Source organism: Hydrogenophaga sp. (assembly GCF_041913525.1).
Classification (GTDB): Bacteria; Pseudomonadota; Gammaproteobacteria; order Burkholderiales; family Burkholderiaceae_C; genus Hydrogenophaga.
This window is the reverse complement of the sequence record NZ_JAYSFD010000002.1, coordinates 244177-431084: the sequence shown is the minus strand read 5'-3', so window position 1 is coordinate 431084 and position 186908 is coordinate 244177. Positions and strand designations below refer to the sequence as shown.

Below are 186908 nucleotides of genomic sequence, written 5' to 3'. Positions count from 1 at the left end.
ACAACAAAACCAAGCGCCGGTTCCTGCCGAACCTGCAATACCGCCGTTTCTGGGTGGAGAGCGAAAACCGCTGGGTGCGCCTGCGCGTTTCCGGCGCCGCCCTGCGCCTGATCGACAAGAACGGCATTGACGCCGTGCTCGCAGACCTGCGCGCACGCGGCCAGGCCTGATTCCCTGAAGGAGCACGAACATGGCAACCAAAGGCGCTCGCGAGAAGATCAAGCTGGAATCCACCGCTGGAACCGGCCACTTCTACACCACCACCAAGAACAAGAAGACCACGCCCGAGAAGATGCTGATCAAGAAATTTGATCCGGTCGCTCGCAAGCACGTCGACTACAAGGAAATCAAGCTGAAGTGATTCGGCCTTGACCCACGAAAAACCCGCTGCGAACCAGCGGGTTTTTTGTTGCCTGTTCGCAGGCAATGCCCTGAGCCAGTCGCCACCCATCATCCGTCGCACAGGCGAAAAAAAGCCGCCCATATGGAGCGGCTTTTTCGTGGGCGCTGGCCCGAGGCGGGCCAGACAGACCGGGATCAGACGTGCGCGGCGCGCAGCTTGAACGAGAACTGGCGCAGGGCTTCGATGCCACTGTCTTCGGCCTTGCGGCACCAGGCTTGCAGGTCAGCGGCCAGTTGCTCGCGCGACGAGGTGGTGCTGGACCACAGGGCGCGCAGTTCTTCGCGCATGGCGTGCATCTTGGTGAGCACCGGCGAGGCGGCGCGCACCTGCTCGACCTGGGCACGCGCCTCGGCGGGCACCTTGTCGTCGTCGCGGTGCAGCCAGCGGCGCGCCGTTTCCAGCACCTTGGCGTCGCTGTGCTTGGCCTTCAGCGTCTGCAGCTCGGTGGCGGCGGCGGCGCGCATTTCACGGGCGTAGCGGGCCATCACCTCGTAGCGGTTGGCGATGATCGCCTCAAGCGTTTTCTCGTCGGCTACCGGCTTCACCTCACCCAGCATAAGCTGCGGCGGGGTCTTCTTCACCGAGGCCAGGCCCACGGCCTTCATGGCGCTGATGTACACCCAGCCAATGTCGAACTCGTACGGCTTGACCGAGAACTTGGCCGAGGTCGGGTAGGTGTGGTGGTTGTTGTGCAACTCTTCGCCGCCAATGATGATGCCCCAGGGCACAAGGTTGGTGCTGGCGTCGGAGGCCTCGAAGTTGCGGTAGCCCCAGTAGTGGCCGATGCCGTTGACAACACCGGCAGCCCACAGCGGAATCCAGGCCATCTGCACGGCCCACACGGCCAGACCGGCGGCGCCGAACAGCAGCACGTCGATGATGACCATCAGCGACACACCCAGCGCCGAGTAGCGCGAGTAGAGGTTGCGCTCGATCCAGTCGTCAGGCGTGCCGTGGCCATAGCGGGCCATGGTTTCTTCGTTCTTCGACTCCGCGCGGTACAGCTCGGCGCCTTCCCAGAACACCTTCTTGATGCCATAGATCTGCGGGCTGTGCGGGTCTTCGGCCTGCTCGCACTTGGCGTGGTGCTTGCGGTGGATGGCGGTCCATTGTTTGGTGACCATGCCGGTGGTCATCCAGAGCCAGAAGCGGAAGAAATGGGAAGCGATCGGGTGCAGGTCCAGAGAGCGGTGCGCCTGGTTGCGGTGCAGGAAGATGGTGACGCTGGCAATGGTGATGTGGGTCATCACCAGGGTGACCAGGACGATTTGCCACCAGGACGCGCCAGTCAGGCCATCGCTGAGCAAGTTGACCAGACCATCGCGCGCGGCGACCAGAAAATCGGAAGCAATCATTGAGATCCTAAGAGACTGCCCAAGAGAGACGGAATACCCGAAGTGGCCCCGGGCAGTGGAGCCATTACCCTGGAATTTTAGAGGTCGGGGGGTTTTTCACCAACCCAATCGGCCCCGGAAAGCGGCCAATGAAGGTGGAGTTACGGGGCCAATCGGGGAATTCAAGGCTTTTTCCGCCAGACGGCGGCGAAAAAGCCATCTGTTCCATGGCGATGGGGCCACAGACGAAGCCAGCGCCCCTCGGGCCCGGCGCACAGGGTTTCCGGGGCGTTGACGCGGGCATCGGCCAGCACCGCCTGGACGGGCATGGGTTCGAAATCGGTGTGTGCGGCATCAAAGGCCTCGGCCACCGCCTCGTTTTCCTGGCGCAACAGGCTGCAGGTGGCGTACACCAGCCGGCCACCGGGCTTGAGCAGGCGGGCCGCGCTGGTCAGGATGCGTTGCTGCAACTCAGCCTGGGCCGCCACCGTCTCGGGCGTCTGGCGCCATTTCAGGTCGGGGCTGCGGCGCAGGGTGCCCAGGCCGGAACAGGGGGCGTCCACCAGCACGCGGTCGATCTTGCCGGCCAGGCGCTTGATGCGCTCGTCGCGCTCGTGCGCGATGCCCACCGGGTGCACGTTCGAGAGGCCGCTGCGCGCCAGGCGCGGTTTGAGGCCCTCCAGGCGGTGAACCGAGGTATCAAAGGCGTAAAGCCGGCCGCTGTTGCGCATGGCCGCGCCGATGGCCAGGGTCTTGCCGCCGGCACCGGCGCAAAAGTCCACCACCATCTCGCCACGGCGCGCGTCCAGCAGCAGGGCCAGCAGCTGCGAGCCTTCGTCTTGCACCTCAATGTCGCCGCGCATGAAGGCCGGCACCTTGCTGAGGTTGGGCTTGCCTTGCAAGCGAATGCCCAGGGGGGAATGCGGCGTGGGCTCGACCGTCAGGCCGGCCGAGCGCAAGTCGGCCAGCACCGCGTCGCGCTTGGCCTTGAGGGTGTTCACGCGCAGGTCCAGCGGGGCATGGCCGTTGAGGCTGGCCACCAGGGCATCGAAACCGTCGCCCACTTGCTCGCGCAGGGCCGTGGCCAGCCACTCGGGCAGGTTGTGCCGGTGCTGGGCCATGAGCTCGTCGGGTTGGACGCGCAGGCAGGCGTCGAGCCACACCTTCTCTTGCTCGGACAAAGCGCTCTTGAGAAAGTCGCGGTCGCCCGGAAAACCCAGGATGGACAGGCGGCGCCACTTGGAGCCGCTGCCCGAGCGGGCCAGCCACTCGAATTTCAGGCGCTCGCGCAGGGCGGCGTAAACGGTGTCGGACAGCGTGGCGCGCTCGCGCGGGCCCAGGGACTTATGCTCGCGGAAATAGCGCGACACCACGGCGTCGGTCGGGTGATCGAATCTGAATACCTGCTCCATCAGGGCGGAGCATTCGTCTAACAAGGCTTTGGGGTGCATGGGCGGTATTGTCCCACCGGGGATAATCGAGGGCTATGTCCGAACTTCAAGAGCAGGTGCGCCGTCGCCGCACCTTCGCCATCATTTCCCACCCCGACGCGGGTAAGACCACCCTGACCGAGAAGCTGCTGCTGTTCTCGGGCGCCATCAACATCGCCGGCAGCGTGAAGGCGCGCAAGGCCGCGCGCCATGCCACGTCCGACTGGATGGAGATCGAGAAGCAGCGGGGCATCTCGGTGGCCTCGTCGGTGATGCAGATGGAATACCGCGACTGCGTCATCAACCTGCTCGACACCCCGGGCCACCAGGACTTCTCGGAAGACACCTACCGCGTGCTCACCGCCGTGGACGCCGCGCTGATGGTGATCGACGCCGGCAACGGCGTGGAGCCCCAGACCCGGCGCCTGCTGCAGGTCTGCAGGGCGCGCAACACGCCCATCCTGACCTTCATCAACAAGATGGACCGCGAGGTGAAGGCCCCGCTGGACCTGATGGACGAGATCGAGCGCGAACTCGGCATGACGGTGGTGCCCTTCACCTGGCCGGTGGGCATGGGCAAGACCTTCCGTGGCGTGTACGACCGCCGCGAGGACCAGATGCGCGTGTTCACCCCGGGCGAAGACAAGCGCGGCGGCGACGAGGAAGTGCTGGCCGGGCTGGACAACCCCGAAAGCGCACAGCGCTTCGGCATGGAATTCCAGCAGGCCAAGGACGAGCTGGAGCTGGTGGAAGGTGCCTCGCCTGCCTTTGACCACGAGGCCTTCCTGGCCGGTCACCAAACGCCCATGCTCTTCGGCTCGGCGGTCAACAACTTCGGCGTGCGCGAGGTGCTGGACGCCCTGGTCGATCTGGCCCCGCCGCCCGGCCCGCGCCCGGCCATCCAGCGCACGGTGGCCCCAGAAGAGCCCAAGTTCACCGGCGTGGTGTTCAAGATTCAGGCCAACATGGACCCGGCGCACCGCGACCGCATTGCCTTTGTGCGCGTGGCCAGCGGCCACTTCGAGCGTGGCATGCGCCTGAAGGTGGTGCGCAGCGGCAAGGAACTGCGGCCGAACACCGTGGTGAGCTTCCTGAGCCAGCGCCGCGAGCTGCTGGACGAGGCCTTTGCCGGCGACATCATCGGTATCCCCAACCACGGCGTGCTGCAGCTGGGCGACACCCTCACCGAAGGCGAAGCCCTGCAGTTCACCGGCCTGCCCTTCTTTGCGCCGGAAATCATCCGCAGCGTGGAAGTGGCCGACCCCTTGCGCACCAAACAATTGCGCGCGGGCCTCACCCAACTGGGCGAGGAAGGCGCGATTCAGGTGTTCCGCCCCGTGGCGGGCAGCGTGCTGCTGCTGGGCGCGGTGGGGCAACTGCAGTTCGAGGTGGTGGCCCACCGGCTGGAGCACGAATACGGCGTGAAGGCCCGCATCATGGGCAGCCCGTACCAGGTGGCGCGCTGGGTGACCTGCGCGCCCGAAGACGGCGGCGAACAGGAACTCAAGCGCTTCATCGACGCCAACGCCCACCGCGTGGCGCTGGACGCGGTGGACGCCCCCACCATCCTGCTGGACCACATGGCCACGCTGCGCGCCGTGGAGGCCAACTGGCCGAAGATCAAGTTCCACGCCATGCGGGAACACGCCGGCCTGGTGTTTGCGAAGTCGATGTAAGGCCCTTCGGGCAAAGCCAGCCCGGTAACGGGCTGGCTCAGGCGGCCGACAAACCCGCCAGCAAGGCCTCCACCGCGCGCGGATAGATCACGTGCTCTTGCGTGAGCACGCGCGCGGCCAGGGCCTCGGGCGTGTCGCCTGGCAGCACCGGCACCACGGCCTGTTCCAGGATGGCGCCGTGGTCAAGTTCGGCGGTGACGCGGTGCACCGTGGCGCCGGCAAAGCGGCAGCCCATTTCAATGGCGCGCTCGTGGGTCTTGAGGCCGGGAAAGGCCGGCAGCAGGCTGGGGTGGATGTTGACCAGCCGCCCCTCGTAATGGGCCACGAAGCCGGGGGTGAGAATCCGCATGAAGCCGGCCAGCACCACCAGCGCAGGCGCATGGCGATCGATTTCCTGCATGAGCTGGGCATCAAACGCCTCGCGACTGGCGTGGGCCTTGTGGTCCACCACAGCGGTGGCCAGGCCTTGTTCGCGGGCCCAGGCCAGCCCGCCCGCCTCGGCCTTGTTGCTGATGACGGCCACCACCCGGGCGCCGAAACGGCGCGCCCAGTGCTGGCGGCGCGAGGCCTCCACCAGGGCGGCCATGTTGGAGCCGCCCCCGGAGATGAGAATCACGATGTTGTTGTGCATTTCGCCTGACATGGCCGAGGAGTGTAATGAGCCCGAATTTTGCTGAGCGACCGCTCACCCCCGCCGAAGCCCGCGTGCTGGGCACCTTGATGGAAAAGGCCCGCACCGTGCCCGACAGCTACCCGCTGTCGCTCAACGCCTTGCTGACCGGTTGCAACCAGAAAACCGCGCGCGAGCCGGTGATGGAGCTGAGCGAGCCCGACGTGATCGAGGCGCTGGAGGGGCTGCGCGAGCGCTCGCTGGTGATCGAGTCCAGCGGCAGCCGGGTGCCGCGCTACGAGCACAACTTCATGCGCGGCGTGGGCGTGCCCGAGCAATCGGCGGTGCTGCTGGGCACCTTGATGCTGCGCGGCCCGCAAACCGCTGGCGAGCTGCGCCTGAACTGCGAGCGCTGGTACAAGTTTCTGGACATCGGCTCGGTGGAGGCCTTTCTGGACGAGCTGCAATCGCGCAGCGAATCGGCCGGCGGGCCGCTGGTGGTCAAGCTGCCCCGGGCGGCGGGCGCGCGCGAGGCGCGTTGGGCGCACTTGCTGGGCGGCCCGGTGAGCGTGTCGGCCAGCGCCGCCGCCCCCGAGGCCTCGGGCCTGGCCGATCGCGTGGCCGCCCTGGAAGCCACGGTGCAGCGGCTGGAAGCCCAATTGGCGCACCTGAGCGAACAACTCGGCTTGTCGCAGCCCGGACAGAACTGAAACGAACGGTCGTGCGAAACTGATCTGCGTTGTTCAATGAGCACCCCGATGGCCGGGGCGCGCCACAGGAGACACCGATGGATCTGGCATTCACGCCTCAAGAGCAGGCGTTTCGCGCGGAAATCCGCGACTGGGTGAGGGCCAACCTGCCCTCGGACATCGCCCACAAGGTGCACAACGCGCTGCGTCTGTCGCGCGACGACCTGCAGCGCTGGGCCAAGATTCTGGGCAAGAAGGGCTGGCTGGGCCACGCCTGGCCCAAGGAATTCGGTGGCCCTGGCTGGAACGCGGTGCAGAAGCACTTGTTTGAAGAGGAATGCGCGCTGGCCGGAGCGCCGCGCGTGGTGCCCTTCGGGCCGGTGATGGTGGCACCGGTGATCATGGCCTTTGGCAACAAGGCGCAGCAAGAGCGCTTCCTGCCCGGCATCGCCAGCGGCGAGGTGTGGTGGAGCCAGGGTTACAGCGAGCCCGGCTCGGGCTCTGACCTGGCCAGCCTCAAGACCCGCGCCGAGCGCCGGGGCGACAAGTACATCGTCAACGGCCAGAAGACCTGGACCACGCTGGGCCAGTACGGCGAGTGGATCTTCTGCCTGGTGCGCACCAGCAACGAGGGCAAGCCCCAGACCGGCATCAGCTTTCTGTTGATCGACATGAAATCGCCCGGCGTCAGCGTGCGCCCGATCAAATTGCTCGACGGCGAATGCGAGGTGAACGAAGTCTGGTTCGACAACGTGGAAGTGCCCGCCGAGAACCTGATCGGCGAGGAAAACCAGGGCTGGACCTACGCCAAGCACCTGCTCAGCCACGAACGCACCAACATCGCCGACGTGAACCGCGCCAAGCGCGAGCTGGAGCGGCTCAAGCGCATCGCCAAGGCCGAAGGCGTGTGGGACGACAGCCGCTTTCGCGACCAGATTGCTCTGCTGGAGGTGGACATCGTGGCGCTGGAGATGCTGGTGCTGCGCGTGCTGTCGGCCGAAAAATCGGGCAAGCAGAGCCTGGACATCGCCGGCCTGCTGAAGATTCGCGGCAGCGAGATTCAACAGCGTTACACCGAACTCATGATGCTGGCCGCCGGCCCCTACAGCCTGCCCTTCATCTTCGAGGCCATGGAGGCCGGCTGGCAAGGCGACTTTCCCGGCGGTGCCCTGGGCAACGCGCCCCTGGCGGCCACCTACTTCAACATGCGCAAGACCACCATCTACGGCGGCTCCAACGAGGTTCAGCGCAACATCGTGGCGCAAACCGTGCTGGGCTGAACGGGCAGGAGACACACATGGATTTCGATTTTTCCGACGATCAGGCCGCCCTGCGCGACGCGGTGCAGAAATGGGTGGAAAAGGGCTACGGCTTCGAGCGCCGGCGCGCCACCGTGGCGGCCGGCGGCTTTGACCGCGCGGCCTACGGCGAGTTGGCCGAACTGGGCCTGGCCGGCGTGTACGTGAGCGAAGACCACGGCGGCCTGGGCATGGGCCCGGTGGAGGCCATGGTGGTGATGGAAGAACTGGGGCGCGGCATCGTGCTGGAGCCGCTGGGCCAGACCTTCGTCACCAGCGGCGTGATCGGCGCCTACGCGCCGGCCGAGCTGCAAGCCGCCTGGTTGCCACGCATCGCCAGCGGCGAGGCCCTGGTGGTGCTGGCGCACCAGGAGCGCGGGGCGCGCTACCGGCTCGATCGCGTGAGCGCCACGGCCAAGGCCAGCGGCCAGGGCCACACCCTCAGCGGCCACAAGAACCTAGTGCCCGCGGCCGACCAGGCCGACGCCTTCGTGGTGCCGGCCCAGCTCAACGGCCAGACCGCGCTCTTTTTGGTGGAGGCCAAGGCGGCTGGCGTCAAGACCACCGGCCACCACACCCAGGACGGCAGCCGCGCGGGCGACCTGGTGCTGACGGACGCGCCCGCCCAGCTGATCACCACCGACGGCCAGACCGCGCTCGAACACGCGGTGGACATTGGCATCGCCGCGGCCTGCGCCGAGGCGGTGGGCGTGATGGACAAGACCCTGGCCATCACGGCCGAGTACCTGAACACCCGCAAGCAGTTCGGCGTGACCATCGCCAGCTTCCAGGCCCTGCGCCACCGCGTGGCCGACATGAAGATGCAACTGGAGCTGGCGCGCTCGATGAGCTACTACGCCAGCCTCAAGCTCAACGCCCCCACTGGCGAGCGCCGCGCCGCGCTGGCCCGCGCCAAGGTGCAGCTGGGCCAGAGCATGCGCTTCGTGGGCCAGCAGGCGGTGCAGTTGCACGGCGGCATCGGCGTGACCGACGAGTACATCGTGAGCCACTACTTCAAGAAGCTCACGCAACTGGAGATGACCTTCGGCGACACCCTGCACCACCTGGGCGAGGTCTCGGCGCGCATGCAAGACACGGCAGGCGTCTTCGCCTGATGAACTGGCGCCAAGGGCTGCGCGCCTGGGTGGGTCGGCAGTGGCGCCAGTGGCCCCGCCACCTGGGCACGCTGGTGCTCTTGGTGGCGGTGGTGCTGGGTGTTCAAGCCTGGCAAACGCGCCACGTGCCGGCCGAGCCCCTGCCCGACTTGCCGCTGGCGCTGCTGGGGCCAGACGGCCAGGTGGTGGCCACCAGCCTGCAGGCGTGGCGCGCGCAGCACGGTGAACGGGCCGTGGCGCTGCACGTGTGGGCCGAGTGGTGCCCCATCTGCCGCACCGAGGAAGGCACGGTCACCGCGCTCGCGGCCGACTGGCCGGTGCTCACCGTGGCCATGCAGTCGGGCGAGGCCACCCAGGTGCAGCGGGTGCTGCGCCAGCGCGGCCTGCCCTGGGCCACGGCCATCGACCCGCGTGGGACAGTGGCCGGCGCCTTGGGTGTGCGGGCCGTGCCGGCCTTTGCCGTGATCGACCGCCAGGGCCGCCTGCGCCTGCCCAGCGTGGGCTACACCACCGGCGTCGGCATGCGGCTGCGCCTGTGGTGGATTGACCGCTTCGGCTGAACCGGCGCCAACCCCTCAGGCGTGCAGGCGCGACGATTTGGGCAGGTGCGCCACCAGGAACTCCATCTGGTCGGCCAGGATGCGGCGGTTGCGCAAGATGAAGTCTTCCCACAGGCTGGGCACGTAAGGCGTGTAGAGCAGCGGCATGTGCGCCTGCTCGGGCGTGCGGTTGGCCTTGCGGTGGTTGCATGAGCGGCAGGCCGTGACCACGTTCATCCAGTGATCGCCGCCGCGCTGGGCCAGGGGCACGATGTGCTCGCGGGTGAGCACGTCTTCGTGGAAGCGGTTGCCGCAATAGGCGCACAGGTTGCGGTCGCGCGAGAACAGCTTCTGGTTGGTGAGGGTGGGCCGCAACTCGAAGGGATTGATGCGCGGCACGCCCTGGGTGCCAATGATGGAATTGATGGTGATGATCGACTGCCGGCCGGTGATGGCGTTGTGCCCGCCATGGAACACCGCGACCTGAGCCCCCATTTCCCAGCGCACCTCATCGGCGGCGTAGTGCAACACCGCCTCTTCGAGGCTGATCCACGATTGGGGCAGACCTTGGGCAGAGAGCTTCAAGACCTTCAAAACGGGCTCCTTTGTGCAACGTGACACCGAACCAGGCCGCCCCGTTCACCCACGGAGCCGGCCACCATCGCCGGATACACCGGCGGGCATGCGTTTTCCTGTGTCAATATAGCGCGCTTCGGTGACGTCACGGGCCTTGTGGCCCATCAGCCCCCTTTTCCCCATGAAGATCTTTCGCGGCCTGCCTGGCTGCCCCGTCGACCCGCGCGGCTGCGCGCTGACCATCGGCAATTTCGATGGCGTGCACCGCGGCCACCAGGCCATGCTGGCCTTGCTCAAGAACGAAGCCCAACACCGCGGTGTGCCCACCTGCGTGATGACCTTCGAGCCGCACCCGCGCGACTACTTCGCCGCCGTGCACCACAAGCCCGACCTCGCGCCCGCCCGCATCGCCACCCTGCGCGACAAGCTCGAAGAGCTGGCGCGCTGCGGCATTGACCAGTGCGTGGTGCTGCCCTTCAACGAGCGCCTGGCGGCCCAGGCGCCCGAGGCCTTCATCGAAGAAAGCCTGGTGCGCGCGCTGGGCGTGAAGTACGTGCTGGTGGGGGACGATTTCCGCTTCGGCGCCAAGCGCGCGGGCGACTACGCCATGCTCGACGCGGCAGGCTCGCGCCTGGGCTTTGACGTGGCGCGCATGCAGAGCTACGAGGTGCACGGCCTGCGCGTGTCCAGCTCGGCCGTGCGCGACGCGCTCGCCCAAGGCCGCATGGATGCTGTCGCCGCCCTGCTGGGGCGGCCCTACGCCATCAGCGGCCACGTGGTGCACGGGCGCAAGCTCGGCCGTGCCCTGGGCGAGAGCGGCGAGGGCAAGGGCGACGGTTTTCGCACCCTCAACCTGCGCTTCTCGCACTGGAAGCCGGCGGCCAGCGGCATTTTCGCGGTGCACGTGCACGGCCTGTGGGACCAGCCCCTGCCCGGTGTGGCCAACCTGGGGGTGCGGCCCTCGCTCGACCCCAACGACGTGAACGGCGGGCGGGTGCTGCTGGAGACGCACTGCCTGGAATGGCCGCAGGCCTTGGCCCAGCGACTGCCTGGCGGGGAGGCCTACGGTAAAATCGTGCGGGTGGAACTGCTGCACAAACTGCACGACGAGCTGAAGTACGACAGCCTCGACGCCCTCACCCAGGGCATTGCGAAGGATGTGGCCGACGCACGCCATTTCTTCGAGTCGCTGCACACCCAGACCCACCGCCAGACCACGCGCGACCGAATTTAACGCCCACGCCGCGTGGTCGCTGCCCTTGGACAGGCTCGGGGCACTCGGCCTGTTTTCCCTCTTCATTCCCGCCAGGGTTGAGCTTGTCGACCCCACCACGGAACCTGCCATGTCCGAGAAAAAAGCCGATTACCCCGTCAACCTGCTTGACACCCCCTTCCCCATGCGCGGCGACCTGCCCAAGCGCGAGCCGGGCTGGGTGAAGGAATGGAACGAAAACGGCCTGTACCAGCGCCTGCGCGACGCGCGCCAGGGCGCGCCGCTGTTCGTGCTGCACGACGGCCCGCCCTACGCCAACGGCAAACTGCACATCGGCCACGCACTGAACAAGGTGCTCAAGGACATGATCGTCAAGAGCCGCCAGCTCGCCGGCTTTGACGCGCAGTACATCCCGGGCTGGGACTGCCACGGCCTGCCGATCGAGAACGCCATCGAGAAGCTGCACGGGCGCAACCTCAGCCGCGACGACATGCAGGCCAAGAGCCGCGCCTACGCCACCGAGCAGATCGCGCAGCAGCGCGAAGACTTCAAGCGCCTGGGCGTGCTGGGCGACTGGGAGCGCCCTTACCGCACCATGGACTTCGCCAACGAGGCGGGCGAAATCCGCGCCTTCAAGCGCGTGATCGAGCGCGGCTTCGTGTACCGCGGCCTCAAGCCGGTGTACTGGTGCTTTGACTGCGGCAGCTCGCTGGCCGAGTTCGAGATCGAATACGCCGACAAGAAGAGCGACACGCTGGACGTGGCCTTCGAGTCGAACGACGCGGCCGGCCTGGCCCGCGCCTTTGGCCTGGGCGCGCTGCCCGAAGGCAAGCAAGCCTTCGCCGTGATCTGGACCACCACCGCGTGGACCATCCCGGCCAACCAGGCGCTCAACGCCCACCCCGAGCTGGAATACGCCCTGGTGGACACGCCCAAGGGCGTGCTGCTGCTGGGCGCCAGCCTGGTAGAGAAGTGCCTGGAGCGTTTTGGCCTGAGCGGCACCGTGCTGGCCACCGCCAAGGGCGAGGCCCTGCGCGGCCAGGTGTTCCGCCACCCGCTGTTCGATGCGGACAGCGGCAGCGGCCAATACAGCTACAAGCGCCTCTCGCCGCTGTACCTGGCCGAGTACGTGAGCGACAGCGACGGCACCGGCATCGTGCACTCGTCACCCGCCTACGGCGTGGACGACTTCAACAGCTGCGTGGCCAACGGCCTGGCCTACGACGACATCCTCAACCCGGTGCAGGGCAACGGGGTGTACACGAGCGAACTGCCCCTGTTTGGCGGCCAGCACATCTGGAAGGCCTGCCCGGTCATCATCGACACGCTGCGCGAGCACGGCCGCCTGATGGCCACCGTGGGCATCACCCACAGCTACCCGCACTGCTGGCGCCACAAGACCCCGGTGATCTACCGCGCCGCTGCCCAGTGGTTCGTGCGCATGGACGAGGGCGAGGGCGTGTTCACCAAGGACAAGGCCCCCGGCACGCTGCGCCAGACGGCCCTGGCCGCCATCGAGCAGACGAGCTTCTACCCCGAGAACGGCAAGGCCCGCCTGCGCGACATGATCGCCGGCCGGCCCGACTGGTGCATCTCGCGCCAGCGCAGCTGGGGCGTGCCCCTGCCCTTCTTCCTGCACAAGGATTCGGGCGAGCTGCACCCGCGCACCATGGAGATCATGGACCAGGCGGCCACCATCGTCGAGCAGGGCGGCATCGAGGCCTGGAGCCGCGTGACGCCCGAGGAAATCCTGGGCGCGCAGGATGCCGAGCACTACACCAAGAGCACCGACATCCTGGAAGTGTGGTTCGACTCCGGCTCCACCTTCTGGCACGTGATGCGCGGCACGCACGCCGGCATGCACCACGACAGCGGCCCCGAGGCCGACCTGTACCTCGAAGGCCACGACCAGCACCGCGGCTGGTTCCACAGCTCGCTGCTGCTGGGCTGCGCCCTGTACGACCGCGCGCCCTATCGCGGCCTGCTCACCCACGGCTTCGCCACCGACGGCCAGGGCCGCAAGATGAGCAAGAGCCTGGGCAACACGGTCGAGCCGCAGAGCGTCACCTCCAAACTGGGCGCCGAGATCGTGCGCCTGTGGGTGGCCAGCACCGACTACTCGGGCGACCTGAACATCGACGACAAGATCCTGGCCCGCGTGGTGGACGCCTACCGCCGCATCCGCAACACCCTGCGCTTCCTGCTGGCCAACCTGAGCGACTTCAACCCGGCCACCGACGCCGTACCGACGGCCGATCTGCTGGAGATCGACCGCTACGCCCTGGCCCGCGCCTCGCAGTTCCAGGCCGAGGTGCTGAAGCACTTTGACGTGTACGAGTTCCACCCGGTGGTGGCCAAGCTGCAGGTGTACTGCTCGGAAGACCTGGGCGCCTTCTACCTGGACGTGCTCAAAGACCGCCTGTACACCACCGCGCCCAACAGCCACGCCCGCCGCAGCGCCCAGACCGCGCTGCACACCATCGCCCACGCCATGCTGCGCTGGATGGCGCCCTTCCTCAGCTTCACCGCCGAGGAAGCCTGGCCGGTGCTGGCCAAGGAAGCCAACCGCGGCTCGATCTTCTTCGAGACCTTCAGCGCCCTGCCCAGCGCCGACGAGGCCCTCCTGGCCAAGTGGGGCCGCCTGCGCGAGATTCGCGAGCTGGCCAACAAAGAGATCGAGACCGTTCGCACGGCTGGCCAGGTGGGCTCGTCGCTGCAGGCGCTGCTGACCATCACCGCTGGTGCCGACGACGCGGCCCTGCTGCGCTCGCTGGGCGATGACCTGCGCTTCGTCACCATCACCTCGGCCGCGGCCGTGGTGGACGGCGCCGAGCTGTCGGTGGCCGTCACCCCCGCCGCCTCGGCCAAGTGCGAGCGCTGCTGGCACTACCGAGATGACGTGGGCCACGACCCGGCGCACCCCACCCTCTGCGGGCGCTGCACCAGCAACCTGTTCGGCGCGGGCGAAAGCCGCAGCGCGGCGTGATGGCCAAGGGCAGCAACGCCTCGCTGTGGCCCTGGCTGGGGCTGGCGGCCATTCTGTTCGTGGCCGACCAGTTCACCAAGGTGCTGATCCTGGGCTACTACCGGCTGGGCGACAGCACCACCATCACCAGCTTCTTCAACATCGTGCGGGTGCACAACACCGGCGCGGCCTTCTCCTTCCTGGCCGGCGCCGGTGGCTGGCAGCGCTGGTTCTTCACCGCCGTGGGCGTGGGCGCGGCCGCCTTCATTGTGTGGATGCTGCGCTCGCACCCGGGCCAGAAGCTGTTTGCCTTTGCGCTGTCGTGCATCCTGGGCGGCGCGGTGGGCAATGTGGTGGACCGCTTGCTGCACGGCTACGTGGTGGACTGGCTCGACTTCCACTGGCGTTTCCTCTCGGGCGTGTTCCCCGGCGGCCATTTCCCGGCCTTCAACATCGCCGACGCGGCCATCACCGTGGGCGCGGTGGCGCTCATCGTGGACGAGATCCGGCGCGTGCGCCGCAGCCGCTGACGCCCTGGTCACCTCAGGGCCGTAGGCCCTGTGCTAACCTGCCCGGCCCGGGGTTCTCGCCCCGCGCCTACACAGGAGACACCCATGCCCGGACTGTTGCCCAGCATCGACCCCGATGGCCTGTACGAGTTCTCGGTCGTGTACACCGACCGCGCGCTCAACCACATGTCCCAGCGCTTCCAGCGCGTCATGACCGACATCAGCGCCATGCTCAAGCGCGTGTACCGCGCCCACTCGGTGGCGCTGGTGCCCGGCAGTGGCACCTTTGGCATGGAATCGGTGGCGCGCCAGTTCGCCACCGGCCGCCACGCCCTGGTCATCCGCAACGGCTGGTTCAGCTACCGCTGGACGCAGATCTTTGACATGGGCGCCATTCCAGCCAGCCACACCGTGCTCAAGGCCCGCCCTGTTGGCCCCGGCGCGCAGGCGGCCTGGGCGCCAGCCCCCATCGACGAGGTGGTGGCCACCATCGCCCGCGAAAAACCGGCCGTGGTGTTCGCCCCGCACGTGGAAACCGCCTGCGGAATGATCTTGCCCGACGACTACCTGCGCGCCGTGGCCGACGCCACCCACGCGGTGGGCGGCCTGTTCGTGCTGGACTGCATTGCCTCAGGCGCCATGTGGGTGGACATGGCCGCCACCGGGGTGGACATCCTCATTTCGGCGCCACAGAAGGGCTGGAGCAGCTCGCCCTGCTGCGCCATGGTCATGCTGAGCGAGCGCGCGCGGCAGGCGATCGACGCCACGCAAAGCACCACCTTCGCGATGGACCTGAAGAAGTGGCTGCAGATCATGGAAACGTATGAGGGCGGTGGCCACGCCTACCACACCACCCTGCCCACCGACGCGCTGCTGCGCCTGCGCGAGACCATGGCCGAGACCGAGCGCTATGGCTTCGAGCGGGTGCGCCAGGAGCAGATCGACCTGGGCCTGGCGGTGCGCGCCCTGGTGGAGCGCCACGGCTTCCCCAGCGTGGCGGCCCAGGGCTTCCAGGCGCCGGGCGTGGTGGTGAGCCACACCACCGACCCTGACATTCAATCGAGCAAGAAATTTCTCGCCGCCGGCCTGCAGACGGCCGCTGGCGTGCCGCTGCAGTGCGACGAAGGGCCCGATTTCCGCACCTTCCGGGTGGGCCTGTTCGGGCTGGACAAGTGGCACGACGTGGCCGCCACCGCGCGCCGCCTGGAACAGGCCCTGCAACGGGTGGCCCCGCTGCCGCAGGCCCAAGGCCAAACCCAGACGGCCTGAGGCCGGCGCTGCCCCGTCAGGGCAGCAGCACGGTGCAGCCCGTGGTGGCGCGGGCCTCCAGGCTGCGGTGCGCGGCCTGCACCTCGGTGAGGGGGAAGCGCTGGTCGATGCGAATTTTCACCGCGCCGCTGGTGACCACGCCGAACAGGTCGTCGGCCATGGCCTGGGTGCGCTCACGGCTGGTGATGTGGCTGAACAGGGTCTGGCGCGTCACGTAGAGCGAGCCCTTGGGGCCCAGGATGCCGGGCGCGAACGGCGCCACCGGGCCGCTGGCGTTGCCGAAGCTCACCATCAGGCCAAACGGGCGCAGGCAGTCGAGCGACTGCTCGAAGGTGTCCTTGCCGACCGAGTCGTACACCACCTTCACGCCCTGGCCGCTGGTGATCTCTTTCACGCGGGCGGCGAAGTTCTCTGTGCGGTAGTTGATGGCGTGCTCGGCACCGTGCGCCAGGGCCAGGCGGCACTTGTCGTCGGAGCCGGCGGTGGCGATCAGGCGCAGGCCCAGGGCGCGCGCCCATTGGCAGGCGATCAGGCCCACGCCACCAGCGGCGGCGTGAAACAGCACATAGTCGCCCGCCTCCAGGCCTTCCACCGGCTTGCACTTGCGCAGCAGGTACTGGGCGGTGAGGCCCTTGAGCATCATGGCCGCGCCGGTCTCGAAGTCGATGGCGTCGGGCAGGCGGCAGACGTTCATGGCGGGCATGACGCGCACGTCGCAGTAGCTGCCCGGCGGGTTGGCGGCGTAGGCCGCGCGGTCGCCCACTTTCAGGTGGGTCACGCCCTCGCCCACCGCCTCGATCACGCCCGCGCCTTCCATGCCCAGGGCCAGCGGCAGTGCGTTGGGGTACAGGCCGGTGCGCTGGTACACATCGATGAAGTTCAGGCCGATGGCGTGGTGGCGAATGCGCACCTCGCCGGGGCCGGGATCGCCCACGGTCACGGTGTCGATCACCAGTTGCTCGGGACCGCCGTGGGCGTGAATGCGCACCGCGCGGCTGCTTTGTTGGGTCATGCAGGTCTCCTCTCGGGTTGAAGTGCTGCGCATGCTGCCACGATTTGGGCGCCGATTTCGGCCCCCTGCGCAGTGTCCCTATCGGCCACACGACAGGGCTTACCCTGATGGCTTGCTACAGTGGCGCCCCTATGTCCGCCTCGCCTGCCGCTCGCCTCACACCTGCCACCATCGCCCTGCTCGCGCTGCCGCCCCTGATGTGGGCCGGCAATGCCGTGGTGGGCCGCTTGATGAATGGGCTGATACCCCCCATCACGCTGAACCTGTTGCGCTGGGTGCTGGTGTTGCTGTTGCTGCTGCCCTGGACCTGGTGGATTTTTCGCGCGCGCAGCGGCCTGTGGGCGAACTGGCGGCGCTTTGGCCTGCTGGGCGTGCTCAGCGTGGGCTCGTACAACGCGCTGCAGTACATGGCGCTGAAGACCTCGACGCCGCTGAACGTGACGCTGGTGGCCGCCAGCATGCCGGTGTGGATGCTGCTGCTGGGCCGGGTGCTGTTTGGCGTACGCGTCACGCGGCGCGCAGCGCTGGGGGCCATGCTCTCGTTGATCGGCGTGGCGGTGGTGCTCTCGCGCGGCGATGTGCACGGCCTGCTGGCCATTCGCCTGGTGCCGGGCGATGCGCTCATGTTGCTGGCCGCCATGGTGTGGTCTTGGTACAGCTGGCTGCTGGTGCGCCCGCCGGCGCAGCCGGAGCCGGCCGCCATCAAGGCCGACTGGGCCGCCTACCTGGCCGGGCAGACCGTGTTCGGCCTGGCCTGGACGGGCCTGATGGCCGGCGTGGAGTGGACGGTGCTGGACGGCGAGGCTGCGCACATTCAGTGGGGCTGGCCGCTGGTGCTGGGCCTGCTGTACGTGGCGGTGGGCGCGTCGGTGGTGGCCTACCGCTGCTGGGGCGCGGGCGTGGCCCGGGTGGGCCCGGCCACGGCCGCCTTCTTCGCCAACCTCACGCCGCTATTCGCGGGGCTGATGTCCACCGTGATGCTGGGCGAGCCGCCGCACGCGTACCACGTGCTGGGCTTTGTGCTGATCGTGGGCGGCATCTTGGTCAGCTCACGCCGCTGACCACAAGCCGCCCCGCGCTCAGAAGGTGCCGGGGTAGGCGCCGCCGTCGGCCAGCACGTTCTGGCCGTTGATGTAGCCGGCGTGCACGCTGCACAGGAAGGCGCAGATGGCGCCGAATTCGGCCGGGTTGCCGAACCGGCGGGCCGGGATGCCCTGGCGCCGTGCGTTGGCGATGGCCTCGATGGGCTGGCCGGTCTTGGCCGCCGCGCCCACCATAGTGGCCTTCAGGCGATCGGTGTCGAAAGCGCCGGGCAGCAGGTTGTTGAGCGTCACGCCCTGAGCGGCCAGCGGACTGCGGGCCAAGCCGGCCACGAAGCCGGTCAGGCCGCTGCGCGCGCCATTGGACAGGCCCAGGATGTCGATGGGCGCCTTCACCGCGCTGGAGGTGATGTTCACGATGCGCCCAAAGCCGCGCGAGGCCATGCCGTCCACCGTGGCCTTGATGAGCTCGATGGGCGTGAGCATGTTGGCGTCCACCGCCTTGATCCAGGCCTCGCGGTCCCAGGCGCGAAAGTCGCCCGGGGGCGGGCCGCCGGCGTTGGTGACCACGATGTCAAAGGCCTTGCCCGGGCCACCGGCCACGGTGAAGGCCGCCTCGCGTCCCTCGGGCGTGGTGATGTCGGCCGCCACGGGCAGCACGCTCACGCCGGGCGCGGCGGCCAGCAAGGCCTGCGCGGCGGCCTGCAGATCGTCGGCGCCGCGCGCCACCATGACCACGTTCACCCCTTCGGCGGCCAGGGCCTGGGCGCAACCCAGTCCCAAGCCCTTGCTCGCGCCGCCCACCAGCGCCCACTTGCCTGCAATGCCCAGATCCATGTGTGCAATCTCCTGTTTGGTTTATTTGGCGGGGGCCCTGCCCAGCCGCGTGACGAGAAACACCCCTGCCATCACCAGCGCTGTGCCGGCCAGGATGGAAGGATTCAAGGGCTCGCCCAGGATGAACGCGCCCATCAGAATCGTTGACATCGGGCCGATCATGCCGGTCTGCGCCGTCAGGCCTGGCCCGATGCGCTCGATGGCCATCATCACCATCACCACCGGCGCCACGGTGCATGCCGTGGCATTGAGCAGCGACAGCCACAGCACCTCTGGCGCCACGTCGGCCGCGCTCAGGGGGCGCAGCAGCACGAACTGCAGCAGGCACAGCACGCAGGCCACGGTGGTGGCCAGGCTGACCAGGCGCAGCGAGCCCAGGCGCTTGACCATTTCGCCGCTGTAAATGAGGTACAGCGCGTAGCTGATGGCACTGCCAAACACCAGCGCAGCCCCAAACGAGGCGTGCGGGCCTTGCGCGCCCACTTCGTGCCCGAACACCAGCAGAACCCCGGCGTAGCTCACCGCCATGGCCACGATCTGGATGCCGGCGATGGGCCGCTTGAAGAGCAGCCAGCCCAGCACCAGCACGATGGTGGGGTTGAGGTAAAGAATCAGCCGCTCCAGGCTGGCGCTGATGTACTCCAGCCCCCAGAAATCGAGAAAGCTGGCCAGGTAATAGCCGGTCACGCCCAAGCCCAGCACGCCCAGCCAGTCGCGCCGGCGCAGGGGCTCGGGCTTCTGGCCGTTGACGGGGCGGCTGGTCCACCACAGCAGCAGCAGAAACAGCGGCAGCGCGAACAGCATGCGGTACATGATGACCGTCACCGCGTCCACGTTGTAGCGGTACGCCAGCTTGACGACGATGGCCTTGCCACTGAAGGCAATGGCGCCGGCAGACGCCAGCAGAAGGCCGGACAGCAGGTGCGGCGGCCTGGATACAGAGGGGGGCATGCGGTGATTATCGTTGCGCCGACAAACCCCCCGGGCCGCTCAGCCGATCACTGCATGGGCGGCGTGCAGGCCAGCACCTCGTCCAGCGTGGTCAGGCCCTCGGCGGCGCGGGCCGCGCCGGCCAGGCGCAGGGGCCGCATGCCGTCTTGCACCGCCTGCTGGCGCAAGGCCTCCAGGTTGGGTTCGCGACTGACCTTTTCCTTGAAGGCCTCGCTCACCGTGAGCAGTTCGTACAGGCCCATGCGCCCGCGAAAGCCCGTCATGCGGCAGTCCACACAACCCACGGGCCGGTAGGGGCGGTAACCGCCGCTCACCGTCCAGGGCTTGACCAGTTCGGCCATGGCCTGGCGCGAGGCACTGGCGGTGGCCTCGTCTTCGCGCTCGCGGCAGGCGCTGCACAGCGTGCGCACCAGGCGCTGCGCCAGCACGCCCAGCACGGTGGCGTTGATGAGGTATGGGGGAATGCCCAGTTCCAGCAGGCGCATCACGGCCGAAGGCGCGTCGTTGGTGTGCAGGGTGGAGAACACCAGGTGGCCGGTGAGCGCGGCCTGCACCGCCATCTCGGCGGTGGCCAGGTCGCGAATTTCGCCCACCATGATGATGTCCGGGTCTTGCCGCATGAGCGCGCGCAGGCCCTGGGCGAAGTCCAGGTCCAGGTGGGGCTGCACCTGGGTCTGGTTGAAGGCCGGCTCAATCATCTCAATCGGGTCTTCCACCGTGCTCACGTTCACCTCTTCGGTGGCCAGGCGCTTGAGCGTGGCGTAGAGCGTGGTGGTCTTGCCCGAGCCGGTGGGGCCGGTGACCAGCACGATGCCGTGCGGGCGCTGCGTGAGCGCCTCCCAGCGCTGCGCGTCGTGCGGCGCAAAGCCCAGCGCAGACAGGTCTTTCACGGTGGACTCGGGGTCGAAGATTCGCATCACCAGCTTCTCGCCGAAGGCGGTGGGCAGGGTGGACAGGCGCATCTCCACCTCGTCGCCACGCCCGCCCGGGCCAGCGGGCTTGAGGGTTTTGATGCGGCCGTCTTGGGGCCGGCGCTTCTCCACCACGTCCATGCGGCCCAGCAGCTTGATGCGCGAGGTCATGGCGTTCATCACGCCCAGGGGCAGCTGGTACACCGGGTGCAGCACGCCGTCGATGCGAAAGCGGATCACGCCCTGCTCGCGCCGGGGCTCCAGGTGGATGTCGCTGGCGCGCTGGTCAAAGGCGTATTGCCACAACCAGTCCACCACCTGCACCACGCCCTGATCGTTGGCGTCGAGCTGCTTGTTGGCCTTGCCGAGCTCCACCAGTTGCTCGAAGCTGGACAAGGCGTTAGAGCCGCCCAGCTTGCTGGCCGCGCGCACCGACTTGGCCAGCGCGAAAAACTCGGCCGTGTAGCGCGCGATGTCTTGTGGGCTGGCCAGCACCAGGCGCACGGTCTTGCGGGTCTGGCGCTCGACCTCGCCCACCCAGTCGCGCACAAAGGGCTCGGCCGTGGCCACCACCACCTCGGTGGGCCCCACCTGCACCGGCAAGACCTTGTGGCGCTCGGCGTAGGCCGCGCTCATCACGTCGGCCACCTTGCCCACGTCCACCTTCAGCGGGTCGATGCGCAGGTAGCCCAGGCCGGTGCGGCGGGCCAGCCATTCGGTGAGGGCCTCGGCGTCCAGCACGCGGCCGTCGGCGCCCGACATGCCCACCACCGACAGGCGCTGCAGCGGCGGCTGCGCGCTGTGGGCCGACGAGCAGCGGGCCACGGTGCGGTCGGCCTCGTCGGGCGTGATCACGCCGTCGGCGCGCAGCCAGTTCACCAGCGTGCGCCAGTCCAGCGGGCCGTGGTGCTCAGTGGCGGGGAGCGCGGCGTGCTTCATGGCTTATTTGGCGATGGGTTTGAACAGGCGCATCCACTTCACCGCCGGCAGGCCCCAGCGCGACTGGATCTCTTCGGCCCGCGCCAGCAGGGCCATGCGCGTGGGGTGCTGCGGCGTGCGCTGCGCCAGCACGATGGTGTTGCCTTCGCGCGTGGGCTTGAAGGCCCACACCGCGTCTTCGCCAAAGGCCTGGGCGATGCTGGCCAGCGAGCGCTCGTAACTGGCGTCGCGGCCAAAGAGGTTCACCGTCATGCAGCCTTCGTCGGTGAGCAACTGACGGCAATCGGCGTAGAAGTCGGCGCTGTCGAGCACGGGCGCGGCGGCCTCGTGGTCGTACAGGTCCACCTGCACTGCATCAAAGCGGCCCAGGTGCTGCGGCTGGCGGATCTCCTGGCCGGCGTCGGCCAGCAGCACGCGCAGGCGGGCGCTCTCGGGCGGCAGCTTGAACCACTGGCGGCACACCGCCAGCACCTGCGGGTTGATTTCGATGGCCGTGGTGTCCATGCGCAGCTTCTTGAAGCAGAACTTGGTCAACGCGGCCGAGCCCAGGCCCAGTTGCAGGGCGCGGCGCTTGGGCACGGTGTCGGGGTCGACGAAGAGCAGCCAGGCCATCATGCGCTGCACATAGTCCAGCTCGATGTCAAAGGGAGAGTCCAGCAGCATGGAGCCCTGGATCCACTCGGTGCCCAGGTGCAGGAAGCGCACCTCGCCGTCTTCGGAAATGGTGACCTCGGGCAAGGTCGGGGGTCGGGAAGAAGCCATCGCCCGATTATGGGCGTGCCACACCATGGCGCCGCAGCACCTCGGCCCAGGCCTCGCGCTTGCGCTGGAACGACCAGCCCGCGTTGGCCGGGCTGGTGGACGGCAGGCGGTACACCGGCAGGCCCAGCGCGCGGGTGTGGCGCGCGTGGCGAAAGCTCTCGCCACCGTTGTGGGCGATGGCCTCCAGGCGCGGGCAATGCTGGCGCAGCGAAGCCAGGTCATTGAGCACCGGCTCGCGGATGTCGCTGTCCAGGCTGCCTTCGCGCTCGCAACTGGCGTACACGTCCCACAGGCCCAGGCCGTGCTCGCGCAGGGCCTGCACGCGCTCGGCGTAAGGCCGCTGCGCCAGGGGCAGGCCCCACAGCTCGCCCAGGATCTTCCAGAAGGCGTTTTGCGGGTGGCCGTAGTACTGCTGGGCGCGCAGCGAAGCCACGCCGGGGAAGCTGCCCAACACGATGAGCCGCGTGTCGGCGTCCAACACCGGCCCCAGGCCCTGCAGGCGGGGCTCGCTCATGGCCAAGCCTCAAGCAACGGGCGCAGCCGGGGCAGCGCGGCCAAGGCGTTTTCGGTGGTGGCCTCTTGCACGGCTTCCTGGCTGAGCCCGCGCAGCTCGGCCAGCACCGCGCCGATGCGGGGCAGCTCGGCCGGCGTGTTCACGCCTTGTGCCCGGCCGGCGGCGCGCTCGGCGGCGGTGGTGTAGAGCCACTGGGGCGGAATGTCGGGCGCGTCGGTCTCCAGCACCAGGGCCTGCAGCGGCAAGGTGCGGGCCAGCTCGCGCAGGCGGCGCGCGGGCTCAAAGGTCATGGCGCCGCCGAAGCCCAGCTTGAAGCCCAGGTCAATGAAGGCGCGCGCCTGCTGTTCGCTGCCGCTGAACGCGTGGGCAATGCCACCGCAGACGGGCAACTCGCGCAGGGCCTTGAGCAGCGCGTCGGCGCTGCGCCGCACGTGCAGGATCACCGGCAGCCGGTGCTGGCGCGCCAGGCGAAGCTGCGCGCGGTACACGGCCAGCTGGCGCTCGCGCATGGCGGGCTCACACAGCTCGGGCACGAAAAAGTCCAGCCCGATCTCGCCCACGGCCACCAGGCGCGGGGCATCGCGGTGGGCGCTGAGCTGGGCATCGAGCGCGGCCAGGTCGTCGTCGCTGGCGCGGGGCACGTAGAGCGGGTGAATGCCCAGGGCATAGGCATCGCCCAGGCGATGGGCCAGCGCGCGCACGGTGTCGAAGTTGGCCCGCTCCACGGCCGGGATGACGCAGCGCCCCACGCCCAGCGCGGTGGCGCGCGCACGGGCCTCAATGGCCCCGGCGTGGTCAGGCCCGAACTCGGGGGCGTCGAGGTGGCAGTGGGTGTCGATCCACATGGCCGCCAGCACCCAGGGTCAGGTGAGCACGCCGCTGGTCAGGCGCAGCACACGGTGGCAGCGGGCGGCCAGGGTCTCGTCGTGGGTGACGACGATGAAAGCCGTGCCCTGGTCGCGCGCCAGCTCCAGCATGAGCTGGAACACGCCTTCCGCGGTGGCGCGGTCCAGGTTGCCGGTGGGCTCGTCGGCCAGCACGCAGGCTGGCCGCGTGACCAGCGCCCGCGCAATGGCCACGCGCTGGCGTTCGCCGCCCGACAGCTCGGCCGGCCGGTGGTGCAAGCGCCCGGCCAGGCCCACGCGCGTGAGCATGGCCTCGGCCTGCTTCGCGGCCTGGGCGCGCGGCGCACGGCGAATCCACAGCGGCATGGCCACGTTGTCCCGCGCGCTGAACTCGGGCAGCAAGTGGTGGAACTGATAGACGAAACCCAGGTACTGGTTGCGCAGGGCGCCTTGCTGGGCCGCGCTGAGCGAGGCCAGGTTCTGCCCGGCCAGTGTGACGCTGCCGGCCGTGGGCACGTCCAGCCCGCCCAGCAGGTGCAGCAGCGTGCTCTTGCCCGAACCCGATGCGCCCACGATGGCCAGGGTTTCGCCCGTGCGCACGGTGAGGTCTACGCCTTGCAGCACGGTCACGTCCAGCCGGCCTTCGGTGAAGCGTTTGGTGAGGCCGGTGGCGCTCAACACCACCGGCGGGTTGGGGGCCTTGGCGCCTTCGGCCCGAACAGTCACTTGTTCACTCATATCTCAGGGCCTCGGCGGGGTTCACGCGGCTGGCGCGCCAGCTCGGGTACAGCGTGGCCACAAAGGCCAGCGCCAGGGAAATCAGGCCCACGGGCACGATGTCGCCGCGCTGCGGGTCGCTGGGCATGCGGCTGATGAGGTAGATGTCCTGCGGCAGGAAGCTCGCGCCCAGCAGTCGCTCCAGCGCCGGCACGATGGTGTCGATGTTGAAGGCCACGCCCAGGCCCAGCAGCAGGCCCACGCCGGTGCCGATCACGCCCACCATGGCGCCCTGCACCACGAACACGCCCATGATGCTGCGTGGGCTGGCGCCCAGGGTGCGCAGGATGGCGATGTCGGCGCGCTTGTCGGTCACCGTCATCACCAGCGTGGACACCAGGTTGAACGCCGCCACCGCCACGATGAGCGTGAGGATGATGAACATCATGCGTTTCTCCAACTGCACGGCGGCGAACCAGGTGCGGTTCTGGCGCGTCCAGTCGCGCACCAGCATGCCGGGGTCAAGCTGACCGGCCAGCTCGGCGGCCACCTCGCGGGCGGCGTGCAAGTCCTTGATCTTCACGCGCACGCCGGTGGGGCCTTCCACGCGAAAGATGCGCGCGGCGTCGTCCACGTGCAGCATGGCTAGGGCCGAGTCGTATTCGTAATGGCCGGAATCGAAGGTGCCCACCACCGCCATGGTGCGCACGCGGGGCACCACGCCGGCCGGCGTCACCTGGCCGCTGGGCGCGATCAGCGTGACGGTGTCGCCCGCCACGACGCCCAGGCTGCGCGCCAGTTCGCCGCCCAGCACGATGCCGAATTCGCCCGGGCGCAGGCGCGGCAGCACGGTGTCGGACAGGTCGGCCGCGAGATCGGTGACCTTGGGCTCCAGCGCGGGGTCAATGCCGCGCACCAGCACACCCTTCATGTCTTCGCCACGGGCGATCAGCGCCTGCGCGCCCACGAAGGGCGCCGCGCCCAGCACGGCCGGGTGGCGCTCGATGGTGGCCAGGGTGCCGGGCAAATCGGCAATGGCCTGGCCGCCGGCATCGAACACCTCAATGTGCGAGAGCACACCCAGCATGCGGTCGCGCACCTCTTTCTGAAAGCCGTTCATCACCGACAGCACGATGATGAGCGCCGCCACCCCCAGCGAAATGCCCAGCATGGACACGCCCGAGATGAAGGAGATGAAGCCGTTGCGCCGCGTGGCGCGGCCGGCGCGGGTGTAGCGCCAGCCCAGGATCAGTTCGTAGGGGATCTGCATAAGACGAGACCAGGCGCCCGGCCATCAGGGGTCCGGCCTTTAGGCGCGGGGGGCATTGTGGCATCCCCGACAATCGGGACATGTCCCCGTCCCCGAAGGCCCCAGAGCCCCACGCCCACTTGCTGCTGCCCTTTGCCGGCGTGGCCGAGCCCGCGGCCATGCAAGCCCTGCGCGGCACGCCACTGCCCACCTTGTCGGCCTTGCTGGCGCGCTTGCAAAGCACCGCCGAACACGGCACCGACGAGTTCAGCCTGAGCCCGCCGCACGAACACGCCCTGGCCTGGGCTCGCGGCCTGCCCGCCGTGGACGGCCAACTGCCCTGGGCCGCCCTGGACAGCGCCGAGCCCGGCCTGCCCCAGGCCTGGTTCCACCCCGCGCATTTCCAGGTGGGCATGGACCACGTGAGCCTGGTGCCGGCCGAGCACCTGGGCCTGGACGACACCCACGCCCGCCCCCTGTTCGACGCCCTGGCCCCGCTGTGCGCCGAAGACGGCGTGGGCCTGCGCTACCTCGGCCCCACGCGCTGGCTGGCCAGCGGCGAGCGCCTGCGTGGCCTGGCCTGCGCCAGCCTGGACCGCGTGGCCGGTCGCTCGATAGCGCCCTGGCAACCGCAAGGCGAGGGCGCGGCCTGGCTCAAGCGCCTGCAAAGCGAGGCGCAAATGCTCTTCTACACCCACCCGGTGAACGACGCCCGCGAGGCCGCGCGCCAGGCCATCGTCAACGGCTTCTGGGCCAGCGGCGCGGGCGCCCACGCAGGTGCCGCCCTGGCGCCTAGCCCGGTGGTGGACGATCGACTGCGCGAGGCCGCGCTGCGCGCCGACTGGGCCGCCTGGCGCCAGGCCTGGGCCACGCTGGACGCCGAGGTGCTGCCCGCCTGGCGCGAGCGCCTGGCGCGCGGCGAGCCGGTGGCCATCACCCTGTGCGGCGAGCGCCTGGCCCGCACCTTCACCCCCTCCAACGCGGGCTGGCTGGCCCGCCTGGGCCAGCGCCTGCGCCCGGCCCCCACCGCTCACTCTGTGCTCGACGCGCTATGAAAATCATCACCCGAGACGTGCCCCCGCGAAGCGCCTGGGCACTGGAACAAAGCGGCCTGCACCCGCTGCTGGCCCGCCTGTTCGCCGCGCGCGGCATCCGCAGCCCCGACGAGCTGGACGACGCCCTGGCGCGCCTGCTGCCGCCCTCCACCCTGCTCGGCGCGGCCGAGGCCGCCCGCGCCCTGGCCGACGCCATCGCGCAAGGCAAGCGCCTGTGCATCGTGGCCGACTACGACTGCGACGGCGCCACCGCCTGCGCCGTGGGGCTGCGCGGCCTGAAGCTGCTGGGCGCGCCGCACGTGCAGTACCTGGTGCCCGACCGCGTGGTGGACGGCTACGGCCTCACGCCCGCCATCGCCAAGCGGGTGAAGGCCGCCGGGGCCGACGTGCTCATCACCGTGGACAACGGCATCGCCAGCCTGGAAGGCGTGCGCGCCGCACGCGAACTGGGCCTGCAGGTCATCGTCACCGACCACCACCTGCCCGCCCAGCAAGACGGCCAGACCGTGCTGCCCACCGACTGTCTGATCGTCAACCCCAACCAGCCGGGCTGCACCTTCGAGAGCAAGTCCATCGCCGGCGTGGGCGTGATGTTCTACGTGCTGCTGGCGCTGCGCGCCGAGCTGCGCGAGCGCGGGGTGTTCACCGCCCAGAGCCAGCCCAAGATCGACACCCTGCTGCCCCTGGTGGCCCTGGGCACCGTGGCCGACGTGGTCAAGCTCGACGCCAACAACCGCCGCCTGGTGGCCCAGGGCCTCAAGCGCGTGCGGGCCGGCGCCATGCCGCCCGGCATGGCCGCGCTGTTTCGGGCAGCCGCCCGCAAGCCCGAGGCCGCCACCAGCTTCGATTTCGGCTTCGCCCTGGGCCCGCGCCTGAACGCGGCCGGCCGCCTGGCCGACATGACCCTGGGCATCGAGTGCCTGACCACCGACGACGAAGGCCGCGCCGAGGAACTGGCGCGCACGCTGGACGGCATCAACCGCGAGCGCAAGAACATCGAAGGCGAAATGCGCGAGATGGCCATGGAGATCGCCGAGTCGATGTTCGACGAGAGCGAGCAGCCGCCGCCCGCGCTGGTGGTGTTCGACCCCGACTTCCACGAGGGCGTGGTGGGCATCGTGGCCTCGCGCCTGAAAGACAAGCTGCACCGCCCCACCTTCGTGTTCGCGGCCAGTGCCGCGCCCGGCAAAGAGCACGAGCTCAAGGGCTCGGGCCGTTCCATTGCCGGCTTTCACCTGCGCGACGCGCTCGACCTGGTGGCCAAACGCCACCCGGGTGTGCTGCTGCGCTTTGGCGGCCACGCCATGGCCGCCGGCTGCACCGTGGCCGAAGAGCACATCGAGACCTTCGAGATGGCCCTGCAACAGGTGGCGCACGAGTGGCTGGACGAGGCCACGCTGCAGCGCCGCCTGGAAGCCGACGGCCCGCTGGAGCCGCAGTACCGCCGGCCCGACCTGGTGGACACGCTGCACCAGCAGGTGTGGGGCCAGGGCTTCGCGCCCCCGGTGTTCTGCGAAGAAGTGCAGGTGATCAGCCAGCGCCTGGTGGGCGAGAAGCACCTGTCATTGAAGATTCGCCACCAAGGCGACGCGGTGGACGCGATCTGGTTCGGCCACAGCGAACCGCTGCCCACGCGGGTAAAGATCGCCTTCCGGCTGGACGCGGACGAGTGGCAGGGCCAGCGCCGCGTGCGTTTTCTGGTGGAAGCCGCGGAGCTGTAAGCCCCGAGGGGTGAGCCCTGTGCCGTGAACCTCAGGCGGGGCCCACCAGGGCCTCGCGCACCGCGGCGAGCTGGCGCCGCGAGACCGACAGGCGCTCGTTCACGCCATCGAGCCGCACCATCCAGCCCTCGCCTTCACCATCGCCACCGTGGCTCACTTTTTCCACGGCGCGCACGGCCTTGCGCGAGACCAGCGCGTTGCGGTGCACGCGCACGAACAGGTGGCCGTAGCGCTGCTCCAGGTCGCTCAGGGCGCCGTCGTAGATGTGCTCTTTCTCGCGCGTGCGCACGGTGATGTACTTGAGCTCGGCCTTGAGATAGACCACATCGGTCAGCGCCACGCGCTCGCTACGGCCACGCTCTTGAATGATCAGGCACTCGGGCAGGCCAGCGTCTGCCAGGGGTTCCTTGGGCGCGCTTTGTTTCTGCACTTTTTGCAGCGCTTGCTGCAGGCGCTCGCGGCGCACGGGCTTGGTGAGGTAGTCCACGGCCTCCAGGTCAAAGGCCTGCACAGCGTGCTCCGCGTGCGCAGTGACGAACACCACCGCAGGCGGCGCCGGCATCTGGCGCAGCGTGGCCGCCAGGGCCATGCCATCCACGCCGGGCATGTGAATGTCGAGCAGCACCAGGTTGCAGCCGGTGCGCTGGATCTGCTCCATGGCCTGCACGGCGTTGCCCGCCTCGCCAACGACCTCGGCGCGGGGATCCACGCATTCGCTGAGCAAGGTGCGAAGGCGCGAGCGCGCGAGCGCCTCATCGTCCACGATCAGAACCTTCAGATCCATCTCACGCCCCTCTTGCTGGTCGGGTTGCACATCCCCGCGGTTATAACGGTATTTCAAGGCGCACCTGGAACAGGCCATTGACCAAGGCGCTCTGGAAACGGCCATGCACGTCGTGCAGCAGTGTCAGGCGCTGGCGCACGTTGTCGAGAGCCAGGCCGTTGCCGCGGCGCCCGCTACCGCCCGGCACGGTGTTGGTGACCTTGATCACCACCACAGCACCACGGCGCTGCGTGCTGATGCGCACCACCGCGCCCGTTGGACTGGGCTCCACCCCATGCTTCACCGCGTTCTCCACCAGGGGCTGCAGGATCAGGGGCGGCAGGCGGGCCTTGGAGGCCGATTCGTCAATGCTCCATTCCACCCGCAAGCGCTCGCCGAAGCGCACCTGTTCGATGGCCAGGTAGTGCTCGGCCAGCTCCAGTTCCTGGCGCAGCGGCACCGCCTCTTTGGTGTCGGCCAGCGCGTGGCGAAACAGCTCGCTCAGGTCTTCGAGCAGGTTCTCGGCCTTGGCCGGCTCTTCGCGCACCAGGGCAATAGCGCTGTTGAGCGAATTGAACAGAAAGTGCGGCCGGATGCGAGCCTGCAGCTCGGCCAGTTGGGCCTTGGTGCTGGCCGGCATTTGTGCGCGAGCGCGCCACACCAGGCCCGCCACCATGACGCCGGCCACCAAAGCACCCGCGCTGGCGCTGGCCAGGGCGTGCTGCAGGTCGGCAAAGCCCATCCAGGCCAGCAGGCCCAGGCCATACAGGCCGCACAAGGCGCCCAGCGCAAGTCCGGCGGCCCACTGGCCGCTGGGCTGCAGCCGCGCCAGCAGGCGCTTGCACGCGCACACCACCAGCAGCCAGGTGAGCATGGCGGGCAAGGCGGCGCCAGTGAGCAAGGCAAAGCGCAGCAGCCAGTCGTTCAGGCCTTGGGCCAAGAACAGGGCGCCCACCGCCACGATGGCCTCCACCAGCATCACGGCCCGCAAGACCACGCCCACCTGGCAGGTATCGAACACCTGCACGCGGGCACGCACGTGCTCGGGCATGTCGGCCAATGGCCGCGGGCGCGTGGCGTGGGAGAGGTCTTGGAAGGTCGATAAAATTCGCGAATCTTTCACGGGAAGCGATTCCGTTCTGGGGTCGGTCGGCCACCCGGGCCCGATAGCTGCACCAGCCACTTCCGTCCATCCCCTTCCAGCCGCTGGCAACACCATGTCCACCAACCAACTCGACAAGAAATCCGAAGCCTGGTCCGCCCTATTCTCGGAGCCCATGAGCGAGCTGGTCAAGCGATACACCGCCAGCGTTTTCTTTGACAAGCGCCTGTGGCGCGCCGACATCGCGGGCAGCCTGGCGCACGCCGAGATGCTCTCGGCGCAGGGCATTATCGGTGCGCAAGACCTGGCCGACATCCAGCGCGGCATGGCCCAGATCACCAGCGAGATCGAGGCGGGCACCTTCGAGTGGAAGCTCGATCTCGAAGACGTGCACCTCAACATCGAAGCCCGCCTGACGCAACTCGTGGGCGACGCCGGCAAGCGCCTGCACACCGGCCGCAGCCGCAACGACCAGGTCGCCACCGACGTGCGCCTGTGGCTGCGCGACGAGATCGACCTGATTGGCGGCCTGCTCACCGACCTGCAAAAGGCCCTGGTGGAAGTGGCCAGCCGCAACGTCGAGGTCATCCTGCCCGGCCTCACCCACCTGCAAGTGGCGCAGCCGGTGAGCTTTGCGCACCACCTGCTGGCCTATGTGGAAATGTTCAGCCGCGACGCCGAGCGCTTCGCCGACGTGCGCCGCCGCACCAACCGCCTGCCCCTGGGCTCAGCGGCTCTCGCCGGCACCACCTACCCGCTGGACCGCGAGCGCGTGGCCAAGACGCTGGGCATGGAAGGCGTTTGCCAGAACAGCCTGGACGGCGTGAGCGACCGCGACTTCGCCATCGAGTTCAGCGCCGCGGCCTCGCTGTGCATGGTGCACATCAGCCGCTTCAGCGAAGAACTCATTCTGTGGATGAGCCAGAACTTCGGCTTCGTGAAGATCGCCGACCGCTTCACCACCGGCTCGTCGATCATGCCGCAGAAGAAAAACCCCGACGTGCCCGAACTCGCGCGCGGCAAGACCGGCCGCGTGGTCGGTCACCTGATGGGCCTGATCACCCTGATGAAGGGCCAGCCGCTGGCCTACAACAAGGACAACCAGGAAGACAAAGAGCCGCTGTTCGACACGGTGGACACGCTCAAGGACACGCTGCGCATCTTCTGCGAGATGGTGGGCGGCCAGGTGAACCCGGCCACCGGCCAGAAGGAAGGCGGCATCACGGTGAACGCCGCCGCCATGGAGGCCGCCGCCAACAAGGGCTACGCCACCGCCACCGACCTGGCCGACTACCTGGTGAAGAAGGGCCTGCCCTTCCGCGACGCGCACGAAACCGTGGCCCACGCCGTGAAGGCCGCCACCAGCCACAACTGCGACCTGTCCGAGCTGCCGCTGGCCGTGCTGCAGGGCTTCCACCCCAGCATCGAGAAAGACGTGTACGAGGTGCTGAGCCTGCGCGGTTCGCTCAACGCCCGCAACACCCTGGGCGGCACGGCGCCGGCGCAGGTGCGCGCCCAGATCGAGCGCCACCTCGCCCGCCTTGGCTGACCGCAGCGAGGGCGACGTGCAGGCTTCCGGCGCGCCCTCTCCTGTTCCCACCACCTTCACCACCGACGACGGCGTCACGCTGCGCGGCCACTGGTGGCACGCCGACAGCGCTGACGCCCAGCGCCCGGTGGTGCTCGTCAACGCCGCCACCTCGGTGCGCGCGGCCTACTACCACCGCTTCGCCGCCTACCTGCAGCGGCACGGCATGGACGTGCTCACCTACGACTACCGGGGCATCGGCGAATCGCGCCCGCGCACGCTGCGCGGCTTTCACGCCGGCTGGTACGACTGGGGCCGCCACGACACCGAAGCCGCCATTCAAGAGGCCGTGCGGCAGTGCCCGGGGCAGCCGCTGCTGTTCGTGGGCCACAGCATTGGCGGTGCACTGATCGGCCTGGCGCCTTCGCACACCGCCGTGCAGCGCCTCTTCACCATGGGCGCACAGTTCGCCCACTGGCCCGATTACGCGGCCCAGCGCCGCCTGGGCCTGCGCCTGAAATGGCACCTGGTGATGCCGGTGCTCACCGCCGCCCTGGGCTATTTCCCGGGCCAGCGCCTGGGCTGGCTGGAAGACACCCCGCGCGGCGTGGTGCGCGACTGGACAGCACCGGCCGAGCGCCTGGAAGACCTCTTTGCCCACGGGCGCGGCTCGCGCCGCCTGAGCCCGACCGAGCGGCAGGCCCTGGCGGCGCACATGGCCCGCTTGCAAGCGCCCATCCTGGCGCTGGGCACCAGCGATGACGAGTTCGGCACGCCGGCCGCGCTGCAGCGCCTGCTGCGCCAGTTCCCGCACGCGCCGGCCATTCACTGGCACCTGCGCCCGCAAGACCTGGGCGTGCCGGCCATTGGCCACTTCGCCTTCTTCCACAGCCGCTTTGAGCGCAGCCTCTGGCCCATGGCCCTGCGCTGGCTGCAAGAAGGCCGCCTGGACGAGAACACCCCCGGTCGGCGCCTGAACCCGCCAGCCCAAGCCGCTTGACCTGGGTCAAGCCCCCGGCCAGCCCCCAGCCTTTAAAGTCGCGCCCCATGGACACCACCACCCCCCTCAAACTGGACCTGAACGACGAGATGCGCTGCGGCGACGCGCGCATGGACCACACCCACGAAGAATTCGTGGAAATCGTCAACACCCTGCTGGCCGCCCCGCCCGAGCGCGAACTGGCCGTGTTCCGCGCCCTGCTTGACCACACGGTGGAGCACTTCGCACAAGAAGAGCGCTGGATGCTGGCCACCGGTTTTGCCGCCGGCAATTGCCACGCCACGCAGCACGCCAGCATCCTGGACACCATGCGCGAGGTGCTGCGCCGGGCCGAAGCCGGCCAGACCGAGTTCATCCAGCGCATGGCCGAGGCCCTGGTGGAGTGGTTTCCGATGCACGCCAGCAGCATGGACGCGGGCCTGGCCCTGCACCTGCAATCGGTGGGCTTTGACAGCCAGACCGAAACCCTGGCCGACCCGGCCGCCGTGGTGGCCGAGAGCCTGCACGGCTGCGGCAGCACCGGCTGCCACTGACCCAAAACCGGGCATCTCCCCCAGAAAAGTGCACCAGGCCGCAAACCTGGTGCACTTTTTGCTTTTGCTTGGTGCAGATCGCCAGGCAGTCCCCGTTTTGGCGTTCAACACGCCCCAAAACCGCACAACGCAAACGGAGATTGCTCATGGACGCACCGAAACAGGGCGCAGACGCCCTGTTCATTCTGCTCGGCGGCATCATGGTTCTGGCCATGCACGCCGGCTTCGCCTTTCTGGAACTGGGCACGGTTCGCAAGAAAAACCAGGTGAACGCGCTGGTGAAGATCCTGGTGGACTTCTCGGTCTCCACCATCGCCTACTTCGCCGTGGGCTACGGCGTGGCCTATGGCACGCACTTCTTCATTGGCGCCGATGTGCTGGCCCAGAAGAACGGCTACGACCTCGTGAAGTTCTTCTTCCTGCTCACCTTCGCCGCGGCCATTCCGGCCATCATCTCGGGCGGCATTGCCGAACGCGCCAAGTTCTGGCCGCAGCTCATCGCCACGGCGGTGATCGTGGGCCTGGTGTACCCCTTCTTTGAGGGCATCGCCTGGAACGGCCACTTTGGCGTGCAGGCCTGGATCGAGGCCACCACGGGCGCGGCCTTCCACGACTTCGCCGGCTCGGTGGTGGTGCACGCGGTGGGCGGCTGGATCGCGCTGCCGGCTGTGCTGCTGCTGGGTGCGCGCGCCAACCGCTACCGCAAGGACGGCGCGATCTCGGCCCACCCGCCCAGCAACATTCCCTTCCTGGCCCTGGGCGCCTGGATCCTGATCGTGGGCTGGTTCGGCTTCAACGTGATGAGCGCGCAGACGCTGGACAAGATTTCGGGCCTGGTGGCGGTGAACTCGCTCATGGCCATGGTGGGCGGCACGCTGGCCGCGCTGCTGGCCGGCCGCAACGACCCGGGCTTTGTGCACAACGGCCCGCTGGCTGGCCTGGTGGCCGTGTGCGCCGGCTCTGACGTGATGCACCCGCTGGGCGCGCTGGTGGTGGGCGCGGTGGCCGGGCTGCTGTTCGTGCGCCTGTTCACCCTCACGCAGAACCGCTGGAAGATCGACGACGTGCTGGGCGTGTGGCCGCTGCACGGCCTGTGCGGCACCTGGGGCGGCATCGCCGCTGGCCTCTTCGGCCAGCACGCCTTGGGCGGCCTGGGCGGCGTGAGCCTGGGCGCCCAGTTGCTGGGCACGGCCCTGGGCGTGGGCTGGGCGCTGCTGGGCGGCACCGTGGTGTACGGCGCGCTCAAGGCCACGCTGGGCCTGCGCCTGGACGCCGAATCCGAGCACGACGGCGCTGACCTCACCATCCACAAGATCAGCGCCACGCCGGAGCGCGAAGTCAGCTGGTGAGGCGCTCTCGCAGCGCGGTCTTGAGCACCTTGCCGTAATGGTTCTTGGGCAGGGCGTCCACGATCTCGTAGCGCTTGGGGCGCTTGAAGCGGGCGATGTGGTCCAGGCAGAAGGCGTCGAGCGCGCCGGCCTGCAGCGCCGCGCCGAGCTGGGGCACCACGAAGGCCACCACCACCTCGCCCCACTCGGCGTCGGGCGCGCCCACCACCGCCACCTCGGCCACGCCGGGGGCGTGCAGCAGCACCTCTTCCACCTCGCGCGGGTAGATGTTGCTGCCGCCGCTGATGATGAGGTCTTTGCTGCGGTCTTTCAGGGTAAGAAAGCCGTCGTCGTCCAGCGTGCCCATGTCGCCTGTCCAAAGCCAGCCCTCGCGCAGGGTGGCGGCGCTGGCCTCGGGGTTGCGCCAGTAGCCGGCCATCACGCTGTCGCCCTGCACCAGCACCTCGCCCACCTCGCCCGGGGGCAGCGGCTGGCCTGTTGAGTCGGCCACGCGGATGCGCACCGGCGTCTGCGCCACGCCCACGCTGGCGATGCGCTCGGCCCAGCGCGGGTGGGCACTGTCGGCCAGCGCGGCGCGCGACAGGGCGGTGGCGGTCATGGGCGTCTCGCCCTGGCCGTAGATCTGCACGAAGCGCGGCCCCATGACGGCCAGAGCGCGGCGGATGTCGGCGGCGTACATGGGCGCGCCGCCGTAGACGATGGTTTTGTAGGCCGCCGCGCAGTCGGCCACGCTCAGGCCCTCGGCCTCGGCGTGATCGACCATGCGCTTGACGATGGTGGGCGCGGCGAACAGCGACAGCGGCCCCACCGCGCGGCCCAGGGCGTACAGCTCGGCGGCGTCAAAGCCGCCTGAGACCGGCACCACGTGGCGCGCCCCGGCCATGAGGTGCGGAATGGCGTAGATGCCTGCGCCGTGCGACATGGGCGCGGCGTAGGCGATGGCATCGCCCGGGGCGACGGGGTCCACGTCGTTGAAGTAGGTCAGCCCCATGGTCATGAGGTTGCGGTGGGTGATCATCACGCCCTTGGGCCGGCCGGTGGTGCCGCTGGTGTAGAAGAGCCAGGCGGTGTCGGTGCTGGCGCGCTCGGCCACCGGGGTGGTGTCGATGGGCTCGTCGAGCCAGGCGGTGCAGGCGTCGCCTTCGGCGTCCATCGCGGGCACGCCCAGGGTGGTGGCATCGGGCAGCACGTCGCGCGTGTGGAAGAGCCAGCCGGCCTGGGCGTTGTCCACGATCCACTCCAGCTCTTTGGGGTGCAGCTTGGCGTTCACCGGCACGGCCACCAGGCCCGCCCACCAGATGCCGAACATCAGCTCCAGGTAGCGCGGGTGGTTGCGCATGAACAGCACCACGCGGTCGCCGGGCGCCAGGCCCCGCTGGCGCAGGCGGGCCGCCACGCGGGCGCTGCGTTGGGCCCAGGCCTGGGCGGTGGCGTGTGGCTCGGGGCCATGGAATAGCACGGTGCGCTCGGGGCTGAGCCGGGCGTGGCGTTCCAACAAATGGGCGATGTTCATCAACCGTCTCCTGTGCCATCTGCGTGGCTGGCGGGCATTGTGCCCGGCGTACAGTGGCGGCCATGACGCCCACGTGTCCCCCCTTCATTCAAGCCCTGATGCAGCCCGGCCGTTACCCGCACCCGGTGGCGCAGGTGGAGCGAATCGAGACCCACGGCGCCTGGGTGCTGCTGGCGGGTGAGCACGCCTACAAGATAAAGAAGCCGGTGCGGTTCAGCTTCATGGACTTCAGCACCCTGGCCCGGCGCCGGGCCGCCTGCGAGGCCGAAATGCGCGTGAACCGGCGCTTCGACCCCGAAGGCCACATCTACCTGGCCGCCCTGCCCCTGCTGGGCCCGCCCGAGGTCCCGCGCTGGGGCGACCCCGCCACCGACGCCGAACAGGCCATCGAATGGGCAGTGCACATGCGCCGCTTCGACGAGGCCGGCCGGCTGGACCACCTGTGCCAGCGCGGCGCCCTGAGTGCCGAGGTGCTGGAGGCCCTGGCCGCGCGGGTAGCCGCGTTTCAGCAAGCGGCGGCGGTGGCCGACGCCAGCAGCCCCTGGGGCCAGCCCGTGGACACGCTGGCCCTGGCGCGCGACAACCTCGACACCCTGCAGGCCACGCCCGGCAGCGCGGCGGCCGAGAGTGACTTGGCGGCGCTGCGCCAATGGACCGAGGCCCAGGCCGAGGCCCTGCACCCCGTGCTGCTGCGCCGCCGCGCCGAGGGCCAGGTGCGCGAAGGGCATGGCGACCTGCACCTGGCCAACCTCACGCTCATCAACGGGCAGGCCGTGCCCTTTGACGCCATCGAGTTCAACGACGCGCTGCGCTGGATCGACACCGCCAACGACATCGCCTTCACTTGGATGGACCTGCTCGACCACGGCCAGCCTGGCCTGGCCAACCGCTTCCTCAGCGCCTGGCTGGACGCCAGCGGCGAGGCCGACGCCCCACGGGTGCTGCCCTACTTCGCGGTGTACCGCGCCCTGGTGCGCGCCAAGGTGGCGGCCATTCGCAGCGCGCAGCCTGGCGCCGACCGAGAGGCCGCGCTGGCCGAGGCGCGGCGCTACGTGGCCCTGGCCGGGCGCATCGCGCACCCGCCCACGCCGCAACTGGTGGTGACGCACGGGCTCTCGGGCAGCGGCAAGAGCTGGGCGGCGGCGCGCTGGCTGCAACAAGAGGCCAGCGGCCGGGCCATTCGCCTGCGCTCGGACGTGGAGCGCAAGCGACTGCACGGGCTGGCGCCGCTGGCGGCCAGCGGCTCGGGCGTGAACAGCGGCCTGTACAGCCCACAGGCCCACGGCCAGACCTACCAGCACCTGCGCGAGCGGGCCGAGGCGCTCTTGCGCCAGGGCTGGAACGTGGTGATTGACGCCGCCTGCCTGCGCCGGGCCGAGCGCGATACCTTCGCCGCGCTGGCAAGCGAGCTGGGCATTGCGTGGCACCTGATCGCGCCCCAGACCCCGCTGGACGAGATGCGCCGGCGCATCGCCGCGCGCCGGGGCGACCCGTCCGAGGCCACGCTGGCGGTGCTGGAGCAGCAACTGGGCTGGGTGGAGCCGCTCACCGGCGCCGAGCGCGCCCGGGTGCTGCCCGACTGATGGGCACCCTGCCCCCAAGAATTTTCAAGACCGGGGGGCGCGCTTTCACGCCCCAAGCCGCCGGGCGCTGGCTAACATGCGCCCCACGCCGGGCGGTGCGCCGCCAGCCTGGCCCCCATCCAACACGGAGCCCCCTCGCATGACCGTCATCACCCATGTGGAAGACCTGCGCGTGCTCGCGCAAAAGCGCGTGCCGCGCATGTTCTACGACTACGCCGACTCCGGCGCCTGGACCGAAAGCACCTACCGCGCCAACGAGAGCGACTTCCACAAGATCAAGCTGCGCCAGCGCGTGGCGGTGAACATGGAAAACCGCAGCACGCGCACCACCATGGTGGGCGTGCCCACGGCCATGCCAGTGGCCATCGCGCCCACGGGCCTGACCGGCATGCAGCACGCCGACGGCGAGATCCTGGCCGCGCGCGCGGCGCGCAAGTTCGGCGTTCCGTTCACGCTGTCTACCATGAGCATCTGCTCCATTGAAGACGTGGCCACCCACGCCGGGCCGGGCTTCTGGTTCCAGCTCTACGTGATGAAAGACCGCGCCTTCATCGAGCGCCTGATCGACCGCGCCAAGGCCGCCCAGTGCGGCGCGCTGGTGCTCACGCTGGACCTGCAGATCCTGGGGCAGCGCCACAAAGACCTGAAGAACGGCCTGTCGGCACCGCCCAAGCTGACGGTGAAAAACATGATCAACATCGCCAGCAAGCCGCGCTGGGCGCTGGGCATGCTGGGCACGCACCGCCGCCAGTTCGGCAACATCGTGGGCCACGTGAGCGGCGTGGGCGACATGGGCTCGCTCAGCGAGTGGACGGCCAAGCAGTTCGACCCGGCGCTCAACTGGGGCGACGTGGAATGGATCAAGAAGCGCTGGGGCGGCAAGCTCATTCTCAAGGGCATCATGGACGTGCAAGACGCGCGCCTGGCAGCGCAGTCGGGCGCCGATGCGCTGATCGTGAGCAACCACGGGGGTCGCCAGCTCGATGGCGCGCAAAGCAGCATCGAAGCCCTGCCGGCCATCGTGGACGCGGTGGGCAGCCAGATCGAGGTGCACATGGACGGCGGCGTGCGCAGCGGGCAAGACGTGCTCAAGGCCCGTGCCCTGGGCGCGCGCGGCGTGTACATCGGCCGCGCCATGCTGTACGGCCTGGGCGCCATGGGCGAGGCCGGCGTGAGCAAGTGCCTGGAGATGATCCACAAGGAACTGGACATCACCATGGCCTTCTGCGGCCACACCAACATCGAGAACGTGGACCAGGGCATCCTGCTGCCCGGCACGTTCCCCACGGCATGAGCGACGCACCGACCGCAACGCCCGTGACCAAGGGCGTGAGCCCCTGGTGGCGGGTGCTGAGCATTCTGCTGGCCCTGGCCCTGCTGGTGGGCTGGGCCGCCAGCGCCAGCTTGTACGAGCAACTCAAGGCCCAGATCCAGCACCTGCAGACCCGGCTGGCGCAAGTGCCGCAGGTGCGGCAGATTGCGGTGCTGCTGGATGCCCAGGGCCAGCCCGCCATGCTCATCACCCACAACCCGCAAGAGGCGGCGCTGGCGGTGCAGCGCCTGAACGCGGTGCGCGAGGGCCGCGAAGACAGCATGCAGATCTGGGGCCTGGCGCCGGGGCAGGCGCCGCGCTCGCTGGGCGTGATCACCAGCCGCTACCAGACGCTGCAGTTGCCGCTGAAGGCCGAAGAGCTGCAGGGCCTGAGCGAGCTGGGCATCAGCGCCGAGAACAAAGGCGGCGTGCCCGAGGCCGCCGGCCCCAGCCTGCCCTGGCTGTTCAAGGGCGCGCTGGTGAGCAAGGCCATCTGAGGCGGCCCTGCCACCCCCCGCACAGGCTCAGGCGCCGAACGAGAGCGCACCGGGCGGCAGCGCGCGGCCCAGGGCCTGGGTGAGCACGGTGAAGTGCATGGTCTCGTCGGCCGCCAGGCGCGCGGCCACCTTGGCCAGTTCGCGGTCGCCCATGGCCGGGATGACGCTGAGGTAGGCGTTGGTGGCGCCCAGTTCCAGGCGGGCCGCCAGGTCCAGCACATCGGCCTGGCTCTTGAGCGCGGCGGCGTTGAGCGACTTGGCGTAGTCGTCGATCTTTTTCTCGGCCACGGGCTGCCCGCCGAGCTTGCGGATGGTGGCGGCCAGCGCGTCGCGGTGGGCCTTGTGGTGGCCCTGGAACTGAACCGCCACGTCGAGCACGGGCTTTTGCAGCAGGCCGCTGCCGGCGCCGAGCTGGTAGGCGTTGATGGCCTCGTGCTCCAGGCCCAGCGCGATGTTGAGGATCTCCACGTCTTTGCCAGCGTCGGCCTTCATGCCCTGGGCCAGGGCTTCGCGGCCGGCCAGCATCGACAGGGCCACGGCCGACAAGGTGCCGCCGGTGCGCAGAAAGCCGCGACGGGAAGCGGCGGGAATGAGCGTGGTGTTGAACGGGGTGGTCATGAGGGTTCCTTGGGTGGGTGGTGGTCTGAACGATTCGGGAAGACGTGGCCACGTCGCCCTGGATACGCAGGCCCCACGCGCCCCGGATTCAGAAAACCCCCTCACCCCGCAGGGAGATGCCGGCCCCTCGGGTCAGCGCAGCTCGTACTCGAAAGAGCTGACCACGCGCAGGCGCTTGGTGCGCGAGCGGCCGTCGTCGAAGTCGTTGCCGTCGTCGCCGCTGATGCGGATCACGCCCTGGTTGGCGCTCTTGAGCGGGCCCAGGCGGGCGCCGGCCTCGGCCGCGAACTTCTCGGCCTGCTCGCGTGCGTTGCGCGTGGCCTCGGCCAGGAGCGGGGCCTTGATGTCGTTGAAGCCACGCAACTGGTAGCGCGGGCCACCGGCGCCCTCGCCCTCGGCGCTGAACTGCACGCCGGCCTGAATGAGCGGGTCCAGCGCCAGCGCGGCCTGGGCCACCTCGGCCACGCGGGCGCTGCGCACCAGCACCTGCCCGCTGCCGTTGAAGCGCAGCGGCACATTGCCCTGGGCATAGTCGCGCGCCAGCAGGTCTTGCACGGCCAGGGGACGGGCCTCCAGCTCGGCCTCGGTGAAGCCGCGCTCTTTCAGAAAGGCCAGCACCTTCTCGCGGTCGGCGGCCAGGGCCTGCTGCACGCCGGCGAACTCATTGCCGGCGCGGCGAAAGCCCAGCGTCCAGATGGCGAAGTCGGCCTCCACGTCTTTCTCGGCCAGGCCTTTGACGGCAATGCTGCGGTCGGCCATGCGAAAGCGCTCCAGCCCGCCACTCACGAAAAAACCGGCCAGCGCCACGCCAGCCCCCACCACCAGCGCCACCAGCAGGCGCGATGCGTTGTTCAACATGAAGTCCTCCTTGTGGCGGCCTGCTCACCCGGCCGAAGGGCCAACTGAGCAACACCCGTGGGGGCATCTTAGCCACGGCGCTATGCTCGCCGCGTGAGCCGCCCCGACACGCCCCCGCCACCGCGCCAGCGCCGCATCGCGCACCTCGACATGGACGCCTTTTTCGCGTCGGTCGAGCTGCTGCGCTACCCGCAGCTCAAGGGCCTGCCCATGGTGATCGGCGGTGGGCGCCGGCGCGAAGACGAGATGCTGGCCCGCCTGCGCGCGGCCTACCCCGACCGCGAATGGGGCCCCGACACACTGGATCGCGTGCCGGTGGACTTCTTTCCCCGCCTGGGCGACTACGTGGGCCGCGGCGTGGCCACCACCGCCACTTACGAGGCGCGCCAGTTCGGCGTGGGCTCGGCCATGGGCCTGATGAAGGCGGCCAAGCTCTGCCCGCAGGCCATCTTGCTGCCGGTGGACTTCGACGAGGTGCGCCGGCTCTCTCGCCTGTTCAAGCGCACCATCACCGAGATCGCGCCAGTGATGGAAGACCGTGGCGTGGACGAGGTGTACATCGACTTCACCGACGTGCCTGGCGGCCAGCGCGAAGGCGGGCGTGTGCTGGCGCGGCTGATCCAGAAAAGCATCCAGCAGGCCACGGGCCTGACCTGCTCGATTGGCGTGGCGCCCAACAAGCTCATCGCCAAAATGGCCAGCGAGTTCCACAAGCCCAACGGCATCAGCATCGTGACGGCGGCAGACCTGCAGACCCTCATCTGGCCCCTGCCCTGCCGCAAGGTCAATGGCATTGGCCCCAAGGCCGACGCCAAGCTGCAGGCCCACGGCATCCACACCATTGGCGAGCTGGCCGCGCGCGAGCGCGAGTGGCTGATGATGAACTTCGGCAAGAGCTACGGCGCCTGGCTGCACGAGGCCGCCTGGGGCCGCGACGAGCGCCCGGTGGTCACCGAGAGCGAGCCGGTGAGCATGAGCCGCGAGACCACCTTCGAGCGCGACCTGCACGCCGTGCGCGACCGCGCCGAGCTGGGCGCCATCTTCACGCGCCTGTGCGAGCAGGTGGCCGCCGACCTGCAGCGCAAGGGCTACCAGGGCCACACCATCGGCATCAAGCTGCGCTACGACAACTTCCAGATCGTCACGCGCGACCAGACCATCCCCCACCCCACTGCCGATGCGCGCGAAATTCGCCACTGGGCGGGCCAGTGCCTCAAGCGCGTGGACCTGAGCCGGCGCCTGCGCCTGCTGGGCGTGCGCGTGGGCAAGCTTGTCAAGCCAGGGACAACAGGCGAGGCGCCGCCTGCCCAGAATCGTGCCCACCCCAAGCCACGAGACAAGGCCCCCAGCGATGAACACACCGACCTGCTTTTCCCTGAACTGGAATGACCAGGTGCTGCACCTGGTGCTCAACCGGCCCGAGGCCATGAACACCATGCACCCCACCTTCTGGCGCGAGCTGGACACCCTGCTCACCGAGGTGCACCACGAAGGCCGGGCGCGCGCGCTGGTGATCAGCAGCACCGGCAAGCACTTCACCGCCGGCATGTCGCTGGACACCTTCTCCAACGCCATCACCATGGACGAGCGCAGCGCCGAGGGGCGCGCCGCCATCTACGACCTGCTCACCGACATGCAGGCCACCTTCACCAAGCTGGAGACGCTGCGCATGCCGGTGATCTGCGCCATCCAGGGCGGCTGCATCGGCGGCGGGGTGGACATGGTGAGTGCGGCCTGCATCCGCTACGCCAGCGCCGACGCCTTCTTCTGCATCCAGGAAATCAACATCGGCATGGTGGCCGACGTGGGCACCCTGCAGCGCCTGCCCAAGCTCATTCCCCTGGCCCTGGTGAAAGAGCTGGCCTACACCGGCCGGCGCCTGAGCGCCGCGCGCGCCCTGGCCTGCGGCCTGGTGAACGAGGTGTTCGACACCCACGAGGCCACCGTGCAGGCCGCGCTGCAGTGCGCGCAGGAGATCGCCGCCAAGCCGCCCGTGGCCATCTGGGGCACCAAGCAGGCCATTCACTACGCGCGCGACCATTCGGTGGAAGACAGCCTGCGCCAGATGGGCTGGCTGCAAGGCTCGGCCTGGAGCAACGCCCACGTGCGCGAGGCCATCACCGCCATGAAGGAAAAGCGCGCCGGCCAGTTCCCGCCGCTGGCACCGCTCACGCCCTTCCAAGACCTGGGCTGAACCACGCGAAGCGGGGAGAACCACGCGAAGCGGGGAGAACCCGCACCGTGAATCCAGGGCGAGCCTGGGTGCGTATCGGAAGTGTCGGCAGCCAGCCGGCATCCGATCCACCCACCCACTCGCCCCATGACACCTCAACACCCCTCCCCCCGCCTGCGCACCCGCGCTGCCAGCGCGATCGCCCTGGCCTGCTCCACCGCCGCCCTGCTGGCGGCGCCCCTGGCCCACGCCGACACCGGCAAGCTGGTGCTCACCGGCGGCGTGAGCAGCGTCGAAGGCGCCGCCGGCGGCGGCATCAGCCCCTGGGCCGTGATCGGCACCCAGGCCACCGACGGCCAGACCGGTGCCAGCGTGCACATCAGCCGCGCCGTCACGCGCGACTACGGCCTCACCGCCACTGGCGTCGCGGTGGGCCTGAACGACCGGCTGGAGCTGTCGCTGGCGCGGCAAGACTTCAACACCCGCGCCACCGGCACCGCCCTGGGCCTGCCCGGCCTGCACCTGAAACAAGACATCCTGGGCGCCAAGCTGCGCGTGGCCGGTGACGCCATCCTCGACAGCGACACCCTCATGCCCCAGGTGGCCGTGGGCGTGCAGGTGAAGCACCTGCGCTCCAGCGGGCTGGACGCCACGCTGCAGGCACTGGGCGCCAAGCGCACCGGGGTGGACCTGTACGTCAGCGCCACCAAGCTCTTCCTGGCGCCAGGCATCTTGGTCAACGGCACGCTGCGCGCCACCCGCGCCAACCAGAACGGACTGCTGGGCTTTGGCGCCTCGCTGGGCGGGGCCGACGGCGGCTACGAGCTGCAGCCCGAGGTGTCGGTGGCCTGGCTCTTGCGCCCCAACCTGGCCGTGGGCGTTGAGGTGCGCGGCATGCCCGACAAGCTGCGCCGCGCCGGTGCCGCCGCCGGCCTGGGCGACGGCCTGCGCGCCAGCCACTGGAAAGACGTGTTCGTGGCCTGGTCGCCCAGCAAAAACGTGTCGCTCACCGCCGCCTACGTGGACCTGGGCCCCATCGTGCCCGCCACCACCAACGGTCGCCGCCAGACCGGTGCCTACGTGTCCGCCCAATTCGCCTTCTGAACCGGAGCCTCCGCATGAAACAGCTCATCACCGCCTCTGCCCTCACCCTGCTCAGCGCCCTCAGTGGCGCCTGCATTGCCCAGTCGCTGCCCGCCGCCTCGCCGGCCAGCGCCTACCCGGTGGCCCCGGCCCCGGGGCTGTACCAGGCCTTTGGCGAACAGGCCGGCATCCGCTCGCTCATGGACGATTTCGTGTTGCGCCTCAAGGCCGATGCGCGCATCGGCACCCAGTTCCGCGACACCAACCCGGCCCAACTGGCTGGCTCGCTCACCGACCAGCTCTGCCAACTCGCGGGCGGCCCCTGCACCTACAAAGGCCCCGACATGAAGACCGCCCACGCCGACATGGGCATCACCCGCGCCGACTTCAATGCCTTGGTCGAGGTGCTGCAAGCCAGCATGAACGCCAAAGGCATTCCCTTTGCGCGGCAAAACCAGATGCTCGCCCTGCTGGCGCCCATGCACCGCGACGTGATCGCGCCCCGGCCATGAACGCGCAGCGCCTGCGCCCAATGGCGCTGGCCGGTGCCGCGCTGGCGCTGGCCACGGCGGCCAGCGCGGCCTCGCTGCAAGTCACGGTGCTGGCGCGCGACGGCCAGCCCCTGGCCGACGCGGTGGTCAGCGTGGAGATGCCCGGCATGGCCTTGCCCGCCACGCCGGCACCGGTCACGGTGACCATCGACCAGCAAGCCATGCGCTTCGTGCCGGCGCTCACCGTGGTGCCCGTGGGCTCGCGCATCCGCTTCAGCAACCTCGACAGTTGGGAGCACCACGTGCGCGCCATTCCGCCAGACACCGGCAACAGCGCCGCCCCGGGCGAAGCTCGCCGGGGATTTGAGCTGCGCCTGCCCGGCCGCGCCGCCCACCAGGCCGCGCCCCACGCCGAAGGCGTGGTGGACAGCCCTGGCCCCTGGCGCCTGGGCTGCCACCTGCACGGCTCGATGCGCGGCCACGTCTGGGTGAGCACCACCCCCTGGGTAGGCAAAACCGACCGCGCCGGCGTGGCGCAAATCCCCGACCTGCCCGAAGGCAACGCCGTGCTGCGGGTGTGGCACTCCGAGCAGGTGGTGGAAACCACGCCCCAGGCGCTCACCCTGTCGGGCAGCGCCACCACGCGGCTGGCCACGGCCATTCAACCGAGACGGCGTTGAAAGCGTCACACCCGCCACGCCTGAGGGGCACCCCGCCTGCCCCACAATGCGCGCATGTCCGCCCAACCCGACGACACCCTCATCGCCCTGCTCGACCGCGTGGCCGCGCGGGACGAAGCCGCCCTCAAGGCCCTGTACGACCTCACCGCCGGCAAACTCATGGGCCTGGCGATGCGGGTGGTGGGCAAAACCGAATGGGCCGAAGACGTGCTGCAAGAGACCTTTCTGCACATCTGGCGCAGCGCCGGCGACTACCGCGCCAGCCTGAGCCCGCCCATGGCATGGCTGGGCCTGATCGTGCGCAGCCGCTCGCTCGACTGCCTGCGCCGGCGCGGGGCCGAGCGGGTGCACCTCACCGACGAACTCGACGACTCGCTGCAAGACACCCTCGCGGGCGATGGCGACGACCCGGCCGACCTGAGCCTGGCCAGCCAGCAGGCCTGGGCCCTGCACCAGTGCCTGCGCCAGCTCAACGCCAAACAACGCGAGGTGGTGAGCCTGGCCTACCTTCGCGACCTCAGCCACGGCGAGCTGGCCGGCCAGCTCAACCTGCCACTGGGCACCGTGAAAACCTGGATCCGGCGTGGGCTGGACCAATTGCGCCTGTGCATGGCGCGCTTTGCCTGAGGGGACTGGCATGAACCTGAGCCGACACCCCGAACTGCTGGACCGACTTGCCGCCGCCTACGCGCTGGGCACCCTGCGAGGCCGTGCCCGCCGCCGCTTCGAAGCCATGGCCCGCGAACAAGCCCCCGTGCGCGCCGCCGCCTTGCTGTGGGAAAGCCGCGTGGCCAGCTTCAACGAGTTGCCCCAGCCCCAGACGCCGGCGCCTGCCGTGTGGACCCGTATCGACAACCTGCTGGCCGCCGAGCGCGAACAGGCGGCCATGCAGGCGGCCCGCACCACGCCCGCCGCAACGCCGCCCCCCAACCCGCGCGGCTGGCTGGGCTCGCTGGCCTGGTGGCGCGGTGCCGGCGTGGCCGGTGCCGTGGCCACCGTGGCGGCGCTGGCCGTGTCGCTGGGCCTGCAAAACGAGCTGGGCCAGGAACGCACCCGCGCCAACGGCCTGCAAGCCGAACTGCAGACCCAGACCACTCAGGTGGCCCAGTTGCAGGCCGAGCTGCAGGCCAGACCCCGCATCGAGTACGTGGCCGTGCTCAACGACCAGCAAGCCAGTGCCGCGCTGCTCGTCACCTTTGACCCCGAGGGCCAGCGCCTGAACCTGCAGCGCGTGGGCGGCTTCCAGGAAGCGGCCGACCGCTCGCTGCAGCTCTGGGCCCTGCCCCCGGGCGCGGCCCCGCGCTCGCTGGGTGTGCTCTCGCGCGAACGCCTGCTGCAGCTCGCGGCCGACGCCGCCGCGCTGCGCGAAACCCCGGCCCTGGCGGTGAGCCTGGAGCCTCTGGGCGGCGTGCCCAGCGAAACCGGCCCCACCGGCCCGGTGCTGTTCCAGGGCGCGCTCATTCGCAAGCAGATCTGAAGCCCTCGCGCAGGCCCCAGACGAAAAAAAACGGCGCCAAGGCGCCGTTTCTTCATGGGGTTGGGACCGCTCAGTAGCGAGCGCCACCCGAGCGATAGCCACCGCCGCCAGCGCCAGCCTCTTTGGGGCGGGACACGTTCACGACGATCTGGCGACCGTCAACCGACTGGCCGTTGAGGCCGTTGATGGCGGCCTGGGCTTCCGCTTCGGAACCCATTTCTACAAAGCCGAAGCCCTTGGAGCGACCGGTGTCGCGGTCGGTCATGACCTTGGCAGAGGCCACGCTGCCGAAATCGGCGAAGTTGTGACGCAGGCTGGCGTCGTCAACGGAATAGGGCAGATTGCCCACGTACAGTTTGCTGCTCATGGTTGAGCCTTTCGAGAAAAGCGCGACTTGCCCGAAAACGGATGGGGCGCGCAGAAAATGGCGGTCTCGTGAAAGATGGCGCCGGAAATCAGGTGAGTTCGATGGCCTTAAGCCATCGCCCGAAACGTGTGGGCCCAGCCGTGCGTCAGTGCCACCACATGGGCGGCAGCGCGGCTGGAGTAGCTGCGGTCGAGGCGGTGCATGCGCCAGTGGGAACTGGCCCCCTCGCCGCTGCCAACCGAGACGGTGGGGTGAAAACGCCCGGTGTCGCCCGTGTGGGACGAAGGCGCGATGGTGAAACGGCCCACTTGAATGGGCTGGGGAGACAAAAGAGACATGGAGAGCGCAGGCGCCTGTGCCACCTGCGGGAGCCTGGATATCCCACCCGACTGCGGCTCGACAGCGCGGAGGAACCGGTCTTGTTGACCGGAGAGAGCGCATCCGGTGAGAACGGACGCTTCGTGAATTGCTTCAGGCCTTAGCCAAGCAACTGCCAGAGAGTTTACGACCACATCGCCATTTCACCTAATGAATTCTGCCGAGCACCCGACCAACGGCAAGGGTGCCCGGCTCGCGGGCCTCCGGCCTTCAGGCGCGCATGCTGCCGGTGCGCTCAAAGCGGGTGTGCCACGACAGCGCCTCTTCCAGCAGGTGCGGCGTGTGCAAACCGGCGCGGCCAGCGCGGCCCTCGGCCTCGGCGCGCTCCACGTAGTCCAGCAGCGCGGGCCGGAAATCGGGGTGGGCGCAGCGCTCGATCACGCGGCGCGCGCGCTGGCGCGGCGCCAGGCCGCGCAGGTCGGCCAGGCCTTGCTCGGTCACGAGAATCTGCACGTCGTGCTCGGTGTGGTCCACGTGGCTGGCCATGGGCACGATGCACGAAATCGCCCCGCCCTTGGCGGTGGACGGCGTCATGAACATCGACAGGTAGGCGTTGCGGGCAAAGTCGCCCGAGCCCCCGATGCCGTTCATGATGCGCGTGCCCATGATGTGGGTGGAGTTGACGTTGCCGTAAATGTCGGCCTCGATCATGCCGTTCATGGAAATGATGCCCAGGCGGCGAATGATCTCGGGGTGGTTCGAGATTTCCTGCGGGCGCAGCACGATGCGCTGGCGGTAGAAGTCAAGGTTGCCCAGGAACTCTTTCATGCCTTCGCCGCTGAGCGACAGGGCCGTGGCCGAGGCCATGGTCATCTTGCCGGACTTGAGCATCTCCAGCATGCCGTCCTGCAGCACCTCGGTGTAGCCGGTGAGGTTCTCGAACGGGCCCTGGTTCAGGCCGGAGAGCACGGCGTTGGCGATGTTGCCCACGCCCGACTGCAGCGGCAGCAGCTCGACCGGCAGGCGGCCCTGCTTCACCTCGTGGGCCAGGAAATCGAGGATGTGCTCGGCAATACGGTTGGAGGCTTCATCGGGCGGGGTGAAGGCGGTGTTGCGGTCGGGCGCTTGGGTTTCCACCACCGCCACCACCTTGGCCGGGTCCACGTGCAGGTAGGGCTCACCAATGCGGTCACCGGGCGCCACCATGGGAATCGGCTTGCGCAGCGGTGGGCGCTGGGTGCCGTAGTACACGTCGTGCATGCCCTCCAGCGCGGCGGGCTGCCAGCTGTTCACTTCCAGGATGACCTTGTCGGCCTGGTCAAGCCAGGTCTTGTTGTTGCCCACCGACGAGGACGGAATCAGGCGGCCGTCTTCCAGCACACCCGCCACTTCCACCACCGCCACGTTGAGCTTGCCCAGGAAGCCGAACCACACGAACTGCGCCACGTGCGAGAGGTGGATGTCGATGTAGTCCATCTGGCCCGCGTTGATGCGGGTGCGGCAGGTCGGGTCAGACTGGTAGGGCAGGCGCATCTCGATGCCGCCGACCTGAGCCAGCGCGCCGTCAAGCTCGGGCGCGGTGGAGGCGCCCGTCCAGACGCCAATGCGGAAGGTATTGCCGCCCTGGTTGGCGCGCTCGATGTGGCGGGCCAGCGCCGCCGGCACGGCCTTGGGGTAGCCAGCGCCGGTGAAGCCGCTCATGCCGACGTTGTCACCGTCGCTGATGAGGGCGGCGGCCGCGTCGGCCGACATGATTTTCTGGCGCAGGCCGGGATGGAGGATGCGAGAAGAAGCAGTCATGGGGATAGGAACCGGATAGGACCAGGGTTAACCCTGAGCGAAGGCATGGTTATATCCGCAAACGAACTGCCGCCGATCTGGTCGGCCCCCTCCCGTCAAGCGGGCGTCACTGGCGCGCGGTGCGAATGTTGGCCGGTGGTTGCTGCGGGTGGCTGGTGCGCCAGGGGTTGATGTCCAGGCCGCCACGGCGCGTGTAGCGCGCGTACACGCTGAGCTTGGTGGGCTGGCAGCGCGTGAGGATGTCCATGTAGATGCGCTCGACGCACTGCTCGTGAAACTCGTTGTGCTCGCGAAAGCTCACCAGGTAGCGCAGCAGGCCTTCCTGGTCGATCTGCGGGCCGGTGTAACGAATCTGCACGCTGCCCCAGTCGGGCTGGCCGGTGACCAGGCAATTGCTCTTGAGCAGGTGGCTCACCAGGGTTTCGGTGACGGGCTGTTCGTGCAAGGCGGCGCGCAATAACTCGGGCGCGGGCTGATAGTGGGTGCATTCCACATCGAGCCGGTCCAGGTTGACGCCATCCAACTCGTGCACCGGCTCGCGGTCAAAGACCTCGGGCAGCAGCAGCTTCACGCCCGCGCTGCCCTGCACCGCCTCGCCGTGCCAGATGGCCGCGCTGATGTCGGCGCGGATGCGATCGCGCACCGCGTCGGCGCTCTCGAACACCGACTGGTTGAAGCTGTTGAGGTAGAGCTTGAACGACTTGCTCTCCACGATGTGCGTGCTCTCGGCCGGGATCGTGATGTGCGCGATGGCCACCTGCGGCTTGCCGCGCGGGTTCAGCCACGACAGCTCGAAGGCAGTCCAGAGATCGGCCCCCAGGAAGGGAATGCGGCCGGTGATGCCGATCTCTTGCCGCTTCGCGGCGCGCGGCAGCGGGTACAGCAGGCTGGGGTCGTAGCGGTCAATGTAGGCCGATGCCTTGCCCAGTTGGGACTGTTCGGGGGTGTTCTGGCTCATGGGGCCCTCAGACAAATTCGCGTTCGCGCAGCCACTTGGTGGCCACCCATTTCTCGCCCTCGATCACCGGCGCGCCGCCGTGCAGCGTGCGGGTGGCCGGGTGCGGCCGGTCGTAACTGAAAAAGACGGCATGCCCCCGCACCGGCGCCACCTCCAGCCCCACGTCGGGGAAGGTGGTGCCGCCGCCGCGCATGGGCTCGTTGAGGTACATCACCAGCGTGGCCACGCGCTGGCCGCCGCGGCGCAAGATGGTAGGCGTGCCCGGCTCGTCGGGGTCGAAGTAGTCGTAGTGCGGCTTGTACTCGGCGCCCGGGCGGTAGTGCAGCACCTGAATGCCCTCGCCGTTTTGCACCGGCCAGTTCACCAGGCGGGCGATGCGCGCCTCCAGCGCCGCCACCTCGGGCGTCTCGCCCCGGTTGAAGAACATGCCGCTGCTGGTGCGGTCGGGGTTGAGCTCTTCGCCGCCGGTCTGCGTCTGCACCGTGAGCGAGCGCGCCAGGCGCGGGCGGGCCGATTCGATCAGCGCCTCGCACTCGATCTCGCTCAACAGGTTGCCCAACACCACCACACGGGGGTTTTGCAGGCTGGCGATCACGTCCACCCAACGGTCACCCGCGTCAAGCCGGCGCGGTGCCCCCGCGAGGTTCAGCATGGGCACGGCACTCACCGCGCTGGTCGTGCTGGCGGCCTGGGCTGCGGCCTGCTTCGCCGCCAGGTGCTCGCTGAGCGCGCTTTCCATCGCGGCCACGGCCACCGCCTCTTGCCAGCCGGCCTGGCGCATGGCGGTCAACACGTCATCGGGCCGCACGCCGGCGCTGGCCTGCTCGACGATCCAGCGGCGCAGTTCGGGGGTGATCTGTTGCATGCGCGCTCGCCTCCTCAGGGCTTGGCCTCGCGGCGAAACACCAGGCGGTCGGCCTCGGAGGCCGCCGGCACAAAGGCATAGCCCTCCAGGTCAAAGTGCTTGAGCTGCTCGGGCGTGGTGGCGCGGTGCTCGGTGGCCCAGCGCACCATCAGCCCGCGCGCGCGCTTGGCCATGAAGCTCACCACCTTGTAGCCAGCGCCCTTGCGCTCTTCGAACACGCAGGTCACCACGCGCGGCTTCAGCGCCTTGCGGTCCACGGCCTTGAAGTACTCCTCGCTGGCCAGGTTGACGACCACCGGGCTCTTGTCGGCCGCGGCGCGTTCGTTGAGGTACTCGGCAATGCGGGTGCCCCAGAAGGCGTACAGGTTCTTGCCACGGGTGGTGGCCAGGCGCGTGCCCATCTCCAGCCGGTAGGGCTGCATCCAGTCGAGCGGGCGCAGCACGCCATACAGGCCGCTCAGGATGCACAGGTGCTGCTGCAGCCAGTCCAGGTCGTCGGCACCCAGGTTTTTGGCGTCCAGGCCGCCGTACACATCGCCATCGAAGGCCAGCACCGCCTGCTTGGAATTGCGCGCGGTGAACGTGGGTTGCCAGGCCTGGTAGCGCGCCACGTTCAGGCCCGAGAGCTGGTCGGACAAGTCCATCAGCTCGGCAATCTCCTGTGGCGACTTCTCGCGCAGCACCGCAATGAGTTCGGTGGCTTGCGGCACGAACAGGGGCTGGGTGTGGGTGGTGACGTGGGCCGGGGTCTCGTAGTCCAGGGCCTTGGCGGGTGAAATCAAAAACAGCATGGGCGTGGGCGCAAGGCGCCAAGAAAAAAGGGCTTCCCAAGGAAGCCCCGATTATCGCGAGACCGCGCGTCTACTTCAGGTCACCGGCCAGGCTGGCCAGGGTCTCGGCGGGGATGCTCACGTGCCACGGGTAGTGGGTGTGGTCACACCCCAGCTTCACCGCCGCCCCGGCCCGGATGGACGCGACCATGGGCGGCGTGAACTCGAAGCGCAGGAAGTGCACGGCCGAGGTCTTCTCGGCGTTCTCGCGGTCCAGGTCTTCGTCGGCGATGGCGTACACGCGGGGATGGCCCTCGACCTCGACAAACAGCCGGTCTTCCACGCCGATCAGCCGCGCCAGTTCCCGGCGCCGCTCGTTGATGTCGGGGTACTCGATCAGCAGCGTGGCCTTCCAGTTGTGGCCATCGGGCACCAGCGGCGCATAGGCATCGATCTCGTGGGCAATGCCCTCTTCCTCAAAAATCTTCTCGATGCGCAGCATCTCCTGGATCTGGTAGCGAATGCTCAACTCGCTCTCGAACTGCACATTGAGGTGGTCGCCCAGGCGCACCGAGCGCAGTTGCCGGTGCGCCATGACCTCGGGCTTGTGCGCCTTGCGCCACTTGCTGTAGGCCTCCAGCGTCATCAGGCTCTCAGGGGTGATGTGTCCAGTCAGTTGCATGCGGTCTCTCCTGTGGGGCCGGTCATTTCAGGCCGTAGGCCTTGGCCACCAGGCTCAGCGGGTGCTGCAGCTCAGGGGCGCCCAGGCCATTGACCTCAAAGCCCTGGGCGATGTGGTGGCCGCCCAGCGGGCAGTCAGAGCTGATGAAGTCGGGCTTGCTGCCGTCCTTCATGGTGGCCATGGCCTTGAACACCGGCTTGCCGATTTTCATGGCCTGCTGGTGGTAAGCCTTCTTCACGCCAAAGGTGCCGGCGTGGCCCGAGCAGCGCTCGATGGTGTTCACCGTGGTGCCCGGCACCATCTTCAGCATTTCCTCGGTCTTCTTGCCAATGTTCTGCACCCGGCCGTGGCATGGCACCTGGTAGCTGATGTTGCCCAGGGCCTGGGGAAACTCAGTCTTGAGCAGGCCGTCGCGCTTGCGGGCCATGAGGTACTCGAACGGGTCCCACATCGCGTCTTTCACCAACTGGGTGTCGGCGTCGCGGGGAAACATCAGCGGAATCTCTTGTTTGAACATCAGCGCACAACTGGGCACCGCGGCCAGGATGGCAAAGCCATCGCGCGCGTACTTGGCCAGCACCGGAATGTTGGCCTCCTTGGCCTGGCGCACCGAGTCCAGGTCGCCCAGTTCCAGCTTGGGCATGCCGCAGCACTTCTCTTTCTCGACGATGGTGTACGCAATGCCGTTGTGGTCGAGGATCTTGAGCAGGTCCAGGCCGATGCCCGGCTCGTTGTAGTTGATGTAGCAGGTGGAAAAAATCGCCACCTTGCCCGGTGTGCGCTCACCGTCCACCACCTGCTGCGCCTGCGAGTCGGGCGCAGCCGAGCGGAAGCGCTTGCTGGCCAGCTCGGGCAGCCAGGCGTTCTCGTCCACACCCAACGTGTTCTCCATCAAATGGCGCGCGGTTTTGTTGTGCGCCACCGCATTGGCCACTTGCACCACGATGGGAATGCCGGCGAACGAGCCGTGCAGGTCGGTGGACGCCAGCAACTTCTCGCTGGTCTTGACCTCACCCTTCTTGAACTTGATGGCCTTGGCCCGCAGCATGGTGTGCGGGAAATCCAGGTTCCACTCGTGCGGCGGCGTGTAAGGGCACTTGGTCATGTAGCAGAGGTCGCACATGTAGCACTGGTCCACCACCTTCCAGTAGTCCTCCTTCTTCACGCCGTCCACTTCCATGGTGGACGACTCGTCCACCAGGTCAAACAGCGTGGGGAAGCTGCCGCACAGGCTCACGCAGCGGCGACACCCGTGGCAGATGTCGAAGATGCGCTCCAACTCGTCGAAGCACTTGGCCTCGTCGTAAAAGTCGGGGTTCTGCCAATCCAGGGGGTGGCGCGTGGGCGCCTCCAGGTTGCCTTCTCTGGCCATGGGCACTCCTTCTTGTGGTCACGCTCTGTGGCGAAGGTGATCGCGCCAAGCGTCGTCTCCTGCTTGGGAACTCGTGGGCTCTATCGTGTGCTCTTGTCAGTGCCCAGCGGCAAGCAAGCACCTGGGCACTGACAAGAACACCCCCGCCAGAGGGGGAGTGCATCGAGAACGCCGCGGAACCGGCTCTGCCGGGCCGCAGGCGTTGCCCCCTTGAGGGGGTCGCGCGCAGCGCGGCAGGGGTGGGTCAGTCAACCAGCTCGTTCAGCGCCTTCTGGTAGCGGTTGGCGTGCGAGCGCTCGGCCTTGGCCAGGGTCTCGAACCAGTCGGCGATTTCGTCAAAGCCTTCCTCGCGCGCCGTCTTGGCCATGCCGGGGTACATGTCGGTGTACTCGTGGGTTTCACCCGCCACAGCCGACATCAGGTTCTGGCGGGTAGAGCCGATCGGCAGGCCGGTGGCCGGGTCACCCGACTGCTCCAGAAACTCCAGGTGGCCGTGGGCGTGGCCGGTTTCGCCTTCGGCGGTGGAGCGGAACAGCGCGGCCACGTCGTTCTGGCCTTCCACATCGGCCTTGTTCGCGAAGTACAGGTAGCGGCGATTCGCCTGCGACTCGCCGGCAAACGCCTCTTTCAGGCACTGCTCGGTCTTGGAACCTTTCAACACAGCCATCGTTATCTCCTTCACGTGGGTTGAAGAACCGCTCAACCGGCCGCCCTGGCCCGGTGCCGCGCCCGTTGAGGCACGCAGACGTTAAGCGCAGGGCAGACCGCCGTCTAATTGTTCTGGACTATGCGGCGCATTGGGATTGGCTATAACCCTCGGGTCACCGATTCGCCCAGACCCGCGACCCATGCCCCCAGGGGTGGTCGAATAAAATTCGCGGTCTTTCTGCCTCCCCTGGCGGTGCCTGTGCATGGCACCGCCGCCACCCCGGCACACCCCCCATGACCGATACCCTGCAGCAACCCGGCCTTGCGGCCCTCGCCAAATCGTTCGAACCCGCCCCGCTGGAGGCCCGCTGGGGCCCCGAATGGGAGCAGCGCGGCTATGGCCGCGCCGGCGTGCGTGGCACCGGCCAGCCCCAAGCCGACGCGCCCTCCTTCTGCATCCAGCTCCCGCCGCCCAACGTCACCGGCACGCTGCACATGGGCCACGCCTTCAACCAGACCATCATGGACAGCCTCACGCGCTACCACCGCATGATGGGCGCCAACACCGTCTGGGTACCGGGCACCGACCACGCGGGCATCGCCACCCAGATCGTGGTGGAACGCCAACTGCAAGAGCAAGGCATCAGCCGCCACGACCTGGGCCGCCCGGCCTTCACGCAGAAGGTGTGGGAGTGGAAGGAAAAGAGCGGCAACACCATCACCACCCAGATGCGCCGCATGGGCGACAGCGTGGACTGGGACCGCGAGTACTTCACCATGGACGAGAAGCTCTCGGGCGTGGTCACCGAGACCTTCGTTCGCCTGTACGAGCAAGGCCTCATCTACCGTGGCAAGCGCCTGGTGAACTGGGACCCGGTGCTCAAGACCGCCGTGTCCGACCTGGAAGTGGAGAGCGAAGAAGAAGACGGCTTCCTCTGGCACATCAGCTACCCGCTGGCCGACGGTTCGGGCGCCCTCACCGTGGCCACCACCCGCCCCGAGACCCTGCTGGGCGACGTGGCCGTGATGGTGCACCCCGAGGACGAGCGCTACACCCACCTGGTGGGCAAGAGCGTGAAGCTGCCGCTGTGTGACCGCGAAATCCCGGTGATCGCCGACGCCTACGTCGACCGCGCCTTCGGCACCGGCGTGGTGAAGGTCACCCCGGCCCACGACACCAACGACTACGCGGTGGGCCAGCGCCACGGCCTGCCCATCATCGGCGTGCTCACGCTAGACGCCACCATCAACGACAACGCGCCCGAGAAATACCGCGGCCTTGACCGCTTCGTGGCCCGCAAGGCCGTGGTGGCCGACCTGGAGGCCGCCGGCCTGCTGGTGGAGACCAAGAAGCACAAGCTCATGGTGCCGCGCTGCGCCCGCACCGGCCAGGTGATCGAGCCCATGCTGACCGACCAGTGGTTCGTCGCCATGAATCAAGTGGGCCAAGGCGACGCGACCGGCAAGAGCATCGCGCAAAAAGCCATCGACGCCGTGCAGTCCGGTGAGGTGAGCTTTGTGCCCGAGAACTGGGTCAACACCTACAACCAGTGGATGAACAACATCCAGGACTGGTGCATCTCGCGCCAGCTCTGGTGGGGCCACCAGATTCCCGCCTGGTACGACGAAGACGGCCATGTCATCGTGGCCCGCAACGAGGCCGAGGCCCAGGCCAAGGCGCCGGGCAAGACCCTCACGCGCGACCCCGACGTGCTCGACACCTGGTACTCCTCGGCCCTGGTCCCGTTCTCGACCATGGGCTGGCCGAACCAGACCGACGCCGCCACCGACGACTTCAACCTCTACCTGCCCAGCAGCGTGCTGGTCACGGGCTACGACATCATCTTCTTCTGGGTCGCCCGGATGATCATGATGACCACGCACTTCACCGGCCGCGTGCCGTTCAAGCACGTGTACATCCACGGCCTGGTGCGCGACGCACAAGGCAAGAAGATGAGCAAGTCCGAAGGCAACGTGCTCGACCCGGTGGACCTGATCGACGGCATTGCACTGGCCCCGCTGCTGGACAAGCGCACCACCGGCCTGCGCAAGCCCGAGACCGCGCCCAAGGTGCGCAAGCAGACCGAGAAGGAATTCCCCGAGGGCATTCCCGCCTACGGCGCCGACGCGCTGCGCTTCACCTTCGCGGCACTCGCCTCGCTGGGCCGCAGCATCAACTTCGACAGCAAGCGCTGCGAGGGCTACCGCAACTTCTGCAACAAGCTCTGGAACGCCACCCGTTTCGTGCTGATGAACTGCGAAGGCCACGACTGCGGCCTCAAAGAACACACCAAGGACGAATGCGCCGTGGGCCAGCCCTTCCACGGCTACCTGAGCTTCAGCCAGGCCGACCGCTGGATCGTGTCCGCCCTGCAGCGCGTGGAAGCCGAGGTGGCCAAGGGCTTCGCCGAGTACCGCCTGGACTTTGTCGCCAATGCCATTTACGACTTCGTCTGGAACGAGTTCTGCGACTGGTACCTGGAAATCGCCAAGGTGCAGATCAACACCGGCGACGCCGCACAACAGCGCGCCACCCGCCGCACCCTGATCCGCACGCTGGAAACCCTGCTGCGCCTGGCCCACCCCATCATCCCCTTCATCACCGAAGAGCTGTGGCAGAAGGTGGCCCCCGTGGCCGGCCGCTCGGGCGATTCGGTGAGCGTGGCCGCCTACCCGGTGAGCCAACCCGAGCGTATCGACGAGGCCGCCGAGGCGCACGTGGCGCGGCTGAAGTCGCTGGTGGACGCCTGCCGCACCCTGCGCGGCGAGCTGGGCACCTCGCCCGCCACCCGCCTGCCGCTGTACGCCTTGGGCGACGCCGCCTTCATGCGCAGCGCCGCCCCCGTGCTGCAGGCCCTGGCCAAGCTCAGCGAGGTGAAGGTGTTCGATGACGAAGCCAGCTGGGCCGCCGCCGCGCAATCCGCCCCCGTGGCGGTGGTGGGCGATGTGCGCCTGTGCCTTTACATGGAAATCGACGTGGCGGCGGAGAAGGCCCGCCTGACCAAGGAAGCCACCCGCCTGGAAGGCGAAATCGCCAAGGCCCAAGGCAAGCTGGGCAACGAGTCCTTCGTGGCCCGTGCACCGGCCGCCGTGATTGAGCAAGAGAAAAAGCGCGTGGCCGACTTCGGCGCCACGCTGCAGAAGGTGCGCGAACAGCTCGCCCGTCTGGGCGCCTGATCGGCGCTCCCTCCAATGCAAACGCCCCGGGTGACCGGGGCGTTTTGCTTGGTGGCGACGACAGTCGCCGAAGGTGCGGACTCAGCGCCGCAGCGCCGACAGACCGCCCCACTGCGAGGGCGTGATGGTCTGCGGGTCCATCGGCACCGAGTCGTCGAACGCCGGGTCAAACACCGAAAAGTCGCTGTTCGCCGCCTCGCGGCGGGCCTCGGACGGCGTCAAACATTCGTGAATGCGGTGGGCCACGTACCAGCTGGAACGCAGCTTGGCCTCGCGGGTGTGCGAGCCCAAACGCGGCGTGAGGTGCAGGTTGGGAATGCCGTGCAGCGGCGAGCCCGGGGCCACAAATTGCGGGTTCGCGCCGTCAAGCAGGCAGGCGTCGATGCGGCCATCGCACAAGGCCAGTGCCAGGGCTTCGGGCTCGAACAAGGCACTGCGGCTCACGCCCACCCACAACTGGCCAGGCTTGCAGTGGTTGAGCAGGCGCTCGTTGATGAAGCCCTTGAAGCGCGAGGCGTAGACCATCTGCAGCGAAATGGCGTCTGACTGGGCCAGCAACTCGTCCACCGGCACCGGCTCCACCTGCAACTGCTTCCAGAGATCGGCCGCGTGGTGCACCGCCGGGTCGTAGCCCAGCAGGCGAACGCCCAGGCAACGCAGCATGGGCGCCAGCGTGTGGGCCACCGGTGCCAAGCCCAGCAGGCCAATGGTGCTGCCACCCAGTTCACGGCCCATGCGAACCTGGCCCAGCCGGCGCCCCAACAGGGCACTGACCATGCCCCGCCGGTACAGCATCAACAGGCCATAGAGCAGGTACTCGGCGTTGGAGCGCAGCGTAGCGCTGCGTGCCTGCAGCACCTTGATGTTGCGGCGGGCGCAGGCGTCCAGGTCGGTGTTGTCGGCCGAGGCCTGCAACCGGGCAATGACCTCCAGCTTGGGGGCGTGTTCAAGAAACTCGCGCGACACCACCACGTGCGGCGGCAACACGAGGGCGCGGCAAGGCGCTATCGCCTTGCGCAGTGCCTGCGGGTCATCGCCCAACTCGGGCAAATACGTGACGACGTGGCGCTCCTGCAGCCACGCCAGGGCCTCGGGAACCAGGGGATCGACCAGCAGGACTTCCATGGCACCCAGACCTTGAATGCTCAGCGCCGCCGCAGCACGCTGATGAACTCGCTGCCCACCGTTTCCTGCGCCACCAAGTCGTTGCCGGTCTGCTTGGCGAAGGCTTGGAAGTCGCGAACCGAGCCCGCGTCAGTGGCGATCACCTTCAGGGTCTGGCCACTGTTCATGTTGGCCAAGGCCTTCTTGGCCTTGAGAATGGGCAGAGGGCAGTTCAGGCCCCGCGCGTCGAGTTCTTGGTCAGCGGTCATGGCAAAAAAGTTCTCAAAAGTTGGCTGATTCTATGCGCCAGTGGCCGGTCGCGCATCGTCCAAAAAGGTGGGCTCTATGCCCCGTGACCTAAGCCACGAAGCCAGGGCCAGGCCTGTGCCCGCACGCCAACAACGCACTTGATTGGGTGCAATCCATTTGTACTCAACCAATTCAGGGGAAAGAGACACCTCGCCGGTGACCACCGCGTGGTAGGTGATGATCACCTGGTTCATGCGCTGGAAATCGTGCACCGCCACCAGACTCAGGGACTGGGTCTGCAGCGCCGTTTCCTCGGCAATTTCGCGGCGGATGCCGTCTTCTGGCGATTCGCCCGCTTCCATGAAGCCGGTGATGAGGCCGAAAAATCGCCCAGGCCAGGCCGCGTTGCGCGCCAGCAGCAGCTCGCCATTGCGCTCAATAATGGCTGCCAGCACTGGCGTGGGGTTGTTCCAGTGCGTGAAGTCGCAGTCGGTGCAGCGCAAGCGCTGCACCATGCCGCTGTCCTCAGCCTGGGCTCGCAGTTCCAGCGGTGAGGCGCAGGATGGGCAGAAGCGGTAGGCGCTGGACATGCGCGGCGCCGCTCAGGCCGGGAAGACGCCGGTGGACAGGTAGCGGTCGCCCCGGTCGCAGACCACGAAGGCGATGGTGGCGTTCTCCACCTGGGCCGCGATCTGCTGGGCCACCCAGCAGGCGCCCGCGGCCGAGATGCCGGCGAAGATGCCCTCTTCCCGGGCCAGGCGCCGGGCCATCTCTTCTGCCTCGGACTGGTCCACATAGACCAGTTGGTCCACGGCGCTGGGGTCGTAGATCTTGGGCAGATACTCTTGCGGCCACTTGCGGATGCCCGGAATGCGCGAGCCCTCGCTGGGCTGGGCACCGATGATCTGGATCGCCGGGTTCTTCTCTTTCAGAAAGCGCGAGACGCCGGTGATGGTGCCGGTGGTGCCCATGGCGCTGACGAAGTGGGTGATGCGCCCGCCGGTCTGCTCCCACAGCTCGGGGCCGGTGGTTTCGTAATGGATGCGGGGGTTGTCGGGGTTGGCGAACTGGTCGAGCACCACGCCCTTGCCCTCTGACACCATCTTGTCGGCCAGGTCGCGCGCGAACTCCATGCCGCCACTCTTGGGGGTCAGGATGAGTTCGGCACCGAAGGCCTTCATGGTCTGAGCGCGTTCAATGGACAGGTCCTCCGGCATGATCAGCACCATGCGGTAGCCCTTGATCGCGGCGGCCATGGCCAGCGCGATGCCGGTGTTGCCAGAAGTGGCCTCGATCAGGGTGTCGCCGGGCTTGATGGTGCCGCGCTCTTCGGCGCGGCGGATCATCGACAGCGCCGGTCGGTCTTTCACGGAGCCCGCCGGGTTGTTGCCTTCGAGCTTGCCCAGAATCACGTTGCCACGGCGTGCGTTATCAGCAGCGCCGATTCGTTGCAATGCCACCAGGGGCGTACGGCCGATGGCGTCCTCAATGGTCGGGTAGTTCATGCTGGCACTGTGCCATAATTTAGGACTTCCCCTCCTGCCGGAGTGGCGAAATTGGTAGACGCAGCAGATTCAAAATCTGCCGTTGGAAACAACGTGCCGGTTCGATTCCGGCCTCCGGCACCAGTAAACACAAGCGTTTTGGCGTAAGTGGCTACTGACAAAGAACGATCATTTCCGCTATCGTTCCGCCGCGCTTTCCGCTTTGATCGCCAGAAACCTGGCCGGCTATCACAGTAAGCGGCTGCTCACTTGGAAACGCCTTTGACCTTCTCCAAGGTGCGCAGACCACCGATACCGAGAAGGCCGCCCAGGGTGTAGACCAGCAAATCAGCATCCACAGCCGGGGGAGCAGGCCAGCCTTTGGCCTGCGCCAGCCACACAAGCAGGTTGTGCCCGACCGTGGCATAGACCAGACCAACACCGCACGACCAACCTACGAATGGCCTCCATCCCGCGACAAACACGGACGGGTGCGCAGCCTCTTTTGCGTTGATCTCAAGTTGCGCCAGGGTGGTTTGCAGGTCTCCTGACTGGGTGAGCTTCAACAGCTCTAGCTCGGCCTGCGCCTTCTGTGCCGGGTCTGGAAACAGGCGGTCAATGATCTTCTCGCCAAGCTCAAAGACTGAGCCCAAAAGCAAAGGGTTCATGCTGTCTCCAGAATGTCAGCCAGTCGGCGGGTCCAGCCACGCGAGAATGCTGGCCAGGTGGACAGGCCGGCCATGAATCGCAGTCGTTCCCCAACCATCTTGCGCACCACTTGATCGGGGTTGGCTTCGTTGACCAGGCGCATGGTTTGCGGGCCGATGGCACCATCAATCGACGCACCGATGGCCGATTGCAGCCACTTCACGGACTGCCGAACACCGGAGTTCACCGCCGCGTCAAACAGCGGATAGCGGATGGCTTCGGGCATCTCGTCGGCCCTCACCGCGTCCCAGTACAGATCGCGGTAGATGGCTTTTGCCGTGCTCACCGGAAGCTCGGCCATTGGCCCGTTGTAGCCGTGAGCGCGGGCGACCTTGATGGTGACGCCCCACATGGTCTCGCCACCGGGGTCTGAGGGGTGACTGCTGTAAGACCCCTCATGCCCGAGAAGCCGGTGAAATGCCTGGTCAAAGGTCATTTGATGAGCCCCTTGGACTGAAGCCACAGGAACAGCGCGATGGACGATGCTCCAACGACATAGACAAACTTCTGAACCACGTTTTTCCCGACCTCTCGGTAAACCTGCTCAGTCAGCTTTGCGACGGCTTTTTCTGCCGCCCTCTCCGCAATTTCGTCGATCTGGGATTCGGTCAGTTGGGTGAAGTTGGCATCTGTCATGTCAGTCCTTTCACGCGCTGCGCAGCGGCGTCGAGTTGGAACAGGAGGTCGTTGGCTATGGTGTCAGATGAACACGCTCTCGTTGATCCACGCGGCTTGCCACGCGTTTGAAATACGGTTGAACACAAAACGCGCGCCGTACCGTTTCGAGGTAGCGGAGGCCACCGTCACAATTGCCGAACCTCCAGCCCCATCCCTGAACACGACACGACGGTCAGCAGCACCCGGAAGGTTCAAATAGAAATCAAAGTAGTCGCCATCTCGGGCGCCTGTTTTTGACAGGTCCACGTTGACGTCATAAGCACCGGCGCCAACGCCAACAGCAATGCGCCAGTGCTGCGGGCTTGCGCCGGGGGTCAAGGTGTACGTTGTGGTAGAGGTCGGACTCGCACTAACGATTCGGTTGTAGTTCGGGCGCCCGTAATCAATGACGATGCTGTCTTTGAAGGTCGCAATCACATAGGGATTCGACCAGGTAGCGACGATGTTGTGCTGGCCCAGGTACACATCGGCATCCGACGCAGCGGTTTGAAAGACAGTGGTAGAGTAGTCTGAGGTGCCATAGAACCCCGTGCTGTCGAACGAAATGTCAGAGCAGCCGCCCTCAAGCACCACGCCGCGCATGGCGTTGCGTACTTCGTTTGACGAACCGGTCACACCTGATGAGTTCAGGAAGCGATAGGCGGTGCTGTCGTTGGCCCCGGTGACAATGGAGTTCACCACCGTGCTGGTCGTGATACGGCCGCCAAACACAGATTCGAAGTCAAACCCGATCCAGGCCTCATCGAAAAGCACGTCAGAGCGGTACGCCGTGCAATTGACCAGGGAAACATCGGTGCGAAAACCGAGATCGAAGCCTTTGCGCGTGGCGTTGGTATGGCAGTTGAGCAGCCAAACACCGGGGCCGCCAAACGAGGACGACCGCAGATCGTAGCCATCGCGCACACCCACCGCCTCGCAAGCGATGATGTTGATGCCTTCTTGTTGCACGGTCGAGGCTTTGACGCCTGTGTGCACCCCGCCGAAGCGGCAGTGGTCAATTACCGTACCAATCGTTTGGGTCTCAAGCGACACGCCGATGGTCACGAACTGACCCGAAGGGCCGGGGCCTACCGCGAGCGGGTTGTAAGTTCCACTGACGCGCAGTTCTCGAATGGTCGGGTAGTGGGCGTTTTCCAGTTGTACGTACTTCTCAAACCCATACGAGCCAATGGAAAGCTCGTCATCGCCAACGACCAGCACGTTCTCAATGGTGATGGTGCGGTGGGTGTTGTTGGCTGGCGATGAGAACTTGATGCCGTAAGACCCGGCAGAGGGAGCCAGGGTCGGTCGCAGCTTGACGTTCTTGACGGCGGAGGCAGAGAAGGCCGCGCCACTGGAAAAAGCCAGCCAAGAAGCTCCGGTTGCCCGGACCGTGCAGCCGTTGCCGTCGAAAGTCACCCCGCAGGCTGCACTGATAGAGCCGCAGTTGTAGATCTTCCCAGCCTCGCCAACAACCCGACCAAGGCCGGTCGAGGCGGCGTGATTGAGAGCTGCTTGAAAGGCCGCAGTGTCATCCGTCACGCCATCGCCTACCGCACCAAAGTCCTTCACGCTCACGAACTCGCGCAACTTGGTCTGCACCGTGGTGGCGACCGCGCCGGTGCCAGTCGGGGTGTAAGCTACCAACTCAGAGCCACTGCCCGCCGCCTCGCTTGCCAAGTCATCGCGCAGCGTGAAGTCAAAATCATCCGGGTCAATGATCGGAATGCCGACGTACTCCACCGGGCCAGGGAGTTTTGGCGACGTGATGGTCAGGCTGTAGTTCCCGGTTGGGCCGTAGAACGTAAAGGAGCCATTGGCATCAGTCGTCAGAGGATTGGTCGCAGGCGTGATGCCGTTGTCAGAGTAAATGACAGCCGCCGCCCCATCCTTTAGCACAAGCACTTGCGCCCCTGCGATTGCATTACCTTGTCGGTCCTGCACGTTGTTCGTGTAGCTTTGCATAGCACCTCAGAAATGAAAAAACCCGCCGAAGCGGGTTTGGTTTGGGTGGGGGTTTGGTCAATACTTGATGACGGCCAAAAGGGCGACGTTGCGAGGGCGTGTTTCTGTGCCGCCTGATGTAGTGGTGACAACAGTTCCGCCTGCAGCCTCATACGGAGCAATGTTTACTCCGGACGAAACACCTGATCCGGCCACGCGCATATTGGTTATGCCGTGTGCGTGACTTTGAATGTCACCACTCTGGAAGCTTCCGAAAACACGGCCAGGGTCAGCCCCGCGTGCGTCATCCCAGCCCCGGATGAACTCGCCTCGCAGGTCTGGTAGGTTGAAGGTGGTGGAACCGTTCCCCGACCCGTAGGTGGTGCCGATGGCGGCAAATAGCGCAGCGTAGGTCGTGCGGGACACAGCCGCACCGTTTGCCTTTAGCCAGCCAGCCGGGGCGGTGTTGCGGGCGGTGTACTTCACATCGCCAACCTGAGCTTGTCCGGTGAGGTCGCCAGTGCTTGGGTTGTATGCCAGCTTTGCGGTGTCCGTCTTCAGGTTCTCTTGCCCAGCCGTTCCATCTGCGAAGGTCAGGTAGTGCGCTGCGTTCGTCGTGCCGTCATCACTGAGCGCAATGGTGTTCGCCGGGCCAAGCAAAGCGAACGGGAAAGACGAGTTATCAGCCGAGAGAAGGCCGTATGAAACCTGGGTGAGCCCAGAGTCCAAAGTGCCCGAGTCGTTCACCAAAGTTATGGTCGTGACGCCAGCAGCGAAAGTGGACGTGTCGATGGTCGAATAGATCAGGCCAGAGGTGTTCAGGGTTTCCAAACGCCGGCCTACTTGGAAGATGGCGGTTTGGTCACCTACCAAACTGAACGATGTTGCGCTGATGTACGTAGGCGTGAGGCCAGACTGCACCCACTGCGACTGACTCACGGAGGCGTCGTTGATGCCGGCCACGTTGTCGATGGTCCTCAGCACCGCCCCATCGGCGTTCTTGATGATGATCTTGTACGCCACCCCACTGGAGAGCCAGACCGCGTTAGGCGCATACCCCAGCGCGTTCAAGATGATCGGGTTCCCGTTCTGCACCAGACCCGTATCCGAGGTGTAGGTTGCAGCCGGGGTGCTGGACCCTGCAAGGTAGGTCTCAACCTGACCGCCGACCAGCGGATCGCCCGCGCTGTCGAAAATCTGGTCGTTTGCGATGGGGCTTAGGAAAAAGGGCATTTGGAGTGCTCCAAAAGAAAAGGCCCCACCTGTGAGGGTGAGGCCCTAAAATTTCGGGATGAGTTTTGCTCTTGCGGTCTTTATCCGGCCATTCGTTTACTTAGCGGTGGCCGTTCTGATCTGCCTGCCAGCTCGTCTAGCAGTGCAGCGATGGATGCCGGAAGGAAGATGGAAACGTTTACTGCTGAGGCCGATTGGCAGCAAAACCGCCAGTCAGAAGCGCGGGCTGCGTCGCCATACGTAGCAGAGCGTTACCGTTTGCAGCAGGGGCTTGGAAAGTCCTGGCCGTCTGCAAAGCCGCCGCCGTAGCCTGCGGGTCAAGCATCATTTCCGCCAAGCGGCTTTGAATGTTTGGGGTAGCCAATCGCCCAGCGAACTCCACCGGGCGTAACAGCGTGTTCAACACGGTGTTGTCCACAAGCCCCTCGGGAAGACCAGTCGGACCAAGGAACCTGCGAAGCATGTTTTGGCTGACCATGTTCTGAGCGGTGTTTGACCCAACCGCCTTCCCTGCCTCTTGGGCGAACTGTTTCCTAGCCAGATCACGGGCGACACTCTCAAGCGCGTCGATGTCAGCCGTGTTCATCACTTTCTCCAACGGAACATCCATTCCGGTCTGACGACGAACTGAGCTGGTAGCGTCTGACAAAGCTCGCTGGTAGGCGTTCGCCATTTCCTTTGAGTTGTTGCCATATTGGGCCGACACATGCTCATAGCGCCGCAAAAGATCGCGGGCCACATCCATGCTGTTGACCTGTCTTGACATGGCCGCATAGTTCTCGTTTGCAGCCCGGTAGCCTGGAGCGAGGTCATCAAGCGTCGCCATGAGGTCGTCACGGGTCTGCATCAGGGCGCGAAGTTCTTGGCGTCCAATGGATGATCCTGGGCCAGATGCCCGGCTGATCTGATTGTCAAGGGCTTTCTTCAGCCAATCCAACCCCTGCAAAGAGCCGAAGTCATCAATCGCCTGGTCACTCTCTGCTGCCAGCCTACGAGCTACCGCTTGAGCCTCCTGAATAGATGGGCGAGACATAAGGCTTTGCATCTGAGGGGCCAAAGCCTCTGCCATTTGTGGATCAATGCCTTGGTTCAGTGCCCGCGCATAATCCTCGTTCGCAAAGATGCGTCGCCCTTCGCGGATCGCGTTGTAGTAATCATCAGTCCCGGCCACATTGCGAACAGCTTGGTTGCGAGCAGCCTGTTGCGCCATGTAACGCTGCTGTAGCGGGGCGGCCATTTCTGGGTTGTTGAGCATGGTTCGCTCAAGCTGGGCCAAACCCGGATCGCGTGCTACTTGCGCCGCAGTAGGCTGGCTCCCAGGGACAAGAGGGCGCGCAGTCTGAAGATTTCGGATCGCATCATCGGCATTGGTTGCAGAAGCGCGAAGCACGTCGCGAGCGATCCTGTCTTGGCCAGCGCGAGTGAAGGTGTCTCGCACCGCTCCCAAGCCCTCTGCGCCGGCTTTGATGGCTCGCCCTGCCATGATTGCAGCAGGGGCAATAGCACCGCCAATCGCGACGTTTCGCACGGTCTCGCCAGTGCTCTCAGAAGGCTGCAAAAGTCCTGCGCCAGCCCCGATGACAGCAGACCCGGCAATCGTGTTGGCACCTGGGATGAATGCGGTCGGAGCCAGTGCGGCAACATTTCCAAGCACATTGCCCGCGATACCAGCCCCGGTGTTCATCAAAGCCGCGTCACGTTGGCGAGACTCTGCGACGTCTGCGCGATCCACCAAGCCCACCATCTGGCCGGCACCTCGTGCAACGTCCGTCATGGCCTTGCCGACACCAGCAAGAAACTTTTCAGTTCCGCTCATGCCGTTGGTTGGGTCGTAGGTCTTGCGGTCGGCCTCGCGCTGGGCCGCTACGCGTTGCTCTTTTGAGTTTCCGCCTTGGATCACTGCCGCGAGTTGTTCAGCCGTTGCGCCTTCCGGGCCTTCAATGCGGTACTTCTTCCCGTCAGGGCCTTCAAGGGTGTAGATGGGCATGCATCACTCCACAGAAAGAATCTTGAAGCCGCCCTGCGCTGGCGGGGAGGACGAAGCGCCTGGATTGGTAAGCGTAGGCACTGAACGCAGGCCACCCGGGATTTCTGCCGCCATGCCTTGAATGGCGGTCTGACGGTTTCTGGCCTTCTGCTCGATCACGGCCTTGGAGTCGCCGGGCTGCGGGAAATACTGCTTTCGGGCGTTGTCAAACTCGCTGTCGGCAATCACCGCGCCGGATTCGCGACGTAGAACAGCGTTGATGAAGTCTCGCTGCGCTTGCTCCGCCTTCTGCGATTTCTCGCCCAGCAATGCGTTCGCGCCGACTCCCAGCAAACCACCGACCAGCGGTGTTTTTTCTGCTGCCGCCTTGGCACCGATGGCGGCTGGCGAGTAGTCGTTTCCAAGCTCAGACAAGATGCGGTCGGACTCCACCATGCGCGAACCAAAAAGGTTGGCTTTTGCCTGACCTTCGGTAAGGTTCTTGGTCGCTGCCTTGCCTTGCAGTGGCTTGCCATCTGGCCCAATGACAGGCTGAACCGTGCCAGTGCGTGGGTCGGCCAACACATAGCCCTGCTCGGTTTGGATGAACTGTCCCTTTGGCGCGCTTTGGCTGAGTTCCAGCTCCTGACGGCGCAGGCCGAGGTTTGCTTGCGAAACACCCAACTGCCCACGCGAAATGCTGTTCTGCACTTGGTTGTTGCGCTCGGTCTCGGTCTGACGGCGCACATCAAGGTCATAGCCTTTTTGCTTCCACTCTTGGTTCATGCGCTCAAGCGCGGTCATGGACTGGGCTTGGAAGTTCTGAATGATGGCTGGGTCGTACTGAGGCGGGAAACTGGACACATCAATGCCTTGAGCTGCTGCCAGCGATTTGGCTTGGTCGTAGCTGGCTTGGTCTTTGATGCCGCCAGCCAATTGACCAAGGAACGTCAGCTTTTCACGCGCAGACGCCAATCGGGTTTTCTCCATCTCAGCCGCCGACTTGCTTTCCTCCATGCGGCCTTTGCGAAGGTCTCGGGCTTCATTCAGAAAGCCGCCTCGCATGAGGGCGTTTTCCCGATCTTCTGGCTTGGCGTACTCGCTGGAAAGCAAAGAGGTCAGCCGGTTTTGCTTGTCGCGCGCGGTGAGCGCATCTTCCATCTTCAGGCGGTTGAACTGGCCTTCCTGCTGCATGTTCTGCACTTGCAGAATCTTCGCCAGTTGGTTGACCGGGTTCTCAAGCTGCGTCTGAGGCTGGAAGCCCAGCGCAATGCGGGAGTCGATTTGTGCCATGTGCGATCCTCAGTACAGCGAGTAATTGGCCGGCGTGACGTTGAAATTCGTAGTCGGCGTGTAGCCCGCCAGCGACGGGCTAGGCTGCTGGATCATCTGCATCAGTTGGTTGTTCTGGTATGCGTTGATCCCGCTGTTGATGCCTCCGACCAAGGCATTTGCCGCACCTACCTGGCCCGCTGCCGCTGCGTTGCCCGCGCCGATGATGTTGGAGCTGGCGTTGTTGGCGAAGTTGGCCGCCGCGTTGCTCGTCTGGTTGGTCGCACCCATGCCGGTGTTCACCAACCCCGCAAGGCGGTTGTATCGGTTCGTCTGGTCGGCTGTGTATCGCCCGTAGGCGTTGCCGTACTCCTGAGAGGCAACACCCTGCCCGTACTTCTGGATGGCCTTCATCGCCGCACCAGACAGCAAGCCACCACGCGCAGCCGCCGAGCCTTCCAGCGCCCGCATGCCCTCATCCATGCGGAACTGATAGCCCGGATCAGCCTGGAATTGATCCATGCCGAAGTTCTGCATCAGTGAGCCGTTTTCGGCACCACCTTCAGTCAGGCCAAGCAACTGCATCAAGCGGTTGTTTGCAGTGAGCCCAGCTTCACGGAACGGGGCTTGTAGATCGACCTGCTTGTCGAACATCTCCTTCTGCAACTGGGTCGCACGGTCAGCGGCGGCGGCTTGGGTGGCGGCTGCATCGCCTGCGGCATCTCCACCGATGATGCCCCCGATCAGCGGCCCAGCTACAGCGCCGACGACAGAGCCAATGTCGTACAGCACACCACCTGGGCGGCTTCGCTCAAGATAGCCAGACGAGATGAACTCGGAAGCGGTTGGGTCAAAGTCGCGCATGTCGTAGCCTCTTGCACTCGTAGTGAATCAAATGCTCGTCTCGGCGGGTTTCAACAAACCCCAACCGAGTGACGAATCGTTGGCCCGTGGCGTTGTTTGCCCGAACCTTGGTTGTGATGTGGCCGTACTGCTCAAAAAGTGGCCGCGTCAGCCGTTCAATGTCTTGCCTAGTCAGCCATCGTCCAGCGTGAGAGGCTTCGCGCCAGCAGTGGATTTCGTTGCCCTTGGTGCAGAAGAAGCCGACAACCTCTCCTTCCCGGATCACGTCAATGACGGCCCAGCCTTCAGGAAGCAGCTCTCGCATCAGACGACAGCGCCGGACGCATCAACCCAGACCGCAGGCTTTACGCTCTTGACCCACACCGGCTTACCAAGCGTGGAATCGAAGAACATGCGGCCAATCCAAAGACCAGTAGAAGGTCGTTCAGCAGTTGCCCCGCTGGTTTGCAGGCTGTTGGCGATCTGGTTGATTCGGGTTGTCCACTGCGCCCAAGTCGCAGTCGGTCGGCCATCCGGCCCGGTCATGGCGTAGGTGTTTGGGACTGCGAAGCTCATCGCGTGAACCTCCCCCATGCGTGCGTGAACACAACTTTCACCGGGTCAGTCACACGGACTTTGAACACCCAGTCACGCGCACGGCCAAGGCGATTCCACTTCGCCCGCGAAAGGTACTGCCCGACCTTGCCAATTGGGCGGGCCATCTCGTTGCCGTAGGTCTTGCCACCATCGCGGGAGACTTGCAGCATCACTTGCGGGTTCTGCCCTTGGCCCTGCTGAGTCCCAACGCCCGTTTCCATCTCGATCCAGAGTTCGGGCAGGTGCAGGTAATCGCCTGCGCTCTGGTGACGGCTGGTGAACTCACGCGCAATCGCCTGGCCGTCATCGGTGTAGGTGTCTTGGTCGATTCGGTAGACCTTGCCGTTCTCGTAGTCGGTGGCGTAGAAGTTGCCAAGCAACTGCAAGCCGATCTCTGCCCGATGCCGACCGCTGCCGGACTTCCTGCGGTGCCATTCTTTGCTCTGACTGTCGTACTCCCATGTCACGCCCTCAGAGGGAAAATTGACCTGGTAGAACGCGTGGCCGTTGAGCATGTAGGCCAATCCTGTCGCGTTGCTCACATCACCGTACCTGGTGAACTCGGCTTCAACCTGTGGGGTACTGATCGGCACAGCCTGGCCCCCAGCCATCAAGCAGGCTTGTACTTGGCCGAGCCGGTTCTTGCGCAAGAACGCCATCGAGTCGGCGTATTTAACGAGGCTCCACCGAGCAGCAAGGCCCCACTCAACAGCACCTCCGCCGACCTTCGCATACGGGAAGTCAGCAGCGCCAGAGTCGCCCCAAATCTCGGTGGATTTCTCCCCGAAGGTGTAGAGCTGCCCACCATCAGCCATCACCCGAACCAAGTTGTCTGGGTCGCTTTCAGCGGTGGCGAAGTCCAGCGCATCCCAGGATGACCCATCGAGCAGGGCCGAACAAAAGAACTTGCCCGTGTCTGGCTGGCTCACTACAAACCGCTGATTTAGGAATGTGACGGTGGACCCACCTGGGAAGTCAACGTCCGTAATCTTGGCAAACACGCTGGTTGCAATCGTCAGGATGTAGCCGTTTGGGCCATCCACAAGGATGATCTGAGTACCGTTGTCGGCCATGTCCACCCGACCATCCGTGGTGTCGAGCGTCCCCATCTCTGATGTGGTGAAGTCGTTGGCGATCCTCACCAGCTTGTTTCTGATGACCACATACATGTAGCCACCCAACTGATACGCGCCACGCGCCGGGAAGCTGCCGAGGTTCAGAACAGACACCAGCCCAGGGCAGGGGTAGTAGGTGAGGACGTGCTTTTCAGCATCGCTGTTCACCTCTACATAGAGGTTGAGCCGGTCTTGTGCGCTGGCCTTGACCGAGCGGGCCTGATTGCCAAGCCCAAAGAGCGGCACAGGGTTGAGCATCAGAAATACTCCACCTCAGTGGGGCCGGGCTCAGCGGTTTGCGCCGATCCTTTTCGCAAGGTCAGATAGGCGCGTTGACCATCTGACACGATGCGGGCTTGCTTGGACTGCGAAACCTCAAACCACGGCTCAATCTCGTAGGCCATGTAGTCAATCAACGAACGCACCAAGCGGGGCGGAACGTCCATCGGAAGGCCGGGGGACACCGACAGCAACTCGCGCTGGTAGGCCAGGCGCAGGCTCCCAGAGTCAGGAACTGGGTAGAGGATCAGGTTCGCCCCATCGTCAACGACGATTTCTGGGGTTCCTGTTTCGGTCTTGTCTTGCATGCGCTCGTATTCGACGCGCTCGGCAAAGCGCACCGGCCTGCCGTTCCAACTGGCGTAAACGCACACGGCACAATCCGCAGGCTTGGAAGCCAAAGAGCCGGTAAACGCCACGTCCTCAATCTTCACTGCCCACCACAAAAGGCCGTCGATGTGCATCGCCTTCATGGACGCATCAATCAAGGCTTTGGTGTCGGCATAGTCCTCAGCGGACACGCTTTCACCAGCGGACAGGGCGCCGAGCTTTCGCAAGACAAGCTCGACAAACTTCGCGCCCGTCATGTCCGGGATGCCCGAGAGGGTTGGGGTAACAATCGACATTTGCCGTCCCTAAAAAAGAAAGGGAGAGGCCGAGGCCCCTCCCGTTTCATCAGTCAGCCACAGCCGAGAACCAGCCGGTCACGACGCCGTGGTCCTTGTTGGCCGAACCATCGTTCGCGACAGAGGTGTCGAAGATGGCCTTGCCGATGCCGTGCATCATCTGGATGCCAACACCCTGCACGAAACCGTAGTCGCGCACATCGGTGGTGGAGCGCGGACGCTTCGCCATCGCCACACCCAGAGCCTGAGCACCACACAGGAACACCGGACCCACGGCGGTCGGGGCGGCGTTCGCGTTGGTGAAGTTCAGGGTGTCGATTTCCGGCACTTCCACGATGACCACGCCGTCATAGATCAGCGAGCCGCCTTGGAAGATCGGGTTGGCCGACACGTTGCGCTCACGAGCCTCACGGTTCGCTTGCTGCATGGCGCTGTCGTTGGCCAGGTCACGGAAGGCCAGCGAGTTGGCGAAGGCCACGAAGTATTCGCGGTCACCGTTCACGCGGATCGGCTTGATCTTCGGGGTGGCTCGTTGGGCGATTCGCTTCATCAGCGAGACCTTGGAAGCCGTGAAGGTGTCAGCCGCCACGATGGCGTCAATCGCGGTCTTGTGGGTGGCGTTGTAGTTGCTGGTTTTGGCGAACAGCACGCGGTCGGAGTTGCGGGCGGTCCAGGCGTTGCGGGCAGCAGCGTTGGCAGAACCGAAGGCCACACCATCAATCGAGGCCAGGGCCGCGATGATCTGGTTGCGCTTGAGTTCCATCGCCCACAGCTTGAGCATCGACTTGCCAGCGTTGCGCAGGTCAATGGCCGAAAGCTGCTCGTCGTGGCCCGTCACAGCAACGGCGTTGCGGTACGTCTGCACCACTTGGCCGAACTCGCGGGTGTTCATCTTTTCCTCGGCACCCTCCAGCAAGGTATTGCCGGTCACGCCAGCGCCAGAGAGGCGGTTGGCGAGTGCGAAGTAAATGGTGTCGCCACGCGATTTGGTCAGGTTTTCCTTGACCTGGATGACGGAGTTCTCGTCGGTGCCCTCGTAGGGGAAGAAACGAGAGTCGCGGACGTATTCAGCGAAGAACTGATCGTCCCATTGCTTTGGGGTGAGGCCGGTTGCGGCGGTGGTCAGAGCCATGATGATTAGCCTTTCTTGGCGTAGATGTCGTCAAGGGAGGTCGGGCCGGTGTAGACATTCGCGGACGAACGTCCCTGCCCAACAGCACCCGCTAGGGTTTTGGGGAGGCTTTGCGCGGTGGCTTGGAACTTGGCTTGCTGCTCTGCTCGCACTTCGGCTGCGATGCGCTCGCGCAGGGCGTCAATCGACCCCCCGGCGGCTTCCATCTCTCGATGGAACTTCGCGGTCTTGTAGGCAAACTCAGCGGGGTCTTGGGCCTGCTGCAACTGGGCGACCAGGTACGGGTTCTGCTCGGCCAAGCTGGCGAAAACACCCTCCATCTCGTCGTAGTCCGCATGACGCGCACGGGCGGCTGCTTGGGCGGTTTCGATCCGCACCAACTTGACCTGCTCTTGCATTTCCTGACGGACGCGCTCGACGAACGCTTGGGGGTCTTCGTTGAAGCTCGGCTGAGGCTGCTCCCGGACCTTTTGACGCACGGCTGCAATGGCCTGCTCAAGTCCTTTGGCTTTGCGCTCTGCTTCCTCGGCGGCCTTCTTGGCTTTCTCAGCCTCAGCCCGCCAATCGACCTCTGGTGCTTGGGGTTCTGCCTCTGGCGTCGGCGTCACGCTCTGTTCTTCGCCCGTGCTCTGTTGCTCAATCTCTGGCGGCTCGTCGTGCATGTGCTGCACGGCTTGCGCTTCTTGGTCGATGCTTCGAGCTGCGTAGACTTCATCCAAATCACTCATCGGTTTTCCTTTTCGCCCGAACGGTCGGCGGCACCTTTCGCCCGGAATCCCACGGCGGCTGGGCAACAAAAAACCCGCCGAGTTACCTGGGCGGGTTGTTCGTTGGGGTTAACTTGTTCAGTCGGTCGGTTTGCCTGCAATCGGTCTTGCGATTGGCCGCGCAGAAACCTTGGTTGGCTTTGCTCCAGTCACCTTCATGCCTGGAGCTGGAGGCGCGGGAGTCGTGAATGCGGCACTGCTGGACACCAGCGAGTCATTGCCCGCTGCATCCCGGTGCAGGTAGTGGATGTAGTTGCCGGGCGTCGAAGCAGTCAGGCCGGTGACGTTGACCGTCTGGATGCCTGCTGCGGTGACGGCTTGAGACAGGCCCGCCTTGACGGCCACATCCGTAGCGGTCGCGCTGTTGTTGCGCAGGAAATAGAGCGTGCCGGTCGCCTCGTTGGTGGTGACGGTCCCTGCCGCAGTGGTCGCGCTTGATGCGTAGGCGGTCGCAGCAGACAAAACCGGAGGATCGGTGTCTGGCACCTCCCCCGTCTGGTCGTACAGCGTGACGGTGATCGTCTCGGCGGCATTGGCTCCATTCACCTCGGGTTGAATCACCAGCGTGGCAGGCTCAGGGCCGAAGTACGTGAACGTCCCGTCAGGGTTTGCGGTCAGGGTGCCGCCAGAAGGCGTCGGACCGCTGGTGATGGTGTAGCTCAGCCAATCGGTGCTAGTGACGGTTGAGGCGAAGGCGTACAGGAAGCCAGCAGGATTCCCGCCCACTGGGCCGGTGTTCGCCAGGATGTTCGCCGCCGTGTCGCCTGCTCGGTACGTGCTGGTGGTCAGCGAGATAGCCGCGCTCTTGTTGCCTGCTGCGTCGTAGGCCCGGCTCTTGAACTGATACGAGTTGAGAGCCGAGAGCGCAGTGAACTGAAACGTCTTGGTGAGCGACGTGAACGGGTACGAGGCCCCGTCGTCCGAACTCCACTCGTAACCCGCCACGGCCACGTTGTCGGTAGCGTCAGCCGACGCGGTGAGCGTCACCGTCGTGTCGGTCTTGTTGCTCGCGCCGAGCGTCGTTCCACCCGGCCACTCGGGCGACGTCGTGTCCGGCGTCGGCGTTGTGACGCTGCTCGCGCTGGTGATCGGCGTCGAAGTGTTTGGCACCGCGTCGTCTTGCACGACGTGTTCCCAGTAAGTCTGCCCAGCAGTCAGGCCAGTGAAGGAGAACACGCTAGCGTTCGCGCCAACAGCCAGCGTTGCCGTGGCGCTTGCCGAAGCCGCTGCGCCTGTGTGGTTCTGCCCGGCCTTGATCTGCGCGGCACTGGGCGTCGTGCTGCTGGTCGTGAGTACCGCCCATGCTGGGCCTGCTTCGTCGGTCGTGACGCCGCCGGTCGCCGTGGTTGCACCGGTCGCCGTGGCCGTGGCGCTGGTGAGCGTGGGGGCGGTTACGTCGCCGGCTGAGCCGTCATCAGCGACGAAGTTGTCAAAGGTGATGGTGGCGTTTGCTGCGCCGAGAAAGCCAAAGCCCGCGTAATTCCCTGTTGGCAGAGTCGTTGCGGTCCAGTTCGTGGTAGCGATTAGAGACGAGTCAGAGGCGTTGTAGAGATTGGCAGTAACTACTAGGCCTTCAATTTTCACCTCAAGAATAACTGGGTTCACTGGGGCCGTAATGACCGTTGTTGCCCGAGTCGTTGGGTTGTTTGCCGAGTCATAGGTGCGAATAGCCAGCGCAGTTTGCGAAGTGGCGAGACAGGCTACCACCTTCTCTCGGAGCGTTGGCCCAGCCAAGCGAAGGCCGGCAAAAACAATCGGGGTATTGACCCCATTTGGGGCAATCGTGATGCGGGTCACATTGGCCCCAGACAACGATGCCCAGTTGTTTGAGTTGTTTGTCCCTCGCGCTACTTGGTCAGCGCCATTTCCGAGAAAGTTGACTGTGGCTTCACTTTCCCACGCAGCAGATGCAGTACCACCTAGCGCGTTGTTGAGCGTGCGGCCGCCGATGGATGACGTTCCCACGCCGGTAAAGTTGTCTGAAGCAAGAATAGTCATCGTTTACCCCGGGTAGGCAAGAGCCATGGCGTTCTTCGGAAGGTCGGAAAAACTGGTTCCCGCCGCCACAATATTGGCGTCAGCCAAAGCACGCGCCGCGGAGGCCGCCGTTACGCCAACGGCCTCAAGTTGACGCATGCACCCTCGCACGTTTGCCATGTACCCAGACGAGCTGGTCACGTTTTCGTAAGTAAGCCGAGGGGAGAACGACTGAAGCCCCACCCAGGTTTGCGACCAGGTTCCAGTTGTGGATATGGTTTCAGCAGCGCCGCCAGGAGAAGCCGCCAGCTTCCAAGTCGATCCAGTGCTTTCCACGGCGTAGAAGCGCTGATAGTCAACCGCTGATGCGAATGGTTTGGTCGCACCTGACGGCACCATGAAAACGTCGCCATTGGTGACGCTAAACCCGGAGTTCGTGCCCGCCTTTGTGAAAAGCTGCGTTCCGGTATCGAACGAAATTGTGCAATCGAAAACTCGGAACACGCACTCTTCCATGGTGTTGGCGCGGACCTGCGCGTCGCTCCACGGATACATACGGTATGCAAAGCAGGCGGCAATGTCGTAGGTGTCAGTCACGGTCTGCCAATATTTGGCAAACGATTCCAGAACCCCGTCTACACCAGATGGCGAAAGAATGCTCTTTGCGTGGCAAAGTGAGTTCACCAAATACGCATACGTCCACGGGGATTCTTCGTTGCTTGCAATTGCCGGGATCAAGCAGAACAGCCCCGCGTTCTGGTAAGACGTAGGCATCAAAGCACGGTAAGCGTTGAACGCAGCCAAATTGCTTTCGACCACGTCTTTGAAATAGCCCTTCACGTTCGCACCATCTGGGGGAACGTCTGGGCATATTGCTGCGCACTGCGCAATATCCCGTAGCGCCCACGCGGCATCGCGCGTAAGCGCCGGGTAAAACAAGATTCCAGCACCTTTGTAATCGACGCCGTTGATCGTTGCTGTTCTATTGTGAAACTGCCCCGTTCGAGCCGCCCCAACAATCGGCTGCTCAATAGTCCATACCGTTGGCGATCCAATCGGCTGCACCAGAACAGCCTCCGCAGCGTTCTCAATCAGCAGGTCAAGATGCTGGGGTTCGCCGGTGATGAGGTAGGCGTAATAGCATGGGCCTGGCCGGTGGTCTGTCGTTAAGTCCCCGCTCCAGAGATAGCCCTCAACGCCCACGTTCGGCATGTCTCCGTTGTTTGGGACAGCCCAGTACCGCCAATTGGTTTCGACCGGGCCGAGGCCCGTATAGCTTGGCGACACATCGGCGCAAGGTATGATGTTTTTGGTCGCAGCTTTTCGCACTCCAGTGCGCCAACCGCCTACCGCGAGACTTGCCACGCGCACTCGCTGCTCAGAGTCAGCATCCTGCAAAAGCAAATGCTTGACCGCCCAGTCAGGCAAAACCCCAAGTTCGCGGCGCTCTCCCGTGTTACCAATAGGGCGGATCATTCCGCCGCTGCACGACGGGTAGTAGTCGGCGGCTGCTTGTGGGGTGGGGTCCACAGCAAGATCGTATGGGGGGATAATTTTTGTGGCGGTGAAATACGTTTTGTCGAATACCACGCGCACCGAGCAATCGGCCGATGCGCTTCCGCCTGCTTGGAAAAAATCCCATTTCCCAGAGGTGCCGCAGGTATCAATTCGTCCGTAATGAGGCAGGGAAATCGTACTGCCGAGCGTTTCTCCAGATTGAACCCCCTGCATTGCCCTAAAAACCGTTTCTCCAGTTTTCAGTGCGGCAGAGAAAGAGCGCAACGCTGGCGCCGGAGATACAACCTCAGCCCACGGCTGCGCCACCCGACCAAGGTAGCGAATGCCCAGCAAGCCACCGGACGAGTTCTGGGCAATCAGCGCGTAGTGCCAGTTCACGAGCTGGCCGTGGGCGCTGCCTGATTGCTTGAAGTCGCCCAGGATGCGAACCAGCATGCCCGCAGGGCCGTCACCGATGACAACCACCGTGCCGTTGGTGATGGCGTCGTTGAGCGAGGCGGTCCACGTTCCAGTCAGGTTGGTGACTCCTGTCAGCTCGACCTTCAGGTCAGCAGCGGTCAAATCAGACACTGCACGAGCCGAAGCGCCCGGAGCGCTACCGCCGTTCTTGACGGTGATCGCCAGGGTGCCAGAGCCAGGCACAGCAGCCGGCACACGCAGGAACACCCCGCACCACTTCATTGAGCCATCAGGCCACGAGGTGACGCTGTGAATCGTCGCCGGCACAGGCGTGTCGTCAGCCAGGAAGAACGCCGGGTACTGACCCGCAGGCACGTCGCCTTGCTTCAGTGGCAGGCCAAACATCGGCGACACAAACCCCGCGCTCTGCTCGGTCGCTGACGTGTTCGCCAGCGTGATCGTCGTCAGCGCAGTCCCGCCCGATGGCGTGGGCAGGCCGCCGTATATGACCGTGCCGGGCGTGCCGGGGTAAGCGACGATGGCCACTTATCACGTCTCCGAGTAAGCGCCAACAGACACCGAATCAGCCAAGGCGCTACGAACCACTCGGTAGGTGCCAGGACCGGACAGGATCAAAGCGGGGTCTTCTGCGGTCAGCTCACCGATCTGCATGTCAAGGCCCGGGGTATCCATCATCACGCGCAGCGACACGCCGCGAGGGATACCAGCCGCCGAGTAGATGCCGACCGAGACAACGCTGCCAGCGGCCACCACAACATCAGATGAGGTCGCAGCAGCGCTGCCAGTGGCAAGAATGGTGTTCTGAGCCATCAGAGAACTCCTTGGGGGTTGAGGGCTTGCAGCACAAGCTGGGCCGCGAGTTGGGCCACCTGCTGCGGGTCAATGGCCGGGCCTAGCGCCTGCATGCGGGCGGTTTCGGCGGCGTATTGCTTCGTTTCCGAGTCTTGGGCTTTGATGCTGACCTCTGCGGCCTTAAGGCCCATTTCGGCCTTCATCTGCTCGTTCTCTTGGGTTACACCCTCAAGGGCCTGGGCGAGCTGCTGAATCTGTTGCTGGAGCTGCATCACCTGCTGGCTCTGTCCATCCTCAGACTCGCCGCGCATCATCTTCAGAATCTTGTCTTTGTTCCGCAGCGACGAGGCTTCGATGATTGCCTGGGGAGGGATCGGCATGCCGTTTTTGGCGAGGCTTGAAAGTTCGGCGAACTGCTCGGACTGAAGGGCCGCAAAGTCGGGCACTTCGTCCAAGATCACGTCCACATCCATCTGCGCCGGGACGTTCTTTGTCCCGACAACCACCTGCATCTGCGGGTCGGCTTGAATCTGCGCCATCGTTTGAGGATCGGGCTGCTGGCCGGATTGCTTGATGCGCTCCAAGACCTTTTCGCCCATCGTTACCGGCTTGTTCAGGCCAACGAACTTGATGTTCTGCTCGTTGTCGGTCACACGCACCCACTTTTCAGCCGTCCAGTACTGGCGGATGCGATTCCAGATCGCCCGGTACACGCGGTTCTTGAAGTGCGCGTGAGCATCAAGGATCGGGCGCACCTCAGCGGTGCCAGCATTTGCCCTAGCCTCCAAAGCCCGACCGGACATTGAGCGCGATTCGGTGCCAGCCAGAGCCGCATTCACACCCACCGCGTCAATCTCTGCCTTGGCCTCGGCCAGCAAGTTGAATTGCGCCTGCGCCATGTCTCCAGTTTGGAGAAGCTGAACGCCGTTCTCGATGGTTTCCTCAACCACCCCGTCAGGCTTGGCAAGTTCTTCCTTTAGGCGAACTACAGATTCAACGGACCCTTTCCGGACCTTGACCTGGCGCACGCTCATTAAGTGCAAAGCCTTGGAGCGTCGCTTGTTGATCTCGTCCTGTTGGCTCAACCAGTCCTTGACCGGCCCGTAGCGGTTGCCGTCGCGGTCCACGTAGACCGACTGGTAGATGTACAGCGGCTCGTTGTTGCCGTCCTCATCCACAAACGGGACTTCAATCGGCTCCTGCACGAAGCCACCACGCACAAAGATGGTGTGCATCCAGCGGCCACCCTTGCGGAAACACATGGAGATCAGGCACACCCGCTGGCGCTTCGCATCGGCCCAGCGGTATTGCGGTTTGTCGTTGTAGGTCTCGCCAGTCTTTGCGCCAAACTTGTCCATCGTGGCGCTGATGACGTTCTCAGCGTTGGGATACTCGGCAATCGCGTCCTCAAGGTCAAGCCAAACCACCTCACCGAGGTACTTGGCATCGCTGAAAGACCGCTCCCGGCTGTGCGGGTCGAAGAACTGGCGGTCCCAGTGAATCTGCCTCAGGGTGATGAGGAAATCCTGCGACTTCGGGTCTGGCTGGACGTTGATTTCCAGCGCCTCAGTGCCCTCAATGCACAGGTTGTCGAAGCACTCAGAGAAGATGTTGTCGGCGTCGTTGTCGTCCAGCACGAAACGAATCGAATCCTGGCAGGCTTCCGCAGCCTCATCGTCGAAACCCTGATTCCGGGGCAACGCCTTTGGGTTGGTGCGGCTCTGCGACTCCATCCCCTTCAGCGTGTTGATCTTCGGCTTGATGCGGTTGGACACGATGATGGGCTGCTTGCGCTTCTTCAGCGTCGCCACTTCCTCATCGGTGTACTGCTTGCCGTCGTAGTAGTCCCGGCACTTTTCGGACGTGACTCGGGCATCTCGCGTGGAGTCCTCGGCGGCCTCGAACCACTGCACCAGCTTTGTCAGCTCGGTCTCCGTGGTTGTGAGTTGCTTCAAGTCGTCTTCCATGAGTCGTCGTCCGAGTCGGAGTTAAAAGCACGTTCCCACCTGTCGATGGGCTGCTTTGGTTTCGGTGCTGACTTCGTGCTGAGCTGGTCCAACATCCGGCCAAACAGGCTCAGAACGTCCACCGCGTCATCGTTCACACCTACCGGGAACGTGAGCATTTCGCGCTCAAGGTCTGCCAACCAAGGCGCATGCTTTGGCAGGTAGAACTTCCCTTGGGCAATCCGCCCACGAATGGCCTGCGCTCGGCTGGCCTTGTCTGTCAGGCTGGTGAACTGCTCACGCGCCACGTAAACACCGCGCTCTTGGCTGCGCTTGTTGATGAACGGGTCCAGGCTCTTGATGATCTGGCCCTGCTCCTCTGCCCACTGAATCGGCTTCCACCGCTGCACCAGGTCAAGGAACGCGTCAATCCAAACGTCCGAGGTCGTCTGCTGCCGCCATAGGTCCAACAAATAGACGTCCTCGTTTTGGTCCACACCAAACACGCCGTGAACCGTGAAGTCCCCACCCTTCGCTGTCACCGCGTAGTCGCTGGCTCCGTAGATTTGCAGGTACTGCGGCGCGGTGTCGTAGTAGCGAAACCACTCTTTCTTGAAGTAGTCGCCGCTGTCTGGTGTCGGGTTCTGCTGGTAGAGCGCGTTCCATGATCGGGTGTCGCGCTTTGCGGTTTCCACCATCTCATCAGTGAACCAGTCAGGCCAAAGCAACTCACCAGGCAGCCGGCCTAATGGGTCATTGGCTCCAGCCTCCATCGGAAGCTCCAACAGCGTCCACTTCTCACGCTCACGGGCCAGAATCCGGCCCCCTAGGTCATCCTCGTGCCAACGGGTCATCACGATGATCTGCCGCGCCCCAGGCTTCAAGCGGGTCAGCAGGTCGTTCACATACCAGTCCCACGCCTTATCCCGGCTGCGCTGGCTGTCTGCATCCTCCCGGCTTTTTACCGGGTCGTCGATCAACGCAAGGTCTGCACGGCGGCCAGTGATCGAACCGCCAACACCAGCCGCGAAGTATTCGCCGCCCTGCTCGTTGTCCCACCGACCAGCAGAGGTTGAGTCGGCAGACAAACCGTAGCCGTACACACTGCGGAACTCTTGGCTCCCAACGATGTTGCGAACCCTGCGGCCAAACCGCTCAGCAAGCTCTTGTGTGTGACTGGCCGCGATGATGTTGAGCTTCGGGTTCCGGCCCATGAACCAAGGCGGGAACTCAACGCTCGTATAGGTCGATTTCGCAGAGCCTGGCGGCATGCAAACCATCAGGCGCGTGATTTCCCCACGCTCCACCGCTTCAAGGTGGTCAATCAACAGTCGGTGGTGACGTGCCGGCTTGTATCCAGCGTCCCGGTAGTCGATCCACTTCGCCATTGCCACCCGGGCGGCACGGCGAGCCAGCAGCTCAGCCGCCGCTTCCTGCCGCGATAGCCTCAAGCTCTGCATCTGTCAGCGCCTTGGCAATGCCAATCGAGCCGCTGTGTTCCGTTTGAATCTTGTCCCCGTACTTCTTCGGGGCCAGCTTTGCCGCATACCACTTGCGAGCATCCACGCGAAGCCGATTTCTCGCCACGGCAGTGGGGCTCACATCCAGCCGGACTTCCTCGCCTTGGTAGGTGGCTTGAATCTCCAGCTCGTCGGAAATGTCCACGATGCTTTCAGCGTACAAATCAGCCTGCTGTTCGCGCGCGTACGCGTACTTGGTCGCGAAATCTTCCCGGCTTGCAAGCCAACGAAAGACTGTCGCCCGGTCAGGCATGTCCTCATCGCGGCAAATTGATCTGAGGCTTTGCCCATCTGCAATGCGGCTACAGATCAGATCAGCTAAGGCTTCGGAGTAGTCGCTTGGCCTGCTCATATCGAAGCCCATTCACTGTAGAACTGAGGGAAGCGCACCGCAGCGCGACGCATCTTTTCTTTCGTCGCCTCAGAAACAACCCCGTCCTTCAATGCGCTTCCAAGGGAACGCTTCAGTTCCCACATTCGCTTTCTCACTGGATTTGTATGTATCGCGTGAGCTGTTTTTTTCCCGTTGCTGGCCCTGACTTCAGTGGGGCAATGAGGCTCATCACCACCATCCGCGACATTCAGCAAGCCGCCGTTCGCCCTGTACTCAGAAATCCACCTCTTCTCCGCAGCCTTCCAGACCTTGGCATCCACCCACTCCAAGACAACCAACGTCGGCACAAAGCCATTCCTCAAGCATTTTTGAACCCAGTTCACCTTTGGGGTGTTGCCGCGTTTTTCTCGCAAATGCTGTTGGTAACGCTTCTTTGGGTCTACCGCCTTGCCTATGTACTTCACACTTCCGTCAGTGGGACAGCAAAGGGCGTAGACGGCTACTTGAGGTGTGTAGGTCGATTCCTGCATGGTGGTTCCTCCCGGCGTCGGAGAAATGAGACTGCGCCCGGTGTGTGTTGAAGGGGTGGGCACCATCCGTCACAGGGTTTCGTTTGGCCCTGCTGGTGCCCGGGTTCGCTCTGCCGCTTATCCATCCGAGCGAGGGATGGGGAGATTCCCCGACATTTCCCCGTGTCGGGCCACATTTCGGCAATGCGTCTGTCCGGGGGCGAAGGGTTCCGGGCGCTGTCCCTCTTGCTAGGTAGCTGATGAGGTATGTCGGACAGGCCCGAGAACATTGGCGGCCTGATGCGCCCTCTTTAGGGTCACTTCATGCAGGCCAAAAACGACGAAACCCGCACTCGGCGGGCTTCTGGTGTATCTGCCGGTTACGAATTCCGGCTCTGGCATTTCGCTCCAGACGCTTGCATAGGGCGCTGTATGGCGTTGATGGTGCCGGTTGGCCTTTTAAACCTAGCACCGTTTCCGGTACGGCGCGGCACCATCACATCAGCGGGCCGGGCTACCTTCACCGCGTCCTATGCGCTGTTCTCGCCCGGGGGTACCGGGGTCATCGGGGCTCGTCCAGTGGGGCAGAGGCCGTGGCCTCGCCAGATCCAGTCATTCGGCCCGCTGGTGTGATGGGTCTTTTGAAGACACCTATCCCACGATGGGATGGCGTCACTTTTGCTGTTTCCGGCTCACCCGGAATTTATCGACCACGCAACGATAGCACACCGATTTTCATGGCGCAAGGGGTTTTTGTACAGCTTTTATGTGCGCGTTTATGTCTCGGTTTATGTGTCTCAGCTCCTCATCAATCGGGACAGGATCACCCCACATGCCGCAGGTATCGCACTGCCAGTTGATGCGCCCTTGATCGTCGCGTTTGATGCGGCCACCCATATGCATGAGGGAGCACCATTGCTGTTTTAGCCACTTCCTCATAGCTCCATACTCCTAGCCAGTTTCTTCATCACCTCCCCACCGGCTTTTGCAGTGAGGCTGCCCAAATGGGCGTCCATCCAGATGTGCGCTGCTGATCGCGGGTAGTGGGCTCGCTTGGTTCCTTGGCAGACCTTGCAGAGACGGTTGGAGAGTGCAGGTGTTCCCGGCGTCCGTTCGTACCCCAACCCACCGCAGGGCCTGCAAGTGCCATGCAGAAACCACGCCAGCATCTCGGCGGCGATCTTCCATGCGTCACCCTTCAACCTACGATCTTTGCCCATTTTGGCGTTGAGTTGGCTCCCCAGCACTTCCACCAGTCGGAGTTTGTCCGAGGTCTTGCCTTGGTACACCACACCCCAAAGCAGCATCGCCGCCTCGTTCTCCTGAGCCGCCCACCCGGAGGCCGTCAGCACGTCCGCTGGGCTCATTGAGGTCAACGGGTCAAGCGAGAGGTCGGAGGTCTGGCGGGCGGTCGAATACCGCTCCTGGATGGATGGGCGCTCATCTGTCATGCGTTACCTCGCGCACGGATGGCGTCGGCGTTTGCCTCAAGGATTTCGCGCAGCATTTTGTTCTTCACGCACAGCGTGGCGTTCTCCTTTAGAAGCTCTGCGCACGCCTCGCGCTCGGCAGTGGCCACCAACTCTGCAAAACGCTGAAGCCGCTTCTCATCCTCCGTCCCAGCGAGCATCTGGATGGCGAACAAAGGCCAACCAGCCTCGACCGCCAGTTTTTCAATTTCGTCCTTGGTCATTTCTTCCCCTTCTTTTTGACCCATGCTTTCACGCGCTCATGGCCTGCTTCCCAGTCGTCGCCCCAGACCTTTTGGAGGATGGCGACGTACTCCGGCGTCATCTCTCCAGCCTTGCGGGCGTTGAAAAGGTCGATCCCATTGGCGAACTGTCGAGCCGTGCACTCATCGCAGTTGGCTTGGTACGAGCCAGTCAGTTCGCCCTTGTTGGCTAAGTCGCAGGCGGGGCAGGTCATGCGGCCTCCTTCTCGCGAGAAGGAACGGGAAGCCAAGTCAGAGTTTCGTCGGTGGCACCATCGGCTTGGGGTCTGATGGGACGAAGAACAGAATCAGGACACAAGCGGACATGCTTGCCATTCTTGCCGAAGGCGTTAGTCACCAACAGATGGCGATCAACCACCCATACATCATCGGGGCAGAACAAGCCCTCGTTTTCAAGATCAGTCTTGGTTGCCAATCGAATGCAGGTGACAACCTTGCCCGCGTTGCCATTCTCAGACCGGACAACAATTGCCAAATCTCCGGGTTTGCAGTTCATGCGGCCTCCGTTTCGAGCAGCTTGTCGAGGTGAACCGTGTTCACGTTGTTCAGAATCTGGCTGCGCAACCCTGCAATGGTTTTCTCGTACTGACTGCGGCTGATGCTCGACCGCTGGAGGTCGTGGTACTCGATCACGTCGCGCAGGGCTTGGATGGCAACCCCAGTCAGGCCCATGCGCTGGGTCTTTTGAAACCTTCTGGCGGCGTCAATCAAACCCTCTTGAGCAAGCACACAGGCTTCCAAAGCCTCTGGCCCAACCCCGTTCAAGGCCAGCGACTCGCAGAGGTTCACCACATGAGCCATGTCGTTCCACTGCTGGAGCCCTCCCCTGCCGTGGGTCAAGTCGTCCAGCGAGGCAAGCTCACGGGCCAGCAGTTTGTCCAGTTCAGATCGCGGGGTGATGGCCGCGCCTTGGATTGCGTGAGCGATGGGGTTCACCATCCTCCAGACTCGGCGCACGGTGCGTTTGCGGCTCATCGCATCAACCCATAAAAAGGATTGGATGCGTAGCTCTTGCGGGCCGCGCCTCGTCGAATCGTGCGAACGTAGGATTCGCTGATGCCGTTTTCTTCAGCCACCAATGCAGCAGGGCGGAAATCCAACCTGATGGACTCTGCCGCCTCTTGGCTCAACTTCCCCACCGTGCGACGCTTGGTCTCCGCGATCTTGGCGCAGCTCTGCGGGGTGTGCATCGTCCCGGCTTTCACCGCCTCTTTGACGATGTGAGCCATCGTGACCTGACGCAGCAGCTTGAAGTTGATGCAGCGATGGTTCGGGCAGGTTGTGATGATCTTGCTGTTTTTCTCCAGCACACCGCCATTGAATTCAAACGCCAGCCGGCGAACGCTGACCGACTTGCCATTGACCCGGACCGGGTAAGCGCCCTTGTTGTTCTCTGCGCCTGGCCAATGCGTCTTCTCTCCGCATTCCTCGCAGATATGGCACTTCTGTTCGATGTAGTTCTTCAGGTACTTGCTGGACAACTCGATGGGAGGGCCGCACTCAATCTTCTTTCTTGCCACTTTCAATCTCCTTGAGCTTTGCGCGGTACTCGCGCTTGATTTCTTCGTAGTCGTGCCCGCTGTAGTGGCGCGGGTAGTGGTCGGCTTCCAACTCCTTCACGAAGTCCTCGCCGTACCGGGAGATCAGCCCAGCGCGAAAGCCGATCAGGTTCCCGTGAAGGAACAGATTGCACGGTGCACATTGGCGATGGATGTTTCGCGGATCGAGTGCAAGGTGAGGCGCAGAGCCACGGCTGCGGAAGTGGCCTGCATGCCAAGCACCCTCGTGCATCCGACCGCATGAGATGCAAGCCAGATTGGCATCACGCGCACGGACAAACGCATTCACTGCCCGCTGCGCTTCAGCCTTCTTCTGGCCGTTGGTCTTCACCGCTGCCTTGCGCTTGCGGATGTTTTCCTTTTCGGCCTTGCGGTGGTCTTTGGCTACGGCAAGAGCGCACTTCGGGCCGCAGACGACTTGCAGCGGGCGGGCTGGAGAGAACGGGGTTTCGCAGACCTTGCAGGCTTTCATGCGCCCTCCTGCGCCCTGAACTTCACGCCGCGCTCTGCGCCGAATGCTTCCATGAGGGTCTGCATGTCGGCCATCTCGCGCTTGGTCATGGTCGAGGTGGACAGGCCCAGCGCGACAAAGCCGGTTCCATCCAGGTTCGGAACTACATCGAGCTTGCGAAGGCTGGCAGAGAAGACATGCTTCCAATCGGCTGGTGCCAGCTTCCTGCCGTACCAATCGACTTGTTCGCTGATGTCGGTCAGCATGGCCCACAGCCTGCGGTTCTGTTCGCTGGAGCGGGTTTCAGGCTTGACCTCGACAACCATGCGATGGCCTGCGATCAGCATGGCCTTGAGCTGCGGCCAGATTGCGTTGGTCAGGGCTTTGTGGGCCTGCACAGGGTTGAAGCAGGTGATGACGGCTCGGTCGGTCATTTCGCCCCCCACTGCATCCAGATGCCGCGCACGTAAACCAGCGTGTACGCCACACACAAACCGACCATGCCCCACTGAGCATTCGGGATGGTCGCCATGAACCAAAACGGCTGACCCGCCAGTCCGATGATGGGAGCCCACTTGCGCAGACGTGGGTTGTTGCCCATTGCGAAGTAAATCGCGGTCAGGCCAAAGAGAGCGATTCCTAGTTGGATCACAGCTTCCTCCCGCCACGCAGGTGGAACTTGTGCTGGGCGGCAGCCAGGTTGAGATATCGCTCAATGCGCTTGAGAGCATCTGCACACATTTGGTCGAGGTTCATGCTTCCTCCACGGGTTCACCAAGGATTGCCAGCGCCTGGGCAATCAGAATCGGGTGGTGCTTGATGCCGGCTCTCACTTCGTCCAGCAGTCGATGCGCAGCTTGCTTGTCGGGGTCTTGAGTTCGCAGGGTCATGACGGCTCCTTAGGTGATGCGAAGCGCCTCTTTGGCGAAACGCAGGGTGATGGGCCGGATGCGGTCTCCGGCTTCTTGCCTGGCCAAGATGCGTCGAGCCCACTCGCGGCCATCGCGCTGGCTGGTGGCTACGGCCTGGCGCACGGGGGCGAGCTTCGCCAGCTCGGCTTTGACTCGCTCAGGGTCTGCCTTTGGCTCAGGAAGGCGAGGCGCCTCTGGCGCTGGTGCCTGGCGGCACAAGGCCTTGAACTCGATGACGTTCGGGCACTTGGTCGGCAGGTTTTCGAGCGCCCATGCGATGCGGTTCAGTGATCCTGCAAACCCGGACAACTCATGCGACCACGCGGTTTTCACATCGGCCAAAGGTGTGGAGCCAAGGCTGCGCTCCCAGGCCGCGCCATAGGTCGCAGCTAGGCGGGCAAACAGGCGATCAAGGGCTTGGACGGGCAGGCTCATCGCAGCACCTCCACAACGTCAAGGGTTTGGTTTGTGACAGCGAACACAGCCCCGCCTTGCTGGCGGTCGGGATGAACGCGCCCAGTCATTTCCTCCCAGCGACGCATCCCGGCTTCGCGGTCTTGCTCGGCAAAGCTCTTGGGCGCAGCATTGGCGCGCTGTCCGGCTGAGTGCATGCAAGCCGCCTTGATGTAGGCAACAGGGTCTGCCGGCCTCGTCACCACTGCTGCCCGGACAGCCTCGATCACCACCACATCGCCGTAGTCCTTGACAAGTTTGCCGATCAACGATCCGCACTGAGCCTTCGGAATCCCAGCTTGGGCAAGCAGGCTTTTGCCTGCCGACCAAAGCTCATCCTTCGTCATCACGTCGGCAGGTTTGGCCGGCGCGACAGCGCCCGAAGCTTCAGCTTCGGATTTGTCACCATCTCCGTTAGGAGATGTATTTATCTCTTCTCTTCTCTTCTCTTCTCTGGTCCGCTTTTTGTCCGCATCGGATGCGGACGTTTTTCGGACTTCTCTTTTCCTGTCTGCGTCCTGTGCGCGGCGCTTGGCTGACTGGCCGTTGTGAGTGTCAAACCGAGGCAAAACAAGGGCGTCATCGCCATCAGTTTCAAGCCAGCCGACCTGCACCATTGCCCGCGAAAAACCTGGCCATCGCAGGTGATCGTCAAGAACGTCCGGCGTGTATCCGTCCAGGTGTCCATCTGTTGAGTGGGCATCGAAGAGACACCAAACGGACATCAATCCGCCGACCGTCCGAAGCGTGTCCGCTTTCAGTGCGGACGAAATGCGGACAACCTTCGGATGCGTGAAGAGGTCCGATCGCATCTTGATCCAGTCGCCAGCCATTACGCAGCCTTCCTCAGTGCATTGAGCTGCTGCTCCAAGGCGCGGATTTGTGCGTCTTTGCTGAGGTCAACAACCTCGCAGTTCAAGCGCATGGCCTCGTACTGAATCGGAGCGCGATTGCCGCAAAGCTCCATCAGAGCTACGCGCTTGTTCGGCGGGAAGTTGCCACGGCCTTTGCGAATGCGGGAGAAGTGGCCTTTGTCGATGCCGAGGTTTTCGCGGATGGCCTCATCGCTCAAACCAGACAAGTTCATGCAGAGGTTCAGCGCCTCCAACTCAGACTTGCATGCCTGAATGAAAGCCGCCGGCACCTCTTCCGGGCTGCGCATGACAGACATGCACGGCACCTGAATTTGCGAATGGTTGCTCATGGTTGACCTCGGTTGACTTCGGTTTTGGGCGAAAAAAATGGACAGTCCGTCACATGACGAACCGCCCATCAGCTCGACGCGATCGACTCCGCCAACTCAGGCCAAATGCGCGCCCAATCATTCGGGCGAAGCATCTGGCGGGTAATCCTTTTGGAGCTTTCCCGCTCGATGAGTACGCAAAGCTCAGGGCTGGCTTCACGCCGACCAGTGAGCACTTGGTAGAGGTAGGCGTCTTGGACTCCGCATCGCTGCGCGAGAACCTGGCGCTCAGTGGGTTTGATGTTCATGCGCCGCATAATAGCGAAACGCTAGATGAACGTCAAGTGTTTCGACAGACGGCAAGGGTAGCGGATTGCTATAACGGCCAAATGGACATTTACGTACAAGCACTGAGACAGCTTGTGGACGCAATGGGTGGCTACGAGGCTGTGGCAGAGCAGGCCGGCCTTAACCCGCAAAGCGTCTATCAGGTGTATTCCGGGGTGAAGCTGCCTTCAGGAAACCCCAAAGGGGTGGGACCAACGATGCGCCGCGCTCTCGATGAAGCGTTCCCAGGATGGGCAAAAGTGGCATCCGACACGGAAGCGGTAATTTCTCACCAACGTGTAATTAACAAAGGTGACACAGAGCGAATAAGTGAATACGAAACAGGTGGAAAAATGGGTGCAGGTGGGTTGGTTCTGCGCGACCAACCCGGAGAAATACGTGGATGGGAGGTCACCAAAGAGTGGCTTCGTAAGAACGTGCCAAACTGCACCTCGCACAAGAATCTCGCCATCGTCACCGGCTTCGGTGACTCCATGCGCCCGCTCTACAACCCAGGCGATCCACTGCTGATCGACACTGGCGTCGTGACAGTGGAGTACGACGCGATTTACTTCTTCCGTGTTGGTGACGAGGGGTTCATCAAGCGCCTACAACGCATCCCCGGCAACGGCCTGGTGGCGATCAGCGAGAACCCTAGTTACAGAGACTGGACCATCACGTCAGATATGGACTTCCAGGTCTTTGGCCGAGTGGTCAAGATTTGGCGGGGCGACGATTTCTAAGGGAGAAACCATGAAGATTGCTTTGATTCTTGCTGCCGCCTTCTTGGCCGGCTGCGCTGGCTCTGGACAGCTCATAAGAGAGGGAAAGGCTCACCCGTTCACTTTCAACTCCGCCGCCAAGACCATCACAGCGACGGTTGATGGGGAGGAATACGCGGGGCGTTACATCCTCAACAACAGCTTCGGCCAAGCATCTGGGTTCACTGGTGCCAAGTTCACCACCATGAGCATCGTGGGTAGTGCCAACCAAGGCCGTGCCCTACTCACCAGCCCAACAGGCAAGGCTTTGCGGTGCGAGTTCGCAGTGGATGGCATGAATGCAATCGGCCAGTGCCAGGACGATCTTGGCAGGACATACGACCTCAAGACGCAGTAAAGCCCCGCGCCCCGCGCCCCAAGCAAGCCCGCCTAGTGCGGGTTTTTTTTCGTCTGTGCTTGCCCGCCTAGCTTGCCGTTCGTCGGTTTCTAGCGTTTTGCATAGCGTTACGCTTGATCTGTTTCTAGCGTTTCGCTACATTAACTCCATCGACTCACCAACCAGATGGAGCAGCAGATGAACACCTACGCACCACTCGAAACCCGGGCCATCCGAGAGGCCCGCGAGTACGGCGACATGTGGGCTGAGCAGGAAGTCCGCGAACGCCAGGAGGCCGAAAGCGACGAGAAGCTGAACGTGGCTCTTGCCGCCATCCGCAAGTGCGACCTGACCGCCGCGCAGGTTCGCCAACTGCTGATGACTCTGGCCTGCGAGATGAAGTCTCGCGGCTTCTGCGATGCGGACGTTGAGCTGGTTGATACCGCTAGCGAGGTGGTGGGATGAGCTTCGGAACTGACACCGGAGGCCCGGCCTTCCCAACCGAAGCCGCAAACCACTACAGCGGAATTGCCGCATCGCCAGGCATGACCCTGCGCGACTACTTCGCGGCGAAGGCGATGCAGGGAATGCTGACAAGGCCCGGAAGCATCGACCCGAAACAAGACGCTGAGTTTGCCTACAAGATGGCCGACGCCATGCTCAAGGCCATGGAAGGCGGTGCGCGATGAAACACCGCCTCATCAAGCGGCCCGACCGCCCGCTGCCGGGCGTGGAGGTCGAAGAACTGACCGAGCGCGACAGCGGCTTTGCGCTGCTGGAGGACTTCGGGATTCAGACCCCGCAAGAGCCCGAGACACCGCTGGAGCTTGAGCCCATCGACAAGCCCGGCTTCAGCGCCCGCGCCCAGGAGCGCCAGGACAGCACTGCTGACACCTGGATCACCACGAAGAAGGGAGGTTCGCAATGAACACGATCCCGACTGGCCTGCTGATCGTGCTTGGCCTCTCCCTGTGCTGGGGAATGCTGGTCGCCCTGTTCGCTTGGTCGCTGACGCCTGACGACGACATGCCCGAGCAGTACGGGCGGGTTGGCATCACCTACCGCGAGGCCATCCGAATGTTTGCCATCGGCTGGGGCATCCCGACTGCCGCGCTGATTGCTGTGTACGTGACTTTTGCTGACGCCATCGAGGCGTTTTTGGGAGGTTTGAAATGAGCACGCCCACCCCCCCCTGCACCAACGGCCCGCGCCACACCTGGGCCTGGACGAAGAACATCACCCGCACCACGGTCAGCGGGCGCAGCGCGCACATCAGCCTCAAGGGCCGCTACCGCTGTGCGTGCGGAGCCACCAAGCTAGGCGCACCCAACCATGACGGGCCGGACCTGCGCGGCATCGTCGGCAGCGACATCTTCATGGCGAGTGCGACCGTGGACCGCAGCAAGGAAGGTGGTGCAGCATGAACGTCATCAACACCGGCAAGGTACTGATTGGGAGCGCCTACGTGCCCCGCCAGCACCAGCCAATGTCTAGCTGCGCCCTGACGCTTCAGGCCGCACTTCTGGACCCTCGCACAGCGAAGCCGCGCCCGATGCTGGCCCGCATCGCCGGAATGTTCTGGAGGTGGTGCTGATGTGCCGCTACGCCATTTCCGGCTGCGGGTATCCGCAGGGCGAGTGCTCTGGCCTGTGCCTGCACCGCGTGGACACCTCGGCCCTCAAGCGCGACCAGATCGTCGCTGTGGCTGGTGAGGTTGAGCAGCGCGCCCCAGTCGATGTGCACACCGAGCAACTGAGCGGCATTCGCTTCGCCTTCTCTGTGTACCGGCTGTATCGGTCGGCCAACCAATCACGCATCGCATCTGTTCGCCAGGCTTGGCGGGCGCTGATGAACTGAACTTAACCGGAGGAACAAATGAGCAACGCACTTGCCATCATCAAGGACGACATTTACAGCACCCGGGAGCGCTTCGAGCGCATGGCCGGTGGCGCGCTGAACTTCGAGCGAGAGGCCGGGTTTGCTGTGCAGGTCATCAGCAGCAACGACTATGCGCTGAACATCGCCATGGGCAATCGGCAGTCGGTCATCAATGCCGTGACCAATGTGGCCGCTATCGGCATCAGCCTGAACCCTGCCAAGCGCCAAGCGTACTTGGTGCCGCGTGACGGTCGCATCTGCCTAGACATCTCGTATATGGGCCTGCTGGACCTTGCTATCCAATCGGGTTCGATCATGTGGGGGCAGTCTGAGCTTGTCTTTGAGCAAGACCGTTTTGAACTGCAAGGATTCGACCGCCCGCCCGTTCACAACCGCAACCCGTTCGCGAAAGACCGGGGGGGAATCGTCGGCGTATACGTCGTCGTCAAGACCCACTCTGGCGACTACCTTACCGCCTGCATGAGCTTGGATGAGGTCTACGACATTCGCAACCGTTCCAGCGCATGGAAGGCATGGGAGAGCAAGGGAAAGAAGTGCCCATGGGTGACGGACGAGGGCGAGATGATCAAAAAGACGGTCATCAAACGCGCCTACAAGCTGTGGCCCAAGACCGACCGCTTGGACAACGCGGTTCACTTCCTCAACACCGAAGGCGGTGAAGGTCTTGACCTGGAAGACAACAAGCCTTCCGCCGTCATCGTGACGCCCACCAAGGGCTCCATGGCCGAGCTTCCGATTGATCAGCAGAACTACTTGCGCGAGTTGGCCGAGGAAGTCAAAGAGCTTTTCGAGAGCGAAGAAGCCGGCCCCCCCATCGCATTCGACCGCATCGAGGCCGACAACCTGGACTCAGACCAAAAGCTGGCCCTGTGGTCTGTCCTGCCGTCCAACGTGCGATCTGGACTCAAGAAAGAAGGCGAGGCCCGTAAAGCCAAGCCGGTTGCCGCTTAACCACTTTTCGGGGCAACACCAGAAGCCGCACAGCTCCTCCCTGACCAAACGCCTTGCTTCTGGTGCCCCTCTTTCTATTCAAGACCATGACCACCAAGACCAAACCCACCATTGATCTGGCACCGCGCCAGACGTTCCGAGCAACGATTGACCGCGTGGACTTCTCAGGCACTGAGCCGATGCACCGGCCTGTTCTGGACACCAAGCGAGACATTCCGCAGACCACGTACCGCCCGGGTTCGCTGGAAGCCTTCAATCTTCCTTCGCGGGGGTTTGCATGAGCAAGCACACCGCAGGCCCTTGGAGCAACGAAGAAGGAGACATCACCGGGATTGAGAACGATCCCGAGAACGGATGTGTCGGCAAGGTTGATGTGGCACACGTTTACATGCGAGTCGTCGCCGGTCGAAGCGAAGCCAACGCCCGCCTGATCGCTTCCGCGCCTGATCTGCTGGAGGCGGCAATGGAGCTGAAAGACGTTTGTAACCGACCTTCTGCCGCTCGAACAAGAGCATACGCATGGAGAAAGCTCGACAAGGCCATCGCCAAAGCCACCGGAGAAAAAGCATGAACACGATCCTGACCGATGACGAGCTGAAGGCAGTACGCCAAGAGGAAATCGAACGCCCCAACTGGAAGTTCAACGAGCTTCGTTACGCCCGCGCCATCGAAGCCGCAGTGCTTTCCAAGCTGGCGCAGCAGGCGCCGGTCTATGCCTTCCGCCGCCGAGGGCTCAACGACTACTGCACTTGCACGAAAGAGCGGTACGACGAGCTTTCTGCGAAGCCGCGCTTGTTTGAGGTGTCGGTGTTCTACCGCCACCCCGCCCCGCAGCAGGCCGAGGCTTTGGCCGACAGTTGTGCCGCGAAGGCTGATCGCATTGACCGACTTGGCGAGATGGTGCAGCGGCTACAAGCGGAGAACGCTGCGCTGAAGCATGACCGCCAGCGAGTGGCGGAGGATTGGAAGGCGGTTCAAGCCGCCCTGCGCTTCTACGCCGATGCGTCGGACTACAAAGCCCCGTTCACTGGCGGCATGGGGAAACTTTGGTCTGACTGCGGCACGATTGCCCGTTCCGCACTGGATCGCATTGACGCCATGCTCGCCGCCGCGCCAGAAGCGCCAGCGCAATCAGATGCGGCAGAGGCTGTGAATGAAACCAACGCTATTTTGGCGAGCAGGTATTTTGAGCTTCTGAAAGTCGTCGAAAATTACGAGAAAAGCGGTGTTACCTGTCAGACGTTTCGACACTTCGTTGATGTGCCTTGCGCCGAGTGCAACTCCGCGCCAGAAGCGCCAGCGCAGTCCAGCGAAGTGGATGAGCGCGCAGAGTTTGAGGCGTGGTATCTGCGCGTCTTTGACAGCAGATTTTTCTGCGAATCGACGTGGAGGGGTTGGCAAGCCCGCGCCGCGCTGGCGCAGAAGGGAGACGCGCGATGATTACCGTCAAAGACCTGATGCAATGCAAAACGCAGTCCAGCCCTGACGGAAAGCATTGGGAGCCGGCGCTTCCTGATGGGTCAGCAACGCGGTGGCGGGCTCGTTTGCAAGATGCCCTAGCGGTCTGGAGGGGCGAAGCAATCGCAATCAGACAAACCACCAAAGCCGACATTTCCAAAGACTACATGGAGCGCATGCGAGTCGCGCTGGCGCAGAAGGGCGGTGCATCGTGAACGCCATCACCAACCTGTTCAAGAAGCAGCCCAAACCGGCTTTTGAGGCCACGCCGCTGGCCGAGCCGAGCACCCTTGAAAACCTGATCAGCCAGCTTGAGCCGTGGGGCGCGGTTCGACTGGGTCAATACGGATCGAGGGACAAGTTCTGGTGCTGCACCGTTGAGGTGAATGTGGCCCCGGCAGGGGCACGTTTTGAGGTCAGCAGCGGCCACAAGAATGAAACACCGACCGACGCAGCCAGATTGTGCTTGGAGCGCCTGCGCGACGCTGTTGCAGCTTTGGGAGGCAAGGCATGAGCGCGCAACCTGAAGCCCTGCGCATCGCCTATGAGTGCGAACAAAGCGCAAAAGAATGGCTGCAAGAGGTTGAGACACGCAAACAGGCCGCCGCCGAGCTGCGCCGCCTGCATGCGGAGAACGAGGCCAACGAGCGCAACCTGTGCCAGTTGACCGATGAGCTTGCAAAGACAGTTGCTCTACTGCGCCAAGCCCAGGAGGCGCTGGAAACAGACGACTGGCAGAAGAAGCTGCAGGCGGCCATCGACATCAAACATCATTTGGAGAACGGATCGTGAACGAACAAAACCAAGACGCGCTGCGGTGCGCTGATGAGCTGGCAACCGGAGAAAACTTCTATTACGAGTCGTCAATGTCTTACGACTACATACTTTCCGAGGCGTCCGCCAATGCCGCAGACCACATCCGCCGCCTAGTGGAAGAGAACGAAGCAAAGGATTCGCTGTTGAGGCAGGCGTGGGCGGTCATCAGGTGGCAATGCTTCGGAGAGTGCAGAACAGAGGGTGTTGATGGTCTGCCGACCCCAAGTGAAATTGATGCCGCCATCCGCCAACACCTGGGCCAGAAAGGGGAAACGGGATGAGCGATATCAACGCATCCGAATACCTCACGAAAGACGAGGTGAAGCAGCTCACCGGAACGTCTTGGAAGTCCAGCCAGCGTAAGCAACTGGACAAGCTGGGCTACCCATACGAGACTGCCGCTGATGGTTCTCCGCTGGTGTCACGCTGGTACGCCCGCAATCGTGCCTGCGGGGTGCAAGTGGCAATGCCAAGCGGCCCACGCCTTGAGTTCGTTCGATGAGACTCAGCAAGTACCCAGGACTTCGCGCCCGGTCCCGCAAGCTCAAATCCGGCAAGGTCTGGACGGGGTATTACTACTGCGCCCCGGGACAAAAGAAGGAGGTGCCGATTGGGACCGACTTCGACGAGGCTTTGAAGGAGTGGGACCGGCTGCACCACCGGAAGTCCCGTGTGGCTGGGACGCTGGCCGAAGCTTTCGACAAGTTCGAGAGGGAGGTTTTGCCGACCAAAAGTGAGGCCAACGCACGGAACTACCGCCAGCACATCAAGGCCATGCGCCAGGTGTTTGAGACGGCCACATGGGAAACCATCAAGCGCCCGATCCTTCGCGCCTATCTGGACAAGCGGACAGCAAAGCTCCAGGGCGAGAAAGAAGTGAAGCTGCTGGGCCTGCTGTGGGAGCATGCTCTTGAATGGGGCATGACGACGCTGCCGAACCCGATCAAGGGCTGGAAGATCGGCAAGGTGAGAGTGCGGGAAATGGAGGTGACTGACGAGGCGTTCAACGCCCTGCACCGTGCAGCCGATGACACGCTCAAAGACGTGCTCGACCTGATGAGCGCCACCGGCTTGCGCGTGACCGATGTGCTGAAGCTGTCCCTGACAAACCTGCGCGGGGACTTTCTGAGGGTGAAGGCAAACAAGACCGGCAAGGTGGCCGAGTTCGACATTCGTGGCTCCGTTCTGGCTGGGATCATCGAGCGCCGCAAGGCCAACAAGTTGGCATTGCACCTGAAGCTGATGGCGATGCCAAACGGCACGGAAATGACCGTGGCGAAGCTGCGCAGCAGATGGGAGAAAGCCCGGGAAGAAGCCGCGAAGGAGTGCCCGGAAGTTTCCGCCCTGATCTTGCGCGACATGCGAAAGCGTGCCGCCGACCTGGCCGAAACATCAGACGATGCCGCGCGGCTTTTGCAGCACTCCGACAAGCGTTTGACGATGGCTCACTACCGAACGCGGGGCGACCGTATCACACCCACGAGGTAGCCAAAATCATTTCCGCCGACCCTCTGGAGCCCGCATGGAATAAGGGTAGAGGGTCGATTTGATAGCGGAAGTTTTCGGCCTGGAGGCCGCGTCGTTGCTCACTTTCTGTATCAGATTCAAAATCTGCCGTTGGAAACAACGTGCCGGTTCGATTCCGGCCTCCGGCACCAAGGCTGGTGGCAACTTGTCACAACGGCGCCAAGCACACGAGGCCATGGCGCACCAGCTTTTAGCGGCGCGCGCCACACCTGCCGCCGAGCACGCCCGATCCGATTCCCAGGGAGTTCACCCCAAACCGCGAACAGTCACATACGTGATTGGCTTCGATCACGGTTGCACCATCAACATCGCGCGTGTGAAAACCGTCGCCGAACGCCTTCGCCATGCCCGCTTGCAGCGGGGCTGGACCCAGAATCACCTGGCGGCGGCCGCCGGTGTGAGCCAAGGCACGATCGGCAACATCGAATCGGGCGCGCGCCAATCGAGGGGCAGCCTGCCCCAGATCGCAGAGGCCCTGGGCATTTCGCACAAATGGCTCGCCGATGGCCTGGGCAGCATGACCCTGGTCAACAGCGTGGCACCGCCCTACGGGGACCCCGGCACAGTGGTGCTGAGGCGCTCTCGCCTGCTGCTCCCGCTGCAGGGCCCGGGTCTCGTCACCGAACCCGACGACAACGGCATCGCGCCATTGCTCTTGCACCCGGCATGGCTTCGCAGCGTTTCGGCCCGACCAGAGCACTTGGTGGCCATTCAAGTCAGTGGCTCGGACATGGAGCCCAGCCTGTTCGACGGCGACACCGTGGTGCTGAACACTGACGCCACGACCCCGACGGACGGTCGAGTCTTTGCACTTGATCAGGACGGCACTGTGATTTTGAGACGGCTCAACCGCGACGGAGGGCAATGGTGGCTGCACGCAGACCATCCTGACCAAGCCCGGTTCCCGCGCAAATCGTTTGGGCCGGCGTCGGTGTTGATTGGCCGGGTGCTGCTCAAGCTCAGCAGCCACATTTAGTCGTCGAATCGCCATCGATCACATACGTGTTTAAAATCTTTGCATCGTCAAATGCGAGGAGATGAAGACACATGGGGCACCGTTGCAGGCCAGGTGAATGCAGGCCATGAGGGCGCAAGGCATTCTCAAACTCGCGTCGGTCGGGGTGTTAACCCCTCACCAGCAAGAGCCGTTCGTCCTGAGACTGGTGGCACACGACACCTTGCGCGCCCGGCCATCTACCTGGCACATCCGATGGCCAGGGTTGAAGGCCGAAACCTTCTGGCGACGCCATGGGCAGCAGCTGAAGCCTGGGCGCGCGGTCCACGTCGAATTGGAAGACGTGCACGGGCTCCCTGGCGCGGACCGAAGCGAATCCGACCTCAGTGGCTTGGCGAGAGCCGTGGTCTTGCTGCCCCAGTGGGACGGCACGCCCGCGTGGACGTAAGCCGCCCACCCGGCATCAAGCGAGCAAGCCTTCGGCCACGGTGGGGTAGCGAAGGCGCAGGCGCAGCTCACTCTTCAATCGCTCGTTGCGCAGACGGCGCGATTCGCTCATGAAGCTCAACAACATCAAAGGCAACTGGGCCTGAGCGGTCTGGCGTGGCAGGCGCGGCGGGCGCGGCAAGCCGTACAGATCGGCGGCCAGATCGAAGTAATCGCCCATCTTCAGTTCGGTGTCGTCCACCACGTTCACCGTGCGCTGGGGGCGTGCGCGCCACAGCGCCAAGGCGCAGGCTCGGGCCAGGTCATCGGCGTGGATGTGGTTGGTGTAGACGTCGTCTTCGGCCTGGAGCACTGGCGTGCCGCGCATCAGCCGATCTCGAGGCGTTCCCCCTTTGCGGTCGTTGGCGTAGATGCCAGGAATGCGCAGCACGGTGCTGCGGGTGCCCACCACCCGACCGAAGCCGTGCACCAGGGTTTCGGCGTCCACCCGGCGTTCGGCGCGCGGGGTCTGGGGCTGGGCGGGCGTGGTTTCACTCACCCAGCGGCCGCCTTGGTCGCCATAGACACCGGTGGTAGAGCCATACACCAGCGCGGCGGGCGCCGAGCGCAGGGCCAGCGCACGCACCAGCGCCAGGGTGCGGGGGTCGCGGCGCCAGTCGGCCAGATCGGTAGAGGGCGGTGGCGCCAGGTGCAGCACCCGGGTGGCCAGACCGGCGAGGCGGCGCAAGGTGTCGGGCTGGTCGAGGTTGCCGAGCAGGGGCACGATGCCACGCTGGCGCAATTCGGTGGCGCGCGATGGGGTTGATGTCAAGGCCATCACGCGCAATCCCTTGGACAGCGACCGGGCGGCGCGCAAGCCAACGTCGCCACAACCGATGATGAGAACCCGCTCGCGGCGGAAACGTGCGGGCAAAGCGCCAATCTGGTTCATGCGAAATGCGGATTTGCGACAATGCGCGGTTGCGTGTTGCACGGGGCAGCCGCCCCATTCTTCGTAGAGTCCACGAGTATGACATTCACCATTACCGTGCAGCCCAGCGGGCGCACCTTCACCGCCGAACCCGATGAAGCCATGCTGGCCGCGGGCATCCGCCAGGGCATTGGCCTGCCTTATGGCTGCAAGGATGGCGCCTGTGGCTCGTGCAAGTGCAAGCTGCTCTCAGGCACCGTGGAGCACGGTGCACATCAGGCCAAGGCCTTGAGCGCTGAAGAAGAAGCGGCCGGCTATGTGCTGACCTGCTGCGGCGTGGCCAAGACCGACGTGGTGCTGGAATCGCGCCAGGTCACCGAGGCCGGCGCCTTCCCGATCAAGAAGATGCCCGTGCGCGTGGCCGGCCTGGAGCGCGCTTCCCACGACGTGATGGTGCTCAAGCTGCAGCTGCCCGCCAGCGACACCTTCCAGTACCACGCCGGCCAGTACGTCGAGTTCATCCTGCGCGACGGCGACCGCCGCAGCTACTCCATGGCGAATGCACCGCACACGCAGGCGCAAGCCCCGGGCATCGAGCTGCACCTGCGTCACATGCCCGGTGGCAAGTTCACCGACCATGTGTTCACCAACATGAAGGAAAAAGAGATCCTGCGCATCGAAGGGCCCTACGGCAGCTTCTTCTTGCGCGAGGACAGCGACAAGCCCATGGTGCTGCTGGCATCTGGCACGGGCTTCGCGCCCATCAAGGCGATCATTGAGCACATGCGCTTCAAGGGCATCCAGCGCCCGGCCACGCTGTACTGGGGTGGTCGCCGCCCGGCCGACCTGTACCAGAGCGCCTGGATCGAGGCCCAGCTGGCCGAGATGCCCAACCTGACCTACGTGCCGGTGGTGTCCGATGCCTTGCCCGAAGACGCCTGGACCGGCCGCACTGGCTTCGTGCACCGCGCCGTGCTGGAAGACCACCCCGACCTGAGCGGCTTTGAGGTGTACGCCTGCGGCGCGCCCATCGTGGTGGAGTCGGCCCAGCGCGACTACAAGGCCGCCGGCCTGCCGGAGGAAGCCTTCTTCGCCGACTCGTTCACCAGCGCCGCCGACAAGGCCTGAACCACCCCACAGGAGACACCATGCTGAACCGCCGCTTCGTCACCGCCGGCTTGCTCGCCGCCGCCGCCCTGCCCTCGGCCACCTGGGCCCAGGCACGCCCGATCCGCATCGTGGTGCCGTTCGCGGCGGGTGGCCCGATCGACGTGACGGCCCGCCTGCTGGCCGACGCAGTGAAGGACAGCCTGGGCACGGTGATCGTGGAAAACCGCCCCGGCGCTGGCGGCAACATCGGTGTGTCGCAGGTGGCCAAGGCCGCGCCCGATGGGCTGACGCTGGGCATCGCCACCACCGCCTCGCACGGCATCAACCCCTGGCTGTTCAAAGAGCTGCCCTATGACCCGGCCAAGGATTTCGCGCCCATCACCCAGATGCTGCGCGTGCCCAATGTGCTGGTGATGAACGCCGAGGCCGCCAAGCGGCTGAACATCCAGTCGGTGCGCGACCTGATCGCTTATGCCAAGGCCAACCCCGCCAAGCTCAACTACGGCTCGGGCGGCAATGGCAGCGCCGGGCACCTGGCAGGTGAGTTGTTCAAGAACCGCGCCGGCATCTTCGCTCTGCACATTCCCTACAACGGCGCCAACCCGGCGCAACTGGGGCTGCTGTCGGGGCAGGTGGACTTCAACTTCGACAACCTGGCCGCCGCCGCGCCCAACATTCGCTCGGGCAAGCTCAAGGCCCTGGCGGTGACCTCCACGCAGCGCACGCCGCTGATGGGCGATGTGCCCACCGTGGCCGACACGTTGCCGGGTTTCGAGATCGACACCTGGTGGGGCCTGGTGGCGCCGGCCGGCACCCCGGCCGAGGTGGTGAACAAGCTCAACGCCGCCTTCACGGCCGCGCTGAATTCGGCCGAGGTGAAGCAGAAGTTCGCCGGCCTCATGGCCGAACCCGCGCCCAGCACGCCCGCGCAGTTCGCGGCCTTCATGCAGCGCGAGCGCGCGCAGTACGAAAAGGTGGTGAAGATCAGCGGCGCCAAGGTGGACTGATCCGCGCTGATCAATCGCCCAAACAAAAGCCCCGCAGTGCGGGGCTTTTGCTTTGGACGCGGCAGGCCTTACGGCTTGCGAGCGGCGATGGCCTTCTCGGCCTTGCCCACCAGGTCAGCGCCGATCTGCTTCTTCCACTTCTCGTACACCGGGCGAGTGGCCTTGACGAACTCGGCGCGCTGCTCAGGCGTGAGTTCGGTGACGGTCACGCCCAGGTCGCTGATCTGCTTGATGAGCGGCTTGCCCGGCTCCACCAGCCCCTTGCGGGCCAGGGCCTTGCCCTGGGCGCCGGCTTCGATGGCGGCATCGCGCACGATCTTGCGGTCGGCCTCGGTCCAGCTGGCCCAGACGTCTTTGTTGACCACGAAGATCAGCGGGTCGGCCACGTAGCCCCAGAGGGTGAGGTGCTTCTGCTCCACCGAGTGCAGCTTGGCGGCGGTGAAGATGGACAGCGGGTTCTCCTGGCCGTCCACGGCCTTGCTGGCCAGGGCCGGCTGGGCGTCGGCCCAGCTCATTTGCGTGGGGTTGGCGCCCAGGGCGGTGAAGGTGTCCAGGAACAGCGGCGAGCCCACCACGCGAATCTTCAGGCCCTTCAGGTCGGCCGGGGTCTTGATGGCGTGTTTGGAGTTGGAGATCTCGCGATAGCCGTTCTCGCCCCAGGCCAGCGGCACCGCGCCGGCGCGCTCGATGTCCTTGAACAGTTGCTGGCCCACTTCGCCTTGCGTGAGGGCGTCGATGGCCGCGAAGTCGGGCATCAGGAAAGGCATGGAGAACAGGTTGAGCTGGCGAACCTGCGGCGACCAGTTGATGGTGGAGCCCACGGCCAGGTCGATCACGCCTTGGCGCAGACCGCTGAACTCGCGGGTCTGGTCGCCCTGCAGCAGCGACACGCCGGGGTACAGCTTGATGTTGATGCGGCCCTGGGTGCGCTCGCGCACCAGGTTGGCCCAGATCTCACCGCTCTTGCCCCAGGGAAAGGCGGTGCCCAGCACCAGCGACATGCGGTACTCGGGCTTGTAGGCCGGCGCTTGCGCCGAGGCCAGGCCCGGCACCATCGCCAGGGAGGTGGCGGCCAGGGCCGCGGCGAGCAGGGAACGCAGTTTCATCAAGGTCTCCTTTGAACAGATTGTTGGGAACGGGAAAGCGGCCTCAGTAGCCCAGGCGCGCGGGCAGCCACAGCGCGAGCTGCGGGAAAGCGATCACGGCCACGGTGACCAGCAGCATGGCCACCAGCATCCAGCCGATCCAGCGCACGGTGTCCTCGATGGGCACACGCGCAATTCGGCAGGACACCATCAAATTGACCGCCAGCGGTGGCGTGAACTGGCCCAGGGCCACCATGAGCGTGAGGATGACGCCGAACCACACCAGGTCCCACGAGAAGTGCTGGGCGATGGGCAGCAGCAGCGGCACGAAGATCAGGAAGATGGAAATGCCGTCCAGGAACATGCCGGCCACGATGAGCAGCAACACGATGAGCGCCATCACGCCCCACTCGCCCAGACCGGAATTGACGATGGCGTTGGTCACCGGGTCGATCACGCCCAGGGTGGAGAGCGAGAAGGCGAAGATGCCGGCCAGCGAGACCACGATCAGGATGATGGCCGAGGTCTCGCCCGCCTCACGGAAGATGTCGAACAGGTCGCGAACGCGAATGGTGCGGTGGACCACCATGCCGATGAACAGACCATAGAACACCGCCACCACAGCGGCCTCGGTGGGCGTGAACCAGCCCATGCGCATGCCACCCAAAATGAGCACCGGCGCGGCCAGGCCCCACGCGGCCTCGCGCAGGCTGGCCCAAAAGGGCGGGCGCTCCACGTCGCCTTCGCGGGCGCCCATGCGGTGGGTGCGCGCCAGCCACACCGCCGGCACGATGAGGGCCAGGCCCGCCAGGATGCCGGGGACCATGCCAGCGGCAAACAGGGCCGGCACCGAGGCGCCCGGCACCAGCACCGAGTACACGATGAAGGCCACCGAAGGCGGAATGAGGATATCGGTGGCGGCGGCCGCGCCCACCACGCTGGCGGAATAGGCGTCGGGGTAGCCGGCGCGCTTCATGGCCGCGATCATCACCGCGCCCACGGCCGCGGCGGTGGCCGGGCCCGAGCCCGAGATGCCGCCCAGGAACATGGCCACGGCAATGGCGATCAGCGGCAGCATGCCGGGACCCGGCCCCACGATGGCCAGGGCGAAGCGCACCAGGCGCGAGGCCACGCCCGAGCGGTCAAAGATGGAGCCGACCAGCACGAACATGGGAATGGCCAGCAGCGGGTACTTGCCCAGGCCGGCGTAGAAGTTCTGCGGCACCGCCAGCAGGCCGAACCATTGCGTGCCCTGGTCGGCGATGGCAATGGCCGCCGCACCCGCCAGGCCCAGCGCCGCCGCGATGGGCACGCCGGCCAGCATGGCCACGATGAAGATGGTGAACAGCAGCGCGGCGATCATGCCTGCACCCCCGCGCGGCGCAGGCGATGGAAGCGCCCAACGGCGCGCAGGCCGATGGCCAGCGAGAGCACCGGCAGCCAGATGGAATACCACCACTGGGGCAAGCCCAGACCGGGCGAGATCTCTTCGTAGATGTAGTGGTCCCACACCATGCGCACCGACAGCACCGCGATCACGAAGAACAGCAAGGCCATGGCCAGGGCACCCAGCAGGGCCAGGCGGTGGCGGCGCTGCGGGGTACCGCCGTCGGCCAGGAACTCAATGCGGATGTGGCGGTTGCGCGCCACGGCTGCCGAAGCACCCACCAGCGTCATCACGATGAGCAGGAAGACCGAGAACTCTTCCGTCCAGGCGAACGACTGGTCGGTGAAGTAACGCACCAGCACGTTGGCAAAGGTGATCAGGGCCAGCAGGGCCATGGAGACCACGGTGAGCCAGTCTTCCAGGCGCAGGGGCACGCGCGTGGGCTCGTCGGCCGCGGTCGTCTCGGGTAGGTCAGGGGAAGTGGGGTCGGACATGGGCAAGGCGGCGGACATCGCTGCAGGAACCGCGGCCGTGATCGCGGAGGCCAAGGCCGCTCGGTCACCCTACGGGGCACCGTTCGGCCGAAGCCGCCATGATAAACGCCGCCCTGCCCCAAGTCGGTGCGCCACTGGCGCAACGCGCCTTATTCGGCCAGCAGCAGCTTCACGTCATCGGCCAGCGCCTGCGCGCCCGAGCCGTAGCGGTGGTACAGCCGGATGCGGCCCTGGGTGTCGTACACATAGCTGCCCGCGGCGTGGTCCATGGTGTAGCTGGTGGGCGTGGGGCCATCGACCTTCTTGTAGTAGATCTTGAACTGGCGAGCCACCTCGGGCAGCTCGCCCGCCGGGGCGTACAAGGCCAGGAAGGTCGGGTCAAAGCTGGCCATGTAGGCCTTCATCACCTCGGGCGTGTCGCGCTCGGGGTCCACGCTGATGAACAGGCCCTGCAGCTTGTCGCCATCCGGCCCCAGCAGTTGCTTGGCCTGTGCCAGTTCGGTCATGGACGTGGGGCACACGTCCGGGCACTGGGTGTAGCCAAAGAAGATCACCACCGCCTTGCCCTTGAAGTCGGCCAGGGTGCGCTTCTGGCCATTGTGGTCCGTGAGGTTGAAGCCGGTGGCGTACTCGGCCCCGGTGATGTCCACGGCCTTGAAGGCGGGGGCCTGCTTGGAACACGCGCCCAGCAAGGTGGTGGCGATGGCGGCGGCCAGCAAGGTTCGGCGGTGCATGGTGAACATCACAGGTAGTGGTCGATCAGGAGCGCCGCGAACAGCAGCGACAGGTGAATGAGCGAGAAGCGGAAGGTCTTGCGGGCCAGCGCGTCGGAGTAATGGCGCCACAACGCGAAGGCGTAGCCACAGAAACCCAGGCCCAGCAGCAGGGCAGACACCAGGTAGAACCAGCCGCTCATGCGCATCATGAAGGGCATGAGCGTGGCCGCCAGCAGAACGATGGTGTACAGCAGGATCTGCAAGCGCGTGAACTCGGAGCCGTGCGTGACGGGCAGCATGGGCAGGCCGGACTTGCGGTAGTCCTCCACCCGGTACAAGGCCAAGGCCCAGAAGTGCGGCGGCGTCCAGAGGAAGATGATGAGGAATAGGATGAGCGCCTCGGGCGCCACCACCCCCGTCATGGCCGACCAGCCCAGCACCGGCGGCATGGCGCCGGAGGCGCCACCGATCACGATGTTCTGCGGCGTCAGCGGCTTGAGCACCACCGTGTAGATCACCGCGTAGCCCACGAAGGTGGCGAAGGTGAGCCACATGGTGAGCGGGTTGACCCACCAGTACAGAATGGCCGAGCCCGCCCCGCACAGGGCCGCCGAGAAGCTGAGCGTCTGCCAATTGGTGAGTTCGCCCTTGGCCGTGGGCCGCCAGGCGGTGCGCTTCATCTTGGCGTCGATCTGCTGTTCGACCACGCAGTTGAAGGCCGCGGCGGCACCGGCCACCAGCCAGATGCCAAAGCAGGCCACGGCGGCCAGCTGCACCTGGGCCCAGGTGGGCGCACCCGGCACGGCCAGCACCATGCCGATCAGGGCACAAAAGACGATGAGCTGCACCACACGCGGCTTGGTCAGCGCGTAGAACTGGCGCCAGGTGGAGGGCAGCGGCACGGCCACGGGAGAACTGGGTGCGGTGCTCATGGCGTGGACCCGGACAAAGACAAAGAAGAAGAAGGCGCCGCACTGCCCTGGGGCGAGCGGCGGGTGGAGGCGATGGCGCCGGTGAACACGATGACCAGGGCAGCGGCACCGCCCGTGTGGCTCACGGCGGCCAGCAGGGGCCAATCCAGCACCACGTTGCTCAGGCCGGTGACGAACTGCCACAACGCGACGGCGAGCAGCAGGCGCGCGGTGCGGGCCAGGGCCGGGTGGCGCCACAGGCGCCAGGCCAGCGCCAGCAGCACGGCGAGCACGGCATAGGCCATGAGGCGGTGCACGTAATGGATGGCGGTGAGGGCCGGAAAGCCGATGGCCTCGCCGCGGTGGTTCTCGCCCAGCTCACGCCACAGCGTGAAACCTTCGTGGAAGTTCATGCTGGGCCACCAACTGCCCTGGCAGGTGGGGAAATCGCTGCAGGCCAGCACCGCGTAGTTGGTGCTGACCCAACCACCCAGGGCGATCTGCAGCCACACCAGGGCAAAGCCCGCGACGAGCGCCAGGCGCAGGCCGGCAGACACCGGCTGGCGCCCCTGGCTGCCCAGCTCGCCCATCTGGTACGCCACGGCCTGTGCGCGCAGCAGGGCCAGCAGCACCAGACCGCCGAGCAGGTGCATCGTCACGATGGCTGGGAAGAGTTTCATGGTCACGGTGAGGGCGCCAAAGGCGCCTTGCAGGCAGACCCAGACCAAGGTCACCAGCGGCCAGGCCCAGTGCACGCTCAGGCGACGGCGCTCCACCCAACTCACCGCGGCCAGCACCAAGATCAGCACGCCCACGGCGGTGGCCAGGTAGCGGTGGATCATTTCCACCCAGGCCTTGGAGAAAGTCACCGGCCCGGTGGGCATGGCCTGCTGAGCGGCAGAGATATCGGCGTGCGCGCCGATGGGGCTGGCGGCACCGTAACAACCCGGCCAGTCGGGGCAACCCAGTCCCGAGTCGGTGAGCCGGGTGAAGGCGCCGAACAGCACCAGGTCAAAGGTGAGGAACAGCGTGACCAAGGTGAGCACGCGCAGGCGGTGCGCTGGTGGCGCATGGCGGTTGCGTAGCCACACCCAAGCCAGCGGGCCCAGGGCGATCACCACGCCCAGCAGCATCAGCCGGGCGATGGGGGCGAGGTCGTACAGGGGTTGGGCGTCCATCTCAGTGCTCCCGGCCTTCCCGGTCCCAAGACGAGGAGGCGCGCAGCAGGCGGTCCAGGTCGCGCTTGGCTTTTTGCGGGTCCAGCGGCGAGGGGAAACGCATCATCCAGTTGCCCAGGGGATCGACCAGGTACAGGTGGTCTTCCAGGCGGTGACCAGGCGCCGGCTGCAGCCAGGTGGCCAGGTCGTCGGCCTTGACGTGCAACACGGTGGCGGCAGAAGTGGCCTGCTTCAGCGGTTCGCTCAGCGCCACATCCCCGGTGCGCAGCCAGACCCAGTCGAGCCGCCCTTTTTCCTTGCCCAGGGTTTCGCGCAACTGGCGCTGCAGGTACAGGTGGTCTTCGCAGGCCTTGTTGCAGGCGCTGTCGGCCACGCTGATCAGCAGCCACTGGTCTTTCAGGCTGGCCAGCGGCACCTCGCGACCTTGCACGTCGGTGCCCGAAAAGGCCGGCAAGGTGCGCTGCGGATTCACGAGTTCGCCGTAGTTGCGCCGGCCCTCGGGGCGAATCACGTAGTAGGTGAAATAAGAGGCGATCACCGGGGCGGCACACACCGCGAGGATGAGCAACATCTTCCAGCGACCGGCGCGCGTGTCGACCGCCGCCGCCGCGCCAGCGCCTTCGGGCGTGGGCAGGTTGTGCACGGTCAGCGTCAGGGGTTCATCGGGCGTCTGGGCCATGGGAATTGCGCTTTCGGCGAGGAAGAAAAATCTGGAACCAGAGGTAGAGCGAGGCCACCAAGGCGCACAGGGCGAACCACTGGAAGGCATAGCCGTGGTGCTTGCTGACGTCCACGGCCGGTGCGGGCCAGCGGCGCATCAGGCCGTCGCTGTCGGGGCCGGTCTGCTGCACCGACACCGGCAGCAGGTTCAGGCCCGTCTCGCGCGCATAGGCGGCGAGGTCGATATTTTGCCGGATGGGGCCAGGCGGCGATTCGGCGAACTCGTACAGCCGAGCCGGCGGCGGGGCCAAACGCCCGTCGATTTCCACTTCGCCCGGCAGCGATTCGATGGGCGGTACCCGCTGGCGGTCATTGAAATCCCGCGGCACCCAACCTCGCTGCACCAGCACCGCCCGCTCGCTGCCGCTCAAGCGCAGCGGGGTGACCACGAAAAAGCCCACGCGGCCGTCCATCTGGCGGTTGTCCAGGTAAACGTCATGCCCTTGGACCCAACGACCGCGCAGGGTCACGCCGCGGTAGACGCCATCGCCTGGGTTGGTCGCCGCCAGCAAATCGGACTGACCCCAGGGCGCTTGCAGGGCGCGGGCGTCCATCTCAGCCTTGAGCGCCAACTTTTGTGCCGCTCGGTTGAGCTGCCACACGCCCAGCGAAGCGGTCACGGCCGTGGTGAGCACAGCCGCCAGGGTGACGATCCAGAATCGCAGGGACTGTCGAGACAGGTTCATGTGGTGGTTGACCGGCGTGCCGGGGCATGCTGCGGCGGGATAATGGCGGGCATGAAATACCTTGTCATCTTGGCCTTCATCGCGATCATCGGCAGCTTGGCGGCCGCCCTCGTGTTCATGATGCGCGGTGGCGGGGCTGCATCGGACGGTGAAACGGCCGCACCACGCAAGAACCACATGGCGCGCGCCCTGGCCTTCCGGGTGGGCTTCTCGATCTTGCTGTTTCTGGTGGTGTTGCTGAGCTGGCGCATGGGCTGGATTCAGCCCACCGGCTTGCCCGTCGGTCGCTGAGCCAGCCGCCTGCTGCACCCAAGAAAAAAGCGCCACCGGGCGCTTTTTTCTTGAGGGCGGCAAAGGGCGGAAGTTCCGCCCCTGCCCCGATTACATCCAGTAGACCAGGATGTACAGGCCCAGCCACACCACGTCCACGAAGTGCCAGTACCAGGCGGCGCCTTCGAAGCCGAAGTGGCGCTCTTTGGTGAAGTGGCCCTTTTGCAGGCGCAGGGTGATGAACAGCAACATCAGCATGCCCACGAACACGTGGAAGCCGTGGAAACCGGTGAGCAGGAAGAAGGTGGAGCCAAAGATGCCCGACGAGAGCTTGAGATTCAGGTCAGCGTAGGCGTGGGCGTACTCATAGCCCTGCACGAACAGGAACACCACGCCCAGGATCACGGTCATCCACATGAAGGCGATGGTCTTGGCGCGGTTGCCCACTTGCAGAGCGTGGTGAGCAATGGTCAGCGTCACGCCCGAGGTGAGCAGCAGCGCGGTGTTGATGGTGGGCAGCCAGAAGGGGCCCATGGTCTGGAAGGGCTCGACGATGCCGGCCGGCGAGGCGGTGGCACCCACCTGGGCGCTGGGCCACACGGCGGAGAAGTCAGGCCAGATCAGCGAGTTCTCGATGCTGCCCAGCGCCGGCACGGCGTGGGTGCGGGCCCACCACAGCGCGGTGAAGAAGGCACCGAAGAACATGACCTCCGAGAAGATGAACCAGCTCATGCTCCAGCGATAGGACAGGTCGATCTTGCGACCGTACAGGCCCGACTCGCTCTCGTGCACGGAGTCACGGAACCACTGGAACAGCACGAAAAGCCAGAAGGCCAGGCCGAAGGCCAGCGAGTAGGCGCCCCACTGGGCGCCGTTGATCCACTGGCCGGCACCCAGGATCACGAAGAAAAGGCCGATGGACGCCATGACCGGGTGCCGGGAAGGACCCGGAACAAAGTAATAAGGCGTCGTGCCGTGGGTTGCTGCTGACATGCTGACTCCTGTTGTGCTTGTGATGCTAGGGGTATCTAAAAATGGTCTCGTCGGATCGGGGGCCAGGTCAGCCGGCCACCCAATTCACCAGCAGGATCAGGGCGCCGACGAACAGAAAGGCCATCACGACGCCCACGGCCATGATGTGCAGCGGGTTCAGCCGCTCAATGTCTTTCTGGTAGTCGGCATTGCGCCGAATGCCAAGGAAACCCCAGAGCACGGCCTTGACCGTGCCAATGAGGCTGCCCCGACGCCGATGCACTGGCTCGCTCATACGGCTCCCTTGTCCGTGCGGGCGGCCGGGCTCTGGGCCTGCGGCATGTCGCCGTCGGGCGCGGCCGGCACCTTGCCGCCCACCTCAAAGAAGGTGTACGACAAAGTGATGGTGGTCACGTCCTTCGGCAGACGGGGATCGATGATGAAGGCCACCGGCCATTCCTTTTTCTCGCCCGGCTTCAGCGTGTACTGGGTGAAGCAGAAGCACTCGAGCTTGTTGAAGTGCGAGGCGGCCTGCTTGGGGGCGTAGCTGGGAATGGCCTGGGCGGCCATGGTGCGGTCCTGGACGTTCTGGAACTCGTAGAGCACCGTGGTCAGCTCGCCTGGGTGAACCTGGAGCGAGCGAACCGCCGGCTTGAACTGCCAGGGGCCGCGAACGTTGGTGTCGAACTCGACCGTGATGGTGCGACTTTCGTCCACCTGGGTGTTGATCGGCGCGGTCGTGGGGGCGGCACCCGGCACGCGACGCTCCGACACCGCCAGCACATTGATGCCGAGGGCGTCGCAGATGTGCCGATAGATCGGCACCAGCGCGTAGCCGAAAGCGAACATGCCCAGCGCGATCACGCTGAGCTTGCCCACGATCTTGAGGTTCTCTTGCCGCAGTCCCACGGTGAAGTGTCCGTTGTGTGATCGGTGCGCCGGGGGCCTCAACCCCCGAGCAGCACGATCTTGCCCACGAAGCCGAGGAAGAACACCACGGCCACGGACGCCAGGATCAGGCCCAGGCGGACGTTGTCTTTGCGTTGTTCAGACTTCATGGCGTGCTCCGTTGCGAGTCAATCAGCCGATCACCTTGGTGGCGGTGGCGTCCAGCTTGGGCGGGTTCTCGAAGGTGTGGAAAGGCGCCGGCGAGGGCACTTCCCACTCCAGGCCTTCCGCGCCGTCCCAGGGCTTCTGCGGGGCGGGCTGACCCTTGCCGCGCATGGCGGGAATGATCACGGCCACGAAGAAGTACACCTGGGCGAAACCGAAGGCGAAGGCGCCCACGGAAGCGATGGCGTTGAAGTCGGCGAACTGCATGGGGTAGTCGGCGTAGCGACGGGGCATGCCGGCCAGACCCAGGAAGTGCATCGGGAAGAAGGTGATGTTGAAGGAGATCATCGACCACCAGAAGTGGATCTTGCCGCGGGTCTCGCTGTACATCACGCCGGTCCACTTGGGCAGCCAGTAGTAGATGCCCGAGAACATGGCGAACAGCGAACCGGCCACCAGCACGTAGTGGAAGTGGGCCACCACGTAGTAGGTGTCCTGCATCTGGATGTCGATCGGCGCGACCGACAGAATCAGGCCGGTGAAGCCACCGATGGTGAACACGAAGATGAAGCCCACCGCCCACATCATGGGGGTCTCGAAGGTCATCGAGCCCTTCCACATGGTCGCGATCCAGTTGAAGATCTTCACGCCCGTGGGCACGGCGATCAGCATGGTCGAGTACATGAAGAACAGCTGACCGGTCACCGGCATGCCGGTGGTGAACATGTGGTGGGCCCACACGACAAAGGACAGGATGGCGATGGAGCCGGTGGCGTACACCATGGAGGCATAGCCGAACAGCTTCTTGCGCGCGAAGGCGGGCACCACCTGGCTCACGATGCCGAAGGCGGGCAGGATCATGATGTACACCTCGGGGTGACCGAAGAACCAGAAGATGTGCTGGTACATCACCGGGTCACCGCCGCCGGCGGGGTTGAAGAAGCTGGTGCCGAAGTGGCGGTCAGTCAGCGTCATGGTGATCGCGCCAGCCAGCACGGGCATCACGGCGATCAGCAGGTAGGCGGTGATGAGCCAGGTCCAGCAGAACATGGGCATCTTCATCAGCGTCATGCCGGGCGCGCGCATGTTCAGGATGGTCACGATGATGTTGATCGAGCCCATGATGGACGAGGCACCCAGGATGTGCATGGCAAAGATGCCAGCGTCCATGGAGGGGCCCATCTGCAGCGTCAGCGGCGCGTACAGCGTCCAGCCGGCGGCGGGGGCGCCACCGGGCATGAAGAACGACGCCACCAGCATGATGGCCGCCGGAATCATCAGCCAGAAGCTGAAGTTGTTCATGCGGGCGAAGGCCATGTCGGAGGCGCCGATTTGCAGCGGCAGCATCCAGTTCGCGAAGCCCACGAAGGCCGGCATGATGGCGCCGAACACCATGATCAGGCCGTGCATGGTGGTGAGCTGGTTGAACAGCTGCGGGTTCACCAGTTGCAAGCCGGGCTGGAACAGCTCGGCGCGGATGCCCAGGGCCAGCAGGCCGCCGATCATCAGCATGGTGAACGAGAACAGCAGGTACAGGGTACCGATGTCCTTGTGGTTGGTGGCGAACACCCAGCGGCGCCAGCCCGTGGGGGCGTGGTGGTCGTGGTCGTGCCCGTGTGCGTCGTGGTGGTCAAGAACTGCACTCATCGTCGTTTCCTCAGGGTCTCAATCGGTGGGCCGGCTTACTTGCGGGCTGCCAGCACGTCAGCGGGCTGGATGATCTGCTCGGTCTTGTTGGACCAGCTGTTCTTGGCGTAGGTCATGACCGCGGCCAGCTCGGTGTCGGACAGTTGCTTCCAGGCGGGCATGGCGCCGTTGTTCTGGCCGTTCAGCAGCACGTTGATGATCTTGGCCTTGTCGGCATCGACCACCACGGCCGACCCGTCGAGAGGCTTGATGGGGCCGGCGCCCTTGCCGTTGGCTTGGTGGCAGGCCTGGCAGTTGGCGGCATACACCGACTCACCACGCTTGACCAGATCGGCCAGGTTCCACACCTTGGTGGGGTCATCGGCCTTGGCGGCGAGCTTCTTCTGCTCGGCGGCCACCCAGGCGGAATAGTCTTCGGCGCTCAGCACCTTCACGTGGATGGGCATGTAGGCGTGTTCCTTGCCGCACAGCTCGGCACACTGACCGTAGAAATCGCCCACCTTTTCGGCGCGGAACCAGGTGTCACGCACGAAGCCGGGAATCGCGTCTTGCTTGACGCCGAAGGCCGGCACCATCCAGGCGTGGATCACGTCGTTGGCGGTGGTGATGATGCGGATCTTCTTGCCCACCGGCACCACCAGGGGGTTGTCCACCTTCAGCAGGTAGTCGTCGGTGGCCTCGGGCTTGCCGCTGGAGGACATCACGCGGTGGTTGTTGTCCAGGGTGGAGAGGAAGTTGATGCCCTCGCCCTCGCCCTTGAGGTACTCGTAGCCCCACTTCCACTGCATGCCCACGGCCTTGATGGTCACGTCGGCGTTGGTGGTGTCTTTCTGGGCGACCAGCACCTTGGTGGCGGGCAGCGCCATGCCGATCACGATCAGCAGCGGCACGATGGTCCAGCCCAGCTCAACCCAGATGGGCTCGGGCAGGGCTTGCGCCTTGTGGCCCACCGATTTGCGGTGCTTCAGGATCGAATAGAACATGACCCCGAACACCACGACGAAGATGACGGCGCAGATGCCCATCATGAACCAGTGCAGCCAGTGCTGTTCCTCGGCGATGCGGGTGGCCGGGGGGGCAAAGTTCAGCTGGTTGACGGCCGGGCCACCGGGCAGGTCTTTGACCTGCTGGGCCGCTGCCGAAACCCAGGCGCCAGCGCCAAGCGCCAACATGCTGCCCGCGTTGCGCAGCGCAGTCCACCGGTGTCGCAGGGAATGCAGCGTTTTCTTCGTCGTACTCACTTTTAGCGCCTCAAATATAAGTATTGATTTATATCAATGCCGATTAGAACAAACTTTCCGAGGATCGCCCCATGGACGCTCCCGCCGCCTACATCAAACGCCACGCAGTGCGAGGCGAATCTCCCTGGCCAGCGCTGGTCGTAGCTCAGCCCGCAGGAACCGCCCCACCTTGACGGAGCGCCCCCCTCCCAGCACCTCGATCAGGTGATCGTCTTCGCGCCGCGGCTCCACCCGCACCCATTCGCGGGGGAATTCGCAGCGGCTCAGACGACCTGCCGTCTCCACTTCAATCACCAGGCGCCCTTGGCTCAACCGGATGCGCTCGCTGTCGGTGGCGTGACGGGCATAGACCAGAAAGGCCGCGCCCACCGCCAGCAACTCGATGGCTGCAAAGGGAAGAACCAGGGTGGCGCCCTGAACCCAGAAAAAACCGGCCACTGCCATGGACACCCCGCACAGCGAGGCATACAGGGCGCCCAACTGGGCAGGGGTGACCGAGCAATTGCGCTTCAATGCCCATTCGATGCCCGCGTCCGACAAGGTCGCGAAACGGAAATCGCTGCTGGTCACACCCACCACCCACACCGGTTGATGGCGACTCCGGTCGTCCAGAATCGCCCGCGCAGGGAAAATGCCCTAGGAATTTCGAACGGGGGCGATTGTAGCGGCCACTGGGCTCGCTTCGCCCCACATGCCGTCACATCGGAGTCGGACTCTGCCCCTGGCCAAGCGGTCAATCAGCGCCGCGAACCCTTGAGCATCGCCCGGAAATCGTCCACCCCCACGGTGGCGTTGGGGGCCACCGCCAGCTTTGGGGCCGCCTTGAAGGCGTGGCCGTAGACCACCTCGAAGGTCAAACTCAGGCGGCCTTGGTCGTCGCGTGGCAGGCCTTCCTCCAAGGCTCGCACCAGTTGGCGTCGCCAAGCACGGCCACGGCAATTGGGCCAGCGAGCGGCATTGAGGTTGCGCCCAAGGCCGCGCAACTCGGCCAACAAAGGCTCGGCGCCGCTGTAAGTGAGCACGATGCGCTCCATGTCCATGACCGGTTCAGCAAACCCCGCGTGCACCAGCATGTCGCCCAAGTCGTGCATGTCGACAAAATCGTGCGAAGGCGCGGGCCAGCCCTGTGCCGCGTACACCGCGCGCAACTCACGCAGGGTATCGGGCCCGAAGCAGGAAAACATCAGAAAGCCGCCGGTGTCGACCAGGCGGTGCCATTGCCGCATCAGGCCTTCGGGGCTGGGTTCGCGGTGCAAGGCCATGTTCGCCCAGACCATCTGCACCTTGCTGTCGGACGAGAGCTCTCGTGGGGCGCTGGCGCGGCGCCATTGCAGCGGGTTCCAACCCAGGCGAGGCGCCTCGCGGGTGGCGGCCAGGGCCTGGGGAAGGTGGCGGGCCTGTACCAGGCACTCGGCATCGGGCAGCCGCTCGCGCAACTGGCGGTGCGCGGCCAGCCCGCCGTCGATGGGTTCCCAATCAAGCCAGCTCTTGGGCATCTCGCGAAACCACTGCAGGCGGTCCAGCATGCGGGTACCCACCTCTTCGTGCAGCCAGGGGCTGGACAAACGAATGGCCGAGGCCCAGCGCGCACTGGCGACGGGATCCAGACCGGGGACGGCGGACAGGGCGGCAGGGGAAGAAGACACAGAAATACCGGGGGGACGGAGCAAAAGCGCGGCCCAGTATATTGGCCCGATGCATTCCCCCTGGCGCCAATGGACAGCCCGATGGCCCAGCCGCTGCCAGGTCTGTGGACGCTGGCCCGGTGGCCCACTGTGCACCGATTGCCTGTGCCGTTGGGCCGCACCCCGGGCGCGCTGCCAGGGCTGCGCCCTTCCCGCCCCTCCTGGCGCCACGCACTGTGCGCGCTGCCTGGCGGGCCAGTCGTGCCTGGCGCGGTGCGTGGCGGCCGTGGACTATGGCTACCCTTGGGACCGCCTCATCGCCCGCTTCAAGTTTCAGCAAGAGATTGGTTGGGCGCGCGTGTGGGCTGACTTGTTGCAAAGCGCGCCCGGCGCTGTCGATGTCCTGGCTCAGGCCGACCACATCGTGCCGGTTCCGCTGGCGGTGGAGCGGCTCGCCGAGCGCGGCTTCAACCAGGCCTGGGAGATGGCGCGGCGCCTGCCGATCAGGCCCGGCCAGACCCTGCTGCCCGACGCGCTGGTTCGCCTGCGGGCCGCGCCATCGCAGCACCGGCTCAACCGCGCACAGCGCCTGGGCAACCTCGATGGTGTGATGGTGGCACACCCCGCGCGCGCCCAACACCTCGCGGGGCGGCGCGTCTTGCTGATCGACGACGTGAGCACCACCGGCGCCACGCTGCAAGCCGCGGGCCGGGCCCTGCGGCAGGCGGGCGCGCGGGAAGTGTCGGCGCTGGTGCTGGCGCGCACCCCATCGCTATGATCACGGCCCCATGTTCAACGTCGTTCTGGTCCACCCCGAGATCCCGCCCAACACGGGCAACGTGATCCGCCTGTGCGCCAACACTGGCTGCCACTTGCACCTGATTGAGCCGCTGGGCTTTTCGCTGGACGACAAGCAACTGCGGCGCGCCGGTCTCGACTACCACGAGTACGCCTCGGTGCAAACCCACGCCAGTTGGGCCGCCTTCGTCGCCCTGGTCCAACCTCGGCCCGAGCGCTGCTTTGCCTTCACCACCCGGGGCAGCCACAACGCCTTCGACACGCGCTTTCAGGCCGGCGACTGGCTGGTCTTTGGCAGCGAAACCCAGGGCTTGCCCAGCGACCTGCGCGACTCGTTTCCCTTGGCGCAAAGGCTGCGGCTGCCCATGCGCGAGGGCCAACGCAGTCTCAATCTGTCCAATGCGGTGGCCGTGACGGTGTTCGAGGGTTGGCGGCAATTGGGCTTTGCCGGCGCTATTGCGTGACGAAGTTCACGCCACATGGGGGCGAATACCCAGACCCGGGCAGGACGGACGGTCTCATAATTTTCCGTTAGCTGCCGATGATCTGAGTTCGCCTTTTCAGCCGGGTCATCACTGGAGAAAGCCGTGATTCCTGCCATCGTCCGCCTCGTCAACGGCGCCCTGGGCCACCGGGCCCCACGCCAAGCCCGGCTCAAAGACCTGGCTGCCATGCGCTTGCCGCTCATGGCCATCGTGGACGACTGCCCGGGCAAGGCCACGGATCAACTCAAGGCCCGCATCGAGCTGGCGCGCACGCCGCAAGAAATCTGGATGCTGCGGCTGGACGCGTTTCAGATCATTTCGCAACAGCACAACCAAACCGAAGCCGCCAAGCGCGTGGACGGCATCGCCCACTGCTTCGATGGCTGGCTAGACCCACGCCAATTGGCCCGGGCTCGGTGAACCGAGTCCGAGCGCGCCAAGGGCTCAGGGGTAACGCCGCACCACGGCCTCGGCCACGCAAACCGGCTTGTCCGAACCCTCCCGCTCCACCGAGACCTTCCAGACAAACTGAGTGCCATCACCGGCCACTGGCTCGGCCGAGACCAGGTGCAGGTGGGCGCGCAGGCGGCTGCCAACGGGCACAGGGTTGGTGAAGCGCACGCGATTGAGGCCGTAGTTCACGCCCATTTCCGAGCCGTTCAACACCAGGGCGGTGTCAAAGAACAGGGGCATCAGTGAGAGGGTGAGGTAGCCATGGGCGATGGGCGCGCCAAATGGTCCGGCCTTGGCCCGTTCGGGGTCCACGTGAATCCACTGGTGATCGCCGGTGGCGTCGGCGAACAGGTTGACCCGCTCTTGCGTGATGGGAATCCAGTCGCTCACGGCGACGTCCTGCCCGGTGCAGGCGGCCAGTTCGGCAATGGTGTTGAAGGTGCGCATGCCCCCACTCTAGGCAAGAGCGAGGCGATCCCCCTGTCGGCGAGGCGACAGGGCATTGGCCACCCTCAGGCGTCGAGCCAGCGGCAGATGGGCGCCCACTGCTGCAGGTCGCGCTCCACGCGCGACGGTGCCACGTCGAACAGGGTGAGGCCACGGGCGGCCAGGTGGATGTAGTTCTGGGTGTCGCGCAGGTGGCCCAGCACCGGCAGGCCCAGGCCATTCACAAAGGTCTGCAACTGCTCGGCCGCGATGGTGCGGGCGTCCACCCGCATGCCCACGATGCCCACCTGCAAGTCGCGGGCGTGGCGCGACTCCTGCAACTCGTCCAGAAAAGCCCGGGTGGCGTAGATGTCAAAAATGCTGGGCTGCAGCGGCACGAGCACCTTGTCAGCGATTTTCAGCGCGTCCTTGAAGCGCCAGCCGTGCAGGCCCGCCGGCGTGTCCAGCACCACGTGGGTGGCCTCTTTGGGCGGGCGGGCAATGAGGTCGTGTGAGATGTCCCAGCCCTGAACGGGCCGCGCCTGGGGCGGGCGCAGGCGCAACCACAGCGCAGACGACTGCTGGCGATCGATGTCGCCCAGCATCACCGAATGGCCCTGGCTGGCGAAATAGCCGGCCACTTGCGTCGACAGCGTGGACTTGCCCACGCCCCCCTTGGGATTGGCCACCACCACGATAGGCATGCTCGGCTCCTGGGTAAGCGGCCTGGCTGGCCGCCGGTTGCTCGGGATGGCGAGATGTTAGCGCCAGGCATCCCACAGCAGCTTGACCGCCGTGAGGAACATGCCGATGTGGATGAGCCGGTAGAACAGCACGGGCTGAATGCGGTGCGCGATGCGCACGCCGACCCACACACCCAGCGGCGCCAGGGGCAGCAGCACCAGCGAAGTGCCCAGGTTGCGCCAATCCAGCAGGCCCAGCCAGTAGTAGGGCACCCACTTGGAGAGGTTGATGAAGAAAAAGAAGAAGGCCATGGTGCCGGTGAACAGCACCGGGCTGAGGCGCAAGGGAATGACGTAGGCGTTGATGGGTGGACCGCCCGCGTGCGCGATGAAGCTGGTGAAACCCGAAGTGGCCGACAGCAAGGCACCCACCCAGCGCGGCGGGGGCGGCGAATCGGGCTTGGGCGGAAACAGCAGGCGCTGCGCCAGAAACGCCAGGATCACCACGCCCAGAATGCCCGCCACCGCGCGGCCGTCGAGCAGGCGAAACAGCAGGGTGCCCAGCGCGATGCCGGCCAAGCCCCAGGGCAGCAGGAACCAAAGGAGACTGCGGTCCAGGTGGCGGCGAAAGGCCGCCATGCCCAACAAGTCCATCAGCAGCAGCACCGGCATCAGGATGGCCGCCGCTTGCGGCACGCTCACCGCCAAGGCCATCAAGGGTACAGCGAGCGAACCGAAGCCAGCGCCGAAACCGCTCTTGCTGATGCCCAGCAGCAGCACGGCGGGCACCGCCACCAGGTAGAAAAAGGGATCGGTGATGAGCGTCATGGTGCGGAGACAATCGCGGGATGCAAAGCATTCCATTGTGGGGCGAGACCCTTCGCCTGCTTGTCGAGTTGGCGGCCACGGCGGCCTTCGCCCTGTCGGGCATTCTGGAGGGCGCACGCAAGCGCCTGGACGCGGTGGGCGTGTGCGCCGTGGGCTTTCTGGCTGCTTTTGGCGGCGGCACGCTGCGCGACCTGCTGCTGGACTCAAGGCCCTTCTTCTGGGTGCGCCACGTCGAGATGCTGTGGGGCGTGCTGGCCCTTTGTGTGCTGGCCATGCTGTTCCTGCGCAGCCGGCACGTGCAGGTCACCGAGCGGGCCATGCAGTGGCCCGACGCGCTGGGGCTGGGCCTGTTCGTGGCCACCGGCACCCACCAGGCGCTGGTGCAAGACCTGCCCGCGCTGGTGGCGGTGCTGATGGGCCTGGTGACCGGCGTGGCCGGTGGCGTGCTGCGCGACGTGGTGTGCAACGACATTCCCACCGCCTTTCACGACCACCGCCCCTACGCCATCTGCGCCTTTGCCGGCGGCTGGGTGTACGTGGGCTTGTGGACGCTGCACACGCCGGGCTGGGTGTCGCTCACGGCCTGCGTGGTGGTCACGGCGGGCCTGCGCGGGCTGGCGCTGTGGCGAGATTGGCGCCTGCCCGAGTGGCGTTTCTGAAGGCGGAGACAATCGGGCCATGTTCAATCCGTCCCAAGCCGATGTGCGCCGCTTCTTCTGCGGCGTGTACAACAAGCTGCGAGCGCAGCAGCCCATGGAAGCGATCGAGACCCTGGCGGGCCAGTGGATCACCGAGCACCCAGAGTTCCACGCCGAACTGGCCGATGTGGACACCGCGGTGGCGAAGCTGAGCCAGCCTGACGCGGCGCGCGAGAACCCGTTTCTGCACCTCTCGATGCACCTGTCGATCAGCGAGCAGTGCAGCATCGACCAGCCGCCCGGCATTCGCCAGGCGGTCGAACTGCTCACCGCGCGCCGGGGCGACCTGCACACCGCCCACCACGAGGTAATGGAGTGCCTGGGCCGCATGCTCTGGGAAAGCCAGCGCGCGGGCCGACCGCCCGATGGGCAGGACTATATCGACGAAGTGCGCCGCCGCGCCACGCGGGACTGAATTCCCGGCGAACCGCACCCACCAACAAAAATGCCGCTCATGGAGCGGCATTTCTTCGTGAGCGGCGAGAGCCGCTCAGCGGAAGCGCGACTGCGGCACCACCTTCAGTTCGCCCTCGACGCTGGAGAGGTACTTGGCGATCTCGCGCATTTCAGCGGGGCTGAACTGCTTGGCGATGCCAGCCATGATGCCGTTGGAGCGGCCCACCACCGCATTGCCTTCCACGGTGTACGACTTCAGCGCCACGAACAGGTAGTCGGCGTGCTGGCCACCGATCTTGGGGTAGCTCGGGTCGATGGGCTTGCTGAAGTTGGCGCCGTGGCAGGAGGCGCAGGCACCCTTCTCGATCAGGGCGGCAGCAGTGGCGCTGGCGGTCTTGGGCGCTTCGGGGGCGGCCTTGTCGGCATGCGAGGCGTAGAAGGCGCCCAGATCGGCCATGTCCTGCTCGCTCAGGGAGCCGGCGATACCGCGCATGGAGGGGTGCTTGCGCTCGCCCTTCTGGTAGGCCTTGAGTGCCGACACGATGTAAGGACCCGACTGGCCCGAGATCATCGGGACCTTGTGGATTTCGGGGAAGCTGTTCTGGTAGCCGGGGATGCCATGGCAGCCGATGCACATCTCGGCCTTCTTCTGGCCGGCGGCGACGTCACCGGTGACGCCTTGTGCCTGGGCCGATGCGGCGGCCACGGTGAACGTCGCAGCGGCGACAACGGTACGGGCGATCAAGGACATCAGGTGGGTCATTTTGCTAGCACAATGGGTTGGTCGGCTTGAAAACAGCCGGCGATTATATCGACACGACCACCCCCGGCATGGCCCGGCAGACGCCAATGTGCCAGCCCCGGGGCCCACTACCTCGCGCAAGGCCCGCCATGAAGTTCCAAGGTTCCGAGAATTACGTCGCCACGCAAGACCTGATGCTGGCGGTGAACGCCGCCATCACCCTCAAGCGCCCGCTGCTGGTCAAGGGCGAACCCGGCACCGGCAAGACGATGCTGGCCGAAGAAGTGGCGCAGGCGCTGGGCATGCCGCTGCTGCAGTGGCACATCAAGAGCACGACCAAGGCGCAGCAAGGCCTGTACGAGTACGACGCGGTCAGCCGCCTGCGCGACAGCCAGCTCAACACCACCGACAGCGCCGAGCGCGTGAAAGACATCCGCAACTACATCGTGCAGGGTGTGCTGTGGCAGGCCTTCACCGCCGATGAGCCGGTGGCGCTGCTGATCGACGAGATCGACAAGGCCGACATCGAATTCCCCAACGACCTGCTGCGCGAACTCGACCGCATGGAGTTCTACTGCTACGAGACGCGCGAGCTGATCCGCGCCAAGCACCGCCCGCTGGTGTTCATCACCTCCAACAACGAAAAAGAACTGCCCGACGCCTTCCTGCGCCGCTGCTTCTTCCACTACATCAAGTTCCCCGACGCGGAAACGATGGAGAAGATCGTGGCGGTGCACTTCCCCACCCTGAAGCAAGACCTGCTGAAGGTGGCCATGAAGACCTTCTACGACGTGCGCAACCTGCCCGGCCTGAAGAAAAAGCCCAGCACGTCTGAGCTGCTCGACTGGCTCAAGCTGCTGATGGCCGAGGACATCCCGGTGTCGGCCCTGCAGAGCGCAGACGACAAGGTCTCCATTCCGCCGCTGGTGGGGGCGCTGCTGAAGAACGAGCAGGACACCACGCTGTTCGAGAAGCTGGTGTTCATGAACCAGAGAAACCGTTGAAGGGTTCGGTGACATGGCCTTTGTCGAGCCGGTGACGATGCGCGACCGTGGTGTGCGCCTGGAGCCCCTGGGTCTGCACCACGAAGACGGCCTGCGCGCCGCGGCCGCCGACGGCGAGCTGTGGACGCTGCGCGTGACCTCGGTGCCTGAGCCCGAGCAGACGCGCGCCTACATCGAAACCGCCTTGCGCATGCGCGAAGAAGGCAGCCGGTTTGCCTTCGCGGTGGTGGACGAGGCCAGCGACACGGTGCTGGGCAGCACCAGCTACCACGACATCCTGCCCGCGGTGAAGCGGGTGGAGATTGGCTACACCTGGTACGCGCAGCGCGTGCAGCGCACCCACGTGAACACCACCTGCAAGCTGCTGATGCTGGGCCACGCCTTTGACACGCTGGGCTGCCACGTGGTGGGCTGGCGCACCGACAACTTCAACTTCGCCTCGCAGCGCGCCATTGAGCGCCTGGGTGCCCGCAAGGACGGCGTGATCCGGGGCCACGCGCTGCGGCGCGACGGCACCATCCGCGACACCGTGATGTACAGCATGCGCGCTGGCGAATGGCCCGAGGCACGTGCACAGTTGCTGTACCTGCTGCAGCGGCGCGGCTGACACTGGGAGACCCCCATGCTGATCGACTTCTTCTACACCCTGCGCGCGGCCAAGTTGCCGGTGTCGGTCAAGGAATACCTCACGCTGCTGGAGGCCTTGCAGGCCGACGTGGTGGGGCCAACCAACCCCGACGCCTGCACCATGGACGACTTCTACTTCCTGGCGCGCACCGCGCTGGTGAAGGACGAGAAGCACTTTGACAAGTTCGACCGCGCCTTCGCCGCCTACTTCAAGGGCGTGGAGATGCTGGCCGATTTCACCAAGCCGGTTCCGGCCGACTGGCTGCGCAAGGAAATGGAGCGCATCCTGTCCGAAGAGCAGAAGGCCAACGCGCCCAAGCTCGACTGGGACGAGCTGATGGAGACGCTGAGAAAGCGCCTGGAAGAACAGAAAGAGCGCCACGAAGGTGGCAGCAAGTGGATCGGCACGGGCGGCACCTCGCCGTTTGGCCACGGTGGCGCCAACCCGCAGGGCATTCGCATCGGCGGCAAGGGCGGCGGCAAGAGCGCGGTGAAGGTGTGGGAGCAGCGCGCCTACCGCGACTACGACGACACCCAAGAGCTGGGCACGCGCAACATCAAGGTGGCGCTGCGCCGCCTGCGCAAGTTCGCCCGCGAAGGCAACGAGCTGGAGCTTGACCTGCCCGACACCATCCGCAGCACCGCGGCCAATGCCGGCTTCCTGGACATCAAGATGATCCCGGAGCGGCACAACAACGTGAAGGTGCTGCTGCTCATGGACGTGGGTGGCACCATGGACGAGCACATTCAGCGGGTGGAGGAGCTGTTCTCGGCCGTCAAGAGCGAGTTCAAGCACCTGGAGTTCTATTACTTCCACAACTGCGTCTATGACTTCATGTGGAAGAACAACCGCCGCCGCTTCGCCGAGAAGTTCCCCACCTGGGACATCATTCGCAAGTACAACAAAGACTACAAGCTGATCTTCGTGGGCGACGCGACCATGAGCCCCTACGAGATCCTGCAGCCCGGTGGCAGCGTGGAATACAACAACGAGGAAGCCGGGGCCGAGTGGATTCAGCGCCTCACCCACGCTTTCCCCAAATTCGCCTGGATCAACCCCGAGCCCCAGGGCGTGTGGCAGTATCGGCAGAGCATCAGCATCGTTCAACAGCTCATGGGCGGGCGCATGTTCCCGCTCACCCTGAAGGGGCTGGAGGACACGATGCGCATGCTGTCGAAATAATCTGCGCATGTTCCTCCCGACCCCGGCCCGCTGTCGCCGGGCCGCCTGGTCGCTGCTGACCGCCGGCCTGCTCTGCCTGTTCGTCCCTGCCTGGGCACAAGCCCCGGTGGACGCCAGCGCCACGGAAGCCGCCGGCGCCGACGGCCCCGACGGCCCCGACGCCACTGACGCGACCGACACCCCGGACGCCGCGGCACCCGCCCCCCAACGCCAAACCGCTCGCCGCCCCGTCACCCAGGCCGAGCCGCGTTTTGCGCTGGACGTGCAGGCCCCCGACGACTTGCGCGAGTTGCTGCTGCGCCACCTCGACCTGCAACGCTTTGTGCGCCTGCGCAACCTGGACGCCAACGAACTCAGCCGCCTGCTGCTGGAGCTGCCCGCCAACGCGCGCAGCCTGCTGGGCACTCAGGGCTATTTCTCGCCCACCATCGAGGTGCAACACCGCGCCGCTGAGGCCGCCTCGCCCGACACCGAGGCGGCCCACCCGCTGGGCACCGTCACGGTGAAAGTGGACCCTGGCCAGCCCAGCACCATTCGTTCGGTGGAGGTGTACTTTCGCGGCCCCATCGCCGAGGCGCCCGAGGCCCAGGCACAGCGCGAGAGCATCGTGCGCGACGCCCGGCAGCTGGTGGGCAAGACCTTCACGCAGGCCGACTGGGACCGCCTGAAAACCGAGGCCGTGCGTGGCCTCACGGCGCTGCGCTACCCGGCCGGTCGCCTGGAAACCAGCCTGGCCGACGTGAACGCCGAGGCCCGCGAGGTGAGCCTCTACGTGGAACTCGCCTCAGGCCCGAGCCGGCGCATCGGTGAGGTGCAGATTGAAGGCGCCGAGCGCTACGACCCCGCCATGACCGAGCGCATCGTGCGCCTGGCCGGGCTCACGCCGGGCAGCGAATACGACCTCGCCAACCTGCAGCGCGCCCAACAGCGGGTGATCGAAAGCGGCTACTTCGACGCGGCCTTTGTGTACGTGGAACCCGGCCTGGACGACACCGAGCCGCTGCCGGTGAAGGTGCAACTGCGCGAGGCCAAGCGCCAGAAGCTGGTGCTGGGCGTGGGCGGCAGCACCGACAACGGGGCGCGCCTCTCGCTGGAACACATCCACCACCGCGTGCCCGGGCTGGACTGGCGGGCCAAGACGGTGCTGCAGCTCGAGCGCCAAGACCGCCTGGCCAGCACCGAGTGGAGTTCGCCCATCGATGCCGAAGGCTGGCGCTGGATCAGCGACCTGAAGCTGGCCCGCCAGCTCGATGGCACGCTCACCACCACCAGCCAGCGCGTGCGCGCCGGCCGCGCGCAGGACAGCGAAACCTACGACCGCAGCTTCTACCTGCAGTACGACCGCGCCCGCACCGACAGCGCCCTGCTGCGCAGCCTACAAGGCGTGAGCACCGATTCCTCGCTCACCGCCAACTACGCCTGGACGCGCCGTCGCTTCGACAACGCCTTGTCGCCCCACTCGGGCCACGGCCTGGCGGTGGAACTGGGCGCTGGTTACACCCTGGGCGGTGACCGCCAGCCCTTTGCGCGCACCCAGGCGCGCTGGCTGTCGTACTGGCCCCTAGGCCAGGCACCCAAAGAAGCCAGCAGCACGCCTGTGCACTCTCGCCTGGGGCGCCTGGCCCTGCGCGCCGAGGTGGGCGCGGTGGTGGCGCGCGACAACGCCCCGGTGCCCGACACGCAACTTTTCCTGGCCGGCGGCGACGCCTCGGTGCGCGGCTATGGCCTGCGCGAAATCGGCATTCCCCAGGCCGATGGCAGCGTCACGGCCGGGCGGTACAAGGCCGTGGTCAGCCTGGAATGGCAGCGGCCCATCGGTGGCGATGGCACGCGGCGCACCCCGCTGGAGCACGTGGTCTTCATCGACGGCGGCGCGGTGGCCAACCGCACCTCCGATCTCAAGCCCCAGTGGGGCGTGGGCACCGGCGTGCGCTACAACAGCCCGGTGGGCCCGCTGCAGCTTGACCTGGCCTACGGCCTGAAGACGCACCAGTTCCGCCTGCACCTCAACGTGGGCTTTGTGTTCTGAGCCATGAGCGAGCCCGACCGCCCCGCCCCCAGCGCGCCACCAACGCCCCGCCCGCGCCGCTGGCCACAACGGCTGCTGATGGCCGCGCTCATGGCCATCGGTGTGTTGCTGGGCCTGCTGCTGGCAGGCACCGCCGCCCTGGGCCTGTGGGCCATGCGCGATGGCTCGCTGGGCGAAGCGCTGCGCTGGGGCGAAGGCTTCATGGACGAGCGCGCCGCGCAAACCGGCACCCTGCGCGGCGAGGCCGTGCAGGGCAGCGTGTGGCGCGGTGGACGCATCGGCGCGCTGGTCTGGTCGCGCGAAGGCCTCACCGTGCGCGCCGAGGGCGTGAACCTGAAGCTGGGGCAGCGTCTGTGGCTGGGCCTGCTGGCTGGGCGCGGCGCCCACCTGGGCGGCCTGGAGATTGAGCGACTGGTGGTGCAAGACGAACGCCCGCCCAGCCCCGACACCCCCAGCGAGCCCCTGAACCAGCTCACCCTGCCCTTGCCGGTGTCGCTGCCGTGGTCGGTGAAGGCGCTGCAGGTGCAGGGCGGCTCGCCACTGACCTTGAGCGAGCTGCAAGGCGTCTATCGCTACGGGCCGAGTGAGCGCGCCTCGGCCATGGGGGTGCAAGACCTGCACTGGCTGGACCTCAAATCCCTCACCATCGCCGGCGGCACCTACCAGGCCCAGGCCATGCTCGGCGCGCAAGCCCCCATGCCGCTGCGCCTGGATGCCCAGGGCCTGGTGCAAGCCCCTGTGCCCGGTGGCAGCGCGGTGTCGCTTGACGCCCGGGCCCAGGTGATCGGCGAACTCGCGGGCGCCGACCCGCGCTTTCAGGTGCAAGCCAACGCCGTGCCCAGTGGCCAGCGCCCGGGCACCCCCATGCTGGCGGCCACGGCGCTGATCCGCCCGCGCGCGGCCCAGCCCCTGGCCGAGGCCGACATTCGCGTGAACCGGCTCAACCTGGCGGCCTGGTGGCCGCAAGCGCCCAGCACCGAACTCAGCGGCACGGTGCAGGCACGCCCGCAAGGCGAGCAATGGCGGGCCGAGGCGCGGCTCAGCAACGGCCTCAGCGGCCCGGCCGACCGCCAGCGCCTGCCCCTCTCGCGCCTGGTGGCCGAGGTGGAACAGCAGGGCGCGCGCTGGCAACTGCGCCAGCTCGACGCCACCGTGGGCGACGGGCAACTGCAAGCCCAAGGCTGGTTCGAGCGCGACGGCGCCACCCCCTGGGGCCGCTTCGAGGGCGAACTGAAGGCCAGCGGCGTGAACCCGCAGCAGGTGTGGAGCGCCCTCGCCCCCGCCGGCCTGGACGGCACGGCCAAGGCCGTGGCCAAGGCCGATGGCGGCATCGACCTGATCGCCCGGGTGCTGCCCGCCGGCCGCCAGCCGCGCAGCAGCGCCCTGGCCGGCCTGCGCTTGCGCGACGTTCAACTGGCCGGGCAATGGAAGCCGCAAGCCCAAGACCCGGCGGTGGGCCGCCTGACGCTGCGCGAGGCCCGCGCCGCACTGGCCGACGCCACCCTCACGCTGCAAGGCCAGGCCGACTGGCCCCGGCTGGACATCGACGGCTCGCTGGCGCTGCAGGTGCCGGGCGCCCAGGCCACGGCCAAAGGGCGCCTGGCCCACGCCGCTGGCGGTGGACAGGCCCGCGTGGACCTGCAGGACGCGAAGCAAGTGCTGGCCTGGGCGCGCAGCCTGGGCGAACTGCCGGTGCTGGGAGCGGCGGTGCGCGAGGCCATGGCCCAGGCGCCGGGGCCGGGCAGCAGCGGCAGCGCGTCGCTGCAAATTGGCTGGCAAGGCGGACTGGGCGCACTGGGTTTCCCCGGGGCAGGAATGGCCGCAGCCCCCAGCCTGTCGCTTCGATTGACCGCACCGCGCCTGGAACTGGCCCCGGCACCGGGCACGGCCGGGGTGCCGATCCGAATTCAAGACACCGAGCTGCTGGCCGAAGGGCCCGCCAGCCAAATCGCCCTGAGCCTGCGTGCGCAGGCCGAACAAGCGCCCTGGCGGGGCCGCATAGACACGCAGGGCCGCCTGGCATTGGCCATGGGCGCCCAAGGCCTGGGCGACAGCGGCCGACTGGAACTGGCCACCCTGCAGGCCCAGGCCACCGACGAGCGCCAGCCCAAGCGACAGGTGCAGTGGACCGCCCGCACCAGTGGCCCCCTGGCGCTGAACTGGCAAGACCTGCGCGGCACCCCCGCCATTCGCCTGGCCCCCGCCAGCCTGCAGGTGCGGCCACAAGTGGGCGGCTCAAGCGCCACCCTGGAACCCGTGACCCTGGCCTGGGAACAGATCGACTGGCACGCCGGCGCCTTGCTCAGCCGTGGCCGCCTCACCGGCCTGCCCCTGGCCTGGGCCGATGCGCTCACGCAGGCCGAAGGCGGCGGCGCCCTCACCCGCGCCGGGCTGGGCGGTGACCTGGTGGTGGACGGGCAATGGGACATCGCCCTGCCCGCCAACCCGCAAGAGCCCCCGCGCCTGAGCGCCCGGCTGCAGCGGCGCAGCGGCGACATCGCGGTGCAGACCGACGGCCCGTATGACGCTGCGCGGCTCACCAGCCAGCGCGTGCAGGCCGGCGTGCGCAACGCCGAGCTGAGCCTGGCCACTCAAGGCCGGCAGGTCAACGCCCGGCTGCAGTGGCGCAGCGACCAGCTGGGCGAGGCCAGTGCCGACGTCAGCACCGACCTCAGCCCACCCGGCCCCGGCGCGCCCGCCTGGCACTGGGCCGCCGACGCGCCGCTGCGCGGGCGGCTGCAAGCCAGCCTGCCGCAGGTGGGCGTGTGGTCGGCCCTGGCCCCGCCGGGCTGGCGGGTGCGCGGCACCCTGGCCTTGCAGGCCGAACTGGCCGGCACGCGCGAGAAACCCCAATGGAGCGGTAGCCTGCAGGCCGATGACGTGGCGCTGCGCTCGCTGGTCAATGGCATCGCCTTCGTGAATGGGCAGTTGCGGGCCACGCTGGACGGCGACAAGCTGGTGATCGAGCGCTTCAGCCTGGATGGCCGTGGCGGCGCCGAGCGCGGCGGCAACCTGGTGGCCCAGGGCAGCGCGCAATGGCGCGCCGTGACGCGTGAGGGCGTCACCCAGCGCGAACCGCTCATCGAACTGCAGGCCACCGCCAGGCAATGGCGGGTGTCCACCCGCGCCGACCGGCGCCTGACGCTCTCCGGCCAGGTGCGCGCCCTGCTCGACGGCCCGGCCCTGCAGTTGCGCGGCGAGCTCAAGGCCGACTCGGCCCTGATCGTGCTGCCCGACGAGACCGCGCCCAGCCTGGGCAGCGACGTGGTGGTGCGGGGCACCGAGCGCCCGCTGGAAAGCGGTCTGCGCGTGCAGCCCGACGTCCAGGTGCGGCTGGACCTGGGCGATGACTTTCAGTTGCGCGGCCAAGGTGTGCAGACCCGCCTGAGCGGCCAGCTTGACGTGCGCAGCACGCCGGCCGTGCCCACGCCCCGCCTGCTGGGCGAGGTGCGCACCGCCAGCGGCAGCTACCGCGCCTACGGCCAGCAACTCACCATCGAGACCGGGGTGCTGCGCTTCACCGGCCCCTACGACAACCCCACGCTGGACATCACCGCCGTGCGCCCCAACAGCAGCCAGCGCGTGGGCGTGCAGGTCTTGGGCACGGCGCAGGCCCCGCGCGTGCGCCTGTTCTCAGACCCCGAATTGCCCGACAGCGAAAAACTCGCCTGGCTGGTGCTGGGCCGCCCCGCCAGCGGCGCGGGCGCCGAGGCCGCCGTGCTGCAGCAGGCCGCCCTGGCCCTGCTGGCCGGCAGCGGCAACACCAACGGTGGCGTGGCCAGCGCGCTGGGCCTGGACGACGTGTCTTTCAGCGGCAACGGCACCAACGCCGACGGCAGTGAGCGCTCCGCCGCCCTCACCTTCGGCAAGCGCATCAGCAACGACCTCTACGTGAGCTACGAGCGCAGCATCGTGGGCGTTCTGGGCACCGTGTCCATCTTCTACGACGTGTCCAGGCGCTTCACGGTGCGGGCCCGCGCCGGCGAAGAAAACGCCATCGACCTGATCTTCACCCTGCAATACGACTGAAGCCCTGGCGCCCTGGCCCCATGCCCCCGGCCGATACAATGCCGGGCTTCGTGCCGCCATAGTTCAATGGATAGAACGAGCGCCTCCTAAGCGCTAGATACAGGTTCGATTCCTGTTGGTGGTGCCAGACGCCTCCGCGGTCAGCGCGATCGCAAGGTCCGGCTCAGCAGAATCACGGGCAAAAGCCCCACCAGCACCAAGGTGAGCGCGGGCAGCGCCGCCTCACCCAGGCGCTCGTCGCGGGCGAGCTGGTAGGTGACCACGGCCAGGGTGTCGCTGTTGAAGGGGCGCAGCACCAAGGTGGCCGGCAGTTCCTTCATCACGTCCACGAACACCAGCAGCGCGGCGGCCATGGTGGCGCGGCGCAGCAAAGGCCAGTGCACCCGCCGCGCCAGGCCCAGGCCAGTGGTGCCCAGCATGCGGGCAGAGTCGTCCAGGCTGGTGGGCACGCGGGCGTAGCCGCTTTGCACCGACTGCAGGGCCACCGCCGTGAAGCGCACCATGTAGGCCCAGACGATGCCCATGGCGGTGGCCGTCACCCAGTAGCCCAGCGTGGCCTCGGGCCACGCCGCCTGCACCCAGCCCACCGGCAGCAGCAGGCCCACCACGATCACCGCGCCGGGCACCGCGTAGCCCAGGCTGGCCAGTTGCACCACGCCGCGCGTCACCGGCCCCGGGCGGGTGCGGGCGGCGAAGGCCAGCGCCAGGGCAATGGCCGTGGCGAGACCGGCCGACAAACCCGCCAGCCAGACGCTGTTGCGCGACCACTGCACGAACATGGCCCAGGGCAATTCGTCCCAGCCGCCAATCAGAGGCCGCAGCATGAACAGCACCGGCAGCACGAAGCCAGCCAGGATGGGCACGGTGCACACCAGCAGGGCCAGTGCGGCCCGCCCGCCGGCCAGGCGCACCGGCTGCGCCTCGGCGCTGCCCGCCCGCTGGCCGCGCAGCGTGGAAAAACGCATGCGGCGCTCGGCCCGGTGTTCCAGCCAGAGCAGCAGCGCCACGGTGGCCAGCAAGAGCGTGGCCAGTTGGGCGGCGGCGGTGCGGTTGTCCATCGACAGCCAGGCCTTGTAGACGCCAGCGGTGAAGGTCTGGATGCCGAAGTAGTTCACCACGCCGAAGTCGGCCAGGGTTTCCATCAGCGCCAGGGCCACGCCCGCGGCCACGGCCGGGCGGGCCAGGGGCAGCGCCACCTCGCGCACACGGCGCGTGAGCGGAGCGCCCAGCAGGCGCGCGGCCTCCATCAACTGCGCCGCGCGCTCCGACAAGGCCGTGCGCGCCAGCAGGTACACATAGGGATAGAGCGAAAACGTGAACACCCAGACCGCGCCCGGGGTGTTGCGGATCTCGGGGAACACACGCCCGCGCAGCCCGAAGGTCTCGCGCAGCCACACCTGCATGGGGCCGCTGAACTGCAAGAAGTCGGTGTAGGCATAGGCCACCACGTAGGCCGGCATGGCCAGGGGCAGCAGCAGGGCCCATTCAAAGGTGCGCCGGCCAGGAAAATCAAACAAGGTCACGGCGCTGGCCGTGAGCACGCCCACCAGCGACACGCCAATGGCCACCGCCACGCACAGCACCAGCGAGGTCAGGGCGTATTCGGGCAGCACCGTCTCGGCCATCTGCCGCAGCACGTCTTGCGCCACGGCATCGAAGCCGGCCCAGGACGCCACCAACGCCAACACGGGCAGCACCAGCACAAAGGCCAGCACGATCAACAGGGCCGAGGTCAACCAGCGGGGCATGGGGTGATGGGAATGCGGTAGGTGATGACGGTGCCGGCACCCGCCACAACGCGGGTCTGGACGGGACAGACCCGCGCCAACACAAATGAGAATTGTAGTTATCTACAATCTCCCCATGTTCCTGACCGTCAACCAACTGCAGGTGCGCTATGGCCAACAAGGCCAGGCAGCCGTCGATGGCGTGAGCCTGGGCCTGCGCCCGGGCGAGATCGGTGTGCTGATCGGGCCCTCAGGCTGCGGCAAGACCACGCTGCTGCGCGCGGTGGCCGGGCTGGAGCGCGTGAGCGGCGGCAGCATCACCCTGGGCGGTGAAACCGTGAGCGACGCCTCGCGCCACGTGCCGGCCGAACAGCGGCGCATCGGCATGGTGTTCCAGGACTACGCCCTCTTCCCCCACCTGAACGTGGGCCGCAACGTGGGCTTCGGCATCGCGAAGCTGCCCACCCGCGAGCGCGAGGCCCGCGTGGCCGAGGTGCTCAAGCTGGTGGGCTTGGAGGGCATGCAGTCGCGCTTTCCGCACGAACTCTCGGGCGGTCAGCAGCAGCGCGTGGCCCTGGCCCGCGCGCTGGCGCCCAACCCGCGCCTGTTGCTGCTGGACGAGCCTTTTTCCAACCTCGACGTGGACCTGCGCGAGCGACTGGCCCACGAGGTGCGCGGCATCCTGAAAGCCGCCAACGCCACGGCGCTCTTCGTCACCCACGACCAGCTGGAAGCCTTTGCCATTGGTGACCGCATTGGCGTCATGCACGAAGGCCATCTGCACCAGTGGGACGACGCCTACGCGCTGTACCACCGCCCGGCCACGCGCTTCGTGGCCGAGTTCATTGGCCACGGCGTGTTCGCGCCGGCGCAGATCGGCATGGACGCGGGCGAAGTGACTGTTCAAACCCCGCTGGGCCCATTGAGAGACCTGGAGGAGTGCCCGCTGCCCTCGGCCTATGAGGCCGGTCTGTGCGAAGTGCTGCTGCGGGCCGACGACATCGTGCACGACGACCACGCGCCGGTGAAGGCGCAGATCGTGCGCAAGGCGTTTCGCGGCTCTGAATTTCTGTACACCCTGCGCCTGGCCAGCGGCGAGACGCTCATGACCCACGTGCCCTCGCACCACAACCACGCGCTGGGCGAGTGGATCGGCATCCGCGCCGAGGTGGACCACGTGGTCACGTTCGCGCGCGGGGGCAACGCCTCCAGCCCGCCGGCGCCGGCCGCGGCCCGGCACTGAATTCGCCGGGCAAGCACCGCCGCGCCTTCAATGGGCGTGATGGCCCGAGCCGGCCGCCTCGCCAGGGCGGCTTGGCGTCTGCACCCACACCACCACCTCCAGCTCGCCCGCGCGCTCGAACACGAGAGTCAGGGGGAAGCGCTGGCCATCGGTCAACGGGGCCTTGAGGCCATGCAGCATCAGGTGATGGCCATTGCCGCTGCCGTGGCGCAAGGCCACCTCGCCGCGCGCCGGAATCACCAGATCGGGCACGGCGCGCATGCGCATCACTTCACCATCGAGCCGCATCTGGTGAAGCTCCACCCGCTCGGCCACGGGTGTGCGCGCCGCGACCAGGCGATCGGTTTGCGCCGAGCCATTGCGAATGACCCGCAGGTAAACGCCTCCCGTTTTCAGGCCGGGTCGGGTGGGCATGGCGTAGGGGTGGTCCACGCGCAGATCACCGGCGCGGAAGTCGTGCGCCCAGGTCAGTGGTGAGGCCAGGGTGGCCAGCACCACGAGACTGGTCCGTCGGGTCAGTGCAAACCGCATGCTCACGCCCCCTGCACCGCCAGGCCCGCGCCCGATGCACGCGCCGCGCGGCGCGCTGGCAGCAACTGGGCCAGCACCCGGCACACGGTTTCGGTCTTGGCGTCCACCACCTCGGCCAGTTCGCGCAAGCGGGGCAAGGTGGCGCGGATGGCATCGCCTTGCGCGCTGGCCAGTCGCTGGCCCAGGTGGTGCCCGTGGCCGAGCAGGCGCAGCAATTGCGCCACGCGCCTGGCCACCGGGCCGGTGCGCACCTCGGCCATGTCCAGGCTGTGGCGCTGCTGTTGTCGAAGGGCCTCGCGCAACAGGGCTTCGCGGTTGTCGGCCGTCACCTCCACGGCATCGAGTCGCACCGCCGTGAGCGCCGACACGGCGAATTGGTAGGGCTCGCCCCACAAGGCGTCCATGCCCACCAGATCGCCGGGCAAGGCCAGTTGCACCACGCGGTGCGCGCCATCGGGCTCATGGCTTGAACGGTCCAGGCGCAGCACGCCTTCGCGCACGCGCCACAGCGGGCCACGGTCGCCCTCGGCCCAGGCCAGTTCGGCACGGCTCAGGGCCAGTGCCTTTTGTGTCATCAACAGGTTCATGTTTGGCTCCACACACAAGAAAGAACGGGCAGACGGCATGGCCGTTGCCCCCGGTTTTCAGGTGGTGTGGGGCGGGCCCGTGGCAGACGGGCGGGTGTGCGCGGGGACCAGGCCAGCGGGCGTGCCAAGGCCCAATGGCCGCGCCTCGGGCAGAGAACCCGGCGATGACCAGACAGCAGGGCTGCCAGGCAAGCCCCGGTCCAGACCCAGGCTGCACAAGGCGCACACATCGTGCAGCGCCTGCAGCAGCGTGTCGGCCGCCAGTGGTGCCGAGCCCTGCGGGGCGGGCACCCAGCGCGTGCCCCCGACGCCGCACACGGCCACCCAACCCACGCGCGACGAGGCGGCCAGCGCGCGCGACACCGACGGCGCCAGCGCGCTGAACACCAGCATGGCAATCAGCCACTGCTGGGCGCGTCGGTTGAGGCGGCGGGCGGGGGACATGGCAGAGGTGGCGGGGTTGGCTCAGGCTCAGTGCTTGTGCATGGCGCCATGGCCAGCCGGCATGGCGGCCGGCGTGCCCAGGGCACGCACCTCGGCCTGCACCTCCAGGGTGCTGCGCTGGCCACTGGCAGATTCGAGGGTGAGCGTCAGCGGCACCACCTCGCCGGCCTTCACGGGTGCCTTCAGGTCCATGAGCATCACGTGATAACCACCGGGCTTCAGCTCCACCGTTTGCCCGGCCGGCAGGGCCAGGGCGGGCACAGCGCGCATGCGCATCACGTCCTTTTCCATGGCCATTTCGTGCACCTCGACCACGCCGGCCACCGGCGAGCGGGCGGCCACCACGCGGCTGTCGGCCTTGGCGGTCAGGCGCATGAAGGCGCCGGTGGACTTCTGCTGCGCCACGGTGGCGCGCACCCAGGCGTCTTGCACCTCGACGGCAGGGGCTTGCGCCCAGGCGTGGGCGGTGAGGGTGAGCAGGGCGGCGGCGAACAGCGATTTCATGAAAACACTCCTGAGAGATCGGGACGGGAAAGACGACGAGGGAAAGGGTGGGCGCACGGGGCGCGAATGCGCGCGGCGACACGACGCACAGACGTGCGGATGGGCAACGGCGACGCGGCCCAAGCGCCGCGACGACGCGAGATCAGAGCGAAGGAGGTCCGCGCGGGGCAGGCGCCAGGCCAACGGTGCTCACCGGGGCCTGGGTCAGGCCAGCCGGCGGTGCCGTGGCCTGGAAGGTGCCGGGCAAGGCCGGCGTGTGAAGGGGCGGTAGGCCTGCCGCGCCGTGGTGCGAGCACAGCACGCACACCATGGGGGCCTCGTCGGCCAGGTGGCCGGCGGGCTGTTCGTCATCGGCCAGCAGCACCTTCATGATGCCGGTGCTGCTGCACACCTCGACCCAGTCGGCCGAGCCGCTGGCGGCCACCACGGTGCGCGCGATGGCCGGGTTCAGCGCGCCCAGCAGCATAGCCAGCATGGCCAGCCAGGCAAAAAAACGGCGCTGAACGCGGGTGAACGGCATGCCCCGCAGTGTATCAGCGGCCCCCGCGTCATCCGGGTGACGGGCTCGCCCTCACCCTGCCCGTATGCTGGCCTCCCCAACCACCGGAGACACTTTCATGATCACTTTGTGCGGATTCGCGGTCAGCAATTACTACAACAAGGTCAAGCTGGCCCTGCTGGAAAAAGGCGTGCCGTTCACTGAAGAACTGGCCTGGCTGGGCGAGACCGACCCCGAGGCCAGCCCGCTGGGCAAGGTGCCCTACCTGAAGACGCCCAAAGGTGGCCTGTCGGAATCGACCGTAATGCTGGAGTACATCGAGGCCGCCCACCCCGAGCACCCGCTGCTGCCGGCCGACCCGTTTGAAGCGGCCAAGGTGCGCGAGTTGCTGCGCTACCTGGAACTGCACCTGGAACTGGTGGCGCGCAACCTCTACCCCGAGGCCTTTTTCGGCGGCAAGGTGAGCGACAACACCAAGGAAAAAACCCGCCAGCAACTGGAGAAGAACATCGCGGCCTTCGCCCGCCTGGCGCGCTTCTCGCCCTTCATTGCCGGCAACGAGTTCACGCTGGCCGATTGCGCCGCTGCGGTGCACCTGCCGCTGATCAGCGCCGCCACCAAGATCATTTATGGCCAAGACTTGCTGGCCGCCCTGCCCGTGCGCGATTACCTCAAGCGCCTGGGCGAGCGCCCCACGGTGCAGAAGGTGAACGCCGACCGCAAGGCCAACAACGAACTGATGATGGCGCGCACCCGCGCTCAGGCCTGATCCAGCGGCGCCTCGCGCAGGCGCTGCACCTCGTCGCGCATGGCCTGGGCCCAGGCGCGGCGGTCGCGGCCATCGGCGTGGGTGGGCTCGCCAAAGCGCACCACCGCCTGCACCGTACTGGATTGCAAGGTGGACCAGATCGACTGGACCAGCGTCATGTCGCCCACGAACACCGGGGCGGGGTGCGGCAGCCCGCTGAGCCGGTCGTCAAAGCGCAGGGCCACCGGCAGCACCGGCGCCCGAGCGGCAATGGCCGCCTGGAACAGGTTGGCGTGAAATGGCAGCAGGGCCGAGCCGTCGCCGGTGGTGCCCTCTGGGAACACGGCGATCACGTCGCGCTGCTGCAAGCGCTCGGCCACGTGGTGCACCACGCGCATGGCGTCGCGCCGGCTTTCGCGCTCAATGTAGAGCGTGCCCGCGCCGGTGATGAGCGAGCCCAGCAAGGGCCAGCGCTGCACGTCGGCTTTGGACACGAAGCGGCTGGGGCGGGCCGCGTTCATCACCAGAATGTCGAGCCAGCTCAGGTGGTTGGCCACCACCAGCAGCGGCCCGTGCGTGGGCACCTCGCCGCGCACCACCAGCTCCACGCCCATGATGCGCAACATGCCGCGCGACCACTCGCGCACCACCAACTGGGTTTGCGCGGGCGTCAGCCGGCCAAACTCGGTGCGGATGACCCACAGCCCCCGCAGCACATGGGCGATGGCGCGCAAGGCACGCCAGACAGCCCGCAGCGTCTTCACGCGTGGGCCGGCGACGAGGTGTGCGCCACCTGACCGGCCACCAGCGTGGCCCGCACGGTGACGGGCAGCTCATGCCCATCAAACGGCGTGTGCTTGCCCTGGCTGCGCAAGGCCTCGGCGCGCACGCGGTGCGAGGCGTTCGGGTCAAACACCACCAGATCGGCCACGCCGCCCACGGCCAGGCGGCCCACGCTGGCCTGCAGGGTGCCCAGGCTGGCGCCCAGCACACGCTGCGGCCCTTCGGTGAGCACGGCCAGCGCCTGCATCAGGCCCAGGCCCTCTTGCTGCGCCCAGCGGCAGGCCAGGCCCAGCAGCAGTTCCACCGCGGTGGCGCCGGGTTCTGCCTCGGCAAACGGCAGGGTCTTGGCGTCGCTGTCCACCGGGTTGTGGTCGGACACCAGGGCGTCGATGGTGCCGTCGGCCAGACCGGCGCGCAGGGCATCGCGGTCGCGCTGCTGGCGCACCGGCGGTTGCAGGCGCAGGCGGCTGTCGTAGTAACCGATGTCCACGTCGGTGAGGTGCAGGTTGTGCACGCTCACGTCACAGGTGACCGGCAGGCCCTCGGCCTTGGCCTGGCGAACCAGGGCCAGACCAGCGGCGCTGCTGATGCGACACAGGTGCACCCGCGCGCCCGGCCCGGGGCCCTTGACGCCGCGCATCAGTTCGAACAGCGTGTGCAGCGCAATGGTCTCGGCCGACGCCGGCACACCCGAGAGGCCCAGGCGAGTGGCCAGCGGGCCGCTGGCGGCCACGCCCTTGCCCAGCCAGGCGTCTTGCGGGCGCAGCCACACGGTGTAGCCGAAGGTGGCGGCGTACTGCAGGGCGCGTTGCAGCACCTGGGTGTTCAGGATGGGCACCTCGGCCTGCCCGAAGCCGATGCAGCCCGACTCGGTGAGCTCGGCCATTTCGGTGAGCACCTCGCCCTTGAGGCCACGGGTGAGCGCGCCCAGCGGGAACACGCGCGACTGGTGCAGCTTCTCGGCGCGGAACTTGAGCATGTCCACCAGGCCAGGCTCGTCCAGCACCGGCTCGGTGTCGGGCGGGCAGACCAGCGAGGTGACGCCACCGGCCACCGCCGCCGCCATTTCGCTCTCCAGCATGCCGGCGTGTTCCTGGCCCGGCTCGCGCAGGCGAACCGCCAGATCCACCAGGCCCGGGGCCACCACGCAGCCGCTGGCGTCGATGGTGCGGTTGGGCTGGAAATCGGGCGCCACGTTGCCGATGGCGATGATGCGACCGGCGGCGATGGCGATGTCGGCCAACGCGTCGCGGCCGGTGGCCGGGTCCATGACGCGGCCGTTCTGGATAAGGATTTTCATGTTCAAGCCTCGTTGCTGGCGACGATGGACATCACCGCCATGCGCACCGCAATACCGAAAGTGACCTGCGGCAGGATGACGCTCTGCGGCCCGTCCACCACGGCCGAGTCGATCTCCACGCCGCGGTTGATGGGGCCGGGGTGCATGACGATGGCATCGGGCTTGGCCCAGCGCAGGCGCTCGGGCGTGAGGCCGAAGCTCTTGAAGTATTCCTGGCTGGACGGCAGCAGCGCGCCGCTCATGCGCTCGTTCTGCAGGCGCAGGGTGATGACCACGTCACAGCCCTTGATGCCCTCTTCCAGCGTGTGGCACACGCGCACGCCCAGGTGCGACAGGTCGCTGGGCACCAGGGTGCGCGGGCCAACCACGCGCACATCAGGGCAGCCCAGGGTGGTGAGGGCGTGGATGTCGGAGCGCGCCACGCGGGAGTGCAGCACGTCGCCCACGATGGCCACCGACAGGTTGGTGAAGTCTTTCTTGTAGTGCCGGATGGTGTACATGTCCAGCAGGCCCTGCGTGGGGTGCGCGTGGCGGCCGTCACCGGCGTTGACCACGTGCACGTGCGGGGCCACGTGCTGCGAGATGAGGTAGGGCGCACCCGACTCGCTGTGGCGAACCACGAAGATATCGGCCGCCATGGCCGAGAGGTTGGCGATGGTGTCCAGCAGCGACTCGCCCTTGGCGGTGGAGCTGCGGGCGATGTCCAGCGTGTACACGTCGGCCGACAGGCGCGTGGCCGCGATGTCGAAGGTGGTGCGGGTGCGGGTGCTGTTCTCGAAGAACAGGTTGAACACGCTCTTGCCGCGCAGCAGCGGCACCTTCTTGACCTCGCGCTCATTGACGCTGACAAAACCCTGGGCGGTGTCCAGGATGTGGGTGAGGATGTCCTTGGACAGGCCCTCGGTGGAGAGCAGGTGGATCAGCTCGCCGTTCTTGTTGAGTTGGGGATTGCGTGCCATGGGTCAGGCTCCCTGGGGTTCGAACACAAAGCTCAGGCGGCCGGCATCGTCGCGGGCCAGTTCTAACTGCTGGCCTTCAGGCACGGCCAGGCGGGCGGCGCACACCTGGGCCTCAATCGGCAGTTCACGCCCGCCGCGGTCCACCAGCACGGCCAGCTTCACGCTGGCGGGGCGGCCATGGTCGAACAGCTCATTGAGCACGGCGCGCAGGGTGCGGCCGGTGTAGAGCACGTCGTCGATGAGCAGGATGTGGGCGCCGTTCACGTCGAAGTTCAGCGCGGTCTGCGCCGCGCTGGCCAGGCCACGCTGGGCGAAATCGTCGCGGTGCATGGACGAGGACACGATGCCCGGCGCGCCGGGGCGGCCCAGGTCGCGCTGCAGGCGCTCGGCCAGCCAGGCGCCGCCCGAGGTGATGCCCACCAGATGCAGGGGCACGGGCGAGGCGTTGATGTAGGCCTTCACGCCAGCGAGCAACTCGGTGTAGAGCGCCTCGGCGTTGGGCTGGGAAAGGGTGGTCAAGGCAGGCTCCTCAGGAACTGTTCCAGGATGATGCAGGCCGACGCCGCATCGGCATCGGTGGCGCCCAGGCTGTGGGCTTCGGTGGTGCTGTAGCGCTCGTCCACCTCATACACGGGCAAGCCGAAGCGGCCGCGAAGCTGGCGGGCGAATTTCTGCGCGCGGGCGGTGTTGTCGTGGGGCGCACCGTCGGGGTGGCGCGGCACGCCCACCACCAGGGCATCGGGTTGCCACTCGCGCACACGCTCGGCGATGGGGCCGAAGCGGGCATCGCCCTCGGCCTGGATGGTGCGCTGTGGCGTGGCGGTGCGGGTGAAACGGTTGCCACTGGCCACGCCGGTGCGCTTGAGCCCGTAATCGAAGGCGAGAAAGGTTTGCCCCGACACCGGCTCAGCGGACGCGGTGGTGGTGACGTGGTGGTCGGCCATGCTCAGGCGTGCCCCACGTCGGGGGACAACATCCACGACTGCAGGCCCAGCAGGGCCATGGCGCGGTCGTAGCGCTCGGCCACGGGCGTCTCGAAAATCAGGCGGTGGTCGGCTTCCACCGTGAGCCAGCTGTTCTCGCCGATCTCCGATTCCAACTGCCCACCACCCCACGAGGCGTAGCCCAGCGTGACGAACACCTGGCGTGGGCCACCGCCTTGGGCCATGGCCTCGAGCACGTCTTTCGAGGTGGTCATCTCCAGGCCGCCGGGAATGCTCATGGTGGAGGCATAGAGCTTCTCGCCCTCGCCCGGCAGCGCCTCGTGCAGCACAAAGCCGCGCTCGGTCTGCACTGGCCCACCATGGAACACCGGCTGGCGCGCCAGATCGGCGCGGGCCAGGGAGAGATCGACCTTGTCGAACAACTGCGACAGCATCAGGTCGCTGGGCTTGTTGATCACCAGCCCCAAGGCGCCGCGCTCGCTGTGTTCGCACAGAAACACCACGCTGCGACCGAAAAGCTCATCGCTGAGGCCGGGCATCGCAATCAGGAAATGATTGGTCAGGTTGGTGGGGGCAGAATCAGCGGGCATAGCCGAATTTTAAGCGGCCCCACCCCGGCCCCCTCGGGCGGCCACCACCCCCAACGTCCCCTCACCGTTCCCTGCCCATGAGCGAGTTCGACAGTGGTCTGATGTGGTTCCGGCGCGACCTGCGCGCCCACGACAACGCGGCGCTCTACCACGCGCTCAAAAGCTGCCGACGGGTGTGGTGCGTGTTCGTGTTCGACCGCGACATCCTCGACCCGCTGCCCCGCGCCGACCGCCGGGTGGAATTCATCCGCGAATCGCTGGTCGAGCTGGACGCGGCGTTGCGCGCGCACGGCCAGGCCCATGGCCACGAACACGTGGGGCTGATCGTGCTGCACGGCCACGCCACACAGGCCGTTCCCCGGCTGGCGCAATCGCTGGGGGTGCAGGCGGTGTTCACCAACCACGACGACGAGCCCGACGCGCTGGCCCGCGATGCCCAGGTGCTGGGCCACCTGGCGCACGCCGGTGTTGCCCTGCGAAGCTACAAAGACCACGTGGTCTTCGAGCGGCGCGAGGTGCTCACGCAAGCGGGCCACGCCTATGGCGTCTTCACGCCCTACAAGAACGCCTGGCTCAAGGCCCTGACCCCGTTTCACCTGAAGGCCTACCCGGTGGCGCGCTACGCGGGCGCGCTGGCGCCCCGCCCCGAGGCCTGGCGCCAGCCGGTGCCCACCCTGGCCGACATCGGTTTCGAGCCTTCCAACCTCTCGCAACTGCCGCTGCCCACCGGCGCCAGCGGCGCGCACCAGTTGCTGGACGACTTTGTGCAGCGCATCGAGCGTTACCACGAGGCGCGCGATTTCCCGGCCGTCAAAGGCCCCAGCTACCTGAGCGTGCACCTGCGCTTTGGCACGCTGTCCATTCGGCAGGCCGCTGGCCTGGCCTACCCCATGCACCTGCAGGGCATGGCCGGTGCCAGCACCTGGCTGTCGGAGCTGATCTGGCGCGACTTCTACCACCAGATCCTGGCGAACTTCCCGCACGTGGCGAAGAGCGCGTTCAAGCCCGAGTACGACGCCATCCGCTTCGAGCACGGCAAACACGCCGAGGCCTTGTTCCAAGCCTGGTGCGAGGGGCGCACCGGCTACCCGCTGGTGGACGCGGCCATGGCCCAGATCAACCAGACCGGCTACATGCACAACCGCCTGCGCATGGTGGTGGCCAGCTTCCTGGTGAAAGACCTGGGCATTGACTGGCGCTGGGGCGAACGCTATTTCGCCCAGCACCTGATCGACTTCGACCTGGCCGCCAACAACGGCGGCTGGCAATGGGCCAGCTCCAGCGGCTGCGACGCGCAACCTTATTTCCGCATCTTCAACCCGGTGAACCAGAGCGAAAAGTTCGACCCACAGGGCAAGTTCATCCGGCGTTACCTGCCGGCGCTGGCGGGCCTGTCGGATCGGTCCATCCACGCGCCATGGGCCGCCCCGGCGCTGGAACTGCAGGCCGCGGGCGTGGAACTGGGGCGCAGCTACCCACGCCCGGTGGTCGACCACGCCGAAGCGCGCGAGCGCACCCTGCTGCGTTATGCGGTGGTGAAAAAGCCGGTGTGATCGAAGCGCCGTCGCCGCCACCCGGGCAGCGCCATCGCTGGCGCCGCCCCGGGGTGATCAGACGGCCGGCTGCTCGGCGTGGGCGTAGCGCGCCACCAGGCCCAGCAATTCGTCTTCCGAGTAGGGCTTGCCCAGGTAGTGGTCCACGCCCAGTTCGCGGGCGTGTTCGCGGTGTTTCTCGGCGATGCGCGAGGTGATCATGATCACCGGCAGGCCCTGCAGGCGCGCGTCGTTGCGGATGTTGCGCACCAGGTCAAAGCCGTCCATGCGCGGCATCTCGATGTCGGACAACACCACGGCCGGCCGCTCGGCCTGCAAGCGCTCCAGGGCCTGCAGGCCATCGGCCGCCAGCGCCACGCGGTAGCCCTCGCGCTGCAGCAGGCGCTGCGTGACGCGGCGCACGGTGATGGAATCGTCCACCACCAGCACCAGGGGCACGCTGGCCACCGGCACCGCGGGCAGCGCATTCCCGGCGGCGGCCAAAGCCGCCTGGCCTTCGGTCTGCTGGCGAGCCACCCAGCCCGCCACCTGCGGGCCGTACACCGAGGCCAGCGCCACCGGGTTGTAAATCAGGGCCACCGCACCCGAAGCCAGCACCGACATGCCCGCCAGGCCCGGCAAGCGCTGGAGCTGAGGCCCCAGGTTCTTGACCACCACTTCCTGGTTGCCCAGCACCTCGTCCACGTGCAGGGCCACGCGCTGCGAAGCGCTGCGGAAAATCACCACCGGCAAGGTGCGGCCCTGCGGTTCGGTGGAGCGCGCCGACGACTGCAGGAGTGCACCCGCCCAGAAGAAGGGCAGGTCTTCGTCGCCAAAGCGCAGGTGCCCACTGGCGTAGGCGGCGGCCAATTCGTCGGCCGACACGCGGCGCACCAATTCCACCAGGTTGGAGGGCACGCCCACAGTGAGCGCACCGGCGCGCAGCATCACCACCTGGGTGACGGCGGTGGTCAGCGGCAGCACCAGGGTGAACTCGGTGCCCTGGCCCGGCGTGGACGCCGTCTCGACCCGGCCACCCAAGGCCACCACCTCGCTGCGCACCACGTCCATGCCGATGCCGCGACCGGCCAGCTCGGACACTTCCTTGGCCGTGCTGATGCCCGCCTCGAACACGAGTTGGGCCACGCGAGGGTCGTTGGGCGACACGTTGGCATCAATCAGGCCGGCGGCTAGGCCTTTTTCGTGCAGGCGCTGCAGGTCAAGGCCGGCACCATCGTCAGCAAAGGCCACCGAGACGTCGTTGAGCGCCTGGCTCAGGCGAACCTCAATGCGGCCTTCTGCCGGCTTGCCCTGGGCCAGTCGCGCCTCGGGCGACTCAATGCCGTGCACCACGCCGTTGCGCAGCAGATGCTCGAAGGCAGCGGTCATGCGGTCAAGGATGCCGCGGTCCATTTCAATGTGGCCGCCCACGATGTCCAGGCGCACCTGCTTGCCGGTCTCCTTGGAGGCCTGCCGCACCACGCGGTACAGGCGCTCGGCGATGCCCTCAAATTCCACCATGCGGGTGCGCAGCAGGTCGCGCTGCAATTCGCGGGTCTGGCGGGCCTGGGCCACCAGGCTGTCTTCGGCCGCCTCCACCGTGCGCTGCAGGTTGCGCTGCACAGTGGCCACGTCGTTCACCGACTCGGCCATCATGCGGGTGAGTTCCTGCACGCGGGTGAAGCGGTCGAACTCCAGCGGGTCGAAGCTCTGGTCGGCATCGCGGGCCTGGGCCAGGCGCGACTGCATCTGGGTCTCGGCCTGCAATTCAATGTCGCGCAGTTGCTGACGCAGGCGGTCGAGGTTGCCGGTGAGGTCGCGCAGCGAACTGCGCATGGTGGCCACCTCGGCCTCCAGGCGCGAGCGGTTGATGATGACCTCGCCGGCCTGGTTGACCAGGCGGTCCAGCAGCTCGGGGCGCACGCGCACCGCCGCGCCGGCGCGGGGCGCCAGCACCGTGGGCGCGGCCGGCACCACCAAACCGGTGAGGCCGGCAGGAGAAGCGACGTCGGTGTCGGCCGGCGGCACCGCAGCGGCTTCCGGCACCTGCTCAGGCGCACTGGGCACGGCGCCCGCCGCCTGCCAATCGCCCCGACGCAGGCGCTCGAAGCGCGCGCTGATGGCGTCAAACGCCTGTTGCAGCGGCTCAATGTCGCTGCTCAGGCGCACATCGGAGCCCAGACGCTCGGCGTCGGTTTCCATGCGGTGCGCCATTTCACCCAGGCGCAGGGCGCCCGCCAGGCGGGCGCTGCCCTTGAGGGTGTGCAAGCTGCGCAGCACCTCGGCGCGCGCGCTGCTGTTCTCGGGCCGCGCGGTCCATTGGCGAAGGGCGCCAGCGAGCTGGGGCAGCAGTTCCTGGGCCTCTTCCGCGAAGATCGGGAAGAGGTCAACGTCGATGGTGTCAACGGCGTCGATGTCGTCGTCGATGTCTTGCTGGTGCACCACCTGCAGCGCCACATCGGTCTGGACGGCGGCGGCATCCGGCACTTCAATGGCGGCAGCAGGCTCGGGCAACGCCTCGGGTTCCTCGGGTGTCCACTCTGGCTCGGCCGGGGCTGGCGCGTGCACCACGTCGTGCAGTGCCTGCAGCAGCTCGGGCTGGACCTCTTTCAAGAAGCCGGCCGCGAACTGGTGCAGCAGGCGGCGAATGTCTTCCGACACATCGACGAAGAGCTTGGCTTGCGCCTTGGTGGCGGCCTGTCCCGTCTGCTGGTGAACGCCCACCGTGCCCAAGGCGTGCTCCAGCGCGCGCGCCAGCGTCGAGAGCGACTGGAAGCCCACCGTGGCCGATGCGCCCGCCAGGGAATGGGCCAAGGCCTCGGCATCGCTTGGGATGGGTTCGTGCACCTCCAATGCCCACTCGGTGAGCATCGTGTTCAAGCGACGCGACCACTCATCGGCCTCGTTCAGGTACACGTTGTACAGACGCAGACCGATGCGCAGGGAACCGATCACGCGGGTCTGCTCGTCGGGCAGCTCAAAAGGAGCGAGCGGCGCGACCGGCGCGACCGACTCGGCGACGTCTGAGGGCGGCACCACCGGCTCGGTGGCTGGCGTCAATGTTGCCTCGGGCTCCGGCTCGACCTCTGCCGCCTGCTCGGGTTCTGGCACGGCCTGGGCGTCAAGCGCTGGCAGCGCCTCGACGTCGAGGGTCTCGATCGCGCTCTCTGGCCAGGCACTGGCGTCCAGCTCCACCACCTCGTCTGCCGCGGGCGCAGGGGGTTCGTCGACAGTGGTCGCCGACTCGGGGGGAGGCGGCTCATCAGACAGCGACGCCAGGGTACCGAAATCGATGTCTTCGATCTGCGGCAGCTCGGCGAACGCGGGGGAAGGAGACGGGGCGGGCGCCTCGCCGGGCACGGCCACCGGGGCACTGGCATCGCCGAAATCGAGATCGAAGTCCAGGCCGAGTGGCGCTTCGTCCACCACCAGATCGGTGGCGGGCACATCGGCTGGCTCGGACGCCGGTGCATCGCCAGCGTCCAGCTCAAGACCGAAGTCGAGATCCAGCTCGGGCGCCAGTGCCGACGTGTCCAAAGGCGCTGGCTCGGGGGCAGCAGCCGGTTCGCTGACCGGGGCCAGCGTGGGCGCCGCAGGCTCTGGCGCAGCAGCGGTATCGCCGATCGCCAGGGGCAGCCGCTCATTGCGCAGGCGCCAGGCGTCGGCGCTGGCGCGGAAGGGCTGAGACGTCCAGCCATGGGCGCTGTCGCCGGCCACGTCCTCCACCCACCGACCAAAGGCCGAGAGGGCCTCAGCGGAGAGGTCAAGCAAGCCCGCTTCGGCTGGGCGTTGCTCGGCCAGTGCGGCGTTCAGCGCCTGCTCCATGGCCCAGGCCGCCTCGCCGAACTCGGTGAGGTCCACCATGCGCGAACTGCCCTTTAGGGTGTGGAAGGCACGGCGCAGCGAGGTGAGGTTGCCCAGATCGGAGGGCGCGTGGCGCAACTGGCCAACGGCCTCCAGGCCGTTGGTGACGACCTCTCGTGCCTCTTCAAGGAAGATGTCGAGCAGACTCGAATCGTCGTCGTCTTCATCGACCGGGGCGGCAATGGGCTCGGGCGCCGGGGGCGTAGTTTGCGCCAACTGCACCAGGGCCTGCGCACCGGCCTGCGGGTCCACGGCCACGGCCTGGGCTGCCTCGCGCGCGGCGCGGGCCACCTCGGGTTGGTCGGCGAGCGAGGCCTGGTCGGCCAGGTGGCCCAGTTGCTGGCTGAGTTGCGCCAGGTCCGCCTGGCCCTGCACCCCATCCATCACCTGGCTCACGCCCTGGGTGATGGCCTGCGCCTCGACCTGCGCCGGCGACGGATCGGCGGCACGGGCGTTGCGGCCCATGAGCGGCTTGAGCTCGCCCTCGTCCTCGTCGAACACGAACAGGCGCTTGGCCAGGGAGGGCTGGTAGTGGAGCATGTCCACCAGAAAACTGAGTGCACTGAGGTTGTTGCCCAGGTGCTGGAAGGTGCCCGCCTCGCGGGCCTTGACCTCGTCCACCTCGGTTTCCATGATCTGCTCGACCACGGAACGCATGCGCACCACGGTCTGCACGGCGGGCTCGATGCCCAGCACCGACAACACGCCTCGCATCTGGGCCAACTGGGACACCGCCGCATTGAGGCCCAGCTTTTCCTGCGGGTCGCGGAAGAACTGGTCCAGCGACTTCTCCACATCGGCCAGCGAGACCTTGAGTTCCCCCACCACGCTGCCCATGGTCTGGCGGTCGCTCACCCGGCGGTAGAGCTCCTCCATCCAAGGCTCCAGCGGCTGTGCGGCGGCTCCGCCACGCACTGCATCCAGGCGTTCGGCCAGGGCCTGCGTGCGCTCGGTGAGCACGGTGTCGGTGGGGTCGAAGTCCTCGAACGCGGCTTCCAGAAACAGGGTGGTGGTGGCCACTTCCATGGCCAGTTCAGGCCCCACGCCCGAGGTGTCGTGCACCGCCTGATCGGCCGCACGCACCAAGGCCTGGGCCAGCGAGGTGCTGGCGGGATGCAGCTTGAGCAGAGACTCGGTGATGAGGGCGAAGTGGTCCACCACCTGCCGGGCACGGGCCACGTCGCCCGACGTGAAGAGCGACCAAGCCTCTTTGGCCGCGCCGATGCGCTTGCGGGCCTGCACCAGCAGGGCCGGGTCAAAGCGGCCCAGGGTGGCCTGGTGGTAATCGACCGACGCCTGTCCTTCAAGGCCGAAGGCCGCGCGCACCGCATCCAGCTGGGGAGCGGCCGCCGCACCCTTGGCCACGGCCTGGGCACAGAAGAACAGCAGGTCGTGCAGCAGCGCCTCAGACACCTGCTGCTGGGGCTGCGACAGGGCGTTGTATTGCAGCAGCACCCGCGACACCGCTCGTTTGGTGTACACGTCCGCCACCAGGCGGCGGGTGGCCAGGGCCTCGAAGAAGGCCGAGGCCACGCACCAGAAGGTGACGGCGCGCGGGGGCAGTTCTCCCGCGGCCACGCCGGCGCTCAGCCGCACAAGCTGCTGGGCGGCGGCCTGGCTGTCGGTCTTGACCAGCAACAGCACCAGCTTGTCGAACATGGCCCGCAGGTTGCCGCTGGGGGCCAGGGCGTTGGCGCCGGCCGGTGGGGGCAGGTCGCGCCCGCGATCGTCAAAGTGCCAGAGGTCGGCGGGGTGAATGCGTTCGGCTGCGGCCACCTCCTGCACATCGCGGTACTGCGCGAACAGCGCCACCGGGTGCACCGGCTTGTGGTTGAGCACAGCCTCCAGGTAATCAATGAGCGCAAAGCTGGCGCGCTCAACCCGCGAGGCGGCGTCGTCGGTGCAGGTGGCAGGGCGTTGCACGAAACGCTGCACCGCCGCTTCCATGGCCCTCAGCACCTGGGCAGGGGCCACCAGGCCCACCATTTCCAGGGCGCCCACCGCCTGGTGGAGCTGCTGGCGCGCCAGGCGCAGGGCGTTGGGGTCTACTGCCTCCAGGTCGTGGTCGCGCGACTGTTCGGTCTCGCGGAGAAACCGCCGGATGGCCTTGTTGGCCGAATCGAGCGACTTGCGCAGCTCGTCGAACACCCAGGCCAGCGGCCCGATGTCGGCAACGGGCTTGTCCTGCGGGTGGGAGTCGTTCACGTGGTCGAGCATGTTGATCCGGCGGTTGGGCTCTCAGGCGGCGCGAGCGGGTCAGGCAATCTTGAATCGGGCCACCGACTGGCGAAGCTCCTCGGCCATGGCCGACAGCTCTCGCACCTGCTGGGCGGTGGAGCGCGTGCCCTCACCGGTCTGTTCGGTCACGGCGAAGATGTGCTGGATGTTGCCGGCCACCTCGTTGGCCGAATCGGCCTCGCGCGAGGCAGACGCCGAGATCTGCTCAATCAGGTCGGCCAGGCGACGCGACACGCGGTCAATCTCGGTGAGGGCCGCACCGGCGTTGTCCGACAGCTTGGCCCCTTCCACCACGCCTTGGGTGGAGCGCTCCATGGCGGCCACCGCGTCTTGCGTGTCGGTCTGAATGGCCTTCACCAGCGCCGCGATCTGACGCGTGGCATCGGCCGAGCGTTCGGCCAGCCGCTGCACTTCTTCGGCCACCACCGAGAACCCTCGGCCGGCTTCACCGGCAGAGGCGGCCTGGATGGCGGCGTTCAGGGCCAGCACGTTGGTCTGTTCGGTAATGTCGGAAATCAGCTCGGTGATTTCGCCAATCTCTTGCGACGACTCGCCCAGGCGCTTGATGCGCTTGGAGGTTTCCTGAATCTGGTCGCGAATGGCGTTCATGCCACCGATGGCGTCTTGCACGGCCTGCAGGCCCGACTCGGCGGCTTGCAGCGAGGCGCGGGCCACCAGGGCAGACTCTTGTGCCTGACCCGACACCTGGTTGATGCGCTGCGCCATGTCCAGCACCGACTGGCCGGTTTCGCGAATCTCGCGCAGCTGTTCGGTGGAGGCGGCCAGCAGCTCGGTGGAGGTGCTCTCCACCGCCGACGTGGTTTGCGCCACCCGGGTGGCCGTGGCCTGCACGTTGCCCACCAGTGAGCGCAATTCCTCCACGGTGTAGTTCACCGAGTCGGCGATGGCGCCAGTGATGTCTTCGGTCACGGTGGCTTCCTGCGTGAGGTCGCCTTCGGCCACCGTCTGCAGTTCGTTCATCAGGCGAAGAATGGCGGCCTGGTTGGCGTCGTTGATGCGCTTAGCGTCTTGCTCTTGCGCCTCAGCGGCGAGCCGCTGAGATTCGGCGATCAGCTGGCGCTGGCGGCTGTCTTGCAGCTGCACATAGGCCAGACCGCCCGCACAGACCAGCGCAAACAGCGCCGCCAGGGCCAGTGCGGCAAACTCGCCACCCCCCAGTCCCGAGCGGGCCGACAGGTCTTGCTGCACCTTCTGCAGGGCCAGGCGCACCGGCTCACTGTCGCTCACGATGCCGGCTTGTGCCTCGCGAGCAGAGACCAGGCCCTGCAGGTTGCCCAGGATGGCGCCGGCTTCGGTGCGGGTTTCTTCGTAGAGTTTGAGCAGAGCGCCCAGGCGTTCCCGGGTCTGCGCGTCGCTGGCGGGCGACAGCCGCAGTTCAGGGTTGCCCTTCAGCAGGCCCTCGGCGATTTCCTTGAAGGTGTTCAGGTCTTTGCCCAGCAAGAACACCGCCTCGGGGCTCACGCCTTCGAGCGTGAGGAACTCGTTGGCCGACTTGCCGATGCGCTGCGTCAGCATCACCAGTTGACCGGCCGCGGAAATTTCGGTGGGCGACGCGTTTTGCTGCAGCTTGAGCGAAGACACGGTCTCGGCGATTTCCAGCAGGTCGGACGATTGCCGGTTGATCGTGCGCAGGGCCTGCCCCACCTGGGTCAGGATGGCCTGCTGCGACATCACCACGCCCGCGGCGGCCTCGGCGGCGTCGATCTTGGGCAGCAGGGTGTCGAGATCGGCCCCGTATTCCGGGCCCAAGGCCGCCACCGACAGGTCGGCATCGCCACGCTTGAGCGCGCGCACGCTGCGCGCCAGCACATCGGCGCTGTCGCGCACCTCGGGGAAGGCCGAGGCGTTGCCCACCAGGGCCTGCGACACGCTCTTGGCCAAGCGTTGCGACTGCATCAGGGCCTGGCCTGTGGTGGCCACTTGCTGGCCGATCTTCTCGGTCTGGCTCAGCATGAAGAAGGTGACCGCACCCAGCACCACCAGGCCAAAGGCCAGCAAAACGGCCAGCGTGCGCTGGTGCTGTTCGGCCGGGCGCCGGCCCAGCAGCGGAATGGTGATCTGGGCGTCTTGGCCCAAAGGCTCGCCATCCTCTCCCACGACTGAGTTGTCTGCCAATTCGCCCGGCAGGGGCGCCAGCCGCTCAGCAGCCAAGGCAGCGACCTCCTGGTCGAACACCGACGGCAGGTCGGCGTCGTCAGCGGTCTTCTTTTTGAACAGCCCTTGGAATCGATCAAGCATGGCCATGTGGGCAACCTTCCAACGGAAAACAAAATCGAAACAACACCTTCGCCCGCCCGGTCAGGCGGCGATGGCGAGAAAAGCGGGATCGTTCACGAGCGCCTGCACATCCAACTCTTGCCAGGCATCGCCCTGTGCATCGACCAGCACACGGGTGACCCACCGGGGTGCCTGGGCCGGCGCGTCGTCCACGCGCGCGAAGGCGGCGCCACTGCGAAGGCCCAGCAGCCGGTCCACCCATAGCACAGCGTTGACGCCGAGCGCTGTGTGCAAGCTCACCAGGCGGGATTCGGACGTGACGCGATCGGCCACAGAAGTGGCTGGGCCGGCGCTGGCGTTCAGCAATGCGGCCAGATCAATCACGCCAAACAGGCCGCCGCGCAGGTTGGCCACGCCCACATACCACGGACGGGTGTAGGGCACGGGTTGGACAGGTGTCCAGGGAAAGATCTCGCCGGACTGCACCAGGGGAAGCAGGCAACGCTGGCCGCCCACCTCCACCGCCAGCCAGCTGGCCGTCACCCCTTCGCTGCGCGCGGCGGTGAGGCGTTGCGCCAGGCGTTCCTGCAGTTCCTTGAGCGACTGACGTTTGGCCATGGGTTCGCTGAACCGAACCGGCCGCTCAGGGCTTGGCCACGTCGCCCGCGGCGATGGCCTGAATCTTGGAAATCAACTCGTCAGCGTTCACGGGCTTGGTCACGTAGTCGCGTGCGCCCTGGCGCATGCCCCAGACCCGGTCGGTCTCCTGGCTTTTGCTGGTGCACATGATCACCGGGATGTCGCTGTACTGCTCGCTGCGGGCGATGGCTCGGGTGGCCTGAAAGCCGTTCTGGCCAGGCATGACCACGTCCATCAGCACGAGGTCGGGACGCGCGCGCTCCATCTGGGCAAAAGCGTCTTGCGCGTCCTTGGCGGTGACCACTTCGTAGCCTCGGCTGCTGAGCATGCCGCGCAGGCTTTCGCGCTCGGTTTCGGAATCGTCGACGACAAGAACCTTCTTGATGGTCTTGGCCAGGGAGGTCATGACAGGGCTCCGGAGAGGTTGCTGGCGATCTGCTGCACGGCCGTGAGCAGTTGGTCTTTGGTGAAGGGTTTGGTGAGGTAGTCCTGGGAGCCCACCATGCGGCCGCGTGCCTTGTCGAACACGCCGTCTTTGGAGGACAACATCACCACGGGAATGGGGGCGAAGCGAGGGTTGCGCTTGATGATGGCGCAGGTCTGGTAGCCATCCAGCCGCGGCATCAGGATGTCGCAGAAGATCAGGTCAGGCGGTGTGTCGTTGATCTTGGCCAGGGCTTCAAACCCATCCTCGGCCAGCAGCACCTCGTGCCCCCCCTGCTTGAGGAAGATCTCCGCACTACGCCGGATGGTGTTGCTGTCGTCAACGACCAGAACTTTCAATCCGGTTGCATTGCTCACGATTCTCGGGCTCCTCGCTTCGGGGAATGGAACACGGACATGAGCCAAGGCGGGGCGCCTGCGCCGCCTGGGGGGCCAAGCGCCCCCACCAGATCAGATCTGGACCATCTCGAAGTCTTCTTTTCGAGCCCCGCACTCCGGGCAGGTCCAGTTCATCGGCACATCTTCCCACTTGGTTCCCGGTGCAATTCCGTGATCGGGGGCGCCGGCGGCTTCGTCGTAGATCCAGCCGCAGATCAGGCACATCCAAGTCTTGCTTTCACTCATGTCAACAGGTCCTTATCGTAGAATCCAATCATTGTATCGAGCCCCCTCAGACGCTCTCCGGCCCGGATTCCCCGATGCACGGCCGTCTTTTCCGGGTGTACGGACGACCCGGGTGACGCGATCACAACGCCCCGCCCTGGTAAGCCCCCATGTCCGACCCGATTGACCTGAATTCCCCGCCATCGTCACCAGCCTCCCTGCCCTGCGTGATGACCTTCAATGCCAACGACCCCAGCGGGGCGGGCGGCCTGTCGGCAGACCTCACCGCCATGTCCAGTGCATCGGCCCATGTGCTGTCGGTGGTGACGGGCACCTACGTTCGTGACACCTCGGAAGTGCGCGACTTCTTCGCCTTCGACGAAGACGCCGTGGCCGAACAGGCGCGTTGCGCCCTGGAAGACATTCCGGTGCACGCCATCAAGGTGGGCTTCGCGGGCAGCCCCGAGACCCTGAGCGCCATCGCCGAGATCACCTCCGATTACGCCGAGGTGCCGGTCATCGCCTACATGCCCGACCTGTCGTGGTGGAACGAGGTGGACATCGAGACCTACCTCGACGCCTTTGCCGACCTGGTGCTGCCCCAGACCACGGTGCTGGTGGGCAACCACAGCACCCTGTGCCGCTGGTTGCTGCCCGACTGGGAGGCAGACCGCCCGCCGCTGGCGCGCGAGGTGGCCCAAGCCGCGGCTCAACACGGCGTGCCCTACACCCTGGTCACCGGCTTCAACGCGGCCGACCAGTTCATCGAAAGCCACCTGGCATCGCCTGAGACGGTGCTGGCCACCGCCCGCTATGAGCGCTTCGAGGCCACCTTCAGTGGCGCGGGCGACACGCTCTCGGCGGCGCTGTGCGCCCTGCTGGCCTCGGGCATTGATCTGCAGGGTGCTTGCGCCGAGGCGCTCACCTACCTGGACCAGTGCCTGGACGCGGGCTTTCAGCCCGGCATGGGCCACGCCGTGCCCGACCGCCTGTTCTGGGCCCACGACGAAGCCGACGACGCGGCCGCTGAAGACGCGGGCGACAGCCCCGACAGCACGCTCGATTCCGACCATTTCCCGCTGGACACCACCCGGCATTGATTTCTTTCCCATTTCCCATGACCGACCGCAACCAGCTTCTGTTCGACCGCGCCAAGACCGTGATTCCCGGCGGCGTGAACTCGCCCGTGCGCGCGTTCCGCGCGGTGGGCGGCACCCCTCGCTTCGTGCAGCGTGCCCAGGGCGCCTATTTCTGGGACGCCAACGGCCAGCGCTACATCGACTACATCGGCTCCTGGGGCCCCATGATCCTGGGCCACGGCCACCCCGCCGTGGTCGAGGCGGTGCAAAAGGCACTGCTGGATGGCTTCTCGTTCGGTGCCCCCACCGAGCGCGAGGTGGAGCTGGCTCAGGCCATCATCGACCTGGTGCCCAGCCTGGAGATGGTGCGCCTGGTGAGCTCGGGCACCGAGGCGGGCATGAGCGCCATCCGGCTGGCGCGCGGCGCCACCGGCCGCAAGACCATCATCAAGTTCGAGGGCTGCTACCACGGCCACGCCGATTCGCTGCTGGTGAAGGCCGGCTCTGGGCTGGCCACCTTTGGCAACCCCACCAGCGCGGGCGTGCCGCCCGAAGTGGTGCAGCACACCCTGGTGCTTGAGTACAACAACGTCGAGCAAATCGAGGCCGCTTTTGCCGAGCACGGCGCTGACATTGCCTGCGTGATGATCGAACCCATCGCCGGCAACATGAACTTCGTGCGCGCCAGCGTGCCCTTCGTGAAGCGCATTCGCGAGCTGTGCACGCAGCACGGCGCGCTGTTCGTGTTCGACGAGGTGATGACCGGCTTCCGCGTGGGGCTGGGCAGCGCGCAGGGCGTGTACGCCCGGCTGATCCCGGGCTTCGAGCCCGACATGACGGTGATGGGCAAGGTGATCGGCGGCGGCATGCCGCTGGCGGCCTTTGGTGGCAAGCGCGCGGTGATGGAGCAGCTCGCGCCCCTGGGCCCGGTGTACCAGGCCGGCACGCTCAGCGGCAACCCGGTGGCCACGGCCTGCGGCCTGGCCACGCTGAAAGAAATTCAGAAGCCCGGCTTCTTCGAGGCCTTGTCGGCCAAGACCCGCTCACTGGTGGATGGCCTGAAAGCCGCCGCCACGGCCGAAGGCGTGCCCTTTAGCACCGACAGCGAAGGCGGCATGTTCGGCTTCTTCCTGATGCCGGAATTGCCGCAGAACTACGCCACCGTGATGAAGACCGACGGCTCGAAGTTCAACACCCTGTTCCACGGCCTGCTGGACCGGGGCATCTACATCGCGCCCGCGCTGTACGAGGCCGGCTTCGTGAGCGCGGCTCACACCGATGAGGACATCGCCACCACCGTGGCGGCGGCGCGCGAGGTGTTCAAGCAACTGGCCTGATCGGTCTCTCGCTGGGCTCGAACGGCTGGGGTTTTCTCCGGCCGTTTTTGTTTTGGGCTTGGGCTTTCGCGCGACGACCTCGCGCCAGGTGGGCCATGCGGTGGCGCGAGGTGCCTGCACCCAGTGTCACCGCGGAACCGGCTTTGCCGGGCCGCAGGTGACGCCCCCTTGAGGGGGTGACGCACCGCAGGTGCGGCGCGGGGGTGGGCCAATCAATGGCGGAAGTGGCGCACGCCGGTGAACACCATCGCCACGCCACGCTCATTGGCAGCGTCGATCACTTCCTGGTCGCGCATCGAGCCGCCGGGCTGGGCCACGCAGGTGGCACCCGCGTCCACCACCACGTCCAGACCGTCGCGGAAGGGGAAGAAGGCGTCGCTGGCTACCACGGTGTTCTGCAGGCTCAGCTTGGCGGCCTCGGCCTTGATGCTGGCGATGCGGGCCGAGTCGAGGCGGCTCATCTGGCCAGCGCCCACGCCCATGGTCATGCCGTTCTTGCAGAAGACGATGGCGTTGCTCTTGACGAACTTGGCCACCTTCCAGGCGAACAGCAGGTCGTTCAGCTCTTCGGGGGTGGGCTGCTTCACCGTGACCACCTTCAGCTCGGCCAGTTGCAGCTCGTGGTTGTCGGCGCTTTGCAGCAGCAGGCCCGAGCCCACGCGCTTGGTTTCCAGGGCGTTGCGCACGCTGCCGTAATTGGCCGGCAGGGCGATCTTCATCAGGCGCACGTTCACCTTGGCCTTGAACACCTCCAGCGCCTCGGCGCTGAAGTCGGGGGCCATCAGCACCTCGACGAACTGCTTGCTCACGGCCTCGGCGGCGGCTTTGTCCACCGGGCGGTTGAAAGCGATGATGCCGCCGAAGGCGCTGGTGGGGTCGGTCTGGAAGGCCTTGCTGTAGGCCTCGAAGGGGTTGGCGCCCACGGCCACGCCGCAGGGGTTGGCGTGCTTGACGATCACGCAGGCCGGGGCCTCGAAGCTCTTGACGCATTCCCAGGCGGCGTCGGCGTCGGCGATGTTGTTGTAGCTCAGCTCCTTGCCCTGCAGTTGCACGCCGGTGACCAGCGAGCCGGGCGCCGGATCCAGGTCGCGGTACAGCGCGGCCTGCTGGTGGCTGTTCTCGCCGTAGCGCAGGTCCTGCACCTTGGTGAAAATGCCGTTGCTCTGGCCGGGGAACAGCGCACGCTGGGGCACGTAGGACTCAGACAGCTTCTCTGCCTCGAACGTGATGGACGAGAGGTAGTCGCTGATCGCGCCGTCGTACTGCGCGATGCGGTTGAACGCGGCCACCGACAGCGCGAAGCGCAGCTTGTCGGACAGCTTGCCGCCCGCCTTCAACTCGGCCAACACGGCTGCGTACTGGTCGGCCGAGGTGATGACGCCCACGTCCTTCCAGTTCTTGGCGGCGCTGCGCACCATGGCCGGGCCACCGATATCGATGTTCTCAATGGCGTCGGCCAGCGTGCAGCCGGGCTTGGCCACGGTGGCCTCGAAGGGGTAGAGGTTGACGATGAGCAGGTCAATGGTGTCGATGCCGTGCTCGTTCAGCGCGGCCATGTGCTCGGGCAGGTCGCGGCGGGCCAGCAGGCCGCCGTGCACCTTGGGGTGCAGGGTCTTGACGCGGCCGTCGAGCATTTCGGGGAAGCCAGTGACCTCGGCCACCTCGGTGACCGGCAGGCCCTGGTCGGCCAGCAGCTTGGCGGTACCGCCCGTGGAGATGAGCTTGACGCCAAGGCCGTGCAGGGCCTGGGCGAATTCGACGATGCCGGTCTTGTCGGAGACGGAGATGAGTGCTCGCATAGGGGCGGTGAGGTGAGGTTGAAGAATCAGTCGATGAGCTTGTGCTCGAGCAATTTCTTGCGCAGGGTGTTGCGGTTCAGGCCCAGCCAGATCGCGGCGCGCGACTGGTTGTGCTGGGCCTGCTCCATCACCACTTCCAGCAAGGGCCGCTCCACCGCCTTCACCAGCATGTCGTGCAGGTTGGCGGGTTCGGTGCCGTCGAGGTCGCGGAAGAAACTCTCCATGCTGGCGCGGACACAGTCGTGCAGGTTGTTCTGGTTCATGCGGCCAATTTCCAGGGATGGGGGGCGGGGCAGTCGCGCCAGGCGTCCAGGCTGTCGGACACCACGCGCAGTTGTTCGTCGATGGTGGTGGTGGCGTTGATGCGCTCACGGAAGGCAGCGGCATCGGTGGGGTTCACCGGCAGCGAGCGGGCGTACCAGCCCAGGTGCTTGCGGGCGCTGCGCACGCCGGTGTACTCGCCGTACAGGTCGTAGTGGTCGTGCAGGTGGTCGAGCAGCCACACCTTCACCTCGGCCAGGTCGGGCGGGGGCAGGTGCTCGCCGGTGGCGAGGTAGTGGGCGATCTCGCGGAAGATCCAGGGCCGGCCCTGGGCGGCGCGGCCGATCATGATGGCGTCGGCCCCGGTGTGGCGCAGCACCTCGGCGGCGCGCTCGGGGCTGTCGATGTCGCCATTGGCCACCACCGGAATGCGCAGGCGGCTCTTGATGTGGGCCACGGTGTCGTGCTCGGCCTGGCCTTTGTAGCCTTGCTCGCGGGTGCGGCCGTGCACGGTGAGCATCTGCACGCCAGCCGATTCGGCCGCCAGGGCCAGCGTGGGCGCGTTGCGCACCGACTGGCACCAGCCCGTGCGCATCTTCAGCGTCACCGGCACGCCGTGTGGGGCACAGGCCGCCACCACCGCCTCGACGATGCCGATGGCCAGCGCCTCGTCTTGCATGAGGGCCGAGCCGGCCCACTTGTTGCAGACCTTCTTGGCCGGGCAGCCCATGTTGATGTCGATGATCTGCGCGCCGCGGTCGATGTTGTAGCGCGCGGCGTCGGCCATCATCTCGGCGTCGGTGCCGGCGATCTGCACCGAGATCGGGGCGGCCTCGCCCTCGTGGTTGGCGCGGCGCGAGGTTTTCAGGCTGTCTTGCAGATCGGGCCGGCTGGTCACCATCTCGCTCACCGCGTAGCCCGCGCCCAGGCGCTTGCAGAGCTTGCGGAATGGCCGGTCCGTCACGCCAGCCATGGGCGCGACGAAAAGGGCATTGGGCAGGGTAAAGGCCCCGAGCTGCATGGCGGTGGGAGAATTCGGCTGGGTGGGTTGGCGCCGGCTGGGCAGTGGATGCCCGGCGCGAAGGTTGCGCATTGTATCTGCCTGTTTTTTCAGCAGGCGGGATGCCGACGATCCGACGCCGGACGCCCCCTCTCTTGCCCCACCCCATGCCCGACTGGTTCCTCACCCTGACACATTGGCTGGCCTTGCCCGAGGTCGGCCTGAGCACGGTGTTCGTGGTGGCCTTTGTGTCGGCCACGCTGCTGCCCATGGGGTCTGAGCCGGCCGTGTTCGCGCTCATCAAGCTCAACCCCGAGCTGTTCTGGCCGGCCATTCTGGTGGCCACGGCGGGCAACACCCTGGGCGGGGCGGTGAGCTGGCTCATGGGCCTGGGCGCGCACAAGGCAATCGACCGCGCGCGCGGCAACGCCACCGAACTGCGCGCCCTGCGCTGGCTGGAGCGCTTCGGCCCCAAGGCCTGCCTGCTGAGCTGGCTGCCCGGCGTGGGCGACCCGCTGTGCGCCGTGGCGGGCTGGCTCAAGTTCCCCTTCTGGCCTTGCGTGGCCTACATGGCCATTGGCAAGTTCGCGCGCTATGTCACCATGACAGCAGGTCTTTTGTGGGCGTTTCCCGGACACTTGCCCGCATGACTTCCCCCTCCAGCGCCCGCCTGCCGCCCGCCCTCTGGGCGCTGATGGTGGGCAACTTCGTGATCGGCACCGGCGTGATGGCCGTGGCCGGCACGCTCAATGACATCAGCGCCTCGCTCAACGTCAGCATTCCGCAGGCCGGCCAGTTGCTCACGGCCGGCGCGGTGCTCATGGGCCTGGGCGCGCCGCTGCTGGCGGGCGTGGTGGCCGGCTGGGACCGGCGGCGCCTGCTGGCGATTTCGCTGCTGTGGTACGGGGTGATGCACATCGTGTGCGCCCTGGCCCCCAACTACCCCAGCCTGCTGCCCCTGCGCGTGATCACCATGATTTCGCCGGCCATCTTCACGCCCCAGGCCGCCGCCTGCGTGGGCCTGCTGGTGAAGCCCGACCAGCGCGGGCGGGCCATCACCTTCGTGTTCCTGGGCTGGTCGGTGGCCTCGGTGATGGGCATGCCGCTGTCGGCGTGGCTGGGCGGTCTGTTCGGCTGGCGCACGGTGCTGGCCCTGGTGGGGGTGGTGGGCATTGGGGTCAGCGCCTGGATCTGGCGCGCCATGCCGAATGGCGTGCGGCCGGCCTCGCTGTCGGGCCATGACTGGCGGCGTGCCCTGGGCTCGCCACCGCTGATGATGGTGGTGGGCGTGACCCTGCTCATGTCGTTTGGGCAGTTCACGCTGTTCGCCTACTTCGCGCCCTACTTCGTGCGCGTGCTGGGCCTGTCAAACGAGGCGCTGTCGCTGATGTTCCTGTGGTTCGGCGCCTTCGGTCTGCTGGGCAATGTGGTCATGACGCGCCACATCGATCGCCTGGGCCCGGACCGCGCCGCGGCCATCGCCCTCAGTGGCATGGTGCTCAGCCTGGCCTTGTGGCCGCTGGGCATGCAAAACGTGTGGATGCAGGCGCTGGTGCTGGTGCCCTGGGCGCTGGGCGGCTTCTCGTGCAACTCGGCCCAGCAAGCCCGCCTGGTGCACATGGCGCCGGCACTGGCGCCGGCCTCGGTGGCGCTGAACACCTCGGCCATCTACGGGGGCCAAGCCCTGGGCGCGGCGCTGGGCGGTGTGCTCATCGCACAAGGCCACCTGCTCAAGCTCTACCAGGTGAGCCTGGTGCTGATGCTGGGCTCGCTCGGCCTGAGCCTGTGGGCGGCGCTGGTTCAGAAGCGCTCGCCCATGCCGGCGTAACGCCACTGCCCTTCGGGCAAGCCATCCAGCCCGACGCGGCCCAGGCGCTGGCGGCGCAGGCCGCTGAACGCAGCCCCCAGGCGCCGGCACAGCTCGTCCATCAGCCCCGAGGCTTCGCCTTTGACCACCACGCGCAGGCGCCGGTCGCTCTGCCAACTGGCGCGAAAGGTCGGCCAGGGCATGGCCCGGTCGGCCGGTGGGCGGGTCAGTTCGCGCAACAGGGCATCGCGGTCGGCCGGCGTCTCGCGCACGTCCAGCAGCCACTCCTGCTCCAGCGGGTGCTGGCGGTCATTGAGCTTGCGGGCCACCCCCGGGCTCTGGGTGAACACCACCAGGCCGCTGGCCTGCACCGCGGGCGCCAGCACCGCCACCAGTTGGCGCGTGTGCACCTGCAGCAGGCGCTGGCCCGAGCGGTCACCCGCCCAGCGCTGGCTGGCCTCGGGCGCCCAGGCGCCCACCGCCTGCCCGGCTGGTTTGTGCCACAGCAAGGTGACCGGTGCGATGGGCTCGGCCCGGGCGCCTGAGGCCAGGGCCACCACCTGCTCGGGCCGCACGCGGGCCTGGGGCTGCTCTTGCACCACGCCGTCCACGCTCACCCAGCCGCCCAGGATGTACAGCTCGGCCTCCTGACGTGAGCAGGGCAACTGCGCGGCCAGGCGCTTGGACAAGCGAAGCGGTTCGGCGGCATCAAGGGGGCGGGGGTCGGACATGGCGGGTGGGCAGCAAAGCAAAGGGGCGAAGTGTGCACCGAGATCGGCGAATGGGCTCAGGCCTCGTCAGGAGAAGTCGCCATCAAGTTCTCCAGCAGCTCGATGCGGTGGCGGTGCGGCGTGGTGATGGCGTAGAAGCGCTCTTGCAGCGCGTTGGAGTGCCCCACCTTCACCAGCACCCCGGCCCGCAGCTCGTCTTGCACCACCACCTCGGGCAACACGGTCAGCCAGCCGCTGTCGCGGGCGATCAGGCGCAGCATGGCCATGTCGTCCACCTCGGCGCGCAGGCGCGGGCTCACGCCGGCCGAGGTGCACAGGGCGTCGAACTGGGTGCGCAGGGCGTGCCGAGGCCCCGGCAGCACGATGTCCAGCCCGTCCAGGTCGTCGGGCAAGCGCAGCGTGGTGCCGGCCCAGCGGCTGGCCGGCCCCACCAGCGAAATGGGCTGGCTGCCCAGAAAGCGGCAGTGCAGCGGGCGGTCGGGGTCGGTGGGCACGGTTTCGTTGGCCAGCACCACGTCCAACTGGTGCTGCACCAGGCGGGCGATCAGGCCTTCGAGCAGGCCCGATTCCAGCGTGAGCACCACCGAGGGGTCGGAGAGCAGGGGGCGAATCCAGTTTTCCTGGTAGTTGCGCGACAAGGTGGCCACGCTGCCCACGCGCAGCCGCGTGATGCCCGCCGTGCGGCCCTGCAAGCGCCCCAGCATCTCTTGCCCCAGGCCAAAGATGTTCTCGGCGTAGGCCAGCACCAGTTGCCCGGTGTCGGTGAGCAGCAGGCGCCGGCCCTCGCGGGCAAACAGGGCCTCGCCCAAGCGGTCTTCGAGCTGGCGGATCTGGGCCGACACCGCCGACTGCGAGGTGTGCAGCTCTTCGGCGGCCCGGGTGAGGTGGCCGAGCTTGGCCACCCGCCAGAAATAAAACAGGTGGTGAAAGTTCAGTTGGTCCAGGCGCATTGTTCTGTTTTCAATATCTTTTGATTCTGATCAATGTAATTTACAGAACATAAACCAATCCGCATCATCCCGTCCATCGATTTTTTGGGGTTTGTGATGGGTGCTACCCAAGTGGTTTGGACGTTTGGCGCGCTGGCGCCAGTGGTGTGGATGGGCCTGGCGGCGCTGCTGGCGCTGTGGCGCGGGCTGGCGATGCCGACGCTCTGGCGCGCCTTTCAGGCGCTGTGCGCGCTGGCCTTGGCGATGACGGGCCTGGCCCTGTGGGCGGGCGCGGGCGGTTCGCCCTGGCCTGGGGTGCTGCAGGTGTCGTCCATCGGCCTGGCCATGGCGGCGCTGGTGCAGTTGCTGGGCACGGTGATTGCCGTGTTTTCCGCCCGTTACCTGCAGGGCGAGGCCAATCAACGGCGCTACGTGGTGGCCCTGGCTGCCGTGCTGGCCACCGTGCACCTGCTGCTGCTGGCCGACCACTGGGTGGTGCTGATCGCCGCCTGGGCCCTGGTGGGCGCGGCCCTGCAGCACCTGCTGTGCTTCTACCCCGACCGCCCCTTCGCCCGGCTGGCCGCGCACAAGAAGCGCCTGGCCGACCGCGTGGCCGACGCGCTGCTGATCGGCGCGGCCGCCCTGGCCTGGCACGAAGTGGGCAGCGGTTCGCTCTCGGCCCTGTGGGCGCACATCGGGCGCGAGGGCCTGTCGCTGGGCCTGCAACTCAGTGCCCTGGGGCTGGTGCTGGCGGTGGTGCTGCGCACCGCCCTGCTGCCGGTGCACGGCTGGCTGATTCAGGTGATGGAAGCGCCCACGCCAGTGTCGGCCCTGCTGCACGCGGGCGTGGTGAACCTGGGCGGCTTTGTGCTGATTCGCTTCGCCCCGCTGCTGGAACAGGCCATGCCGGCGCGCGCGGTGCTGCTGGCCTTTGGCCTGGTCACGGCCGTGCTGGCCGGCATGGTGATGCTCACGCGCATCAGCATCAAGGTGCGGCTGGCCTGGTCCACCGTGGCGCAGATGGGCTTTCTGCTGCTCGAATGCGCCCTGGGCCTGTACACCCTGGCGGCCCTGCACCTGATCGGCCACTCGCTGTACAAGGCGCACGCTTTCCTGGCTGCCTCCAGCGTGGTGCGCGACACCCGGCTGCAGGCCCTGCACGCCGCTGCGCCCGCCAGCGCCACCAGCCTGGCGCTGGCCCCGGTGTTCACGGTGGGCCTGGTGCTGGGCGCCCTGCAGCTCTCGGGCCAGGCGCCCTGGCCCTGGTGGTGGAGCGCGGTGCTGGGCCTGGCCTGGGCGCCGCTGCTGTGGCTGCCCGCCGCCCCCGCCCCCTGGGCGCAGCGCGCCGCGCAACTGGCCTGGGGCCTGCTGGCCACCCTGGGCCTGACCGCCGCCGCCTGGCTGGCCCACGCCCTGCCGCTGGGCCTGCAAGACACCCCGCACACCACCCTGGGCCTGATCGCCCTGGCCGGCATGGCGGCGCTCTACCTGGGCCTGGCGCTGCTGCAGCGCGCGCCCCAGGTGCTGACGAACTGGCGCCGCTGGAGCTACGCCGGCTTCTACGTGGACGAGGCCTACACCCGCCTGACCTTGCGGCTGTGGCCCACGCGCTGGACGCCCGAAGCCCAGCCCACCGCCAAGGCCGTCCACCACCCCATGCCCGCCGCCTGAGCGCCCCTTCGCCTGGAGATGTTCCCCATGAGCCCACTCGCCACCACGCCCGCCAGCGCCGACGCGCTGAGCACCCAGATCGAGCGCGCTTGCCAGCAGGCCTGCCAGGCCATCGCGCCGGCCTGGCCGCTGGACCGTGCCATCGCCGTCAACCCGCACTGGTCGCGCATCGGCCTGCCGCTGCGGCGCGTGGCCGCCCGCATGGCGGTGCTGGGCGGCATTCAGGTGTTCCCCCCACGCGAGCGGCAACAGCGCGCCTGGACTGAGGGCCGCATCCGCCCGGCCGACCTGGCCCAGGCCCTGAGCCAGTTGCCCGCCGCGCAGGCCGCCGGCCTCACGCCCGAGCTGTGCGTGCGCGCGCTGGCCCTGGCCGCGCCGGTGCAGCCGCTGCCGCTGCTGATTGACGTGCTCGACAACGACCCGCAGCGGCACACCCGGCTTTCGTGGCGGCAGGCCATCACCCACCAGGTGAGCCAGACCTGCGCCGCCTACTTCGACGACCACCTGGCCCAGTGGCAGCCCAACCGGACGCAAGGCCTGTACGCCTTCTGGCGCGACACGCTGCAGCACGACCACGGCATCGGCCTGCTGATGGGCCTGCCCCACATTGGCCGCGCCATCGGCGCCCTGCCGGCCACCGCGCAAGACGCCGAGCACTGGGTGATGCAGCGCCTGGGCCTGCCGCCGGCCGTGTGGGCCGACTACCTGGAATCGGTGCTGCTCACGGTGAACGGCTGGGCCTCGTGGTGCGCCTACCTGGGCTGGCAGGCCAAGCAAGAGGGCCGGCAAGACCCGCACCTGCGCGAGCTGCTGGCCATTCGCCTGGCCTGGGGCGCGCTGTTGCTGGAATGCAAGGACGACCTCGCCGCGCGGCAGGCCTTTGCCTCGTTGCAGCGCGCCTGGGGCGAGGCGGCCGAGGTGCTGGCCCAGGCCGAACAGGCGCTGCTGGTGGACGAGGTGTGGCAGCTCGCACTGGAACAGGGCTATCAGCGCCAACTGGCCCAGCGGCTGCTGGCGGCCAGCGGCCCGGCCAGCGGGCCTGGCGACATCGAGGTGCAGGCCGCTTTCTGCATCGACGTGCGCAGCGAACCCCTGCGCCGCGCCATCGAAGCGGCCTGGCCCGCCGTGCAGACCATCGGCTTTGCCGGCTTCTTCGGCCTGCCGGTGGCCTACACCCCGCTGGCCACCGCCGCGCGCCGCCCGCAATTGCCCGGCCTGCTGCCGCCCGCCATCGAGGTGAGCGACGCGCTGGTGCCGTCCGAGGCCGCCCGGTCTGAGGCCGCCGCCGCGCTGCACAAGGCCGCCAGCCAGGCCCGCCAGACCCGCCTGGCCCTGTCGGACCAATGGAGCGCGGTGGGCCGCTGGCCGGGCGCGGCCTTCTCGTTCGTGGAGGCCGCTGGCCTGGGCTACCTGGGCAAGCTCGGCCAGTGGCTGAAACCGTCCGCCAACGACCGCGCCCGCGACGACCTGGCCGGCCTGCCCGCGCGCTACCGCCCCATCTGCCGGCCCCGGCTGGTGGGCATGGACCTGCCGGCCAAGGTGGCGATGGCCGCCCGCGTGCTGCACGCCATGGGGCTGGACCGGCACCTCGCCCCGCTGGTGCTGCTGGTGGGCCACGGCAGCCAGTCGGCCAACAACGCGCACGCCGCCGCGCTGGACTGCGGCGCCTGCTGCGGCCAGACCGGCGAGGTGAACGCCCGCACCCTGGCCCACCTGCTCAACGAGGCCGAGGTGCGCCAAGGCCTGGCCGCGCAGGGCATTGACATCCCCTCCAGCACCACCTTCGTGGCCGCGCTGCACAACACCACCACCGACGAAATCGAAGGCTTTGACCTGGACCTGCTGCCCCCCGACGCCAGCCAGCGCTGGGAGCGCCTGCAGGTGGTGCTGGCACAGGCCGGCGACCAGGTGCGCCGCCTGCGCGCGCCCAGCCTGCAGCTGGACCCCCGCCTGCCGCACGGCGAGCTGCTGCAGCAACTGCGCCGCCGCGCCAACGACGGCGCGCAAACCCGCCCGGAATGGGGCCTGGCCGGCAACGCCGCCTTCGTGATCGCGCCGCGCGCACGCAGCCAGGTCGCCGTGCTGGACGGCCGCAGCTTCCTGCACGACTACGACGCCACCCAGGACAGCGACGGCAGCGTGCTGGAGCTGCTGATGACCGCGCCCATGCTGGTGACGCACTGGATCAACTGGCAGTACCACGCCTCCACCTGCGACCCCGAGCGCCTGGGCAGCGGCAACAAGGTGCTGCACAACGTGGTGGGCGGCACCCTGGGCGTGTTCGAGGGCAACGGCGGTGACCTGCGCATCGGCTTGTCGAAGCAGTCGCTGCACGACGGCGAGCGCTGGGTGCACGAACCCCTGCGGCTGACGGTGGTGATCGACGCGCCGCGCGAAGCCATCGAATCGGTGATCGCGCGCCACGCCGTGGTGCGCCAGTTGCTGGACAACGGTTGGCTGCACCTCTGGCGCTTCGAGGCCGACGGCTTCGCCCGCTACGCGCAGGGCCAGTGGCTGCCCGTGGAGGCCGCCTGATGCCGGCGAACCCAGGCAGCACACCGCCCCGCGTGGCCCTGCTCACCCAGCACGGCAAAGAGCGAGTGCTCGCGCCCGTGCTCGAGCCCGGCTGGGGCTGCGCCATCGAGCTCGTCACCGGCTTTGACACCGACCAACTCGGCACCTTCACTGGCGAAACGCCGCGGCCCGGCAGCCAGCTCGACGCCGCCCGGCGCAAGGCCCGCCAGGGCATGGAACTCTCAGGCCTGCCGATTGGCCTGGCCAGCGAAGGCAGCTTCGGCCCCGACCCCTTCACCGGCTTCTTCCCCTGGAACGTGGAGCTGCTGGTGTGGATCGACGACACCCTGGGCATCGAGGTGGTGGGCACCGCCCAAGGCGCCGACAGCGGCGACCACCTGCAAACCCGCCAGTGGGGCGAGGTGGAGGCCTTTGCCCAGCGCCAAGGCTTTCCCGCGCAACAACTGGTGCTGCGCCCCGAAGGCCCCGAGCACCCCGGCGTGGCCAAAGGCATCGCCGACTGGGACACCCTGCGCGAGCGCTTCGGGCACTGCCTGGCCCAGGCCGCCAACCACCAAGTGTTCGTGGAACCCGACCGCCGCGCCTTCGCCAGCCCCGCGCGAATGGCCCGCATCGAAGAGGCCGCGCGCGACCTGCTGCAGCGCCTGCGCTCGCCCTGCCCCGCCTGCGAAGCGCCCGGCTACTGGGTGAGCGAGCGCCTGCCCGGCCTGCCCTGCGCGGCCTGCGGCGCGCCCACCGCCAAACACCGCGCCGAGGTCTGGGCCTGCGGCCGCTGCGGGCACCGGCACACGGTGGAAAGACACGACCGCCAAACGGCGGCGCCCGCGGAGTGCGGGCGCTGCAACCCCTGAGAGGGTGGGGCGGAAATCTGCGGCGTGTCGAGATTTTCGACAGATCGCATAATCATGTCGAAAATTTCAAAAAAAATCGACACATATTGACCATTGGTCGAACCGACCGACGTGTCAACGAACCAGTTCGGCGAACAACGCGTCGTTGATGTAGTACATCTCGCGCCCCATTTTGCGAGGGCTCAACACGCCCAACCCGGCCAATGTCTGCAAGTAGGTGGACGCCGTCTGGCGCTTGGCCAAACCAGCGTCTACCAGGAACTGGATCTTGGTGTAGGGGTGACGAAAGATCACCTCGATCAAGTCCTTGCTGTAAATGCCCGGCGCGTCGCGCTGCACCTGGGCACGAACCTCATCCATCAGTGCCCTGATGCGCGTGCCCTGCTCAAACGTCTGCTTCGCAGTGATCGTCACCCCGCGCAGCATGAACAGCAGCCAAGGCTCCCATGCTTGTTGCTCAGTGACGGCGCGCAGCCCGGCGTGATAGGCCGCCTTGTTGGCCATGATGTGGCGCGACAAAAACAGCACCGGAATGTCCAGCAACCCAGCCTGCACCAGGTAAAACAAATTCAGAATGCGGCCTGTGCGCCCGTTGCCATCGTCAAACGGGTGAATCGCCTCGAACTGATAGTGCTGAACCGCCATCTTCACCAGAGGGTCCAGCCCATCGTCAGCGTGGATGAACTGCTCCAGATTGGTCAGCTTGTCTCGCAACAGTGCCTCGCCCACTGGGGGTGTGTACACCACCTCCCCTGCCGCGTTCTTGAGTGCCGTGCCAACGGTGCGCCGAACGCCGATGTCTTGCTGCTTGATGATGCGCACCATGTCCACAAACAGGTTCGTGGTCAGCGGGCGGTCTTTCAGCGCGTCAAAACCAAACCTCAAGGCCTCGCGGTAACGCAGTACTTCCTTGGTGTGCGCGTCGGTTGCCCCATCGGCTCTCGCGTCAGCACGGTACAACTCGTCATTGGTGGTGACGATGTTCTCAATCTCGGACGACAGTCTCGCTTCCTGCAGCACGATGCTGTTGATCAGCACGCCCTGATTGGGAATTTGGGCCGCCAACCCACGAAGATTGGCCAGCATGCGATTGGCCTCAATCGCTTCCTTAAGCACGGCCTTGCTCTCCAGCTCCACGGTCGGCGGCAGCAGGGGCAGATCGCCAAGGATCCACCGCTTCGGCTGCTGCTCGCCAAGTTCCCGTCTGAGGGGGAGCATTTGTTACTGTCACCTGCTGCGTTGGCGACTTGTGCCGGTCGGGAGTTTCATGACAGCGCACCTGAATGGCGCCCCGCGACTGTACCGCCTTGACATGTTCGTTGAGGATCCCGAGCGCGGCATTTGCTTGGCCCACCTTGATGGCGCGTGCCACTAAGGCGCAGAAACAAAAAAGGCCGCGCAAACGCGCGGCCATCTCTCGGCTTCCAGGGTGCCACTGGCACCCCAGGCGGGCCAATGGCCCGTCAGACGTTGAACAAGAAGTTCATCACGTCTCCGTCCTTGACGACGTATTCCTTGCCTTCGGCGCGCATCTTGCCGGCGTCTTTGGCGCCCTGCTCGCCCTTGTAGGCGATGAAGTCGTCGAAGCCGATGGTCTGGGCGCGGATGAAGCCGCGCTCGAAATCGCCGTGGATCACGCCGGCCGCCTTGGGCGCGGTGTCGCCGATGTGGATGGTCCAGGCGCGCACTTCCTTCACGCCCGCGGTGAAGTAGGTCTGCAGGCCCAGCAGCTTGTAGCCGGCGCGGATGAGGCGGTTCAGGCCGGGTTCGTCCTGGCCCAGTTCCTTGAGGAATTCCAGGCGGTCTTCGTCGCCCATCTCGGCCAGCTCGGCCTCAATCTTGGCGCAGATGGCCACCACGGGGGCGTTCTGCGCAGTGGCGTATTCGGTGAGGCGGTCGAGGAAGGGGTTGTTCTCGAAGCCGTCTTCGCTCACGTTGCCCACGAACATGGCGGGCTTGGCGGTGATGAGGCACAGCGGCTTGAGCAGGGCTTGCTCTTGCTCGCCCAGGGTCAGCGTGCGCACGGGCTTGCCTTCGTTGAGCACAGCCTGCACCTTGGTGAGCACCTGCACCAGGGCGGCGGCCTCTTTGTCGTTGCCGCTCTTGGCGGCCTTGGTGTAGCGCTGCAGGCTCTTTTCCACGGTGGCCATGTCGGCCAGGCAGAGCTCGGTCTGGATGACCTCGATGTCGGCGATCGGGTCCACCTTGTTGGCCACGTGGATCACGTTGGGGTCTTCAAAGCAGCGCACCACGTTGACGATGGCGTCGGTCTCGCGGATGTGGGCCAGGAACTGGTTGCCCAGGCCTTCGCCCTTGGACGCACCGGCCACCAGGCCGGCGATGTCCACGAACTCCACGATGGCCGGCACGATGCGCTCGGGCTTGACGATCTCGGCCAGTTGCGACAGGCGCGGATCGGGCACTTCCACCACGCCGGTGTTGGGCTCGATGGTGCAGAAGGGATAGTTCTCGGCGGCGATGCCGGCCTTGGTGAGGGCGTTGAAAAGGGTGGACTTGCCGACGTTGGGCAAGCCGACGATGCCGCATTTGAGACTCATGGAATACCTCGAAAAATCAACCCGAAAGTGTATGCGATGGCCCCGATTGCGTTAGGCTGGGCGGCTCTGGCAGATCCCAGACGCGTTCGGAGACAACACAGATGGAAGTCCAGGCCACCGGCACCTCGCCCCTGTACCTGTTCGAAAAATTCGAGGTGGGCGTGATTCACCTCGACGCCGCGCGCAACGTCGTGGCGATGAACGATTTCGCCCGCAAGGTGCTGCCGGTGGGCGAAAAGCAGCCCTTCGACAAGCTGGTCACTTCTTTCCACCCCGAGCGCTCCAAGCCCAAGGTGAATTTCCTGCTGGACCAGGCCTCGGGCTGCCCCGTGGCGAGTTCCACGCCCATGACCATGATCATCAACATCCCGGAGCAGGTGCTGCTGATCAAGGTGACCCGGCTGGGCGACCACCTGGGCGCGACCACGGGTTTCGTGCTGGTGTTCTACGACGTGACCCAGGTGGTGAGCCAGGAAGCCACCCCGGCAACGGCCGATCTGCCGGCGCCCGCCAACCTGCGCCTGAACCGCATTCCCACGACGGCCAACCACAGGGTGGCCTTCGTGGACACCGCCGACGTGCTGAGCCTGGAATCGCAGGCGCATTACACCCGCGTGCTCACGCGCGACGGCTTTCATTTCTGCAACCTGAGCATTGGTGACCTGGAAACCCGGCTGGACCCGGCGCAGTTCCTGCGCGTGCACCGCTGCTTCATCGTGAACCTGCAGGCGGTGGCCGAACTGGGCCGCGAAGGCAGCAAGACGCTGATCGTGCTCAAGGGCAAGCACCGCGAGCCGATTCCGGTGGCGCGCGGCGAGGTCGCGCGGCTGCGCGAGGCCCTGGGCCTGCTGGCCAAGCACTGAACCAGGGCCTTTGGGGGCGTTTTGGGGCGTTTTGGCGCCTTCTGGCGCCTTGTTGGGGCCGCTAGGACATACCCGTATTGCCACGCCGCGCGCGCCTGATCTGAGCATTTCGTGCAGCCAGGCGTGCAGTTCGTGCGAAAAAATGGTCGTTTTGTGAACTCCTGAGTTCAAGACCCGCCGACAGAGTCGGAAACCGGGTCTCCACCAGACTGGGCGTGCATTGACAAAAGTCAACTGCCCACCCAGAAGACCAGGAGACAAAACGATGATCCCTCCGCGTTTCGAGTACCACGCGCCCAAGTCGGTCGGCGAGGCCGTGGCCCTGCTGGGCCAGCTCGGGTCCGATGCCAAGCTGCTGGCCGGTGGCCACAGCCTGCTGCCCATGATGAAGCTGCGCTTCGCGCAGCCGGCCCACCTGATCGACATCAACCGCATCCCCGAGCTGCGCGGCATCCGCGAAGCAGGCGGCCAGGTGGTGATCGGTGCGATGACGGTGGAGAACGACCTGATCACCTCGCCCATCGTGCAGGCCAAGCTGCCGCTGCTGGCCGAGGCGGCGAAACTGATCGCCGACCCGCAGGTGCGCAACCGCGGCACCATCGGTGGCGACATCGCCCACGGCGACCCGGGCAACGACCACCCTGCCCTGTCCATCGCGATCGAGGCCTCGTTCGTGCTCGAAGGCCCGAACGGCCGCCGCACCGTGGCGGCCGACGGCTTCTTCCTGGGCACCTACATGACGCTGCTGGAAGAGAACGAGGTGATGGTCGAGATTCACGCCCCGGCCTTCGCGCAGGGCACCGGCTGGGCCTACGAAAAACTCAAGCGCAAGACCGGTGACTGGGCCACCGCCGGTTGTGCGGTGGTGATGCGCAAGAGCGGCAACACCGTCAGCCATGTGCGCATCGCGCTGACCAACGTGGCGCCCACCGCGCTGCGCGCCGAAGCCGCCGAGGCCGCCCTGCTGGGCCAGGCCTTCACGCCCGCCACGGTGCAGGCCGCCGCCGATGCGGCCACCGCCATCTGCGACCCGGCCGAAGACTTGCGCGGCGACGCCGAATACAAGACCGCCATGGCCGGCGAAATGGTCAAGCGCGCCCTGGCCAAGGCCTGGGCCCGTTGCGCATAAACCCGAGGAGACACCCCCATGGCCAAGAAACTCATCACCGTCAGCGTCAACGGCAAGAGCGAAGAAAAAGCGGTCGAGCCGCGCACCCTGCTGATCCACTTCCTGCGCGAAGAACTCAACCTCACCGGCGCCCACATCGGCTGCGAGACCAGCCACTGCGGCGCCTGCACGGTGGACATCGACGGCCGCTCGGTCAAGAGCTGCACCCACCTGGCCGTGCAGTGCGACGGCTCGGAAGTGCTCACCGTTGAAGGCCTGGCCAACAAGGGCGTGCTGCACGCGGTGCAGGAAGGCTTCTACAAAGAGCACGGCCTGCAGTGCGGCTTCTGCACGCCCGGCATGTTGATGCGCGCCTACCGCTTCCTGCACGAGAACCCCAACCCCAGCGAAGAAGAGATTCGCATGGGCATGAGCGGCAACCTTTGCCGCTGCACCGGCTACCAGAACATCGTCAAGGCGGTGCAGCACGCCGCCAAGAAACTGCAAGAAACCGCCACGGCCTGAGCCCCCCACGGAGAACACCACATGAACGCACCGGTACAAACCGCCGAAGCCCGTGAAATCGCCCTGGCTGGCATGGGCGTCTCGCGCCTGCGCAAGGAAGACGCCCGATTCATCCAGGGCAAGGGCAACTACGTTGACGACATCAAGATGCCCGGCATGCTGCACATGGACATCGTGCGCAGCCCGCTGGCCCATGCCCGCATCAAGAAGATTCACAAGGAAGCCGCGCTGGCCATTCCAGGCGTGCACGCCGTGCTGACGGCCGACGACCTGAAGCCTTTGAAGCTGCACTGGATGCCCACCCTGGCCGGCGACGTGGCCGCCGTGCTGGCCGACGAGAAGGTGCACTTCCAGATGCAGGAGGTGGCCATCGTCATCGCCGACGACCGCTACATCGCCGCCGACGCGGTGGAGGCCGTGGAGGTGGAATACGAAGAGCTGCCGGTGGTGGTCGACCCGTACGCCGCGCTGCGGCCTGATGCGCCGGTGATCCGCGAAGACCTGGCCGGCAAGACCAGCGGCGCCCACGGCCCGCGCGAGCACCACAACCACATCTTCACCTGGGACGCGGGCGACAAGGCCGCGGCCGACGCCGCGTTTGCCAACGCGCCGGTGACAGTGAGCCAGCATATGTACTACCCGCGCGTGCACCCCTGCCCGCTGGAGACCTGCGGCTGCGTGGCCAGCTTTGACCCGGTGCGCGGCGACCTGACCACCTACATCACCAGCCAGGCGCCGCACGTGGTGCGCACGGTGGTGTCGCTGCTCTCGGGCATCCCCGAGTCCAAGGTGCGCATCGTCAGCCCCGACATTGGCGGTGGCTTCGGCAACAAGGTGGGCGTGTACCCCGGCTATGTGTGCGCCATCGTGGCGTCCATCGTGCTGGGCCGCCCGGTGAAGTGGGTGGAAGACCGGGTGGAAAACATCTCCACCACCGCCTTTGCGCGGGACTACCACATGGACGGCGAACTCGCCGCCACGCCGGACGGCAAGATCACCGCGCTGCGCGTGAACGTGGTGGCCGACCACGGCGCCTTCGACGCCTGCGCCGACCCGACCAAGTTCCCGGCCGGCATGTTCCACATCGTCTCGGGCAGTTACGACATCCCGGCCGCGCACTGCTCGGTCAAGGGCGTGTACACCAACAAGGCACCGGGTGGCGTGGCCTACCGCTGCAGCTTCCGCGTGACCGAAGCGGTGTACCTGGTCGAGCGCATGGTGGACGTGCTGGCGCAGAAACTGGGCATGGACAAGGCCGAGATTCGCGCCAAGAACTTCATCAAGAAAGAGCAGTTTCCCTACACCAGCGCCTTCGGCTTCGAGTACGACAGTGGCGACTACCACACGGCCCTGAAGAAGGTGCTGGACGCGGTGGACTACCCCGCCCTGCGCGCCGAGCAGGCGGCCAAGCGCGCCGACCCGAACAGCCCCACGCTGATGGGCATTGGCCTGGTGACCTTCACTGAGGTGGTGGGCGCCGGCCCCAGCAAGATGTGCGACATCCTGGGCGTGGGCATGTTTGATTCGTGCGAGATCCGCATCCACCCCACGGGCAGCGCCATCGCCCGCATGGGCACCATCACCCAGGGCCAGGGCCACCAGACCACCTACGCGCAAATCATCGCCACCGAGCTGGGCATTCCGTCGGAGGTGATCCAGGTGGAAGAAGGCGACACGTCCACCGCGCCCTACGGCCTGGGCACCTACGGTTCGCGCTCCACGCCGGTGGCCGGTGCGGCCATCGCGCTGGCCGCGCGCAAGATCCACGCGAAGGCGCGCAAGATCGCGGCCCACATGCTGGAGGTGAACGAGAACGACCTCGACTGGGAAGTGGACCGCTTCAAGGTCAAGGGCGACGACAGCAAGTTCAAGACCATGGCCGACGTGGCCTGGCAGGCCTACCACCAGCCGCCCGCCGGCATGGAACCGGGCCTGGAAGCGGTGCACTATTACGACCCGCCGAACTTCACCTTCCCCTTCGGCATCTACCTCTGCGTGGTCGACATTGACCGCGCCACCGGCGAGACCAAGATCCGCCGCTTCTACGCCCTGGACGACTGCGGCACCCGCATCAACCCCATGATCATCGAGGGCCAGATCCACGGCGGTCTGACCGAGGGCTTCGCGGTCGCCATGGGCCAGCAGATGCCGTTCGACGCGCAAGGCAACCTGATGGGCAACACCCTGATGGACTACTTCCTGCCCACGGCCGTGGAAACGCCGAAGTGGGAGACCGACCACACGGTGACGCCCAGCCCGCACCACCCCATCGGCGCCAAGGGCGTGGCCGAGTCGCCGCACGTGGGCTCGATTCCCACCTTCACCTCGGCCGTGGTCGATGCCTTCGCCCACCTCGGCGTGACCCACATGGACATGCCGCACAACGCCTTCCGCGTCTGGAAGCAACTCAAGGCCACTGGCCAGAACCTCTGATCGGGCAATCAAGATGGAAGTCAAACTCGACAAACGCTACCCGCTGGACGTGGACCCGGCGCGGGCCTGGGCCATCCTGGGCGACCTCAAGGCCGTGGCCGGCTGCATGCCCGGCGCCGAGCTGACCGAGCAACTCTCTGACACGTCTTACAAAGGCGGGGTCAAGGTGAAGGTCGGCCCGGCCGTGGCCCAGTTCGGCGGCCAGGTGGACGTGCTGGAGAAGGACGAAGCCGCGCGCAAGATGGTGCTGCGCGGCAAAGGCGCGGACAAAGGCGGCTCGTCCGCCTCCATGGACCTGAGCGCCACCATTGAGGCCGACCCCGCCAACCCGGCGGCCAGCGTGCTGCACGGCGACGCGGCCGTCATCGTCAACGGCAAGTTCGCCCAGTTCGGCGGCCGCATGATGGTGCAGGTGTCCGACATGATCCTGGCGCAGTTCGTGGAGAACTTCCGCCAGGCCGCGCTGGCCCTGCCGGCACCGGCCTCGCAAACCATCGCGCAGGACGCGGCGGTGGCTTTCGGTGGCCCGGTGGAAGCGGCACCTCGCACCGCGCCCCCGGTGGCGCAAGAGATCAACGGCCTGGCCATTGTGTGGGCGCTGATCAAGAACTGGTGGCTCGGCCTCTTTGGCAAGAAAGTCTGAACATGAGCGCCCCTGCCACCACCGACCGCCAGCTGCGCGAATCGTTGCAGCGGGTGGGTTACCTCGCCGATGCCGACCTGGCCACCACCGTGTGGCTGGCTGGTGAGCTGCAGCGGCCTTTGCTGCTGGAAGGCGACGCGGGGGTGGGCAAGACGGCGCTGGCCACCGCGCTGGCGCAGGCCCAGGGGGCGGCGCTGGTGCGGCTGCAGTGTTTCGAGGGGCTGGACCTGGCGCAGGCGGCCTACGAATGGAACTATGGCCGCCAGTTGATGGCGATTCGCCTGCACGACGGCCAACCCGGCACGGTGAAGGAATCCGACGTCTTCAGCCGCGAGTTCCTGCTGGAGCGGCCGCTGCTCAAGGCCATCAGCCAGGACGGCCCCTGCGTGCTGCTGATCGACGAGATCGACCGCGCCGACGAGGCCTTCGAGGCCTTTTTGCTGGAGGTGCTGGCCGAGTACCAGATCACCGTGCCCGAGATCGGCACGCTGCGCGCGCGCCATGTGCCGCGCGTCATCCTCACCAGCAACGGCACGCGCGAGCTGTCGGACGCGCTGCGCCGCCGCTGCCTGTACCACCACCTCGACTACCCCACGCTGGCGCGCGAAATCGCCATCGTCAAGACCGCCCTGCCCGAGGCCGACACCCGGCTGGTGGAAGAGGCGGTGCAGTTCGTGCAGCGCCTGCGCGGCGAAGACCTGAGCAAGGTCCCCGGCATCGCCGAGACGCTGGACTGGGTCAACGCCCTGCACCGCCTGCACCACCACACGCTGCCCGAGGACATGGCGGTGCTGCTGACCACGCTGGGCTGCCTGCTCAAGACACGCGAAGACCGCTTCGCGATGGGCACCGACCGCGCACGGCAACTGATTGAGGGCCGTCGCACCGTGGGCGTGGCCGAAAAGGCACCGGCCAACGCCGTCGCCACATGAACCACACGCCCGCGCTCGCCCCCAGCGAAAGCCTGGCCGGCTTCGCGGCCCTGCTGCGCGAGCACGGGCTGACGGTGGGCGTGGCCGAACAGCAGGCCATGCTGCAGGCTGCGCTGGCGCTGGGCGCGCTCAACGGGGCCCGCCTGAACGCGGCCTGGCGCGCCATTGCCTGCCACAGCGCGCGCGAGTGGCGGCTCTGGCCCGAGCTGTTTGACCGCTACTGGCACCCCGAGCGCCTGCGCGGCACGGCGCGCGTGAGCGGGCAGACGCGCCCGTCGCGCGACCTGCGCCAGGCGGTGCAGCAACTGCGCGAGCAAATGGACGCCGCGGCACAAGCGCCCACGCCCGCCAAGTCCGCCCCACAAACCGCCGCCGATGCGCCCCTGGCGGGCGCTGGCGACAGCGAGGCCGGCAGCCCGCGCGCCATGGGCGGCGCCAGCCGCAGCGCCCCGCAACTGGAGGCCCTGCACCAGCGCGACGGCCAGATGTGGCTGCCGCAAGAGCTGGGCACGCTGCAGCGCCTGGCGCGCCAGGTCACCGCGCAACTGCGCCCGCTGCCCACGCGGCGCTGGCGCGGCGTGCACCGTGGCCAGCGGCTGGACCTGCGCCAGACCCTGCGCCGCAGCGTGGCCTGGGGCGGCGAGCCGCTGGCCCCGGCCTGGCAGGTGCGGCGCGAAGAGCCGCCGCGCCTGTTCATCCTGGCCGACGTGAGCCGCTCAATGGAAGCGCACGCCGCGCTGTTCCTGCGCGTGGCGCGGGCCTTCGCCCTGGAGGCGCAGGCGCGCGTGTTCGTGTTCCACACCCGGCTGGCCGAGGTCACGCCGCTGATGCAGCGCGACAGCGCCACGGTGCAAGAAAAGATCAACGCGGTCACCGCCGGCTTCGGCGCCGGCACCCGCATCGCCGCCAGCCTGCAAGACTTTGCCCGCGTGCACGCCCGCGCCCAACTGCGGCGCGGCGCGCGCGTGTGGGTCATGTCCGACGGCTTCGACACCGACGCGCCCGAGCAACTGGCCGAGGCCCTGCGGGCGCTGCGCGGCCGGGGCGCGCGCATCACCTGGTTCCACCCCACGCGCGGCGTGCCCGCAGCCGCTGCTGTGCAGGGCGCGCGCGAACACATCCACCGTTTCGTGCCCCTGGCCAGCCTGGCCGATCTGGTCGCGGCCAGGCCCCTGCTTCACTGAAGGAGACAACGATGAACCACCACCAATGGATCGCCGACGCCGCCCGGCTGCAAGCCGAAGAGCGCGCCTTCGCACTGGTCACCGTGCTGCGCGCACAGGCCCCCACCTCGGCCAAGGCCGGCGACAAGGCCCTGGTCACCGCCGACGGCCAGATCCACGGCTGGATCGGCGGCGGCTGCGCGCAACCGGCGGTGGTCAAGACCGTGCGCCAGGCCCTGGCCAGCGGCCAGCCGCAGAGCATCCGCATCGCGCCCACCGACGAAACCGCCGAGCGCACGCTGGGCGACGTGCTGGAGTTCGGCATGGCCTGCCGCTCGGGCGGCACGCTGGAGCTGTTCATCGACCCGGTGCTGCCCGCGCCGAAGCTGGTGGTGTTTGGTGACTCGCCGGTGGCGCGCGCGCTGACCGGGCTGGCCCCGCGCATCGGCCTGCAGGCGGTGCTGGTGGCCGAGGGCGCGCAGGCCAGCCACTTTCCCGATGCAGCGCGCGTGATCGGCAACGACCGCAGCGAGGCGGTGGCGCAGGCCCTGCCGGCCGGTGGCCTGGTGGTGGTGGCCACGCAGGGCCGGCGCGACCTGCAGGCGCTGCGCGCCGCGCTGGCGCTGCAGCCGCAGACGCTGTGGTTCGTGGCCAGCGAACGCAAGGCCGGTGTGCTGCGCGAGAGCCTGGTGAGCGCGGGCGAAGACCCGGCGCGGGTGGCGGCCATCGTGGCCCCCGCGGGCGAACCGATTGGCGCGCAAACGCCAGAAGAGATCGCGCTGGCGGTGCTGGCCACCGTGGTCGCGGCGCGGCGCGGCCGCTCGGTGCAGGCCGCCACCCCGGTGGCGGAAAAGCCAGCGCCCAAGTTCACCCTCGACCTGCCGCCCATGGAGGCCGGCAGTTGCTGCGGTGGTGGCGCCGCCAAGCCCGCCACGGCAGAGCTGGCCGTCGAAGCGGCCCCGCCGGCAGCGGCCACCAAGTCGTGCTGCGGAGGCAACTGACGTGGGCTGCATTCTCAAAGGCGGTGGCGGCCTCTACAGCCGCGTGGTGGTGGGCGCGGTGCTGCTGGCGGCGGGCGCGGGCACGCGCATGGGCCACCGCCCCAAGTGCCTGCTGGAGCTGGGCGGCGTGCCGCTGATTCGGCGCCAGCTCATCGCGCTCTCTGGCGCGGGCGTGGACGAACTGGTGGTGGTGCTGGGCCATTACGCCGACCGCATCGAACCGGTGGTGCGCGACTTCCCCGTCACGCTGGTGCGCAACCCCGACCCGGACGCCGGCCAGGTGTCGTCGCTGCGGCTGGGCCTGCGGGCACTGGCCGGCAAGATCGACACCGTGCTGGTCGCCCTGGCCGACCAGCCGCTGATCAACTCGCAAGACATCAACGACCTGATCGGCGCCTACAAAAAGCGGCCCGCCGGCGCAGAGGTGGTGCAGCCCACGGTGGACGGCCTGCCCGGCAACCCGGTGATGTTCAGCCAGAGCGTGCGCGAGCAAATCCTGGCCGGCGAGGCCCGCGTGGGCTGCAAGCAGTGGCAGGCCGCCAACCCGCAGGCCGTGCACCCCTGGGCCACCCCCAACACGCGCTACCGCACCGACGTGGACAGCCCCGAAGACATCGAAGCCCTGGCCGCCCGCACAGGCCACCGCCTGCGCTGGCCGGCCGACCTGCTGACCGAAGCCTGAGCCGTCACCGCACCCCATGGCGCCCGATCCCTTGCTGCCGCTCTGGTCCACGCCGCTGGGCGTGCACCGCTTCGCGCAGGCGGCGGACATCAACCCGCTGCTGGTGCGCGTGTTCCGTGCCCTGCGCGCGGGCGACGACAACGCCGACCCGGCCGCCGCCTTCTACGCCAGCCGCGACGACCTGCTGCAGCGCGTGCGCCTGCCCGAGTGGGACGCGCTGCTGCGCTTCATCGTCGATGGCCTGCGCCAGACCGTGGCCCTGGCCAACCAGGGCGCCTGGCCCGAGGCCACGCCAGGCCTGCAGATCGCGCTGCGCGGCATCTGGTTCCAGATCGCCAACCGCGGCAGCCACCACGACGTGCACACCCACGGCAACTGCTCCTGGTCGGGCGTGTACTGCCTGCAGGTGGACGACGACGCGCCGCGCCAGGCCCACCCGCTGCTGGGCGCCACCAACGGCGTGACGCGCTTTTACGGCCCGCACTTCAACCACCTGGGTGGCGCGCACATGGACTTCGGCAACGCCTACCTGCAGTCGGCGCACATCGACGTGGCGCCGCTGCCGGGGCAGCTCATCGTGTTCCCGTCGTGGCTGCCGCACCAGGCCATGCCTTACGACGGCGAGAACGACCGGGTCATCGTCTCTTTCAACGCCAGCGTGCACGCGGCCACCGGCAGCGACCAGTTGCACGGCTACAGCCATGTCTGAATTGAAGCACCCCCCCGCGCTGCGCCAGGCCGATGCGCTGGCCGCCTGGCTGCTGCTGGGCTGGCTGGGCCATCGCCTGGGCTGGTCCTTCGCCAGCGGCGTGCTGCCGGTGGTGCTGTGGTGGGCGCTGCGCTGCAGCGGTGCCGCGCCTTTCACGCACGGCAGCTCGGTCTGGCCGCTGGCCTGCGCCGCCGGGCTGCTGGCGGCGCTGCCCCTGCTGCCAAACGGCCCTGCCGCGCTGGCGCTGCTGCTGCTCGCCGCGGCGCTCTGGGGCCTCTGGAGCGCGTCTCTCGCCCGCGGCGTCGGCAACAACGCGCCCTCGCTGCCCGGCTTGTCCATGGGCCTGATGATGGGCAGCCTGTGGCTGGCCAGCCAGTGGTGCCTGGGCCCGGGCTGGACGCAGGCGCAAGCGGTGGCCTTGCACGGCGGCCTGATGCTGGGCGTGCCGCTGCTGCTGGCGCCGCTGCGGCGACTGGGCCGCTGGTCCGCCTCGGCGGCGCCGTGGACCCCCACCGCCCTGCTGGCCATGGGCGCGCTGCTCATGGCCTGGCCAGACGCCACCGGGTGGCGCCTGGCGGGCATGGTGCTGCTGGTGCTGGCCTGGGCCTGGGGCGCGCACGGCACGCAGCCGGGCCATCAGGCCCGCGCCCAGGTGCCCGCCGGCCTCGGCCCGGTCTTGCTGCTGGCCGTCGGCTGGCTCTCGCCCACCCAAGGCCCGGCGGCCCTGCAGGCGGCCTGGGCCGTCGTCGCGGTGCTGGCCCTGGCCGATCTGCTGCGCCCTTCAAGGCGCCTCAACACGGAAGTGACACCCCATGAACAGCCTCGATATTGATGTGATTCGCACCGCCCTTGACTGGCAATCGCGCGGCCAGCGCGTGGTCATGGGCACGGTGGTGCGCACCTGGGGCTCGGCCCCGCGCCCGCCGGGCTCGCTCATGGTCATCCGCGACGACGGCCAGGTGGCCGGCTCGGTCTCGGGCGGCTGCATCGAAGACGACCTGATCGGCCGCGTGGCGCGCGGCGAGCTGGCGCTGAGAAAGCCCGAGACCACCACCTACGGCGAAACCGCCGAGGAAGCCCGGCGCTTCGGCCTGCCCTGCGGCGGCACGGTGCAACTGGTGCTGGAGCCGCTGTCGCCCGCCTCGCAACTGCGCGAGCTGCTGGCCGCCATCGAAGGCCACCAGCGCGTGATGCGCCGGCTGGACATGGCCACCGGCGTGGCCAGCCTCTTGCCCACCGACGCGGGCGACCGCGTGCAGTTCGACGGCCAGACCCTCACCACCGTGCACGGCCCGCGCCTGCGCCTGCTCATCATCGGCGGCGGCCAGCTCTCGCGTTACCTCGCCAGCATGGCGGTGATGCTCGACTACCAGGTGACGGTGTGCGAGCCGCGCACCGAGTACCACGAAGGCTGGGAGCGGATGGAGGGCGTGACGCTGTCCACCACCATGCCCGACGACCTGGTGCTGGCCATGCGGCTGGACGAGCACAGCGCGGTGGTGGCCGTGACGCACGACCCCAAGCTGGACGACCTGGCGCTGATGGAGGCACTGCGCACGCCGGCGTTCTACGTGGGCGCGCTGGGCTCGCTGCAGAACAACGCCAAACGCCGCCAGCGCCTGCAGGCATTCGACGTAAGCGAGGCTGAGGCGGCCAAGCTGCACGGCCCGGTGGGCCTGAACCTGGGCGCGCTCACGCCGCCAGAGATCGCGATGAGCATCGTGGCCGAGATGACCGCCATCCGCCGTGGCATGGACCTCAGCGGGCCGCTGAGCAACTGGTCAGGCTCGAAGACGGTCTGCCTGACCTGCTGAGCGCAACCGCTCAGTCAAAGCGCAGATCGGCGCGCACCGGCTGGCCCACGCGCAGCACCACGCCGTCGCCACGGCGCACGATGGCGTTCATGCCAAAGGTGATGGCGCCGCCCACGCGGGCGTCTTGCCGGTAGGTGCGCAGCGCATCGCCCACGGCGTGGCCGGGCGTGGCGGTGTCGGGGTCAATGTCGGGAATGGGGCAGCGCGAGCAAGGCTTCACCGGCACGATCTCGGCGCTGCCCTCACCCTCGCCGATCACCACCGGGCCGCAGCGGTCTTCGTCGTGTGCGCCCCAGCCGCCCATCACCAGGTTGGGCCGGAAGCGGCGCATGTCCACCGGGGCCTGACCGGCCGCGCCCAGCCGGGCGTTGAGTTCGTCCAGCGAGGCCTGGCTGGCCACCAGCAGGCTGAAGCCATCGGCAAACTGGGCAAAGCCCGCGTCGTCGCCCGTCCAGCGCGGGTCGCAGCGGCGACGGGCCTCGGGGTCGAAGCGAATCAGGCGCAGGGCCTTGAGGTGCGCGGGCGCGTCGGCACCCAGAAAATCGCTGAACCACTGGGCGGCGGTGTCGCCCATGTCAAAGGCGTCCACCTCGTCGTCCCACACGCGCACCCGGGCCGGGCCCTCGGCCGCGTCCAACGCCAGGTGCAGGCTGAGCATGCCCGGGGCGCGCAGCACCAGTTGCCCCAGCTTGAACGAGGGCTGAATCAGCGCCATGCGCGGCAGCTCGCGCTGGCTCACGAACTCGCCCTGGCTGTCCACCACCATCCAGGCCCGGTCGTAGGCCAGGCCGGTGTCGGTCAGCTCGGCCTCGCGCAGCGAAAGGCCAGCACACGATTTGATGGGGTACACCCAAATGGCGTCCAAGGTACCGTTCAGGTCAGAGGGGCTGTCAGCGGTCATGGCGGGGCGAGGCGTGGGGGCAAAGCCGGGAATTGTGCCCTGCTCCTAAAATCCGCCCATGACATCACCCGCCCCCCGAGCCGGCACCCCCCGGCGCTACGACGTCGCGATCCGAGGCACTGGCGTGGTGGGGCTGACCCTGGCCCTGCTGCTGGCCCGTGACCGCCTGCGGGTGGCCCTGGTGGGCCCCCGCGCCGCCACCACCGACACCCCCGACGTGCGCGCCTACGCCCTGAACGCCGCGGCGCGCCAGGTGCTCGAATCGGTGCGCGCCTGGCCCGACGACAGCGCCAGCCCCCCCACCGTCACCCCGGTGCACGCCATGCAGGTGTGGGGCGACCAGGGTGGCGAACTGCGCTTTGACGCCGGCGTGGTGGGCGTGCCCTCGCTCACCTGGATCGTGGACGTGCCCGCCCTGGAGGCCCGCCTGCGCGAGGCCGTGGGCTTTCAGGCCGGCATTGACTGGCTGGACGACGCCCCCCCGGCCGCGCTCACCGTGGTCTGCGAAGGCAAGCACAGCCGCACCCGCCAGGCCCTGGGCATCGAATTCGACGTGAAGCCCTACGGGCACAAGGCCGTGGCCGCGCGCCTGCAGGCCGAGCAGCCGCATGGCGGCGTGGCCCGCCAGTGGTTCGTGCAGGGGCAGATCATGGCCCTGCTGCCGCTGGGCGGCGCGCTGGGGAACTCGGTGGCCCTGGTGTGGTCAGTCCCTGGTGAGCAAGCCGACGCCTGGCTGGCCGGCCCGCCGCAAGCCCTGGCCGATGCCGTCACCGAGCGCAGCCACGGCGTGCTGGGCCAGTTGCAAATGCAAAGCCCGGCCCAGGCCTGGCCGCTGGAGAGTTCCCGTGCGCGCCACTGGATCGCACACACCCCCGGTGGCAGCGTGGCCCTGGCCGGCGACGCCGCCCACGCCATGCACCCGCTGGCCGGCCAAGGCCTGAACCTGGGCCTGGCCGACGCGGCCGAGCTGGCGCGGGTGCTGCACGGCCGCGAGTACTGGCGCGAGCTGGGCGACCCCAAGCTGCTGCGCCGCTACGAGCGCGCGCGGCAGGCCGACGTGCAGGCGATGGCTTGGCTCACCGAAGGCCTGTTTGGCCTGTTCGACCACGCCGACGCCCGCGTGCAGGCGCTGCGCAACTGGGGCCTCAGCGCCTTTGACCGCAGCGGCCCGCTCAAGCGCTGGCTGGCCCGACAGGCCATGGGCCCGGCCCTTTGACCCGACCCGCCGCCTTGGCCTTCGCCGGCCCGGCCCCTTGCCCCTTTTGGATTGCCACCGCATGAAACGCATCGCCCACTTCCTGATCGCCGCGCTCGCCGCACTGAGCTTTGGCGCGCAAGCCCAGGAAGCCACCATCCGCAAAAACCTGGCCGAGCGCCTGCCCAGCCTGCCCAAGATTGACGAGGTGCGCCCGGCGCCCATCAAGGGCCTGTATGAAGTGCGCGTGAACCAGAGCGAGGTGTTCTACACCGACGCCAAGGGCGACTTCCTGATCCAGGGCTCGATCATCGACACGCAAAAACGCGTGGACCTGACCGAAGAGCGCGTGAACAAGCTCAACGCCGTGGCCTTCAAAGATCTGCCCCTGAAAGACGCCTTCACCATCGTGCGCGGCAAGGGCACGCGCAAGCTGGCGGTGTTCGAAGACCCCAACTGCGGTTACTGCAAGCGCTTTGAGCGCGACCTGGCCAAGATCGACGACGTCACCGTCTATGTGTTCCTCTACCCCATCCTGGGCCAGGACTCGGTGGAAAAGTCGCGCCACATCTGGTGCGCCAAAGACCGTGGGCAGGCCTTTCTCGACTGGATGATCGACAGCGTCACCCCCACCGCCGCCAACTGCGACACCTCGGCCCTGCAGCGCAACGTCGAGTTCGGCCGCAAGACCCGCATCACCGGCACCCCCACCGTGTTCTTCGCCGATGGCACCCGCGTGCCGGGCGCCATTGGCGCCGACCGCGTGGAAGCCATGCTCAAGCAAGCCGCCACCAACTGACCATGACCGCCAGCCCCCCACCCGGCCCGATCTCCGACCCCCTCGCCCACCCCTGGATCCAGCGCTTCGGCCACGCCGGGCTCATTCCCTTTGTGGGGCTGACGCTGCTGTTGTGGCTGGTGGGGCCCGAACTGCAGGCCTGGGTGGCCATCGCGATGGCGGCCTACGCCGCGCTGATCGCCTCGTTCCTGGGGGGCATCCACTGGGGCGCCATCTGGAGCCGGCTGGGTCGCGGGGAAGGCGTCACCAACGGCCAGGTGGCCTGGGGCATGGCGCCGTCGCTGCTGGCCTGGCCCGGCGTGCTCATGCCGCCCCACGCCGGCCTGGCCTGGCTGGGCCTGGTGCTGGTGGTCTGCTACCTGGTGGACCGCAAGGTCTACCCGGCGCTGGGCATCAAGCCCTGGCTGGCGCTGCGCTTTCGGCTCTCGGCCGTGGCCGCGCTGAGCTGCTTCATCGGCGCGGGGGCCATCTGATGGCCCGCGCCCCTCGCCCCCACCGCACCGAGACCGCCGCCGTGCGCTACACCGTGGGCGTGCACAACGCCGCCTCGCACCTGCTGGCCGTCACGCTGCACATCGAACAACCCCAGGCCCGCCAGCGCCTGGCCTTGCCGGTGTGGATTCCGGGCAGCTACCTGGTGCGCGAGTTCTCGCAGCACCTGCAGGGCCTGCGCGCCACCCAAAACGGCCAACCCGTGCGCCTGCGACAGCTCGACAAACACCGCTGGCAGGCCGACTGCGAACCCGGTGTGCCGCTGGAAGTGCGGCACGAGGTGTACGCCTTTGACGCCTCGGTGCGCACCGCCTTTCTGGACAGCACGCGCGGCTTCTTCAACGGCACCAGCACCTGCCTGCGCGTGATCGGGCAGGAAGACCGCCCGCACGAACTCGTGATCGAGCGCGGCCAGGCCCCCGAGGGCTGGCAAGTGGCCACCGGCCTGCGCGCCACCGAGGTGGACGAGGCCGGCTTCGGCCGCTACCTGGCCGCCGACTACGACGAGCTGGTGGACTGCCCGGTGGAAATGGGCCGCTTCTGGAGCGGCAGCTTCAATGCCCACGGCATCGAACACCGCTTCGTGGTCAGCGGCGCTGGCGCCTGGCTCGACGGCGAGCGCCTGCTCGAAGACACGCGGCGCATCTGCGAAACCCAGATCGCCTTCTGGCACGGCGACGGCCCGGCCCCCTTTGACCGCTACGTGTTCATGCTGCACGCCAGCGGCGACGGCTACGGCGGGCTGGAGCACCGCAACAGCACCGCCCTGATCTGCCAGCGCAGCGACCTGCCCCGGCGCCTGCCGGCTGGCGACAAACCCGCGGCCCTCAAAGCCACCGACGGCTACACCACGCTGCTGGGCCTCATCAGCCACGAGTACTTCCACACCTGGAACGTCAAGCGCCTGCGCCCGCACGAGTTCGCGCGCTACGACTACGACCAGGAAAACTACACCGAGCTGCTCTGGTTCTTCGAGGGCTTCACCAGCTACTACGACGACCTCTTCCTGCGCCGCGCCGGCCTGATCGACGACGCCACCTACCTGCAACTGCTCACCAAGAACCTCAACCAGGTGCTGCAGACGCCGGGGCGCCACCTGCAGAGCGCCGCGCAGGCCAGTTTTGATGCCTGGGTGAAGTACTACCGCGTGGGCGAGAACACGCCCAACGCCACGGTGAGCTACTACACCAAGGGCTCGCTCATCGCCCTCTGCCTGGACCTCACGCTGCGCGGCGAAGGCCACGGCAGCCTGGACGACGTGATGCGCGCCCTGTGGCAGCGCTGCCAGGGCGGCCCCATGCGGGAGGCCGACGTGCGCCGTGCCCTCAAGCGCGTGGGCCGGCGCGACTTCGACACCGAACTCGACGCCTGGGTGCACGGCACGCAAGACCTGCCGGCCGAAAAGCTGCTGCAGGCCATGGGCGTGAAATCCACCCACGAAGCCGCGCCCCTGGCCCAGCACCTGGGCCTGCGGGTGAGCGAAGGCGCCAGCGGCGTGACCATCAAGGCCGTGCTGCGCGGCGGCGCCGGTGAGGCCGCCGGCCTGGCCGCGGGCGACGAGTGGCTGGGCATTGAGCTGCCCGCGCCGCGCCGGGGTGAGCCGGCCGAGGCCTGGCGCATCCACAAGCTCGACGAGGTGGCCTGGCTGCGCGGCGAGCGCCCACGCCTCACCGCCCTGGTCTCGCGCGACCGGCGCCTGCTGCGCTGCCCGCTGGAATGGCCACCGCAAGGCAAGGCGCTTCGCCTGGCGGTGGGCGACGCCAACCGCCTTTCGCCCTGGCTCAAAGGCAGCGACTGACGCAGGTGCCTGCCCGCTGCCTCAGGCCGTGGGCAGGTGAGGCGCGATGTCGGCGTCAAAGCGCGCCACGGTGGCGCTGTTGCGGTAGTTGAGCAAGACCTCGCGGATGCGCGGCACCAGCGCGCGCAGGTCGGCCTCTTGCCGGCAAGCCTCCACCTTCAGGGCCATGGCCTCGCCCATGGGGCCGAGCTGGTCGTTGATGAAGCGCGCCACGCGGCGCCGGGCATCCGGCAGCGGCCACGCCGCCAACGCGTCGGAAGCGCCAGGCGCAGACGCAGACGCAGGCACGGGCGGCGGCGGGGCATCGGGCTGGCGCTCGGGTTCCAGGGCCCGAACCCAGCCCTGGGCCAGCAACTGCTCCAGCAGCGGCAGGGCCGCCCCCTCCGCGCCACCGCTGGCCGCATCAAAGGCCGCCGCCGGCCGCTGCCCATCCACCATGATGAGCAGCGAGCGCAGGCGCGGCAGCAGGCCGGGCGCGCGCTGGGCCAGCGCCTCTCGCCCGGCGTCCGTTTTCGCGAAGACCGTGTGCTTGTCCATGGACCACCTTTGGGGCGCCACTCTAGAACCGCAGCGGCCCGCCATGGCCATGGGTTTGCCCGCGTTGGCGCACAGCCGGCGTCCAACAGCAGACAGGTGGCCCCGGGCGCAGGCCCTATAGTCGCGGAGTCACGACAAACCGTGTCATTTCACCCCCCGCGAGGAGACCGCATGACCGCCACCCCCGAGAACATCATCGTCCGCACCGAAGGCCGTGTGGGCGTCATCACCCTGAACCGCCCCAAGGCCCTGAACGCGCTGAACGACGCCCTGATGGACGAGCTGGGCGCCGCCCTCAAGGCCTTTGACGCCGACGCCGGCATCGGCTGCGTCATCATCACCGGCAGCGAAAAGGCTTTCGCTGCGGGCGCCGACATCGGCGCCATGGCCAAGTACACCTTCGCCGATGTGTACAACCGCGAATACATCACCCGCAACTGGGAAACCATCCGCACCATCCGCAAGCCGGTGATCGCCGCCGTGTCGGGCT

The 186908-nt window shown here is 66.7% G+C and carries 203 protein-coding genes and 2 tRNA genes (1 of these 205 running past the window's edge); 91 read left to right on the top strand and 114 right to left on the bottom strand.

Going from position 1 to position 186908, the window contains the following annotated elements; all coding sequences use genetic code 11:
• On the top strand, positions 1 to 170 hold a 170-nt coding region (locus tag ACE3RQ_RS04995), incomplete at its 5' end, for a bL28 family ribosomal protein (protein WP_374520533.1).
• 20 nt (positions 171 to 190) lie between these two features.
• The gene (gene rpmG, locus ACE3RQ_RS04990; protein WP_234266767.1) at positions 191 to 361 is read left to right on the top strand and encodes a 50S ribosomal protein L33; all 171 of its coding nucleotides are present in this window, start codon (positions 191 to 193) and stop codon (positions 359 to 361) included.
• A 176-nt stretch (positions 362 to 537) separates the two neighbouring features.
• Here rpmG and ACE3RQ_RS04985 read toward each other — a convergent pair whose 3' ends face one another.
• Together ACE3RQ_RS04985 and ACE3RQ_RS04980 are read right to left on the bottom strand one after the other, a co-directional pair.
• Entirely contained in the window at positions 538 to 1758 is a 1221-nt protein-coding gene (locus ACE3RQ_RS04985; RefSeq protein WP_374520506.1) for a fatty acid desaturase, read from the bottom strand.
• A gap of 161 nt (positions 1759 to 1919) precedes the next feature.
• The gene (locus tag ACE3RQ_RS04980; RefSeq protein ID WP_374520504.1) at positions 1920 to 3188 is read right to left on the bottom strand and encodes an RsmB/NOP family class I SAM-dependent RNA methyltransferase; all 1269 of its coding nucleotides are present in this window, start codon (positions 3186 to 3188) and stop codon (positions 1920 to 1922) included.
• Positions 3189 to 3223: 35 nt separating this feature from the next.
• On the opposite strand from ACE3RQ_RS04980, the gene ACE3RQ_RS04975 reads away from it, so the two are divergent.
• Positions 3224 to 4843 (top strand): peptide chain release factor 3, encoded by a 1620-nt coding sequence (locus ACE3RQ_RS04975; RefSeq protein ID WP_374520502.1) that lies wholly within the window; start codon positions 3224 to 3226, stop codon positions 4841 to 4843.
• 37 nt (positions 4844 to 4880) lie between these two features.
• Here ACE3RQ_RS04975 and purN read toward each other — a convergent pair whose 3' ends face one another.
• Positions 4881 to 5486, bottom strand: coding sequence for a phosphoribosylglycinamide formyltransferase (gene purN, locus ACE3RQ_RS04970; protein WP_374520500.1), 606 nt, complete (start codon positions 5484 to 5486; stop codon positions 4881 to 4883).
• Between the two features lie 14 nt (positions 5487 to 5500).
• Between purN and ACE3RQ_RS04965 the strand changes: the two genes are divergently transcribed.
• The 4 genes from ACE3RQ_RS04965 to ACE3RQ_RS04950 all read left to right on the top strand — a co-directional run bounded on the left by ACE3RQ_RS04965 (position 5501) and on the right by ACE3RQ_RS04950 (position 9115).
• Positions 5501 to 6163 (top strand): YceH family protein, encoded by a 663-nt coding sequence (locus tag ACE3RQ_RS04965; protein ID WP_374520498.1) that lies wholly within the window; start codon positions 5501 to 5503, stop codon positions 6161 to 6163.
• Between the two features lie 77 nt (positions 6164 to 6240).
• Positions 6241 to 7422, top strand: a complete 1182-nt coding sequence (locus ACE3RQ_RS04960; protein ID WP_374520496.1) for an acyl-CoA dehydrogenase family protein — start codon at positions 6241 to 6243, stop codon at positions 7420 to 7422.
• 17 nt (positions 7423 to 7439) lie between these two features.
• Positions 7440 to 8555 (top strand): acyl-CoA dehydrogenase family protein, encoded by a 1116-nt coding sequence (locus tag ACE3RQ_RS04955; RefSeq protein ID WP_374520494.1) that lies wholly within the window; start codon positions 7440 to 7442, stop codon positions 8553 to 8555.
• Complete coding sequence (locus ACE3RQ_RS04950; RefSeq protein WP_374520492.1) at positions 8555 to 9115, top strand: redoxin domain-containing protein; 561 nt, start codon at positions 8555 to 8557, stop codon at positions 9113 to 9115. The genes ACE3RQ_RS04955 and ACE3RQ_RS04950 overlap by 1 nt, the downstream gene beginning before the upstream one ends.
• A 15-nt stretch (positions 9116 to 9130) precedes the next feature.
• On the opposite strand, the gene ACE3RQ_RS04945 is transcribed toward ACE3RQ_RS04950, so the two are convergent.
• The gene (locus ACE3RQ_RS04945; RefSeq protein WP_374520490.1) at positions 9131 to 9688 is read right to left on the bottom strand and encodes an HNH endonuclease; all 558 of its coding nucleotides are present in this window, start codon (positions 9686 to 9688) and stop codon (positions 9131 to 9133) included.
• A gap of 163 nt (positions 9689 to 9851) precedes the next feature.
• Between ACE3RQ_RS04945 and ACE3RQ_RS04940 the strand changes: the two genes are divergently transcribed.
• The 4 genes from ACE3RQ_RS04940 to ACE3RQ_RS04925 all read left to right on the top strand — a co-directional run bounded on the left by ACE3RQ_RS04940 (position 9852) and on the right by ACE3RQ_RS04925 (position 15626).
• Positions 9852 to 10904 (top strand): bifunctional riboflavin kinase/FAD synthetase, encoded by a 1053-nt coding sequence (locus tag ACE3RQ_RS04940; protein WP_374520488.1) that lies wholly within the window; start codon positions 9852 to 9854, stop codon positions 10902 to 10904.
• Positions 10905 to 11013: 109 nt separating this feature from the next.
• The gene (gene ileS, locus ACE3RQ_RS04935; protein ID WP_374520487.1) at positions 11014 to 13869 is read left to right on the top strand and encodes an isoleucine--tRNA ligase; all 2856 of its coding nucleotides are present in this window, start codon (positions 11014 to 11016) and stop codon (positions 13867 to 13869) included.
• Positions 13869 to 14378 (top strand): signal peptidase II, encoded by a 510-nt coding sequence (gene lspA / locus ACE3RQ_RS04930; RefSeq protein WP_374520485.1) that lies wholly within the window; start codon positions 13869 to 13871, stop codon positions 14376 to 14378. The genes ileS and lspA overlap by 1 nt, the downstream gene beginning before the upstream one ends.
• Before the next feature lie 84 nt (positions 14379 to 14462).
• On the top strand, positions 14463 to 15626 hold the full coding sequence (locus ACE3RQ_RS04925; RefSeq protein ID WP_374520484.1) for an aminotransferase class V-fold PLP-dependent enzyme: 1164 nt from the start codon (positions 14463 to 14465) through the stop codon (positions 15624 to 15626).
• 16 nt (positions 15627 to 15642) lie between these two features.
• Here ACE3RQ_RS04925 and ACE3RQ_RS04920 read toward each other — a convergent pair whose 3' ends face one another.
• A complete protein-coding gene (locus ACE3RQ_RS04920; protein WP_374520482.1) occupies positions 15643 to 16638 on the bottom strand; it encodes a quinone oxidoreductase in 996 nt (331 codons plus the stop codon).
• 131 nt (positions 16639 to 16769) lie between these two features.
• Here ACE3RQ_RS04920 and ACE3RQ_RS04915 point away from each other — a divergent pair, with 131 nt between their 5' ends.
• Positions 16770 to 17699: a DMT family transporter gene (locus ACE3RQ_RS04915; protein ID WP_374520480.1), complete on the top strand. Its 930-nt coding sequence runs from the start codon at positions 16770 to 16772 to the stop codon at positions 17697 to 17699.
• Positions 17700 to 17717: 18 nt separating this feature from the next.
• Here ACE3RQ_RS04915 and ACE3RQ_RS04910 read toward each other — a convergent pair whose 3' ends face one another.
• The 8 genes from ACE3RQ_RS04910 to ACE3RQ_RS04875 are packed head-to-tail and all read right to left on the bottom strand — an operon-like array spanning position 17718 to position 25424.
• Positions 17718 to 18515, bottom strand: a complete 798-nt coding sequence (locus ACE3RQ_RS04910) for an SDR family oxidoreductase (protein ID WP_374520479.1) — start codon at positions 18513 to 18515, stop codon at positions 17718 to 17720.
• A gap of 21 nt (positions 18516 to 18536) precedes the next feature.
• Positions 18537 to 19466 carry a DMT family transporter gene (locus ACE3RQ_RS04905; protein WP_374520477.1) on the bottom strand — a complete coding sequence of 310 codons (930 nt, stop codon included), beginning with the start codon at positions 19464 to 19466 and terminating at the stop codon, positions 18537 to 18539.
• 47 nt (positions 19467 to 19513) lie between these two features.
• Positions 19514 to 21316: a GspE/PulE family protein gene (locus tag ACE3RQ_RS04900; RefSeq protein WP_374520475.1), complete on the bottom strand. Its 1803-nt coding sequence runs from the start codon at positions 21314 to 21316 to the stop codon at positions 19514 to 19516.
• A 3-nt stretch (positions 21317 to 21319) separates the two neighbouring features.
• On the bottom strand, positions 21320 to 22078 hold the full coding sequence (locus tag ACE3RQ_RS04895; RefSeq protein ID WP_374520474.1) for a spermidine synthase: 759 nt from the start codon (positions 22076 to 22078) through the stop codon (positions 21320 to 21322).
• A 7-nt stretch (positions 22079 to 22085) separates the two neighbouring features.
• On the bottom strand, positions 22086 to 22592 hold the full coding sequence (locus ACE3RQ_RS04890) for a DNA-deoxyinosine glycosylase (RefSeq protein WP_374520472.1): 507 nt from the start codon (positions 22590 to 22592) through the stop codon (positions 22086 to 22088).
• A complete protein-coding gene (locus ACE3RQ_RS04885; RefSeq protein ID WP_374520470.1) occupies positions 22589 to 23437 on the bottom strand; it encodes a TatD family hydrolase in 849 nt (282 codons plus the stop codon). Before ACE3RQ_RS04885 ends, ACE3RQ_RS04890 begins: the two co-directional genes overlap by 4 nt.
• 18 nt (positions 23438 to 23455) lie before the next feature.
• Complete coding sequence (lolD, locus tag ACE3RQ_RS04880) at positions 23456 to 24175, bottom strand: lipoprotein-releasing ABC transporter ATP-binding protein LolD (RefSeq protein WP_374520468.1); 720 nt, start codon at positions 24173 to 24175, stop codon at positions 23456 to 23458.
• Positions 24168 to 25424 (bottom strand): lipoprotein-releasing ABC transporter permease subunit, encoded by a 1257-nt coding sequence (locus ACE3RQ_RS04875; protein WP_374520466.1) that lies wholly within the window; start codon positions 25422 to 25424, stop codon positions 24168 to 24170. Before ACE3RQ_RS04875 ends, lolD begins: the two co-directional genes overlap by 8 nt.
• A gap of 80 nt (positions 25425 to 25504) precedes the next feature.
• Between ACE3RQ_RS04875 and ACE3RQ_RS04870 the strand changes: the two genes are divergently transcribed.
• Together ACE3RQ_RS04870 and recJ are read left to right on the top strand one after the other, a co-directional pair.
• Positions 25505 to 26458 carry a phosphoglycerate mutase gene (locus tag ACE3RQ_RS04870; RefSeq protein WP_374520465.1) on the top strand — a complete coding sequence of 318 codons (954 nt, stop codon included), beginning with the start codon at positions 25505 to 25507 and terminating at the stop codon, positions 26456 to 26458.
• Positions 26455 to 28179 (top strand): single-stranded-DNA-specific exonuclease RecJ, encoded by a 1725-nt coding sequence (gene recJ / locus ACE3RQ_RS04865; protein ID WP_374520463.1) that lies wholly within the window; start codon positions 26455 to 26457, stop codon positions 28177 to 28179. Before ACE3RQ_RS04870 ends, recJ begins: the two co-directional genes overlap by 4 nt.
• 31 nt (positions 28180 to 28210) lie before the next feature.
• On the opposite strand, the gene ACE3RQ_RS04860 is transcribed toward recJ, so the two are convergent.
• Positions 28211 to 28963 (bottom strand): LytR/AlgR family response regulator transcription factor, encoded by a 753-nt coding sequence (locus tag ACE3RQ_RS04860; protein ID WP_374520461.1) that lies wholly within the window; start codon positions 28961 to 28963, stop codon positions 28211 to 28213.
• A gap of 40 nt (positions 28964 to 29003) precedes the next feature.
• Positions 29004 to 30065 carry a sensor histidine kinase gene (locus ACE3RQ_RS04855; protein ID WP_374520459.1) on the bottom strand — a complete coding sequence of 354 codons (1062 nt, stop codon included), beginning with the start codon at positions 30063 to 30065 and terminating at the stop codon, positions 29004 to 29006.
• 94 nt (positions 30066 to 30159) lie between these two features.
• Here ACE3RQ_RS04855 and argH point away from each other — a divergent pair, with 94 nt between their 5' ends.
• The 4 genes from argH to ACE3RQ_RS04835 all read left to right on the top strand — a co-directional run bounded on the left by argH (position 30160) and on the right by ACE3RQ_RS04835 (position 34454).
• Positions 30160 to 31593: an argininosuccinate lyase gene (gene argH / locus ACE3RQ_RS04850; RefSeq protein WP_374520458.1), complete on the top strand. Its 1434-nt coding sequence runs from the start codon at positions 30160 to 30162 to the stop codon at positions 31591 to 31593.
• Positions 31586 to 32572, top strand: coding sequence for an alpha/beta fold hydrolase (locus ACE3RQ_RS04845; protein ID WP_374520456.1), 987 nt, complete (start codon positions 31586 to 31588; stop codon positions 32570 to 32572). The genes argH and ACE3RQ_RS04845 overlap by 8 nt, the downstream gene beginning before the upstream one ends.
• A 47-nt stretch (positions 32573 to 32619) precedes the next feature.
• A complete protein-coding gene (locus tag ACE3RQ_RS04840; protein ID WP_374520454.1) occupies positions 32620 to 33105 on the top strand; it encodes a bacteriohemerythrin in 486 nt (161 codons plus the stop codon).
• A 146-nt stretch (positions 33106 to 33251) separates the two neighbouring features.
• Positions 33252 to 34454: an ammonium transporter gene (locus ACE3RQ_RS04835; RefSeq protein ID WP_374520452.1), complete on the top strand. Its 1203-nt coding sequence runs from the start codon at positions 33252 to 33254 to the stop codon at positions 34452 to 34454.
• Here ACE3RQ_RS04835 and ACE3RQ_RS04830 read toward each other — a convergent pair.
• On the bottom strand, positions 34444 to 35967 hold the full coding sequence (locus tag ACE3RQ_RS04830) for a class I adenylate-forming enzyme family protein (protein WP_374520450.1): 1524 nt from the start codon (positions 35965 to 35967) through the stop codon (positions 34444 to 34446). The two genes, ACE3RQ_RS04835 and ACE3RQ_RS04830, sit on opposite strands and share 11 nt — an antisense overlap.
• Positions 35968 to 36029: 62 nt before the next feature.
• On the opposite strand from ACE3RQ_RS04830, the gene ACE3RQ_RS04825 reads away from it, so the two are divergent.
• The 3 genes from ACE3RQ_RS04825 (at position 36030) to ACE3RQ_RS04815 (ending at position 39359) form a co-directional block, all read left to right on the top strand.
• Positions 36030 to 37550: an AAA family ATPase gene (locus ACE3RQ_RS04825; protein WP_374520449.1), complete on the top strand. Its 1521-nt coding sequence runs from the start codon at positions 36030 to 36032 to the stop codon at positions 37548 to 37550.
• Between the two features lie 139 nt (positions 37551 to 37689).
• Positions 37690 to 38844, top strand: coding sequence for an L-lactate dehydrogenase (locus ACE3RQ_RS04820; RefSeq protein WP_374520447.1), 1155 nt, complete (start codon positions 37690 to 37692; stop codon positions 38842 to 38844).
• Positions 38841 to 39359 (top strand): anti-sigma factor domain-containing protein, encoded by a 519-nt coding sequence (locus ACE3RQ_RS04815; protein WP_374520445.1) that lies wholly within the window; start codon positions 38841 to 38843, stop codon positions 39357 to 39359. Before ACE3RQ_RS04820 ends, ACE3RQ_RS04815 begins: the two co-directional genes overlap by 4 nt.
• 27 nt (positions 39360 to 39386) lie before the next feature.
• Here ACE3RQ_RS04815 and ACE3RQ_RS04810 read toward each other — a convergent pair whose 3' ends face one another.
• Positions 39387 to 39977, bottom strand: a complete 591-nt coding sequence (locus ACE3RQ_RS04810) for a ferritin-like domain-containing protein (protein ID WP_374520443.1) — start codon at positions 39975 to 39977, stop codon at positions 39387 to 39389.
• A gap of 132 nt (positions 39978 to 40109) precedes the next feature.
• On the bottom strand, positions 40110 to 40835 hold the full coding sequence (locus tag ACE3RQ_RS04805; protein ID WP_374520441.1) for an SIMPL domain-containing protein: 726 nt from the start codon (positions 40833 to 40835) through the stop codon (positions 40110 to 40112).
• A gap of 150 nt (positions 40836 to 40985) precedes the next feature.
• Between ACE3RQ_RS04805 and ACE3RQ_RS04800 the strand changes: the two genes are divergently transcribed.
• The 7 genes from ACE3RQ_RS04800 (at position 40986) to ACE3RQ_RS04770 (ending at position 46739) form a co-directional block, all read left to right on the top strand.
• Positions 40986 to 42224 carry a DNA polymerase IV gene (locus tag ACE3RQ_RS04800; RefSeq protein WP_374520531.1) on the top strand — a complete coding sequence of 413 codons (1239 nt, stop codon included), beginning with the start codon at positions 40986 to 40988 and terminating at the stop codon, positions 42222 to 42224.
• Complete coding sequence (locus ACE3RQ_RS04795) at positions 42187 to 43029, top strand: enoyl-CoA hydratase-related protein (protein ID WP_374520439.1); 843 nt, start codon at positions 42187 to 42189, stop codon at positions 43027 to 43029. The genes ACE3RQ_RS04800 and ACE3RQ_RS04795 overlap by 38 nt, the downstream gene beginning before the upstream one ends.
• Before the next feature lie 126 nt (positions 43030 to 43155).
• A complete protein-coding gene (locus ACE3RQ_RS04790) occupies positions 43156 to 44112 on the top strand; it encodes a DUF3034 family protein (RefSeq protein ID WP_374520437.1) in 957 nt (318 codons plus the stop codon).
• A 14-nt stretch (positions 44113 to 44126) separates the two neighbouring features.
• Positions 44127 to 44603 (top strand): group 1 truncated hemoglobin, encoded by a 477-nt coding sequence (locus ACE3RQ_RS04785; protein ID WP_374520435.1) that lies wholly within the window; start codon positions 44127 to 44129, stop codon positions 44601 to 44603.
• Positions 44600 to 45262 (top strand): plastocyanin, encoded by a 663-nt coding sequence (locus ACE3RQ_RS04780; RefSeq protein ID WP_374520433.1) that lies wholly within the window; start codon positions 44600 to 44602, stop codon positions 45260 to 45262. Before ACE3RQ_RS04785 ends, ACE3RQ_RS04780 begins: the two co-directional genes overlap by 4 nt.
• Before the next feature lie 54 nt (positions 45263 to 45316).
• On the top strand, positions 45317 to 45889 hold the full coding sequence (locus tag ACE3RQ_RS04775) for an RNA polymerase sigma factor (RefSeq protein ID WP_374520431.1): 573 nt from the start codon (positions 45317 to 45319) through the stop codon (positions 45887 to 45889).
• Between the two features lie 10 nt (positions 45890 to 45899).
• Positions 45900 to 46739, top strand: coding sequence for an anti-sigma factor domain-containing protein (locus tag ACE3RQ_RS04770; RefSeq protein ID WP_374520429.1), 840 nt, complete (start codon positions 45900 to 45902; stop codon positions 46737 to 46739).
• 70 nt (positions 46740 to 46809) lie between these two features.
• Here ACE3RQ_RS04770 and ACE3RQ_RS04765 read toward each other — a convergent pair whose 3' ends face one another.
• The 9 genes from ACE3RQ_RS04765 to ACE3RQ_RS04725 all read right to left on the bottom strand — a co-directional run bounded on the left by ACE3RQ_RS04765 (position 46810) and on the right by ACE3RQ_RS04725 (position 54538).
• Positions 46810 to 47106, bottom strand: a complete 297-nt coding sequence (locus ACE3RQ_RS04765) for an RNA recognition motif domain-containing protein (RefSeq protein WP_374520427.1) — start codon at positions 47104 to 47106, stop codon at positions 46810 to 46812.
• A 107-nt stretch (positions 47107 to 47213) separates the two neighbouring features.
• On the bottom strand, positions 47214 to 47444 hold the full coding sequence (locus ACE3RQ_RS04760) for a hypothetical protein (RefSeq protein WP_374520425.1): 231 nt from the start codon (positions 47442 to 47444) through the stop codon (positions 47214 to 47216).
• A 250-nt stretch (positions 47445 to 47694) separates the two neighbouring features.
• Entirely contained in the window at positions 47695 to 49224 is a 1530-nt protein-coding gene (locus tag ACE3RQ_RS04755) for an acetyl-CoA hydrolase/transferase family protein (RefSeq protein ID WP_374520424.1), read from the bottom strand.
• A 106-nt stretch (positions 49225 to 49330) separates the two neighbouring features.
• Complete coding sequence (gene queF / locus ACE3RQ_RS04750; RefSeq protein ID WP_374520422.1) at positions 49331 to 50182, bottom strand: NADPH-dependent 7-cyano-7-deazaguanine reductase QueF; 852 nt, start codon at positions 50180 to 50182, stop codon at positions 49331 to 49333.
• A 7-nt stretch (positions 50183 to 50189) separates the two neighbouring features.
• On the bottom strand, positions 50190 to 51047 hold the full coding sequence (locus ACE3RQ_RS04745; RefSeq protein ID WP_374520420.1) for a 2OG-Fe(II) oxygenase: 858 nt from the start codon (positions 51045 to 51047) through the stop codon (positions 50190 to 50192).
• Between the two features lie 14 nt (positions 51048 to 51061).
• Complete coding sequence (yaaA, locus tag ACE3RQ_RS04740) at positions 51062 to 51838, bottom strand: peroxide stress protein YaaA (RefSeq protein WP_374520418.1); 777 nt, start codon at positions 51836 to 51838, stop codon at positions 51062 to 51064.
• Positions 51839 to 51908: 70 nt separating this feature from the next.
• The gene (locus tag ACE3RQ_RS04735; protein ID WP_374520416.1) at positions 51909 to 52499 is read right to left on the bottom strand and encodes a DUF3501 family protein; all 591 of its coding nucleotides are present in this window, start codon (positions 52497 to 52499) and stop codon (positions 51909 to 51911) included.
• A gap of 22 nt (positions 52500 to 52521) precedes the next feature.
• Positions 52522 to 53871 carry a (Fe-S)-binding protein gene (locus ACE3RQ_RS04730; RefSeq protein ID WP_374520414.1) on the bottom strand — a complete coding sequence of 450 codons (1350 nt, stop codon included), beginning with the start codon at positions 53869 to 53871 and terminating at the stop codon, positions 52522 to 52524.
• 244 nt (positions 53872 to 54115) lie between these two features.
• Positions 54116 to 54538, bottom strand: coding sequence for a rubrerythrin family protein (locus ACE3RQ_RS04725; protein WP_374520412.1), 423 nt, complete (start codon positions 54536 to 54538; stop codon positions 54116 to 54118).
• 275 nt (positions 54539 to 54813) lie between these two features.
• On the opposite strand from ACE3RQ_RS04725, the gene ACE3RQ_RS04720 reads away from it, so the two are divergent.
• Positions 54814 to 57696 carry a valine--tRNA ligase gene (locus ACE3RQ_RS04720; RefSeq protein WP_374520410.1) on the top strand — a complete coding sequence of 961 codons (2883 nt, stop codon included), beginning with the start codon at positions 54814 to 54816 and terminating at the stop codon, positions 57694 to 57696.
• 81 nt (positions 57697 to 57777) lie between these two features.
• Here the strand turns inward: ACE3RQ_RS04720 and ACE3RQ_RS04715 are convergent, their stop codons facing one another.
• Genes ACE3RQ_RS04715 through cysM form a run of 4 tightly spaced genes read right to left on the bottom strand, consistent with a single transcriptional unit; the run spans position 57778 to position 60554 of the window.
• Complete coding sequence (locus ACE3RQ_RS04715; protein WP_374520408.1) at positions 57778 to 58821, bottom strand: NAD(P)-dependent oxidoreductase; 1044 nt, start codon at positions 58819 to 58821, stop codon at positions 57778 to 57780.
• Between the two features lie 20 nt (positions 58822 to 58841).
• Positions 58842 to 59069 (bottom strand): sulfurtransferase TusA family protein, encoded by a 228-nt coding sequence (locus ACE3RQ_RS04710; protein ID WP_374520406.1) that lies wholly within the window; start codon positions 59067 to 59069, stop codon positions 58842 to 58844.
• A gap of 30 nt (positions 59070 to 59099) precedes the next feature.
• A complete protein-coding gene (locus ACE3RQ_RS04705; protein WP_374520404.1) occupies positions 59100 to 59639 on the bottom strand; it encodes an NUDIX domain-containing protein in 540 nt (179 codons plus the stop codon).
• Between the two features lie 12 nt (positions 59640 to 59651).
• Positions 59652 to 60554, bottom strand: a complete 903-nt coding sequence (cysM, locus tag ACE3RQ_RS04700) for a cysteine synthase CysM (RefSeq protein ID WP_374520403.1) — start codon at positions 60552 to 60554, stop codon at positions 59652 to 59654.
• Positions 60555 to 60590: 36 nt separating this feature from the next.
• On the opposite strand from cysM, the gene ACE3RQ_RS04695 reads away from it, so the two are divergent.
• Positions 60591 to 60677 (top strand) — tRNA-Leu (locus ACE3RQ_RS04695).
• Positions 60678 to 60799: 122 nt separating this feature from the next.
• Here the strand turns inward: ACE3RQ_RS04695 and ACE3RQ_RS04690 are convergent.
• The 35 genes from ACE3RQ_RS04690 to ACE3RQ_RS04520 all read right to left on the bottom strand — a co-directional run bounded on the left by ACE3RQ_RS04690 (position 60800) and on the right by ACE3RQ_RS04520 (position 89285).
• A complete protein-coding gene (locus ACE3RQ_RS04690) occupies positions 60800 to 61201 on the bottom strand; it encodes a 3TM-type holin (RefSeq protein ID WP_374520401.1) in 402 nt (133 codons plus the stop codon).
• Positions 61198 to 61677, bottom strand: a complete 480-nt coding sequence (locus ACE3RQ_RS04685; RefSeq protein WP_374520399.1) for a glycoside hydrolase family 108 protein — start codon at positions 61675 to 61677, stop codon at positions 61198 to 61200. The genes ACE3RQ_RS04690 and ACE3RQ_RS04685 overlap by 4 nt, the downstream gene beginning before the upstream one ends.
• Positions 61674 to 61877: a hypothetical protein gene (locus ACE3RQ_RS04680; protein WP_374520398.1), complete on the bottom strand. Its 204-nt coding sequence runs from the start codon at positions 61875 to 61877 to the stop codon at positions 61674 to 61676. The genes ACE3RQ_RS04685 and ACE3RQ_RS04680 overlap by 4 nt, the downstream gene beginning before the upstream one ends.
• 63 nt (positions 61878 to 61940) lie before the next feature.
• Positions 61941 to 63863, bottom strand: a complete 1923-nt coding sequence (locus ACE3RQ_RS04675) for a glycosyl hydrolase family 28-related protein (protein WP_374520396.1) — start codon at positions 63861 to 63863, stop codon at positions 61941 to 61943.
• Between the two features lie 57 nt (positions 63864 to 63920).
• Positions 63921 to 65075, bottom strand: coding sequence for a phage tail protein (locus ACE3RQ_RS04670; RefSeq protein ID WP_374520394.1), 1155 nt, complete (start codon positions 65073 to 65075; stop codon positions 63921 to 63923).
• A gap of 178 nt (positions 65076 to 65253) precedes the next feature.
• Positions 65254 to 67062, bottom strand: a complete 1809-nt coding sequence (locus ACE3RQ_RS04665; RefSeq protein WP_374520392.1) for a hypothetical protein — start codon at positions 67060 to 67062, stop codon at positions 65254 to 65256.
• A gap of 3 nt (positions 67063 to 67065) precedes the next feature.
• Entirely contained in the window at positions 67066 to 68334 is a 1269-nt protein-coding gene (locus tag ACE3RQ_RS04660) for a hypothetical protein (RefSeq protein ID WP_374520391.1), read from the bottom strand.
• Between the two features lie 9 nt (positions 68335 to 68343).
• Positions 68344 to 69177, bottom strand: coding sequence for a hypothetical protein (locus ACE3RQ_RS04655; RefSeq protein WP_374520389.1), 834 nt, complete (start codon positions 69175 to 69177; stop codon positions 68344 to 68346).
• Entirely contained in the window at positions 69164 to 69481 is a 318-nt protein-coding gene (locus tag ACE3RQ_RS04650; RefSeq protein WP_374520387.1) for a hypothetical protein, read from the bottom strand. The genes ACE3RQ_RS04655 and ACE3RQ_RS04650 overlap by 14 nt, the downstream gene beginning before the upstream one ends.
• Complete coding sequence (locus ACE3RQ_RS04645) at positions 69481 to 69732, bottom strand: hypothetical protein (RefSeq protein ID WP_374520385.1); 252 nt, start codon at positions 69730 to 69732, stop codon at positions 69481 to 69483. The genes ACE3RQ_RS04650 and ACE3RQ_RS04645 overlap by 1 nt, the downstream gene beginning before the upstream one ends.
• Positions 69729 to 71126, bottom strand: a complete 1398-nt coding sequence (locus tag ACE3RQ_RS04640) for a packaged DNA stabilization protein (protein ID WP_374520383.1) — start codon at positions 71124 to 71126, stop codon at positions 69729 to 69731. Before ACE3RQ_RS04640 ends, ACE3RQ_RS04645 begins: the two co-directional genes overlap by 4 nt.
• Positions 71126 to 71773 (bottom strand): hypothetical protein, encoded by a 648-nt coding sequence (locus ACE3RQ_RS04635; protein ID WP_374520382.1) that lies wholly within the window; start codon positions 71771 to 71773, stop codon positions 71126 to 71128. The genes ACE3RQ_RS04640 and ACE3RQ_RS04635 overlap by 1 nt, the downstream gene beginning before the upstream one ends.
• Positions 71774 to 71822: 49 nt before the next feature.
• Complete coding sequence (locus ACE3RQ_RS04630; protein WP_374520380.1) at positions 71823 to 72905, bottom strand: DUF4043 family protein; 1083 nt, start codon at positions 72903 to 72905, stop codon at positions 71823 to 71825.
• Between the two features lie 5 nt (positions 72906 to 72910).
• Complete coding sequence (locus ACE3RQ_RS04625; RefSeq protein WP_374520378.1) at positions 72911 to 73633, bottom strand: hypothetical protein; 723 nt, start codon at positions 73631 to 73633, stop codon at positions 72911 to 72913.
• A gap of 117 nt (positions 73634 to 73750) precedes the next feature.
• Positions 73751 to 75670, bottom strand: a complete 1920-nt coding sequence (locus tag ACE3RQ_RS04620; protein ID WP_374520376.1) for a hypothetical protein — start codon at positions 75668 to 75670, stop codon at positions 73751 to 73753.
• A 3-nt stretch (positions 75671 to 75673) separates the two neighbouring features.
• Positions 75674 to 78112, bottom strand: a complete 2439-nt coding sequence (locus tag ACE3RQ_RS04615) for a hypothetical protein (RefSeq protein WP_374520374.1) — start codon at positions 78110 to 78112, stop codon at positions 75674 to 75676.
• Between the two features lie 3 nt (positions 78113 to 78115).
• Positions 78116 to 78397: a hypothetical protein gene (locus ACE3RQ_RS04610; RefSeq protein WP_374520372.1), complete on the bottom strand. Its 282-nt coding sequence runs from the start codon at positions 78395 to 78397 to the stop codon at positions 78116 to 78118.
• On the bottom strand, positions 78397 to 80346 hold the full coding sequence (locus ACE3RQ_RS04605) for a hypothetical protein (protein WP_374520371.1): 1950 nt from the start codon (positions 80344 to 80346) through the stop codon (positions 78397 to 78399). The genes ACE3RQ_RS04610 and ACE3RQ_RS04605 overlap by 1 nt, the downstream gene beginning before the upstream one ends.
• Entirely contained in the window at positions 80331 to 81785 is a 1455-nt protein-coding gene (gene terL / locus ACE3RQ_RS04600; RefSeq protein WP_374520369.1) for a phage terminase large subunit, read from the bottom strand. Before terL ends, ACE3RQ_RS04605 begins: the two co-directional genes overlap by 16 nt.
• On the bottom strand, positions 81745 to 82209 hold the full coding sequence (locus ACE3RQ_RS04595; protein WP_374520368.1) for a terminase small subunit protein: 465 nt from the start codon (positions 82207 to 82209) through the stop codon (positions 81745 to 81747). Before ACE3RQ_RS04595 ends, terL begins: the two co-directional genes overlap by 41 nt.
• Positions 82194 to 82709, bottom strand: a complete 516-nt coding sequence (locus ACE3RQ_RS04590; protein ID WP_374520366.1) for a GIY-YIG nuclease family protein — start codon at positions 82707 to 82709, stop codon at positions 82194 to 82196. The genes ACE3RQ_RS04595 and ACE3RQ_RS04590 overlap by 16 nt, the downstream gene beginning before the upstream one ends.
• Positions 82710 to 83623: 914 nt before the next feature.
• Positions 83624 to 84139 carry a hypothetical protein gene (locus ACE3RQ_RS04585; RefSeq protein WP_374520364.1) on the bottom strand — a complete coding sequence of 172 codons (516 nt, stop codon included), beginning with the start codon at positions 84137 to 84139 and terminating at the stop codon, positions 83624 to 83626.
• Positions 84136 to 84381, bottom strand: coding sequence for a hypothetical protein (locus ACE3RQ_RS04580; RefSeq protein WP_374520362.1), 246 nt, complete (start codon positions 84379 to 84381; stop codon positions 84136 to 84138). Before ACE3RQ_RS04580 ends, ACE3RQ_RS04585 begins: the two co-directional genes overlap by 4 nt.
• Entirely contained in the window at positions 84378 to 84614 is a 237-nt protein-coding gene (locus ACE3RQ_RS04575; protein ID WP_374520360.1) for a hypothetical protein, read from the bottom strand. Before ACE3RQ_RS04575 ends, ACE3RQ_RS04580 begins: the two co-directional genes overlap by 4 nt.
• The gene (locus tag ACE3RQ_RS04570) at positions 84611 to 84916 is read right to left on the bottom strand and encodes a hypothetical protein (RefSeq protein ID WP_374520358.1); all 306 of its coding nucleotides are present in this window, start codon (positions 84914 to 84916) and stop codon (positions 84611 to 84613) included. The genes ACE3RQ_RS04575 and ACE3RQ_RS04570 overlap by 4 nt, the downstream gene beginning before the upstream one ends.
• Positions 84913 to 85395: a hypothetical protein gene (locus tag ACE3RQ_RS04565; RefSeq protein ID WP_374520356.1), complete on the bottom strand. Its 483-nt coding sequence runs from the start codon at positions 85393 to 85395 to the stop codon at positions 84913 to 84915. The genes ACE3RQ_RS04570 and ACE3RQ_RS04565 overlap by 4 nt, the downstream gene beginning before the upstream one ends.
• Positions 85392 to 85940 carry a hypothetical protein gene (locus ACE3RQ_RS04560; RefSeq protein WP_374520354.1) on the bottom strand — a complete coding sequence of 183 codons (549 nt, stop codon included), beginning with the start codon at positions 85938 to 85940 and terminating at the stop codon, positions 85392 to 85394. Before ACE3RQ_RS04560 ends, ACE3RQ_RS04565 begins: the two co-directional genes overlap by 4 nt.
• Positions 85921 to 86451 (bottom strand): recombination protein NinG, encoded by a 531-nt coding sequence (locus ACE3RQ_RS04555; protein ID WP_374520353.1) that lies wholly within the window; start codon positions 86449 to 86451, stop codon positions 85921 to 85923. The genes ACE3RQ_RS04560 and ACE3RQ_RS04555 overlap by 20 nt, the downstream gene beginning before the upstream one ends.
• Positions 86448 to 86864: a recombination protein NinB gene (locus ACE3RQ_RS04550; protein WP_374520351.1), complete on the bottom strand. Its 417-nt coding sequence runs from the start codon at positions 86862 to 86864 to the stop codon at positions 86448 to 86450. The genes ACE3RQ_RS04555 and ACE3RQ_RS04550 overlap by 4 nt, the downstream gene beginning before the upstream one ends.
• Complete coding sequence (locus ACE3RQ_RS04545) at positions 86861 to 87082, bottom strand: hypothetical protein (RefSeq protein ID WP_374520349.1); 222 nt, start codon at positions 87080 to 87082, stop codon at positions 86861 to 86863. The genes ACE3RQ_RS04550 and ACE3RQ_RS04545 overlap by 4 nt, the downstream gene beginning before the upstream one ends.
• A gap of 100 nt (positions 87083 to 87182) precedes the next feature.
• Positions 87183 to 87320 carry a hypothetical protein gene (locus ACE3RQ_RS04540; protein ID WP_374520347.1) on the bottom strand — a complete coding sequence of 46 codons (138 nt, stop codon included), beginning with the start codon at positions 87318 to 87320 and terminating at the stop codon, positions 87183 to 87185.
• A 9-nt stretch (positions 87321 to 87329) separates the two neighbouring features.
• Entirely contained in the window at positions 87330 to 87776 is a 447-nt protein-coding gene (locus ACE3RQ_RS04535; RefSeq protein WP_374520345.1) for a hypothetical protein, read from the bottom strand.
• Positions 87773 to 88627 carry a hypothetical protein gene (locus ACE3RQ_RS04530; protein ID WP_374520343.1) on the bottom strand — a complete coding sequence of 285 codons (855 nt, stop codon included), beginning with the start codon at positions 88625 to 88627 and terminating at the stop codon, positions 87773 to 87775. The genes ACE3RQ_RS04535 and ACE3RQ_RS04530 overlap by 4 nt, the downstream gene beginning before the upstream one ends.
• The gene (locus tag ACE3RQ_RS04525; protein WP_374520341.1) at positions 88627 to 88998 is read right to left on the bottom strand and encodes a hypothetical protein; all 372 of its coding nucleotides are present in this window, start codon (positions 88996 to 88998) and stop codon (positions 88627 to 88629) included. The genes ACE3RQ_RS04530 and ACE3RQ_RS04525 overlap by 1 nt, the downstream gene beginning before the upstream one ends.
• A 68-nt stretch (positions 88999 to 89066) precedes the next feature.
• On the bottom strand, positions 89067 to 89285 hold the full coding sequence (locus tag ACE3RQ_RS04520; protein WP_374520339.1) for a transcriptional regulator: 219 nt from the start codon (positions 89283 to 89285) through the stop codon (positions 89067 to 89069).
• 81 nt (positions 89286 to 89366) lie between these two features.
• On the opposite strand from ACE3RQ_RS04520, the gene ACE3RQ_RS04515 reads away from it, so the two are divergent.
• The 20 genes from ACE3RQ_RS04515 (at position 89367) to ACE3RQ_RS04420 (ending at position 98029) form a co-directional block, all read left to right on the top strand.
• Positions 89367 to 90047 carry a helix-turn-helix transcriptional regulator gene (locus tag ACE3RQ_RS04515; RefSeq protein ID WP_374520337.1) on the top strand — a complete coding sequence of 227 codons (681 nt, stop codon included), beginning with the start codon at positions 89367 to 89369 and terminating at the stop codon, positions 90045 to 90047.
• A 10-nt stretch (positions 90048 to 90057) separates the two neighbouring features.
• A complete protein-coding gene (locus ACE3RQ_RS04510) occupies positions 90058 to 90423 on the top strand; it encodes a hypothetical protein (protein ID WP_374520335.1) in 366 nt (121 codons plus the stop codon).
• 177 nt (positions 90424 to 90600) lie between these two features.
• Positions 90601 to 90867, top strand: coding sequence for a hypothetical protein (locus ACE3RQ_RS04505; RefSeq protein WP_374520333.1), 267 nt, complete (start codon positions 90601 to 90603; stop codon positions 90865 to 90867).
• 80 nt (positions 90868 to 90947) lie between these two features.
• Positions 90948 to 91091, top strand: a complete 144-nt coding sequence (locus tag ACE3RQ_RS04500) for a hypothetical protein (protein ID WP_374520331.1) — start codon at positions 90948 to 90950, stop codon at positions 91089 to 91091.
• Positions 91088 to 91330, top strand: coding sequence for a hypothetical protein (locus ACE3RQ_RS04495; protein ID WP_374520330.1), 243 nt, complete (start codon positions 91088 to 91090; stop codon positions 91328 to 91330). The genes ACE3RQ_RS04500 and ACE3RQ_RS04495 overlap by 4 nt, the downstream gene beginning before the upstream one ends.
• Positions 91327 to 91578 (top strand): hypothetical protein, encoded by a 252-nt coding sequence (locus ACE3RQ_RS04490; protein WP_374520328.1) that lies wholly within the window; start codon positions 91327 to 91329, stop codon positions 91576 to 91578. The genes ACE3RQ_RS04495 and ACE3RQ_RS04490 overlap by 4 nt, the downstream gene beginning before the upstream one ends.
• Positions 91575 to 91826, top strand: a complete 252-nt coding sequence (locus tag ACE3RQ_RS04485) for a hypothetical protein (RefSeq protein WP_374520327.1) — start codon at positions 91575 to 91577, stop codon at positions 91824 to 91826. Before ACE3RQ_RS04490 ends, ACE3RQ_RS04485 begins: the two co-directional genes overlap by 4 nt.
• Positions 91823 to 91996 carry a hypothetical protein gene (locus ACE3RQ_RS04480; RefSeq protein ID WP_374520326.1) on the top strand — a complete coding sequence of 58 codons (174 nt, stop codon included), beginning with the start codon at positions 91823 to 91825 and terminating at the stop codon, positions 91994 to 91996. The genes ACE3RQ_RS04485 and ACE3RQ_RS04480 overlap by 4 nt, the downstream gene beginning before the upstream one ends.
• The gene (locus ACE3RQ_RS04475; RefSeq protein WP_374520324.1) at positions 91996 to 92259 is read left to right on the top strand and encodes a hypothetical protein; all 264 of its coding nucleotides are present in this window, start codon (positions 91996 to 91998) and stop codon (positions 92257 to 92259) included. Before ACE3RQ_RS04480 ends, ACE3RQ_RS04475 begins: the two co-directional genes overlap by 1 nt.
• 18 nt (positions 92260 to 92277) lie before the next feature.
• Positions 92278 to 93252, top strand: coding sequence for a recombinase RecT (locus tag ACE3RQ_RS04470; protein WP_374520322.1), 975 nt, complete (start codon positions 92278 to 92280; stop codon positions 93250 to 93252).
• 86 nt (positions 93253 to 93338) lie between these two features.
• A complete protein-coding gene (locus ACE3RQ_RS04465) occupies positions 93339 to 93533 on the top strand; it encodes a hypothetical protein (protein WP_374520321.1) in 195 nt (64 codons plus the stop codon).
• Positions 93530 to 93823 (top strand): hypothetical protein, encoded by a 294-nt coding sequence (locus ACE3RQ_RS04460; protein WP_374520319.1) that lies wholly within the window; start codon positions 93530 to 93532, stop codon positions 93821 to 93823. The genes ACE3RQ_RS04465 and ACE3RQ_RS04460 overlap by 4 nt, the downstream gene beginning before the upstream one ends.
• Positions 93820 to 94692, top strand: coding sequence for a hypothetical protein (locus ACE3RQ_RS04455; RefSeq protein WP_374520317.1), 873 nt, complete (start codon positions 93820 to 93822; stop codon positions 94690 to 94692). The genes ACE3RQ_RS04460 and ACE3RQ_RS04455 overlap by 4 nt, the downstream gene beginning before the upstream one ends.
• Entirely contained in the window at positions 94689 to 94925 is a 237-nt protein-coding gene (locus ACE3RQ_RS04450; RefSeq protein WP_374520315.1) for a hypothetical protein, read from the top strand. Before ACE3RQ_RS04455 ends, ACE3RQ_RS04450 begins: the two co-directional genes overlap by 4 nt.
• On the top strand, positions 94922 to 95224 hold the full coding sequence (locus ACE3RQ_RS04445; protein ID WP_374520313.1) for a hypothetical protein: 303 nt from the start codon (positions 94922 to 94924) through the stop codon (positions 95222 to 95224). Before ACE3RQ_RS04450 ends, ACE3RQ_RS04445 begins: the two co-directional genes overlap by 4 nt.
• On the top strand, positions 95221 to 95502 hold the full coding sequence (locus ACE3RQ_RS04440) for a hypothetical protein (RefSeq protein ID WP_374520311.1): 282 nt from the start codon (positions 95221 to 95223) through the stop codon (positions 95500 to 95502). Before ACE3RQ_RS04445 ends, ACE3RQ_RS04440 begins: the two co-directional genes overlap by 4 nt.
• Positions 95499 to 95807 (top strand): hypothetical protein, encoded by a 309-nt coding sequence (locus ACE3RQ_RS04435; RefSeq protein ID WP_374520310.1) that lies wholly within the window; start codon positions 95499 to 95501, stop codon positions 95805 to 95807. The genes ACE3RQ_RS04440 and ACE3RQ_RS04435 overlap by 4 nt, the downstream gene beginning before the upstream one ends.
• Entirely contained in the window at positions 95804 to 96028 is a 225-nt protein-coding gene (locus ACE3RQ_RS04430) for a DUF4224 domain-containing protein (protein WP_374520308.1), read from the top strand. The genes ACE3RQ_RS04435 and ACE3RQ_RS04430 overlap by 4 nt, the downstream gene beginning before the upstream one ends.
• Positions 96025 to 97014 carry an integrase gene (locus tag ACE3RQ_RS04425; protein ID WP_374520306.1) on the top strand — a complete coding sequence of 330 codons (990 nt, stop codon included), beginning with the start codon at positions 96025 to 96027 and terminating at the stop codon, positions 97012 to 97014. Before ACE3RQ_RS04430 ends, ACE3RQ_RS04425 begins: the two co-directional genes overlap by 4 nt.
• A 214-nt stretch (positions 97015 to 97228) precedes the next feature.
• A complete protein-coding gene (locus ACE3RQ_RS04420; protein ID WP_374520304.1) occupies positions 97229 to 98029 on the top strand; it encodes an XRE family transcriptional regulator in 801 nt (266 codons plus the stop codon).
• 442 nt (positions 98030 to 98471) lie between these two features.
• Here the strand turns inward: ACE3RQ_RS04420 and ACE3RQ_RS04415 are convergent, their stop codons facing one another.
• The gene (locus ACE3RQ_RS04415) at positions 98472 to 99386 is read right to left on the bottom strand and encodes an SDR family oxidoreductase (protein ID WP_374520302.1); all 915 of its coding nucleotides are present in this window, start codon (positions 99384 to 99386) and stop codon (positions 98472 to 98474) included.
• A 78-nt stretch (positions 99387 to 99464) separates the two neighbouring features.
• Here ACE3RQ_RS04415 and ACE3RQ_RS04410 point away from each other — a divergent pair, with 78 nt between their 5' ends.
• Both ACE3RQ_RS04410 and ACE3RQ_RS04405 read left to right on the top strand, forming a co-directional pair.
• Positions 99465 to 100493 carry a CDP-6-deoxy-delta-3,4-glucoseen reductase gene (locus ACE3RQ_RS04410; RefSeq protein WP_374520300.1) on the top strand — a complete coding sequence of 343 codons (1029 nt, stop codon included), beginning with the start codon at positions 99465 to 99467 and terminating at the stop codon, positions 100491 to 100493.
• Between the two features lie 20 nt (positions 100494 to 100513).
• Entirely contained in the window at positions 100514 to 101482 is a 969-nt protein-coding gene (locus ACE3RQ_RS04405; RefSeq protein ID WP_374520298.1) for a Bug family tripartite tricarboxylate transporter substrate binding protein, read from the top strand.
• A gap of 68 nt (positions 101483 to 101550) precedes the next feature.
• Here ACE3RQ_RS04405 and ACE3RQ_RS04400 read toward each other — a convergent pair whose 3' ends face one another.
• From ACE3RQ_RS04400 to ACE3RQ_RS04365, 8 genes are all read right to left on the bottom strand, one after another.
• On the bottom strand, positions 101551 to 102588 hold the full coding sequence (locus ACE3RQ_RS04400) for a DctP family TRAP transporter solute-binding subunit (RefSeq protein WP_374520296.1): 1038 nt from the start codon (positions 102586 to 102588) through the stop codon (positions 101551 to 101553).
• A gap of 43 nt (positions 102589 to 102631) precedes the next feature.
• Positions 102632 to 103930, bottom strand: coding sequence for a TRAP transporter large permease (locus ACE3RQ_RS04395; protein WP_374520294.1), 1299 nt, complete (start codon positions 103928 to 103930; stop codon positions 102632 to 102634).
• Positions 103927 to 104448: a TRAP transporter small permease gene (locus ACE3RQ_RS04390; protein ID WP_374520292.1), complete on the bottom strand. Its 522-nt coding sequence runs from the start codon at positions 104446 to 104448 to the stop codon at positions 103927 to 103929. The genes ACE3RQ_RS04395 and ACE3RQ_RS04390 overlap by 4 nt, the downstream gene beginning before the upstream one ends.
• Before the next feature lie 149 nt (positions 104449 to 104597).
• Positions 104598 to 105191 carry an SCO family protein gene (locus tag ACE3RQ_RS04385; protein WP_374520290.1) on the bottom strand — a complete coding sequence of 198 codons (594 nt, stop codon included), beginning with the start codon at positions 105189 to 105191 and terminating at the stop codon, positions 104598 to 104600.
• Entirely contained in the window at positions 105191 to 106096 is a 906-nt protein-coding gene (gene cyoE / locus ACE3RQ_RS04380) for a heme o synthase (RefSeq protein WP_374520288.1), read from the bottom strand. Before cyoE ends, ACE3RQ_RS04385 begins: the two co-directional genes overlap by 1 nt.
• A complete protein-coding gene (locus ACE3RQ_RS04375) occupies positions 106093 to 107253 on the bottom strand; it encodes a heme A synthase (RefSeq protein ID WP_374520286.1) in 1161 nt (386 codons plus the stop codon). Before ACE3RQ_RS04375 ends, cyoE begins: the two co-directional genes overlap by 4 nt.
• Position 107254: 1 nt before the next feature.
• Positions 107255 to 107932: an SCO family protein gene (locus tag ACE3RQ_RS04370; protein WP_374520284.1), complete on the bottom strand. Its 678-nt coding sequence runs from the start codon at positions 107930 to 107932 to the stop codon at positions 107255 to 107257.
• Positions 107913 to 108659, bottom strand: a complete 747-nt coding sequence (locus tag ACE3RQ_RS04365) for an SURF1 family protein (RefSeq protein ID WP_374520282.1) — start codon at positions 108657 to 108659, stop codon at positions 107913 to 107915. The genes ACE3RQ_RS04370 and ACE3RQ_RS04365 overlap by 20 nt, the downstream gene beginning before the upstream one ends.
• Positions 108660 to 108710: 51 nt before the next feature.
• On the opposite strand from ACE3RQ_RS04365, the gene ACE3RQ_RS04360 reads away from it, so the two are divergent.
• A complete protein-coding gene (locus tag ACE3RQ_RS04360) occupies positions 108711 to 108950 on the top strand; it encodes a twin transmembrane helix small protein (protein ID WP_374520280.1) in 240 nt (79 codons plus the stop codon).
• 90 nt (positions 108951 to 109040) lie between these two features.
• Here ACE3RQ_RS04360 and ACE3RQ_RS04355 read toward each other — a convergent pair whose 3' ends face one another.
• The 8 genes from ACE3RQ_RS04355 to ACE3RQ_RS04320 form a co-directional block, all read right to left on the bottom strand.
• Positions 109041 to 109922: a cytochrome c oxidase subunit 3 gene (locus ACE3RQ_RS04355; protein ID WP_374520278.1), complete on the bottom strand. Its 882-nt coding sequence runs from the start codon at positions 109920 to 109922 to the stop codon at positions 109041 to 109043.
• Between the two features lie 67 nt (positions 109923 to 109989).
• Positions 109990 to 110196: a DUF2970 domain-containing protein gene (locus ACE3RQ_RS04350; protein WP_374520276.1), complete on the bottom strand. Its 207-nt coding sequence runs from the start codon at positions 110194 to 110196 to the stop codon at positions 109990 to 109992.
• Positions 110193 to 110810 (bottom strand): cytochrome c oxidase assembly protein, encoded by a 618-nt coding sequence (locus ACE3RQ_RS04345; RefSeq protein ID WP_374520274.1) that lies wholly within the window; start codon positions 110808 to 110810, stop codon positions 110193 to 110195. The genes ACE3RQ_RS04350 and ACE3RQ_RS04345 overlap by 4 nt, the downstream gene beginning before the upstream one ends.
• A 38-nt stretch (positions 110811 to 110848) precedes the next feature.
• Positions 110849 to 110959: a cytochrome oxidase small assembly protein gene (locus tag ACE3RQ_RS04340; RefSeq protein ID WP_374520272.1), complete on the bottom strand. Its 111-nt coding sequence runs from the start codon at positions 110957 to 110959 to the stop codon at positions 110849 to 110851.
• A gap of 22 nt (positions 110960 to 110981) precedes the next feature.
• Positions 110982 to 112601, bottom strand: a complete 1620-nt coding sequence (gene ctaD / locus ACE3RQ_RS04335; RefSeq protein WP_374520271.1) for a cytochrome c oxidase subunit I — start codon at positions 112599 to 112601, stop codon at positions 110982 to 110984.
• Positions 112602 to 112636: 35 nt separating this feature from the next.
• Entirely contained in the window at positions 112637 to 113773 is a 1137-nt protein-coding gene (coxB, locus tag ACE3RQ_RS04330; protein ID WP_374520269.1) for a cytochrome c oxidase subunit II, read from the bottom strand.
• A gap of 162 nt (positions 113774 to 113935) precedes the next feature.
• Positions 113936 to 114412 (bottom strand): DUF2244 domain-containing protein, encoded by a 477-nt coding sequence (locus ACE3RQ_RS04325; protein ID WP_374520529.1) that lies wholly within the window; start codon positions 114410 to 114412, stop codon positions 113936 to 113938.
• Positions 114413 to 114579: 167 nt separating this feature from the next.
• Positions 114580 to 115488 carry a biotin synthase gene (locus tag ACE3RQ_RS04320; protein ID WP_374520267.1) on the bottom strand — a complete coding sequence of 303 codons (909 nt, stop codon included), beginning with the start codon at positions 115486 to 115488 and terminating at the stop codon, positions 114580 to 114582.
• A 256-nt stretch (positions 115489 to 115744) separates the two neighbouring features.
• Between ACE3RQ_RS04320 and ACE3RQ_RS04315 the strand changes: the two genes are divergently transcribed.
• From ACE3RQ_RS04315 to ACE3RQ_RS04305, 3 genes are all read left to right on the top strand, one after another.
• The gene (locus ACE3RQ_RS04315; protein ID WP_374520265.1) at positions 115745 to 116245 is read left to right on the top strand and encodes a ComF family protein; all 501 of its coding nucleotides are present in this window, start codon (positions 115745 to 115747) and stop codon (positions 116243 to 116245) included.
• 10 nt (positions 116246 to 116255) lie between these two features.
• The gene (trmL, locus tag ACE3RQ_RS04310) at positions 116256 to 116729 is read left to right on the top strand and encodes a tRNA (uridine(34)/cytosine(34)/5-carboxymethylaminomethyluridine(34)-2'-O)-methyltransferase TrmL (RefSeq protein WP_374520263.1); all 474 of its coding nucleotides are present in this window, start codon (positions 116256 to 116258) and stop codon (positions 116727 to 116729) included.
• A 123-nt stretch (positions 116730 to 116852) separates the two neighbouring features.
• Positions 116853 to 117170 carry a hypothetical protein gene (locus ACE3RQ_RS04305; protein ID WP_374520261.1) on the top strand — a complete coding sequence of 106 codons (318 nt, stop codon included), beginning with the start codon at positions 116853 to 116855 and terminating at the stop codon, positions 117168 to 117170.
• Positions 117171 to 117194: 24 nt separating this feature from the next.
• Here the strand turns inward: ACE3RQ_RS04305 and ACE3RQ_RS04300 are convergent, their stop codons facing one another.
• From ACE3RQ_RS04300 to ACE3RQ_RS04290, 3 genes are all read right to left on the bottom strand, one after another.
• Positions 117195 to 117650, bottom strand: a complete 456-nt coding sequence (locus ACE3RQ_RS04300; RefSeq protein WP_374520259.1) for a MaoC family dehydratase — start codon at positions 117648 to 117650, stop codon at positions 117195 to 117197.
• Positions 117651 to 117715: 65 nt separating this feature from the next.
• Positions 117716 to 118333: an AAA family ATPase gene (locus ACE3RQ_RS04295; protein ID WP_374520258.1), complete on the bottom strand. Its 618-nt coding sequence runs from the start codon at positions 118331 to 118333 to the stop codon at positions 117716 to 117718.
• A gap of 57 nt (positions 118334 to 118390) precedes the next feature.
• Positions 118391 to 119140 (bottom strand): sulfite exporter TauE/SafE family protein, encoded by a 750-nt coding sequence (locus tag ACE3RQ_RS04290; RefSeq protein WP_374520256.1) that lies wholly within the window; start codon positions 119138 to 119140, stop codon positions 118391 to 118393.
• Positions 119141 to 119160: 20 nt separating this feature from the next.
• On the opposite strand from ACE3RQ_RS04290, the gene ACE3RQ_RS04285 reads away from it, so the two are divergent.
• Together ACE3RQ_RS04285 and ACE3RQ_RS04280 are read left to right on the top strand one after the other, a co-directional pair.
• Positions 119161 to 119799, top strand: a complete 639-nt coding sequence (locus ACE3RQ_RS04285; protein ID WP_374520254.1) for a trimeric intracellular cation channel family protein — start codon at positions 119161 to 119163, stop codon at positions 119797 to 119799.
• A gap of 19 nt (positions 119800 to 119818) precedes the next feature.
• A complete protein-coding gene (locus ACE3RQ_RS04280) occupies positions 119819 to 120253 on the top strand; it encodes a DUF1841 family protein (RefSeq protein ID WP_374520252.1) in 435 nt (144 codons plus the stop codon).
• A 75-nt stretch (positions 120254 to 120328) separates the two neighbouring features.
• On the opposite strand, the gene ACE3RQ_RS04275 is transcribed toward ACE3RQ_RS04280, so the two are convergent.
• Positions 120329 to 120985 carry a cytochrome c gene (locus ACE3RQ_RS04275; RefSeq protein WP_374520250.1) on the bottom strand — a complete coding sequence of 219 codons (657 nt, stop codon included), beginning with the start codon at positions 120983 to 120985 and terminating at the stop codon, positions 120329 to 120331.
• Positions 120986 to 121125: 140 nt separating this feature from the next.
• On the opposite strand from ACE3RQ_RS04275, the gene ACE3RQ_RS04270 reads away from it, so the two are divergent.
• The 6 genes from ACE3RQ_RS04270 to ACE3RQ_RS04245 all read left to right on the top strand — a co-directional run bounded on the left by ACE3RQ_RS04270 (position 121126) and on the right by ACE3RQ_RS04245 (position 129975).
• Entirely contained in the window at positions 121126 to 121980 is an 855-nt protein-coding gene (locus ACE3RQ_RS04270) for an AAA family ATPase (protein ID WP_374520248.1), read from the top strand.
• 13 nt (positions 121981 to 121993) lie between these two features.
• The gene (locus ACE3RQ_RS04265) at positions 121994 to 122587 is read left to right on the top strand and encodes a GNAT family N-acetyltransferase (protein WP_374520246.1); all 594 of its coding nucleotides are present in this window, start codon (positions 121994 to 121996) and stop codon (positions 122585 to 122587) included.
• Between the two features lie 15 nt (positions 122588 to 122602).
• Complete coding sequence (locus tag ACE3RQ_RS04260) at positions 122603 to 123790, top strand: VWA domain-containing protein (protein WP_374520244.1); 1188 nt, start codon at positions 122603 to 122605, stop codon at positions 123788 to 123790.
• Between the two features lie 7 nt (positions 123791 to 123797).
• Complete coding sequence (locus ACE3RQ_RS04255; RefSeq protein WP_374520242.1) at positions 123798 to 125819, top strand: autotransporter assembly complex family protein; 2022 nt, start codon at positions 123798 to 123800, stop codon at positions 125817 to 125819.
• Between the two features lie 3 nt (positions 125820 to 125822).
• Positions 125823 to 129848: a translocation/assembly module TamB domain-containing protein gene (locus ACE3RQ_RS04250; protein WP_374520240.1), complete on the top strand. Its 4026-nt coding sequence runs from the start codon at positions 125823 to 125825 to the stop codon at positions 129846 to 129848.
• 52 nt (positions 129849 to 129900) lie between these two features.
• A tRNA-Arg gene (locus ACE3RQ_RS04245) sits at positions 129901 to 129975 on the top strand.
• Positions 129976 to 129988: 13 nt separating this feature from the next.
• On the opposite strand, the gene ACE3RQ_RS04240 is transcribed toward ACE3RQ_RS04245, so the two are convergent.
• Entirely contained in the window at positions 129989 to 131596 is a 1608-nt protein-coding gene (locus ACE3RQ_RS04240; protein WP_374520238.1) for an ABC transporter permease, read from the bottom strand.
• 115 nt (positions 131597 to 131711) lie between these two features.
• Between ACE3RQ_RS04240 and ACE3RQ_RS04235 the strand changes: the two genes are divergently transcribed.
• Positions 131712 to 132818, top strand: coding sequence for an ABC transporter ATP-binding protein (locus ACE3RQ_RS04235; RefSeq protein ID WP_374520236.1), 1107 nt, complete (start codon positions 131712 to 131714; stop codon positions 132816 to 132818).
• Positions 132819 to 132845: 27 nt separating this feature from the next.
• On the opposite strand, the gene ACE3RQ_RS04230 is transcribed toward ACE3RQ_RS04235, so the two are convergent.
• The 5 genes from ACE3RQ_RS04230 to ACE3RQ_RS04210 form a co-directional block, all read right to left on the bottom strand.
• Positions 132846 to 133349 (bottom strand): copper chaperone PCu(A)C, encoded by a 504-nt coding sequence (locus ACE3RQ_RS04230; RefSeq protein WP_374520234.1) that lies wholly within the window; start codon positions 133347 to 133349, stop codon positions 132846 to 132848.
• 2 nt (positions 133350 to 133351) lie between these two features.
• Positions 133352 to 133936, bottom strand: a complete 585-nt coding sequence (locus ACE3RQ_RS04225) for a hypothetical protein (protein WP_374520233.1) — start codon at positions 133934 to 133936, stop codon at positions 133352 to 133354.
• A 57-nt stretch (positions 133937 to 133993) separates the two neighbouring features.
• Positions 133994 to 134380: a hypothetical protein gene (locus tag ACE3RQ_RS04220; protein WP_374520231.1), complete on the bottom strand. Its 387-nt coding sequence runs from the start codon at positions 134378 to 134380 to the stop codon at positions 133994 to 133996.
• 27 nt (positions 134381 to 134407) lie between these two features.
• Positions 134408 to 134884 (bottom strand): copper chaperone PCu(A)C, encoded by a 477-nt coding sequence (locus tag ACE3RQ_RS04215; RefSeq protein ID WP_374520229.1) that lies wholly within the window; start codon positions 134882 to 134884, stop codon positions 134408 to 134410.
• Positions 134885 to 135026: 142 nt separating this feature from the next.
• Entirely contained in the window at positions 135027 to 135404 is a 378-nt protein-coding gene (locus ACE3RQ_RS04210) for a DUF2946 family protein (RefSeq protein WP_374520228.1), read from the bottom strand.
• 97 nt (positions 135405 to 135501) lie between these two features.
• Here ACE3RQ_RS04210 and ACE3RQ_RS04205 point away from each other — a divergent pair, with 97 nt between their 5' ends.
• The gene (locus tag ACE3RQ_RS04205; RefSeq protein ID WP_374520226.1) at positions 135502 to 136152 is read left to right on the top strand and encodes a glutathione S-transferase; all 651 of its coding nucleotides are present in this window, start codon (positions 135502 to 135504) and stop codon (positions 136150 to 136152) included.
• Here ACE3RQ_RS04205 and ACE3RQ_RS04200 read toward each other — a convergent pair.
• The 6 genes from ACE3RQ_RS04200 to ACE3RQ_RS04175 are packed head-to-tail and all read right to left on the bottom strand — an operon-like array spanning position 136143 to position 140707.
• Positions 136143 to 136895 (bottom strand): lysophospholipid acyltransferase family protein, encoded by a 753-nt coding sequence (locus ACE3RQ_RS04200; RefSeq protein ID WP_374520224.1) that lies wholly within the window; start codon positions 136893 to 136895, stop codon positions 136143 to 136145. The two genes, ACE3RQ_RS04205 and ACE3RQ_RS04200, sit on opposite strands and share 10 nt — an antisense overlap.
• Positions 136892 to 138214 carry a dihydroorotase gene (locus ACE3RQ_RS04195; RefSeq protein WP_374520222.1) on the bottom strand — a complete coding sequence of 441 codons (1323 nt, stop codon included), beginning with the start codon at positions 138212 to 138214 and terminating at the stop codon, positions 136892 to 136894. The genes ACE3RQ_RS04200 and ACE3RQ_RS04195 overlap by 4 nt, the downstream gene beginning before the upstream one ends.
• 2 nt (positions 138215 to 138216) lie before the next feature.
• On the bottom strand, positions 138217 to 139173 hold the full coding sequence (locus ACE3RQ_RS04190) for an aspartate carbamoyltransferase catalytic subunit (protein ID WP_374520220.1): 957 nt from the start codon (positions 139171 to 139173) through the stop codon (positions 138217 to 138219).
• Between the two features lie 3 nt (positions 139174 to 139176).
• Positions 139177 to 139692, bottom strand: coding sequence for a bifunctional pyr operon transcriptional regulator/uracil phosphoribosyltransferase PyrR (gene pyrR, locus ACE3RQ_RS04185; RefSeq protein ID WP_374520218.1), 516 nt, complete (start codon positions 139690 to 139692; stop codon positions 139177 to 139179).
• Positions 139689 to 140117, bottom strand: a complete 429-nt coding sequence (gene ruvX, locus ACE3RQ_RS04180; protein WP_374520216.1) for a Holliday junction resolvase RuvX — start codon at positions 140115 to 140117, stop codon at positions 139689 to 139691. Before ruvX ends, pyrR begins: the two co-directional genes overlap by 4 nt.
• Positions 140118 to 140119: 2 nt before the next feature.
• The gene (locus ACE3RQ_RS04175) at positions 140120 to 140707 is read right to left on the bottom strand and encodes a YqgE/AlgH family protein (RefSeq protein ID WP_374520214.1); all 588 of its coding nucleotides are present in this window, start codon (positions 140705 to 140707) and stop codon (positions 140120 to 140122) included.
• A 77-nt stretch (positions 140708 to 140784) separates the two neighbouring features.
• Between ACE3RQ_RS04175 and ACE3RQ_RS04170 the strand changes: the two genes are divergently transcribed.
• Positions 140785 to 142260: a deoxyribodipyrimidine photo-lyase gene (locus ACE3RQ_RS04170; protein ID WP_374520213.1), complete on the top strand. Its 1476-nt coding sequence runs from the start codon at positions 140785 to 140787 to the stop codon at positions 142258 to 142260.
• Between the two features lie 57 nt (positions 142261 to 142317).
• Here ACE3RQ_RS04170 and ACE3RQ_RS04165 read toward each other — a convergent pair whose 3' ends face one another.
• The 6 genes from ACE3RQ_RS04165 to ACE3RQ_RS04140 all read right to left on the bottom strand — a co-directional run bounded on the left by ACE3RQ_RS04165 (position 142318) and on the right by ACE3RQ_RS04140 (position 152286).
• Positions 142318 to 148320 carry an Hpt domain-containing protein gene (locus tag ACE3RQ_RS04165; protein WP_374520211.1) on the bottom strand — a complete coding sequence of 2001 codons (6003 nt, stop codon included), beginning with the start codon at positions 148318 to 148320 and terminating at the stop codon, positions 142318 to 142320.
• Between the two features lie 39 nt (positions 148321 to 148359).
• Positions 148360 to 150606 (bottom strand): methyl-accepting chemotaxis protein, encoded by a 2247-nt coding sequence (locus ACE3RQ_RS04160; RefSeq protein WP_374520209.1) that lies wholly within the window; start codon positions 150604 to 150606, stop codon positions 148360 to 148362.
• Positions 150607 to 150660: 54 nt separating this feature from the next.
• Positions 150661 to 151197, bottom strand: coding sequence for a chemotaxis protein CheW (locus tag ACE3RQ_RS04155; RefSeq protein ID WP_374520207.1), 537 nt, complete (start codon positions 151195 to 151197; stop codon positions 150661 to 150663).
• A gap of 25 nt (positions 151198 to 151222) precedes the next feature.
• Complete coding sequence (locus ACE3RQ_RS04150; protein ID WP_374520205.1) at positions 151223 to 151624, bottom strand: response regulator transcription factor; 402 nt, start codon at positions 151622 to 151624, stop codon at positions 151223 to 151225.
• A complete protein-coding gene (locus ACE3RQ_RS04145; protein WP_374520527.1) occupies positions 151621 to 152022 on the bottom strand; it encodes a PleD family two-component system response regulator in 402 nt (133 codons plus the stop codon). The genes ACE3RQ_RS04150 and ACE3RQ_RS04145 overlap by 4 nt, the downstream gene beginning before the upstream one ends.
• A gap of 90 nt (positions 152023 to 152112) precedes the next feature.
• Positions 152113 to 152286: a rubredoxin gene (locus tag ACE3RQ_RS04140; protein ID WP_374520203.1), complete on the bottom strand. Its 174-nt coding sequence runs from the start codon at positions 152284 to 152286 to the stop codon at positions 152113 to 152115.
• Positions 152287 to 152435: 149 nt separating this feature from the next.
• Between ACE3RQ_RS04140 and ACE3RQ_RS04135 the strand changes: the two genes are divergently transcribed.
• Positions 152436 to 153365: a hydroxymethylpyrimidine/phosphomethylpyrimidine kinase gene (locus ACE3RQ_RS04135; RefSeq protein ID WP_374520201.1), complete on the top strand. Its 930-nt coding sequence runs from the start codon at positions 152436 to 152438 to the stop codon at positions 153363 to 153365.
• A gap of 17 nt (positions 153366 to 153382) precedes the next feature.
• On the top strand, positions 153383 to 154681 hold the full coding sequence (gene hemL, locus ACE3RQ_RS04130; protein WP_374520199.1) for a glutamate-1-semialdehyde 2,1-aminomutase: 1299 nt from the start codon (positions 153383 to 153385) through the stop codon (positions 154679 to 154681).
• Positions 154682 to 154893: 212 nt separating this feature from the next.
• On the opposite strand, the gene purH is transcribed toward hemL, so the two are convergent.
• Genes purH through dusB form a run of 3 tightly spaced genes read right to left on the bottom strand, consistent with a single transcriptional unit; the run spans position 154894 to position 157762 of the window.
• The gene (purH, locus tag ACE3RQ_RS04125) at positions 154894 to 156480 is read right to left on the bottom strand and encodes a bifunctional phosphoribosylaminoimidazolecarboxamide formyltransferase/IMP cyclohydrolase (protein WP_374520197.1); all 1587 of its coding nucleotides are present in this window, start codon (positions 156478 to 156480) and stop codon (positions 154894 to 154896) included.
• A gap of 26 nt (positions 156481 to 156506) precedes the next feature.
• The gene (locus ACE3RQ_RS04120) at positions 156507 to 156743 is read right to left on the bottom strand and encodes a helix-turn-helix domain-containing protein (protein ID WP_374520195.1); all 237 of its coding nucleotides are present in this window, start codon (positions 156741 to 156743) and stop codon (positions 156507 to 156509) included.
• Positions 156740 to 157762 carry a tRNA dihydrouridine synthase DusB gene (gene dusB / locus ACE3RQ_RS04115; RefSeq protein WP_374520193.1) on the bottom strand — a complete coding sequence of 341 codons (1023 nt, stop codon included), beginning with the start codon at positions 157760 to 157762 and terminating at the stop codon, positions 156740 to 156742. The genes ACE3RQ_RS04120 and dusB overlap by 4 nt, the downstream gene beginning before the upstream one ends.
• A gap of 146 nt (positions 157763 to 157908) precedes the next feature.
• On the opposite strand from dusB, the gene ACE3RQ_RS04110 reads away from it, so the two are divergent.
• Positions 157909 to 158391: a YqaA family protein gene (locus ACE3RQ_RS04110; protein ID WP_374520191.1), complete on the top strand. Its 483-nt coding sequence runs from the start codon at positions 157909 to 157911 to the stop codon at positions 158389 to 158391.
• On the top strand, positions 158388 to 159569 hold the full coding sequence (locus tag ACE3RQ_RS04105; RefSeq protein WP_374520189.1) for an MFS transporter: 1182 nt from the start codon (positions 158388 to 158390) through the stop codon (positions 159567 to 159569). The genes ACE3RQ_RS04110 and ACE3RQ_RS04105 overlap by 4 nt, the downstream gene beginning before the upstream one ends.
• On the opposite strand, the gene ACE3RQ_RS04100 is transcribed toward ACE3RQ_RS04105, so the two are convergent.
• Both ACE3RQ_RS04100 and ACE3RQ_RS04095 read right to left on the bottom strand, forming a co-directional pair.
• Positions 159542 to 160279: an RNA pseudouridine synthase gene (locus tag ACE3RQ_RS04100; protein WP_374520187.1), complete on the bottom strand. Its 738-nt coding sequence runs from the start codon at positions 160277 to 160279 to the stop codon at positions 159542 to 159544. The genes ACE3RQ_RS04105 and ACE3RQ_RS04100 overlap by 28 nt on opposite strands.
• 56 nt (positions 160280 to 160335) lie before the next feature.
• The gene (locus ACE3RQ_RS04095; protein WP_374520185.1) at positions 160336 to 161229 is read right to left on the bottom strand and encodes a LysR family transcriptional regulator; all 894 of its coding nucleotides are present in this window, start codon (positions 161227 to 161229) and stop codon (positions 160336 to 160338) included.
• A gap of 96 nt (positions 161230 to 161325) precedes the next feature.
• On the opposite strand from ACE3RQ_RS04095, the gene ACE3RQ_RS04090 reads away from it, so the two are divergent.
• From ACE3RQ_RS04090 to ACE3RQ_RS04080, 3 genes are read left to right on the top strand one after another with little or no spacing between them, the layout of a single operon-like run.
• Entirely contained in the window at positions 161326 to 162879 is a 1554-nt protein-coding gene (locus tag ACE3RQ_RS04090; RefSeq protein WP_374520184.1) for an NADH-quinone oxidoreductase subunit L, read from the top strand.
• A 27-nt stretch (positions 162880 to 162906) separates the two neighbouring features.
• Positions 162907 to 165414 (top strand): YbcC family protein, encoded by a 2508-nt coding sequence (locus ACE3RQ_RS04085; protein ID WP_374520182.1) that lies wholly within the window; start codon positions 162907 to 162909, stop codon positions 165412 to 165414.
• On the top strand, positions 165414 to 166265 hold the full coding sequence (locus ACE3RQ_RS04080) for a DUF6671 family protein (RefSeq protein WP_374520180.1): 852 nt from the start codon (positions 165414 to 165416) through the stop codon (positions 166263 to 166265). The genes ACE3RQ_RS04085 and ACE3RQ_RS04080 overlap by 1 nt, the downstream gene beginning before the upstream one ends.
• A gap of 114 nt (positions 166266 to 166379) precedes the next feature.
• Here the strand turns inward: ACE3RQ_RS04080 and ACE3RQ_RS04075 are convergent, their stop codons facing one another.
• Together ACE3RQ_RS04075 and ychF are read right to left on the bottom strand one after the other, a co-directional pair.
• Positions 166380 to 167483 (bottom strand): Fic family protein, encoded by a 1104-nt coding sequence (locus tag ACE3RQ_RS04075; RefSeq protein ID WP_374520178.1) that lies wholly within the window; start codon positions 167481 to 167483, stop codon positions 166380 to 166382.
• 245 nt (positions 167484 to 167728) lie between these two features.
• Complete coding sequence (ychF, locus tag ACE3RQ_RS04070) at positions 167729 to 168823, bottom strand: redox-regulated ATPase YchF (protein WP_374520176.1); 1095 nt, start codon at positions 168821 to 168823, stop codon at positions 167729 to 167731.
• A 101-nt stretch (positions 168824 to 168924) separates the two neighbouring features.
• Here ychF and ACE3RQ_RS04065 point away from each other — a divergent pair, with 101 nt between their 5' ends.
• The 12 genes from ACE3RQ_RS04065 (at position 168925) to ACE3RQ_RS04010 (ending at position 180696) form a co-directional block, all read left to right on the top strand.
• Positions 168925 to 169686: a LytTR family transcriptional regulator DNA-binding domain-containing protein gene (locus ACE3RQ_RS04065; protein ID WP_374520174.1), complete on the top strand. Its 762-nt coding sequence runs from the start codon at positions 168925 to 168927 to the stop codon at positions 169684 to 169686.
• A gap of 265 nt (positions 169687 to 169951) precedes the next feature.
• Complete coding sequence (locus ACE3RQ_RS04060) at positions 169952 to 170815, top strand: xanthine dehydrogenase family protein subunit M (protein WP_374520172.1); 864 nt, start codon at positions 169952 to 169954, stop codon at positions 170813 to 170815.
• Between the two features lie 18 nt (positions 170816 to 170833).
• On the top strand, positions 170834 to 171319 hold the full coding sequence (locus ACE3RQ_RS04055; protein WP_374520170.1) for a (2Fe-2S)-binding protein: 486 nt from the start codon (positions 170834 to 170836) through the stop codon (positions 171317 to 171319).
• A gap of 21 nt (positions 171320 to 171340) precedes the next feature.
• On the top strand, positions 171341 to 173752 hold the full coding sequence (locus ACE3RQ_RS04050) for an aerobic carbon-monoxide dehydrogenase large subunit (RefSeq protein WP_374520168.1): 2412 nt from the start codon (positions 171341 to 171343) through the stop codon (positions 173750 to 173752).
• A gap of 13 nt (positions 173753 to 173765) precedes the next feature.
• On the top strand, positions 173766 to 174395 hold the full coding sequence (locus ACE3RQ_RS04045) for an SRPBCC family protein (protein ID WP_374520167.1): 630 nt from the start codon (positions 173766 to 173768) through the stop codon (positions 174393 to 174395).
• A gap of 2 nt (positions 174396 to 174397) precedes the next feature.
• Positions 174398 to 175327 (top strand): AAA family ATPase, encoded by a 930-nt coding sequence (locus tag ACE3RQ_RS04040; RefSeq protein ID WP_374520165.1) that lies wholly within the window; start codon positions 174398 to 174400, stop codon positions 175325 to 175327.
• Positions 175324 to 176511, top strand: coding sequence for a VWA domain-containing protein (locus tag ACE3RQ_RS04035; RefSeq protein ID WP_374520163.1), 1188 nt, complete (start codon positions 175324 to 175326; stop codon positions 176509 to 176511). Before ACE3RQ_RS04040 ends, ACE3RQ_RS04035 begins: the two co-directional genes overlap by 4 nt.
• 11 nt (positions 176512 to 176522) lie before the next feature.
• Positions 176523 to 177491, top strand: coding sequence for an XdhC family protein (locus ACE3RQ_RS04030; protein ID WP_374520161.1), 969 nt, complete (start codon positions 176523 to 176525; stop codon positions 177489 to 177491).
• Position 177492: 1 nt separating this feature from the next.
• Positions 177493 to 178173, top strand: a complete 681-nt coding sequence (locus ACE3RQ_RS04025; RefSeq protein WP_374520159.1) for an NTP transferase domain-containing protein — start codon at positions 177493 to 177495, stop codon at positions 178171 to 178173.
• A 16-nt stretch (positions 178174 to 178189) separates the two neighbouring features.
• Positions 178190 to 178882 (top strand): TIGR02466 family protein, encoded by a 693-nt coding sequence (locus ACE3RQ_RS04020; protein WP_374520157.1) that lies wholly within the window; start codon positions 178190 to 178192, stop codon positions 178880 to 178882.
• Entirely contained in the window at positions 178875 to 179714 is an 840-nt protein-coding gene (locus ACE3RQ_RS04015) for a hypothetical protein (RefSeq protein WP_374520155.1), read from the top strand. The genes ACE3RQ_RS04020 and ACE3RQ_RS04015 overlap by 8 nt, the downstream gene beginning before the upstream one ends.
• On the top strand, positions 179695 to 180696 hold the full coding sequence (locus ACE3RQ_RS04010) for an XdhC family protein (protein WP_374520153.1): 1002 nt from the start codon (positions 179695 to 179697) through the stop codon (positions 180694 to 180696). Before ACE3RQ_RS04015 ends, ACE3RQ_RS04010 begins: the two co-directional genes overlap by 20 nt.
• Positions 180697 to 180706: 10 nt before the next feature.
• Here the strand turns inward: ACE3RQ_RS04010 and ACE3RQ_RS04005 are convergent, their stop codons facing one another.
• The gene (locus ACE3RQ_RS04005) at positions 180707 to 181597 is read right to left on the bottom strand and encodes an MOSC domain-containing protein (RefSeq protein ID WP_374520152.1); all 891 of its coding nucleotides are present in this window, start codon (positions 181595 to 181597) and stop codon (positions 180707 to 180709) included.
• Between the two features lie 58 nt (positions 181598 to 181655).
• Between ACE3RQ_RS04005 and ACE3RQ_RS04000 the strand changes: the two genes are divergently transcribed.
• From ACE3RQ_RS04000 to ACE3RQ_RS03985, 4 genes are all read left to right on the top strand, one after another.
• Complete coding sequence (locus ACE3RQ_RS04000) at positions 181656 to 182813, top strand: FAD-dependent monooxygenase (RefSeq protein ID WP_374520150.1); 1158 nt, start codon at positions 181656 to 181658, stop codon at positions 182811 to 182813.
• A 61-nt stretch (positions 182814 to 182874) separates the two neighbouring features.
• The gene (locus ACE3RQ_RS03995) at positions 182875 to 183591 is read left to right on the top strand and encodes a DsbC family protein (protein WP_374520148.1); all 717 of its coding nucleotides are present in this window, start codon (positions 182875 to 182877) and stop codon (positions 183589 to 183591) included.
• A gap of 2 nt (positions 183592 to 183593) precedes the next feature.
• Positions 183594 to 184064, top strand: a complete 471-nt coding sequence (locus tag ACE3RQ_RS03990) for a DUF3429 domain-containing protein (RefSeq protein ID WP_374520146.1) — start codon at positions 183594 to 183596, stop codon at positions 184062 to 184064.
• Complete coding sequence (locus ACE3RQ_RS03985) at positions 184064 to 185881, top strand: M61 family metallopeptidase (protein ID WP_374520144.1); 1818 nt, start codon at positions 184064 to 184066, stop codon at positions 185879 to 185881. The genes ACE3RQ_RS03990 and ACE3RQ_RS03985 overlap by 1 nt, the downstream gene beginning before the upstream one ends.
• Positions 185882 to 185902: 21 nt before the next feature.
• Here ACE3RQ_RS03985 and ACE3RQ_RS03980 read toward each other — a convergent pair whose 3' ends face one another.
• A complete protein-coding gene (locus tag ACE3RQ_RS03980; RefSeq protein ID WP_374520142.1) occupies positions 185903 to 186418 on the bottom strand; it encodes a hypothetical protein in 516 nt (171 codons plus the stop codon).
• A gap of 171 nt (positions 186419 to 186589) precedes the next feature.
• On the opposite strand from ACE3RQ_RS03980, the gene ACE3RQ_RS03975 reads away from it, so the two are divergent.
• On the top strand, positions 186590 to 186908 hold the 5' portion of the coding sequence (locus tag ACE3RQ_RS03975; RefSeq protein WP_374520140.1) for an enoyl-CoA hydratase. The gene runs 464 nt beyond the window's last position; 319 of the gene's 783 nt are visible here — the first part of the coding sequence; its start codon is at positions 186590 to 186592; its stop codon lies off the right edge, out of view.

Coding starts and splice junctions, on each gene's coding strand:
- ACE3RQ_RS04155 (WP_374520207.1), bottom strand. CDS start 151,197: ATGGCCAAACGTCAGTCGCTCAAGGAACTGCAGGAACGCCTGGCGCAA.
- ACE3RQ_RS04340 (WP_374520272.1), bottom strand. CDS start 110,959: ATGAAGTCTGAACAACGCAAAGACAACGTCCGCCTGGGCCTGATCCTG.
- ACE3RQ_RS04650 (WP_374520387.1), bottom strand. CDS start 69,481: ATGCGAGAGCTGCTTCCTGAAGGCTGGGCCGTCATTGACGTGATCCGG.
- terL (WP_374520369.1), bottom strand. CDS start 81,785: ATGCAGAGCTTGAGGCTATCGCGGCAGGAAGCGGCGGCTGAGCTGCTG.
- ACE3RQ_RS04630 (WP_374520380.1), bottom strand. CDS start 72,905: ATGGCTCTGACCACCGCCGCAACCGGCCTCACCCCAAAGCAATGGGAC.
- ACE3RQ_RS04105 (WP_374520189.1), top strand. CDS start 158,388: ATGACTTCCCCCTCCAGCGCCCGCCTGCCGCCCGCCCTCTGGGCGCTG.
- ACE3RQ_RS04655 (WP_374520389.1), bottom strand. CDS start 69,177: ATGCGCGACTTTGACCCAACCGCTTCCGAGTTCATCTCGTCTGGCTAT.
- ACE3RQ_RS04590 (WP_374520366.1), bottom strand. CDS start 82,709: ATGCAGGAATCGACCTACACACCTCAAGTAGCCGTCTACGCCCTTTGC.
- ACE3RQ_RS04890 (WP_374520472.1), bottom strand. CDS start 22,592: ATGAGCGAGCCCCGCCTGCAGGGCCTGGGGCCGGTGTTGGACGCCGAC.
- ACE3RQ_RS04860 (WP_374520461.1), bottom strand. CDS start 28,963: ATGGATCTGAAGGTTCTGATCGTGGACGATGAGGCGCTCGCGCGCTCG.
- ACE3RQ_RS04140 (WP_374520203.1), bottom strand. CDS start 152,286: ATGAGTGAAAGCAAGACTTGGATGTGCCTGATCTGCGGCTGGATCTAC.
- queF (WP_374520422.1), bottom strand. CDS start 50,182: ATGAGCCAGAACACCCCCGAACAGTCCCAACTGGGCAAGGCATCGGCC.
- ACE3RQ_RS04735 (WP_374520416.1), bottom strand. CDS start 52,499: ATGCAACTGACTGGACACATCACCCCTGAGAGCCTGATGACGCTGGAG.
- ACE3RQ_RS04640 (WP_374520383.1), bottom strand. CDS start 71,126: ATGCTCAACCCTGTGCCGCTCTTTGGGCTTGGCAATCAGGCCCGCTCG.
- ACE3RQ_RS04955 (WP_374520494.1), top strand. CDS start 7,440: ATGGATTTCGATTTTTCCGACGATCAGGCCGCCCTGCGCGACGCGGTG.
- ACE3RQ_RS04095 (WP_374520185.1), bottom strand. CDS start 161,229: ATGCGCCTGGACCAACTGAACTTTCACCACCTGTTTTATTTCTGGCGG.
- ACE3RQ_RS04540 (WP_374520347.1), bottom strand. CDS start 87,320: ATGACCCTGCGAACTCAAGACCCCGACAAGCAAGCTGCGCATCGACTG.
- ACE3RQ_RS04295 (WP_374520258.1), bottom strand. CDS start 118,333: ATGCCTATCGTGGTGGTGGCCAATCCCAAGGGGGGCGTGGGCAAGTCC.
- ACE3RQ_RS04575 (WP_374520360.1), bottom strand. CDS start 84,614: ATGACCTGCCCCGCCTGCGACTTAGCCAACAAGGGCGAACTGACTGGC.
- ACE3RQ_RS04985 (WP_374520506.1), bottom strand. CDS start 1,758: ATGATTGCTTCCGATTTTCTGGTCGCCGCGCGCGATGGTCTGGTCAAC.
- ACE3RQ_RS04685 (WP_374520399.1), bottom strand. CDS start 61,677: ATGACCTTTGACCAGGCATTTCACCGGCTTCTCGGGCATGAGGGGTCT.
- ACE3RQ_RS04210 (WP_374520228.1), bottom strand. CDS start 135,404: ATGCCGTTCACCCGCGTTCAGCGCCGTTTTTTTGCCTGGCTGGCCATG.
- ACE3RQ_RS04365 (WP_374520282.1), bottom strand. CDS start 108,659: ATGAACCTGTCTCGACAGTCCCTGCGATTCTGGATCGTCACCCTGGCG.
- ACE3RQ_RS04830 (WP_374520450.1), bottom strand. CDS start 35,967: ATGAACATCGCCCATTTGTTGGAACGCCACGCCCGGCTCAGCCCCGAG.
- argH (WP_374520458.1), top strand. CDS start 30,160: ATGTCCACCAACCAACTCGACAAGAAATCCGAAGCCTGGTCCGCCCTA.
- ACE3RQ_RS04375 (WP_374520286.1), bottom strand. CDS start 107,253: ATGGACGCCCAACCCCTGTACGACCTCGCCCCCATCGCCCGGCTGATG.
- ACE3RQ_RS04905 (WP_374520477.1), bottom strand. CDS start 19,466: ATGCCCCCCTCTGTATCCAGGCCGCCGCACCTGCTGTCCGGCCTTCTG.
- ACE3RQ_RS04495 (WP_374520330.1), top strand. CDS start 91,088: ATGAAACACCGCCTCATCAAGCGGCCCGACCGCCCGCTGCCGGGCGTG.
- ACE3RQ_RS04670 (WP_374520394.1), bottom strand. CDS start 65,075: ATGCCCTTTTTCCTAAGCCCCATCGCAAACGACCAGATTTTCGACAGC.
- ACE3RQ_RS04265 (WP_374520246.1), top strand. CDS start 121,994: ATGGCCTTTGTCGAGCCGGTGACGATGCGCGACCGTGGTGTGCGCCTG.
- ctaD (WP_374520271.1), bottom strand. CDS start 112,601: ATGAGTGCAGTTCTTGACCACCACGACGCACACGGGCACGACCACGAC.
- ACE3RQ_RS04900 (WP_374520475.1), bottom strand. CDS start 21,316: ATGAAGCACGCCGCGCTCCCCGCCACTGAGCACCACGGCCCGCTGGAC.
- ACE3RQ_RS03985 (WP_374520144.1), top strand. CDS start 184,064: ATGGCCCGCGCCCCTCGCCCCCACCGCACCGAGACCGCCGCCGTGCGC.
- ACE3RQ_RS04460 (WP_374520319.1), top strand. CDS start 93,530: ATGAGCAAGCACACCGCAGGCCCTTGGAGCAACGAAGAAGGAGACATC.
- yaaA (WP_374520418.1), bottom strand. CDS start 51,838: ATGCTGTTTTTGATTTCACCCGCCAAGGCCCTGGACTACGAGACCCCG.
- ACE3RQ_RS04800 (WP_374520531.1), top strand. CDS start 40,986: ATGGACGCCTTTTTCGCGTCGGTCGAGCTGCTGCGCTACCCGCAGCTC.
- ACE3RQ_RS04395 (WP_374520294.1), bottom strand. CDS start 103,930: ATGATCGCCGCGCTGCTGTTCACCATCTTCATCGTGGCCATGCTGGCC.
- ACE3RQ_RS04710 (WP_374520406.1), bottom strand. CDS start 59,069: ATGACCGCTGACCAAGAACTCGACGCGCGGGGCCTGAACTGCCCTCTG.
- ACE3RQ_RS04360 (WP_374520280.1), top strand. CDS start 108,711: ATGAAATACCTTGTCATCTTGGCCTTCATCGCGATCATCGGCAGCTTG.
- ACE3RQ_RS03990 (WP_374520146.1), top strand. CDS start 183,594: ATGACCGCCAGCCCCCCACCCGGCCCGATCTCCGACCCCCTCGCCCAC.
- ACE3RQ_RS04610 (WP_374520372.1), bottom strand. CDS start 78,397: ATGGCTCAGAACACCATTCTTGCCACTGGCAGCGCTGCTGCGACCTCA.
- ACE3RQ_RS03995 (WP_374520148.1), top strand. CDS start 182,875: ATGAAACGCATCGCCCACTTCCTGATCGCCGCGCTCGCCGCACTGAGC.
- ACE3RQ_RS04015 (WP_374520155.1), top strand. CDS start 178,875: ATGTCTGAATTGAAGCACCCCCCCGCGCTGCGCCAGGCCGATGCGCTG.
- ACE3RQ_RS04720 (WP_374520410.1), top strand. CDS start 54,814: ATGACCGATACCCTGCAGCAACCCGGCCTTGCGGCCCTCGCCAAATCG.
- ACE3RQ_RS04020 (WP_374520157.1), top strand. CDS start 178,190: ATGGCGCCCGATCCCTTGCTGCCGCTCTGGTCCACGCCGCTGGGCGTG.
- ACE3RQ_RS04725 (WP_374520412.1), bottom strand. CDS start 54,538: ATGGCTGTGTTGAAAGGTTCCAAGACCGAGCAGTGCCTGAAAGAGGCG.
- ileS (WP_374520487.1), top strand. CDS start 11,014: ATGTCCGAGAAAAAAGCCGATTACCCCGTCAACCTGCTTGACACCCCC.
- ACE3RQ_RS04675 (WP_374520396.1), bottom strand. CDS start 63,863: ATGCAAAGCTACACGAACAACGTGCAGGACCGACAAGGTAATGCAATC.
- ACE3RQ_RS04465 (WP_374520321.1), top strand. CDS start 93,339: ATGACCACCAAGACCAAACCCACCATTGATCTGGCACCGCGCCAGACG.
- ACE3RQ_RS04815 (WP_374520445.1), top strand. CDS start 38,841: ATGAGCGACGCACCGACCGCAACGCCCGTGACCAAGGGCGTGAGCCCC.
- ACE3RQ_RS04455 (WP_374520317.1), top strand. CDS start 93,820: ATGAACACGATCCTGACCGATGACGAGCTGAAGGCAGTACGCCAAGAG.
- ACE3RQ_RS04390 (WP_374520292.1), bottom strand. CDS start 104,448: ATGTCCGACCCCACTTCCCCTGACCTACCCGAGACGACCGCGGCCGAC.
- ACE3RQ_RS04060 (WP_374520172.1), top strand. CDS start 169,952: ATGATCCCTCCGCGTTTCGAGTACCACGCGCCCAAGTCGGTCGGCGAG.
- ACE3RQ_RS04570 (WP_374520358.1), bottom strand. CDS start 84,916: ATGAACTGCAAACCCGGAGATTTGGCAATTGTTGTCCGGTCTGAGAAT.
- ACE3RQ_RS04940 (WP_374520488.1), top strand. CDS start 9,852: ATGAAGATCTTTCGCGGCCTGCCTGGCTGCCCCGTCGACCCGCGCGGC.
- ACE3RQ_RS04215 (WP_374520229.1), bottom strand. CDS start 134,884: ATGAAATCGCTGTTCGCCGCCGCCCTGCTCACCCTCACCGCCCACGCC.
- ACE3RQ_RS04485 (WP_374520327.1), top strand. CDS start 91,575: ATGAGCACGCCCACCCCCCCCTGCACCAACGGCCCGCGCCACACCTGG.
- ACE3RQ_RS04045 (WP_374520167.1), top strand. CDS start 173,766: ATGGAAGTCAAACTCGACAAACGCTACCCGCTGGACGTGGACCCGGCG.
- ACE3RQ_RS04705 (WP_374520404.1), bottom strand. CDS start 59,639: ATGTCCAGCGCCTACCGCTTCTGCCCATCCTGCGCCTCACCGCTGGAA.
- ACE3RQ_RS04170 (WP_374520213.1), top strand. CDS start 140,785: ATGAGCGAGTTCGACAGTGGTCTGATGTGGTTCCGGCGCGACCTGCGC.
- ACE3RQ_RS04875 (WP_374520466.1), bottom strand. CDS start 25,424: ATGCAGATCCCCTACGAACTGATCCTGGGCTGGCGCTACACCCGCGCC.
- ACE3RQ_RS04785 (WP_374520435.1), top strand. CDS start 44,127: ATGAAACAGCTCATCACCGCCTCTGCCCTCACCCTGCTCAGCGCCCTC.
- ACE3RQ_RS04165 (WP_374520211.1), bottom strand. CDS start 148,320: ATGCTCGACCACGTGAACGACTCCCACCCGCAGGACAAGCCCGTTGCC.
- ACE3RQ_RS04925 (WP_374520484.1), top strand. CDS start 14,463: ATGCCCGGACTGTTGCCCAGCATCGACCCCGATGGCCTGTACGAGTTC.
- ACE3RQ_RS04430 (WP_374520308.1), top strand. CDS start 95,804: ATGAGCGATATCAACGCATCCGAATACCTCACGAAAGACGAGGTGAAG.
- ACE3RQ_RS04035 (WP_374520163.1), top strand. CDS start 175,324: ATGAACCACACGCCCGCGCTCGCCCCCAGCGAAAGCCTGGCCGGCTTC.
- ACE3RQ_RS04915 (WP_374520480.1), top strand. CDS start 16,770: ATGTCCGCCTCGCCTGCCGCTCGCCTCACACCTGCCACCATCGCCCTG.
- ACE3RQ_RS04965 (WP_374520498.1), top strand. CDS start 5,501: ATGAGCCCGAATTTTGCTGAGCGACCGCTCACCCCCGCCGAAGCCCGC.
- ACE3RQ_RS04775 (WP_374520431.1), top strand. CDS start 45,317: ATGTCCGCCCAACCCGACGACACCCTCATCGCCCTGCTCGACCGCGTG.
- cysM (WP_374520403.1), bottom strand. CDS start 60,554: ATGAACTACCCGACCATTGAGGACGCCATCGGCCGTACGCCCCTGGTG.
- ACE3RQ_RS04135 (WP_374520201.1), top strand. CDS start 152,436: ATGTCCGACCCGATTGACCTGAATTCCCCGCCATCGTCACCAGCCTCC.
- ACE3RQ_RS04050 (WP_374520168.1), top strand. CDS start 171,341: ATGAACGCACCGGTACAAACCGCCGAAGCCCGTGAAATCGCCCTGGCT.
- ACE3RQ_RS04195 (WP_374520222.1), bottom strand. CDS start 138,214: ATGAAAATCCTTATCCAGAACGGCCGCGTCATGGACCCGGCCACCGGC.
- ACE3RQ_RS04090 (WP_374520184.1), top strand. CDS start 161,326: ATGGGTGCTACCCAAGTGGTTTGGACGTTTGGCGCGCTGGCGCCAGTG.
- ACE3RQ_RS04840 (WP_374520454.1), top strand. CDS start 32,620: ATGGACACCACCACCCCCCTCAAACTGGACCTGAACGACGAGATGCGC.
- ACE3RQ_RS04355 (WP_374520278.1), bottom strand. CDS start 109,922: ATGTCAGCAGCAACCCACGGCACGACGCCTTATTACTTTGTTCCGGGT.
- ACE3RQ_RS04765 (WP_374520427.1), bottom strand. CDS start 47,106: ATGAGCAGCAAACTGTACGTGGGCAATCTGCCCTATTCCGTTGACGAC.
- ACE3RQ_RS04065 (WP_374520174.1), top strand. CDS start 168,925: ATGGAAGTCCAGGCCACCGGCACCTCGCCCCTGTACCTGTTCGAAAAA.
- ACE3RQ_RS04220 (WP_374520231.1), bottom strand. CDS start 134,380: ATGTCCCCCGCCCGCCGCCTCAACCGACGCGCCCAGCAGTGGCTGATT.
- ACE3RQ_RS04980 (WP_374520504.1), bottom strand. CDS start 3,188: ATGCACCCCAAAGCCTTGTTAGACGAATGCTCCGCCCTGATGGAGCAG.
- coxB (WP_374520269.1), bottom strand. CDS start 113,773: ATGTTGGCGCTTGGCGCTGGCGCCTGGGTTTCGGCAGCGGCCCAGCAG.
- ACE3RQ_RS04665 (WP_374520392.1), bottom strand. CDS start 67,062: ATGCCCATCTACACCCTTGAAGGCCCTGACGGGAAGAAGTACCGCATT.
- ACE3RQ_RS04350 (WP_374520276.1), bottom strand. CDS start 110,196: ATGAGCGAGCCAGTGCATCGGCGTCGGGGCAGCCTCATTGGCACGGTC.
- ACE3RQ_RS04040 (WP_374520165.1), top strand. CDS start 174,398: ATGAGCGCCCCTGCCACCACCGACCGCCAGCTGCGCGAATCGTTGCAG.
- ACE3RQ_RS04475 (WP_374520324.1), top strand. CDS start 91,996: ATGTGCCGCTACGCCATTTCCGGCTGCGGGTATCCGCAGGGCGAGTGC.
- ACE3RQ_RS04000 (WP_374520150.1), top strand. CDS start 181,656: ATGACATCACCCGCCCCCCGAGCCGGCACCCCCCGGCGCTACGACGTC.
- ACE3RQ_RS04205 (WP_374520226.1), top strand. CDS start 135,502: ATGATCACTTTGTGCGGATTCGCGGTCAGCAATTACTACAACAAGGTC.
- lspA (WP_374520485.1), top strand. CDS start 13,869: ATGGCCAAGGGCAGCAACGCCTCGCTGTGGCCCTGGCTGGGGCTGGCG.
- ACE3RQ_RS04585 (WP_374520364.1), bottom strand. CDS start 84,139: ATGACAGATGAGCGCCCATCCATCCAGGAGCGGTATTCGACCGCCCGC.
- ACE3RQ_RS04715 (WP_374520408.1), bottom strand. CDS start 58,821: ATGGAAGTCCTGCTGGTCGATCCCCTGGTTCCCGAGGCCCTGGCGTGG.
- ACE3RQ_RS04010 (WP_374520153.1), top strand. CDS start 179,695: ATGAACAGCCTCGATATTGATGTGATTCGCACCGCCCTTGACTGGCAA.
- ACE3RQ_RS04085 (WP_374520182.1), top strand. CDS start 162,907: ATGAGCCCACTCGCCACCACGCCCGCCAGCGCCGACGCGCTGAGCACC.
- ACE3RQ_RS04960 (WP_374520496.1), top strand. CDS start 6,241: ATGGATCTGGCATTCACGCCTCAAGAGCAGGCGTTTCGCGCGGAAATC.
- ACE3RQ_RS04520 (WP_374520339.1), bottom strand. CDS start 89,285: ATGAACATCAAACCCACTGAGCGCCAGGTTCTCGCGCAGCGATGCGGA.
- ACE3RQ_RS04565 (WP_374520356.1), bottom strand. CDS start 85,395: ATGAGCCGCAAACGCACCGTGCGCCGAGTCTGGAGGATGGTGAACCCC.
- hemL (WP_374520199.1), top strand. CDS start 153,383: ATGACCGACCGCAACCAGCTTCTGTTCGACCGCGCCAAGACCGTGATT.
- ACE3RQ_RS04425 (WP_374520306.1), top strand. CDS start 96,025: ATGAGACTCAGCAAGTACCCAGGACTTCGCGCCCGGTCCCGCAAGCTC.
- ACE3RQ_RS04870 (WP_374520465.1), top strand. CDS start 25,505: ATGTCCCCGTCCCCGAAGGCCCCAGAGCCCCACGCCCACTTGCTGCTG.
- ACE3RQ_RS04100 (WP_374520187.1), bottom strand. CDS start 160,279: ATGTCCGACCCCCGCCCCCTTGATGCCGCCGAACCGCTTCGCTTGTCC.
- ACE3RQ_RS04275 (WP_374520250.1), bottom strand. CDS start 120,985: ATGTCCTTGATCGCCCGTACCGTTGTCGCCGCTGCGACGTTCACCGTG.
- ACE3RQ_RS04645 (WP_374520385.1), bottom strand. CDS start 69,732: ATGAGCTTCGCAGTCCCAAACACCTACGCCATGACCGGGCCGGATGGC.
- ACE3RQ_RS04555 (WP_374520353.1), bottom strand. CDS start 86,451: ATGAAAGCCTGCAAGGTCTGCGAAACCCCGTTCTCTCCAGCCCGCCCG.
- ACE3RQ_RS04270 (WP_374520248.1), top strand. CDS start 121,126: ATGAAGTTCCAAGGTTCCGAGAATTACGTCGCCACGCAAGACCTGATG.
- ACE3RQ_RS04820 (WP_374520447.1), top strand. CDS start 37,690: ATGACCGTCATCACCCATGTGGAAGACCTGCGCGTGCTCGCGCAAAAG.
- ACE3RQ_RS04620 (WP_374520376.1), bottom strand. CDS start 75,670: ATGACTATTCTTGCTTCAGACAACTTTACCGGCGTGGGAACGTCATCC.
- ACE3RQ_RS04370 (WP_374520284.1), bottom strand. CDS start 107,932: ATGGCCCAGACGCCCGATGAACCCCTGACGCTGACCGTGCACAACCTG.
- ACE3RQ_RS03980 (WP_374520142.1), bottom strand. CDS start 186,418: ATGGACAAGCACACGGTCTTCGCGAAAACGGACGCCGGGCGAGAGGCG.
- ACE3RQ_RS04825 (WP_374520449.1), top strand. CDS start 36,030: ATGACGCCCACGTGTCCCCCCTTCATTCAAGCCCTGATGCAGCCCGGC.
- ACE3RQ_RS04530 (WP_374520343.1), bottom strand. CDS start 88,627: ATGGCTGGCGACTGGATCAAGATGCGATCGGACCTCTTCACGCATCCG.
- ACE3RQ_RS04895 (WP_374520474.1), bottom strand. CDS start 22,078: ATGGCTTCTTCCCGACCCCCGACCTTGCCCGAGGTCACCATTTCCGAA.
- ACE3RQ_RS04745 (WP_374520420.1), bottom strand. CDS start 51,047: ATGCAACAGATCACCCCCGAACTGCGCCGCTGGATCGTCGAGCAGGCC.
- ACE3RQ_RS04190 (WP_374520220.1), bottom strand. CDS start 139,173: ATGGCACGCAATCCCCAACTCAACAAGAACGGCGAGCTGATCCACCTG.
- ACE3RQ_RS04480 (WP_374520326.1), top strand. CDS start 91,823: ATGAACGTCATCAACACCGGCAAGGTACTGATTGGGAGCGCCTACGTG.
- ACE3RQ_RS04755 (WP_374520424.1), bottom strand. CDS start 49,224: ATGACTGCTTCTTCTCGCATCCTCCATCCCGGCCTGCGCCAGAAAATC.
- cyoE (WP_374520288.1), bottom strand. CDS start 106,096: ATGAGCACCGCACCCAGTTCTCCCGTGGCCGTGCCGCTGCCCTCCACC.
- purN (WP_374520500.1), bottom strand. CDS start 5,486: ATGTCAGGCGAAATGCACAACAACATCGTGATTCTCATCTCCGGGGGC.
- ACE3RQ_RS04920 (WP_374520482.1), bottom strand. CDS start 16,638: ATGACCCAACAAAGCAGCCGCGCGGTGCGCATTCACGCCCACGGCGGT.
- ychF (WP_374520176.1), bottom strand. CDS start 168,823: ATGAGTCTCAAATGCGGCATCGTCGGCTTGCCCAACGTCGGCAAGTCC.
- ACE3RQ_RS04255 (WP_374520242.1), top strand. CDS start 123,798: ATGTTCCTCCCGACCCCGGCCCGCTGTCGCCGGGCCGCCTGGTCGCTG.
- ACE3RQ_RS04150 (WP_374520205.1), bottom strand. CDS start 151,624: ATGACCTCCCTGGCCAAGACCATCAAGAAGGTTCTTGTCGTCGACGAT.
- ACE3RQ_RS04835 (WP_374520452.1), top strand. CDS start 33,252: ATGGACGCACCGAAACAGGGCGCAGACGCCCTGTTCATTCTGCTCGGC.
- purH (WP_374520197.1), bottom strand. CDS start 156,480: ATGCGAGCACTCATCTCCGTCTCCGACAAGACCGGCATCGTCGAATTC.
- ACE3RQ_RS04950 (WP_374520492.1), top strand. CDS start 8,555: ATGAACTGGCGCCAAGGGCTGCGCGCCTGGGTGGGTCGGCAGTGGCGC.
- ACE3RQ_RS04605 (WP_374520371.1), bottom strand. CDS start 80,346: ATGGAAGACGACTTGAAGCAACTCACAACCACGGAGACCGAGCTGACA.
- ruvX (WP_374520216.1), bottom strand. CDS start 140,117: ATGGCCGACCACCACGTCACCACCACCGCGTCCGCTGAGCCGGTGTCG.
- ACE3RQ_RS04400 (WP_374520296.1), bottom strand. CDS start 102,588: ATGAAACTGCGTTCCCTGCTCGCCGCGGCCCTGGCCGCCACCTCCCTG.
- ACE3RQ_RS04080 (WP_374520180.1), top strand. CDS start 165,414: ATGCCGGCGAACCCAGGCAGCACACCGCCCCGCGTGGCCCTGCTCACC.
- rpmG (WP_234266767.1), top strand. CDS start 191: ATGGCAACCAAAGGCGCTCGCGAGAAGATCAAGCTGGAATCCACCGCT.
- ACE3RQ_RS04500 (WP_374520331.1), top strand. CDS start 90,948: ATGACCCTGCGCGACTACTTCGCGGCGAAGGCGATGCAGGGAATGCTG.
- ACE3RQ_RS04250 (WP_374520240.1), top strand. CDS start 125,823: ATGAGCGAGCCCGACCGCCCCGCCCCCAGCGCGCCACCAACGCCCCGC.
- ACE3RQ_RS04290 (WP_374520256.1), bottom strand. CDS start 119,140: ATGACGCTCATCACCGATCCCTTTTTCTACCTGGTGGCGGTGCCCGCC.
- ACE3RQ_RS04120 (WP_374520195.1), bottom strand. CDS start 156,743: ATGAACCAGAACAACCTGCACGACTGTGTCCGCGCCAGCATGGAGAGT.
- trmL (WP_374520263.1), top strand. CDS start 116,256: ATGTTCAACGTCGTTCTGGTCCACCCCGAGATCCCGCCCAACACGGGC.
- ACE3RQ_RS04160 (WP_374520209.1), bottom strand. CDS start 150,606: ATGGCCATGCTTGATCGATTCCAAGGGCTGTTCAAAAAGAAGACCGCT.
- ACE3RQ_RS04525 (WP_374520341.1), bottom strand. CDS start 88,998: ATGAGCAACCATTCGCAAATTCAGGTGCCGTGCATGTCTGTCATGCGC.
- ACE3RQ_RS04005 (WP_374520152.1), bottom strand. CDS start 181,597: ATGACCGCTGACAGCCCCTCTGACCTGAACGGTACCTTGGACGCCATT.
- ACE3RQ_RS04580 (WP_374520362.1), bottom strand. CDS start 84,381: ATGACCAAGGACGAAATTGAAAAACTGGCGGTCGAGGCTGGTTGGCCT.
- ACE3RQ_RS04440 (WP_374520311.1), top strand. CDS start 95,221: ATGAGCGCGCAACCTGAAGCCCTGCGCATCGCCTATGAGTGCGAACAA.
- ACE3RQ_RS04030 (WP_374520161.1), top strand. CDS start 176,523: ATGAACCACCACCAATGGATCGCCGACGCCGCCCGGCTGCAAGCCGAA.
- ACE3RQ_RS04595 (WP_374520368.1), bottom strand. CDS start 82,209: ATGGGCTTCGATATGAGCAGGCCAAGCGACTACTCCGAAGCCTTAGCT.
- ACE3RQ_RS04885 (WP_374520470.1), bottom strand. CDS start 23,437: ATGTGGATCGACACCCACTGCCACCTCGACGCCCCCGAGTTCGGGCCT.
- ACE3RQ_RS04680 (WP_374520398.1), bottom strand. CDS start 61,877: ATGACAGATGCCAACTTCACCCAACTGACCGAATCCCAGATCGACGAA.
- ACE3RQ_RS04635 (WP_374520382.1), bottom strand. CDS start 71,773: ATGTCGATTGTTACCCCAACCCTCTCGGGCATCCCGGACATGACGGGC.
- ACE3RQ_RS04625 (WP_374520378.1), bottom strand. CDS start 73,633: ATGAGTGATTTGGATGAAGTCTACGCAGCTCGAAGCATCGACCAAGAA.
- ACE3RQ_RS04405 (WP_374520298.1), top strand. CDS start 100,514: ATGCTGAACCGCCGCTTCGTCACCGCCGGCTTGCTCGCCGCCGCCGCC.
- ACE3RQ_RS04690 (WP_374520401.1), bottom strand. CDS start 61,201: ATGAACCCTTTGCTTTTGGGCTCAGTCTTTGAGCTTGGCGAGAAGATC.
- ACE3RQ_RS04805 (WP_374520441.1), bottom strand. CDS start 40,835: ATGTTGAACAACGCATCGCGCCTGCTGGTGGCGCTGGTGGTGGGGGCT.
- ACE3RQ_RS04975 (WP_374520502.1), top strand. CDS start 3,224: ATGTCCGAACTTCAAGAGCAGGTGCGCCGTCGCCGCACCTTCGCCATC.
- ACE3RQ_RS04410 (WP_374520300.1), top strand. CDS start 99,465: ATGACATTCACCATTACCGTGCAGCCCAGCGGGCGCACCTTCACCGCC.
- ACE3RQ_RS04415 (WP_374520302.1), bottom strand. CDS start 99,386: ATGAACCAGATTGGCGCTTTGCCCGCACGTTTCCGCCGCGAGCGGGTT.
- ACE3RQ_RS04420 (WP_374520304.1), top strand. CDS start 97,229: ATGGCGCACCAGCTTTTAGCGGCGCGCGCCACACCTGCCGCCGAGCAC.
- ACE3RQ_RS04055 (WP_374520170.1), top strand. CDS start 170,834: ATGGCCAAGAAACTCATCACCGTCAGCGTCAACGGCAAGAGCGAAGAA.
- ACE3RQ_RS04490 (WP_374520328.1), top strand. CDS start 91,327: ATGAACACGATCCCGACTGGCCTGCTGATCGTGCTTGGCCTCTCCCTG.
- ACE3RQ_RS04235 (WP_374520236.1), top strand. CDS start 131,712: ATGTTCCTGACCGTCAACCAACTGCAGGTGCGCTATGGCCAACAAGGC.
- ACE3RQ_RS04780 (WP_374520433.1), top strand. CDS start 44,600: ATGAACGCGCAGCGCCTGCGCCCAATGGCGCTGGCCGGTGCCGCGCTG.
- ACE3RQ_RS04450 (WP_374520315.1), top strand. CDS start 94,689: ATGATTACCGTCAAAGACCTGATGCAATGCAAAACGCAGTCCAGCCCT.
- ACE3RQ_RS04505 (WP_374520333.1), top strand. CDS start 90,601: ATGAACACCTACGCACCACTCGAAACCCGGGCCATCCGAGAGGCCCGC.
- ACE3RQ_RS04385 (WP_374520290.1), bottom strand. CDS start 105,191: ATGTTCACCATGCACCGCCGAACCTTGCTGGCCGCCGCCATCGCCACC.
- ACE3RQ_RS04175 (WP_374520214.1), bottom strand. CDS start 140,707: ATGCCCGCTGATTCTGCCCCCACCAACCTGACCAATCATTTCCTGATT.
- ACE3RQ_RS04760 (WP_374520425.1), bottom strand. CDS start 47,444: ATGTCTCTTTTGTCTCCCCAGCCCATTCAAGTGGGCCGTTTCACCATC.
- ACE3RQ_RS04225 (WP_374520233.1), bottom strand. CDS start 133,936: ATGAACCTGTTGATGACACAAAAGGCACTGGCCCTGAGCCGTGCCGAA.
- lolD (WP_374520468.1), bottom strand. CDS start 24,175: ATGAGTGAACAAGTGACTGTTCGGGCCGAAGGCGCCAAGGCCCCCAAC.
- ACE3RQ_RS04260 (WP_374520244.1), top strand. CDS start 122,603: ATGCTGATCGACTTCTTCTACACCCTGCGCGCGGCCAAGTTGCCGGTG.
- ACE3RQ_RS04660 (WP_374520391.1), bottom strand. CDS start 68,334: ATGGCACAAATCGACTCCCGCATTGCGCTGGGCTTCCAGCCTCAGACG.
- ACE3RQ_RS04770 (WP_374520429.1), top strand. CDS start 45,900: ATGAACCTGAGCCGACACCCCGAACTGCTGGACCGACTTGCCGCCGCC.
- ACE3RQ_RS04515 (WP_374520337.1), top strand. CDS start 89,367: ATGGACATTTACGTACAAGCACTGAGACAGCTTGTGGACGCAATGGGT.
- ACE3RQ_RS04910 (WP_374520479.1), bottom strand. CDS start 18,515: ATGGATCTGGGCATTGCAGGCAAGTGGGCGCTGGTGGGCGGCGCGAGC.
- ACE3RQ_RS04510 (WP_374520335.1), top strand. CDS start 90,058: ATGAAGATTGCTTTGATTCTTGCTGCCGCCTTCTTGGCCGGCTGCGCT.
- ACE3RQ_RS04230 (WP_374520234.1), bottom strand. CDS start 133,349: ATGCGGTTTGCACTGACCCGACGGACCAGTCTCGTGGTGCTGGCCACC.
- ACE3RQ_RS04550 (WP_374520351.1), bottom strand. CDS start 86,864: ATGACCGACCGAGCCGTCATCACCTGCTTCAACCCTGTGCAGGCCCAC.
- ACE3RQ_RS04280 (WP_374520252.1), top strand. CDS start 119,819: ATGTTCAATCCGTCCCAAGCCGATGTGCGCCGCTTCTTCTGCGGCGTG.
- ACE3RQ_RS04730 (WP_374520414.1), bottom strand. CDS start 53,871: ATGGCCAGAGAAGGCAACCTGGAGGCGCCCACGCGCCACCCCCTGGAT.
- ACE3RQ_RS04110 (WP_374520191.1), top strand. CDS start 157,909: ATGCCCGACTGGTTCCTCACCCTGACACATTGGCTGGCCTTGCCCGAG.
- ACE3RQ_RS04075 (WP_374520178.1), bottom strand. CDS start 167,483: ATGCTCCCCCTCAGACGGGAACTTGGCGAGCAGCAGCCGAAGCGGTGG.
- ACE3RQ_RS04795 (WP_374520439.1), top strand. CDS start 42,187: ATGAACACACCGACCTGCTTTTCCCTGAACTGGAATGACCAGGTGCTG.
- ACE3RQ_RS04790 (WP_374520437.1), top strand. CDS start 43,156: ATGACACCTCAACACCCCTCCCCCCGCCTGCGCACCCGCGCTGCCAGC.
- ACE3RQ_RS04285 (WP_374520254.1), top strand. CDS start 119,161: ATGCAAAGCATTCCATTGTGGGGCGAGACCCTTCGCCTGCTTGTCGAG.
- dusB (WP_374520193.1), bottom strand. CDS start 157,762: ATGCAGCTCGGGGCCTTTACCCTGCCCAATGCCCTTTTCGTCGCGCCC.
- ACE3RQ_RS04535 (WP_374520345.1), bottom strand. CDS start 87,776: ATGAGCCTGCCCGTCCAAGCCCTTGATCGCCTGTTTGCCCGCCTAGCT.
- ACE3RQ_RS04240 (WP_374520238.1), bottom strand. CDS start 131,596: ATGCCCCGCTGGTTGACCTCGGCCCTGTTGATCGTGCTGGCCTTTGTG.
- recJ (WP_374520463.1), top strand. CDS start 26,455: ATGAAAATCATCACCCGAGACGTGCCCCCGCGAAGCGCCTGGGCACTG.
- ACE3RQ_RS04300 (WP_374520259.1), bottom strand. CDS start 117,650: ATGCGCACCTTCAACACCATTGCCGAACTGGCCGCCTGCACCGGGCAG.
- ACE3RQ_RS04470 (WP_374520322.1), top strand. CDS start 92,278: ATGAGCAACGCACTTGCCATCATCAAGGACGACATTTACAGCACCCGG.
- ACE3RQ_RS04810 (WP_374520443.1), bottom strand. CDS start 39,977: ATGACCACCCCGTTCAACACCACGCTCATTCCCGCCGCTTCCCGTCGC.